The following is a 170835-nucleotide window of genomic DNA, read 5'->3' as shown; positions in this document are numbered from 1 at the left end:
AAAACGCTCGGCTGGAAAACCCCAGCCGAGCGTCTGCGTGATCTACTGACGACCACGTAAGCCATCAGGTGTTGCGAGGACCCCGAGAATCCGCCAGACGCCGGGGCCCTTCCCGCGTGTCCGGTCAGTGCCGGCCGGAGATCCTGTCGGCGAGGGAAGCGAGGCGGTCGGTGGCGGGGGCGTGGGTGGTGGCCTCGCGGTGGTCGGCCTTGCGGTAGGCCGCGTACAGGGTGTGGACGCCGAGCCAGCGGAAGGGTTCGGGCTCCCATTTGCGGACCTTGTGGTTGACCCATGGCAGGGCGGTGAGGTCGGTCGGGCCCGCCTGGCCGGAGTCCTGCCGGATCAGATCGCGCAGAGTGCGGGCGGCCAGGTTGGCGGTGGCGACGCCGGAGCCGACGTAGCCGCCGGCCCATCCGAGGCCGGTGGAGCGGTCGAGGGTGGCGGTGGCGCACCAGTCGCGGGGGACGCCGAGGACGCCGGACCAGGCGTGGGCGACGCGGGCCCCGGCGAGCCGGGGGAAGAACCGGACCAGGACGTCGCGCAGGGCCTCGACCGTGGCGGGCCGGGTGCGCCCGTCGTTGTCGGTCTTCGAGCCGTAGCGGTACGGGACGCCGCGGCCGCCGATGGCGATCCGGTCGTCGGCGGTGCGCTGGGCGTACACGTAGGCGTGAGCCATGTCGCCGAGGGTCTCGCGGCCGGACCAGCCGATCTCCGCCCAGATGTCCTCGGGGAGCGGCTCCGTGGCGATCATGGAGGAGTTCATCGGGAGCCAGGTGCGGTGCTGGCCCTTGAGTGACGCGGTGAAGCCCTCGGTGCAGCGCAGGACGTACGGGGCGCGGACGGTGCCGTACGGGGTGACGGCGTGCTTCGGCCTGATCTCGGTGACGGGCGTCGATTCGTGGACGGTGACGCCGAGGGCCTCGACGGCGGCGGCGAGGCCCTTGACCAGCTTCACCGGGTGCAGCCGGGCGCCGTGCGGGGTCCAACTGGAGGCGACGGCGCCGCTGACACGGATGCGTTCGGCGGTTTCACGGGCGCCGAGCAGGACGCGGTCCTTCTCGCCGAAGGCTGCCTCGACGGAGTGGAAGTCCTTCAGGCGCCGGAGCTGGGCCGGGGTCTGCGCGATCTCCAGGACGCCGCCCTTGTGGATGTCGGCGTCGATGTTCTCGTCGGCGGCGACGCGGATGACCTCGTCGACGGTGTCGTTCATGGCCTGCTGGAGGCGTACGGCGACGTCGTGGCCGTGGAGCCGCGCGTAGCGGTCGCGTCCGGCGATCCCGTTGTAGAGCCAGCCGCCGTTGCGTCCCGAGGCGCCGTAGCCGCAGAACTTGGCTTCCAGGACGGTGATGTCGAGGAAGGGGACGGCCTTCTTGAGGTAGTACGCGGTCCACAGGCCCGTGTATCCGCCACCGACGATGCAGACGTCGGCGGTGCTGTCACCGGGGAGGGGCTCGCGGGGCGCGGGGGCGCCGTCCTGTGCGTACCAGAACGATATGCCGCCGTTGACGGTGCTCATGTCGTGTGCCGTTTCCCTGCCGGTGGTCGCCTGCGTCTGGCGGGAATCTACTGCTCCGCACGTGGTTTGGCGACATGCGGTCAGCGGCGTGATCGAGATTCCGTGGGAGTGGGTCGCGTCTCTGCGCTCGTACGGCGAGGAGTCCGGGCGGGCCGTCGTGGAGGCGCCGCCGGGACGGGCGGCGCAGTTCCAGGACGCCGGGCAGAGTGCCGCAGAGCGGCCTCCGGGAGGCGGAGGGCGGGGAGGAGCCGGACGGGGGCTGGAGACGGGGAACTGGACGGGGGGCTGGTGATCGTCGCTCGGACGCCGCTGGCGCGACGAGCGGGCGACCGTGCAGGCTGGGGCCATGATTCGTACCGCAACACCCGCCGATGTGCCCGTGATCCACGAGATGGTCCGGGAGCTCGCCGACTACGAGAAGGCTCTGCACGAGGCGAACGCCACCGAGGAGCAGCTGCGGGAGGCGCTGTTCGGCGAGCGGCCCGCCGCTTTCGCGCACATCGCGGAGACGGAGGACGGAGAGGTCGCCGGTTTCGCGCTGTGGTTCCTGAACTTCTCGACCTGGCGGGGTGTGCACGGGATCTACCTGGAGGACCTGTACGTGCGTCCGCGGCTGCGGGGCGGCGGGCACGGCAAGGCGCTGCTGACGGAGCTGGCGCGGATCTGCGTGGAGCGGGGCTACGAGCGGCTGGAGTGGTCCGTGCTGAACTGGAACACCCCGTCGATCGACTTCTACCGGTCGCTGGGCGCGCGGCCGCAGGACGAGTGGACGGTGTACCGGCTGACCGACGGGGCGCTCAAGAGCCTGGGGTCGTAGGGCGGGGTCTCCCACCGGCTCCGGGGCTCTACGGGCTTTCCAGGGGCACGCGCCGGCGGCCGGGGCAGCCGGGCATCGGCCTCGGGGTCGTGCTTTACGGATCAGCCTCAGGGATCGTCCTTGGCGGACCGGCCTCAGGGGTCGGCCATGTGGACCGGCCTCGGAGCATCAGCCTCAGGGGATCAGGACGACCTTGCCCATGGTGCCGCGTGTCTCCAGGGCGCGGTGCGCGCCGGCGGCGTCGGCGAGGGGGTGGGGCTGGACTGCGGGGCGCAGCCGGCCGGCCGCGGCTTCGGCCAGGGCGCGGGTCTCCAGGGCGCGCAGGCCGCCTGCCTTCTCGAGCATGGCCGGGCCGAGGACGCTCTGCGAGGTGATGCCCCGTTCGGCAAGCTCCTCCTCGGTGAGGATGAGGGGGTTGTCGGACAGGATGCCCTGGCTGGACCAGCCGAAGACGATGTGCCGGCCGCCTTCGCCGAGGAGGCCGACGGCGGCGCGGCCGGCGTCGCCGCCGACGGAGTCGTAGACGACGGTGGCTCGCCGGTCGCCGAGGTGGGCGCGTACGGTGTCCGGCCAGTCGGGGAGCGTGTAGTCGACGGCGAGGTCGGCGCCGTTGCCGCGGACGCGGGCGGTCTTGGCGGGGCCGCCCGCGAGGCCGACGACGGTGGCGCCGGCGTTCTTGGCGTACTGCACGATCAGGGTGCCGATGCCGCCCGCGGCGGCGGGGACAACCACGGTGTCGTCCGGGCCGAGTTCGGTGTACTGGAGGATGCCGAGAGCGGTGCGGCCGGTGCCGATCATGGCGACGGCCTCGCTCGCGCCGAGGTGGCCGGGGATCTCGTGGAGTCTTCCCGCGTCCGTGACGGCCAGCTCCGCGTAGCCGCCGGGCGCCATGCCGAGGTGGGCGACGACGCGCTTGCCGAGCCAGGCCGGGTCCGTGCCCTCGCCGAGGGCGTCGACGGTGCCGGCGACCTCGCGGCCGGGGACGGTGGGCAGCTCGGCGGGGGCGCCGAAGGGGCCCGCAGCGCCTTCGCGCAGTGCGGTGTCCAGGAGGTGGACGCCGGCGGCCGCGACGGCGATCCGTACCTGGCCGGGGCCGGGGCCGGGTACGGGGTCGTCGGTGGTCTCGTAGGTGAGGTTCCCGGCGGGTCCGAAGGCGTGCAGGCGGACGGCGTGCATGGGGGGACTCCCTTGTGCTGCGATGGGTGTCGCGGATCCGGGCGAGCGGATCCTGGTGGGCCCACTCTTCAACCTCGAGCTCGCTTGAGGTCAAGGCGGTTGCGGGAGGCGCGACGCCGACTGCCGCGCAGCGCCTGGTCGATCAGGTGGTGCGGCCGCTGGCCCGGCGCAGGGTGTCGTCGCCGAGGAGACGCCGGGTGCGTCGAGGTGGTGGCGACGACCAGGGTGTCTCGCTCCTGGAGTCTCTCTCCCGGTTGGCTCGACGCTCTCGCACGACTGGGACGGACCGGCGAGTGCGGGGCGTGACATCGGATGGCCGGAGGGGCGTTGTCAGTGGCGCATGTCACTGTGGGGTCATGGCGAAGGCGCGCAGGCCGGCATGGGTGGCGGCGAGGGTGGCGCAGGTGCGGTTGCCGCGGCTCGAGGCGTTCGGGGGTGGTGCGCTGGAGCCGGACGGGGACTACGACGGGGTGGAGTTCACAGGCGGGTTGTGAACCGCCCGTCGGGCAGTTCCGCAGCCAGCCGCGATCGACCAGTCTGACCAGCCTGCCGCGCAGCGGTTCCAGTTTGGACCGCACGCTGACGTCCACTCCCAGCATGTCGCCGACCTGCCGGGCCATGACCGGCCCGGCCGCCTGCCGCACGGTCGGCGAGGATGCGCTGGTAATCCGGCGGGAGCATGGTCTCCTCCACGTCCGGCGCGCGGTGCGGGATGAGCATCACCGCTCGTCCGCCCACCTGCCCGGGCATCGGCGTCGCCGCAGCGCGTTCGTCGGCGAGTTGCTCGCTCACGCGTTCAAGGGCACGCTCGGCGACGGCAAGTTCACCGCGCTCGGCCCGCACCTCCGCCAGACGCTTGGCCAGCTGTTCTTCGAGTTCGTCCAGTTCTGCGCGCCGCGCGGTGATCCGTTCCAGCAGCTCGGGATCCATGCACAGGATCGTAGAAGGCCACCCGACCGCACGGGGCAGGAACAGGTGAGCCGACCAGGCCCTTCTACCTCCTCCGGCATGTCGAACACCTCGGGCCGGCCTCCCCGCGCTCTCGCTCACTCATCGGCGTCAACGTGGTAATCGCGCTTAACCCGCAGGTGGGACCTCTGTTCAGGTCGCGCTCTGATGGACCGCCGACCGCACAAGTCCAGCTTGAAGCACGCAACCCATCTGATAAACACGACTTTACGGACAAGAGAAAGATCATGCCGCGAGCGCGCTTGAATGCTGAATCGTTCCGTCGCGGGAGCATCTGCATGCGACATTGCAGACGACAAGGAGCCCGTGGAATGGCCAACTGGAAGCAGATCAGCGGTGCGCTCGTTCGGATCTCGGCCGGGTCGAGGACCAGCGTGTGGGGCGTCAACGCGGCTGGGAACATCTACCGCTACACCAACGACGACGCCAGCCCCTGGGTGCAGATCCCCGGCGCGCTCACCGACATCGGAGCAGCCGCGGACGGCACCGTCTGGGGCGTCAACTCCGCCGGCAACATCTACCGCTACACCGGCGACCAGGAAAGCGGCCACTGGAAGCAGATCAGCGGTGCGCTCGTTCGGATCTCGGCCGGGTCGAGGACCAGCGTGTGGGGCGTCAACGCGGCTGGGAACATCTACCGCTACACCAACGACGACGCCAGCCCCTGGGTGCAGATCCCCGGCGCGCTCACCGACATCGGAGCAGCCGCGGACGGCACCGTCTGGGGCGTCAACTCCGCCGGCAACATCTACCGCTACACCGGCGACCAGGAAAGCGGCCACTGGAAGCAGATCAGCGGTGCGCTCAAGGCGATTTCAGCAGGCTCCCGCACCTCGGTCTGGGGTGCGAACGCCGACGGGAACATCTACCGCTACACCAACGACGACGCCAGCCCCTGGGTGCAGATCCCCGGCGCGCTCACCGACATCGGAGCAGCCGCGGACGGCACCGTCTGGGGCGTGAACTCGGCTGGCAACATCTACCGCTACACCGGTGATCTGCCGGGCTGACACCCAACCACTCGGCATCCCGCCGGAAGTCAGGCCGGTCACGTCCCCCAGGGCGCGACCGGCCTCGGCACAAACAGAAACCGGTGAGCCAACCTCCCGGTCAGACGATCTACGTCGGAGACTGCCGCCCACAGCCAGCCTGAGTGCTACGGAGGGCGGTCACACCAGCCCCCTGACCAGCGTGTTTAAGTTGACGGAGGCTCACTGGTCGTGCACTGGTCGTGCACTGGTCGTGCGGCGCTCGGGCCGGAGGGTGTTCTCGTCGTGCGGTGCTCGGGTCGGGCGGTGCTCGGGTCGGGCGGTGCTCGGGCCGTGCACTTGCCGTGCTGTGGGCAGGCGGTGACCTTGCCGGCCGTGCTCCGGCCGTGTTCCGGCCGTGCTCCGGCCCTGCTCCGGCCCTGCTCCGGCCGTGCTCGCGCTGGGCGGGGCTCTGCTCAGGACGTGCGGGGAAAGCGTGCCTGGAGGTCCCAGATCACCGGATTGTCGCCGAGGCCCTCGTGCATGTCGGTGAGGTCGGCGATCAGGTCGTGCAAGAAGTCGCGTGCCTCGCGACGGAGTTCGGTGTGGTTGAAGGTGAGGGGCGGCTCGTCGCCGGGCATCCAGTCAGCCTCGACGTCGACCCAGCCGAAGCGGCGCTCGAAGAGCATCCGGTCGCTGGATTCGGTGAAGTCGAGCTCGGCGTGCCGGGGTTTGGCCTGTCGGCTGCCGAGGGGGTCCCGGTCGAGCTGCTCGACGATGTCGCACAGCGCCCAGGCGAAGTCGAGCACCGGCACCCATCCCCAGGCTGTGGAGACCTCCCGGTCCTCCTTGGTGTCGGCGAGGTAGACGTCTCCGCAGAAGAGGTCGTGGCGCAGCGCCTGCACGTCCGCCCGCCGGTAGTCGGTCTGCGGCGGGTCCGGGAAGCGGCGGGAGAGGGAGTAGCCGATGTCGAGCACGTGGTCGATGGTGTCATGCCCGGCGGCGCTTGCTGTACGACCAGGTGACGGCGGTCAGGAGGAAGGGGACGGCGGCGAGTGGTCCGAAGAAGAGGGCCCAGACGGTCTCGGCGGTGTCCGACAAGCAGGTCCGGCTGTCCACGGTGAACAGGACCACCAGCTGCGACAGTGCGAAGACGATCGTCAGCGCGGACGCGGCCCGGGCGAGGGCGGCGAGTGTACGCGGGCGCAGCGGCTGCCACCGGTCGCTGACGAGGAGCAGGGGGAACAGGGCGGCGAGCTCGGAGACGACGGCGAGGCCCACGACGTAGGCGATGCCCCAGCCGGGGATGCCGAAGGCGTCGCGCAGGACCTGGTCGCTGTAGCCGACGTCGATGCCGCTCGCCATGGCGATGCGCCAGAGGCCCGAGGGGAGTGCGCACAGTGCGATCGCGTGGGCGGAGCGGCGGGCCCAGCGGGGGGCGGGGGAGACGACCGGGGCGGCGACAGCGGCGGAGCCTGTTGGGGTCATGGCATACAGCCTGGGGGCGGTGGGTGCCTCGCCGCCTCGCCCCGTGTGGTGGTCCTGCTCCGCCGCCCGGCGGAGAACGGCCGGCCCGGGGCGTATGTCAGGGCAGCAGTCTCTGCTCCTTGGCGACGGCGACCGCGCCGGCGCGGGTGTCGACGCCGAGTTTGGCGTAGATACGGCCGAGGTGCGTCTTCACGGTCGCCTCGCTGATGAACAGGGCTCGGGCGATCTCGCGGTTGCCGAGGCCGTGGGCGAGCTGGCCGAGGATGTCGCGTTCCCGGTCGGTCAGCGACGGCCCGGCGGCCCCGCGCATACGGTCCATGACGCGGCTCGCGACGGGCGCGGAGAGCGCGGTACGGCCCTGCGAGGCCGCGCGGATCGCGGCGAACAGCTCCTCAGGCCGCTCGGCCTTGAGGAGGTAGCCCGTCGCGCCCGCCTCGATGGCGCGGGTGATGTCGGCGTCCGTGTCGTACGTGGTCAGGACCAGCACATGGACGTCGGGCGAGGCGATGCGGCGGGTCGCCTCGACGCCGTCGATGCCCGCGCCCAGCTGAAGGTCCACCAGGACGACGTCCGGCTGCAACTTGGCGGCCATGGCGACGGCCTCCTCGCCGCTGCCGGCCTCACCGACGACTTCGATGTCGGCCTCGCTGCCGATCAGGGCGAGCAGCCCGGCGCGTACGACGGCGTGGTCGTCGCAGAGCAGGATGCGTACGGCGGTCATGAGCCGGCCTCCAACGGGATCGCGGCGGACAGCACGGTGCCTTCGCCGGGTGCGGACTCGATGGTGAGGGTGCCGCCGAGCTGGTCCGTACGGGCCCGGATCGCGGGCAGGCCGTGCCCGCGCGGGCCCTCGGCCCGCGCCGCGCCGGGCCGGGCGGCACCGGGGTCGAAACCGCGGCCGTCGTCCGCGACGTCCAGGACGACCTGGTCGTCGAGGACGGTGAGCGTGAGCGTCGCGGTGCTCGCGTCCGCGTGCTCCCGTACGTTCGCCAGCGCGCCCTGCGCGATCCGCAGCAGCGCCGACTGGGCCGGCTGCGGCAGCGGCACGTCGGGCCCGTCGAGGTGGAAACGCACCGTGAGCGTGGCGGTCGTCTCCCGTGCCGCAAGGGTGCGCAGCGCCTGCGGAAGACTCCCGCCCTCCGCGAGGTCCGCCGGGGCGAGGTCGTGGACGAACCGGCGGGCCTCGGCGAGACTGCGCTCGGCGATCGATTCGGCGGTGCGGACGTGGCCGCGTGCCGTCGAGGGATCGGTGTCCCAGGTGCGGTCGGCGGCCTGGAGCAGCATCTGCTGACTGGACAGACTCTGGGCCAGGGTGTCGTGGATCTCCATGGACAGCCGCTGCCGTTCGGCGAGGGTTCCCTCCCGCCGTTCGGTGGCGGCGAGTTCGCGGCGGGTCCGTACGAGGTCGTCGATGAGCGCCCGTCGGCGTTCCGCGAGCCGCTCGGCGTGGACGAAGACGGCGGTCGCCACCGCGGCGACGGAGGGCGGGGCGAGGACCAGGTTCGGGTCGAAGCCGCCGTCCGCGAGCTGCAACTGGGCGGCGACGACGAACAGCGTGAGCAGAGTGACGAGAGCGATCGCCGCGCGGGTCGGCAGGGCGCGCAGCCCGGTGTAGAGGAGGGGGACGGCGCACCAGGCGAAGCTCGGTGCGAGAACCACGAGGACGACCCAGACGGCCACGACGGTGAACAGCCACAGCAGCCGGCGGGGTGTGGCACGAGGTCCGAACACCGGGCCGACCGTGTAGAGGACGGCGAGCGCCGCGGAGAGGCCGATGATCCACGGGGAGCGGAACTCCCAGGGGTGGCGCAGCAGATAGCGGGCGAGGGAGGCACCGAGCAGCAGGAAGAACGCCGTGTGCATCACCCGGGCCAGCCAGCGGGCGTCGGGGTCCCGCTCGTCGGTGACCCGCTCGTCGGCGTCCTGATTCTCCGGGACGTGCTCCCGCTGCACCACCGCCTCCTTGCTCGTCAGCCCGGGCGGGGCCCGTGTCCGCCAGGGCCCGGCCTGCGTCTGCAGGGGGCCCGTCCACCCGGGCCTGCCTCTCTGTACGGGCCGGTCCGCCCGGGCTGCCTGGCCGGCGGGCCCGGGCCTGCCTGTTCATGGTGGCCCGCCGGGACCACGCGGGCATCAACCGATCGGCCGACCCCTTTGTCGTCCATCATGCGCGGCAGCGGCAGCCGGAACGTGGACCGAGCGGGGCGCCGCGCGGCCGGAGGATCGATGGCGGAACGACAACCGCGGCGGATCAGCCGCCCTCTCGAGGAGCCACCCCAGATGAAGAAGATCATGATCGGTGCCGTCACCGCCGCCGTCGTCGCCGCCGGTGCGTTCGGCGCGGTTTCGGCGAATGCCTCCGCCCCGGCCGCGGAGACCAGGGCCGCCGTCACCGCCGATGTCTCGAACCGCAGCCTCCAGCAGACCACGCATCTGACGATCGGCGCCGCCACCAAGGCCGCGAAGGCCGCCCTCGACGCTGCCGAGAAGGAGAACCAGCGCGTCACCGTCGCCGTCGTCGACCGCAACGGCAACACGATCGTCACCCTGCGGGGCGACGGAGCGGGCCCGCAGTCCTACGAGTCGGCGGAGAAGAAGGCGTACACGGCCGTGTCGTGGAACGCGCCCACTTCCGAGTTGACGAAGCGCCTGGAGCAGGCTCCGAACCTGAAGGACATTCCGGGCACGCTGTTCCTCGGCGGCGGTGTGCCGGTGCAGGTCAAGGGTGCGCCGGTCGCGGGTATCGGGGTGGCGGGGGCGCCGAGCGGCGACCTGGACGAGAAGTTCGCCCTCGCGGGCGTCGCCGCGCTCGGCCGCTGAGCCGGCGCGGCGCCTTGAGGGCCTCGCCCGGCACGGTCCTGGCTCCGGCCGTGGTTCGGGCGTCGCCCACGGTCGTGGCTGTGCCCACGGTTTGGGTTCCTACCCACCGGCGAGGTCGCTCACGGTGCTGGCCCTGCCCACGGCCGTGGCTGCGCCCACGGATTGGGGCCCTACCCACGGGCGTGGCAGGGCCCACGGGCGGAGCCACGCCCGTGCGAGGCAGGGCCCCGGCCGGAGCCGGGGCCCTGCTCGGTGAGGCTGCGTCAGAGGTTGACGCCGAAGTCGCGGGCGATGCCCTCGAGTCCGGAGGCGTAACCCTGGCCCACGGCGCGGAACTTCCACTCCGCGCCGTTGCGGTAGAGCTCGCCGAAGACCATCGCGGTCTCGGTGGCGGCGTCCTCGCTCAGGTCGTAGCGGGCGATCTCGGCGCCGCCGGCCTGGTTGACGATGCGGATGTAGGCGTTCCGCACCTGGCCGAAGTTCTGGCTGCGGCTGACGGCGTCGTAGATCGAGACCGGGAAGACGATCTTGTCGACGTCGGCCGGCAGACCGGCCAGGTTGACGTTGATCTGCTCGTCGTCGCCGCCGCCCTCGCCGGTGCGGTTGTCGCCGGTGTGGACGATGGTCTGGTCCGGCGTCGCCTTGTTGTTGAAGAAGACGAAGTGGGCGTCGGAGGCGACCTTGCCCGCGGGGTTCACACCGATCGCGGAGGCGTCGAGGTCGAAGTCCGTGCCGGTGGTGGTGCGGACGTCCCAGCCGAGGCCGACGGTGACGGCGGTCAGGCCCGGAGCCTCCTTGGTGAGCGAGACGTTGCCGCCCTTGGACAGGCTTACTGCCATTGGGAAGTCCCCTTCGTTTCGTTACTGCGGGCTTGCGGGTCCTCCCGAAGCTACCGTCACAGGCCATAACGCGGGGAGGGGACCTCCAGGTTCCATCCCGCCGAAAAGAGGGTGACGGACACTGACGTACACGGGACCATGGGTGTCATGTCCGGGCCCTACATCATCCGCGGTTCCGTCTCCCTGCCGGAGGCGGAGCTCATGTGGCGTTTCTCCCGGTCCTCGGGGCCCGGCGGGCAGCATGTCAACACCAGCGACTCGCAGGTGGAACTCCGCTTCGACCTGGCGAGGTCGGAGGCGCTGCCGCCGGTCTGGAAGGAACGCGCGCTGGAGCGGCTCGCGGCCCGGCTCGTGGGCGGTGTGATCGCCGTACGCGCCTCGGAGCACCGCTCTCAGTGGCGCAACCGTGAGACCGCGGCGGTGCGGCTGGCCTCGCTGCTGGCCGAGGCGACCGCCCCGCCGCCGCGTCCGCGCCGGCCGACGAAGATCCCGCGGGGCATCAACGAGCGCCGGCTGCGGGAGAAGAAGCACCGAGCGGAGCGGAAGCGCGGTCGCTCGGGCCGCGACTGGTAGCGAGCCCCGCGACCGCGCTCGTCGTGCGACGCGTCACGAGCCGTGCCGCCCCGGAGCGCCCGGGAGCCCGGCCCCCAGATGCCGGGAGCCCGGCCCCAGATGCCGGCAGCCTCACCCTCAGACGTCGTGCGCCCGGCCCCAGATGCCGGGAGCCTCACCCCAGGTGCCGGTACCGGCCCCGGAAGTAGGTGAGCGGTCCCGCCACCTGGTCGGTGAGGCCCGCCTTCAGCACGCGGCCGATCACCAGCGTGTGGTCGCCCGCCTCCACCCGTTGCTCCGTGCGGCACTCCAGCGTCGCGAGCGCACCCGTGACCAGCGGCGCCCCGCACACCTCGCCCCGCTCGTGGGGCAGGTCGTCGAAGAGCAGGCGGTCGCTGAGTCGCCCCTTCATCGCGAAGCGCCCGGCGACCTGCCGCTGGCTCTCCGCGAGCACGGACACACCCCACATCGGCTGTTCGGCGAGCAGGTCGTCCATGCGGGAGCCGTTGCGCAGACTGATGAGGACCAGCGGGGGATCGAGCGAGACGGACATGAAGGCCGTGGCCGTCATCCCGGCGTCCTCGCCGCGCGGCCCGTGGTCGGCGTCGTGTGCGGTCACCAGCACCACGCCGGCGGCCAGCCGGGACATGGCGGCACGGAATTCCTCGTTGCTCACCCCCTCAGGATGGGGGATGGCGGACGCGGTCGGTGCGAGGGTCGTCTGCAACATACAACGAACGCTAAGGTCGGCCGTTCCGTCCCCGCATCGGCCGCTGGGACCAGCCTGGTCCTAGGACCACGGCCCCACGAGCATGCGTAACCATCGGTACGACTCGACGGTTCCGTGTTCAATAATTGACGTTCAATAATTGACGCCTGGGGCCGGGGTTCAGACACCCGCCCTGTCTGACCCTTCATCATCCCATGTGACTTGAGTCACAGAGGGCGGTAATTGTTGACCCTGTGTACCGAGCGGGCTGCTCGCTGTGATTCAGTGGCCGGGATACCGCTACAAGTACGCCAATCAGACGCCCTGGAGTTTGCTGTCGAGGTCTCGGGGAGAGCGAGCAATGGAGACCGAGTCGGAGCCCTATGTCCGTCTTGCGACCCTGCGGCAGCTGCACCGGGTCGTCGCGGAGCTCAACACGGCCCGTAGCCTGGCCGACACCCTGCAGACCGTCGCCGACGGAATCGTCGTCGGGCTGGGTTACGAACTGGCCTGCGTCAACCTCGTCCGCCCCGACGGCGACCTCGTCGTGGCCGCGTTCGCCGGGAGTGCCGCCGCTGAGGCGCTGATCACCGGCCGGGTCGGCTCCCGGGCGTCCTGGGACCGCCGCCTGTCGATGGGCGAGGCGTGGGGCGACCTGCGCTTCATCCCGCACACCGAGGGCTGGGTGCTCATCGAGGACGACGTGCCCCAGTGGCACACCGACGGTCCCGAGCCCCGCTTCGAGGACGAGTGGCACCCGCAGGACCGTCTCTACGCCCCCATGTACGCCTCCGGCGGCGGGCGCGAACTGCTCGGCGTGATATCCGTCGACCGTCCGCGCAACGGCCGCCACCCCGGCCCCTGGGGTCAGGAGGCGCTGCAGATGTACGCGTCGCAGGCCGCGATCGCCATCAGCAACGCGCGACTTCGCGCCAACATGCAGCGCGCCCTGGTCCGCCTCGAACGCGAGCAGCAGGCGCTGCGCGCCAGCGAGGAGTCCTTCCGCCAGGCGTTCGAGTACGCGCCCAGCGGCATGGCCATCGCCGAGATGGGCGGCGACCAGCACGGCCGGCTGCTGCGCACCAATGACGCCCTCTGCCGGCTGCTGGGCCGTCCCGCGTCCGCGATGCGCCGCTACTCCTTCGCCGACCTCGTCCACCCCGAGGACGTGGGCACCCTGCTGCGCACCTCCGCCGAGGGCGGGCGCGCCGAGATCAGACTGGGGCGCAGGGACGGGTCCTACGTATGGGTGTCCCTGCGGAACTCGGTCGTCGCCGACACGGCGGACGGGCCCCGCTTCCTGCTCACCCACGTCGAGGACATCGAGGACCGCAAGCGCCACGAGCTCCAGCTCGCGCACCGCGCCTCGCACGACGCGCTCACCGGCCTGCCCAACAGCGCCGAGCTGCGGGCCCGGCTCAGCTCCCGGTTGTGCGAGCGTCCGCACGCGGCGTACGCGACCGACATCGAGGCGCTCGACGCCGCGTACGACAACTACCAGGTGTTCCGTGGCGACGGCTTCGACTTCGACGCGGTGGGCGCCCGGCCGTACGACCACCATGTGCACATCGTGGCGCCGGACGACGAGGTCGACGACGGCACCAAGGGGCTCGCGGTCCTCTTCTGCGACCTGGACGGCTTCAAGTCGATCAACGACCGGTTCGGGCACCAGACCGGGGACGCCGTCCTCGTCGAGGTCGCGCGCCGGCTCACCACCGGTGTGCGGGACGGCGACACGGTCGCGAGGCTCGGCGGCGACGAGTTCGTGGTCCTGGCGGACGGCCTCGGCGCGGCGGACGCCGCCGACCTGGCCGTACGTCTGCGGAACGCGATCATCCTGCCGATCAGGGTCGGCGGTCGCGGGGTCCGGGTGGGTGCCAGCTTCGGCATCGGCTGGGCGAGCTGCGGGATGTCCGTCGAGGAGGTCCTGCAGTCGGCGGACCAGAGGATGTACATCGAGAAGCGGTCCCGCTCGAAGATGCACCGCCGGGCCGGATGACGGCCGCACCCTGCGGTGACCCATCACACCCGGGCGGCAGTCGGCCTGGTGGCCGGGCGGTCGCGGAACGCGATGAGGTGCATGCCACCCGATGGGGTGCAGGGAACCGGGTAGGCTCGCCACGCGTCAGCGTTGTGCTGGCGAGATGGTGAGGAGTGACTGGGATGACGGCCGCGAACAACGGCGCGAGCACGCCCGAGGACGAAGACCCGTTCGGTTACCTGTATGCCGACGGGCAGCAGGCGGGCGCCACGCCGCCCCGCCAGGGCGGCTACGGCTACCCGGGTCCGGCCGCGCAGCCCGGGGTTCCCCGCACCTCGTACAACCAGGTCCGGACGGTCGGCGAGCGCCAGTACGGTCAGGTCCCGCAGCAGCAGGCGTACGGCCAGCAGGCCGGTTACAGCCCGCAGACGACGGCCGCGTACGCCGCGCCCGAGACCTACTCGGGCGCCGCCGCCCAGACGCGTCAGGTGCCGGTACCGCCCCAGGGCGGCCACGGGCACGGCGGTCACGGCGGCGGCCGCGGCGGCGGCCCCAACACCAAGGGCCTGCTGATCGGTGCGATAGCGGTGGTCGCGGTCGTCGTGATCGGCATCGCCGCGGCGCTGATGTCCGGCGGCGATGAGAAGGACAAGGCGGGAGACGACAACGCGGGCGGCGGCAACCCGCCCGCGGCGGAGTCGGTCGAGCCCAGCGAGGATTCCTCGGACAAGCCGGAGGCGCCCGCCGAACTCCCGAAGCAGGACGCGGCGACGCTGAGGCTGGACGGGGCGGCGGCCGCGGACGACATCGTGCCGGGCGCCAAGGGCACCGGCGGCGCGTATGTGATGTTCCAGGGCGTCGGCGGCTCGGCCTCCTGGTCGGTGGACGTGCCGGAGGCCGGTGCGTACACGATGTACCTCACGTACAGCGTGCCCGGCAAGGACGCCAAGACCAGCCTGACGATCAACGGCGGAGAGCCCCGCGAGATCAACATGGCGAACTTCGCGAAGGCGGAGGAAGGCGACTGGGAGAAGGGCTGGACCAACACCTACGCCTTCGTGAACCTGGAGAAGGGCAAGAACGACCTCAAGATCTCCTGCGAGCAGGGGAACCAGTGCGAGGCGTACCTCGACCAGGTCTGGCTCGAGGCCGGCCAGAAGAAGAAAGGCTGAGGCGCGCCAGGCGCCCCTGAGCCGCCCCTCACCTGAACCCGTCACCGTCCCGGCCGCGCCCCGCGCGAGCCGGGACGAGGCGTCTCACCGGGTCTTCGGGTGTCACTTCCCCGGCGCCGGCACCGTGTGCTCGACCACCGTGACGTGCTCCCGCAGCTCCTCGTAGGCCGCTGCGTCGAACTCGCCCGCCGCCGGGGCCAGGACCGTCGCCGCGGAGAGGGCCACCGCCCGGGACAGCCGCTCGGGCCAGGGGAGCCCCGCGACGAGACCGGACAGCAGGCCGGCGACCGCCGAGTCGCCCGCGCCAGTCGGGTTGCCCTTCATCTGCCCGGGTGGGGTGGCCTGCCAGGTGCCGTCCGGGGTGGCGGCGAGCAGCCCGTCGGGGCCGAGGGAGGCGACGACCGCGTGGGCGCCGCGGCGGCGGGCGTCGCGGGTGGCGCGCAGCGGCTCGCGGGAGCCGGTGAGCCGGGCGAGTTCGTCGGCGTTCGGTTTGACGAGGTCGGGGCGGGCGGCGATGCCGCGGCGCAGCGGCTCGCCGCTCGTGTCGAGGAGCACCGGCACGTCGGCGGCGCGCGCCCGGCGCACCAGCTCGGCGTACGCGCCGACGTGGATGCCGGGCGGCAGGCTGCCGCACAGCGCGACGGCCTCCGCGTCCCGCAGGAGCGTGTCGTACGAGGAGAGGAACGCGGTCCACTCGGCGGGGGTGATCGTCGGGCCCGGTTCGTTCAGCTGGGTGGTGTCGCCGGTCGCGTCGTCCGCGACGGCGAGGGTGCGGCGGGTGGTGCCGGCGACCTCGACGAGCGCGTCGTGCGGTGCCAGGGGAGCCAGCATCTCGCGCAGTACGGCCCCGGTGCGCCCGCCCGCGAAGCCGGTGACGACGCTCTCGTGGCCGAGCGCGGCGAGCACGCGGGCGACGTTGACGCCTTTGCCGCCGGGGCGTTCGGTGACCTCGGTGACGCGGTGGACGGCGTGCGGGGTGAGGGCGGCGACCTTGTACGTGATGTCGAGGGCGGCGTTGAGCGTGACCGTGAGGATCACCTGTGCACACTCCCGAGGAACGCCTTGCCGTGCTCGTACGGGTCCTGATCATGCCAAACGGAAGGCGGTCGGCCCAAGACCCGGTGACCGACCGCCTGCCGCGGGGTGTCGCGTGATCAGCCCATTTGGGGCTCGACGAGCCATTCGCCGCGTCGCATGACGCCCTTGAGGGCGAAGCCGGCGTCGAGGACGACGAGGTCCGCGTCCTTGCCGGACTCCAGCGAGCCGACCTTGTCGTAGACGCCGAGGAGCTTGGCCGGGTTGGCCGAAATGGCCGCGACGACGTCCTCGACCGGGATGCGGTCGACGGTGACGGCGCGTCTGAAGGCGGTGTCCAGGGTGAGCGTGGAGCCCGCGATCGAGTCGCCCTCGACCAGCCGGGCGACGCCGTCCCTGACTTCTACCTCCAGGGGGCCGAGCTGGTAGCGGCCGTCGCCGAAACCGGCCGCGTCCATGGCGTCCGTGATGAACGCGACCCGGCCGGCGCCCGCGCTGCGGAAGGCCAGCTCCAGGGCGGCGGGGTGCAGATGTGTGCCGTCGTTGATCAGCTCGACCGTGACCCGGTCGTCCTCGAGCAGGGCGGCGATCGGCCCGGGGGCCCGGTGGCCGAGCGCCGGCATCGCGTTGAACAGGTGCGTGGCGACCGTGGCGCCCGCCTCGATGGCCTCACGGGTCTGCTCGTACGTGGCGTCCGTGTGGCCGATCGCGGCGATCACACCGTGTTCGGCCAGCAGCCGCACGGAGTCGATACCGCCGGGCAGTTCGGTGGCGAGCGTGACCATCCTGGCGGTGCCGCGGGCGGCGTCGATCAGCTTGCGGACCTCGGCCGGGTCGGGGTCGCGCAGCAGGTCCTCGCTGTGGGCGCCCTTGCGGCACGGGGAGATGAACGGGCCCTCGAAGTGGATGCCCGCGAGGTCGCCCTGCTCGACCAGCTCGGACAGGAAACCGGCCCGGTGGGCGAGGAAGTCCATGTCGCCGGTGACGGTGGAGGCGACGAGAGTGGTCGTGCCGTGCCGCCGGTGCGTCAGCACGCCCCGCAGGACGTCCTCCGCGGTGCCCGAGGTGAACGACGCCCCGCCGCCGCCGTGGTTGTGGATGTCGACGAAGCCGGGCACGACCCAGTGGCCCGACAGGTCGTGCACGGGCGCGTCGGCGGGGGCCTCTGTGACGATCTTCGTGCCCTCGACGACGACACGTCCGCCTTCGACGGTCCCCGTCGGCAGCACCACGCGGGCACCGGCCAGGACGGTGCTCTTCGGGTGGTGCGGGCGTCCGGCGTGAACCGTGCTCGTGGCGCGAGCGGCGCTGGCGGCCATCAGGCGGTTACCTCCGTGGCGAGTAGATCCCAGGCGAGCAGCCCTGCGCCCAGGCATCCGGCGGTGTCTCCGAGGGCCGCCGGGACGATCGTGGGCGGCTTCTGGAACGTGATGCGTTCCGCCACGGCCGCCCGAAGGGGTGTGAACAAGGTTTCCCCGGCCTCGGCGAGGCCGCCACCGATGATCAGCGTGCGGGGGTCCAGGAGGGTGAGCGCCATGACGAGGCCGTCGGCGAGCGCGTCGACGGCCACCTGCCACACCTCGGCCGCCTCCTTGTCGCCGGCCTCGACGGCCTTGGCGCAGTCTGCGGCGTCGGCGTCCGGGTCGCCGCTCGCGGCGGCCCAGGCGCGGGTGACCGCGGCGGCGGAGGCGAGCGTTTCGAGGCAGCCGCGCTGCCCGCAGCCGCAGGCGGGGCCGCCGGGGCGGACGACGACGTGGCCGATCTCGCCGGCGCAGCCGTGGGCGCCGGCCTCGATGGTGCCGTCGATGCCGATCGCGCCGGCGATGCCGGTGCCGAGCGGTACGAACAGGAAACGGTCGGCCCCGCGGCCGGCCCCGATGCGGCCCTCCGCGAGGCCGCCGGCGCGGACGTCGTGCCCGAGGGCCACGGGGACCGAGCCGAGCCTGCGGCTCAGCAGCTCGCGCATCGGGACGTCGCGCCAGCCGAGGTTGGCGGCGTAGACGGCGATGCCCTGCTCGGCGTCGACGATGCCGGGCACGGCGACGCCGGCGGCCTCGGCGGACGTGCCGAAGTGCTGCTGCCCATGGGCGCGCAGATCCTCCGCGAAGCGGAGGACGGACTCGACGACGGCGTCCGCCCCGCGCTCCCGGCCGGTCGGGCGCCGCGCCTCGTACAACAGCGTGCCGTCCGCCCCGACCAGGGCGGCTTTCATACCGGTGCCGCCCACATCGAGGGCGATGACGTGTCTCACGGGAACAGTCTGGCGGGTGAACCCAGAATAGGTCTAGTCCACTGCGTGAAATTGTTGCCATGCCATACAAACCGGTGGTGTCCCTCGAACCGGCGCACGAAGTCCGGACGGGCGGCCGGTCGCGGCGGTCCGCGCCCCGGCGGAGGGTCCGCGCACCCGCCCGCGCGGGCCGAGGGCCCGGCTCGGGGGCGGGCCGTGCTGCGCGTGAGGTGGGCCGGGGCCGACGGTCGCGGCGGCTCGTGACCGGTGAGCGGGCGGGCGTTGTGAAAGTGAGACCGCAGTGGTGTAGACCTTGTAGGTCGGGGTGGGGAAGGATCGCTCCTCCTCTCGCAGGACGTCGCGGGGGACCGACCGGGAACAAACGGACAAACAAGTGGCAGAGGGTGGGGAAGAGCTGTGCAGCGGCGTTTCTTGGGTGTGACCGCGGCAGTCGCCGCACTCGGAATGACGGTGGCGCTGGCGGGCTGCGGCACCTCCGGCGGTGCGGGTGACGGCGTCACCCTCAAGCTGGTGGCCGCCGACTACGACGTCGCCGGTGGCGAGAGCAGCAAGAAGTACTGGGCGGATCTGACGGCCGCCTTCGAGGCCGACAACCCCGGCATCGACGTCGAGGTCCAGATCGAGTCGTGGAACGACGTGGACCGCAAGGTCGCCGAGATGGTCGAGGCCGGCAAGGCCCCCGACATCGCCCAGATCGGCGCGTACGCCGACTACGCGGCGGCGGGCAAGCTGTACTCGGCCGACCAGATGCTCTCCATACCCGTCCAGTCCAACTTCCTTCCCCCGCTCACCGACGCGGGCGAGATGAAGCGCACCCTGTACGGTCTGCCGTTCGTCGCCTCCACCCGGCTGCTCTTCTACAACAAGGACCTCTTCGAGGACGCCGGGATCACCGGCGTCCCCAAGACGTGGGACGAGCTGAAGGACGACGCCGAGCTGATCAAGCTGAACACCGGCGCCGACTACCCCTTCGCCCTGCCGCTCGGCCCCGAGGAGGCCCAGGCGGAGACGATGATGTGGCTGCTCAGCGGCGGTGGCGGTTACACCGACGAGCTGGGCAGATACGCGATCGACTCCCCGCAGAACGTCAAGACCCTCGAGTGGCTGAAGGCGAACCTGGTCGACGAGGGGCTCACCGGCCCGGTCGCTCCCGCGAAGCTCAACCGCAAGGACGCCTTCGCCGCCTTCACCCGCGGCGAGGTCGGCATGCTCAACGGCCACCCGTCGCTGCTGCAGGCCGCCAAGAAGGCCGGCGTCGACGTCGGCACGGTGGCGCTGCCCGGCAGGGACGGCCCGGCGGAGACGGCGATGGGTGTCGCCGACTGGATCATGGGCTTCAAGCAGAACGGCCACCGCAAGGAGATCGGCGCGTTCCTGGACTACCTCTTCAGCGACCGGAACGTCCTGGAGTTCGCGGGCCAGAACAACCTGCTGCCGGTGACGGTCTCCGCCCAGGAGACGATGAGGGACGACGCGGAGCACGCGGACCTCAAGGAGTTCCTGGAGGTGCTGCCCGGCTCCGTGCTGCCGCCGGTGGGCAAGACGTCGTGGGCCGCGGCCAGCGAGGACATCAAGAAGAACATCGGCGAGGTCGTGGGACCCGGCGGCAGCCCCGCCCGCACACTGAGCCGGATCTCCCAGGACGCCAGGGCGGCCGAAGCCGCGGAGTAGGCGGGGTGGGGGCGTTGTCCACAGGGGCCGTCCGAACGTCAGAAGGCGCCGATATGTTGGACCGTATGACCGACGACCGGGGACCGGACGACCAGGAGCCCGACGACCCGGGGCCGGGCGGCGAGCGGCGGCCGGGCGACGGGAGTCCCGACGGCCGGGAGCTGTCCGGGCGCGACCGGGCCGTTCTGGCCATGGAACGGCGTTCCTGGCGCGGACCCGGTGCCAAGGAGCGGGCCGTCAGGGAGCAGCTCGACATCTCCCCGGTCCGCTACTACCAGCTGCTCAACGCACTCCTCGACGATCCGCGCGCCCTCGCCCACGACCCGGTCACCGTCAACCGGCTTCGCCGTGTGAGGGACGCGAGGAGAAGTCGCCGCTAGGGTCGGGGGCATGGGCAGCTCCCCGTACGCAGACGCAAGCGACTCCCTGCCGACGCCGTCCACCCCTGCCGGCCGGGACGGCCTCGCGGCACTCCTCGAACGGCCCGGCAGAGCCGTGATCGCCCTCGACTTCGACGGCACGCTCGCCGAGATCGTGCCCGACCCCGAGCAGGCGCGCGCCCATGAGCGCGCCGTCCCCGCGCTCGCCGCGCTCGCGCCGAAGGTCGCCTCCGTGGCGGTGATCACGGGCCGCCCGGCCGGCGTCGCGGTCCGCTACGGCGGCTTCGCCGGGGTGCCGGGTCTGGAACACCTCGTCGTCCTCGGCCACTACGGCGCGGAGCGCTGGGACGCCGCCACCGGCTCCGTACGCGCACCGGCCCCCCATCCGGGGGTCGCGGCCGCGCGCGCCGAACTCCCCGGCTTCCTCGACGGCATCGGCGCCTGGCACGGCACCTGGATCGAGGAGAAGGGCCGTGCCGTCGCGGTGCACACCCGCCGCGCCACGGACCCCCAGGCCGCCTTCGACGCCCTCCGCGAGCCCCTGGCCGCGCTCGCGGCCCGGCACGGCCTGGTCCTGGAACCGGGCCGGATGGTCCTGGAGCTGCGCCCGCCGGGCGTCGACAAGGGCGTCGCGCTGTCCGAGTACGTGCGGGAGTGCGGTGCGCAGACCGTGCTGTACGCGGGGGACGACCTGGGCGACCTCGCCGCGTACACGGCCGTCGACAAGCTCCGCTCCGACGGGATGGCGGGCCTGCTGGTGTGCAGCGGCAACGAGGTCACCGAACTCGCGGAACGCGCCGACCTGCTGCTGCCGGGCCCCGCCCAGCTGGCGGACTTCCTGTCGGCCCTGGCGCGGCGCCTCAGCCGCCCTTAGTGCCCTTCCCGGCTCGCGTCGTCCGGCACGCGCGCTCGCGCCGGCCGAGAGCCCTGGCAGCTCCGCCACGGGGGCTCCGGCCGTCTTGCGATCGCAGGCACTGGACAACGCTCCTCGACGGGCGCACTTGCCGGTCGCGCCTCTAGCCGGCCTCGCGCAGCGCGTTCAGCTGGTCGAGGAACCACTGCCGCGGCGGCAGCGCGGTCGCTGCCGCCGCCAGTCGCTTGGACCGTTCGGCCCGCTCGTCCGGTGCCATCGTCAGCGCCTCGTGCAGCGCGGCCGCGGTGCCGCTCACGTCGTACGGGTTGACGGTGACGGCGTCGTCGCCGAGTTCCTCGTGGGCGCCGGCCTCCCGTGACAGCACCAGGGCGCAGCCGAGGTCGGTGACGACGGGAACCTCCTTGGCGACCAGGTTCATCCCGTCCCTGATCGGGTTGACCAGCGCGACGTCTGCCATCCGGTAGGCGGCCAGTGAGCGGGCGAAGTCGTCCTTCACATGCACGACGACGGGAGTCCAGCCGTCCGTGCCGTACTGCGCGTTGATCTCCTCGGCGACGCGGGAGACCTCGGCCGTGTAGTCGCGGTAGACCGCGAGATCCTGGCGGGAGGGGTAGGCGAGTGCGATGTGCACGACGCGTTCACGCCACTCGGGCCGCTCCTCCAGCAGCTCCCGGAAGGACAGCAGACCGCGCACGATGTTCTTGGACAGTTCCGTGCGGTCGACGCGGACGATCGTCCGCCGGCCCTCGCCGGTCTGCGCCCGCAGGGCGGCCATGCGCTCCTCGACGTCGGGCCGCGCGGCACGCTCCCGCAGGAAGTCGGCGTCGGCCCCGAGCGCGTGCACTCCGAGCCGGGTCCGGTGGCGGCCGCGGCCCTCCATCCGGAACTCGAAGGCCGGCTCGTTGTCCTTCGGCCACACCGACGTCCCGTCGTACGGGGCCAGCACGGCCGTGGCGCAGCTCTGGAAGGCCCGCAGCCAGCGCTTGGTCAGAAAACCGAGGCGGTCCGCGCCGAGCATCCCGAGCAGCAGTTCCTCCGCGACATCGCCCGGGAGCATCGCGAAGTACTCGGGGGGTGCCCACGGGGTGTGCGAGAAGTGCCCGATCCGCAGGTCCGGGCGGAGCTCGCGGAGCATCCCGGGCACCAGCGCCAGGTGGTAGTCCTGCACCAGCACCACCGCGTCGTCGGCCGCCTCCGCGGCGAGCGCCTCCGCGAACGCCCGGTTGTAGAGCCGGTACGCGCCCCACTGCCGCCGGAACTCCTGGCCGAAAACGGGCTCCAGGGGCGTCTGGTACAGCATGTGATGCACGAACCACAGCACCGAGTTGGCGATGCCGTTGTACGCGTCGTGGTGGACGGCCGCGGGGATGTCCAGCATCCGCACGCCGGGCTCGCCGAGCCCTCGCCGCACGGCCTCGCGGTCACCGTCGCCGAGGGCCGCGCACACCCACAGCGAGCGGGCGTTCGAGCCGATGGCCGACAGGCCGGAGACGAGTCCCCCACCGCCGCGGCGGGCGTCGAGTTCTCCGTCCTCGTTCAGCGCGTACGAAACTGGGCCGCGGTTGGACGCGACGAGGATCTGGGCTGCGTCGGAGACCATGTGCCGAAACCTAGCCCGTACCGCTGCCCCTCAAACGTGCGTACGTCCGGTTCCGGGCAAGGGGCACGGCGGTCCTCCGCTGAGCCGCCGCACTCCGTACCGGTGCGTCCCTAGAGCTTGCTGTCCCAGTGCCTCACCGGGGCGGCGAAGTCAGGGCCGTTACTGGCGAAGGTCCATACGCCGGTCCGGTTCCTGCCGTCCGCGGTCGGGGAGTACCGGTAGAGCACACCGAGGTCGGCCTTGCCGTCGCCGGTGAAGTCTTCTGCGACTGCCGGTGGGAAGAGCCCGGCTGTTGGGGGCGTGCCGGCGGGAAGAGCCCGGGTGTCGGGGGCGTGGCGGTGGGGCGGGTGGGGTGGCAGAGGTTTAGGGGGCGGTCCCGCCCGGGTGCCGAGGGGCCCGGCGGTCGGTCCGGGCCGGTGTCAGGGGTCCCGGCGGTCGCGGGTGGCCGCGAGGGCGACGAGGCCCGCCGCCGTGAGGCTCAGGGCGATGCCGCCCAGCAGCCACAGTTGTTCCGTCGCGGCGCCGGTGCGCGCCATCCCCACGTGCTGCGACGCCGCCGCGGGGCCCGCCGGTCCGAGGGTCGCGGCGGTCGTGACGGTCGTGACGGCGAGCACGCCGAGCAGACGGGTCAGCCGGTCGTGCGCGGCAAAGGGCGTGGGCCTGCGGTGTCTGCCGCGCGCCGGAGCAAGAAATCCGATAAGTCCCATACGTCAGGAATCTAGGCAAAATGACTGGAATGCTCCGCTTATGCCGCGCGACGCGCCGCGTACTCACCGATCTCGAGCATCGGCGGACGCTCCTCCGTGTCCACCGGGTAGGTCCGGGGGGCGAAGCCGTTCCCGACCCGGTCGAACTGGGTGATCGACGGCCGTACCAAGTGCGGCCGGGACAGCCGCAGTTGCGCGGTGCGGTAGATCGTCGCGGCCATTCTCCCGAGCGCCTGTCCGTCCTGGTGGCGGTGTTTGCGGGTGCCGACGTCGACCTGGGCCAGGGCGTCGAGGCCGACCAGGTTCAGCGAGTCGACCAGCAGGCCCAGCTCCACCCCGTACCCGACCGGGAACGGGAGGCGTTCCAGCAGCGAGCGCCGCGCCGCGTACTCGCCGCCGAGCGGCTGGACGAAGCCGGCCAGCTGCGGCCAGTGCAGATTGAGCAGCGGCCGGGCCACCAGCTCGGTCACCCGTCCGCCCTGGGCGGGCGCCCCGTCGGGGCCGGGGGCGGCGCCACCGCCGAGAGGGCGGTCGTACATGGCCTTGACGAACTGGACCTCCGGCTCGGTCAGCAGCGGTCCGACGATGCCGGAGACGAAGTCGGGCGAGAAGTCGCGCAGGTCCGAGTCGCAGAAGCAGACGATGTCACCGCCGGTCACCAGCAGCGACCGCCACAGCACCTCGCCCTTGCCGGCCACGGCGGGCAGGCCGGGCAGGATCGCGTCGCGGTGCACCACGCGGGCGCCCGCGGCCGCGGCGACCTCGGACGTGCGGTCGCTGGAGGCGGAGTCGACGACGACCAGCTCGTCGACGAGCGGGACGTTCTCCATGAGTTCGCGGCGGATGATCGTGACGATGTCGCCGACCGTCGCTTCCTCGTTCAGCGCGGGAAGCACGACACTGACCGTCGTACCCTGCCTGACCTTGGCGGATATCAGCCGGTCGAGGGAGCGGTCGGACGCGGACCAGGAGCGCCGGCTCAGCCAGCGGGCCACCTCATCGAGCACTTCGCGTCTCCCTCGGCAGTCGACAAACAGGCGGTGAACAGTGGTCGTGTGATCCATCTCGCCGTTCGGACGACTGTCTCAACCGTCCGGGGCTTCGGTTACAGTCTTGAACAACGCGAACGACCCTCGCATCTCGGGGGTCCACGCACACAAACGCCCGGACCGCACGTCCGGAGCCATACCGCTCATCCAGAGGGGCAGAGGGAACGGCCCGTTGAAGCCCCGGCAACCCTCCCGCCGACCGCGAGGTCACGGTGGGGAAGGTGCCAATTCCGTCTTGTGGCGAAATGCGTCACAAGGAAGATGAGGAGAAAGGGCCTCGCCATCATGGCTGCGCAGACCGTCGCAAGCACCTCCGCCACCGCGTCCACCTCAGTGGACCTCGGCCCCGCCACCGCCCTCGCCTGCCGGGAATGCGGACAGCGTTTCGAACTCGGCCCCATCTTCGCGTGTGCGGAGTGTTTCGGGCCGCTCGAAGTCGCATACGACCTCCCGAGCGGCAGCCCCGAAGAGCTGCGGAAGCAGATCGAGGCCGGCCCGGCCAACATCTGGCGCTACGCCCCGCTGCTGCCCGTCCCCGCCGACGTGGCCGACAAGCCGAATCTGAACCCGGGCTGGACCCAGCTCGTCAAGGCCGACAACCTCGCCCGTGAACTGGGTGTCACCGGCGGTCTCTTCATCAAGGACGACTCCGGCAACCCGACGCACTCCTTCAAGGACCGCGTCGTCGCCCAGGCCCTCGAGGCCGCCCGTGCCTTCGGCTTCACCACCCTGTCCTGCTCCTCCACCGGCAACCTCGCGGGCGCGGTCGGCGCCGCCGCCGCGCGGGCCGGGTTCCGTTCCTGCGTGTTCATCCCGCACGACCTGGAGCAGGGCAAGGTCGTCATGGCCGCGGTGTACGGCGGGGAGCTCGTCGGCATCGAGGGCAACTACGACGACGTGAACCGCTTCTGCTCCGAGCTCATCGGCGACCCGCTGGGCGACGGCTGGGGCTTCGTCAACGTCAACCTCCGCCCGTACTACGCCGAGGGCTCCAAGACCCTGGCGTACGAGATCTGCGAGCAGCTCGGCTGGCGGCTGCCGGACCAGCTCGTCGTGCCGATCGCGTCGGGCTCGCAGCTCACGAAGATCGACAAGGGGCTGCAGGAGCTGATCAGGCTCGGACTCGTCGAGGACAGGCCGTACAAGATCTTCGGTGCCCAGGCGGAGGGCTGCTCGCCGGTCTCTGCCGCTTTCAAGGCCGGGCACGACGTGGTGCGCCCCCAGAAGCCGAACACCATCGCCAAGTCGCTGGCCATCGGCAACCCGGCCGACGGACCGTACGTCCTGGACATCGCCCGCCGTACCGGCGGCGCGGTGGAGGACGTGAACGACGAGCAGGTCGTCGACGCGATCAAGCTGCTGGCCCGGACCGAGGGCATCTTCGCCGAGACGGCGGGTGGCGTGACGGTGGGTGTGGCGAAGAAGCTGATCGAGGCGGGCGTCCTCGACCCGACGCTCACCACCGTCGTGCTCAACACCGGCGACGGCCTCAAGACCCTCGACGCGGTCGCGGAGACCTCGCAGGCGACCGCCGTCATCCGCCCGAGCCTGGACGCGTTCCGCGACGCCGGCCTGGCCCGCCACGATCGCTGAGATCCGAGACCCAAGGAAGGCTGCACACATGAGCGTCAACGTCCGCATCCCCACCATCCTCCGTACGTACACGGGCGGGCAGGCCGAGGTCCCGGCGGAGGGCGCGACCCTCGCCGAGGTCATCGCGGACCTCGAGAAGAACCACACCGGTATCGCGGCCCGCGTCCTGGACGACCAGGGCAAGCTGCGCCGGTTCGTCAACGTGTACGTGAACGACGACGACGTCCGGTTCGAGCAGGGTCTGGAGACGGCCACGCCGGAGGGTGCGGGCGTGTCGATCATCCCCGCGGTCGCCGGCGGCTGATCTCTCCCCGGGGATCTCTTGCCAAGGATCTTTCCCCAAGGATTTACCCGCAGTTACCTGATTGCCCCCTCCGCCCGAGAAGCGGAGGGGGCAATTCTGCATGGTTGAGCGCGATAGAGTCTGGGAAGCCCCCTCCGCCGGCCGCGCGTGAATGCCTTCGAGTTCCGTAAGAATGCGGCCAACCTGCGTGATCGAATTGCCACTTAGGTGTCATTTGCCGGGCCCGACTTGCCCCGGAATTCCATGGAATCAGCTGGATCGGTCGTTCGGTCCTGCCCAGATTTCTCGTCCGACTGACCTGTTGCAGAGGGCAGTTGGGCAGATACATTCAGCCGCGGTCGACGCGTTCCGGCGCACACCCCTCCTGCTGGGGTGGAGGTCTGACCCGGGTCCGCGAAGTGCGGATCTGCGCAAGGGCCAGTAATAGGGGAGTTAGGCATGGCTCAGGGCACCGTCAAGTGGTTCAACGCGGAGAAGGGGTACGGCTTCATCGCGGTCGACGGTGGTGCGGATGTTTTCGTCCACTACAGCGCGATCCAGATGGACGGATACCGCACCCTTGAAGAAGGTCAGCGAGTCGAATTCGAGATCTCGCAGGGGCAGAAGGGTCCGCAGGCGGACATGGTCAAGCTCGCCGTCTGATCCGTCTGATCCGACTGATCCAGGCGCGTTCGGCCACCGACGCACTCACGCATGAGGGGCTCGGCTCCCGGTCACCGGGAGCCGAGCCCCTCACGCGTGCCCTGACACGCCCGCGCCGACCTGTCCGCAGGCGCACGTGCCCGCCTCCGCGGACGCGCGCACGCCCCCTCGCGATCCACGAAGGCGCTTGCACTCTCGGGGGTCGAGTGCTAATCATTGGCGTTAGCACTCTCCTAGTGAGAGTGACAGAACTTGGATCGGGTCGGTGAGGTCCGCGAGCCGGGTGGGGCAAGGAACCACAAGGCGAGCAGGCCGTCCGTCGCGGGCACCGGATGCGATCCGAAGCAATCCACCCCAGTCCGGGAGGACCACTTCACATGGCCAAGATCATCGCGTTCGACGAGGAGGCACGGCGCGGTCTCGAGCGCGGGATGAACCAGCTCGCCGACGCCGTCAAGGTCACCCTTGGCCCCAAGGGTCGCAACGTCGTCCTCGAGAAGAAGTGGGGCGCCCCCACGATCACCAACGATGGTGTTTCCATCGCCAAGGAGATCGAGCTCGAGGACCCTTTCGAGAAGATCGGCGCCGAGCTGGTCAAGGAAGTCGCCAAGAAGACGGACGACGTCGCCGGTGACGGTACGACCACCGCGACCGTCCTCGCCCAGGCGCTCGTCCGTGAGGGCCTGCGCAACGTGGCCGCCGGCGCCAACCCGATGGCCCTGAAGCGCGGCATCGAGCGTGCCGTCGAGGCCGTCTCGGGCGCCCTGCTCGAGCAGGCCAAGGACGTGGAGACCAAGGAGCAGATCGCCTCCACCGCCTCCATCTCCGCCGCCGACGTCCAGATCGGCGAGCTCATCGCCGAGGCCATGGACAAGGTCGGCAAGGAAGGCGTCATCACCGTCGAGGAGTCCCAGACCTTCGGTCTGGAGCTCGAGCTCACCGAGGGTATGCGCTTCGACAAGGGCTACATCTCGGCGTACTTCGCCACCGACATGGAGCGTATGGAGGCGTCCCTGGACGACCCGTACATCCTGATCGTCAACTCCAAGGTCGGCAACGTGAAGGACCTCCTTCCGCTGCTGGAGAAGGTCATGCAGTCGGGCAAGCCGCTGCTGATCATCGCCGAGGACGTCGAGGGCGAGGCCCTGTCGACCCTGGTCGTCAACAAGATCCGCGGCACCTTCAAGTCCGTCGCGGTCAAGGCCCCGGGCTTCGGCGACCGCCGCAAGGCCATGCTGAACGACATCGCCATCCTCACGGGCGGCACGGTCATCTCCGAGGAGGTCGGCCTCAAGCTCGAGAACGCCGGCCTGGACCTGCTGGGCCGCGCCCGCAAGGTCGTCATCACCAAGGACGAGACCACGATCGTCGACGGTGCCGGTGACAGCGACCAGGTCCAGGGCCGCGTCAACCAGATCCGTACCGAGATCGAGAACAGCGACTCGGACTACGACCGCGAGAAGCTCCAGGAGCGCCTGGCGAAGCTGGCCGGCGGCGTGGCCGTCATCAAGGCCGGTGCCGCGACCGAGGTCGAGCTCAAGGAGCGCAAGCACCGCATCGAGGACGCCGTCCGCAACGCCAAGGCGGCCGTCGAGGAGGGCATCGTCGCCGGTGGTGGCGTGGCGCTGCTCCAGGCTTCCTCGGTCTTCGAGAAGCTCGAGCTCCAGGGTGACGAGGCGACCGGCGCCAACGCCGTGAAGCTCGCGCTGGAGGCCCCGCTCAAGCAGATCGCCGTCAACGGTGGTCTCGAGGGTGGCGTCATCGTCGAGAAGGTGCGCAACCTGCCCGTCGGCCACGGCCTGAACGCCGCGACCGGTGAGTACGTCGACATGATCGCCGAGGGCATCATCGACCCCGCGAAGGTCACCCGTTCCGCTCTGCAGAACGCGGCCTCCATCGCGGCGCTGTTCCTCACCACCGAGGCCGTCATCGCCGACAAGCCCGAGAAGGCCGGCGCGGCCGCTCCGGGCGGCATGCCGGGCGGTGACATGGACTTCTGATCGGCCACCGGTCGATCAACCGTCCTTGACCGAGGGCGGCACCCCACAAAGGGGTGCCGCCCTCGGGCGTTGCCGCTCAGCGTGCATGTCGCGGGAGAAACCGGTACAGAGTGTGAGATGCGGCACGACCGGAATGTCTTTTCAGCGGGGCGAGGCCCTGGTTAGCTCTCCAGAGCTTTGAACGGGAGAACTCCTTCCGCGGCCGCGGGCATTCAGCCGTACGTGATCCGTACGCATCGCCGCCCGAGCCGAGCCCCGACTCACAAAGACCCGGGACGCACCACATCATGAGCACGCTCAATACCTGGATCGTCGACATCAACGATGTCTTCTGGACCTACCTGCTGATCCCGCTGGTGGCCGTGGCCGGCCTCTGGTTCACCTTCCGCTCCAGGGCGGTCCAGCTCCGGATGGTCCCGGACATGTTCCGGGTCTTCAAGGACAAGCCGGCGGACGGCGTCTCCCCCTTCGGGGCGTTCACCATCTCCGCCGCCGCCCGCATCGGCACCGGCAACATCGCCGGTGTGGCCACCGCGATCACCATGGGCGGGCCCGGCGCGGTCTTCTGGATGTGGATGATGGCCCTCGTCGGCGGCGCCTCCGCGTTCGTCGAGTCCACCCTCGCCCAGCTGTACAAGTCACGCGGCAAGGAGCCCGGCACCTACCGCGGCGGACCGGCGTACTACATGGAGCGCGCGCTCGGCAAGCGCTGGCTCGGTGTGCTGTTCGCCGTGCTCATCACCCTGACCTTCGGGTTCGTCCTCACCGCCGTGCAGTCCAACACCATCACCGTGGCCGTCGAGGGCTCCATGGGCGGCACGGACTCCGGCTGGTTCGCCCCGGTGCTCGGCATCGTGCTGGCCGTGCTGCTCGCGCTCGCCGTGTTCTTCGGCGTGAAGCGCCTCACCGCCGTCACCAAGGTGCTGATCCCGGTGATGGCGGGCGTCTACCTGCTGCTCGGCCTCGTGGTCGTCCTCTTCAACATCACCGCCATCCCCGGCATGATCGCCGACATCGTCGGCGGCGCGTTCGGCTTCCGCGAGGTCGCGGGCGGCGCGGTCGGCACGGCGATCCTCCAGGGCGTGCGGCGCGGCATGTTCTCCAACGAGGCCGGCATGGGCTCCGCCCCCAACGCCGCCGCTTCCGCGGAGACCACGCACCCGGTCAAGCAGGGCCTGGTGCAGACCCTCGGCGTCTACTTCGACACCCTGGTCGTCTGCAGCATGACCGCGTTCATCATCCTCAGCGCCAACCCGACCCTGGGCGAGCGCGGCGGCGCGGACGTCACGCAGTCCGCGCTCAGCGTGGCCCTCGGCGACTGGGCCGGGCACATCCTGACGCTGGTCGTCTTCATGGTCGCCTTCAGTTCCATGATCGGTAACTACTACTACGGCGAGTCCAACATCCGCTTCATCACCGGCAGCGCGTCCGCGATGACCGGCTACCGGGCCGTCGTCCTCGCCTGCGCCGTGCTCGGCGCGATGGGCTCTGTCAGCGTCGTGTGGAGCCTCGCCGACATCACGATGGGCGCGATGGTCCTGGTCAACCTGATCGCGATCCTGCCGCTGTCGGTGATCGCCTTCCGGCTGATGGACGACTACACGGCCCAGCGCCGCGCCGGACTGGACCCCGTCTTCACCCGGGACCGCATCCCCGGCCTGAAGGGCGTGGAGTGCTGGGAGCCGGCCGGTGCGGACGCCGACAGGGCACAGCAGCCCACCACGGCGCACGGCGGGCGCGCTGACACGGACCTCTGATCCCTCCCGGATCGGACCTGTCCGCAGGACCGAGGGCGGCACCCCATCCCCGGGGTGCCGCCCTCGGTCGGCGCCGCGCTTCGCCGCGCATTCATGGATCGAGGGGCGGCGTCCTCGGCGGGCCGCTCACCCGGCCTCCTGCCTCGCGGGCGCCGAGGCCGTCGCTGCCCTCGACCGGCCGAGCGCGGCGGCCACCAGCAGGTAGGGGAGGGCCAGCAGGGCGAACACCGCGCCGTGCGACGCGTGCGGGGACAGTGCCGCGTAGGCGCCGTACGCCAGCAGGGAGGCGATGTTGGTGCCCTGGCCGGCGAGGGAGGTGACGGTGGCCCGGCTGCGGCCGGTGATCGCCGACTGGAGACGTACGTCGGCCAGTACGTCCGCGAGCTGGAAGACGCCGAACGCGAGGCCGAGCAGCACGAAACCGGCCGGAGAGCCCGAGAGGGCGCCCGCCGCGAGCGCGGCGGCGGCCACCGCGACCAGTGCGCCCACCGTCCGGTCCGTGAGCCGTTCGCCCGGCCCCACCAGCAGCGAGCCGAGCGTCACGCCCACCCACACCACCAGCACCAGCAGCGGTACGGTCTCGGTCGCGACGCCCGTCGACGCGGCCAGCAGCGGCACGTACTCGTCCAGTACGCCCCAGATCGACGTGATCACGACGGCGAGGACCATGGCCCGGCGGACGGGCCGGCTGCCGCGTACCTCGGCGAGGCCGTCCCGCAAGGTCGCGGCGTAGCCCGGTCGTTCGGCCTTCGCCCGGTGGTGGACGGCGGCGCGGTGCTCGGGGAGCGTCGCGCCGACCGCCGCGCACAGCAGGCACGCGGCGATGCTGCCGCCCCAGATCAGTGTGTCGCCGCCGAAGGCGAGCGCGGGCGCGGCGGCGGCGGTCGCCGTGGCGGTCGCGGCCATGCTGACGGCCGCCGCCCGGCCCATGACCCGCCCGTACCGCTCGGCCGCGCCGAGGCGGTCCAACTCGTCGTGGACGAGGGCCTCCATGGAGCCGGAGCGCAGCGAGCCGCCGATCGCCCAGAGCGTGAACCCGGCGGCGTAGGCGGCGTAGGAAGGGGTCAGGGCCCAGAGCGCGAAGCCGCAGGCGGTCAGCACCGGGCCGATCGCCATCAGGGCCTTGCGCGAGACGGTGTCCGCCCATACGCCGGACGGCACCTCGACCAGCAGGCCGACGACGCACCAGATGGCGAACAGGGAGGAGATCTCGGCGGTGGTCAGACCGTGCTCGGCGAAGAGCAGGGCGTAGAGGGGGTAGAGGAGGACGAAGTCCTCAAGTCCCGCGTAGGCGTAGAGCTTTCGCTCCAGGCTGCGGACGCGGGGGTCGAGCGGGGAGGCGTGCGGGCGCGACAAAGACGTGAGCATGCGTGTGGTCCTCGGGTGGAACGGACGGGGGACGCCGGGTGCTCACCCGCGCGGCGGCCCGCGACAGCCCGTTCCTGGACCGGATGCGGTGGATCAATGTCGTCGTCGGCTCATGCGGCCGAGTCTACGCCTGGGAGTAGTCCTTGAGCTTCTCCGTTTCGAGGGTGATGTGGACGGGGGAGGGGAGGTCGACGGTGTCGCCGTAGAAGTAGGTCCTCACCAGCCGGTAGATGCCCTCCTCCGGCTCGCTGTGGACGACGAGGGTGTCGGAGTCGCGGTCGATGAGAAGGTAGACGGGGATACCGGCCGCTGCGTAGCCGTCGCGCTTGTCGACGCGGTCGCGGCGGCCGGTGTCGCAGTCGTACGAGGTGACCTCGACGGTCATGAGGACGCCGTCCGGATCTGCCCACTCGCCCGGCTGAGTGATGAAATGGTCGATCGGAGCGAGCGCACCGTCCGCCCTGGCACGGCCCGCCCGGTACGTCTTCACCGTCAGGCCCTGTTCCGGATAGAGCGCCAGTTCAGGGCGCTGCTGCATGCACTGCCGCAGCAACCACATGACGATGGCTCCGTGAGGCATGTCCGGCACGGGCTTGACCTCTAGCTTTCCGTTGATGAGTTCGAGCCGCACCGTCTCCGGGGCCTTCCTCGCCAGTTCCTCGAAGTCCTCGACGGAGATCGGGCCGGGCTTGACCACCAGCCGTCCGTCGACGATCCCGAGCTTGACGCCCTCAGGGGCGTTGTCTGCCAACTCCTCGAAGTCCTCGACGGAGATCTCGGGGTTGTCGGCGCTGATGCGGGTCATGGCGTCGCCTCCTCCCCTCCATCGTGCCCCGTGGCGGGGCCGGGTGAGCGGCACGGTCATGTCTGTGTCCTTGTCGTTTCGAGCGCGCGGGAGGCCGCCGCGCGGGCCTCGGCGGCGTGGGCGTGGACGCGGGCGGCGGGGAGAGCCGGTGGCGCGGGCGGGGCAGCGCCTCGGCAGCGGGCGCAGGCGCCGTCCACCAGGGCGTCGGACCGCCCCGGCACCCCGCACGTGCCGCATTCGAGGACACGGATCGGCGGCGGCACGCGGACCGGCTCCGGCGGGAGCTTGTCGACCAGGCGGCGGCGGGCGAGCGCGGCGGGGGCGTGCACGGGGGACGGCAGGCCGGCCGTCAGCGCCTGCGTGATCCGGCGGGCGTCGGAGCCCCGCGCGAACCACTCCTCCACCAGCGGCGCCAGCGCCTCGCACTCGGCGTGGGACAGGGACATCACCGGCTGCTCCCGGCCCAGGGCCGCCAGCAGGATGTACGCCCGCGAGCGGGTCGGCCGGCGCTTCTCGACCGGCACGTCACCACGCTGGAACGCCGCCCACCACGCGTCGTCGCGCGCCGTGCGGGACCACCAGGTGCGGGTCACCCACAGGAGCGATCCCGACTCGCTCTCCACCAGTTCGAGACCGCGCCGCAGATGCCCGGCCTCGATGAGGCGGCCCAGCACGCGGGCGGTGGCGTACTGGCCGTAGGTGGTGTGCTTGGCCAGCGTCTTCACCGAGATGTCGCTGTTCTCGGCGAGCCTGTCGATGTACGCCGCGAGGGGCCGGTCCCGCTTCGGGAGGTGGTCGAAGTCGTGGTCCGTGCGGGGGCGTTGGTCGGGCGCGGGGCGCTTGCCGTAGCCGGGGTTGGCGAGGGGGTGCGGGGCAGCACTAAGCTGGCAGTCAGCCATGGGATCGCCTTCTTCGATCTTGATGGTCAGACCCCCGCAGGTGTTGGTAGCACCTGGCGGGGGTTGTTCGTTTATCGGAACGCTAGAGCGTGATGACGCTGCGTGGCAAGTCGGTCGCGTGATGTCAACTCGACAGGGCGGGTGGGTGGGTTCACAGAGGACCCACCTCCCACATCACTGTGAAGAGCGCTCGAATCTCGGGACTTGAGCTCCGGGACCGCCGCCTCGGCCCTGCCTCGGCCCTGCCTCAGCCCTGCTTGAGGTCCGCGACAAAGGCGGACCAGGCGGCGGCGGGGAACGCGAGGTGCGGGCCGTCGGGGTCCTTGGAGTCGCGGACGGGGACGACGCCGGGGTGGCCGTCCGCGACTTCGAGGCAGTTGCCGCCGCTGCCGTCGCTGTAGGTGGACTTGCGCCAGGTGGCGACCTCCAGGCAGTTGCCGCCGTCGCCGCCGCTGTAGCTGGACTTGTGCCAGAGGGCCGTCGTCAGGTCGTACTCATGGCTGCTCGTCTTCATGCGCGTAATCCTCCGCCACTGACTCGATCAGGGCCAAGGACGATTCCGGCGACAGTGCGCTGGCCCTGACCAGATCGTAGGTCAGCTGGTGGCGGGCGACCGTGGCCGGATCGTCCTCCAACTGGCCTGCGCCGGGGCTTTCGAGGTAGGCGAGCGGTGGCGCGTCCGGGAAGGACATCAGCTTGAGAGCGCCGATCATCGACGCGTGCGCGCCCGCCGCGAACGGCAGCACCTGCACGATGATCCGGTGTCGGCGTGCCAGGTCCGCCACATGGCGCAGCGCCTCGGCCATCACCGCCGGGCCGCCCGTCTCGCGCCGCAGCACCGCCTCGTCGAGGACCGCCCACAACAACGGCGTTGTTGGATCGGTCAGCAGGTGCGCGCGGTCGAGCCTCGCCTCCACCAGCTCGTCGATCACCTCCCCCGGAGCCGTCGGGTGGTACGCGCGGAACACGGCACGCGCGTACGCCTCCGTCTGGAGCAGGCCGGGGACCAGGAGCGGCGCGTACTCCTTGATGGTCTCCGCCGCCGCTTCCGCCTCCGCCGCCTCGGCGAAGTGGTCCGGGTAGCGGGACTTGTTGGACACCTCGCAGTTGCGGGTGAAGAAGTCGTCCGTGCCCAGGACCTCGTCCAGGCGGGCCGCGTGCTCGGGGAGGATGCGGCGCGTGCCGGCCTCCATCTGGCCGATGTACGAGCCGCTGACGAACAGCGGCTCGCCCAGCTCGTCCTGTGTGAGACCGGCCTTTATGCGGGCGTGGCGCAGCTCCGCGCCGAGCAGGGCGCGTGGTGAAGTCGACGGGTCGAGGTCCTTGGGTCCGGGCATGGTGCAACTCCCTGATCGACAGGTCGCGTTGTTGTGCTGCCGTCCCTTCCCAGGCTAGTCAGCATCCGTACACGCTGGGTGATGAATCGGAACACTGCGTACTGGAGGTGTGGAAACATGACGGTGGTGCGATCGGCCGAGCGGCTGCGGGCGGCCGAGGAGGTGGTGGCACAGCTCAGATCGGGGCTGGACACGGTGTCGGTGACGTTGCCCTCGCTGCGGGTGGACGTGGTGTCGCTGGCGAGCGAGGCGCCGTATCCGCTGGTCGACCTGGGGCGCTGCAACCTGGACACGGCGCTTCGGCTGGCGGCCGTGCTGCAAGGGCTGGAGAAGTGAGCACGCCGTGCGACGGCGGGTACGCCGTAGACGTCCGGGACGGGCGGGTGGGGATCGTCATGGGACGGGTCGGTACCTGCGTACAACTGCGGCCGCCGGGCGGAGGCAGGGAGTGGGACTGCCCGTCCGGGGATCTGCGGCCCGCGACGCCGGGCGAGGTGCTGCGGGCGCGGGTGCGGGAGGTGAACGCGGCGGGGCGGCTGCCCTGACATCATGTGGGCGTCGCTGCACGGGAGTTCGGGTTCCTGGAATGATCGTCCGACCACTCCAGGAGGGACGCGGGCGTGACATTCGGGGGACAGAATCCGTACCGGCGGGACGGGCGGCCGCAGCCGCCGGGGCCGCCGCCTCGGCCGGGCGTACCGCCGCAGCCGGGGCCGTATCCGGGGCCGGGGCCGTATCCCGGCCCGTACCCGGGGCCGCCGCCGTATCCCCCGTACGGCCCGCCGCCCACGCTGTGGCAGCGGTTCCGGGAGGACGAGTGGCCCCCGCTGCGGGATCTGCTGGGCGAACTGCGGCGGGTGCCGGGCTGTCTGCTGGCGCTCGGCATGTGCTGCGTGTGGCCCGCGCTGGCGGTGCTGATCGGCTATCCGCTGGCCAGGTCCGCACGGCGGCAGGCGCGGCGGAGGTTCCCCGCGCACAGCATCCGCCGCTACCACGACCCCGACGTGTGGCGCGTGCAGAAGACCCGGGCGTGGGCCGCGCTGGGCGCGTCGTTCCTGATCCTGGTCGCCTACGGCACGGAGGCGGACTGGGACGAGGTGCAGGAGCAGTACTTCTTCCGGCTGGCCATCACCCCGTGGCTGCTGCTGCTCACCACCCCGCTCGTGCTGCTCGTCCTGTTCCGGCTCGCGCCGCCCGCCGCACGGCCGGGGATGCGGGCGCGCCTGCGGCCCGCCGTCCGCTCGGTGCTCTGGTACTTCGGCGCCTTCACCACTGTGCCGCTGCTCTTCGCGGGCGTGATGCTGCTCAGCCAGGAATACCAGTACAGCCCGCTCAGTCCGCTGATCACACTGGCGCTGCTGCTGCCGGTGCTGTGGGTGCTGTTCTTCGTCGTCTTCGCGTCGACGACGGTCGTCCGTACCGCGTTCAGTACGGCCGACGTGCACGCGGGGCTCCCGGCGCTGCTCACCGGCGTCCTGGTGTGGGAGCTGGCGGTCATCAACCTGTCCACGGCGGGGATGCCGCCGGGCCCGCCGTTCGTCCAGATCTGCGCGGTCGTCGGCGGCCCGGCGTCGGTGACGGCCATCGCCTGGTGGGAGCTCAGCCGCCTGCGGACGCGGTACGGGGTGACGCTGCGGGGCTGAGGCGGCCTGCGCGGCCGAACGCTGCAGCCGCTCACGCAAGACGCCCGGCTGGGATACCCAGCCGGGCGCCTGCGTGAACAGTTGACGTCACAGCAACCGACCGCCCTGTGCGACCGGTCGGAAAGCACACTCCTACGGCCTCGGCAGCCGACGAACTGGATGCCACGGCCCGCAGGGCGCGGGCTTACAGCAGTTGTTCCCGCTGCTGCCCGAGTCGGCCGAGCTCGACGGGTACGCCCGTTGGTCGCTTGCCGGTGCGCGCTGGTACGCGTCCCGCGTCGTCAGATGAGATCGAGGACGAGGTCGAGCGCCGATGACGTCTCGGCGGTGGAGCTGTTGCCGGCCACCGTGTCCTCGCCGCTGCAGATCTGCTGAACCGAGGTCGCGGTCGCCGGGCCGCTGCCCAGGAGGGTGATGGGCCCGGTCGCGATGTTGACGAGGCCGAGCTGGAACGTGTCGTCGCCGACCCGAGAGTGCTGCTCGCAGATGACCACGTTGGTCTTGTCGCCGCCCGTGTTGTCCTTGTCGCTGGTGGTGTCGGAGGCCGCGGCGACACCGGCCCCGAACATACTGAAACTTCCGAGCATTGCAGCTACCAGGGCAGCATTGCGAAGCTTGCGCACAACATCTCCACTTCCGTCAGAGTCGACGTGATGAGTGATGGGTGGAATCTTACAAATATGTAAGCTAAGCCATGTTTACGTCATTTCGGGCGCGACATGCCGATGACTGACCTTGTGTCGGAGGCGATGGCGGTCGCGACCGAGCACTCCGAGTGCCCGAGGTCAGACGCGTTCGGGCAAGCCCGTGGCGGCGGGGCGCGATTCGGGCGCGGTCTTCATCCGGCGCGTCCACAGCAGGGCGCCCAGCAGCAGCGTGGTGGCGCCCATCAGCCACGGCAGCGGGCCGATCGGCAGCGAGCCGGCGACCAGGCCGGCCAGCGCACCGGACAGTTGGAGCGCCAGGGACTTCACCGACAGGGCGGTCGCGCGGAGTGTGCTGTCGACGCGGTGGTGCAGCAGGTCGTTCTCGTTCGGGCCGGCGGCGCCGAAGCCGAGATACGCCAGGCCGTAGCCGACGGCGGCCAGGACGGGAGCGGCCGTGCCGCCGTCCCAGGCGGCCGTCACACCGAGCAGCACCATCCCGGACGTGCTCACTCCGAGAGCGGCCAGCACCGCGCGTTCGCCGCTGCCCGTCAGCCGGGCGACCAAGGGCGCCGAGTGGCTGCCGAGCGCCGTGCACAGGAAACCGGCGCAGGCGAGCGAGGCGTAGAGCACGGCACCGGACTCCGGTGCGCCGGTGAGCCGGGCGGCCCGTCCGGGGGTGAGGAGCTCGATGGAGGCGAGCGCCGCGCCGACGGCCACGGACGTCAGCAGCACCCGGCGTACCAGCGGCTCTGTGACGCCGAGCCGCAGCCCGCCGAGCATCGTCGCCGGGACGCCCCGGAGCACGCCGCGCAGCGTGGCGGGCGGCCGGGGCGGCTCCGGCAGGGCCGTCAGCACGTATGCCACGTATCCGATGCCCACGGTCGCGCCGAGCAGGCCCGGGACCGACAGCGGCAGTACGAGCCCCCCGGTGGCGCCGGTCAGCCGGGCACCGGGGTCCGCGCCGAGGCTCAGCAGGAGCGGCAGGGCGCCGCCGACGAGGGTGCCGACGGCCAGCGCCGCGGCGCCCGCGGTGCTGCCGCGGGCGAGACCGGTGCGCAGTTCGGCGGTGGGTCCCAAGTGCGCGTGGACCGTGTCGACGTACCACGCCTCCGCCGGGCCGCTGGAGAGCGCGCGGCCCGTGCCCATCAGGAACATGGCGACGGCCAGGGCCCAGACGGTGGTGCCGAGCGCCATCACGGTCAGCGCGGAGAGGTTGAGCAGGCCCGCGCCGGCGAGGACGGCGCGGCGGCCGATGACATCGGACAGGCCGCCGGTCGGCAGCTCCATGACGGACACGGTGATCGAGTGGACGGCGAACAGCCCCGCGACGACGGCCAGGCTCATGCCGCGCTCGGTCAGCAGCAGCACTTGGGACGGTATGTAGAGGCCGACCGGCAGCCAGAAGAGGAACATGACGGCGACGAAGCGGCGCCGCGCGGTACGCGGGTCCAGTGTCTGGTTCACGAGCGGTTCTCCGCGCGGACGGCGAGGCCGGCGGCGAAGAGTACGACCTGCTCGGCGCGCGGATCGCCCTCGTCGCGGGCGGCCAGCTCGGTCACGGTGCGGGAGAAGGTGTCGAACAGCTCCGTGAGCGCCTCGGGCGTCAGCCGCGCCACCAGGTCGGTGATGCCGGACGGCTCGCGCCAGTCGTCGCCGAGGCGGCCGGCCGCGAGGTCCTCCTGGTGCCGGGCCAGGGAGCGCTCCAGATGGTCGAGCTGGGCGCGGCGGGCCACGTCGACGAACGCCTGCGCCGCGTCGGAGCCGGCCATCGCGGCGTTGTTCCAGCTGGTGACCTCGTGCACCGCCCTCCAGCGCCGCTCCCGACCGTCGCGGTGCTCGGCCTCCGCGATGAAGTCGTACTTCGCCAGCACGCGCAGGTGGTAGCTGGTCGACGCGGACGACTCGCCCGTCCTGACCGCCAGTTCGCTCGCGGTCGCCGGGCCGTCCATGCGGAGCATGCCCAGCATGCGGATGCGCAGGGGATGCGTCAGCGCCTTGAGGGCGGCGGCGTCCCGGCCGGGGTCGAGGTCGCGGCGGCTGTATCCGCGGGGTCGGTCGGGTCCGTCGGGGAGCTTCTGGTCGGCCATGAGGGGAGCGTAGAAGGAGCGGGGTGGTTTGCCAAAGGATTTTTGCAAAAAGAGTTTGGTGATCCTGGAGGAGCCGGCACCTGCGAACTCATGCGGCTCTCATCGTGGGCTCAACTCCTCATCACACCGCGTCCATACGTTTCGCGCCATGTTCTTCACCTACCTCCGGCGCGAGCTGCGCCGCCGCAGGAAAGCGGCGCTCGTCGTCGCCTCGGGGCTCGCCCTCGGAATCGCCCTGGTCATCGTCGTCACCTCCGTGTCGTCCGGGATGAACCGCGCCCAGGACAAGGTCCTCCAGTCGCTGTACGGGCTCGGCACCGACATGACCGTCACCAAGGCCGCCGAACCACCCGGCGAGGGCGAGACCGTGCGGCGGCCCCGCTTCCGGTTCGACGCCCAGGACGAGGGCGACGACGCCGCCCAGAGCAACGACATCGTCATGGTCCAGGGCTTCCAGACCCTCGACGCCGAGACCGTCGACCAGGTCGGCGAACAGGACGGCGTCGCCGACGCGGTCGGCGGACTGAGCGTCAACGTCGTCAAGGTCGACGGGGAGTTCAAGCGCGGCGCGGTCCAGGCGCAGCCCGTACAACCCGCTGATCCGGGGCAGGGCGGGACCGGCGGGGGCACCGGGGGCGGTGGCGGTGGCGCCGTACGGGGCGGTGGGGCCGACTTCGACGTCGACTCGTACACCGCGTACGGAACGGACGTCGCCCACCAGGAACTCGGCCCCCTGACCTCCTCGGAGATCACCTCCGGGCGGACCTTCGAAGCGAACGAGACCGATGCCGAGGTCGCCGTCGTCGACAGCGCGTACGCCAAGGAGAAGGGCCTCGCCGTCGGCGACAGGCTGACCATCTCGGGGACCGACTACGCGATCATCGGCATCGCGACCGCCGACAGCGGCGACGCCGCGGCCAACGTGTATCTCCCGCTCGCCCAGGCGCAGCGCCTCGCCGACGCCAAGGACAAGGTGACCACCGTCCATGTCCGGGCGACCGACTCGCAGAAGATCGACAGCGTCAAGGACACCATCCAGCAGAACATCTCCGGTACGACGGTGACCACCTCCGCCGACCTCGCGGAGACCGTCTCCGGCTCGCTGTCCACCGCGTCCGACCTGGCGTCCGGCGTCGGCACGTGGCTGTCCGTCCTCGTCCTCGCCGCGGCCTTCCTCGTCGCCGGGCTGCTGACGTCGTCGGCGGTGAGCCGGCGGGTACGCGAATTCGGCACGCTCAAGGCGCTGGGCTGGCGCAGCGGCCGGGTGACCCGGCAGGTCGCCGGAGAGGCGCTCGTCAACGGCCTGGTCGGCGGCGCGCTCGGCATCGCCCTCGGCGTCGCGGGAGCGTGGCTGATCACCACGTTCAGTCCCACGCTCACGGCACAGCTCGGCGCGGCCGGTGGCGGGCCGGGCGGGGGCGGCCTCCGGGTGGCCGGACCCGGCGGCGGTGGCGGGTCCGCAGGGGAGTCGTCCTCCCGCGCCCTCGACATCGCGCTCACCGCGCCCGTCTCGCTCGCCACGATCGGCCTCGCCGTCGCGCTCGCCGTCGCGGGTGGTCTGGTCGCGGGCGCCTTCGGCGGCTGGCGTGCGGCCCGGCTGCGGCCTGCGGACGCGCTGCGGCGCGTCGAGTGACCTTCGTTTCCCTTATGTGCAAGAGGAGTTGCTGATGTATCAGCTCAATGGTGTCACCAAGCGCTACCGGCGGGGCAAGGACAGCGTGAACGCCCTCGACGGCGTCGACCTGACGATCGAGGACGGCGGCCGGCTCGTCATCCAGGGCCCGACGGGCGGCGGCAAGTCCACGCTGCTCCAGATGCTCGGCGGCCTCGACCGGCCGAGCGAGGGCAGCGTGATCCTGGACGGGACGGACCTCGCGACCCTGCCCGAGGCGAGGCTGACACGGGTGCGGGCCGAGAAGATCGGCTTCGTCTTCCAGAGCTTCAATCTGATCCCCACGCTCACGGCCCAGGAGAACGTCGAGACCGCGCTCGTACCGCTCGGCCTCAAGACGGCAGAGCGGAGGGAACGGGCGGGGGAGGCGCTGACCTCCGTGGGCCTCGGGGAACGACTGCGGCACCTGCCCGGCGAGCTGTCCGGCGGACAGCAGCAACGGGTGGCGATCGCGCGCGCACTGGTGAAACGACCGGCGGTGCTGTTGGCGGACGAACCCACGGGCAATCTCGACGAGTCGATGCGCGACGAGATCATGGAGGTGCTGGAAGGGCTGTGGGACGAGCACGCCTTCACGTTCGTGATGGTGACGCACGATTCGGCGCTGGCGGGGCGGGCGCGGAGGGTGGCGACGATTCGCAAGGGGCGGGTGACGGTGAGGGAGCGGGTGGGGTGAGGGCGTAGGGGTGGGCGGGGCGTTGCGCGCGGCGCGGGGGTCGTGCGGGTGCGGGCGGGTGGCGCCTGCGGGGCCCGTGTGGGGTGCGGGCGGGGTGAGGCGTTGTGCGGGCGGGGGCGCCTGCGGCGGGCTGTTCCCCTACCCGCCCCTTCCCGAAACCGGGGCTGCGCCCCCGGACCCCGTTTCGGGGGCTGCGCCCCCGGACCTCCGCGCCTCGAACGTCGGTGGGGCTGGAAGTGTCCCGGCTTGCCGCGCCTCACGCGTCGGTGGGGCCGGTTCGATCCCCGGGGGCGGAGTCGGTGGGGCCGGGGGTGTCCTCCGCGTCCTGGAGCGCTGCGCGGAGGTTGCCCTTGGCTCGGGACAGGAGGGTGGACGCCGTCGGGGCGTCCACCGCGCCGAGGATCACCAGGATCGCGTTCTTCACCTCGCCGTCCGTCGCCTCCAGGGCCGACTCGATCTCCTTGTCCGACGCGCCCGTCGCCAGTGCCACGATCCGCCGGGAGCGCGCGTGGAGCTTGTCGTTCGAGGCGCGGACGTCGACCATCAGGTTTCCGTAGGTCTTGCCGAGCCGGATCATCGTGATCGTCGAAATCATGTTGAGCACCAGCTTCTGCGCCGTGCCCGCCTTCAGCCTGGTCGAACCGGTGAGGAATTCGGGCCCGGTGACGACCTCGATCCCGTGGTCCGCGGCGGCGGCGAGCGCGCTGTCCGCGTTGCAGGACAGACCGATGGTGAGCGCGCCCAGGCCACGGGCGTGTTCCACCGCGCCGACCGCGTACGGCGTGCGGCCGGACGCCGAGATCCCGACCACCGTGTCGTCCGCGGTGAGCTTCAGGCCGTCCAGGTCCGCGGCGGCCAGTTCCTTGCTGTCCTCCGCGCCCTCCACGGCCGTGACCATCGCGGTCGGGCCGCCCGCGATGAGGCCCAGGACCTCCGACGGGTCGGTGTTGAAGGTGGGCGGGCACTCGCTGGCGTCCAGCACGCCGAGCCGGCCCGCCGTGCCGGCCCCCGCGTAGATCAGCCGGCCGCCGCGGGCCATGCGTTCGGCCGTGGCGTCGATCGCGTCGGCGATGACGGGCAGTCGCGCGGCGATGGCCGCCGGGACGGACGCGTCCTCGCCGTTCATGGTGCGCGCGATCTCGAGCGTCGGCAGCCGGTCGATGTCGGCGAGCTCGGGCCGGAACGCCTCGGTGGTCAAAGTGGCCAGCTGGGCGCGGAGTTCACCGTACGGGGAGGTCATGAGGAGCGGCTCGGCTTTCTCGGTCGGCGTCGGCGTCGGCGTGAGCGTCAACGGGTGCGCGGGCTGTGGCGGTGGGCGAGGGCCTCGTAGGAGGCGGCGAGGGCAGGGGCCGCCGACTCGTACGTACGCTGGGCCACGCCTATGAACAGGCAGTCGACGACGAGGAGTTGGCTCGTCCGCGAGGACATCGCGGCCGGTCGCAGCTCGCTTTCGCGGGCGGTCGAGGTGGTCAGGACGTGGTCGGCGTACTGCGAGACCGGCCCGTCCGGGCGGCCGGTGATCGCGATCGTCGTCGCGCCGCGGTCGAAGGCGGCCCGCAGCGGCTCGATCACGTCCCCGGTGGAGCCGGAGTGCGTGATCGCGATGGCCACGTCGCCCGAGCGCAGCTGCACCGCGTTGGTGACCGCGAGGTGCGGGTCCGCGTGCGCGTGGGCGATCAGGCCGATGCGGAGCAGCTTCTGCGCGAGGTCCATGCCGACGAGGGACGACGCGCCGACGCCGTAGATGTCGATGCGGCGGGCCGTCGACGCGGCGGTCACGGCCGCCGCGAGCTGGACGGTGTCCAGACCGGCGGCGGTGTCGGCGAGGGTCTGCTGCTCGTCGTAGGCGAGCTTGGCGACGACGTCCGCGATGGGGTCGTCGACGGCGATGTCGGTGGTGATGGCGGGGGCCCGCCCGGACTCCTGGTGCGCGGCGAGCCCCGCGAGCGCCAGGCGCAGGTCGCGGTAGCCGGGGTAACCGAGCAGACGGGCCGTACGGACCACGGTGGCCTCGCTGGTGCCGGTGAGCTCCGCGAGGCCGGTGACCGTGAGGGCCGCGCAGCCGGCCGGGTCGTCGGCGACGGCTTCGGCGACCCGCTGCATGGAGCGGGTCATGGACGGCGCGAGTGTGCGCACCTTGGCCGCGAGGGCGGCAGGAGCGGGAGCGTCGCCCGTGAAAGTTTCCTTCACTGGATTGGTCACCCTTGAAAGGTATTTTCGCGTTTCGGCTGCCGTCAAGACCCGGAGACAATGGGCTCATGGACGACTCGAACCCACTGGAGCAGGCGCTGCACACGGCCCGCGCCCTGGTCCTCGCCGACCTGGCCGCCCGCGACGTCGCGGAGGCGACGGTCGTCTCCATGGTCGAGGACGCGGTCACGCACCGCCGCTGGTGGGTCGAGCAGTGGCCGGAGGGCGCGCCGTACGTCGCCGGTCTCGTCGCCCAGGACGTTCAGGACGCCCTGCTGGAGCGGCACGGCCGCTGGCCGCTCTGCCCGGTCTGCGACGCGGGCGACCCGCACGCCCTCGAGGTCGAACCGGAGCTCGGTCCCGACCCGCACTGGGTGTGCGCCAAGGCAGGCGTGGTGGTGGCCCCCATAGGCGGGCTGCGGTGACGGTCTACATCGATCCGCCGACCTGGCCGGGCCATGGGCGGATATGGTCGCACCTGGTCAGTGACGTGTCGTTCGAGGAGCTCCACCGTTTCGCCGCGCGGATCGGGTGTCCGCCGCGCGCCTTCGAGCGGGACCACTACGACGTCCCCTCCCACCGGTACGCGGACGCGGTCGCGGCGGGCGCGGTGGAGATCGGCTCCAAGGAACTGGTGCGCCGGCTGACGGCCGCGGGGCTGCGCAGGCCGAAGGGCCGGCCCGCTTAGATCCGTGTCGCGGCTCCGGACCGCGGCTCCGCGTCAGGGTTCCGGACCGCGGCTTCGCGTCGGGGCTTCGCGTCAGGGTTCCGGACCGCGGCTTCGCGTCGGGGTTCTCCGCCGCGGTTTCCCCTCGCGGCCCGGGTGCACCGCCGCCGGGCACGCGGTCTGCCGCCGGAGCGCGCGGTCGATGTGGGCTGGATCTCCGGTATGCGGTGATGTGACGGTCGGGATCATGGCTGAAAAGTTCGGCCTACCGGTCGTTTCGTGTAGGTAAAAGATGCGTACTTGACAACTCTTGCTCAAGTGAAATCGCGTGATGGTAGCGGTGTGCTTACGGATTTCATGCTTCCGGTTCCAGCTTGTCGAAGCTTAAACCTCACTCCAATTTCAGCCGTACTTCCAGGCCGCGTTGCGCGCCTCAAGTCGGTTGATGTTGGCTATGGCCTGGGTCGAGCGGATAATGACCGATGAGAGGACAAGCTGGTTATGGCGGCGATCAAGATTAATCCGGCTCGGTACAGTCAGTTCGGGCCGGCGGAAGGCAGTGTCTTCTGTCTGATCACGAACCGCGAGCTCGAGAGCGAGCTCGAGATCGTCAAGGAAGCTCCGTACGCGGAATACCGGACGATCTTCATCGGTAAGGGTGACGACTTCGAGGCAATGCTCGCTGAAGGAACGATTCCTCAGCGGTCGCACTCCTTGGTCATCTCGCCGTACCGGTTCTTTGAGTCACCCTCGGAAGAGGCTCTCGGTCAGAATCGCAAGCTGATGGGGATGGCCTGCAACTCGACGCCCGCCGATCTCGAAATCATCCGGCATTTCATCGGCGTCATCGAAAATACTTCCGCGAAGGAGCAGGGAGAGTTCAGCGACCGCTTCTTCGAGCTCGCCGAGTCCACCGACCGCCTGATCTACGTCGACGAGCGTCACGGCACGCGCGCCGAACTCGACCACCTCGCGGACGGTCTGATCTGGAACCAGCAGGCCGGACCGCTCGAGTGGGGGGAGCAGCAGATCGTCCCCTCCGGCGAGATCAGCGTGCTGCCGATGCAGATCGTCGAATTCGACGAGAAGCTGCACCTTCCGCTCGAGGGAAGCATCGCGTTCCGCGGGTTCCCCATCCTGCACAGCGGCACGCCGTCGTTCATCCGCAAGGACCAGGCCCGCCTCGCCGGCAAGCTCGCCGGCCTGGAACACGAAGCGGTGGTCTGCGACGTCACCAAGGGGACGATCACCTCGCTGCGCCCCTTCCGAAAGGAAGGCGCCGAGGTCGCCAAGGTCTTCGAGGCAATGTTCGAAATCGACTCGCGCTACACGCTGGTCTGGGAGATCGGACATGCACTCAACACCAGCCTGGACATCCTGCCGGGCAACCATGCCATGAACGAGGTGTACGGCGGCGAACGCGGCTGCCTCCACTGGGGACTGGGCCTGACTCCCTTCACCCAGTACCACCTCGACATCATCTCGCCCGACACCACCGTGTACACCGAAAGCGGTGACGTGGTCCTGGGCGACAAAGGCGGCGCTCCCAGCGTTCGCATGGCCGCTGTTGCCTGACCGGCCATGAACGAATCGCGCGAGCGCGAAATCCATCACGGAAAGGAGGTGGCAGCCATGAAGAAGACCATCAAGGTTCGCAAGAACAGCAACTACCTCGGCACCCTGCTGGGCTGAGGCCGGCCGGGCCGTTTGTGAAGGCCCGCCCGCCTGTCGGATCGAGCAACAGTTGGGGGGTGTTCGCCGTGAAGAAGACCATCAAGGTTCGCAAGAACAGCAACTACCTGGGCACGCTGCTGGGCTGAGCCGGGCCTCGGGCCGCATCTGCGGGCCCGCCCGCCCGCCTGTCGGATCGAGCAACAGTTGGGGGGTGTTCGCCATGAAGAAGACCATCAAGGTTCGCAAGAACAGCAACTACCTGGGCACGCTGCTGGGCTGAGCCGGGTAGCAGGCAGCCACGCGCGAAAGGCTCGAGAAGCATCGCGCCGGGTGTGCCGTAAGCGAGGCGGGCCGAGGTGATAGCTCGGCCCGCCTCGCTGACACACCGGCACAAACGATCTGGGAGTGTCACAGTGATTATCGTCCGTCCTGATGCCTGTCGCCAGTACCCGGTGGGCCGGAACCGATTCATACTCGTCCTGGAACAGCGCTTCTCGGACTCCTTCCGGATCGAGCCACCGAGCCGCTACGAAGCATGGGACACGGTCACGGCCGGAGCGGACCAGTCCCTGACCGACGTACTGCGCTCCGGCATCCCCGAGGACAGCGACGTCCTGGTCGTGGCCCAGGACGACCGACTGCTGACCGCCCCCGGCCTTGAGGTGGGCCCGCGCCGTACCGTCGCCGTTCTCCGCGCGGGTACCGGCCCCCTCGCCCTCGATCAACTGGGCAGCCTTCTGGCATCACTTGAGAAGACCGACCCCGACGCCCTCGGCCGGACCGGCGCCGCGCTCGCCGCCGCCGTGGGTGCGGCCGGCGGCCTGGTCCTCGAAGAGGCGCTGACCGAGTCCGTGGCCAAGATGACCTTCGCCGCCCCGGAGTGGTCCCGGACCGACACCGGTACCTTCCGGCCGGGCGCCGTGCAGAGCGCGCCCACCGGCCTGCTGAGGCTGGACCTCACGAACCCCGGCACCACCGTCACCGGGCAGATCGCCGTCAAGGGCTGGTCCGTCGTACGCACGCGCACGCCCGGCACGGCCTCCTCCCGGGAGCTGTTCGAGAAGCTCTCCGGGCTCTCGCACTACCCGCTCGTGCTCACCGTCGAGGACGGTGCGGTGACCGACATGAAGGCGACGGAGACAGGGTCCGCGACCGCGGCGGCCGCCCTGACGCAGCTCTTCACCACGGACCCGGGCCACCGCGCGGTCACCGGGGTCGAGTTCGGCATCAACCCGGCCGCACCGCAGCTGCCCTTCAACTCCGAGTCCAACGCCGTCGGTACGGGCAGGGCCGCGGCCTCCGTTCACCTGGTGTTCGGCTCGCTGCCGCTCAACGAGTTCCAGATCGTCCTCGACTGCGCGACCAGCTCCCTCACCGCCCTCGACGGCACCGCCCCCCTGGCGGGAGCGGGTACCACCGCCGCCGGTTCTGCCCCGCGACGCCGGATGAACCGTGTCACCGCGGCCGGTTGCGGTTGCCACTGACATGAGCGCCCTGGACACACCGCTGTGGGAACAGCGTTTCCGAGCCCCGCGCCACACGCTCCCCGCCTGGGCCAAAAGCTCCCCGGAGCGCTGCGTGTTCGTCAGCGACCGCTCCGGCAATGCCCAGGTCTACTGCTGGGACCGCACGGCCGGCACGCTGCGGCAGGCCACCGATCGGCCCTCCGGCGTCCAGCACTGCGCCATCGAGGCGTCCGGTGAGGCCGTGTGGTGGTTCGCCGACACCGACGGCGACGAACGCGGCCGGTGGATGCGGCAGCCGTTCGGCGGGGGGCCCGACGAGCCCGCCGTACCCGGTCTGGACCCGTACTGGCCCGCGGGGCTCGCCCTTGGCCTGCGCGGACACAACCTGCTCGGCCACAGCACCGAGCACGGTACCGATGTCTCCCTCGTGCTGCCCGGCGGCGGTTCCCGCCGCCTCTACCGGCACGAGGAGCCCGCGTACGCCGTCGACCTGTCACGCGACCTCACTCTCGCCGTCATCGCGCACAGCGAGCGCGGCGACCTGTGGGATCCGGGCGTGCGCGTCCTGACCACGGACGGCCGTGCCGTCGCCGACATCGAGGGCGAGGCCGTCGGCTTCTCCCCGGTGCCCGGGGACAACCGGCTGCTGGTCCTTCAGCCGCGCGAGGACCGCTGGGAGCCCGCCCTCTACGAGCCACGCACCGGTGAGCGCGTCGGCCTGGACCTCGGGCTGCCCGGCGAGACCTCCGTCGAATGGTCGCAGGACGCCTCCTCTCTGCTGGTCGTCCACGATTACCAGGCACGCTCGGAGGCGTTCGGCTACGACCTGGCCGCCCGCGAGCTGACCCGGTTGAAGATCCCCGACGGCACGATCGAGCACGCCCGCACCCGGCCCGGCGGCGATGTGTGGTTCCAGTGGTCGAACTCCGCGCAGCCGCCCGTCTTCCTGGCCCTCGACGACGACCCGCGGTTCCCCGCCACCGATCGTCCGCCGCAGACCGCGCTCGTCCGCGACATCTGGGTCGACGGCCCCGGCGGACGCGTCCACGCCCTGGTGAGCCTGCCCCGGACCGGTGCCGGACCGCACCCCGCGGTGTTCCTGCTCCACGGCGGGCCCGACGAACACGACCGGGACTCCTTCGACCCCGAGACCGCGGCCTGGACGGACGAGGGGTTCGCCGTCGTACGCGTCAACTACCGCGGCTCCACCGGCTACGGGCGGGCCTGGACAGAAGCTCTGCGGCGCCGTGTCGGCCACACCGAACTCGAGGATGTCACCGCCGTACGGCAGTGGGCCGTCGACCACCGGATCGTCGACCCGGACCGTCTCGTACTGGCCGGCTGGTCCTGGGGCGGCTATCTGACCCTGCTCGGGCTCGGCACCCGGCCGGACGACTGGACCGTCGGCCTGGCCGGTGCTCCGGTCGCCGACTGCGCCGCCGCCCATCGCCAGGCCATGGACGACATCAAGGCGCTCGACCGCAGTCTCTTCGGCGGCACACCGGAGGAAGTCCCCGAGGCTTACCGCGTCGCCTCGCCCGCCACCTACGCGGATGCCGTCCGGGCGCCGGTCTTCATCTGCGCCGGCGTCAACGACGCGCGCTGCCCCATCGACCAGGCCCGCGCCTACGCCCGGCGTCTCGAGGCCCGCGGCCTGCCGGTCGAATTCCACGCCGTGGACGCGGGCCACAGCCTGACGGCCGTGGAGGAACGCGTCACCGTCTTCCGCCGCCAGATGGAGTTCGCCCGTACGCACACCGGCGCCGCAAGGAGGCTCCCATGACCTGCCGCTGCACCCCCGGGGACACCACCCGCCGGGAGGACATCGTCGTCCACCGTCCGCGGGGGCGTCGCGGACTGCTGCTGCGTTGGCGTACTCCCGCCTGAGTCGTTTCCGGCTCGTACCGCGAGGGCATCGCCGTCCGCCGTCCGCCGTCCGCCGTTCGCGGGGGCGTCGGGGCCTGTTGCTGCGTTGGCGTACTCCTGCCTGAACCGCTTCCGGCTCCTACTCCAGGGCCCCGCCCACCCGGGCCATGTGCATGCGGAAGGTGTACGACGGGTCCTCCCGCCGATGGTCCTGGAACTCCGCCCAGGCCAGCTGCTCGCGCAGACTCACTCCGCGCAGCGCCTTCTCGGCCTGGCGCTGCTCGGCCACCACAATGGCCCGGGCGACATCCACGACCTCCGAGTGGATCCCGGCGGGGACGATGACCAGGCCGTCCGAGTCGCCCACCGCGACGTCACCCGTCTCGACCGGGAAAGCCTGCTCCGCGGCGCCGTCGCCGTCCGGACGCAGGGTGGGCGACGACGGGCACGGCCCCAGGCTGAACACCGGCAGCCTGATGACGGCCAGCTCGTCGGTGTCCCGGTGGCACCCCCACACCACCAGGCCCGCCATGCCGGCCAGCCGCGCTTCGATCGCGACGAGATCGCCCACGCACGCCTCGTCCGTGCGCCCCTCGTTGTCGATGAACAGCACGTCCCCCTTGCGCGCCCCGTCCAGGCCCTCGAGGACCGAGGCGACACCCTCGGTGTGGCGGATCCGGCGCAGCGGACCGGCCAGCCTCATCCCCGGCGCCGCCGGTCGCAGGGGCAGCGGTGGCACCGTGAGCCGGTGCCCCAGCCGGATGCCCGCGTCCCACAGCGCCGCCGTCGGCCACATCTGCCCGTCCGCCGGATCTACGCCCATGACTGCGATTCCTCTCATCCTGCGATCAGCCGGGTTACCGCCGCGGCTGCCGCGCCCAGGAACACCACGAGCAAGGTGGGCCAGTTCCGCCAGACGCCGAACGCGCCCACGAGCAGACCCACCACGCGGGCATCGACCGTCAAAGCGCGGCCGCTGCCGAAGATCTGAGTGGCGATCAGTGCCGCCAGCAGCGTCGGCGCCATCAGAGCCACCACGCGCTGCATGCTGTCCGGCAGTTCCTGCCCGCCCAGCAGCACCGGCCCGGTGGCCTTCAGCGCCATCGACACGGCACCCACGAGGAGCACCGCCAGCCATACTCCGCTCATCACTTCTTCCTCAATCCCAGCAGACAGGCGACGGTGGAGGCGATCAACGGCACGCCGGGTGAGGCGACCGGCGTCAGCGACAGCGCGATCGCGACCCCGAGGATCGCGCACACGAGCGCACGCCGATCGGCGATCTGCCCCTTGAGCAGGGCCAGGAAGAGGACGGGCGACACCACGTCCAGTCCGAAGCGCAGCGGGTCCCCGACGTACTGCGCGCCCAGCACGCCGACGGCCGTGCCGCCCACCCAGGCGCAGTAGACGACCACGCCCGCGCCCAGCAGCCGGCCGCGCGAGTAGCGGCCCTCGCCCAGATGCCCCACGGCCCAGGACTCGTCCACCACGAGCTGCGCGGAGAAGAAGCGCTTGACGGCGTTGCCCGTCATCGCCGGGGCGACGCTGATCCCGATCGGGAGATAGCGGGAGTTGAGCAGAACGGCGGCCACGATGGCCGCGGCGATGCCCCCGCCCGTGCCCACCACGGACGCGGCCGCGAACTGGGCCGATCCGGCGAAGGTGGTCAAGGACATGGCGATGGGCGCCATGATCCCCATGTCGGCGGCCCGGGCCACGACGCCGAAGGAGACGGCGAAGCCGAAGACGGCGATCGCCAGCGGGATCGCCATCCGCGCTCCGCGCAGCCATTCTTCCCTGAAGCCGGCCGGAGGATAATGCCCTTCAGGTGCGTCGGCGGGAGCAGATAATGCCTCTTGGGAGTCCATCGACCCTCCATGTCGAGACGATCCATTGCGACAGATAATACGGAGCCATGATGAGATTTACTAGTTACTCCGAGGATCCGGCGACATGGGCCGAGGACCTGGTCAACACCTACAACGTGGTCCGTGAAAGAGAAAAGATGCCGGATCCGGCCGCGCTGGCGGAACTTCTCCTCGCCCACGGAATCCGTATCAAAGGCGTGCCCACGCGTAAGGACCTCGAGAGGGCCCGCGCCCTGCGGACGGCCCTGCGGGAAGTCTTCGGGGCCTCCGACGAGGCGACCGCGGTCGCCCTGCTCAACGGCATCCTCGCCGAGCACCAGGCGGTCCCGCACTACACCGATCACGACGGCGAGTGGCACCTGCACGTCACCGACCCGCAGGCCCCGCCCGTCGACCAGTACGCGGTGAACGCCGCCATGGGCCTCCTCGGCGTCATCACCACCACGGGGATGAGCCGCCTGCACATCTGCGACGGCAACCGCTGCGAAGAGGTGTTCGTGGACGTCTCCCGCAATCAGTCGCGCCGCTACTGCAGTCCGCAGATCTGCGGAAACCGCGCGAGCGCGGCGGCCCACCGAGCCCGCCGACGTGGTGCCACCCGCTGATCGGCGGGCGGAGGGTGCGTGAGTGGAGGACGAGCGGGGTCAGACCCGCTCGGTGCGCGGCCCGCTGATCGGTGAGTGGAGGGCGCCTGACTAAAGGACGAGCGGGGTCAGACCCGCTCGGTGCGCAGGGCACCCGCCCCGGCGCCGGCCGTCGCCCCCGCCACCACCCGTGACCTGCCGTGCAGCCGCATCGCGACCGTGACGAGGCCGATCGCGACGAGCATCATCGCCGCGCCCGCCCAGGCCGTCGACGCGAAGCCGAAGTCCGCGTCGATGACCACGCCGCCGAGCCAGGGGCCGCCGGTGTTGCCCAGGTTGAAGGCGGCGGTGGTCGTCGCGCCGGCGAGGGTCGGAGCCGCGCCCGCGACGTTGAACATCCGGGCGTTGAGCGCGGGGGCCGTGAAGAACGACGAGAAACCCAGCAGGAACGACAGCGCCACCGCGACGGCGGCGTACGAGGAGAACAGCGCGAGCGACGTCAGCAGGACGGTCGACGCGGTGATGCCGCTGAGCATCACGCCGAACAGGTGCGCGTCCGCGATCCGGCCGCCGAGCGTCGAACCGGTCAGCGCGCCGATCCCGAACAGCGCCAGCACCGTCGGCACCCAGCCGGCGTCCAGCCCGGCCACGTCCGTGAGCAGCGGGCTGAGATACGTGAAGAGGCAGAACACGCCGCCCGCCGCGAGCGCGGTGATCGCGACCGCCAGCCACACCTGGCCGTCGCGGTAGATCGTCAGCTCCTCCTTGAGCCGCGGCCTCCGCTCCGGGAGCGGGATGCGCGGGATACGGGCCACCACGCCGATCAGCGCGACACCGGACGCGGCGCCGACCGCCCAGAACGCGGAGCGCCACCCCAGGTGCTCCCCGAGGAACGCGCCCGCCGGTACGCCGAGGACGTTCGCGATCGACAGGCCGCCGATCATCACCGCCATGGCCCGGGCCCGCTGGTTCACCGGCACCATGGCGATCGCGACGGCGGCGCCGACGGCCCAGAAGCCCGCGCACGCGAGCGCGCTGATCACGCGCGACGCGAAGAGCACCTCGTACGTCGGGGCCAGGGCGCCCGCGACCTGCCCGAGGCCGAATACGGAGATCAGGGTGACGAGAGTGGTCCGGCGCGGCAGCCGCAGCGTCGCCACGGCGAGCAGCGGTGCGCCGACCACCATGCCGACCGCGAAGGCCGACGTCAGCAGCCCCGCCTGTGGAATCGAGACGTCCATGTCGCGTGCGATCGGCGGCAGCAGCCCGGAGAGCATGAACTCGCTGGTTCCGAGGGCGAACACGGACAGGCCGAGTATGTAGACGGCGAGTGGCATACGGGTGCGGGCTGAGGCTGCGGGCATGACAGGTGCCAACACATGGTTGAAGCCCGGAATTCCCCCGCCGGGTTCCGGGGCGTGCTGCCTGCCTCCGCTCAGGATGCGGTGGGTAGCTGCGGCTTGGTGGTGAGGTTGCGAGTTCCCCGTTGGGTCCCGGGGCGTGCCGCCTGCCTCCGCTCAGGATGCGGCGAGCAGCTCCAGCTCGACGGTGAGGTTGTGGCGTGCCCGCTGCTCCCACTCGCGCTGCCCGTGCGGCGTACGGAACAGCCGCGGCAGGCCGAGGAGCTGCCGGAGCACCGCCGCGCGGCCGTCGCGGAACGCCTCGTCCGGGACGAAGGCGTACTCGTCGCGGACGGCCGCCGCGTAGGCGGCGTACGTCTCCGGGGCGGCGGCCAGCACCGCCAGGTCGGCGTCGCACAGCACCTGGCCGTTGCGGTCCGCCGTGTCGGGGTCGTGGGTGACGGTGAGGCGGACCAGGCGGGCGACCTCGGCGGTGGCCCGGTCGCCCACCCCGGCCTCCGGAAGCGCGCGCTCGGCGAGACGCGCGGAGCGCTCCTCGTTCTCCGACCGGTCGGGCAGACAGACCGCGTCGTGGAACCAGGCGGCGAGACGTACGAGCGCCGGGTCGTCCGCGTACTGCTCCAACTCGTCGATGCGGTCCAGGACGGCGACGAGGTGATCGGTGGTGTGGTACCTGCGCTGCGGCTCCGCCCAGCGGGCGAGCAGATTCTCCGCGTACGCGGCGGGGTCGGCCGCGGCCGCCGTGCCGGCTTCACCGGTCTCTGCGGCCTCTGTGATCTCTGTGGTCTCTGTGGCCTCTGTGACCTTTATGGCCTCTGTGGCCTCGCTGCCGCGGGCGGCGAGCAGCGTCCGGAGCCAGCGGCTGCGGAGGTCCTCATGGGCGGGGTGCTGCGGAACGGCGGCCATGCCCCTCATTCTGCCCGCCGCCGTATGGCCTGTTCCGACGGGTCAGGTGGCTGTCGCGCGGCTGTGCGGGCATTAGGCTGGACATTGGACTAGACCTGTCGGAAGCCTGGAGGAATGGGTCCCATGAGCAGCAACCGCGCACTCCTGGAGGTGATCGCCCTCGACGCCGAGGACGCGGTCGCCGCCCAGTCCGGAGGGGCCGACCGGCTGGAGCTGGTCACCGACATGGCGGCGGACGGGCTGACACCGCCTGTCGCCACGTTCACAGCGATCCGGGCGGCCGTCGACATCCCGCTGCGGGTGATGCTCCGCCTCACCGACGGCTTCTCGGCCGGCGGCCCGACGGAGGCGGAGGCGCTCGTGCGCGCGGCGGAAGGGCTGCGGGAGGCGGGTGCGGACGAGTTCGTCCTCGGCTTCCTCGACGACCACGGGCAGCCGGACCTCGTCACGGTGGAGCGGCTGCTGGCGGTACTGGACGGCTGCCGGTGGACGTTCCACCGCGCGATCGACCGGGCGGCGGACCGGGACGCCCTGCGCAAGCAGCTCGCGGACCTGCCCGGGCTCGACACGTATCTGACGGCGGGGTCCGCGGCAGGCGTGGACGACGGCCTGGCGACGCTCCTCGCGGAGGCGGCGCGGGCCGGCGAACCGGGCTACGAGCCCCGGCTCCTGGTCGGCGGCGGGCTCTGCCTGGACCATGTGCCGCGGCTGCTGGCCGGCGGCGTGACGGGCTTCCACATCGGGGGCGCGGTGCGCCCGGAAGGCTGGTCGGGGCCGGTGGCGGCGTCGGCGGTCCGGGGGTGGCGGCGGGTGCTGGACGCGTAGCGGGCGGTGGTGTCGCCGCCGGTAGCTGCGGCCGGGACCGGTGGGGGTGCCCGGCCGCAGCGCCCCGCTCGACTGCGGCCGACTGCCCCGGCCGAGCGGTGGAGCTACCAGGCGCGGAAACCTCCGGAGACCAGCCGCATCGCCGCGTAGAGCCACCGCCGGAGAAGGCGCCGTGAGGAGGCGCCGGCATCGCCCCTTCGAGGGAGCGGCGACCTCCTCGTGCGCGTTCCCCGTCCGGCGGGGGCACCTCTTGGTGGAACGAGAGGAGACGCGATGCCGCTCTATCTGTCGAGGTTCAGCTACACGCCCGAGACGTGGGCAAGGCTGACCGGCCACCCCGAGGACCGCGCGAAGGCCGCTCGGTCCTACATCGAGTCCGTCGGCGGGAAGCTCCACGGCTTCTGGTACGCCTTCGGCGCGTACGACGGCTACAGCCTGTGGGAGGCCCCCGACAACGTGTCCATGTCGGCGGTCGCGCTGGCGATCAGCGGGGGCGGCGCGCTCAGCTCGTTCGAGACGACCGTTCTCCTGACCGTCGACGAAACACTGGAAGCCCTGCGCAAGGCCGAGCGAATCCAGTACCGGGCTCCCGGCTCGTAGCGGCAGGCGTCCCCCGGGAAGACGCCGGGGACGGCGGGGAGGCCGGGGCCGCCGGGGACGGTGGGAGGATGCCGGGGCCGCCGGGGAGGCCGGGGGCGCCGGGGAGGCCGGGGGCGCCGGGGTGGCCGGGAGCGCCGGGTCCTCATCGCTCGGTGAGCGCCCCCTGGGACAGTTCCGGCGGGAGTGCGGTCGCGTGGAGCACCGTCAAGCCGGAGACCGCTCGCGTCAGCGCGACGTACAGGCGGCGCAGGCCCGTCCGGCGGTCCGGTTCGGCCGTGACGATCGGCGACGGTTCGTCGAGGACCACGTAGTCGTACTCGAGACCCTTCGCCAGCGACGCCGGAACCAGCGTGAGGCGCGCCTCGGCGGTGGTCTCCTCGCCGGGGGAGAGATACGGCAGGCCCGCCGACGTGAGGGCCGCCGCGAGCGCCGGGACGCGGGCGTCCGCCGCGATCAGCCCGATCGAGCCCTCGTGCCGCAGGGACTCGGCGCAGGCGGCGACCACGGCGCCGTCGAGCCCGTCCCCCGGTACGGAGCGCACCGCGAGCGAGCCCGGCGCCTCGCGGACGGACGAGACCGGCGCCAGCCCCGGCGACATGTGCGGCAGCAGCCGCGACGCGTATGCGATCACCTCACGCGGCACGCGGAAACCCGCCGTCAGTTCCTCGACGGCGGCCTCGGGCTTGCCGAGATGCGCCAGGGCCTCCGCCCAGGACGCCGTCGCCCACGGCGTCGTGCCCTGCGCCAGGTCGCCGAGGACCGTCGCCGAGCCCGTCGAGCAGCGGCGGCCCACTGCCCGGTACTGCATCGGGGACAGGTCCTGCGCCTCGTCGACGACGACATGGCCCAGCGACTGCGTGCGCTGGACCAGGTCCGTCACCTCGTCGATCAGCACCGTGTCCGCCGCCGTCCACTTCGCCGACCGCACGCTGCGCGGCGGCTTCGCCAGGAGGACCGTGACCTGCTCCTCGGCGGAGAGCAGACCCTCCGCATGCTCCGCGAGAAACCGTGCGTCGGACAACAGACGCAGCACCAGCTTCGCCGGGTCGACCGGCGGCCAGATCGCCTTGACCGCTGCCTTGACGGCGGCGTTCCGTGCGACGGAGTCCTGGACGCGGTCGTCGGGCGCCTCCCCGGACTGCTCCATGCGCACCAGCACGCTGTGCGCGATCCGTTGCGGAAGGGCGTCGCGGGCGGCCCCGTAACGGATGTCGCGGTCGAGCAACTCGCGGACGATCTCCTCCAGTTCGTACGCCGGGACCCGCCAGCGGCGGGAGCCGCGCACGACGACCACCGGCTCGGTCGGGATCGTGACGTGGGAGCGGACGGCCCGCCGCAGGACCCGCGCCATCCTCGCGTCGCCCTTGACGACGGCCGCCGCGGCGGTGTCCTCGCCGCGTACCTCGACATGGGCGACCAGCTCGTCGACCGTGGACTGCCTGACCTCCAGCTCACCCAGGGCGGGCAGGACCTGCTCGATGTAGTGGAGGAAGGAACGGTTCGGCCCGATGACGAGCGTGCCGGTGCGGGCCAGGCGTTCCCGGTGCGCGTACAGCAGGTACGCGACACGGTGCAGGCCGACCGCGGTCTTTCCGGTGCCGGGGCCGCCCTGCACGCAGACCGTGCCGGACAGGCCGCTGCGGACGATCTCGTCCTGTTCTGGCTGGATCGTGGCGACGATGTCCCGCATGGGGCCGACGCGCGGCCGTTCGATCTCCGCCCGGAGGAGCCTGGACGTCTGCTCGGCCTCTGACGGGTCGGTGAGGTGCTCGTCCTCGTACGCCGTGAGATCACCGGCCGTGTACCCGAAGCGGCGGCGCAGGCCGACGTTCTGCGGGTCCTTGCGGGAGGCGCGGTAGAAGGGCTGGGAGACCGGGGCGCGCCAGTCGATCACCATCGGGTCGCCCTCGGCGTCGTGGACGTGGCGGCGGCCGATGTACAGCGTCGTCTCATGCGCCTCCGGCGCGAGGCGGCGGCCCTCCTGCGTGGTGGGCAGGTAGTCGAGGCGGCCGAAGAAGAGCGGCGTGTGGGAGAGGTCGGCGAGCGCCTTGATGCGGTCCTCGATCTGCGACTGGAGGACGGCGGCGTTGACCCAGTTCGCGGTGACGTCCCTGATGTCCAGGGACTGGACGTCCTCGCGCATCGCGCGCAGGGCGGACCGGGACGCGGCGAGGTGGGCGCGTTCGCGGGCGAGCGGGTCGTCCCCGTCCGCGGCGGTGGCGGCGGACACGTCGGGTACAGGGGCGTGCGCGGGCACGGGTTGCCTCCGGCTGAGCTGCGTGATCACGACATGGCGGACCGGCCGGTTTCCGTCCGGACGGCGGCGCTCCTCGAAGGCGTTCGAAGGAGGCGGGAGGAACCCGGGCCGCGCCCGGGGCAAGCCCGCGAGTCTAGTGGGGGCCGTGCCGGGGCGCGAACGGTTTTCAAGAGGGTGCTGTGGGAAGTCTCTTCCACGTGGCTGACCTGCTCGTTCCCCGCCGTCCGGGCCTCTCCCCGCCTCCTGCGGTCCAACCTGGTCCACTGGAGGCGTTCTGAAGGGGGTCAGCGCAGCTCGCGTGTCATGCAGGCGAAGACGGGGGAGTCGGGGAACGGCTGCTGCTTGCCGATCGTTCGGTAGCCCCACACGGCCGTCCTCCCCGTAGGGGACGGGCTATGCCTGGGGTAGTACGCGGGGCACATTGCGGTTCACCCCGCAGCCCGATGCTCCGACGGGTGAGGCGCAGCACCATGGACCCATGACCACAGCGACCCTCACCTCTGCCCCAGGAACCCACTCCCGTCACGGCGCCACGGCCAGCGGCGCCGTAGCCCGCCTGCGGCACCGTGGCGGCAACACCCTGCGCGCGGTCAAGGTCTTCGCGGGCGCGGTCTTCAGCGTCGCGGTGCTCGGCGAGTACGCGGAAGAGGCCGGCATCCACCGCCGCTGAGCGCGGCTGCGCCGCGCGGCATCGGTGAGCGGCGGCCCCGGCTCTGCCCCCGGACCCCCGCGCCTCGATCTCCCCTCTGCGCCCGGCGGTGTGGGAGGTGCCCCCAGGGCCGGGCCGAGGTCGCCGGGCGCATTCAGCCCGGCCGGCGGTTGAGGCCACCGCGCGGAGCGCGGTACCGGGGGCCGGGGCTTGCCTCACCACGCGGTGGAGCCGCACACCCGGTGGGGCGGGGAAAGCCCGTCACAGGCGCGCCGCACGGCCCCTCGGGGGCGCCCGCGCGCCCGTCAGCGGACTGGGGCTTCGCCCGCGTCGGCGGACCGGGTCCTCAGCAGCGTCAGTGGACCGGGTCCTCGCCCGCCAGGAGGTCGTCCGAGTCGACGATGCGGTACGCGTAGCCCTGCTCGGCCAGGAACCGCTGGCGGTGCGCGGCGAAGTCCTGGTCGATCGTGTCCCTGGCCACCACCGAGTAGAAGTGCGCCTTGTGCCCGTCCGCCTTGGGACGCAGTACGCGGCCGAGCCGCTGCGCCTCCTCCTGCCGTGAGCCGAACGTGCCGGACACCTGGATCGCGATCGTCGCCTCCGGCAGATCGATCGAGAAGTTCGCGACCTTGGACACCACGAGCACGCTGATCTCGCCGTTGCGGAACGCGTCGAAGAGCTTCTCGCGCTGCGAGTTCGGCGTCTCGCCCTTGATCACCGGCGCGTCCAGGTGCTCGCCGAGTTCGTCGAGCTGGTCGATGTACTGGCCGATGACGAGGATCTGCTGGCCCGCGTGCTTGTGCACCAGCTGCTCGGTCACCCGGCGCTTGGTCGCCGTCGTCGCGCAGTAGCGGTACTTCTCCTCCTGCTCCGCCGTCGCGTACGCCAGCCGCTCGGCGTCGGTCAGGTTGACCCGTACCTCCACGCAGTCCGCGGGGGCGATGTACCCCTGCGCCTCGATCTCCTTCCACGGGGCGTCGAAACGCTTGGGCCCGATGAGGGAGAACACGTCCGACTCGCGGCCGTCCTCGCGCACCAGCGTGGCCGTGAGACCGAGCCGGCGGCGGGCCTGGAGGTCGGCGGTGAACTTGAAGACCGGCGCGGGCAGCAGATGGACCTCGTCGTAGACGACCAGGCCCCAGTCGCGGGAGTCGAAGAGCTCCAGGTGCGGGTAGATGCCCTTCCGCCTGGTCGTCAGCACCTGGTAGGTGGCGATGGTGACCGGGCGGATCTCCTTCTTCGTACCGCTGTACTCGCCGATCTCGTCCTCGGTCAGCGAGGTGCGCTTCACCAGCTCGTGCTTCCACTGGCGGGCCGAGACGGTGTTGGTGACGAGGATCAGGGTGGTGGCCTTCGCCTGCGCCATCGCGCCCGCACCGACCAGCGTCTTGCCCGCGCCGCAGGGCAGGACGACGACACCGGAGCCGCCGTGCCAGAAGCCCTCGACGGCCTGCTTCTGGTACGGGCGCAGGGCCCAGCCGTCCTCGGCCAGCTCGATGGGGTGCGCCTCGCCGTCCACGTAACCGGCCAGGTCCTCGGCAGGCCAGCCCAGCTTCAGCAGCGTCTGCTTGATCTGGCCGCGCTCGGAGGGGTGCACGGCGACCGTGTCCGGGTCGAGCCGGGTGCCGACCAGCGGCTGGATCTTCTTGGAGCGCAGGATCTCCTCGAGCACCGGCCGGTCGGTGGTGGTGAGGACGAGCCCGTGGGTGGGGTGCTTGGACAGGGTGAGCCGGCCGTAGCGGGCCATGGTCTCCGCGACGTCGACGAGCAGCGCGTGCGGCACCGGGTAGCGGGAGTACTCGACCAGCGCGTCGACGACCTGCTCGGCGTCGTGCCCGGCGGCACGCGCGTTCCACAGGCCGAGCGGGGTCACCCGGTAGGTGTGGATGTGCTCCGGCGCGCGCTCCAGCTCGGCGAACGGCGCGATGGCGCGCCGACAGGCGTCGGCCTGCTCGTGGTCCACCTCGAGCAGGAGTGTCTTGTCGCTCTGGACGATGAGCGGTCCGTTCACGCCACACCCTTTCCCCGGGGTTCCCCTCGGGCTTTGCGTCGGGCCGGTCCGTCCGTCCGGGACACGGCCAAACGACCAGTGTCCCGCATCGCGCGCCGATCCGGGGAGTACGAGGGCGTGCCGATCACCGGCGGGCCCGGCCGGAGCGGTTCAGCCGGCGTCGTCGGCCAGTTCCGCCACGCCCGTGACGCGGTGCAGCGGATACGTCCGGACCTCGTCGGCGGTGTGGTCGTACGCCGTCACGAAGCCGCCCTCGACGCGGACCGGTGCGATGACGCGCTGGCTGGCGGCGCCCTCCGCGTTGACGTAGCCGATCCAGATCGCGGAGCCGGTGAGCGCCGCGGCCTGGACGGTGGCCAGGGTCTCCGCCGGGGTCGTGCGCGGCAGTTCGCCGGGCTCCGGCCGGGCGTGCTCGGTGCCGCCCGGCTTGCGTACGACGGTGGCCGCCATGTCACCCGCTCTGATCGCCTTCACGGCCGCGCCGAGCAGCGTCCCGTCGGGCACGGGCGGCCCCTCCGGTACGGGAGCGGGCGCGGCGCGCGGGGGAGTGCGGCGGGCGTGGGCGCGGGTGATCAGCACATCGCCCTCCGCGGACTCCGCGGCCGGTGCGTACCCCATGGCGCGCAGCCCTGCCAGCAGGGTCCCCGGGTCGGCCTGGGCGGCGAGGACGGTGGGCGCGAGGCGGCGCAGGCCGAGGTCGTGGGAGCGCTTGTCGGCGAGGATCTCGCCGAGCATCGCGTCGTCGTCGCAGCGCACATAGGCCGACGCCGCGCCGATCCGCAGATGGCCGTGGCGGCGGGCGACATCGTCGACGAGGTAGCTCAGCGGCTGCGGCACGGGCGTACGCGAGTGCGTGCTCAGGAAGGTGTGCAGGTCGGACGCGGACCGGCCGGCGTCGAGCGCGCGTCGCACGGAGCCGGGGGTGAAGCGGTACACGGTCGCGCCGCCCTTGGACTCGACATCGGCGAGGACGGCGAGCGTCTCCGCGAGCGGGCGCTCCAGCGGGCCGGGAGCGACGGCGGTGAGGTCCGCCTGGAGGAGGACGTGGTCGAGCGGTTCCGGCAGCAGCGGCGCGAGTGCCTTGACCGCGCGGGCGCGGCGGTCGGCGAGTGGCTCGTCGTCCGTGGCCGCCGTGTCGTACGGGTGGGGGTGCGGTCCGTCGTCCGTGGTCGTCCTGGTGTCCGGGTGCGGTCCGTCGTCCGTGGCCGTTCTGGTGTCCGGGTGCGGTCCGTTGTCCACGGGGGCGGGCCCGCTCCCGAGCAGCGCGCGACCGTGTGCGGACAGCGCGCCCCGGCCGGTCACACCGAGCAGCTCCGCCTCCGAGAGGGTCCACGCCGCGACCATGGCCCGCAGGTCCTTGCCCGCGCCGCCCGCTGTGCCGCCCGCCGCGCCGCCGCGTAGCGGCCGTTCCCAGCGCAGGCGGGCGAGCAGCGTCTCCGGGTCCGGGGCCGTGCCCGGGGGCAGCCCCGCCGCCAGTACGAGAACGCGGTGGCGCACCTCCACGGCGGCCGAGCGGTCCAGTTCCGGCCCGAGGGCGGCGAGCGTACGGCCCTTGGCGTCCTGACTGCCGACGAGACCGGGTGTTCGGGTCGCCGTCAACCAGGCGGTGGCCAGTTCACCCCACCGCTCCGCCGTCGGGAGCTCCAGCCACGCGTCGTACGCCGGAGTCGGCGCGTACCGCTCTTCCGCCTCGCCGTCGGCGGCCAGCAGACCGGCCGCGTAGGCGAGTTCCAGCCAGAACGCGGCGAGCGTTTCGCTCGTGTCGAGCGCCGCGGCCGTCCGCTTGAGGTCCCGTACGGCCAGACCGCCGGCGCGCAGCACCGGGGGGCCGCCCTCGTGCCAGTCCTTCAGCAGGTCCTCGACGGTGGTCAGCGCCGTGTACGCCTGGCCCGCCGCCGCGCTGTCCACATCCTGTGGGCGGTGTTCGCGGGCCGCCGCGACGGCCGGCGGCACCGGCTCCGCCACCCGGTGGGCCCGGCCCGCCCGCAGATGCAGCGCCGCCTCCCGCGGCAGCACGACCGTGCGCGCCGACGCTGGCAGCAGCAGACCGCGGTCCCGCAGCCAGCGGACCGGCGGCGCCGGATCGGCCGTCACCTCCCCGTACGGAGGCCCCCACACCAGCCGGTCGAGGACCGCCAGCGCATCCATCGGGGCCGTGTCCAGCAGCGCCGCCATCCGCGTACGGTCCGTGAACAGCGCGGTCAGCTCCGCGACCGCGGACACCGCGTCGTGCGTCGTCGGCAGCCCCGCCGCCGCCAGGATCTCCTGGACCCGGCCGGGCGACATGCCGCTGGTCGCCTCCGTGACGGTCGGCCCCAGGCCCGTCGGCGAGGGGCGTGTCGGGGACGGCGCGAGCAGCTCGCGCGCCGTGCGGACCAGCCGCAGCCGATCGTCCCCGCCCCACACCAGGGCCTGCCTGCGCAGCGTCTCGAGGGCCGCCGGGAGCGCCCTCTCGACGGCCGAGTCGCCGTCGTCGCCCGTCATCAGCGCCTGCAGCGTGCCGTACGGGGCCGGGTCGGGCGCCACCGCCAGCGCCTCTGCGGTCTGCAGGGCGAACCGGTCCAGCCGCTCCAGGGCCCGTACGACGGAGGCACGGGTGCCGGCCCGGGTGGCGAGCTGGGTGACGTCGTTCGGTACCGGACTCAGCAGATCGGGGCGGGCGCGCAGCAGCGCGGCCAGCTCCTCGTCGTCGCGGGCGCGCAGCGCTTCCGCGAGGGTGCGCGGGCTGCCGCCGCTTCCTTCGGGCATGGTCCCCATCCGCCCCACGTTAGCCCCTGGAGCGCTACCGTCGGGGACGAGGCGGTCCGGGAAGGCGGGCGGCCCGTGGTCATGCAGGGGAACCGCCGGTGGGGATCGAGAGCGATCAGCTCGTCTACGACTATCTGAGCCGTGTCGGCGATCTGGCCCAGCAGGCCCAGCTCCCGTCCGGCGCGCGGATGCGGCTCGTGGCGACGCTGCGCACGGAGATCGAGAAGCAGCGGACGAAGTTCGGCGGTGACAGCCCCGCGGGCGTGCGCCGCATCCTGGGGCGGCTCGGAACGCCGGACGAGGTGGTGGCCTCTGCGGCGGGCCGGGACGACGCGGAGGACGACGCGCGGGCGGAAGGGCCGCCGCCGCCTATGTCACCGGCCGCGACCGCCCTGGCCCCGGAGCCCGGACCGTCCTCGACCGCCGTGCCGCGCCAGCGGGGGTGGCGCCGGGTGCCCCGGCCCCGTAGGGCCGAGGCGCCCAGGCCGGGTGAGGCGGCGTCGCCGCCGCACCTGGCCGGTACGGACGAGCTGGGCCCCGCCGGGTCGGAGCCCGACTGGTGGCGCATCGACCCGGGGGCGATGGGTGCGAGCGACGGCGTGGCCGGGTTCGTCGGCGGTGTCGAGATCCCCGAGATACTGAAGCCCCCGCCGTCGCCGGCCACGGAGGAGGAGAAGCCGGAGCCCGATGGCGAGGCGGAAGCGGAGGCCGCAGGGAGGCGCCGGTGGTGGGTGTCGCGCCGCGGCGCGACACCGCGGGCCGGCCTCGGCAGCCCCTTGCCGCTGCTCGCCGCCGTCCTGCTCGTCGTGGGCGCGGCCCTCGGTTCGCTGGTCCCGCTCGGCCTCGGCTGGCTCCTCGCGTACGCGTCCCGCCGGCTCTCCCGCACCGAGGCCAAACTGGCCGTGTTCGGCATCCCCGGAACGGCCTTGGCCGCCGGGGCGCTGTGGCTGTGGGGCCGCGTCAACGACCACTGGGGCGAGGCGATTCCCGAGGACGGGATCCGGGACGCGCTGGCGGGGACGTGGCCGTGGGTGCTGAAGGGGGCGGCGCTGGGGTCGGCGGTCTTCTTGGTGTGGCGGGCGAGGCGGGTGGCGGGGTAGCCCCTGCGTCTCCCCCTCCCCGCCCCTTCCCGAACCAGGGGTGCCGCCTCCGGGCCCCGGGCCGGGAACTCCCGGGCTCTGCCTCCGGGCCCTCGGCGTACGAACCCGGGGCTTCGCCCTCCCGGGTTCTCGCTCCTCAGCCGTCGGCGGGGCGGGGCCTGGCCCCGGCCGGGGCTCTGCTCCGAACTCCGCGCCTCAGCTGCCGGCGGCTGGAGCTTGCCGCTTGTCGGGGGTACGCCCCCGGGCTCCCCGGGTCTTTGTCACTGGTGGGGCTGACGAGTCAGCCCGGTCGGCGATGGAGGCCACCGCGCGAAGCGCGGTAGCGCCGGACGGGCGGAGCCCTGCCCGCTGCGGAGCGGACACGGGTCCGCCGCGCCAGGCGAAGACGTACACCAGCGCGGCGGCGAGGATGCCGCCGGCGACGGACAGGTAGGGCAGGACGGCGTAGGACGTGACGCCGAAGGTCAGCGCGCCGACGGTCACGGCGCTCGCGCCCTGGCTGATGCCGATGATGTCGGGACTGGCGAGCGGGTTGCGCGCGACGGTCTGGATCAGCGCGCCCGCGACGCCGAAGGCGGCGCCGACGAGCAGCCCGAGGACCATCCGCGGCAGGCCCGCGACGGCCGCGGCCGTCCACCCGATGCGGGGGCCGCGAGCGCGCGTCTGGCTGACATGGGCACCAATCGGGGAGGGAGGGGAGGGAGGGGAGGGAGGGGACCGGCAAAGGCTGGTTTGGATTGGTAAGGCTTGGCTAAGTCTAGGCGTCCGAAAATGCGTACCCACGGCTGGGCAGAATGAGGCCCATGGCTCCTCACTCCGCTCCGGGCCCGACGCCCGCTCCGGGCCCGACGCCCGCTCCGGGCCCGACGCCCGCTCCGGGCCCGACGCCCGCCCCGGGCCCGGGGCTCACCGTCGGGTTCGACCTCGACATGACGCTCATCGACTCACGGCCGGGCATCCACGCCGCCTACCGCGCGCTGTCCGCGGAGACCGGCGTCCGGATCGACGCGGACCTGGCCGTCACGCGCCTCGGGCCGCCGCTGGAGCAGGAGTTGGCGCACTGGTTCCCCGACGAGCGGATTCAGGAGATGGCCGACCGGTACCGCGAGATGTACCCGGTCCACGCGATCGGGCCGACGCCCGCGATGCCCGGCGCGCACGAGGCGGTGGCGGCCGTACAGCGGCTCGGCGGGCGCGCGATCGTCGTCACGGCCAAGCACGGACCGAACGCCCAGCTCCACCTGGCGCACCTCGGCATCGCGCCCGACGCGACGATCGGCCGGCTGTGGGCGGAGGCCAAGGCGGAGGCGCTGAGAGAGCACGGGGCGAGCGTGTACGTCGGCGACCACATCGGCGACGTACGGGGCGCACGCGTCGCCGGCGCGCTCTCGGTGGCGGTGCCGACGGGGCCCTGCGACGCGGACGAACTGCGTGCGGCGGGCGCGGACGTGGTCCTGAGGGACCTGACCGCGTTTCCGGCGTGGCTGCGTTCCTACAACGCCGACGGGCTGGATCCGGCCTGACGCCGCTGCGCGGCGATCGACCGCATGACTCCCGCCGCGGCGACGAGGAACCCGACGCCCATGAGCATGCTCACCAGGTACGCGACGGTCGGGAAGGGCTCGGTGCCCAGGAAGAGAGGTGCAACCGTCACCAGCGTGGCCACCGCACCGACGATGAAGACGATCGCACCGGCGCGTACCAGCCCGTCACCCGGGGCGGCAGCGGCGGCAGGAGGAGTAGCAGTCATTCGGCCAGGGTAGTTCCTTGCACGTAGGAACCGATCGGGGACGTCTTGTCACCGGCGTCTGGACCATTAGCCTTGGGGGTGGCGGGTCCGGCGACCCGCTGTAGTGCTATCCAGAGCCGCTTTTCGGCGGACCGACGCGCGGTGCCCCAGCGCCCGACGAGTACGAGGACGAGGACAGACGTGCCTACCGGCAAGGTCAAGTGGTTCAACAGTGAGAAGGGCTTCGGCTTTCTCTCCCGCGACGACGGCGGCGACGTCTTCGTGCACTCCTCCGTGCTCCCGTCCGGAGTCGAGGCCCTGAAGCCGGGCCAGCGCGTCGAGTTCGGCGTGGTGGCCGGCCAGCGCGGCGACCAGGCGCTGTCCGTGACGCTGCTCGACCCGGCCCCGTCCGTGGCGGCCGCCCAGCGGCGCAAGCCGGACGAGTTGGCGTCCATCGTGCAGGACCTCACGACCCTGCTGGAGAACATCACGCCGATGCTGGAGCGCGGCCGTTACCCCGACAAGGTGCACGGCGCGAAGATCGCCGGCCTGCTGCGCGCGGTGGCGGACCAGCTGGACGTCTAGGGCCACTGGCGGCTCGTGATCTGGTTCGAAGACGCGTCTTCCGATGGGGATTCGCCATCGGCGCCGTGCTCGGCGCCCTGGCAGTGCTGGTCGCGCGACTGGTCCGCACCTCGCCCGCTCCGCAACAGCCTGCTGCGTCGGAGGCCCGGTACGAAGACGGCACCGCGACGAACAGGACCGCCCCCACATTCACCTGACACCTGGACGAGCGGCCCGGTGCTCGACGCGGCGAAGGCGGGCAGGGTGGGCACCGGCCCGGGAGTGCTTCACCGGTCGCAGGCGCGCCCGCGCCCGCGACCGGAGAGGCGGGACCAGGCCCCACGAGGGCCTGCTCTTCCACGCCGCGACCGGCGCCGCCTCCGCGAAGGCCGGCGCATCTCTGACTCAGGTCACTGGGGAGCCTCACCGGCGTCCGTCGTCCCGAGGTGCGCGGGGTCAGGTGCGCACAGCCAGCCGTTGACCGCGAAACGGCTGTCCGCGTGCTGCCTGCCGGGGCACACGACCGTCGTACGTCGTGCCAGGCGGTCGGCAGGAAGAACACGACGCTGTCGTACTCGGGCTCAGCGGCTCACACGAACGAGAGAGCACCCGGGCCGAGGGGCGGTACGAGCCCCTCGGCCGCTGCGCGTGTCAGCAGCCCGCGCACGGCCGCGTAGCCGTCGGCGCCGAGGTCGGCGGTGAACTCGTTGACGTACAGCCCGATGTGCCGGTCGGCGACCGCCGGGTCCATCTCCTGCGCGTGTTCGAGCACATACGGGCGGGAGACCTCCGGGTCGTCCCACGCCATCCGGACCGACGTACGCGCGGACTCGGCGAGCAGCCGCAGCGTCTCCGCGCCCAGCGACCGCTTGGCGATGATCGCGCCGAGCGGGATCGGCAGGCCGGTCACCGACTCCCAGTGCTCGCCCATGTCGGCGAGGCAGTGCAACCCGTAGTCCTGGTAGGTGAAACGGGCCTCGTGGATGACGAGCCCGGCGTCGGCCTTGCCGTCGCGTACGGCCGGCATGATCTCGTGGAACGGCATCACGACGACCTTGCCGACGCCGTCGGGGACGACGTCCGCCGCCCACAGCCGGAACAGCAGGTAGGCGGTAGACCGCTCGCTCGGCACCGCGACCGTCTTCCCCGCCAGGTCCGCGCCCGTCCTTCTCGCCGCGCCCGCCGGGTCCGTGCCTGTCGGATTCGCGCCCGCCGGGTCCGCGCCGTCCGCGCCCGCCGGGTCCCGAATGAGCACGAGGGGGCCGCAGCCGCGGCCCAGCGCGCCGCCGCACGGCAGCAGCGCGTACTCGTCCAGCACCCAAGGGAGCACCGCGTACGACACTTTCAGTACGTCGTACTCTCCGCGCTCCGCCATCCCGTTCGTGATGTCGATGTCCGCGAACGTCACGTCCAGCGCGGGCGCGCCGGGGATCCGGCCGTGGGCCCAGGCGTCGAAGACGAAGGTGTCGTTCGGGCAGGGCGAGTACGCGATCCGCAGCGTCACGGTTGCTCCTGGAGTACGGGGACGAGCCGGCGGAAAGCCCGGCGCAGCGCGTCCAGCGCGTCACCGATGCGCCAGGCGGCACGGTCCCGGGGACCGACGGCGTTGGAGACCGCGCGTATCTCGACGACGGGCACCCCGTGCGCGGCGGCGGCCTCCGCGACCCCGAAGCCCTCCATGGCCTCCGCGGCGGCGCGTGGATGACGGGCAGCGAGCTCGGCGGCGCGGGCGGTGGAGCCGGTGACCGTCGACACGGTCAGCACCGGCGCGTGCACGGCGCCCACGGCCTCGGCGATGAGCGCCGACAACCCGGCCGGTGAAGGGTGCACCGTACGGCCGAAGCCGAGTGCGTCGACCGGCAGATAGCCGTCGGGGGTCTCGGCGCCGAGGTCGGCGGCGACGACGGAGTCGGAGACGACGAGGGAGCCGACGGGCGCATGCGGGGGGAAACCGCCGCCGATGCCGGCGGAGACGACCAGGCCGTACGGCGTGTCCGCCACGGCGAGCGCGGTCGCCGTGGCCGCGGCGGCGGCCGCGGGGCCGACGCCGCCGACGAGCACGTCGTAGGCGGGGGTGCGGGTCAGTACGTACCCGCCGGGGAGGGGCACCTCCCGGGCGGTCACGTCCGTGACGGCTGCGGCGGCCTCGGCCGCCACCGCGGTCACGACAAGCACGCGCACGGAGTCGCCCCCTACTCCTTCACGAACTCGAAGTTCCAGATGCCGACGACCTTCTTGCCCTTGGTCTCCATGACACTGACCGCGGTCTTGGTCGTCGGCTCACCGGTCATCGAGGAGAAGAAGGCGTTGCCCGGGATCGTCCGGTACGTCTTCTTGAACGGCTCCTGCTCGACCGGCTGCGCGCCGAACAGCAGGGTCCAGCCGTTGTCCGCGATCTCCGGGTCGACGCCCATGCGGACCTTGTCGTCCATGGCGACCTCGACGGTCTTCGCCGGTTCCTTGGTCAGGCAGTCCTGGATCTCGGACTCCTTGATCGGCTCACCGTCGTTGTAGCAGGCGGCTTCCGCGTGGACGGAGTCCGAACCGATGGTCACCGTGACGAGTGGCGTCGGCTTGTCGCAGGCGGAAAGGACGAGGAGCCCGGCGGACACGGCACCGAGAGCGGCAGCGGCCCGGCGGCGCTTGCCCGAGAAGAACGCAACGGTCATGAGCCGAAGGCTATCGGGCGCGCTTCGCCCAGCCGCGCGGGGGTGCACGGCGCGGCGGCGCGGGGTTGCGCCGGGCGGGTGTGTGCCCGGTGGGCGCCGGCCCGCGCCGCCGCGCCGGGCCGTTCCCCCGCCCGCCCCTTCCCGGTGGGACGTGCGGCTCCGCCGCACGGCGGGCTCCGCGGACCGGAACCGCGCTCCGCGGACCGGAACCGCGCTCCGCGGTGGCCTCGATCTCCACCTACGTCCCGGCGTCCGTGGGCGGGGCCCGTAAGCCGGGTTGACCATGCCGCCGCGCGGCAGAGCAGCCCGCCGGACGGAGGCAGAACCAGCCCCACCGCCGATTGAGGCGCAGGTGCCCGGGGCGGAGCCCCCGAAACACCGCGCGGTACGGGGCCCGGGGCCCGCCCCGGTTAGGGAAGGGGCGGGGTGGGGGCAGGCCCGCCGCAGGCGCAACCGCAACCGCCACGGACGCCCCGGCTGCCACGGACGCCCCGGCTACGCCACCCGCGCTCTCGGCGTACCCGGCCGGTGGCGTGCCGCGGTCAGGAGGCCGTGGAAGGACGCCACCGCGCCCGTCGCGACGACGCACGCCGCCACGGACATGCCCAGCGTGCCGTTCAGCGGCAGCACGATGCCGATCGCGCCCCCCACCACCCACGCCATCTGCAGCAGCGTCTCCGACCGTGCGAACGTCGACGTCCGGACCTGTTCCGGGACGTCGCGCTGGATCATCGCGTCCAGGGAGAGCTTCGACAGCGCCTGCGACAGACCCGCCATCGCACCGAGCACCGCGATCATGCCCGTGCCGAAGAAGACCGCCGCCATGACGGCCGCCGCCAGGACCAGCGTCACCATCGTGACGATGATCGCCTCGGGGGCGCGGGCCTTCAGCCACGCGCCGATCGCCGTGCCCAGCGCGTTGCCCGTGCCGGCCGCGACGCCGACCATCGCGAGGGAGACCGCGGCGGACTGACCGGAGAGCGGTTCCTCACGCAGCAGGAACGCGAGGAAGAAGATCAGGAATCCGGACAGCGCGCGGTGCGCCGCGTTCGCCTGCAGGCCGTACAGCACCGAGGGGCCGACCGTACGCAGGGTCGGCTTCTTCTCGCCGTGCGCGATCACCTGCACCGCTGTCTCGCCCTTCGCCGAGTCGACCTTGTGCGGCATCGTGAAGGCCCAGTACGCACCGAGAGCGAACAGCACGCACGCTCCGTACAGCGGCCACTGCGGCCCCACCTGTTGCAGGGCGATCCCGATCGGCGCCGCGATGCCGGTGGCCAGCAGACCCGCCAGCGTCACCCGGGAGTTCGCCTTCACCAGGGAGAATTTCGGTGGCAGCAGCCGTGGCACGACGGCGCTGCGCACCACCCCGTACGCCTTGGAGGACACCAGCACGGCCAGTGCCTCCGGGTAGAGCTCCAGGCTCCCCGACACGACGGCGCGCGACAGCAGGATCGCCAGCAGCACGCGGGCCAGCATCGCGCCCGCCATGGCCGCTCGACGGCCGTGCGGGAGGCGGTCGAGGAGAGGGCCGATCACCGGGGCGAGCAGGGTGAAGGGCGCCATGGTGATGGCCAGGTAGAGCGCGACCCGGCCGCGTGCCTCGTCGGTCGGTACGGAGAAGAACACCGTGGACGCCAGCGCCACGGTGATCATGACGTCGCCCGCGCCGTTCACCGCGTGCAGCTCGATGAGTTTTCCGAGTCCGGACTCGCCCGCGCCGTGTGCGTGGGTCGCCCTGCGGATGCCGCGGGCGGTGCCGGTGAACGGCAGGTGCAGCGCGCGGCCGACCGCCCGCCCCGCCGTGCGGACCGGGCCGTCTGCGTCGGACGACCTTGCGGCTGCCACCCCGTCATAGTGCCCCACGCCCTGCCGTCCCGAACCGTGATCCAGGCACCGGCGTGCGGCGTGTTTCCTTCTTGCCGTGTGCGTGCGGGCCCGTGCGGAGCGGTCGTGCCGCCGCTCCGTCGCTGTCGGTTCGTCCCGTGTTGCGACGGGCAGGTGGGCGGCAGGCGTAGGAAGGGGTAGCGTGCGTAGCGCGCCACCGGCGGTTGTTCTCGGCCGCGCGCCTCTTCGGCATCCCGCAGAATGGATGACGTTAGGTGTGCCCGGGATCTGGACGGTCCGGGCGTGCGGACGTCGATGCGGCCCCCTGGTCCGCTCCGTGCGCCGCCCTCCCCCGTACCTCTTCATCGGCCGAGCGCATCCGTGAGACGGCGTAGGAGAGAAGCGAGACTAGTGAGTGCTGCGACGACGCGAAGCCGTACCCCCGACCGCCTGTGCGCCGAGGCGGTAGACCTCGCCCGGGATGCCGCGGAGGAGGCCGCCGCGCCGGGGGTGATCGGAGAGCATGTGTCGCTCGTCTCCGAAGGGGACCGGGTCGTCACGCACTTCTTCGAGTGCCGGGAGCCGGGCTATCGGGGCTGGCGCTGGGCGGTGACCGTCACCCGAGCCTCCCGCGCGAAGGTCGTCACCCTCGACGAAACCGTCCTGCTGCCAGGCCCGGACGCGCTGCTGGCCCCCGAGTGGGTGCCGTGGAGCGAGCGGCTGCGGCCCGGTGACATGGGGCCCGGCGACCTGCTGCCGACCGAGGCGGACGACCTGCGGCTGGAGCCCGGCTACACCGGCGAGGACGAGCCGCCGCCGAACTCCCTCCTCGCCGAGCACCCGCCGTCGCACGACCTGGTCGAGCGGGTCGAGGCGGAGGACGCGGAGCTCACGGACCGCAGGCCGGCGATCGATGCCACGACGAACAGCAACCGCGGCCAGGTCGCGGCCCTCGCAGAGGAACTGGGCATGCGCCGGGCGCGCGTGCTGTCCCGGTACGGGCTGCACACGGCGGCCGACCGCTGGGACGAGGCATATGGCGCGAAGACGCCGATGGCGCAGGCGGCCCCGGCGTCCTGTGAGTCCTGCGGCTTCCTGGTCCCCGTCGGTGGCTCCCTGCGGCAGGCTTTCGGCGTGTGCGCGAACGAGTTCTCGCCGGCGGACGGGCGGGTGGTGTCCCTGGCGTACGGCTGCGGCGGGCACTCGGAGGCGGCCGTCATGCCGAAGCCGCCGACGCCGCCGCCGCCGGTTCTGGACTCGGTGGCGGCGGACGAGCTCGTCCTGCACCCGGTGCGGGACGGGGGGTCCGTCCCGACGGAGCCCGACGGGTCGGAGGACCTGGGCCACTCGTAAGGGGCCGGGCGGGGCGCCGCCTGCGGCGGGCCCGTTCCCCCACCCCGCCCCTTCCCGAAACCGGGGCAAGCCCCGGCCCCCGGGCCCGTTGGGCGGACGCACCCGGTTTTCGCCGGGGTCCGTCCCTGTTGGGCGGAGGCGTCGGGTTTACGCGCCCGGGTCCGTGCCGGTTGGGGCGGAGGCGTCGGGTTTTGCCGGGGTCCGTGCCTGTTGGGGCGGGCGGGGCTGTGTCCTGTGATCGTTGATCACGCTCCGCGCGGTGTCTTGGGGGCACGCCCCGGCCCCTGTGCCCGTGGGGCGGAGGCGCCAGGCTTCGCCGGGGTCCGTTCAGCGCGTGGGGGTCCGGGGCTCCGCCCGGACCCCCTGCCTGCTGCCCGGGGGTGCCGGGCCCCGGTCTCTCCTGTGTTTCCCACGGCCTGGCGGCCGTGGGCGGACATGCTCCTGAGCCGGGACCGCATGGCCGCTGCGCGGCAACCGAGGCTGCGGGGAAGTCCGATGCGGGGTGCGGGGGCGGAGCCCCGCAGTGCCGCGTGGAGCGCGGTGCACGGGTTCAGGACGGGCGACTTGAGCCTCTCCGGCGTTCGAGGGCGCGGGGTTCGGGGCGGGGCCGCGCGAGGAGGGCGTGTTCCAGGTCCGCAGGCGTTCGATGCGCGGGGTTCGGGGCCCGGTGCGGAGCCCCCGGTTCCGGGGAGGGGCGGGGTCAGGAAACGGGCTCGGGCAGTGGACACCGGCTCGGCAGCCGTCTCACCCCGGCCCCGCACGCGGTACCTTCGGGCGCATCAGCACTCGGCAGGTCGCCGGTCGGCGAGCAGCCGCCCGGGGGCCGTAGCCGTGAGCGACAAGCGACAGTCGTAAGAGAGCGGAGCACAGCGTGAGCGTCAGGACGACCGAGTGGGCCGACCCGTTCGGGACGGCGCGGCTGCGGCGCGGTGTGCTCGACGCGTGGGGGGCCAGCCCAGCCCGGTTCCGGGAGGACGCGAACGCCGAGGAGGATCTCGCCCTCGGCGGCTACCGCGACCGCCTCGTCGTCGAGCTCGCCCAGAACGCGGCGGACGCCGCCGCCCGCGCCGGTGCTCCCGGCCGGCTGCGGCTGACGCTCAGCGGGACCACGCTCGCCGCGGCGAACACCGGCGCTCCGCTGGACGCCACCGGTGTCGAGTCGCTGAGCACCCTGCGCGCGTCCGCGAAACGGGAGGGCCACGAGGCGGCCGTCGGCCGGTTCGGTGTCGGGTTCGCCGCGGTGCTCGCCGTCAGTGACGAGCCCGCCGTGCTCGGCCGCCACGGCGGTGTGCGCTGGTCGCTGGCGGAGGCCAGGGAGCTGACCGCGCACGTGGCGAAGGTCAGCCCCGGCCTGGGCGACGAGTTGCGCCGGCGCGACGACCACGTACCGCTGCTGCGGCTCCCGCTGCCCGCGGAGGGCACCGCGCCGGAGGGCTACGACACGGTCGTGGTGCTGCCGCTGCGTGACGGCGCCGCCGTCGACCTCGTCGAGCGGCTGCTCGCCGCGATCGACGACGCGCTGCTCCTGACCCTCCCCGGCCTCGCCGAGATCGTCGTCGAGACCCCCGGCGCCACAAGAGTCCTGAAGCGTCACGAGCAGGCCCCGTACGTCCGCGTCGAGGACAGCGTGCACGGCGAGCGCCGCTGGCGGGTCGTCAGCCACGGTGGCGCGATCGAGCCGGCGCTGCTCGCGGACCGGCCCGTGGAGGAGCGTCTGCGGCCGCACTGGGCGGTCACCTGGGCGGTGCCCGTCGACGACGAGGGCGCGCCCGTCCGCCCGCGCACGCAGCCCGTGGTGCACGCGCCGACCCCGACCGACGAGCCCCTCGGCGTACCGGCACTGCTCATCGCATCGCTGCCGCTGGACACGACCCGCCGCCACCCGGCCCGCGGGCCGCTCACCGACTTCCTGGTGGAGCGGGCGGCCGACGCGTACGCCGAACTGCTCGGCTCCTGGCAGCCGGTGACCACCGGGGTGATCGACCTGGTGCCCGGCCCGCTGGGCAAGGGCGAGTTGGACGGGATGCTCCGGGCGGCCGTCCTGGAGCGGTTGCCGCGTACGGCGTTCCTGGAGGCGGCCGTCCCGCGGGACATGTCGGACGAGGACACCGGGCTGCCGGACCGGGTCACGACCGGCGGTCTGCGGCCCGTCGAGGCGGAGGTGCTGGAGGGCGCGGGCACGGACACGGTGCGCGTCCTGGCCGAGGTGATGCCGACGCTGCTGCCCGCCGGTCTCGAGCGCCGCGTGGAGCTGCGCACCCTGGGTGTGGCGCGGGTACCGCTGACCGAGGCGATCGACCGCCTGGCCGGCCTGGACCGCGAACCGGCCTGGTGGCGGCGGCTCTACGACAGCCTCGCCGGCGTCGACCCGGACCGCCTGTCCGGTCTGCCGGTGCCCCTCGCCGACTCCCGTACGACCATCGGCCCCCGCCAGACCCTGCTGCCGCTGGCCGACACCCCGGCGGACCTGGCCCGGCTCGGGCTGAAGGTGGTTCATCCGGACGCGGCCCATCCGCTGCTGGAGAAGCTGGGCGCGCTGCCCGCCACCCCGCGTGCCGTTCTCACGACACCCCAGGTGCGGGCGGCGGTCGCCGCGTCACTCGACGAGGGTGAGGTCTGGTACGACGGCGTCGGGGCGGAAGCCGCGGACTCGCTCGACGCGGAGGAGTTGGCGGAGACGGTTCTCGCCCTGGTCGGGGAGGCCGAGCTGGAGCCGGGGGACGAGCCGTGGCTCGCCGCGCTGGCGCTGCCCGACGAGGACGGCGAACTCGCCCCGGCCGGTGAACTGGTCCTGCCGGGAAGCCCGTTCGCCTCGGTGATGCGCGAGGGCGAACTGGCCCTGTGCGACGCCGAACTGGCCGAGAGGTGGGGCGAGCAGCCTCTCGCCGCCTGCGGCGTCCTCGCCAACTTCACCCTGATCCGCGCCACCGATGTCGTCCTCGACCCGGACGAACTCGAGCCGCGTGAGGGCGACTTCGCGGAGCCCGACGACGCGGGTCTGCTGGACGCGGTCGACGTGTGGTGCGAGGACGTCCTCGACCGACTGCCGGACACCCCGTTGCCGCCGGTCGCCACGGAGATCGTCGCCGTGCGCGATCTGGACCTGGTGGACGACGACCGCTGGCCGCAGGCGCTCGCCCTGCTGGCCCAGCCGCCGCTGCGGGACGCGCTCACCCAGCATGTGCGCGTACTGCTGCCGGACGGCACGACGGAGACGGTCCGCCCCTACACGGCGTGGTGGCTGCGCGACCACCCGGTGCTCGACGGCCGCCGCCCGGCCGGTCTGCGCGCCTCGGGAGCGGACCCGCTGCTGGAGGGCCTGTACGAGCCGGCCGACACGACCGGCTTCGGGGACGCGCAGGTGCTGCACGCGCTCGGCGTCCGCACGTCCGTGGCCGCGCTGCTCGACGAGCCGGGCGGCGCGGCGGAGCTGCTGTCCCGCCTGGCCGACCCCGAGCGCCGTGTGACGGGCCGCCAGCTCCACGCCCTCTACACGGCTCTCGCCGAGATGGACCCGGACCAGGTCACGCTCCCCGACGAGCTGCGCGCGGTCGTGGACGGCGGGATGCGGGTCGTCGACGCAGGCGACGCGGTCGTCGCCGACACTCCCGACCTGCTGCCCCTGACCGCCGGACTTCCGCTGCTCCCCGTGGCCCCGACCCGGGCCGCCGACCTGGCGGAGCTGCTCCAGGTCCGCCGGCTGAGCGAGACCGTCGAGGCGGACGTCACGACGGAGGGCGAGGAGCACGACGTCCCGGAGTCCGTCCGGGTCCTGCTGGGGCCGGCGACTCCGGCCTCGTACGTCGAGCACGAGGAACTCGTCGCGGGCGGTACCGAGCTGGACTGGCGCCGCACCCCCGACGGCGTGCTGCACGCCGCGACCCTGGAGGGCGTGGCGGCGGGTCTCGCCTGGGCGGCGGGCCAGTGGCCCCGCCGCTTCGAGGTGGCGGCCCTGCTGGAGGACCCGTCCCGTACGGAGGAGCTGGCAAGGGACCGCTGGTTCGACGCGTAGCCCCCCGTAAGCGCCCCGGGGCACCCCGTACGGTGCGTGCGGTGGCTCGGGCTCCCCGTGCCCGTACGGTGATCCGGGCGCCCCGTGTCCTCGCGGTTCCGGGTGTCCCGTGTCCTTGCGGTTCCGGGTGGCAGTACGGCGGCCCCGCACTGTGCGGCAGTACGGCGGCCCCGCACCTTCGGGTCTTCGACCCTTCGGGTGCGGGGCCGAGCGGTTCAACGGGCCGGAGCGGTTCGGCGGGGTCAGTCCTGCGCGGTCGTCCGGCGGCGCTTCCACCCGGACCAGTCCGCCGCCCGGGGCCGTAGCGGCGGGGCCCGAGATCAGGCCGACGGGCGTGTCGGGGCCGGTGCCGGCGACCCGCCGTCCGGGTCCGGGTCGTTCGGGCCGCCGGTGCTGCCGCCCGTGGCGGGCGGTCCGGGGGTCGGGGGCGTCAGGGCGGTCCGTGCCGGGCCGCCGAGCCGACTCCGCGTGCCGGGCCGAAGCCCCGTGGAGTGATCCGCGTCATGCGGTGTCACAAGAATCGGTCGGGCGGTGTCTTGAGGGCGAACAGCCGAGAAGCAGAGGAGACACCATGACCGAGAACACCGACGTCGTCGTGATCGGCGGCGGATACTCCGGCGTCATGGCCGCCAACCGCCTGACGCAGCGCGACGACGTGACCGTGACGCTGATCAACCCGCGCCCCACCTTCGTCCACCGGATCCGCCTGCACCAACTGGTGGGCGGGTCCGACGGCGCGGTCGTCGACTACCGGGAGGTCCTGGCCGAGGGCGTCCGGCTGGTGGTCGACACCGTGACGCGGATCGACGCGGCCGGACGCCGTGTGACGCTGGCGAGCGGCGACACGGTCGGCTACGACTACCTGGTCTACGCGGTGGGCAGCGGCAGCGCCGACCCTCGCGTGCCCGGAGCGGCGGAGTTCGCCCACCCGATCGCCACCCTCGAGGACGCGCAGCGGCTGCGGGCGGCCCTCGATGCCGCACCCGCGTCGGCCGCCGTGACGGTGGTCGGAGCCGGTCCGACCGGTATCGAGACCGCCGCCGAGCTGGCGGAGGCGGGCCGTGCCGTGAACCTGGTCTGCGGAGGGGTGCTCGGCCCGTATCTGCACCCCCGGGGCCGGCGCTCGGTGGCCGGGCGGCTGGCCGAGCTCGGAGTGACGGTGGTCGACGGGCCCGGCACGTCGGTGACGGCGGTGACCCGCGATGCCGTGCGACTCGACGGCGGCCGCGAACTGCCGAGCCCGGTGACCGTCTGGACCGCCGGATTCGGCGTGCCCGACCTGGCCGTGCGCAGCGGGCTCAGCACCGACGCCCTGGGCCGCCTGCTCACGGACGAGACGCTGACGAGCGTGGACGACGAGCGCATCATCGCGGCCGGGGACTCGGCGGCACCGTCAGACCTGCCGCCGCGAATGAGCTGCCAGGCCGCGATGCCTCTGGGCGCGCGGGCCGCCGACACGGTGATCAGCCGTATCACGGGTGGGCGACCCGCGACCCTCAACCAGTTGTTCGCGGGCCAGTGCATCAGCCTGGGACGAGAGGCCGGCATCTTCCAGTTCGCCAAGCGGTCGGACGTCGCGGTGGGGTTCAAGGTCGACGGCCGCCTGGGCGCCAAACTCAAGGAGCTGGTGTGCAGGAGCGTCCTCAAGCACCTGGCGGACGAGGCACACAAGCCCGGTGGGTACCGCTTGCACCGCGTTTCGGGGGGTGCCAGTCGCCGGCAGCTGCTGCGGGCGCACCGCGGCGGGGCGCCGGTCGCCGCGAGCGAGCGGACGGCGTGACCGGGCAGTGGTGAGCAAGCGACCGAACCGTTTCCCGGAGGTACCGGCCATGAACGAAGGCAGCCCTGTCGGCGGCCACGCCACCGACCCGGCGACCGAGGCTTTCGTCGACCACCGCAATCTGCTCTTCACCGTCGCCTACGAGATGCTCGGGTCGGCCGCCGACGCGGAGGACGTCCTCCAGGAGACCTGGCTGCGGTGGGTCGAGGTCGATCTGGAGCAGGTGGCCGACCGGCGCGCCTACCTGGTGCGGATCACGACCCGGCAGTCCCTCAACCGGCTGCGCACGATGCAGCGCCGCAAGGAGGCGTACGTGGGGAACTGGCTGCCCGAGCCGCTGCTCACCGCGCCGGACGTGGCCGAGGACGTAGAGCTGGCCGAGAGCGTGTCGATGGCGATGATGCTCGTCCTGGAAACGCTGTCACCGACCGAGCGCGCCGTCTTCGTGCTGCGCGAGGTCTTCGACGTCGGCTACGACGAGATCGCCGCCGCCGTCGACAAGAGCCCCGCGGCGGTCCGCCAGATCGCGCATCGCGCCCGTCGGCACGTCGATGCCCGCCGCCCTCGCGCGGCGGTGTCGGCGAGCGAGACCCGGGCCGTCATGGACTCGTTCCGGCGCGCGGTCGAAACCAGGGACCTGCAGGGTCTCCTCGATGTGCTCGCGCCGGGGGTCGTCCTGGTGGGCGACGGCGGCGGCGTCAAGCAGTCCGCGCCGCGGCCGGTCATCGGTGCCGACAAGGTGGCCCGCTTCGGCATCGGCGGCCTGGCCAAGACCGACGGCGTGGTCACCTGCGAGCCCACCGTGGTCAACGGCGGCCCGGCACTCGTCGTGCGCCTGAACGGCGAGCTCGACGGCGTCATGGCGATCCGCGTCGAGGACACCCGGATCACGGGCCTCTACTACGTCCGCAACCCGGAGAAGCTGACCCGCGTCGAATCCGAGACGCCGCTCACCCTGCGATGAACACGCGGGGAGGGAGGGCCGGGGGCGCACCCGCGTGGACTGCCCGCAACTGCAAGGGAGTCGCACCTGGTGACAGGGCGTATGACGGCTGTGGCCGCAAGGTGATTCCTGTGCCACGGTGGGCCAATGGCGGGAAACCGGCACACTCATCGGCACAGCCCTCGACACGGTCATCCGGACGGCCGTCAGCACCCTCATCCGGACGGCCGTCAACACGCTCATCAACACGATCCTCACGATCCTCACGATCACCGAGGTCACCACCACGGCCGCGGCCGGCTGTTCCGGCCGCACAGCCACGATGCAGGTGACAAGGTCGACGCGGCGATGGAAACGTCCCGCGAGGGGATCCGCACGCTGTGGATCTCCCTCGTGGTCCTGGGGGCGACGACCGCCGTCCAGGCCGTGATCGTCGCCCTGTCGGGGTCGGTGGCGCTGCTCGGCGACACGGTCCACAACGCGGCCGACGCCCTGACCGCCGTCCCGCTCGGCATCGCCTTCCTGCTCGGCCGGCGCGCCGCCAACCGCCGCTACACGTACGGCTACGGCCGGGCGGAGGACCTGGCCGGTGTCGTCATCGTCGCCGCCATCGCGGCATCCGCGGGCCTCGCCGCCTTCATGGCCGTCGACCGGCTGCTGCACCCCCGCGACATCACGCACCTGTGGGCGGTGTCAGGGGCCGCGCTGGTCGGTTTCATCGGCAACGAGTGGGTCGCCCGCTACCGCATCCGCACCGGCCGGCGGATCGGCTCCGCCGCGCTCGTCGCGGACGGTCTGCACGCCCGCACGGACGGGTTCACCTCGCTGGCCGTCCTGTTGGGCGCGGGCGGCGCCGCGCTCGGCCTCCGATGGGCCGACCCGGTGGTCGGTCTGCTGATCACCGCCGCCATCCTGCTGGTCCTGAAGGACGCCGCCCGCGAGGTCTGCCGGCGCCTGATGGACTCGGTCGACCCGGCCCTCGTCGAGACCGCGGAGCGCGCGCTGCGCGGCGTGGACGGCGTGCTGGACACCGGGCAGGTGCGGATGCGGTGGATCGGACACACCATGCGCGCGGAGGCCGACATCGTGGTCGGCCCCGAACTGAGCGTCGTCCAGGCGCATTCGCTCGCCGTCGCGGCCGAACACGCCCTGATCCACGCCGTTCCGCGGCTGACGGCTGCCACCGTCCACATCGACCACCGCCCGGTGGACGAAGACCCGCACGCGGTACTCGCCCACCACGGCGCATCCAGCCCCTGACCGGTGAGCCCGCCCTGTGGGGCGGCCTGTGAGGGACGAGCGCCACGCCCTGATCGCGCGCGTCCGACGGCAACGGCCCGGTCCGCCTGCGCGGTCCGGGGCGTCGCCTTGCTCAGTCGCGTGAGTCAGACCGCGAGCCCCACGGACACCGCGCCGCCAACGACGGCGACCGCGAAGGCGGCCCACCGGTGCACACGGGTCACCGCCTCGGGCCGGCCGTTCGTGGCCAGCACCATCACCGCGTTCGCCGCGAAGACGGGGAGCAGGACGCCGAACATCGCTGCCGTACCGACGGTGGACAGGTTCATCTCCAACGGTGCGGCCAGCGCCGCGACGGCGACGGCAACCGCTGCCGCCGCATAGAGGATTGCCGGTGCATGCGTGACGTCGTCACCGGTGCGGGGAGCCGGGCCCCGGTTCCTGTAGTGCCGCCAGTGGCGGCGCTCGGTGCCGAAGCGGGCCGACACCATGAGGCCGGCCTCGACGACCAGTGCGATCACGGCCATGATCTCCACGGTCTTCATGTCGACCGCACGGTGCTACGAGCCGCAGCGGGGGACGTCACGGTACGGAGGCCCTCCTCGGCTGTGGTCACGGCCTGAAGAGTCCCCCCGGAGGCGGACGGGCTCGGCACGACGTCCGCCGTGCCGGTGCACTCCTCGACCAGCGCGGACGCCTTGGCGGCTGAGCCGGCAGGTCCGGCACCGGCGGCAGGCGCGAGTGCCGCGTGTGCCGAGGTGGTGGTGAAGACGGCCGCGGCGGCGATGCCCGCCACCGTGACGGTCGCGCGGCGGGCGGTGGCGCGTCGTGGGTTTCGTATGCGCATGTGGTCCCCCTGGGACTTTGCTCTCTTCGCGCGGGCAGGCGGGCCCGCCCCCTGGTCGGGAGGACGGCGTGCGAGCCCGGTCGGTCCTGATCAACTTCACCATCGGCGAGTGCTGTCTGCTGTGGCGGAAGCCATGATTCCGGCTCAGGAACCGCTCAGACTTCGCGATCGGTGAGGTCGAGGCATCGGTCGGTCCCGGCCTGCGCGTCGGCCTGCGCGCGGAGGCCGACATCGTGGTCGGCCCCGAACTGACCGTCGTCCAGGCGCATTCGCTCGCCGTCGCGGCCGAACACGCCCTGATCCACGCCGTTCCGCGGCCGGCGGCTGCCACCGTCCACGTCGACCACCGCCCGGTGGGCGAAGCCCCGCACGCGGCGCTCGCCCACCACGGCGCTGTCAGGTCCGGCTGACGACGGCGTATTCCGGTCCATCCGTCCCGATGCTCAAGGAAAGAGACATCTGCCGATATCTCGCACCGGAAACTCCGCGGTGTGATCTGTCTGTCGACCACCACGGCAGAAGTGCGCGCGAGTTGACGTTGTCGTGAAGAAGGATTCACAGTCAAAACCGGAACGTACATTGCCGGTTGGCCCATTGGCGTGATCTCATCCTGTGGTGCGGGGTCGCGTCTGCGACACCGCTTCGGGCGCCAGGCGACCGTTTGCGCCGGCCTGTTTTCTTTTTGACGTGCGCTCGGGTCGCCAGTCCCGGCATTTTCCGATTATGGAATGGGAGAGAAAGTGCGTAACGACTTCACCTCTGTTGAGACCGCCGAGATTTCCGACAGCGAGCTGGACGGCATTTCCGGCGGTGTCGCGAGCGCCCACGCCGGTGCCAACGGCTACGGTGCTGCCGTCAACGTCGGCGACGTCGTCGGTGCCGCCCAGTCCGTCGCCTCCGTCGTGCCGGTCGGCGCGGTCACCGGTGCGGTCAACGGCCTCGTCTCGGTGCAGACCACCGGCATCTGAGAGAGCGCTGCCTCAAAGCCTTGTCGGTCACGAGCATTTCTTGCCCGGTCCGCGTATGCGTGGGCGGTGACGGCGAGACCGGCCTCGGGACGTCCAGTCCCGGGAGGCGTACGGTAGAGGCAGGACCGCGATCGCTGGTTCCGGAGTCCAAAGAGGTCCCCGTGAAGACGCTCATCCTTCAGCTTGCCTTGATTGTTGTCGCCTTCCTCGCCCTTCTCGTTGTCTTGGGGGCGCAGATCGGCGCAATGGAACTCGGGATCATGATGCTTGCCGTGGTTGCCGCAGTCACGTTCACAGTGCTGAACCATCGAAAGAGGAACAGCACTGACGTGTGGTGAGCGGCCTCAGTGAAACGCTGATGCCGGATGGCGCCTCGGCCTCGAACGCTCATGCCGGCCCGCCGGTTGTTCCGGCGGGCCGGTTCCGTGCGTGGCTCGCCCGTGCGCATCAGCGGGAACGCGGGAACTCCATGTGTTGTCGGCCCCCGGCGGTCCGGGACCAGCGGTCCGGGGCCAGCAGATCCGGGACCAGCGGTCATGGACCGGGTCCCGATCGGTGCGGACCCGGCCGGCTCAGGCCCGGTCGGTGGCCTTCAACTCGCCTATGAACGCTGCCCAGGACGCGGCGGCGAAGGCGAGTGCCGGGCCGTGCGGGGCCTTGCTGTCACGTACCGGAACCACGCCGGGGAGCCCGTCGGCCACCTCGACGCAGTCGCCGCCCTCCTGATTGCTGTAGCTGCTCTTTCGCCAGGCGGCGTCGTGCGGACCGGGAAGGGAGATTCGCGCCACGGTAGTCGTCCTCCATCGCGGATCGGATCATGTCGAGCGACATGAACGGGGGCAGGGCAGCGGCCCCCAGCCGATCGTAAGTCACCGCGAGACGCTCGACCTCTGCCGGATCCTCGAAGAGCTGTCCGTGATGCGCGCCTTCCGTGTAAGCCACTTCGGAGCCGTCCGGCAGGGTCAGTACGGTCAGGGAGCCGCCCAGCATGTCGTGCGCGCCTGCGGCGAACGGCAGTACCTGCACGGTGACGTGCGGCTCGGCCGCCGCCTTCAGCAGGTGGGCGAGCTGGCGTCGCATCACGTCGTCCCCGCCGACCGGCCGCCGCAGCACCGACTCGTCGAGAATCACCAGCAGTTCGGGGCGCTCCGGCGAGGTGAGCCGCTTCTGCCGCTCGAGGCGCGCGGACAGCCGCTCCTCCAACTGCTCCTCGCTCTCGAGAGACAGGCCGACACTCAGCACGGCCCGTGCGTACTCCTCCGTCTGCAGCAGGCCGGGGACGACATGCGCGGTGTACTGGCGGATCGCGGTGGCCTGGGCCGAATACGCCATGAACGTGCGCGACCAGTCCGGGAAGGACTCCCGGTAGACGTGCGGCCACAGCTGCACCAGCAGGCCGTCCGCGCTGAGCGCGGTGTCGAGCGCCTGCGCCAGCTCCCGCGTCGGTTTGGCGCCGGACGAGCGCTCGACCTGGGTGATGCGGGTGCTGACGACGTGCGTCTTGGCTCCCAGCTGCGCCTGCGTCAGGCCGGCTGTCAGGCGCAGTCTGCGGACCTGCGAGCCGAAGAGGGCCGCCATCGACGTCTCGGGCTCAATTTCCTTGGCCATGGGCTCACTTCCGTTCCTTACGGCTTGTGGTGTAAGGCTGCTTGCCCTTCCGAGCGTAGGGGCGACGGACGACTCTTGAACACGGAACGTCACCATCCGTACACCCATGGATGGTGCCGCGGGCGAGAGGGCCGAACGGAATGGACGACGCGGTGCTGAAGACAACGACCCCATCGGGGACCACCACCCCATCGGAGGCCACGACCCTGTCGGAGGCCACGACCTCATCGGGGCCCACCACCCCGTCGGAGGCCACGACCCTGTCGGGGACCACGACCCCATCGGGCGAGGGCCCGGAGCAGGGGATCTCCCAAGAGGAAGGGGCGGCCCGGGGCGCGGAGTTCGCGGCGCTGTTCGGCTCGACACCCCGGGGTGCCCGGCTCGCCCGGCGGGTCGCCGTGCGGCACCTGGCGGAGTGGGGCCACCCCGCCGACTCGGACCTGTCCCGCACCGTCGCGCTCCTGGTGGCGGAGCTGGCCGCCAACGCCGTACGGCACGGGCGGGTGCCGGGCCGGGACTTCCGGCTGCGGCTGGTTCTGGACGCGCGGCGGGTGCGGGTCGAGGTCGCGGACGCGTCCTCGGTGCGGCCCCCGACCACCGTGCACGCCCCCGCCGCCGACGAGGTGTCGGGGCGAGGGCTGGTCCTCGTGGACGTTCTGGCGGGCCGCTGGGGGGTGGAGCCGCGCCGTGGTGCCGGGAAGACAGTCTGGGCGGAAGTGCTGGTGGAGCCCCCGTCGTCCTGATCGCCGACTATCATTCCGGTAACGGAAGGCGCCGGCGCCCCAGGGGCGGGCGGGCTCTTGTGGGAATCTACGAAGGGCCGACGGGCGCCTTCAGGTCTTCCACTCCTAGCTGGCTCTGCTCGACCGGCTGTGTACTCCTCACACGTTGCGACGAAACAAGCCACGCTGCGAGGAGTGACCGTGACCCTGTACACCCGAGAAGTCGGCACCCACGAGTTCGAGAGTGCCTGGATGGATCAGGCGATCAAACTGGCCACCGACAGCGTGACGAACGGCGGCGGTCCGTTCGGTGCCCTGGTCACCAAGGACGGCGAGATCGTCGCGAGCGGGAACAACCAGGTCACCGCGACCCTGGACCCGACCGCGCACGCCGAGGTGAGCGTGATGCGTGCCGCATGCAAGAAGCTGGACACCTTCACGCTCGACGGGTGCGTACTGGTCACCTCGTGCGAGCCGTGTCCGATGTGCCTCTCCTCCGCGCTGTGGGCACGAGTCGACCGGATCGTCTACGCCGCCGACCGGCACGATGCCGCGGTGGCCGGTTTCGACGACCGCAAGTTCTACGACCTGTTCGAGAAGAGGCCCGCGTCGGTGTGGCCGATGCCGGTCGAGCGGCTGGACCTGCCGAACCGTACGGCGCCGTTCGACGCGTGGCTGGCCAAGTCCGACCGCATCGACTACTGAGCGGGGGTCCTCGGGGCGCCTCGTGGCGCCTCGTGACCGCTCGTCCCGCGTGCCCGGTGGGCCCGCGAGGCACGAGCCGGTCGGGCACGAGTCGGTCGGGCACGAGTCGGTCGGCCGGGGCCAGGCTCTGGGCCGGGCCGCGGAGCGCGCGGACGCGCGCCGCGGCCCGAGGACGCCCGTGGAGATCAGCGGCCTCTCCTGTCGCATGGAGCGTCGTATGAAGCGTCGCGTGAAGCACTTCCGCCGATCATCTGCCGGGCTCAGCGCGACGGCGTGCCGTGCAGGGTGATGAACCGGGCGCGGTGCTCCGTGCCGTCCGGAAGGTGCCAGGCGGCGGTCACGTGACCCCGCGCGCCGGTGTCGGACGGGTTCCCGTCCGCAGGGCGCAGGACGCGCGTCACCCGGAGGGTCAGGGGCTCGGAGACCAGTGGGACCGTCGTGCCGTCAGGTCCGTCGGCCACGGGTCCGGGCGCGATGTCCGCCGGGAGCCCGGGTCCGGCGAAGTGGCCGGTGACGGACGGGTCCGGGGTGTTCGACACGCTCTGGGCCTGTGCCTCGGCCCGGCCCTGCGCGAAGGCCAGCAACCGGGCGACGACCACCGGGTCGTGGGCGCCGTCGTACACCCAGCGCTTGCCGAGTACGCCGTGCTCGCTCGTCCCGACGAGTGCGGTCTCTTCCGCTCCGTCGAGCGGCGCCCCGCGGTAGGAGAGCGGTACGTGGTACGCGACGGGCTCGTCGCCGGACGTGTCCGTGACCACCATGAACTCGATGCCCACCTCGCCCTGCGGGTCGTCGAGCCGGAAGCCGCCGGCCTTCGCCAGTTCGGGCTCGCGCCCCGCGCCGAGGTACCAGGGCCGCGCGGGAAGCCAGGCCGCGAGCAGCTCCAGCTTGCCGGGCTCCATTGTCGTCTTGTGAATGACAGCCATACTCGCTGAACTCCCCCTGCCCGCGATCGATTCCCGTGATCGATTCCCGTGTCCACGCACGGTGGCCGTTCTCCCGCCGACGGCCGGAAGTCGATTGCCGTCTTCTCCCGGAGGCGGCTAGGGTCGGCCGGGTGACTGCCGGGTCGGCCATGGGCCACGCACGAGTGAGGCGCCCGGCCTCGGTGTGAGCGCGAGGCGGGCCAGGGCCCCGCCGTTCCCTCTTCAGCAACCAGCTCCGACCTGTCCCGCGAGGGACCCCGAGGAACCGTCACGACCACCTGGAGAGTCAGCTCACCATGCCGCACGAGCAGTCCGTCACCACCGTCCAGCTCAACCACACCGTCGTGTACGCCGAAGACCGGCAACTGTCGGCCGAGTTCATCGCCACGATCCTCGGTCTCGACGTCGGAGCGCCGTTCGGGCCGTTCCTGCCCGTCGATCTCGGCAACGGCGTGACGCTCGACTACTACGAGAAGACCGACGAGCCGATCCAGTCGCAGCACTACGCGTTCCAGGTGCCCGACGACCGGTTCGATGCCATGATCGCCCGGCTGGAGGCGGTGGGTGTCACGTACTTCGCCGATCCGGGCCACATCGAACCGGGGGCGGTCAACCACCTCTTCGGCGGCCGGGGCGCGTATTTCGAGGACCCGTCGGGCCACAACATGGAGATCATGACCCGGCCCTACGCCCGGCCGTAGGGCGTGCCGCGCAGGGGGGCGCCGCCCCCCTGCGCGGCCCCTGCGTCAGGTGTCGGTGGCCCCGGCCTGAGCCGATGGCGTCCGGTGCCGACGGCGTCCGGTGCTGATGCCGATGGTCCGGTGCCGTTGGCCCGGTGCCCGTTGGCCGGCCTCAGTCGACGGCGTCCAACACGTCGTCCAGGTCGACGAACTTGAAGCCCGTGGCGTCGCGTTCGCCGTCCTCGGGTGTGTCGTGGCCGTCCTGGACGACGAGCAGCCCGTTCGGGTACCTGCTGCCGAGCGGGGCGTTCAGCACGGCCGCGCCGTCGCACTCCTCGGAGCCGTCCAGCGTCGCCGAGGCGGCGGTGACGCGGAAGCCGCCCTCGTACTCGTTGTCGTCGTCCAGCTCACGGTCGTAGAGGGCGAAGGAGTCGTCGCCCTGGCCGGAGGCCAGCACATAGCCGTCGCCGTCGTCCTCGGTGAGGAGCGTGAGGCCCTCGACGTCTGCGGACAGGTGCCTGCCGCCGTAGCCGGGGTCGGCGCCCGGCGCGCACTCCTCGGTCTCCTCGTCGTACGTGCCGGGGACCCCGTACTCGCGGACCTTGTCGATGAGGACGGGCCTGCCCCGCAGGTCGGCGCGGAGGCGCCAGATGCCGACGTCCTCCTGGCCCGCGTAGAGCACGCCGTTCGCCGGGTCGACGACCATGCCCTCCACCTGGGGGAGTTCGCCCGGTTCGCCGCAGGGCGTCCAGGAAGTGCCGTCCGGGAGGCCGAAGGCCGACGGCAGGTCGATGGTGCGGACCTTGCGGTAGCCGACCGTGCCGCCCGGTCCGGGCGTGATCTCCAGCAGGGCGACGGTCGTCCGGTTGCGCCGGCTGGCGAGCGCGTAGGAGCGGCCCGTCCGACGGTCGGTCCAGGTCGCGAGGCCGTAGGCGGTGTTCTGGTCGTTGATCTCGTCCTGGCCCGAGGAGAAGACGGGTACGGCCCCCGGGTCGGTGACGTCGGCGAGCGGGCCGCCGGGCCGGTCGCGGTCGATACGGTAGAAACGGAGCCGGTCGTTGCCTCGGTCGCTGACCACGGCGAGGTCGGCCCGCCCGGTGGACAGCCGTACATCGCGGAGCAGATCGACGTTGTTGAAACGGCCGGGGGCGTCGTCCTGTGCGGCGGGAGCCGGGGCGGGGATCGACTGGACCTGGCGGGCGTCGAGGTCGTAGACGCGCAGGCCGCCTTCCTTGGCCGTCGCGACGACCAGACTGCGCCCGGGGTCGGCGGCGTTGCGCCAGATCGCGGGGTCGTCGGCATCGGCGTTGCCGCCCGCCTCGTCGTCGTACAGCGTGGCCGTCTCGGCCCGCGGCTGGACGCCGGGAAGGCCGGCCCGTTCCTTCGTGTCCGCCTGGGCGGGCACGGCCGCGACGATCGCGGCGAGGGCGGTGCCCATGACGAGGGCGGTGGGACGCAGGGGACGGCGCGTGGTCACATGTGCTCCTCGATGTCGCGTGCATGACGCTTCGCTCACCGGAACACTCGCCACCCATGGTGGGCAACGGATGATGACGGCATGTTGACACGGTGAATTCGGCGGAGCGGTACCGGGACATCCGCATAACCGGCGGCCCCCGAGAACCCTCTTTGAGCTGTCGGTCTCCCGTGCGAAGATCTCCTGCACTCGACACAGCCCTGGGGGGACCGCCATGTCCGGACCTGCACGAACTCCGCGTATTCCACGTACGCATCGAAGACCCGCACCGACGGCGCTCGTGACGCTGGTGCTCGCGACGCTCGTGTCGCTGCTGCTGCCCGTCACCTCGGCTCAGGCCGCCCCGGCCGCGGAACCGGAGCCGGCGGCCTGTGCGGCCCTTGCCCTCGCGCCGTTCGGCGACCCGGGCGACGCCGTGGCGAGCGGGACGCTCGCCGCCGGCACCCAACAGTGCTTCACGGTGCGGGCCGAGGCCGGCGAGCACCTGTTCATGCTCCGCGACACCAGAAACCTGATCACCGGCAAGATCGAAGGCCCGGACGGCCCGCTCGACTGCTTCGCGAGCGTCTCCGACGTCGGCTTCTGCGACGTCCCCGCCGCGGGCACCTACACCGTCCGCGTCCGCAACGACCAGGTGGACACCAGCGACTTCCGCCTGTTCGTCGTGCCGCTCGCCGAGGCGGAGCCCTGCGAACCGGCCATGGGCACCGCCTGGGACCAGCCGGTGCCGGTCCGCACCACCGCCAACCACTTCCAGGTCAACTGCCAGCGGATCGCAGCCCAGCCCGGAGAGCGGCTCGTCACTTACGCCGACTCGGTCGCCTATGGCGACGCGACCGCGTGGATCACCGACGAGACGGGCAGGAACGCCTGCGAGAGGGAGCTGGGCAAGCCGGGGTGTGTGCTGACCGGTGACGGCCCCTACCGTGTGCTGTCGTACGCCTCGTCAGGCGAAGAGAATCCGGTCACCTACCAGCTCCAGGTCGCCCGCCTGAGCGATCCTCAGGGCTGCCCGGCCGTCGAGGTCGGACGCTACGGCGCCGAGCCCGCTCTTCCGTCCGCCACGGTCCGCTGCCGCATCCTGAAGGTGCCGGCCGCCGGGCGTTACCTTGTGACGCCGGTCGACGAACGGAACAGCATCTGGTGGACGTTCGTCTACGACGGCGAGTCCACCGAGGTCTGCCGTGGCGGCTGGTGCACGTTCCCCGCAGCTGGTTCCTACACCCTGGTGGTGGGCGACCCGCATCGGGCGTTCGACGGGAGCTACGCGACCGCGTTCCTCGACCGGACCGGTACGCAGGGTTGCGTACCGGTCGAGGAAGGGCTGCACGAGGGCCTGCTCGGCGCCGCCGGCCAGTACGACTGCCTCGAACTGCCCATGCCCCAGGGTGCCCGGATCTCCGGACAGGCCCGCATCGGCACCGGACCGGCCATCGACACCGAGGTGCTCGACGCCGCCGGAGCGCTGCAGTGCGACGAGACCGCGCTCCGCGAAAGCAACTGTCAGCTGTCCGGCGTCGCGCCGTACCGGGCGATCGTCCACGCCGACGCGGGCGAGGAGCCGGGGCCGTACGCGATCAACTTCCTGCGCACCGACACCCCGCTGCCGCCCGGCACCTGCGCCAGGATGCCGCGCAGCACCTTCAGCGACCTGAGCAACGCGACCAAGCTCACCACCGGCGACGGGGTCTTCACCCACTGCCTGGAGATCCCGGCCACCGACCATTCGGCCTCGGAGCTGTTCGAGCTGCGGACCGTGTCGGGGACCGCGTCCGCCGACTTCGCCGTCACCGACGAGTCCGGAGAGCTGAAGTGCGAGCGCACCGCGGTGAAGAACGGGTGGTCGGTCTGCCCGCTCACGCCGGGTAAGGCCCACAGGGTCGTCTTCACCGGCCAGGACACCGCCGCCTCGTACACCCTGAGCCGCCGCGACGTCACCTCGACGGCCTGGGGATGCACGGGGAGCGCGGCGACCGCGGTCGGCGGACCGTCGCAGCCGGGCTCCTACGGTAGGTTCGCCGGGCAGCTGCGCTGCCACAAGGTCACCACCACGGCGGCCACGGACCGCGTCCGCATCGATGTCCGCGACTCGCGGGGCACGCTCAACATCATGGTCCTGGGCGCCGACGGGAAGGTCGCGGACTGCTCCTTCCGCAACCGGTCCTGTGTGGTCACCGGGTCCACCACCTACCAGGTGGTGATGCAGGTGCCGCTCGGTCTCGAGGTGCCCGACACCTACCACCGCCTGGACATCTGGCGGATCGCCACCGCCGACGGCCCGGCCGCCGAATGCCCGCGTGCCACCTCCGCCGCCTACGGTCACGCTCCGCTGACCGGGACGCTCACCGAGGAGCGCACGGCGGTCTGCGCCGTCCTGCCCACCGTCGGCAACGACATGCTGAAGGTGACGGTCTCGAACCCCTCCGGGGGGACGGACCGGGCCGCCGTCTCGGTGTACGACGGCAGCTGGACCAGCGGTTGCACGCAGTCCGGTGACGAGTACACGTGCAGTGTGCGGTCCACCGGGACGGGCGAGGCGGCCCCGGCCGTCCTGCTCGTGTCGCTGCCGGAGAAGGCGTCGCAGGTGTCGTACCGGGTGGAGACCGCGTGCTACTCGGGCGTGTGCGGCGGTGAGCGGTTCGACGTCGACGAGGTGACTCCGGGCTCCGCGCCCGCCGGGACCACGGCAGAGCTCACGGTCAAGGGCGAGGCCCTGCACCAGAGCGACCGGGTCGACCTCCTCGTCAACGGCACCCGCCGCGCGGCACGGGTCACCGGCGTCTCCGCGGACTGGCGGACGCTGAAGGCGTCACTCGACCTGACGGGTGTCCCCGCGGGCACCTGGACGGTGAGCGTCATCTCGCATCGCGGGTACGAACAGCACCCGGCGAGCCTGACGGTGACACCGCCGCCGCCGAAGCTCACCGGTACGTTCCAGCCGGTGCAGCCGACGCGGTTGATGGACACGCGTACCGGTCTGGGTGTGCCGAAGGCGAAGGTGGGTGCAGGGAAGACGGTGGCGCTCCAGGTGGCGGGCAAGGGCGGTGTCCCGGCGACGGGTGTCACGGCGGTCGTGATGAACGTGACCGCCACGAGCCCGACGGCCCGGACGTACATCGCCGTGTACCCGAACGGGACGAAGCGCACCAGCGCGTCGAACCTGAACGTGGTCGCCGGGCAGACCAGGCCCAACCTGGTCGTGGTGCCGGTGGTCAACGGGAAGGTCGACTTCTACAACTACGCCGGGTCGGTGGACCTGGTCGCCGACGTGTCGGGCTACTTCACGGACGGGGACAGCGGGTCCGCCTACCAGCCGGTGCAGCCGACGCGGTTGATGGACACGCGTATCGGTCTGGGTGTGCCGAAGGCGAAGGTGGGTGCAGGGAAGACGGTGGCGCTCCAGGTGGCGGGCAAGGGCGGTGTCCCGGCGACGGGTGTCACGGCGGTCGTGATGAACGTGACCGCGACCAACCCGACGGCCCGGACGTACATCGCCGTGTACCCGAACGGGACGAAGCGCACCAGCGCTTCCAACGTGAACGTGGTCGCCAAGGAGACCGCACCCAACCTGGTCGTGGTGCCGGTGGTCAACGGGAAGGTCGACTTCTACAACTACGCCGGGTCGGTGGACCTGGTCGCCGACGTGTCGGGCTACTTCACGGACGCGGATACCGGCTCGACGTACCGGCCCCTCACCCCGACCCGCTTCATGGACACGCGTACCGGTCTGGGCGCGGCGAAGGCGAAGGTCGGTGCCGGAAAGACGGTGACACTCCAGGTGACGGGCAGGAACGGTGTCCCGGCGACCGGGGTCACGGCCGTCGTCATGAACGTCACGGGGACCAGCCCGACGGCCCGGACGTACATCGCCGTCTACCCGAACGGGACGAAGCGCAGCAGCGCGTCGAACCTGAACCTGGTGGCCGGCCAGACGGCGCCGAACCTGGTGATCGTGCCCGTCGTCAACGGCAAGGTGAGCTTCTACAACCACGCCGGGTCGGTGAACCTGATCGCCGACGTCGCCGGCTACTTCACGAAGTAGCGGCCACCCCGTGAGGCCCCGCCGCCCGTCGATCACTGGAACTCGAAGGTGATCCCGACGTGCGGCGGGGCCTTCGCATGTGCTTCGTCGGGCGGGGACGGCTACGCCGGGAAGCGCCGCCCCACCACCCGCCACGACAGCTCCAGCAGAACCGCGCCCGTCGCCGCGATGGCGACGGCGGTCCACGGCATCGTCGTGCCCACCAGCTTCAGCGCGAAGAAGTCCTGGAGCCACGGCACCGTCAGCACCACCAGGAAGCCCAGGCCCATCGCCGCCACGAGCCCGATCCGCCACCACGTGTACGGGCGGGCGATGATCGCGAGGACCCAGATCGCGACCAGGAAGAGAGTCAGCGTCGCCACGCTCGTCTCCGCGGCCAGCGAGCCGGGGCCGCTGTAGTACGAGCGGGCCAGCAGATACGCGCAGAACGTCGCCGTCGCCGCGATCGCGCCCGCGGGGATCGCGTACCGCATCACCCGCCGCACGAAGTGGGGCTTGGCGCGCTCCTTGTTCGGGGCGAGCGCCAGGAAGAAGGCCGGGACGCCGATGGTGAGGGTGGACAGCAGGGTCAGATGGCGGGGGAGGAAGGGGTACTCGATCTGGCTGCAGACCACCAGGATCGCCAGCAGCACCGAGTAGACCGTCTTCGTCAGGAACAGGGTCGCGACGCGGGTGATGTTGCCGATGACCCGGCGGCCCTCCGCGACCACCGACGGCAGCGTCGCGAAGCTGTTGTTGAGCAGGACGATCTGCGCCACGGCCTTGGTCGCCTCGGAGCCCGACCCCATGGCCACCCCGATGTCCGCGTCCTTGAGCGCCAGGACGTCGTTGACGCCGTCGCCGGTCATCGCCACCGTGTGGCCGCGGGACTGGAGCGCGCCGACCATGTCCCGCTTCTGCTGCGGACTGACGCGGCCGAAGACCGCGGCGCCGTCCAGCTCCGCGCCCATCGCCTCGCGCTCGGCCGGCAGCTTGCGCGCGTCGAGCGTCGAATCGGCGCCCGGCAGGCCGAGCTTGGCCGCGACCGCGCCGACGGCGACCGCGTTGTCGCCCGAGATGACCTTCGCCGCTACGTCCTGGTCGGCGAAGTAGCGCAAGGTGTCGGCGGCGTCGGGGCGCAGCCGCTGTTCCAGGACGACGAGGGCGGCCGCCGTCTTCTCGGCGGGCGCGTCCAGGGAGCCCTCCGCTCGTGCGAGCAGCAGCACCCGCAACCCCTGCCGGTTGAGGTCGTCGACCTCCGCCAGGGAGGGGTGCCTCGCGGACAGCAGCACATCGGGTGCGCCGAGCAGCCACGTCGAAACGGCCCCGTCACCGCCGGCGTCGCCTTCCGAGAGAGTCGCGCCGCTGTACTTGCGGGCGGAGGAGAAGGGCAGGGCGGCGGTGCAGCGGTGACCCCCGCCGTCCGGGTAGGCCGTGATGACGGCCTGGAGCGAGGCGTTCGGTCGCGGGTCGGACGCGCCGAGCGCGCCCAGGACCGTGCGTACGTGCTGCTCGTCCGCCCCGTTCAGCAGACGCAGCTCGGTGACGTCCATGCCGCCCTCGGTGAGGGTGCCGGTCTTGTCGAGGCAGACGACGTCCACCCGGGCGAGCCCCTCGATGGCGGGCAGCTCCTGCACCAGGCACTGTTTGCGGCCGAGGCGGATCACACCGATCGCGAAGGCGACCGAGGTGAGCAGGACCAGCCCCTCGGGGATCATCGGCACGATCCCGCCGACGGTCCGCGCGACCGAGTCCTTGAAGTTGTTGTCCTTGGCGACCAGCTGGCTGATGATCAGGCCGATGGCGGTCGGGACCATCATCCATGTCACGTACTTGAGGATCGTGGAGATCCCGGAGCGCAGCTCGGAGTGGACGAGCGTGAAACGGGACGCCTCCTCCGCGAGCTGCGCCGCGTACGCCTCGCGTCCGACCTTCGTGGCGGTGAAGGCGCCGCCGCCCGCGACCACGAAGCTGCCGGACATCACCGGGTCGCCCGGCCGCTTGAGGACGGGGTCGGCCTCGCCGGTCAGCAGTGACTCGTCGACCTCGAGGCTGTCGGCCTCCACGGTCTCGCCGTCGACGGCGACCTTGTCGCCGGGGCCGAGTTCGACGAGGTCGCCGAGGACGATCTCGGAGGTGCCGACCGAGGTGGTGACGCCGTCCCGTCGCACTCTCGGCTTCGCCTCGCCGATGACCGCGAGGGAGTCGAGCGTCTTCTTGGCGCGCAGCTCCTGGATGATCCCGATGCCGGTGTTGGCGACGATCACGAAGCCGAACAGGCTGTCCTGGATCGGTGCGACGAAGAACATGATCACCCACAGCACGCCGATGATGGCGTTGAAGCGGGTGAGGACGTTGGCGCGGACGATGTCGACGGCGGAGCGGGAGCTGCGTACGGGTACGTCGTTGACCTCACCGCGCGCCACCCGTTCCGCGACCTCGCCGGACGTCAGGCCCGGAGACCGCCGGTCGGCGCCGTTGCCCACGAGGGGGCCCCGCTCCGGCCCGTCGGCTGCTATGTCCGCCCGCTGAGTCATGGTTCGACGTTACGGCGGCGCATGCCGGACCACCGCCCGAAGCGGCGGAAGATCAGACCGGGGGAGGACGCGAATGGTCCCTGGGCACTACGGCGGCGGGAGCGGACGGCGGGGAGAGGAAGGGGACGAGGCGCGGGCGGCAGGGCCCCGAGGCGCGGGCGGCAGGGCCCCGAGGCGCGGGCGGCAGGGATTTGACGCGTGTGTGGCGGCTCAGGCGGCGTGCGCCCGGCTGCGGCTCAGGCGGGTGCGCCCGGCTCCTGGGCCTCGGCGCCGCCGGACGCTTCCGTGCTCCGGGCGCGCTTGATCGCCGCGTCGCGGCCGCGTACGTACCAGATGCCGATGAGCCCGAGACCCGCGCCGGCCAGGCAGGTCCACACCCACCACGTCAGGTCGCGGTCGGCGAACCAGCCGTAGAAGGGGACCTGGACGAGGAACAGTACGAACCAGAGGATCGTGCCGCCGATGACGGTGCCGACGATCGGCCCCTCAAGGGGTTCGGGTGCCTCGTGCCGGGGGGTCCACTTCGCCATGCGCACAGTGTAGGTCCAGGTTTGGGCGGGGTTTCAGGACCGGCGTGGACGGGCCGCCCCTTGAGTCTACGCGCGGAGATACCGATCTTCCATTTATATGTTCATACTGAACGAGTTTGCGTCCGACCGGTTTCGCTCGTACGAACCTCCAGGGAACCGGCCAATCCACACCCCCTCACGAGGTCAACCGCATGTCCCCCACGGCCACCGCCAAGGTCGACGCCCCCGGCCTGCCGCCCACGCCCCCGCAGGCCACCGGCGGCCTTGACCGCTTCTTCAAGATCTCGGAGCGCGGCTCCACGGCCGCCCGCGAGGTCAGGGGCGGATTCGCCACCTTCTTCGCGATGGCGTACATCCTCGTGCTGAACCCGATCATCCTCGGTAGCGCCAAGGACATGTACGGACACCAGCTCGACGGGGGCCAGCTGGTCACCGCCACCGTGGTGACGGCCGCGTTCTCGACGCTGCTGATGGGTGTCATCGGCAACGTCCCCATCGCGCTCGCGGCCGGCCTCGGCGTGAACACGGTCGTCGCGCTCCAGCTCGCGCCCCAGATGGCCTGGGCGGACGCCATGGGCATGGTGGTCCTCGCCGGCTTCGTGGTGGTGCTGCTGGTGGCCACCGGACTGCGCGAGCGTGTGATGAACGCCGTGCCGCTCGGCCTGCGCAAGGCCATCGCGATCGGTATCGGCCTGTTCATCATGCTCATCGGCCTGGTGGACTCCGGCTTCGTCACCCGTATCCCCGACGCAGCCCACACCACCGTCCCGCTCCAGCTGGGCACCGGCGGCCATCTGCTCGGCTGGCCGGTCCTGGTCTTCGCCCTCGGGACGCTGCTCACCCTCGCGCTGATCATCCGCAAGGTGCCGGGCGCGATCCTCATCTCGATCGTCGTGATGACGGTCGGCGCGATGGTCGTCCACGCCGTCGCCGACGTCGAGTCCTGGGGCCTGACCACGCCCGAGTGGCCCGGCAACCCGGTCTCCTCGCCCGACTTCGGGCTGCTCTTCGAGGTCAGCCTCTTCGGCGGCTTCGAGAAGGTCGGCCTGCTGACCGGTGTGCTGTTCGTCTTCACCGTGCTGCTGTCCTGCTTCTTCGACGCGATGGGAACGATCCTCGCCGTCGGTGACGAGGCGAAGCTCATGGACAAGGAAGGCAACTACCCGGGCATCAACAAGGTGCTCGTCGTGGACGGCATCGCCGTCGCCGCGGGCGGCGCCGCCTCGTGCTCCGCCAACACCTGCTTCGTGGAGTCCACTGCCGGTGTCGGCGAGGGCGCCCGTACGGGTCTGTCGTCGGTGGTCACGGGTGTGCTGTTCTCGCTGGCGCTGTTCCTCACACCGCTCGCCACGATGGTCCCCTCGCAGGCGGCGACTCCCGCCCTGGTGGCGGTCGGGTTCCTGATCCTGGCCGGTTCGATCAAGGACATCGACTGGAGCGACTACACGATCGCCGCGCCCGCGTTCCTGGCGCTGGTGATGATGCCGTTCACCTACTCGATCACGCACGGCATCGGCATCGGCTTCATCACCTTCAGCGTGCTGCGGCTCGCGGCGGGGCGCGGACGCGAGGTGCCCGCCGCCATGTACGCCGTCTCGGCGGTGTTCGTCTTCTCCTACGCGATGCCGGCGCTGGGGCTCACGTAGGCCCGTAGGCCCCGTAGGCGGCGGTGTCGGTCTCGGGCGCTCCCGCGGTCCGGTGCGCGACGCCGGTGCTCGGGCGCTCCCGCGGTCCGGTGCGCGACGCCGACAGGGGCTCGCCCGGTCCCGCGTCTTGCACGTCCCCGGCGTCGTCAGGGGACGCCGTAGAACTTCTCCGTCTCGTCGACGGCCGCCTTGAAGCGCTCGTCGAAGTCGTCGCGAATGAGCGTCCGGACCACATAGTCCTGGACGCTCATCTGCCGTTTCGCCGCGTGCTGCCGGATGCGGTCGAGCAACTCACCGTCCATCCGCAGGCTGAGCACTGTCGATCCCATGCGCCTCAGGGTCGTCGTACGACGGCCGCCCCGGCGTCACTTTCGGGATGCGTCTCACCCATATGGATGACGTGTGCGGCGTCCCCGTAACCCGCTTTCTTTAGGCTGGGTAATGAGTTACGCTAATAAACATGCCTGACCTGTCCCACGGTCCTGACGCCGCAGATGTCGCCGCCGTGAACTCCCTGCGCTCGGCCGTCATGCGGCTGGGCCGCCGTCTGAAGCACCAGCGCGTCGACGAGACGCTGAGCCCCACCGAGATGTCGGTGCTCGGCACCCTCGCCCGCTGCGGCTCCGCCACCCCCGGCGAGCTGGCCCGCAAGGAGCATGTGCAGCCGCCGTCGATGACCCGGATCGTCGCGTTGCTCGAGGCCAAGGGACTGGTCCGGCTCGAGCCGCACCCGGACGACCGCCGGCAGAAGGTGGTCACCCAGACCGAACGGGCCGAGGCCATGCTCGAGGACTCCCGCCGCAAGCGGAACGCCTGGCTGGCCACGCTCGCCGAGGGTCTGGACGATGAGGAGTGGGCGAAGCTGCGCGCGGCCGCCCCCGTCCTGGAGAAGCTCGCACATCTGCAATGACCGCCGACGCCGAGGAGGCGAACTCTTTTGAGTACGGGATCCGGAGCAGACTCCGCCCCCGCACCGACCGACCCCGACACCCTGTCCGCCCGACCTGCCCGTAAGCAGAGCATGTTCAGCTCGCTGAGGATCCGGAACTACCGGCTCTTCGCAACAGGACAGGTCGTCTCCAACACCGGCACCTGGATGCAGCGCATCGCCCAGGACTGGCTGGTGCTCAGCCTGACCGGATCAGCGTCCGCCGTCGGCATCACCATCGCGCTGCAGTTCCTCCCCATGCTCTTCTTCGGCCTGTACGGCGGGGTGCTCGCGGACCGGCTGCCCAAGCGGCAGCTGCTGCTCGCCACCCAGTCCGCGATGGGCCTCACCGGCCTGGCGCTCGCCGTGCTCACGCTCAGCGGACACGTCCAGGTCTGGCACGTCTACCTGACGGCCTTCCTGCTCGGGCTCGTCACCGTCGTCGACAACCCGGCGCGGCAGTCGTTCGTCGCCGAGATGGTCGGCCCCGAGCAGCTGCGCAACGCCGTCTCGCTGAACTCCGCGAACTTCCAGTCCGCGCGGCTCGTCGGACCGGCGGTCGCCGGTGTCCTGATCACCGCGGTCGGCAGCGGATACGCGTTCCTGCTCAACGGACTGTCGTTCCTCGCGCCCATCGCGGGGCTGCTGATGATGCGCGCCGGTGAACTGCACAAGGTCGAGCGCGCCCCGCGGGGCAAGGGCCAGCTGCGGGAGGGCCTGAAGTACGTCGCGGGCCGGCCAGAACTGATCTGGCCGATCGTCCTCGTCGGCTTCATCGGCACCTTCGGCTTCAACTTCCCGATCTGGCTCTCCGCGTTCGTCGACGACGTCTTCCACGGCGACGCGGGCACGTACGGCCTGCTCAATACGCTGATGGCCGCCGGATCCCTGGCCGGTGCCCTGCTCGCCGCCCGGCGCGGCACGTCGCGGCTGCGACTGCTCGTCGGCGCGGCGGTGCTCTTCGGAGTGCTGGAGATCGTGACGGCCTTCGCGCCCACCTTCTGGATCTTCGCGGTGATGATGGTCCCGATCGGCATGTTCGGCCTGACGGTCAACGTCACGGCCAACTCCAGCATCCAGATGGCGACGGACCCGCTGATGCGGGGCCGGGTCATGAGCCTGTTCATGATGGTCTTCACCGGTGGCACGCCGGTGGGCGCCCCGCTCGTCGGCTGGGTCACGGACACCTATGGCGCACGCATCGGCTTCGCGGCGGGCGGCGCGGTGGCCGCGGTCGCGGCGACCGGCGTCGGCCTGATGCTGGCGCGCGTCGGCGGCCTGCGGTTGTCGGTGGGCTGGAACGGGGGGCACCCGCGGGTGCGGTTCGTGGAACGCGAGCGGTTGGTGACTGCGGCGTAGCAGCGCGGCTCGGGCGGGTGGGGGGCTCCGGGCGGCGCGGGTGGTGCCCGCGGCGGGCTGTTCTCCTGCCCTCCCCCTGCGGCCCGGCGGCCCGGCGGCCACCGGGGGAACCTCCACCTTCCCGAACCGGGCTCCGCCCGGACCCGGACCCTTGCCGCGCTAGGTAGGGCGGCTCGGCCGTGGTGGCGAAGCTGACGCCCGGCCGCTGGAACGGCGTCAGCCTTGCTCGCCGGCCTCGACGCGGTCGAACACGCCCGCGCGCAGGTCGGCGCCAGGGATGGTGAAGTGCAACTCACCCATGTCGCCCCACTGCCAGCCTGCGAAGCCCGCGTCCGTGCGAATGCCGTCCGAGTCGAGTTGCAGCAGCAGCCGCCAGTCCTCGGGCACCACGATGTCCGGAGTCCGCCTGGCGAACTGCTTGCGGGCGTCTGCGGTCGGGGACGAGTGCAACACCCACGGCCAGCCGAACGCCTGGTGTTTCCCGCCCCTGACGGGCCAGCGCAGCCGGTGGTCCTCTTCGGTCAAATCCCTCGTCTCGGTGGAGTACCGGACCCACACGTCGTAGTCGAAGCGGTCCGAGCCGGGCCCTTGAATGAGATCCTGCATCTCCACTTCCTCGCAGTCCGGCAGCGTCACAACGGGGACCGGCCGCACCGGGGTAGGAAGAAAGCGCACAGCCGGCTTCGGGGCGCTGACTTCGACGGCTTCGGTCACGGCAGCCGGGACGACGCGCCACAGCGCGGGATCATCCCAGGAACCACGCCAGTCCGCGGCGTTCAGGGTGCCGTGGAAGAAGTTCAGCAACAAGCCGTCCGCGTCCGGCGGCAGTTCGTCGGTTAGCAGCGGCGTGAACTCGGCGAGGTCGAGCACCGCCAGCAGACTCAGTGGCATCCCGTCGGCCCCGGGCCATGGCGTGCCCGGTTCCAGCAGCGCGCCTCCGCCGAAGCGGGTATGGCCCCGGGTCGGCTCACCCTCGGCGATGAGGTCGAGGCGGTATCCGGGACGGGCCAGATCGGCGACCCGGTTCCCCAGTCCCTCGCCGAGGTGGCGGACGGCCAGTGTGCGGGATGCGACGGTGTCGAGAAGCATACGACCACACGCTACTCTCCCCGACCGGGGCACCGGCGGCCACGGGAACCATCCGGAACGATCATGTGAAGCCGCGTCCGGCTGGCACCCCAGATGCGGTTGCAGTACTAGGCGCGGGGGCCCGGGGGCGGAGCCGGTTCGGCAACGGGCGGGTAGAGGAAACGGCCCCGCGCAGCGGGCGGGCACGCGGCACACTGGGGGCCATGAGACTCTTCGCCGCCGTACTTCCCCCACCCGCGGCCGTCGGCGAACTCGCCACCGAAGTCGCGGCCCTGAAGCGGCTCCCCGACGCCGACAGCCTGCGGTGGACCGGTCACGACGGGTGGCACTTCACACTCGCGTTCATGGGGGAGGTCGGCGACGAGGTCGTTCCCGATCTCGTCGCGCGGCTGGCGCGGGCCGCGCACCGGACGGCGCCGTTTCCGCTGCGGCTGCACCGGGGCGGGCGGTTCGGGCACCGCGCGCTGTGGGTCGGGGCTGCGGGCGGGATCGAGCAGATGCGGCTGCTGGCCGAGCGCGCGGACGCCGCCGCCCGCCGCGCCGGCGTCGGTATGGAGGAGCACCGTCGCTACCAGGCGCACCTCACCGTCGCCCGCACCCGCGATCCCGCCACCGACCTCCGCCCGTACGTCCACGCGCTGGACGCGTTCGAGGGCGCGCCCTGGGAGGTGGGGGAGCTGGCTCTGGTCCGCAGCAACCTGCCCGTCAGCGGGGTCCCGGGCGAGCGGCCGCGGTACGAAGTGGCCGGTTCCTGGCCGCTCGGGGACGCGGGTTAATCTCGTCGGGTGAAAACCAAGACCAGAAATCAGATCATGGCCGGTGCGCTGGTGCTCATGTTCGTGATCGTCGCGGTGGCGGCCGCGCTGGGCCGGTAGGACCCGCGGCGGCCACCGCCACCGCCACCGCGGCCGCCATCGCCTACGTCACCAGGCGAACGCCTCCGGCGAGGGGCCCGGCCCCGGGAAGATCTCGTCCAGGCCCGTGAGCACCTCTTCGGACAGCTCCAGCTCGACCGCCCGCAGTGCGGACGCGAGCTGGTCCGCCGTACGCGGGCCGACGATCGGGCCGGTGACGCCCGGCCGTGTCAGCAGCCACGCCAGCGCCGCTTCGCCCGGCTCGAGACCGTGCTTGTCGAGCAAGTCCTCGTACGCCTGCACCTGCTCGCGGACGGAGCTGTTGGCGAGCGCGTCCGCGGAGCGGCCGGACGCCCGGCGCCTGCCCTCGTTCTCCTTCCGGATCACGCCGCCGAGCAGGCCGCCGTGCAGCGGCGACCACGGGATGACCCCGAGGCCGTAGTCCTGCGCGGCGGGGATGACCTCCATCTCCGCGCGGCGCTCGGCCAGGTTGTAGAGGCACTGCTCGCTGACCAGTCCGTACGAGCCGAGGCGGCGCGCCGTCTCGTTGGCCTTGGCGATGCCCCAGCCGGGGAAGTTGGAGGAACCCGCGTAGAGGATCTTGCCCTGCTGGACGAGGACGTCCATCGCCTGCCAGATCTCCTCGAAGGGAGTGCGGCGGTCGATGTGGTGGAACTGGTACAGATCGATGTAGTCCGTCTGCAGCCGCTTCAGCGAAGCGTCCACCGCACGGCGGATGTTGAGGGCGGAGAGCCGGTCGTGGTTGGGCCAGGGGTCCCCGTCGCCGGCCATGTTGCCGTAGACCTTGGTCGCGAGGACGACCTTGTCCCGGCGGGTCGGGTCACCGGCGAACCAGGAGCCGATGATCTCCTCCGTGCGGCCCTTGTTCTCGCCCCAGCCGTAGACGTTGGCGGTGTCTACGAAGTTCAGACCTGCGTCGAGCGCGGCATCCAGGATGCCGTGACTTGTCGGTTCGTCTGTCTGCGGGCCGAAGTTCATCGTGCCGAGTACGAGTCGGCTGACCTTGAGTCCCGTGCGTCCGAGCTGCGTGTACTTCATGAGGCACAAGCCAACTGCTTCGAGCCCACTCCAAGCAAGAGCCGACCACTCAGCCCCCCATTTAGCCGACCACTCAGCCCCCCATTTATGCGACAACGCGCATGAGTCACGTCCGTGCATGGATGGCCGCGAGCGGCCCCCGTACGGTCGTCCCAGGCGGCCCGACCGGGCCGACAAGTCAAGGGGGTTCTGCTCGACGGCCCCGAGCCGACGGGTGCCGTGGCCGGGCTGCTGACCGGCGAGAACTGGCGGCTGGTCGAGATGGACACCGGCCACTGGCCGATGTTCTCCCGGCCCGGTGACCTCGCGGAAACCCTCCTCGACACAGCCCGGAGCCAGCGGCGCGCAGCCGGGAGGCCGCGCCACCGCGCCGTCGCACAAGGGGGCGGTGGCGCGGTGGCGCGTCGGAAGCCGCTCGGCGCCGACCCGCCTGCCGTGACCGTGACGGAAGGGGCGGGCGCTATGCCTCCGCGTACACGCGGGTCGCGAACTCGGCGATCTGCCGGTCGCTCAGGTTCTTGGCGATGTTCGCCTCCGTGATGATGCCCACCAGGCGGTGGCCACCGGCCACGTCGATCACCGGCAGGCGCTTGATGTGGTTGTTCTCCATGGCTTGCAGGACCTCGGAGGCGTCCGCCTCCGCGTCGATCCAGTGCAGCTCACCGCCCAGGGAACCCGCCTGCACGTCCGCCGGGTTGATGCCCTCGGCACAGCAGGTGATGACGATGTCCCGGTCGGTGACCAGGCCCGTGAGCCTGTTGTTGTCGCCGCAGATGGGCAGGGCACCCACCTCCAGGTCCCGCATCATGACGGCCGCCTCGTGGAGCGACTGATGCGCGCCCACGCACTTGGCACCGCTGGTCATGATGTCCTTGGCTCGCAGCTCTCCGGCCATGAGTCCTCCCCTCGGGGGAATGTGCATGTTTCCGACGCCCCCACGAGTGCCCCGCCGGCGCCGTCCGAAAAGCCGGATCCGGGACTGCATCCGATGACTGCATCCGGTGACTGGTCCCGGCAGCCGCGTCCGGCGGCCATTCCCGGCAGCCGCATCCGGCGGCCGGTCCCCGGGCGGGCGGGAATAGCCTGACGGCACCGTGAGGTTGCCGCGGGCATGACCTTCTTCTCCGATGTGACCGTGCGCGGCTACGAACTCGACACTCAGGGCCACCTGAACCAGGCCGTTTATCTCCAGTACGCCGAGCACGCGCGCTGGGAACTGCTGCGGGCCGCCGGTCTGCCGCAGGAGAAGCTGCTGGCCAGTGGTGTCGGCCCGGTCGCACTCGAGGTGACGGTCAGGTTCCTGCGCGAGCTTCGTGGCGGCGACGAGGTGCGGGTGACCTGCCGGTTCGTCTATGGGGAGGGCAAGACCTTCAAGGTCGAGCAGCAGATCGTCAAGGACGACGGCACGGTCGCCGCGGAGGTCTCCGGCGTGGCGGGGATGCTCGACCTGTCGACCCGCAGACTGATCGCCGACCCGCGTGCGCATCTTGCCGCCCTGGCCGACAACCCGGACCTGCTCACCGGCTGACACCGGGCCGCGAGAACGTCGGCGCCGATCCGGAACCGTTCACCCCGCAGATTCGTTGGCGCAAGCGCCGGGCGTTGGATCTGGAGGGGAATTCGTGGACGACGCGGTTGCGGAGGCCGTCGGGGCATTGGCCCCCGGCGGAGCGTTACGCGGTGAGCTGGACCGCTACGGGCGGACGTTGCGCTGGGTCGAAGCGGGCAAGGGCGGGCCGACCGTCGTGTTGGACGCGGCGAGCGGTACGCCGTGCCTCACGTGGGCCCCGGTGCTGTCACCGATCGCCCGCTGCACCAGGGTGATCGCGTACGACCGGGCGGGGCTCGGCGGGAGCGACCCGGTTCACCGACTCACACTCGACGCGGCCGTCGAGGACCTGACCGCGCTGCTGGCCCGGGTCGGCGACGGGCCGTGCGTGCTCGTGGGCAACGGCTGGGGCGGCCTGCTGGCCCAGCTGGTGGCGTGGGCCGAACCGGACCTGGTGGCGGGCATGGTGCTGCTCGACCCCGCGCACGAGGACTTCCAGCCGTGGCTCGGCCGGGTCACCGAGGGGATGCAGGCCCGTCAGCTCGCGGCCCGCACGGCTCTTCGCCTCACCGGCCGGTCCAGGCACCGGCATGCGGCGCGCGAGGCAGCCCGCACGACCGACGACCCGAGTGTCCGGGAGCTGGTGGCCGAGGCGTGGCTCGCCTCCTCGGGTGCCCGGCAGCAGGTGCGTGCCGCCGCCGCGGAGGCCCGCATGTTCACCGAGGCGGCCCCCGAGATCCGTCGCCGCCGCGCCGCGTCGAGTCTGCCGGACGTCCCCGTGACGGTCCTGAGCGCGAGCCGGGGCATGCCGGAGGGGAAGCGGCGCCGGTGGACGGACCTCCAGAAGTCCGTCGCCGCCTCGGTGCCCGGCGGCGACCACACCGTGGTCCCGGCCGCGGGCCACCACATCCACAGCAGCAGACCGGACGCGGTCACCCAGGCCGTGCTCGGGGTTTTGGGGCGGGCCGGGTAGCCCTGGACTTCCGAGCCGGGAGTCGTCTTCACGCGCAGGGTTTCGTCTCGTGGCACGGAGGGGATCGCATGGGCTGTTCGAAGGGCGCCGCGCGAAGGGCGATGAACACGGCGATCTGCGACGGCATCCACGGCCGGATGAGCCCGGTGGAGCGGGCCGGCCTGCTGCGGCTGCTGGAGGAACGGGACGCGGACGGCGCGACGCACACGAACGGCATCATCCCGCACCCGGCGAGCCGAGCCGGGCAGTGAGCGGGCCCCGGGTGCCGGGCATGGATCCGGGGCCCGCCCGCATGGGTGCCGCGGGGACGCGCACGTGTCGTCCAGCTCAACGCGCCCGCTCCCGCGAGGTCACGCACGCACCCGCCGGCGACCGCAGGCGGCTACCGGCCTGCGTTATCGGATGGGGCGGCGGCCGGAGCGCCGGGACCAGCGCACCGCGATGAAGGCCACAGCGGCCACGAGGACCACGATGCCGATGATCAGCAGGTAGCCCAGCCCCTTTACCACCACGCCGACGATTCCCAGCACGACGGCGACCAGAACAAGAAACAGGAACAGAGCCATGACACGAACACCTCCTTCGGGGTGAGCGCGGGCGGTCAGCGGCGCGCGAGTTGCCTCTCGCCGCCAGCGCCCGGCTGGTAGGTCAGGTCGTAGTGATGGAAGATCGCTTCCTCTGCCTCGGCGGGCAGGATATCGTCCATGCCGACCGCGGGCGCCTTCTTCACCAGCGCCTTGTCGTAGGAGACCCTGACGTAGTCCGGTCCCAGGATCGCCTCGGCGAGGGGCACGAAAGCCAGCCGGTGACGGGTGGGAAGTCCGATACGGACCGTGGCCATGGCAGGTTCGTCGGTGGTGGTGTCCACGTAGACGGCTTCGAGCACGCCGATCTTGCGACCCTTGGGGTCGACGACGTTGTGGTTGCGCCACTCACGGATATCGGCTGCATGGATCATGGTCTGTCCGTCTCACTCTCTTCTGTGGTCTGGTTCGGTCAGGGACCAGCACTGGCGTAGCCGCCCTGCTTGGTGACCCCGTCAACACCGCGCGATACCTCACCCGCCAAAGGGGCGGCGGAAAAGGCTCAGTTATGTCGGATCCGTAGCAGCCACCGGGTGTTTGGTGAATCGGCGCCACCAGCGGCGGCGCCGGGGATGCACTGCACGGCCCAACCGGAGGCCGATCAGCAGGTAACCCAGAAGAGCACCTGTGGTGTTGAGCAGGACGTCATCGATGTCGAAGGTACGCCCGATGATCAGGGCGCCTTGGACGAGTTCCACGAGGAGCATCACGAGAGCGGTGACCACCGCCACCCGGACCAGCCCTCGCGTTCGGGGCACGAGCACCGGCAGCAGCACACCGAACGGCACACCCATCACGATATTGCCGCCGAGCTGCTTGACCGTGTCAAGGGACGCGGGCTGGGCGAGATAGGCACGGATGGAGTCACCAGGGCGCAGATTACTGTGCGTCAACGGCACGGAGGCCGCCGACGGTTCCAGCGTCAGCCGGGCCAGCACCACCGCGAATCCCACCATCGCCGCGAAGGCCAGCAGCATGGCCAGTACCCGGCCGAGCACAGACATGGGAGGTTTTCCGGAGACCCGGTCCCCGGGTTCCGTCACGGTCTTGTCACGCAGGATCATCCGCGCCATCAAAGCTCCTAGCCACATTGGTTTGCTTGGACGTTCCGATAGCCGCGACGTGAAGCGGCAGACGCTACGCGGGGGTCCGTCCCGGTGTCCGAAAATGTCGGCGTGCACGCAGGCAGAGCGGCGTAGCAGCGCGTCGTCAGTCTCCTCAATGACCAGGGCGGGCACCGTCACCGACGGACCAGCTGAGTGTGTCACGCTCTCGGCCTTTCCAACCTCACAAGTGCCGGCGCGGGTCTTCTGTGGCACGCGGCGTGCCGCGACGGCAGCGGTTGTCCGCGGCACTGGCTACGGCTCCTGGCGTACGGGTCGCCGCTCTGCCTGTAGGGGTGCATGGGTGCGGGGGAATGGAGTGGCTGGCCGACCGGGACGAGGGCTGGGTGGCTTATGCCCTGTTGGTCACCGACGGCGGAGTTTGGCCAGTTCGGCGTTGAACTGGGCGCCGGTGAGGAGGGCCAGGTTGGACAGCCACAGCCACACCAGGAAGACGATGATCCCGGCGAGCGATCCGTACAGCCGGTTGTACGTGCCGACGTGCGAGACGTAGAGGGCGAAGCTGGCGGAGGCGACGAGCCACAGGGCCACGGCCAGAGCGTCTCCCACAAGCCCCTGCCGCACCCCACGTGTCCCGGCCGGGCCCGAGCGGAACAGCACCAGCACCAAGATGGCGACCAGGCACAGCAGGAACGGCCATTTCAGCGCGTTCCAGGCGGTGCCGGCCATGCTGCCCATGCCCACGAGCCGGCCGACGGTGTGGGCCGCTTCGCCGGTCAGGATGAGTACCAGGGCACTGGAAACCAGAAGCATCAGCAGTACCAGGGCGGTTATCACCAGCCGTGGTGCCGTCCTCCACGCCGGGCGCAGGTCCTCGATGCCGTACATGACGTGCAGGGCTCGGCGGAATACCCCCAGATAGCTGGAGGCGGACCACAGGGCGCCGATCGTGCCGAAGACGGCCAGCGTCCAGGCAGCTGCGTGCTGCTCCGCCATGCCCTGCAACGTGCTCTGCATGACGGGGCGGGACTCGGTCGGCACGACAGCGATCACGTTACTGATCAGGTTGTCGGTGGTCGAGGCGCCGACGATTCCCAGCAGTGAGACCGTGACAAGAAGCGTCGGGAAGAGCGCGAGCACCGCGTAATAGGTGAGGGCAGCAGCGAAGTCGGTCACGTTGTCGTTCCACACCGAGGCGGGGGTCCGGCGCAGCGCGGTACCGATGTGCTGCCAGCCCGGCAGGTCGCGCGCGTACGTCGGGGGCGGCAAGGGCGGTGTGGTTGCCTGGCGTGTCTGCAAGTGGTGTTCAGGGGGCTCTGTTGTGGAGCGGGGCAGCGGCGCGCGGTCGGCACCGCCCGGCTCGAGCGCAGGCGTTGGCGAACTGCTCATCAGGCGAGCGCCTCCCCATCGTGCCATGTGCCGTCGTCCGGCTCCTGTTGGCAAGGTTCCCCGACGAACCGTTCGTACGTCGCCCGGGCCTGCACGCCCCTCTCACCGACGCGCGATCTGCCGGAGATACCGGCGTACCCGCATCTGTTCGTGCCGCAGAACTTATCCGCTACTCCGCCGGCCGGCCAACTCCCCCACCTTTCAGGGCTTCAAGATCAACAACTGGCGGCTTTGGCGCTCATCTCGATTCCCTGGTACGGACGCCCCACGTCGGGCCGGTGCAGTCCGCGGCCCTCGACTCCGCGCTCTGGCGGCGGGGCCGCGTCACGTGACCGACAGCCCTGCTCCTCCTCGGGGCCAGGGCCTCGTGCTGCCCGTGCGCGATGATCAGCCGCTTGAACCGCGGATACGCGGTCCGTTCGGAAGCAACAGCCCGCAATGGACGAGAGAAGGGGGAGGGCGGTACAGGGCGGGCACGGCGGAACGGCGCGCGGGAGGGCGGCACGGCGGAACGGCGCGCGGGAGGGCGGCACGGCGGAACGGCGTGCGGGAGGGCGGCGCAGGGCGGCCCGGCCCGTCAGACGGCGGCGTACGCCCCGCCCAGCCCCCACGCCTGGTGCATCGCCGTCGCGAACGCCCCGGCCAGCTTGGTCTCGCCCGTCGGTCCCGGGTGGGTGCCGTCGTAGGTGTCGGTGTGGATGTCGTACGGCGCCGGGTGCGAGGCGAGCAGGATCGGGGACGCCGGTGTGTCCAGGTCGGCGGCCGCCTTGGCGAGGAGCACGTTGAAGCGGGCGCACTCGGCGGCGAAGGGGGCGTCGGACTCGGCGCGGATGTTCGGGATGACCGGAAGCAGGACCATCCGCACGTACGGGTTGGCGAGGCGGGCCTCTGTGATGAAGGCGCGGGCGTTCGCCGCGGTCTGGTCGCTGTTCGTGTAGAAGCCGAGGTCTATCAGTCCGAGCGAGACCAGGAGGACGTCGGCCCGCTCCGCGGCGACCGTCTCGCGGATCACGGGTGCCATGTGCAGCCAGCCCTCGCCCCACCCGGCCAGGTGCCGGCGGGCGTCCGCCGGGAAGTCCGGGTCGGCGTAGGCGTGGGACACGGGGGCGTTCGCGGCGATGTCGTACAGCTCGCGGCGCGGGCCCACGATCTCGAAGGGCACGCCGGTGGAGACCAGGTGCTGCCACATGCGGTAGCGCCAGCTGTGTTCGCCGGCGCTCCCGATGGTCATGGAATCGCCGACGAACAGAAAGCGCATGGGCGCAATCATGGCCGAACCCGCCAGTAACCCGTCAGCTGTCGGCGGTGTGAGGCTGGACACTGCTCCGAGGCCGGTCAGGTGCTTCGGTCGCTGCCCTCCGATGCCCGTCAGCGCCGGGGCCAGCCGCCCGGTTCACCCGCGCGGATCCGGGTCGGCTCACCGCCGAGCGCCCGTAGGGGCGGGCCGCCCGGGCGAGCGCCCGTGGGGGCCGGCCGCCGAGCGAGAGTCCGTAGGGGCCGGCTGCCGGAGGTGGCAGGCTTGGGGCATGCGTTCGCTTCCGTACGTCACCGGCCTCGCGGCCGTCCTCGTGCTGGCCGCCGCCGTGCCCGCGGCCGCCGACGAGCACTCCGGGTTCACGATCAAGGACCCGCGGATCACCGAGTCCAGCGGGCTCGCCGCGAGCCGGGCGCACCCGGGGATCTACTGGACGCACAACGACCAGGACCAGCCACGGGTCTTCGCCGTCGACTCGAAGACCGGCGAGACGGTGGCGACGATCACCTTGCGGGGCGTCGGCCGGCCCAGGGACATGGAGGCGATCTCCGTGGGGCCCGACGGCAACGTCTACGTCGGCGACATCGGCGACAACCTCGACGGCAGCTGGGACCACGTCTGGATCTACCGCTTCCCGGAGCCGGAGCGACTGCGCGACCAGACCGTGGACGCCACGCAGTTCGACGTGAAGTACGCCGACGGGGCGCGCAACGCCGAGGCGCTGATGGTGCATCCGAAGACCGGCCGCGTCTACATCGCCTCGAAGAACGAGGACGGCGGCGGCCTCTACGAAGGTCCGGCCACGCTGAGGACGGGGCAGACCAACGTGTTCCGGCGGATCGGTGAGGTGCCGTGGGTGACCGACGGCGCCTTCTCACCGGACGGGAAGGAGCTGGTGCTCCGCTCGTACTTCAGCGCCCGCGGGTACGCGTGGAAGGACGGCCGCCTCGGCGCCGACCACCGGGTGCGCGGGCCGATCCAGGGGCAGTCGGAGTCGGTGACGTACACGCCGGACGGCACGACGCTGCTGTTCGGCACGGAGGGCGAGCGCAGCCCCGTCGAGGCGGTGGCGGTCGAGAGCGGCGGCGGCGACGGCGGCGGTTCCGGCGGGGCCGAGGACGGGGCGAAGCCCGGCGGTCCCGGTGGCGGCACGGCCGCCGGGGACGACCCGAAGGGCGGCGCCGCCACGTGGGGGCTGCTCGTCCTCGGCGGCGCGGGGCTGCTGGTGCTGGCGCTGAGGCGGCGTCGCGCATAGGCCCGGCCGTCCCCGGGCGGGCGTGCCACCGGGTGGTGGGGTGTCGTCACCCGGCCACCCGGTGGCACGAGTCGCGGCGGGGCCTCAGGACGCCGGGCCGCTCGGTCGGGTCAGGTGGCGCAGGTGCGGTAGTTGTATCCCGCCTGGCGCCAGTCGCCTGCCTTGTCCTTGAAGACGTACTTGCCCTGCGTGTTGCGCACGATCGAGAAGTTGTGTGCGGCCCCCAGGTAGGTGAGGTACAACTTCTTGCCCTTGGCGGTGCTGCCGCTCGAAATGGAGAGCTTCACATCCGCCCGCCCGAAGGTGGCGGGCCCCACTACGCCGTCCGCGCCGAGGTTGAACCGGTACTGCAGGTTCTTCGTGGCGACCTTGGTGTCATACGTGAACTTGCCGTTCACGTCCGAGAGGGCGAACCTCTTCCCGCCGCTCTTGTGCACACCTTCCGCCCACAGGATTTTCTGCCAGAGACAGACGGCATTGGACACGCGGGAGCGGTCGTGGAGCACGCCTTCGTCGGACCAGTCGTCGGTGACGGCGCCGTACCCCCGTACCCAGCCGTCGGACGCCTTCGCGGAGGCCGGTGAGGTGCCCAGCGCGACCGTGCCCGCCAGCGCGACGCCGAAGGCCACCGCGGCCCGTACGCGCTTCCCGTGGATGTTCATCCGTTCCCTTCCTGTTTCCCTCTGCTGTCGGTGCCAATGTCAGCCGTACATCGTTCGCTGCCAGTTGGCGGCCCGCGCGTCCGCCAGGTCGAAGCCTTCACGTTCCGTTCCGGATGAGTGCGGGGGCTTGGTCAGGACCGTACGGCCCAGTCGCCGTCCCACGGCCGTGCAGGGGATTTCCCGGGATGCCCAGCGCCTTTGAGCTGCGCAACCGCAATCGGTATGGGGGTCGGCGGGGGACGTGGGATGCAACGGGACGAGCCCACAGGGGGGCGAACGCCGACCGCCTCGGTATCCCCGCGGGGACACGCCTCGGCCGACCCTGGAACGCCGTCCGCTCCGACTAAGGGGCTTTCGCGGCCCGTTCGCGTACCAGCTTCTCGAAGCCGTCGATCAGACGGTCGAGACCGAAGGCGAAGTGGTCGAAGTCCGGGCCGAACGCGTCCTCGGAGAGGTTCGCGAGCCGCGGGTAGTCGCCGGTCGCCATCGCCCGTTCCAGGAAGGGCTCCTGACTCCGCCAGAACTCAGCGTCGCTCTGCCCGGTCTGCTTCGCGGCCTCCGCGGCCTCCATCTCCATCCGGGCGATTCCAGAGACGAAGCTCTGCACGGCGATGATCACCGAGATCAGTTCGGGGTCACGCAGGCCCATGCCGTGCAGGGCGGTCAGGGACAGCTCCAGGCCGCGTACGGCGCCGGGGCCGAGGACGGTGCGGGACTGGTTGACCTTCAGCAGCCACGGGTGCGCGCGGTGCAGTGCGAGGTGCGCACCGGCCATCTCCCGGACCGCGTCGCGCCAGTCGGCGTCCTCGGGCGCGGGCCGGCGACTGCCGAGCAGTTCGCCGGTGATGCGGTCGAGCATCAGGTCGAGCAGTTCGCCCTTGCCGGGGACGTAGCGGTAGAGGGACATGGTGCCGGTGCCGAGCTCGGTCGAGAGCCGGCGCATCGAGACCGCCGCCAGGCCCTCCGCGTCGGCGATCTCCACGGCGGTGGTGACGATCCGGTCGAGGGTCAGTCCCGGCCGGGGGCCGCGTGAGGGCCGCTCGCCGGTGCCCCAGAGCAGCTCGAGGCTGCGCCGGATGTCGCCGCTGCCACTCGTCTCCGTCGTCGTCATGGCCTCACCTTAATCCCGCGCAGGGAAACTGAGTACGGTGTACTCTCATTTGGGTACGCTGTACTCGGTTAGTCGTGCGGTCTGTTCGGTCGGCTCGGCCTGTGCGGCCTGTGCGGCCTGTGCGGCCTGTGCGGCCTGTGCGGCCTGTTCGGTTGGTTCGGTTGGTTCGGTTGGTTCGGTGTGGAGGGGTGGACGTGGACGAATACGCAGTGATGGCCGAAGGAGTCGAGAAGCGGTACGGGGACAAGTTGGCCCTCGACGGCTTCGACCTCGCCGTGCAGAGAGGCACCGTGCACGGCCTGCTCGGGCCGAACGGCGCAGGGAAGACCACCGCCGTACGGGTCCTCGCGACCCTGCTGCGGTTCGACGGCGGCCGGGCGCGGGTGGCCGGGACCGACGTCCGGCGCGCCCCGCAGCAGGTGCGCCGCCGGATCGGACTCACCGGCCAGTACGCCGCGGTCGACGAGGTGCTCACCGGCCGGCAGAACCTGGAGATGTTCGGCCGCCTCTTCCACCTCGGCGGCAGGCGCGCGGCACAGCGGGCCACCGAACTGCTGGAACAGTTCGACCTGGTGGAGGCGGGCGACAAGGGTGCCGGCAAGTACAGCGGCGGCATGCGCCGCCGGCTCGACCTCGCCGCGTCGATGATTCTCGCGCCCGAGGTGCTGTTCCTGGACGAGCCGACGACCGGCCTCGACCCGCGCTCGCGCGGCGAGGTGTGGGAGGCGGTGCGCCGGCTCGTCGCGGGCGGCACGACCGTGCTGCTCACCACCCAGTACCTGGAGGAAGCCGACCGGCTCGCCTCCCGCATCACCGTCATCGACCAGGGCCGCGCCATCGCCGACGACACCCCCGACGGGCTGAAGAACCGGGTCGGCGGCGACCGTATCGAGGTCGTCGCCCGCGAGACGGCCGACCTGCCGGCCATCGCCAAGACCGTGGCCCGGGTCGCCGACACCGACCCGACGACCGACGCCGTCGAACGCCGGGTCCACGCGCCGGTGACCGACCGGGTGGCGGCGCTCACCGAAGTGGCGCGCAATCTCCAGGACGAACGGATCCCGGTGGAGGACATCGGACTGCGCAGGCCGAGTCTGGACGACGTGTTCCTGCACCTGACCGGACACGGCACACAGACGACGGAGGAAGCGGCATGAGCACGACCGACACGGCGGACGTGAAGGGCGCGTCGGTGGAGACGACAGCGACGACGACGCCCAGCGCGACGACGACCGCCTCGACCGCGACGGACCTGAGCGTGGAAGACCGGCACGGCCGCGTCTACTGGGCGGTGGCCGACTGCTGGAACGTGGTCCGGCGCGGCCTGACCCACTACCAGCGCCAGCCGGTCCTGATCGCCTGGCAGCTCGGCTTCCCCATCCTCTCCGTGCTGCTCTACGGATACGTCTTCGGCGGCGCGATGAAGTCACCCGACGGGGGGAGCGTCCGCGACTTCCTGATGCCGGGCATGTTCGCGATGACGATGGCCTTCGGCTTCATGAACACGGCGATCGCCGTGGTCACCGACGCCTCCAAGGGCGTCATCGACCGCTTCCGCTCGATGCCGATGGCACCGTCGGCCGTCGTCACCGGCCGCGGGGTCAACGACCTGGTCGTCGCCTGCGCAGAGCTGACGATCCTGGCGGCGACCGCCGTCGCGATGGGCTGGCGCACGGACACCGGCGTCGTCGCGTCGGTGGCCGCGTTCGGGCTGCTGCTGCTTCTGCGGTTCTGCCTGATCTGGGTCGGCATCCTGCTCGGGCTGTTCGTCCCGAACACGGAGGCGGCCGGCAGCCTCTACGCGGTGGCCTTCCCGCTCACCATGATCTCCAGCGTGTTCGTGCCCCCGTCGACGATGCCGGACTGGCTCGGCACGATCGCCGCATGGAACCCGATCTCGTCGACGGCCGCGGCGGCCCGTGAGCTCTTCGGCAACCCGGTGGCGAGCGACGGCAGCTGGATCCAGGAGCACTCGCTGCTGATGGCGGTCGTGTGGCCGGTCGTCATCACAGCGGTCTTCGCACCGCTGGCGGTCCGGCGCTTCCAGCGGCTCAGCCGCTGACGGTCTCCGTGCGGCAGCCCCCGGCCTCGAGCAGCCGGGCCGCGTCACACCATCGAGCGATCACACGCGTGGGGGCGCTGACCGGCCGGTCAGCGCCCCCACGTCCGCGTACGAGCCCGCGGTTACAGCTTCTCGATCACGTAGTCGACGCACGTCGTCAGCGCCTCGACGTCTGCCGGGTCGATCGCCGGGAACATCGCCACGCGGAGCTGGTTGCGGCCCAGCTTGCGGTACGGCTCGGTGTCGACGATGCCGTTGGCGCGCAGCGCCTTGGCGACCGCCGCGGCGTCGATCTCGTCGGCGAAGTCGATCGTGCCGATGACCTGCGAGCGCTTCGCCGGGTCGACGACGAACGGGGTGGCGTACTTGGACGCCTCCGCCCAGCCGTAGAGGGCGCGCGAGGAGGCGGCGGTGCGGCCCGTGGACCAGTCGAGGCCGCCCTGGCCGTTGATCCACTTCAGCTGTTCGTTCAGCAGGAAGAGGGTCGCGAGCGCCGGGGTGTTGTACGTCTGGTTCTTCAGCGAGTTGTCGATCGCCGTCGGGAGCGAGAAGAACTCCGGGACGTGGCGGCCCGAGCCGTGGACGCGCGCGGCGCGCTCCAGGGCGGCGGGGGAGAAGACGCCGATCCACAGGCCGCCGTCGGAGGCGAAGGACTTCTGCGGGGCGAAGTAGTAGACGTCCGTCTGCGCGATGTCGACCGGCAGGCCGCCCGCACCGGAGGTGGCGTCCACCAGGACCAGCGCGCCGTCGTCCGCGCCGTCGACCCGCCGGATCGGGGCGGCGACACCGGTGGAGGTCTCGTTGTGGGTGAAGGCGTAGACGTCGACGCCCGCCTCCGCCCGCGGGTCAGGGTGGGTGCCCGGGTCCGAGGAGATGACCGTCGGCTCGGCCAGCCACGGCGCCAGCTTGGCGGCCTTGGCGAACTTGGAGGAGAACTCGCCGAACGACAGGTGCTGGGACTTGTTCTCGATCAGGCCGTGCGTCGCCACGTCCCAGAAGGCGGTGGAGCCGCCGTTGCCCAGGATCACCTCGTAGCCCTCGGGGAGGGAGAACAGCTCACGCACGCCGTCGCGGACCTCGCCGACCAGGTTCTTGACCGGGGCCTGGCGGTGGGACGTGCCGAGGAGAGAGGTGCCGGTGGCGGCCAGGGCGTCCAGCGCCTCCGTACGCACCTTGGAGGGGCCCGCGCCGAAACGGCCGTCGGCGGGCTTGATGTCAGCGGGAATCTGGATATCAGCCACGTTCCGGAGCGTATACCGCCCCGGCCGCCGGACGGGGGCTCGGTCCGGCGGATGAGACGGTGCCGCGGTCCGGTCGGTGGGACGGCCACGGCGCCCGGAGGTACGACGCACCGCGCCCTGCGGTGGGACGCGGGATGCCTGCCTGTGCCTCGCGCGGCGCCCGGCCCGGCGGTACGACGCACCGCACCCTGCGGTGGGACGCGGGATGCCTCGCGCGACGCCCGGCCGGGACGGTGGGCGGTCGGCCCACCGGTACGACGCACCGCGCCCACCGGTACGACGCGCCGCGCCCACCGGTACGACGCACCGCGCCCGGCGGCGTCTCGCGCGCCGCGCACCGGCGCGCCGACACCCTGAACGGCCACCGGCCGCCGGCCGGGACCGTGCCCGGCTGCCCGCCCGCCGGTCAGGGGCCGTCACCGAGGCCGAGCGCGCGCAGATGGTCCATCAGGGCGATCAGGACGAACTTGCTGGACGAGTGGTCCCTGGCGTCGAACTCGACCAGCGGTACTCCCGGTGCCAGGGCGAGCGTGTCGCGTAGCTCGTCCGCGGAGCGGAACGGGCCGCCGAAGTCGTTGACGGCGACGATGAACGGCGTGCCGCACCGGTGGAGCCGGTCGGTCGCGTACCAGGCGTCGGCGACGGCGCGGGTGTCGACGAGGACGACCGCGCCGGTGGTGCCGGCGAGGAGGCGGTCCCAGAGGAAGCGGAAACGTTCCTGTCCCGGTGTCCCGAAGAGATACAGCACCCGGTGCTCGTCGATCGTGATGCGGCCGAAGTCGAGGGCGACCGTGGTCGCCGTCTTGGCGGGGACCCGCGCACGGGCGTCGTCCACCAGGGTGTGCGTGCTCATGACCTCCTCCGTGTGCAGCGGACGGATCTCGCTGACGGAGCGAACCATCGTGGACCGGCCGGCGCCGAAACCGCCGACGACGGCGATCTTCAGTGCGCCGGCAACGGCCGCGGGGGAGCGGGTCGCGCCGTTTCCGGGGGTCGCCCGGGGGGTGGCGCGAGTCATCGTTTCTTGGCGGTGCCGGTCATCGAGTGGTGCCTTCCGGGGTGACGGGGGGCGCAACTGGAGCCGCCGTTCTTCGGCGAAGTCGTCGACACTATAGGAGGGCTGACGATCAGTTGGGGATGGTCGTGGCGCTTCTCTCGCGACATCGGGGGCGCGGCCCGGCACACAACGAGTGCAAGTGGCACGTTTCCTGCCGGTGCGGTGACCCGTGCAGCCGTCATCCTGGAACGCATGGTTGAACACACCAGGGATACGAGCGAACTGGCCCACGCGCTCAAGGCCGCAGTCGGCGGTGACGTCGACTTCTCGGCCGCCGCCCGGGCCCTGACGACCATGGACGCCTCCAACTACCGGCGCGTCCCGGTCGGCGTCGTCGCTCCCCGCGACGCCGACGACGTCGCCGCGGCCCTCGCGGTGTGCCGGCGGCACGGCGTCCCGGTCGTGCCGCGCGGCGGCGGCACCTCCATCGCCGGGCAGGCCACCGGCACCGGTGTCGTCCTGGACTTCACCCGCCACATGAACCGGGTCCTCCGCGTCGACCCGGACGCCCGCACCGCACACGTGCAGCCGGGTGTCGTACTGGACCGGCTCCAGCGGGCCGTACGGGCGCACGGCCTGGTCTTCGGGCCCGACCCCTCGACGCACAGCCGCTGCACGCTCGGCGGAATGATCGGGAACAACGCGTGCGGCTCCCACTCGGTCGCCTGGGGGACGACGGCCGACAACGTCCACGACGTGTCGGTCGTCACCTACGCCGGCGCCCGTCACCGGCTCGCCCGGGGCCTGGAGCCCGGCGGCGCCCCGCCCGGCCTGGGCGACCTCGTCGAACGCCACCTCGCCCTGCTGCGCACCGGCTACCCCGACGGCCTGCCGCGCCGCATCTCGGGATACGCGCTCGACGCCCTGCTGCCGGAGAAGGGCACCGACCTCGCCCGCGCGTTCTGCGGCAGCGAAGGCACCCTCGCCGTGCTGACGGAGGCGACCGTACGGCTCGTGGACGCGCCCGGCGCCCGTGCGCTCGCCGTCCTCGGATACGCCGACGAGAGCGCCGCCGCCGAAGCCGCCGCCGGACTTCTGCCCCTCGGCCCGCTGACCGTCGAGGGCATGGCGGAGGACCTGGTGCCCGCAGGACAGGGGCTGCCGCGCGGCGGGGCGTGGCTGTTCGTCGAGACCGGCGGCGCCACCGCCGCGGAGGCCGCGGACCGGGCGCAGCGGATCGTACGGGCGGCCGACGCCCTGGACGGCACGGTCGTCGGCGACCCGGCCGCCGTGCGGGCCCTGTGGCGGCTGCGGGAGGACGCCTCCGGCACCGCGACCCGCACGCCCGACGGCGGCGAGGCGTGGCCCGGCTGGGAGGACTGCGCCGTGCCGCCCGCCCGCCTCGGTGCCTATCTGCGCGACTTCCGTGCCCTGCTCGCCGAGCACGGGCTGCGGGGCACCCCGTACGGGCACTTCGGGGACGGGTGCATCCATGTCCGGATCGACTTCGACCTGCTGACTCCGGGCGGCGTCCGCCGTTTCCGTGCGTTCTCCGAGGAGGTCGCCTCGCTCGTCGTCGCGCACGGCGGCTCGCTGTCCGGTGAGCACGGTGACGGGAAGGCCCGCGCCGAACTGCTGCCGAGAATGTACGGGGACGAACTGGTGACCCTCTTCGGCCGCTTCAAGGACCTGTGGGACCCGGCGGGCGGCATGAACCCGGGCATGCTGGTGCGCCCGGAACCGCTCGACGTCGGCCTCCGTTTCTCCGTACTGCCCGCCGAACCCGTCGACGTCGCCTTCGGCTATCCGCAGGACGGCGGCGACTTCGCCGGTGCCGTGCGCCGCTGCGTGGGCGTCGCCAAGTGCCGTACGGACAGCGCGGCGGCGGGCGGCGGCGTGATGTGCCCCTCGTACCGGGCGACCGGCGAGGAACGGCACTCCACCCGCGGCCGGGCGCGGCTGCTGCACGAGATGCTCGCCGGTGAGGTCCTCACCGACGGCTGGCGCTCGACCGAGGTACGCGACGCGCTCGACCTGTGCCTGGCCTGCAAGGGGTGCCGCAGCGACTGCCCCGTCGGCGTCGACATGGCCACGTACAAGGCCGAGTTCCTGCACCACCACTACGCAGGCCGGCGCCGCCCGGCCGCCCACTACGCCATGGGGCGCCTCCCGCAGTGGCTGCGCGCCGCGGCGCCGTGGGCGCCCGCCGTCAACGCGCTCACCCGGGTGCGGCCGCTGGCCGCGCTCGCCAAGCGGCTCGGCGGCATCGCGCCGCAGCGGGACCTGCCACGCCTCGCCCCCGAGACGTTCCGCCGCTGGCTGCGCGGGCACCTGGGCGCGCGGGCGCGGGTGCTGGAGACGGGCCGCAGCGCCGTGCTGTGGCCCGACACGTTCACCGACCACCTCACGCCGTCCGTCGGCCGGGCGGCCGTACGGGTCATGGAGGCGGCGGGCATCGGGATCGCGGTGCCGCCGGGGCGGGTGTGCTGCGGGCTCACGTACGTCTCGACGGGCCAGCTCGACCGGGCGCGCCGGGTCATGCTGCGCACACTGGACGTCGTCGAGCCGCTGCTCGAACTCGGCGTGCCTGTCACCGTCCTGGAACCCGGCTGCGCCGCCACCCTCAAGACCGACCTGCCCGAGTTGCTGGGCGACGACCCGAGAGCGCACCGGCTCGCGGCGTCCGTGCGGACCTTCGCGCAGACTCTGGAGGAGTGCGCGCCCGACTGGCGGCCGCCGCGGATCGGCCGCCCGGTGGCCGGCCAGACCCACTGCCATCAGCACGCCGTGCTCGGCGACGTGGCCGAACGCCGGCTGCGGGAGCGGGCCGGTCTGACGGGCGGACTGAGCGGCGGCTGCTGTGGTCTCGCGGGTAACTTCGGCTTCGAACGCGGCCACTACGAGGTGTCGGTGGCCTGCGCGGAGGACGAACTGCTGCCCGCCGTACGCGCGGCCGCCGCGGGCACCGAGATCCTGGCGGACGGCTTCTCCTGCCGCACCCAGCTCGACCAGCTCGCCGGCCGCCGCGCCCGGCACCTGGCCGAGGTGCTGGCGGACGGCCTCGGGGACGGCCTCGGGGACGGCCCCCCGGACGCCCTCGCAGGCGGCCCCGGTACGAGCCTCGGAGAGGCCCCCGGGGGCGTCCTCGGGGACGGTGGAGCGGAGCGCCCGGGGGGCCTGCACGCCGAGTGAGACAAGGCGTCCGGCAGGATGGGCGGCCGACCACGAGGGAAGGGGCGGATGCCATGCGGGGGATCGTCGGGCGGGCCGACATCGTCAGTCTGCTGGCGCGGGCATGCATGGTGCTGCTCATCACCGCCCTCGTGGGGCAGTTGCTGGTGACCGCGATCGCGGTGGACCCGGTGGACCCGGTGGACGGAGTGACGGCCAGGGGCCTGGGCTCGTTCGCCGTCTCACTGCTGCGGGGCGGCTCCGCCGGTGCGTTCGGCGCGTCGTTGTGCGTCGCCGCCGTGCTGGTCCTGATCGTGGCGGTACGGGGTCTCCGCCTCGCCTGGCGGCGCCTGGTGTCACGCCGCCGGCGGACGCTCTGAGGCGCGGGGGGCGCATCCCACCCGGCGGCCCGCCGGCGCCAGTGGCTCGGCTGACGCAGTCACGTCTTCCAGGCCGGGTGGCTTGCCGGCCATGGGTAGCCGACCTCGAGCTCTGACCTGGCTCCTCGGGAGGTGCGACAACGCGCTCCTCTGTACGTGTGGCTGCGGCCCGAGGTCGATCAGGAAGGCAGGGCCGCGTCGAGGTAGTCCTGCACCGGCTCGAACAGCCCGTACGGCACATACTCCGGGATCTCGCCATGGGCGACCCAGGCGAGTTCGGCCAGCTCCTCGGTGTCCGCGACGTGGGCCGTACCACCCAGCACCTCGCAGGCCGTGTACGACATCAGACGGCCTGTCTTCGGGTGGACCCGCTCGCCGAGCAGCTTCACAGCCCCCACGGTCAGCCCGGTCTCCTCCTGGGCCTCCCGCACGGCGGCGTTTTCGCGGGCCTCGCCAGGCTCGATTTCTCCGGCCGGGAGCTCCCAGGAGAGCTGTCCCTCGTTGACCCGGCGGCGCACCATGAGCACACGCCCCTCGTGCACGACGATGGCGGCGGCGATGCCCGGGCGCTCGTCTGTGTTCCGGTTCGTCACGCCTGCTCCTCCAGGACGGCCTGGATGGGTGGGAAGATCGTATCGACGGGGATGAAGCGGGGCACCGCGTTTCTGGGGACCTACATGACGGCGATGTTCTCGGCCGCGTCGTGGAGCCGGTTCCCCGGGTTCTGCCGGACCGCGCAGTGGACACCCGTCTCGTCCGAGGTCTCCCACACGGTGGTGGTCTCCGCCTTGCCTCCCGGCTTGATGACCCCGGCTGGGAACTGCCACGTGATTCCAGCAGCGTCGTCGTCCCGCCGACACACCAGTAGGACGTCGCTGTCGCGGACGACCACCGCGACGGCCACCCGCAGCGCCTGCGCGCCTGGCCGCGTCGAGTCTGCTGGGGCCCGTTCCTTCGCTGCCCAATGCCCTACTCCTGCGTTGGCCCTCCCACCCGGGCATGCCCTTCCCGAACTGCGTAAGAACGCGCGGCAGCTGGGCCTACTACCAGAAGCCGTCAGCCAGTTGGAGCCCGTCGCACCTGTGCGATCACGTGCTGAGCCTCTGCCCCGAACACAGCCGACTCCTTCAGTGACCTCCACACCCGCTGATACGTCGCGATGGTGTCGGCATCGTCGAGCCACAGTTCCGCGTGCCAGTCCTCGGTGATGGCGAGGCGGCCGTCGAAGACCCAGAAACCATCGGCGGCAGGGACCCTGAGCGATGCGTCGAGGGGCACGATGCCGAGCTGGACGGTGTCCATGCCGATGACCCCGGAGAGACGGTCGAGCTGTGCGGCCAGAACCGAGGGTGGACAGATCAGGCTGCGCAGGGCCGCCTCCCACAGCAGGACGTGAAGCTTCTTACCTGGCCGGTACAGCCACTCCTGTCGCTTCATGCGGGAGCGCACGGCCTCCTCGGTGTCGCGCGGGGAGTTCTGAAGCTCGGCGTACCGGGTGAAGACATGGCGGGCGTAGTCGGCGGTCTGAAGCATGCCGGACACCATTGCAGGCTCCCACTCATGGATCACCGAGGCGTCGGAGACCAGTTCGTTCCAGGTGTCCTGCACGGGGCGGTGGCCGGACGCGAGCTGCCGCCGCCATGAGCGGATGTGGGACTCGAAGCCCCTGAGCCGGGCGTGCAGCTCCTCGAAGGTCTGGGGCTGGCCCGTCGCAGCCGCCCAGGCTCGGAGGTCGTCGGCGGTGGCGGTCTGGCGGCCATTCTCCAGCTTGCTGACCTTGGACTGCGTCCAGCCGAGGCGTTCAGCGAGCTGGGTGCCGGTGAGCCGGCCCTCCGGGCAGGCAGCGCGCAGTTCCCTGAGGCGTACGCCCAGGGCAGTGCGTGCCTGCTGGTAGTCCGTGCTCACCGGTCCGACGGAGGTCCCTCAGACGATTCCGGCGGCGAACGTCTCGTGTGGCACAGCGTGATGCCATGCCGCGTCGCGGATCAGGGAGCGCGCGACGACCTCGGCGGGCTCGGTGATGAGTTCCACGTCCACGAGCTGGTCGTCGTTTGTGAAGTTCAGCCTGGCGACCATCCGGGAGTCGAAGATCCAGAAGTCCTCGGCAGGGAGTCGCAACCTCTCGGCGTCGGCCCTCGACAGGTTCCTGATGTCCTCGCCGAGGGCGCTGTTGCGCTTGGCGTTGTCCAGAAGGTAGAGCTGCCCGGTCGTCGGCGGCGCGTCGACGATGCGGACCCGCTCCACTCGCTTCCCCTGGCCAGTCTGCGAGCGGATCATCGTGCAATACGCGTCATCGAGGTCCCACTGTGCCGCGCCGGTCTCGACGAACTGGCGGTAGGTCGCGGTGGCCTCGTCGTTGGCGTACCCGCGTCGGGTCTCCAGCCGCCAGGCCGTGTGCTGGAAGGTCCGGAACAGGTTCTCGAACTCGCCCAGGTCGATGATCCTCGCCGCGCGAGTCGCGTCCTTCGGCGCGTAGTCGACCAGCAGCTCACGCGGCACCACGACGGCCACCTCGCCTTCGGAGAGATGCTGGAGCTGCGCCACGTCCTCCGGGTCCTTCAGCGGCGGCCCGTGGACGATGACCTCCCGGCTGTCGATGTCCTCGTGGATGGACGGACATCCGGTGCCCCCGCTGCCCGTGCCGTTGAAGTGCAACCTGCGTGCCATCTGGCCATGCCCCTCACTCGTCGAAGCCCGTCGTCTCACAGGGTCTCGGCCGCCGCGAGGGAATGTCGAGGCATAGCGAACCGGACCGTGAGAATAATCGAGAATATCGCCCGTCCTGACCAACTAGGGCTCCGTAGCGTCCCGTTCATGACCGATCCCACGCGGTATCAGACCGCCCCCGTCGAGTTGCCCATCGACGACTGGCTCTTCGAGGCTCACCCGGCGAACGGCTGCGGTGTGTGCTCCGCACTGGACGGAGAGCTGAGCCAGGCCCGTAAGCGAGGCGACGACAGGAAGGCGTTCCTGGTCGCGGCCGAGATCCGAAACCACCCCCGGGACCACCGATGACGGCCCTGCGTGCGGCGTACCGCTACGTGCTGCACCGCATCACCGAGCACCCGGACACCGACGTCACCTACGAGGCCGAGTGCCTGTGGTGCGAGTGGAAGGCCGCGCCCTCAGAGGATTCGGCCGCCGTCGATGTCGAGTGCATGAGCCACACAGGGCGCAGCGGGCACAGGTCGTTCCGGCGACTCCGTACGTCGTTCGCTCTGGTCGTACGGGCGGAGTAGGAGAGGTCGCTCGCCAACTGCGCGCGATGTGAGGGCGGTTGTCAGTGGCGGGCGCGACAATCCCATCCATGAGTGATGAGGAGCCGCTCTCGCCCGAGCCGGCCGACGTGTTCGATAAGCCGAACCCATCTCTGCGGTTGACGAGTGGCTTCTCGGCACCTCTGCGGTCCTCTTGCGTCAGCAGGGGGATACCGCTGTCGCGGAGATGGTCGCAGACGTCAGCGCGATGAAAACGATCGTCTGGGATGAGGAGTACGGCTACGGTTCGCGGAAAGTGTGCACAGGGCCTGTGACGCGCCCCGTGCCTCACCGCTGCGCAGCGGCCACCGACCGTGCCAGCGCCACCAGGTGACGGACCGCCGGGTGCGGGGACGAGCTGCGCCAGGCGAGGTGGACGGGGGCGCGCGGGGCGTCGGACAGCGGCCGGTAGGTGACACCGCGGTGCGCGTACATCTGGGTGGTCGAGGCGACCGACGCGCCCACGCCGCGGCCGGCGGCGATCGCCGTGAGCCAGTCGTCCGTGTTGGCCACCGTGACCGTGGCCGTGGGCCGGATCTCCGGAGGCCACAGGTCAAGCGTGGTCAGGCCGGAGACCGTGTTCAGGATGAGCGGGCCTGCCGCGAGGTCCGCCAGTGTCAGTGAGGCGCGGGTCGCCCGCGGGTCGTCCGACGGCACGGCCGCGACCCGGGGCTCGGTGAACAGCAGCGCGGTGGTCACACCGGGCGTGTCCACCGGGCCGCGCAACACGGCGGCGTCGACCTCGCCGCGGGCGAGCCCCGCCGTACGGTCGTCGATCCTCAGCAGCTCGAGCGCCGTGTCCGGGTGCTCGGTACGCCAGCGGCGCAGCAGCGGAATCGTGTACGGGCCGAGGGCCGACCAGGCGTGACCGAGCCGCAGCGGCCGGTGCGGCAGCCGTCCCGCGTCGAGTGCCTCGTCGAAGGCGGCGACTGCGACGGCTGCCCTGTCGCGGAAGACCCGGCCCTCCGCGGTGAGTTCGAGATGGTGCGTCGAGCGGTCGACCAGCCGGACGGCGAGGTGCTTTTCGAGGGCGGCGAGCGCGCGGGAGACGCTGGGCTGGGTGAGGTTCAGCCGGGCCGCGGCCCTGGTCACGTTCGACTCCTCCGCGACGGCCAGGAAACAGCGGAGATGGCGCAGCTCGATGCTCATACGTCTGGAGCATAACCGCAGCGAGATTCGCATTTCACACGCCTCGTCCCGGTCCGTAGCGTGGGGAGGACCGGGCCGCGGTCGGGGCGCGTGCGGGTGGCGGTCGTGGCGACGTGCCGGTGGCCTGCGGGAAGACGTACCGGTGGCGGTCGTGGCGACGTGCCGGTGGCCTGCGGGAAGACGTACCGGTGGCTGACCGGTGAGGCCGGGACGGCCGGCCGGGTGGTGGTCGGGATGAAGATCGATTCAGGAGGCTGTGGTGAAGGAGGCGCTGTCCGTGGGTGCCAGCATCGGCGGGGGCGGCGGCGAATCGGCCGGCGCCGCGGCGGTCGTGCTGCCGGAGGCCGCGGGCGCGGCGACCCGCGCGCCCGGGGACGGGGCCGGACCGCCCTCCGCTGGCCGGCGCTCGCTCGGGCCTGTCGCCCTCGTCGTCGCGGGCGGACTGTCCGTGCAGTTCGGGGCGGCCGTCGCCGTGCTGCTGATGCCGCGTGCCGGAGCGCTCGGTGTCGTCACTCTGCGGCTGGTTCTGGCGGCTCTCGTGCTGTTCGTGATCTGCCGTCCGCGACTGCGTGGCCACTCCCGTGCCGACTGGGCCACCGTGATCACGTTCGGTGCCGTGCTGAGCGGCATGAACATGCTCTTCTACCAGGCGGTGGACCGCATCCCGCTCGGTGCGGCCGTCACCCTGGAAGTGCTCGGCCCCCTCGCCCTCTCGGTGATCGTCTCCCGGCGGCTGGTGAACCTGCTGTGGGCGGGGCTCGCGCTCGGCGGGGTCGTCCTGCTCAGCGGCGGCGGCTTCGACCGGCTCGACCCGGTCGGCGCCGGGTACGCCCTGGCCGCGGGCGGTATGTGGGCGGCGTACATCATCTTCAGCGCCCGGACCGGGCGGCGGTTTCCGCAGGCGGACGGGCTGGCGCTGGCGATGGGCTTCGGCGCGCTGCTGAGTCTGCCCTTCGGGCTGGTGGAGGCCGGGTCGCGGCTGTTCGTGCCGTCGACGCTCGGGCTCGGGCTCGCGGTGGCGCTGATGTCGTCGGTGCTGCCGTACACGCTGGAGCTGCTGGCGCTGCGCAGGCTGCCCGCCGCGACGTTCGCGGTGCTGATGAGCCTGGAGCCGGCGATCGCCGCGACCGCCGGGTTCCTCGTGCTCCATCAGGCGCTCTCGCCGTCCGAGGGGCTGGCCATCGTGCTGGTCGTCGTGGCGAGCATGGGGGCGGTGCGGACACAGGCGGCGGCCAAGCGGCCGGCGCTGCCCGGGTGACGGGCGGACAGGGGCGGCCGGTGCGACCCGGCCGGGCGGGTGCACCGGCGCCCATCCGGTCCGACGCGCGGCCGCCTGCGGCGTGACGGGTGGGCAGCGGGCGGAGGAGGGCCGCCGCGCCCGCCCTGTGCGGGGGCGAGCAGCCCGCCGTTTCCGCGGCGGCCTGCTCCCCTGCGGACGTCGGCCGTTTCAGTGCTGGGTCTTCGTGTGCCAGACGGGTGTGCCGCTCTTGTCGTAGATCACCACGTTGCCGTCGGACTGGACCGAGAGTGTGGAGCCCGGGTTGTTGTGGGTCCCCGAGGCCCACACCGCCTGGTTGTCCGGCGTGTAGACGACGAGGTTGCCGTCCTCCTGGAAGACGGCGCGGGCACCGGGCGTGGGCGGGTTGTTCGAGGCCCAGCGCGGGTCCTCGTCCTCGTCGAAGACCGCCAGCCTGCCGTCGTCCTGGAGGACGAGCTTCGCCTTGCCCGCGTCGACCTCGTCACCGAGGTCGAAGGTGGAGACGGCGGAGATGTCGTGGTTGCCGGTCTCCGTGACCCGGACCTTGATCTTCTGGGTGTCGTCCGCGAGTTTGCCGTCGGCCAGCCGGTCCAGCGTCGACATCGACGGCGTGAACGCGTACACCGCGCCCTCGGTCCGTACGAACTGCTCGAACCGGACCTGCTGGTTTCTGAAAGAGACGTCGGTCGTCACACCGATCATCGGGTCCGCGCCGACCGACGGCTTGCGCAACGGGAAGTCGACGGTGTTGACCCAGTCCTTCTGGATGAACTCGAACTGCCTGACCAGGTCGGCCTGGTAACTGACGAAGACCAGGCCGCGGGCGGCGTCCGGGCCGTGGCCGCCCGACCCGGCCGGGTCGAAGGGAAGCCCGTACGGGATGCCCCGGCGCATGATGCGCCGGCCGTCCAGCTCGCCCTTCTCCGGGACGGGCTGCTGACCCTCCTTGAAGACCAGGCCGTCCCGGGGGTTGGTCTTGCGGAGATGGGAGAACAGCGGAGTGATCTCACCCTGCGGATCGTCCGCGAAGCTGATCTCGTTGTCGTTCGCGGCCGCCGGGTCGGAGGGCATGTCGGCGTACGGGCACTTGGCCACGGGCGTGCCCGATCGCCAGCGGCCGACCATCCGGGCGGCCAGCCACTCGGTGGTGGCCTCCGGCGGTACCGCCTTCTTGGCCTTCAGTTCCTTCAGGCGGGCGCCGATCTGGGCCCACCAGCCGGGGACGTCCTGGCCGAGTCGCCGCACCACGTGGAAGGAGCCGTTCTTCGCCCACTGCGGCAGATCGGACGGCGTGCCGCCGGCGGTCCGCTCACCGACGACGAACTCACCGGCAGGGATGATCCGGGTGCCCGGACTGCCCTTCTTCCACTCGGGCCGTTTCGGGTCGGGCTCGTCGAAACCCTCCACGGCCGGTTCGCTGACGCCGTCCTTGAAGCCGAAGTGCTCCTTGCCGGCCCGGTCTCCGGGCAGGGTTCCGCCGGCCTGCTCAAAGATGATCACCACCTTGTGGGTGGCGGCTTCCTGCCGCTCCTCGGCGAGGGCCGTCCGCAGATCCTCCACCTTGTCGGCGGCGATGGTCAGCACCGCGTGGACGGGCTGCGCCAGGCTGTCGCCGAAAAGCCAGTTCTCCGGGGAGTTGTCCCCCGTGTCACCGAGCTTTCCCGCCCGCTGGGCCGACCCTTCCTTGAACGCGTGCTGCGTGGTGCCCTCCTTGGTGTCGGGGAACGGGTCCTTGCCCGTCAGCGTCCGCAGCCCGCCGTGGGTGAAACTGACGGTGCGCCACAGTGCGTTGAGAGCACGGGGGTCGTCGCCGCCCGAGTTGCGGCGTGCCGCGCTGAAGGCGGCGTTGAACGCCGCGACCTGCTTGGTCGTGGCGATGCGCGGCTTCAACCGCCGCAGCCAGGTCCGGGCACGCGTCGCGTCGTCGAACTTGAGGAACAGCAGCTGTACATGGTCCTTCTTGAAACCGGCGAGCACATCGCCCTGGATCTCGGTGCTCTGCCTCAGTGCCAGGTCCGTCATCCGGTCCTCGGCCTCCGTTCTTGTCAATCGGGTTCGTCGGCCTGTCGGTTCGTCGGCCCGGCGGTCCGGCGGCCTGTCGGTTCGTCGGCCTGTGGGTTCGTCGGCCCCGGCGGCCCGGCGATCCGGCGGCCTGTCGGCCTGTCGGACCGCCGGTCTCTCAATCCGCCGGTCTCCCGGTCCGTCGGTCTCCCGGTTTCTCGTGCCGGGTGGGTCTCAGCGGCCGTTCGGCGGGCCGAAGGACACGAACTTGGCGATGCTGGGCACGCCCTCCTCGTTGAGGAGGAAGAGCATGTAGTAGCCGGGGGGCGCGGCCTCCGCCGACGGCGGCGCCTGAAGCTCGAGGGAGCCTTCTCCGCGGCTCTTGATCCGCACCTCGAGATGCCGCTGGCTGAAGTTCACCGCGTGGGTGGCCGTGGTGGGCGCGAGCAGGACGGCCCGCTCGACGTCCTCCGGGGTGGAGGTGAGGACCCTGAACCGGCTGTCGTAGTCGACGGTGCGGCGGGGTGTGGAGGTGAGGTCGGGCCGCTCGCCGTTGTGCAGGTAGGACGGCTCGTAGATCTCGATCGAGCCGTCCATGTCGTCGCTGATGTCGGGGTCGTTGGCGATCTGCTGCGCCTCGTCGCCGGTGACCATGATCCGGCCGTCGGGCAGTACGACGGCGTTGGAGTGGTAGCCGCGCGGCAGCCGCTGGGCCGGGCCCAGCTTCCAGTTGCCGTCGGTGTCGCGCATCTCGGTCTGCCGGTACTTCAGATCGGCGTTCGGGTTGTACAGCCCGTTGCCGTAGTCGCGGATGTCGAAGGAGCCGTTGACGGTGAACAGGGTGCCGTCCGGCAGGATCAGCGTGTCGTCCTGCGTCCGCCCGAAGGCCCGGGGCTCCTTCGTCTTCCACTGGCCGCCGACGAGCTGGTAGGTGTTCGGGTCGTCGCGGTTGCCGCCGAGGACCAGGACCGAGTCGGGACCGCGGAAACCGGCGGGCAGCGGCACCGCGGAGCCGTAGTTCCGCATGAAGGCGTCCGGCCTGTTGGGCAGGCTGGTGCGGGTCTCGGTCTCGGGGTCGAAGAGCCACTGCTGGTCGTGGTCGCGGCCGAGCCCGTAGATCTTGCCGTCGCGCAGCGAGAACAGGTGGGGGTAGTCGTGCCGGTACGGGGCCTCTGCGCCGAAGGTGTCCACCGGGACGTTCTTCGGGACGTCGTCCTTGCGGGTCGGGACGGCGTGGCTCAGTGCGGGGAAGCGCTCCACGACCGGTGTGGGCGTGCCCCAGCCGAGCTCGGACTGGCCGGACATGATGAGGATCCGCCCGTCGGCGCCGGTGACGGCGCTCGGGTACCAGCGCCCGACCGACATCTCCTCGTTGAGCGACCAGCTCTCCGTCCAGGGGTCGAAGACGAGGGAGAGCTTGGCGCCCGCGCCGTGGTTGCCGCCGAGGTTGCCGCCGAAGACTCCGAGCATGCCGTTCGGCAGGAAGGCGTGGCCGGCGCAGAAGAACGGTGCGGGACGGGGCTCGTTCCTGCCGTCCGGCATGTTCACGGTGGGCGGGGTGACCTTCGTGAACGCGCCTGGACCGGAGCCCTCGGACGGGTCCCAGAGGTAGGCGCGGCCCGCGTTCTCCTCGCCGATGATCTGGGTGGGCGCGGTCTCCTTCGTCGGATTGGTCTCGACCCGCTCGAAGGAGAACATCAGGACCTTGCCGGTGGGCAACTGGGCCACGTGCACGGCGAAGTCGGGAGAGGGAAAGTACTCCTTGAAGGCGCCGAACTCCCGCGCCTTGAACTTCGCGTTCTGCTTCGCCTGTGACCGCGTGAGCGACTCCAGGCGGGCGGTGCGCATCTCCTGCGAGTACTCCCCGAGGTCCTCGGCCCGCATGCGGGCCCTGGCGTGTTCCTCCGCGTGCTCCTGGCCGAGCACGGCGGCCTCGGCCTCGTCGACCTCGACCTTGTCGGAGGCGTCGGGCTCCGCGCCCCGGTCGACGGAGTGCGGCCCCGGCCCGGTGTCGTGGGCGGCGGCGGGGACGGTGGCGGCCAGGGGGGCGGTCAGCGCGGAGATGACGGCGCAGGCGGAGACCAGGGTGGACAGGCGGGGCCGGGACGGTCGGGACGGTCGGGACATGGGGCTCCTCGTGGCCGTACGGCCTTTCGCGCACAGCGCGGCCCGTCCGCACCAGTGGTGCATATGCGGACGGAATAGGCCATTGATAGCTGACGGCGGCATACGATCACAGTGGGTAACCGCATCGCAACGCGGTCGTTCAGCGTGTTGACCGGGCGGACGTGAGCCGTCCGCCCAGGGGGAGGGGTGGGGTGCCGTTCAACGGTGCGGCGTGGGTCCGGGGCGCCGCAATGGTCTTGCTGGGGAACCACCCTTGCGGTTCAAAGAGAATCAATTCTGCGGCGGGATGTGGTTTGACCTGCGGCGAAGCGTGATCGGCGCGACCGGTGCCGCGGTGAATCAAAGCAAGCATGCTTGCTTGTTTTGGTCGCGGCTGCCATGCTCCGGACACACACCGCCGTGCCCACAGGGGAGCGTCCCGTGTCCGACCCGGCCGTCGTACTCGACGACTTGCGCAGTGAAAGCCACGACCTCGACCGGCTGGTCGATGGGCTGAGCCCCGGGCGATGGGCGGCCGCGACACCCGCCGAGGGGTGGACCGTCGCCCACCAGATCGCCCACCTGGCCTGGACCGACTCCGTCGCGCTCGCGGCGGTCACGGACCCCGCGGCCTTCACCGCGGAGGCGGAGAAGGCGCTCGCCGCTCCGTACTCCTTCGTCGACGACGGCGCGGCCGAGGGCGCCGCGCTGCCGCCCGCCGACCTGCTGGCCCGCTGGCGCGAGGGCCGCGAACGGCTCCTGCGAGCGCTGCGCGAGGCCCCGCCCGGCAGTCGCCACCCCTGGTTCGGGCCGCCGATGAGCACCGCGTCGATGGCGACCGCCCGGCTCATGGAGACCTGGGCGCACGGCCAGGACGTCGCCGACGCGCTCGGCGCCGTCCGCACGCCCACGGCCCGACTCGCCCAGATCGCCCGTATCGGCTTCCGCACCAGGGACTTCTCGTACGGCGTGAACGGCCTGACTCCGCCCGCCGAGCCGTTCCGCGTCGAACTCACCGCGCCGGACGGCGAAGTGTGGACCTACGGACCCGAGGACGCCGCCCAGCGCGTCACCGGGCCCGCGCTGCACTTCGCCCTGCTCGTCACCCAGCGAGCCCACCGCGCCGACCTGGCCCTGCGGGCCGAAGGCGCGGACGCCGACCGCTGGCTGGACCTCGCCCAGGCGTTCGCCGGCCCGCCCGGCAAGGGGCGTGAGCCCAAGGGGGCGGCGTAGATGCTGCGCATCGGGAACGTGTCCGGGTTCTACGGCGACCGGTTCCGCGCGATGCGCGAGATGCTGACCGGAGGGCCGGTGGACGTGGTCACCGGCGACTATCTCGCCGAACTCACCATGCTCGTCCTCGGCCGCGACCGGCTGAAGAACCCCGGCCTCGGCTACGCCAGGACGTTCCTGCGCCAACTCGAGGACACCCTCGGGCTCGCCCGCGAACGCGGCGTCCGCATCGTCGCCAACGCCGGCGGCCTCAACCCCGCCGGACTCGCCGACGCCGTACGGGAGCTGGCCGACCGCGTCGGTGTCCCCGTCCGGGTCGGGCACGTCGAGGGCGACGACCTCACCGCCCGCTACCCCGGCGCGCTGACGGCCAACGCCTACCTCGGGGGCGCCGGGATCACCGCATGCCTGGGCGCGGGCGCGGACATCGTCGTCACCGGACGCGTCACCGACGCGGCACTCGTCACCGGCGCGGCGGCCTGGCGGTTCGGCTGGGGACCCGAGGCGTACGACGAGCTCGCGGGCGCCGTCGTCGCCGGGCACGTCCTCGAATGCGGCACGCAGGCCACCGGCGGGAACTACGCGTTCTTCACCGAAGCGGGCCGGGACGTGCGCCGGCCCGGTTTCCCGCTCGCGGAGATCCACTCCGACGGCACCTCGGTCGTCACCAAGCACGACGGCACCGGCGGCTTCGTCGACATCGGCACCGTCACCGCCCAGTTGCTGTACGAGACGGGCGGCGCCCGGTACGCCGGACCCGACGTGACCGCCCGGCTCGACACCGTACGCCTCGACCCGGACGGCCCGGACCGCGTCAGGATCTCCGGGGTGCGCGGCGAGGCGCCGCCGCCCACGCTCAAGGTCGGCGTGTGCCGGCTCGGCGGCTGGCGCAACGAGGTGGTGTTCGTGCTGACCGGGCTCGACATCGAGGCCAAGGCCCGGCTCGTGCGCGACCAGCTCGAGGACGCGCTCGCCGAGCAGCCGCCCGCCGAGGTGCGCTGGGAACTCGCCCGCACGGAACACGAGGACGCCGACACCGAGGAACGGGCCTCCGCCCTGCTGCGGCTCGTCGTGCGCGACCCGGACGCCGACAAGGCCGGCAGGGCCGTCAGCGGCGCCGCGATCGAGTCGGCGCTCGGCAGTTACCCCGGCTTCCATGTCACCGCCCCGCCCGGCAAGGGCGCGCCGTACGGGGTGTTCGAGGCCGCGTACGTCGACGCCGGCGACGTCCCGCACACGGCCGTCCTGCCCGGCGGCGGGCGCGTCGCCGTCCCGCACCCCCGGCGTACCCGGGTCCTTCAGGACGCCGGGCCGGGCGCGCTGCCCGAGCCGCCGGCCCCCGGCCCGACCCGGCGCGCACCGCTCGGCCTCGTCGCGGGCGCCCGCAGCGGCGACAAGGGCGGCGACGCGAACATCGGCGTCTGGGTCCGCACCGACGCGGCCTGGCGCTGGCTCGCCCACGAACTGACCGTCGAGCGGCTGCGCGCACTGCTGCCGGAGACCGCGGAACTGACGGTCGTACGGCACGTCCTGCCGAATCTGCGCGCCCTGAACTTCACGGTCGCCAAAGTCCTCGGCGAAGGAGTCGCCGCGCAGGCCCGTTTCGACCCGCAGGGCAAGGCGCTGGGCGAGTGGCTGCGCGCCCGGCACGTCGACATTCCGGAGCGACTGCTGTGACGGGGGACTGTCGTGACGGGGGGACTGCTGTGACGGGGGACTGTCGTGACGGAGCGACTGCTGTGACGGAGGGATCGCTGTGACCGTTCTCGGCTCGGCCGTCGATGTGACGAGCCCCGAATACGCCGCCCACCGGGCCGCCATGCAGGACAAGCTGGCCGAGCTGGACGGCGAGCACGCCAAGGCGCTCGCGGGTGGCGGCGAGAAGTACGTCGCCCGGCACCGGAAGCGCGGCAAACTGCTCGCCCGGGAGCGTGTCGAGTTGCTGCTCGACCCGGACACGCCGTTCCTGGAGCTCTCTCCGCTCGCCGCCTGGGGCAGTGACTACCCCGTCGGCGCGTCCCTCGTGACCGGCATCGGCGTCGTGGAGGGTGTCGAGTGCCTGATCACCGCCAACGACCCGACCGTGCGCGGCGGCGCCTCCAACCCGTGGACCCTGAAGAAGGCGCTGCGGGCCAACGAGATCGCGTACGCCAACCGGCTGCCGGTGATCTCCCTCGTCGAGTCCGGCGGCGCGGACCTGCCCTCCCAGAAGGAGATCTTCATCCCGGGCGGGGCGCTCTTCCGCGACCTGACCCGGCTCTCCGCGGCGGGCATCCCCACGATCGCGGTCGTCTTCGGCAACTCGACGGCGGGCGGCGCGTATGTGCCCGGTATGTCCGACCACGCCATCATGATCAAGGACAGGTCGAAGGTCTTCCTCGGCGGCCCGCCGCTGGTGAAGATGGCGACCGGTGAGGAGAGCGACGACGAGTCGCTCGGCGGTGCGGAGATGCACGCCCGCACCTCCGGGCTCGCCGACCACTTCGCGCTCGACGAGCCCGACGCGCTGCGCCAGGCACGGCGGATCGTCGCCCGCCTGGGCCGGCGCAAGGCGCACCCCGATCCGATGCCGGCAGAGCCTCCGAAGTACGCGGCCGAGGAACTGCTCGGGATCGTGCCCGAGGACCTGAAGACGCCGTTCGACCCGCGCGAGGTGATCGCCCGGATCGTGGACGGTTCGGACTTCGACGAGTTCAAGCCGCTCTACGGTGCCAGCCTGACGACCGGCTGGGCGTCCCTGCACGGCTATCCGGTCGGCATCCTCGCCAACGCCCAGGGCGTGCTGTTCTCCGCCGAGTCGCAGAAGGCAGCCCAGTTCATCCAGCTGGCCAACCAGCGTGACGTACCGCTGCTGTTCCTGCACAACACCACCGGCTACATGGTCGGCAAGGAGTACGAGCAGGGCGGCATCATCAAGCACGGCGCGATGATGATCAACGCGGTGTCGAACAGCCGGGTGCCGCACCTGTCGGTGCTGATGGGCGCGTCCTACGGCGCCGGGCACTACGGCATGTGCGGCCGCGCCTACGACCCCCGCTTCCTGTTCGCCTGGCCCGGCGCCAAGTCGGCCGTCATGGGCCCGCAGCAGCTCGCGGGCGTCCTGTCGATCGTCGCGCGGGCGTCCGCCGCCGCCAAGGGGCAGCCGTACGACGATGAGGCCGACGCCGGTCTGCGCGCGATGGTCGAGGCGCAGATCGAGTCCGAGTCCCTGCCGATGTTCCTGTCCGGCCGGCTGTACGACGACGGGATCATCGACCCCCGCGACACCCGGACCGTCCTCGGTCTGTGTCTGTCCGCGATCCACACGGCACCGGTCGAGGGCGCGCGCGGCGGCTTCGGCGTCTTCCGAATGTGAGGGGCCCCGCTGTGATTTCCACCGTCCTTGTCGCGAACCGCGGCGAGATCGCGTGCCGTGTCTTCCGCACGTGCCGTGACCTGGGCATCGCCACGGTCGCCGTGCACTCCGACGCGGATGCCGACGCGCTGCACGTACGGGAGGCGGACGCGGCCGTACGGCTGCCGGGAGCGGCGCCCGCCGAGACGTACCTGCGGGGCGGACTGATCGTGCAGGCCGCCCTCGCGGCCGGCGCGGACGCCGTGCACCCCGGGTACGGGTTCCTCTCCGAGAACGCGGACTTCGCACGGGCGGTCACCGACGCGGGGCTCCGGTGGATCGGGCCGCCGCCCGAGGCCATCGAGGCCATGGCGTCCAAGACCCGCGCCAAGAAGCTCATGGGCCTGGCACCTCTGGACCCCGCGTCGGTCACGGAGGCGGACCTGCCCGTCCTGGTGAAGGCGGCGGCGGGCGGCGGCGGGCGCGGGATGCGCGTCGTCCGGTCCCTGGCGGACCTTGCCGTGGAGCTGGAGGCCGCTCGGTCGGAAGCCGCGTCGGCCTTCGGGGACGGGGAGGTCTTCGTCGAGCCGTACGTGGAGAACGGCCGCCACGTCGAGGTCCAGATCATGGCCGACGCGCACGGCACGGTGTGGGCGCTCGGCACCCGCGACTGCTCGCTGCAGCGCCGCCACCAGAAGGTGATCGAGGAGTCGCCCGCGCCGGGTCTCGCGCCGGAACTCGCAGAGACGCTGAACACGTTGGCGGTCGGCGCCGCGCGGGCCGTCGACTACCGGGGCGCCGGCACGGTCGAGTTCCTCGTCGACACCGAAGGCCGGGCCCACTTCCTGGAGATGAACACCCGCCTCCAGGTCGAACACCCCGTGACGGAAGCGGTGTTCGGGGTGGACCTGGTGGCCCTCCAACTGGCCGTCGCCGAGGGCGAGCCGCTGCCTCCAAAGCCGCCGCGGGCGGCGGGCCACGCGATCGAGGCCCGCCTGTACGCGGAGGACCCGGCGTCCGGCTGGGCCCCGCAGACGGGACGGCTGCACACGCTGAGGTTCCCCGACGCGACGGACGGAACCTCCGGTGGCCGGGCGCACGCACCGTCGGCGCGGGCCCTTGGCGGCCGGGCGCACGCTCCGTCGGTGCGGGTCGACGCCGGGTACGGGGACGGTGACGTCATCGGGGTGCACTACGACGCCATGGTCGCCAAGGTCGTCGTCTGGGCGCCGACCCGGGCACAGGCCGTGCGGAGGCTGGCGTCCACGCTGCGCGGCGCGCGCATCCACGGGCCCCGTACCAACCGGGACCTGCTCGTGGCGTCCCTGGAGCACCCCGACTTCACCGGCGGGCGGCTCGACACCGGCTTCTACGGACGCCACCTCGACGAGCTGACGCGTCCCGTCCCCGGCGAGGCGAACGCCGCCGTCGCCGCGGCCATCGCGGACGCCGTGGCGCGCCAGGGCGCAGCACGTTCCGCCGCCGGTCCCGCGTCCGGCGTCCCGCAACGGCTCGGCGCCTGGCGCAACCTCGCCTCGCAGGCGCAGCTCAAGACCTACGGCGACCACGAGATCGGCTACCGGCCCACCCGCGACGGCGGGTTCGAGCTCGTCGACCGGCCCGGTGTACGGGTGGTGTCGGCGCGGCCGGACCGGGTCGCGCTCGAGACCGACGGCGTCGTGCGGAACCACGACGTCGCCTTCCACGGCGGTACGGCCTACGTCGACTCGCCCGCCGGGGCCCACGCCCTCACCGCCCGGCCCCGCTTCACCGACCCGCGGGACCGGGCCGTCCCCGGGTCGCTGCTCGCGCCCATGCCCGGAACCGTCGTCCGCGTCGGCGAGGGAGTCGTCGAGGGTGCCCGGGTCGCACAAGGACAGCCACTCGTCTGGCTGGAGGCCATGAAGATGGAGCACCGCATCCTCTCGCCCGCCTCCGGCACGCTCACCGCGCTCCACGCCGTCCTGGGCCGCCAGGTCGAGGTCGGTGCCCTGCTCGCCGTCGTCACCGAGGAAGCACAGGAGGACACCGCGTCATGAACGCCATCGAGAGCCAGGATCACACGGACCTGCGGCAGGCCGTCGCCGCGCTGGGCCGCAGGCACGGCAAGGACTTCGACCGGGCGACCCTGTGGGCCGAGGCGGGCAAGCTGGGCTACCTCGGCGTGAACCTTCCCGTGGAGTACGGCGGCGGAGGCGGCGGCATCAGCGAACTGTCCATCGTCCTCGAGGAGTCCGGTGCCGCCGGCTGCCCGCTCCTCATGATGATCGTCTCGCCCGCCATCTGCGCCACCGTCATCGCCCGCTTCGGCACCGGTGAGCAGAAGCGGCGGTGGCTGCCGGGGCTCGCCGACGGCAGCCTCACCATGGCCTTCGGTATCACCGAGCCCGACGCCGGCTCGAACTCGCACCGGATCACCACCACCGCCCGCCGGGACGGCGAGGGCTGGGTCCTCACCGGCCGCAAGGTCTTCGTCTCCGGTGTCGACATCGCCGACGCCACCCTGATCGTCGGCCGCACCGAGGACGACCGCACCGGCAGGCTGAAGCCGTGCCTGTTCATCGTCCCCCGCGACGCGGAGGGCTTCGGGAGGTCCGCGATCGACATGGAACTCCAGGCGCAGGAGAAGCAGTTCGAGCTCTTCCTCGACGACGTACGGCTCCCCGCCGACGCGCTCGTCGGCGACGGGGACGCGGGCCTGCTCCAGCTGTTCGCCGGGCTCAACCCCGAGCGCATCATGACCGCCGCGTTCGCCATCGGTATGGGGCGCTACGCGCTCGCGCAGGCCGTCGAGTACGCGAAGACCCGCCAGGTCTGGAAGACACCGATCGGCGCCCACCAGGCCATAGCCCACCCGCTCGCCCAGGCCCACATCGAACTCGAACTCGCGAAACTGATGATGCAGAAGGCCGCCGCCCTGTACGACGCGGGCGACGACGTCGGGGCGGGTGAGGCCGCGAACATGGCCAAGTACGCGGCGGGTGAGGCGTGCGTCAAGGCCGTCGACCAGGCCGTGCACACCCTCGGTGGCAACGGGCTCACCCGCGAGTACGGACTCGCCAGGCTCATCGCGGCCGCCCGCGTCGCGCGGATCGCCCCGGTGAGCAGGGAGATGATCCTGAACTACGTGTCCCACCAGTCCCTGGGTCTCCCCAAGTCGTACTGACAGACGACATTCTGGCCGTCCAGGACTCCGGCCGTTCAGCACTCCGGCCGTTCGACCCGACGCCGAGGGAGCCACCATGGTGTTCCGCAGCAGATACGCAGATGTCCCGGCCGTCGTAGCACCCATCCACGAGACCGTGCTCGCCCGCGCCGCCGAGTACGGCGACACCGTCGCCCTCATCGACGGCGTGAACGGCACCACCGTCACGTACCACCAGCTGGACCACTTCCACCGGCGGATCGCCGCCGCGCTCGCCGCCGCCGGTGTGCGCAAGGGCGACGTGCTGGCCCTGCACAGCCCCAACACGGTCGTCTACCCGGCGGTCTTCTACGGGGCCACCCGGGCCGGCGCGACGGTCACCACCGTCCACCCGCTGGCCACGGCGGAGGAGTTCGCCAAGCAGCTGCGGGACTCCTCCGCCCGCTGGATCGTCACCGTGTCCCCGCTGCTGGAGGTGGCCCGCCGGGCGGCGGAACTCGCCGCCGGGATCGAGGAGATATTCGTCTGCGACCGGGCGGAGGGCCACATCAGTGTGCTCGACATGCTCGGCTCCACCGCGCCGGAACCGGCCGTCGGCATCGACCCCTCCGAGGACGTCGCGGCGCTGCCGTACTCGTCGGGCACCACCGGCGTCCCCAAGGGCGTGATGCTGACCCACCGCTCCATCGCCACCAACCTGGAGCAGCTCGCCCCCCTCGCCCCGGCAGGCGTCGGGCACCGCATCCTGGCCGTGCTGCCGTTTTTTCACATCTACGGACTCACGGCTCTGATGAACGCTCCGCTGCGGCAGGGCGCGACGGTCGTCGTGCTGCCGCGTTTCGAGCTGGACACCTTTCTCGGCGCGATCCAGGAGCACCGCATCAACGGGCTGTACGTCGCCCCGCCCATCGTCCTCGCCCTGGCCAAGCACCCGGCCGTCGCCGGCTACGACCTCTCCTCGCTGGAATACGTCCTCAGCGCCGCCGCCCCGCTCGACGCGAACCTCGCCGAGGCGTGCTCCCAGCGGCTCGGGCTGCCGCCGGTGCGGCAGGCGTACGGGATGACGGAGCTCTCGCCCGGCACCCATGTCGTACCGCTCGACGTCGAGAAGCCCCCACCCGGCGCGGTGGGGCTGCTGCTGCCCGGCACCGAGATGCGCATCCTCGACCTCGACGGCTCCGGCCGGGAACTCGGCACCGGCGAGGACGGCGAGATCGCCATCCGCGGCCCGCAGGTGATGAAGGGCTACCTGGGCAGGCCCGACGCCACCGCCGCGATGATCGACGCGGACGGCTGGGTCCACACCGGTGACGTGGGACGCGTGGACGACGACGGCTGGCTCTACGTCGTCGACCGGGTCAAGGAGCTCATCAAGTACAAGGGCTACCAGGTCGCCCCCGCCGAACTGGAGGCACTGCTGCTCACCCACGAGTCGATCGCGGACGCGGCCGTGATCGGCGTGCGGGACGACGACGGGAACGAGATACCGAAGGCGTTCGTCGTGCGCCGGCCGGGCACCGACCCCCTCATGGAGGACGACGTGCTCGCCTTCGTCGCCGAGCGGGTCGCCCCGTACAAGAAGGTCCGCCGGGTCGAGTTCGTCGACGGTGTGCCGCGCGCCGCCTCTGGGAAGATCCTCCGGCGTGAGCTGCGGGACCGCGAGACCGGTGTGCGGGAGTAGCCCGTGACCGGTCCGGAGGAACAACGCACGCCCGGGACGAGGGAGTAGCGCATGACCGTCGCCACCGCCCACGAGCAGGGCGTCACCACCCTCACCCTCGACGCACCGGCGAACCGCAACGCCCTCTCCTCGACGCTCGTCGGGGATCTCGCGGACGCTCTCACCAAGTGCGCCGACGACCCGTCCGTACGGGCGGTGGTGCTCACCCACACCGGTTCGACGTTCAGCGCCGGCGCGGACCTGAAGGCACCGCCCAGCCCGTACGCGTTCGTCGCGCTGCTGCGGCAGATCGTGACGCTGCCCAAACCGGTGGTGGCGAGGGTCGCCGGGCATGTGCGGGCCGGCGGGCTCGGCCTGGTCGGAGCGTGCGACATCGCGGTGGCGACGACCGGCTCCGACTTCGCGTTCACCGAGGTCCGTCTCGGGGTCGCGCCCGCCGTCATCTCCCTGCCGCTGCTGCCCCGCATGGAGCCGCGGGCGGCCGAGCGCTACTACCTCACGGGGGAGTGCTTCGGCGCCGCGGAGGCGGCGCGCAGCGGCCTGCTCACCCTCGCCGCCGACGACGTCGACGACGCCCTCACCCCTGTCCTCGACGGGCTGCGCAGAGCCTCGCCGCAAGGGCTGGCGGCATCGAAGCGACTGGTCACCGCTAGGGTGCTGGAGACCTTCGACCGGGACGCGGAAGACCTGGTCCAGCGCTCGGCATCGCTGTTCGCATCGCCCGAGGCGCGTGAAGGGATGACGGCCTTCCTCGAACGACGGGACCCCGCATGGGTGTTGTGACGCCACCGACCGCCAAGGCCCCCAAGCAGGACCGCAGCCGGGCGACCCGGCAGCGGCTGCTGGAGGCGGCGGTGGCGTGCCTGGCCGAGGTCGGCTGGGCCGGCTCCACGGTCTCGGTGGTCGCCGAACGCGCCGGCGTCTCCCGCGGGGCGGCCCAGCACCACTTCCCGACGCGGGAGGACCTGTTCACGGCCGCGGTCGAGTACGTCGCGGAGGAGCGCTCCCAGGCGCTGCGCGAGCTCCCCTCACAGGACCGCACGGCCGTTGTCGCCGCGCTCGTCGACCTCTACACCGGGCCGCTCTTCCGTGCCGCGCTGCATCTGTGGGTGGCCGCGTCCAACGAGGACCAGCTGCGCCCCCGGGTGACCGAGCTGGAGGCGAAGGTCGGCCGCGAGACCCACCGCATCGCCGTCCGCCTGCTGCACGCGGACGAGTCCCGCCCCGGCGTCCGCGAGACCGTCCAGGGCCTCCTGGACATGGCACGCGGCCTCGGCCTCGCGAACCTCCTCACGGACGACGCGGCCCGCCGCGAGCGGGTGGTGGCGCAGTGGGCGGCGCTGGTGGAGGAGGGGCTGGCGTGACGCTTCCGCGTACTGCGAGCATGCGGATTGGTTGTTCGCCGGCCGTATGGCCGAGACGACCCGCATCACGGTGACCTGCCAGCCGAACACGGCCCTGCACGGCCTGCCCACCGAACAGGTCCTGCCCACCGAACAGGTCCTGCCCACCGAACAGGTCCTGCCCACCGAACAGGGCCTACGCGGCCTGCGAGGCCACGAGTACGCCGTCGACGCCACCGTCGCCGAGATGGCGCTGCGCCGCCCGGGCCGGTCGTGATGCTCACCTCGGACATCGACGACATGGCTCGCCTCTGCGGCGAACGGGTCCGTCTCATCGGCCTGTGAGCGGGGCGGGGGCGTGCACCACGCCCCCGCCCGCCTCGGCTCCCAGTCGCTCAGCCGACGATGTTCTCGTAGCCCGAGATCTCGCGCGGGCTGCGCGAACCCGGCCCGACGTAACGCGCCGACGGGCGCACCAGGCGGCCGGTGCGCTTCTGCTCCAGGATGTGGGCCGACCAGCCGGCCGTACGGGCACAGGTGAACATCGACGTGAACATGTGCGCCGGGACCTCCGCGAAGTCCAGCATGATCGCGGCCCAGAACTCGACGTTCGTCGCCAGCACCCGGTCCGGGCGGCGGTTGTGCAGTTCCTCCAGCGCGGCCTTCTCCAGCGCCTCCGCCACCTCGAAGCGCGGCGCCGCCAGTTCCTTCGCGGTGCGGCGCAGCACGCGGGCCCGCGGGTCCTCGGCGCGGTAGACGCGGTGGCCGAAGCCCATCAGACGCTCGCCCTTGTCCAGGGCGCGCTTCACGTACGCTGTCGCGTCGCCGGTGCGCTCGATCTCCTCGATCATGCCGAGGACCCGGGACGGCGCACCGCCGTGCAGCGGGCCGGACATCGCGCCCACCGCGCCCGACAGGGCGGCGGCCACGTCGGCGCCCGTGGAGGCGATGACGCGGGCCGTGAACGTGGACGCGTTCATGCCGTGCTCGGCGGCCGAGGTCCAGTACGCGTCGACGGCCTTCACATGGCGCGGGTCGGGCTCGCCGCGCCAGCGGACCATGAAGCGCTCGACGATGGACTCCGCCTTGTCGATCTCGCTCTGCGGCACCATCGGCAGACCCTGGCCGCGGGCACTCTGTGCCACGTACGACAGAGCCATCACGGCCGCCCGCGCAAGGTCGTCCCTGGCCTGCGCGGCGTCGATGTCGAGGAGCGGTTTGAGGCCCCAGACGGGGGCGAGCATCGCCAGCGCCGACTGCACGTCGACCCGGATGTCACCGGAGTGCACCGGGATCGGGAACGGCTCGGCGGGCGGCAGACCGGGGTCGAACGCACCGTCGACGAGCAGGCCCCACACGTTCCCGAACGAGACCTGTCCGACCAGGTCCTCGATATCGACGCCCCGGTAGCGGAGCGAGCCGCCCTCCTTGTCCGGTTCGGCGATCTCCGTCTCGAACGCGACGACTCCCTCGAGTCCAGGTACGAAGTCGGACATCAGGCGGCTCCTCAAGACGTGTGCGACCAGACGTGTGCGGCATGCGGCGGCCGACGGTCGTGGGTCGGTCACCCCGGTGGTGATGCCCCGTCCGGCTCCGGATGTCACCGGGCCGCCGGGAGGCAGGCACGATCTCCCTGCTGGAGGGAGGCCACAGTGGCCCCACCCTGGATTTTGGCCGGTCCCACCGGTGCGGGGAAGCGTGACAACCGGCACAGTGCCCCATTTCACTACATGAGGATTGGCGGCACTCCGTGCCGGGCAGACTGGGCCCCTGCGGCAGGATGTGCTGCGTGACCGACTATGCCGCCGCTCCCGAACCCGGCCCTTCGGACGTGACCGTCGCGGGCCTGCCCGCACCCGACCCGGCAGAGACGGAACTCGTCGTCCCCGACCCCGCCGTCATGCGCGAGCAGTACCGCTCCACCCCGCTCGACGAGAGCGCCCTCGCCGCGGGCCCCATGGAACAGTTCGCCCGGTGGTTCGCCGAGGCCGCGGCGGCGGCCCTGCTGGAACCCAACGCGATGATCGTCTCGACGGCCACGCCCGACGGCCGGCCCTCCTCGCGCACCGTGCTGCTGAAACACTACGACGAGCGCGGCTTCGTCTTCTTCACCAACTACGAGTCCCGCAAGGGCCGCGAGATCGACGCAAACCCCTACGTCTCGCTGCTCTTCCCGTGGCATCCGCTGGAGCGGCAGATCATCGTGGACGGCACGGCGTCCCGTATCGGCCGCGACGAGACCGCCGCGTACTTCCGCACCCGCCCGTACGGCTCCCGGCTCGGCGCGTGGGCCAGCGACCAGTCCACGGTGATCGCCTCACGCGAGCAGCTGCTGCGGCGCTACGAGGAGCTGAACGCCCGGTATCCGGAGAGCGGACAGGTCCCCGCCCCCGCGCACTGGGGCGGCATCCGCGTCGTCCCCGACACCGTCGAGTTCTGGCAGGGCCACGAGAACCGCCTCCACGACCGCCTGCGCTACGTCCGCACGGACACCGGCTGGCGCGTCGAGCGCCTCGCGCCGTAGCGCCCGGCGCCCGGACCGCCGGTGCCCCCGCGGTCCCCGGGCGACGCCGGGGCCCTCCGGACGGCCCCCGGATGTCGCCGGGACCGCGCATGCCGCACCGTGCGCTCCCGGTCGAGGGCCAGGGCGGCGCGCTCGGGACGCGGCGCCCGCCCCGGAAGGCCGGCGGCCGCGGTGCCGCGGAATGCCACGCGTCCGTCTCCGGCGGCAGCGGGAACGGGATGCCCTCCCCCGGCCCTCGCCGCCCCGGACGCGCCGAGCGCCCTGCCCGCGGCCCCGGCGGCGGTCGTCCCGCGAGCGGGCGAGGCCCGGTCGCAACGCAGGGCGAGCGGGGTCCGGCCTGACGCCGGGTGGTCACGGTGACGCGGAAGTCCTGTACGTGACGTGCGGAAAACGCAGACGACCCGTGGGCCTTGGTCCCTCCGTCCGGACGGAGGGAGCCGGCCGGACTTACCGGCGGCCCACGGGTCGGGTGACTGCTTGGGTTTCGGCAGACGGCCTGCCGAGGTGCACAGAGTGCGACGGCAGGCGTCAGCCCGCAGTCACCTCACGAGTCCGAAAAGAAACCATGTTTTCGGATCACCTCCTTTCGCGTGTGCCCACACCCTAAGAAGCGGCGCGGCACGGTTTCAAGCGATTTGGAGCACCTCCTTCTCAGGAGCATCGGGGCCGGTTCTCGGGAACGTCAGGCCGGCGGATTTCGGTCACGGGGGACTTTTCGGGAACCGAGTGTGCCGTGGGTCACGTTGAAGTTGAATGAGGCCAGGCATCGGCGGACGCGGACAGTGCTGCAGGGGGTCCCGGGATGAGTGCTTCCAGGAGTGAGACGACCGACGCACCGGGCGCCGGCGGGCCCGAGCCGGAGCCCGGCGGCGCGGAACTGCTCGCGGCGCTTCTCGACGGGATGGACGCGGCGCTGTGTGCCTTCGACGCCGGCGGGACCGTGACGCACTGGAACCGGGAGGCGGAGCGGATCCTCGGCTGGTCGGCGGCGGAGGCCGTCGGGCGGCGGGGCTTCGCCGGGTGGGCCGTGCGCAGCGCCGACGCCGGTGAGGTGCAGAGGCGGCTGATGGCCGCGATGGACGCGTCGGGGCGGCAGGTGCACGAGTTCGCGCTGCTGCGGAAGGACGGCGGGCGGGTGCTCGTCCGGACCCAGTCGGCGCGGGTGCTCGGTGCGGACGGCAGACCCGCCGGGGTCTACTGCGCGTTCAGCGAGGTGCACGCCCAGATCGACCTGGAGAGGTCCATCGCGCTGAGCGAGGCGCTGTTCGACGAGGCGTCGTGGGGAGTCGTGATCGTCGACGTGGACCTGCGCCCCGCCGTCGTCAACGGCGAGGCAGCCCGTGCGCTGGGGGCGGCCGGTTCCTCCGTGCTGGGGCGTCCGCTGGGCGAGCTGCTGGCGCAGGGGGTCGAGGAGTTGCAGGGCGCGCTGCACCATGTGCTGGCGGAAGGCGCGCCGCGCGGGCCGGTGGACCTGTGGGTGGTCGTCGCCGGGGCGGGCGGGCGGGAGCAGCGGCGCTGCTGGCGCAGCGGGTTCCTGCGGCTGGCCTCCCCGCTCGCGGAGGAGCCGGTTCCGCTGGGTGTCGGGTGGCTGTTCCACGACGTGACGGACGCCAAGCTGGCGGAGCAGGAGGCGAACCGGCTGCGGTTCCGGGCCGGACAGCTGCACCGGGCGGGGCGGGCGGCCGCCGAGTGCGAGGACCCGCTGGAGGCGGCGACCGCATACCTCGACTTCGCGCTGGCCGGCTTCGCCGACCATGTACTGCTCGACGTGGCGGAAGACGACGGCGAGCGCCTGTTGCGGGCCGCGGCGTCACCGGTCGGCGCGCCGGGCCCCTGCGCCGGTGCGGCGGGCGGCGGGCTGCCGGTGCGGTACGCGCCCGGGCATCCGGCGTTCCAGGCGGTGGAGCGGGTCGGCTCCGTGCGGACGAGCGGCACGCCCGGGGAGTGGGCGGAGCGCAGTCAGTGGCCCCGGGACGCGGCGCACGCGCTGTGCACGGTGCTGCGCAGCCGCGGCCGTACCGTGGGCGTCCTCACCTTCCTCCGGGGTGCGGCCCGCCCCGCGTTCGAGCGGCCGGACGCGGTGTACGCGGAGAGCGTGGCGGCGCTGGTGGGGGCGGCGCTGGATCTGGGGCAGGTGGTGGGGGAGGGTTGACGGCGGCTCCGCCGACGGTGTGCGGGCGCGGGTACGGGTGCGCCTGCGGCGGGCCCTTCCCCTACCGCCCCTTCCGGACCACTCAGTGGCGGAAGAAGATCCGGTCGCCGTACTCGTCCATCACATGGCCGTTCCATTCGTGGCCGCCGTCCACGTTCCCCGAGCGCAGCAGCGGCGGCTCGATGCCGCGCTCGGCGAGCTGTTCGGCCGCGGCCGCCATCGTCGCCTGCATCAGCGCGCTGGTCACGACCGTCGAGGCCGGGGCGAACGGTGCCTCGACGGCCGGGTGGGTCAGTTCGGCGTCGCCGACCGCGATGTGGGAGTCGAGGACGATGTCGCAGTGGTCCTTGAGGAAGGTGCCCGAGACATGCCGGGACCTGGTCTCCTGCGCGTACGCGACCGACGTCACGCCGATCACCGTGAGGCCGAGGGCGCGGGCGTTCATCGCCATCTCGACGGGCAGTGCGTTGCGGCCGGAGAGGGAGATGATCACGAGCAGGTCGCCGGCTCGTGCCGGGCTCGCGTCCAGCACCGCGCTCGCGAGACCGTCGACGCGTTCCAGCGCGGATCCGAGCGTGGCCGGCATGACGTCGACACCCACGGCGCCCGGGACGGCGAGCAGGTTCATCAGGGCGAGGCCGCCGGCCCGGTAGACGACGTCCTGAGCGGGGAGCGAGGAGTGCCCGGCACCGAAGGCGAAGAGCCGTCCACCCGCGGCCACGGTGTCGGCGACGGCGGTCCCGGCGGCCGCGACGTTCGCGGACTCCTCGTCCCGTACGCGCTGCAGCAGACCGATCGCGGCGTCGAAGAACCGACCGGCCAGCTTGCTCTCGCTCATCGCCGAGCCCTTTCCGCAGGGGTGAGTCGGTACCGGGTGGCACCCGTGTCGCGGATCACGTTGCGGTCTGGACCATTGAGCTGTCAATACGGTCCGGACCGTGCGCGCACGGTTGTCGGCGGGATGCGCAAGAATTGGGGACGGGGCCAGCGGACGACTGATTTCAAGTCACAGCATCGAGGGGCACGTATGTCCGGACTGATCGACACGACGGAGATGTATCTCCGCACCATCCTCGAGCTCGAGGAGGAGGGTGTGGTTCCCATGCGGGCCCGAATCGCGGAGCGGCTCGACCAGAGCGGCCCGACGGTCAGCCAGACCGTGGCGCGGATGGAGCGCGACGGCCTGGTGACGGTGGCGGGTGACCGGCACCTGGAGCTGACCGGCGAAGGACGCCAGCTGGCCACACGCGTGATGCGCAAGCACCGGCTCGCCGAGTGTCTGCTCGTCGACGTCATCGGGCTGGAGTGGGAGCAGGTCCACGCAGAGGCGTGCCGCTGGGAGCACGTGATGAGCGAGGCGGTGGAGCGCCGGGTGCTGGAGCTGTTGCGCCATCCGACGGAGTCGCCGTACGGGAACCCGATCCCCGGTCTCGAAGAGCTGGGCGAGAAGGCCGAGGCCGACCCGTTCCTGGACGACAGCATGGTCTCCCTGGCCGAGCTGGACCCGGGCGCGGACGGCAAGACGGTGGTCGTGCGGCGGATCGGTGAGCCGATCCAGACCGACGCGCAGCTGATGTACACGCTGCGGCGGGCGGGCGTGCAGCCCGGTTCCGTGGTGAGCGTGACGGAGTCCGCGGGCGGAGTGCTCGTGGGCAGCAGCGGCGAGGCGGCGGAGCTGGGGACCGAGGTGGCGTCGCACGTCTTCGTGGCGAAGCGCTGACGCCGGCGCCGGCTCAAGGGCCGCGTCTTCCGGCCGCACCGGCCCCGCCCCTCCCCGAGGGTGCGGGGCCGGTGCCGTTCCCGCTCCCCGTCCCGGTTCCGTGCCCGTTCCTGTTGACGGTCCTTGTGCCGAGTCCGTTCCGGCTGCCGTTGCGGTCCCTTTCGGGTCGGTGCCGACCTGTTCCGTCGCCGTTCCGGTCCTGTTCGGCGCGCGTTCCCGGTGCGGCGCGTTCCGGACCGTGTTCGGTGCCGCGTTACGGGCATGCGGAACCGCTTTCCGTCCGGAATGGCAGCGGCCGGGCGAATCGCGTGCCACTCTGTGGCTGAGGCATATGGCCACGGCCCGGGGGTGGGGACCCCACCGAGGGCAGGGGAGGGAATCACGGTGATGCGCCCGTCGTACGCCCCGCGTGTGAACCGGCGCCCGGGCCGGTCCGGCAGCTCCTGCGAGAGCGCGTGGGAACGCCGGTACGGAAGCGGACACGGGCGCCGACACGGTCCTCTCTGTCCCGCGTCCTGTCCCGCGTCGCTCCGGTTGGTAGGTATGGCCCCCCGGACGCGAAGGAGTCCCGGCGCCCGAAGGCGCCGGGACCTGTCCTCCCCTGTGCTGACCCGGAGCCCCGAGCTCCCAGGGTCGATCCCCACGGGCCTGTTTCCCCGAGCGGCCCGCCTCCCGCAGAAGATCTCCCCTCGGTGGCGCCGGTCAACCCCTGTCAGGGGTCACTCGAACGAGGGGTGTTGCGTGGCAGAACCGCGTTCTCGAATACAAGTTCGATAGTCTGGCAGGGTTCGACACGGGGCTCGCGACGAGCCAGTCCGACTCGGGGGAGAAGTGGGGGTGCCAGGACCGATGGTGCGACGCATCGACGTGACCGGAACAGGTGGCGTACGCCTGGCTGCCTGGGAGTTCGCGGACCCGCCCAAGGGCCGCGGCGAGGGCGAGCACGCCCCGGGGGTCTTATTGCTCCACGGCCTGATGGGCCGTGCCTCCCACTGGGCGTCCACCGCCCGGTGGCTCAGTGAGCGCCATCGCGCGGTGGCGCTCGACCAGCGGGGCCACGGCCGGAGCGACAAGCCGGCGGACGGGCCGTACACCCGCGAGGCGTACGTGGCGGACGCCGAGGCGGCGGTCGAGCAACTCGGCCTCGCGCCGGTGACGCTGATCGGCCACGCGATGGGCGCCCTCACCGCGTGGCAACTGGCCGCGAAGCGACCCGACCTGGTCCAGGCGCTGATCATCTGCGACATGCGGGCCTCGGCGCTCGGTGCCGCGACGCAGCGGGAGTGGGAGGCATGGTTCCGCTCCTGGCCCGTACCCTTCGCCACCCTGGCGGACGTCCGCAAGTGGTTCGGCGAGGACGACCCCCGGGTCGAGCGGCCGAACCCGGCCCGCGGCGAGTTCTTCGCCGAGATCATGGCGGAGCGGGCGGACGGCTGGCGCCCGGTGTTCTCCCGCCGCCAGATGCTCGTGTCGCGTGAGACCTGGGTCCACGACGCCCACTGGGAGGAGCTCGCCCAGGTCCGCTGCCCCACCCTGGTCGTCCGCGGCCTCGACGGCGAACTGGGCCGGGCCGAGGCCCAGGAGATGGTCCGTGTGCTGCCCCGCGGCCAGTACGGCGAGGTGTCCGACGCCGGCCACCTGGTTCACTACGACTGCCCGTCCGGCTGGCGCACGGCGATCGAGCCTTTCCTGGAGGGGGTGTTGACACCATGACGTCGCCCGCCCGCCGGCGTCTGCGAGCGTATTCCGCGGGCAGGGCCTCCCGGCAGCGGGCCCGCGGGGGCCTCAGCCGAGCGGCTCGCGGGTCTCCTCGCGCACCTTCGCCGTGGTCTCCGCCGCGGCCGCCAGGTCGATCTTCTCCGGGGACTGCGTCGCGCCGGCGGCCGTGATCACGCTCACCGACGCGTTCGTGTTGTCGTCGGCCCAGGCGCAGATGGGGAGCGGGGTGGTGCCGCCGCCGTCCTGGGCCATGGTCACGACCTGACAGGTGATCGTGACCTCGGAGCCTGCCGGGGTGAAGTCCTTCGCCGGTACGGAGAGCGTGGCGCCCTCGGCCGTGGCGGCGCCGTCGAGGATCTTCTCGCGGGCCGTGGCAGGGTCCTTGATCCGCCCGTGCATACCGGAGATGACGAGGACGCCGCCCTCTGACACGGACGTGTACTGGGCCACCGTGGCCTGCGGGTCCCGGATGGTGGACTCGTCGACGGGGGAGGACTCGAGTTGCTCCTGCCGCCGGGCGGACTGGTCGTCGGCGAGCTCGTACGTACCGTCGAGCAGCGTCTTCGGCGCCGTCAGTCCGTACTCGGCCGCCGGGAAGCCGCTGCCGCCGCCCGCCCGGTCCGAGCGCAGATCGACGTTGTTGCCGAACCAGGCGAAGAGCAGGATCAACGGCACCGCCCCGAGCGACAGGCCGATGATCAGCCCCGTGCGGCTCTTCTTCGGCGGCACGGGAGGCGGACCGTACGGCGACGGCCCGCCCCATCCGTTTGCCGCCGGGTGCGGTTGCTGCCCGTAAGCGGGCTGCGGATGACCGGCCTGCGGGTGACCGGCCTGCTGCGGATACTGCGCGTACCCCGGTTGCTGCGGGTACTGCGCGTACCCAGGTTGCTGCGGATACGGCTGCTGCTGCGGGTACTGCGTCCGGCCGTAGGGATTCGGCTGCTGCCCGTACGGATTCTGCGGTGTCGACATGGGCATGACGCTACTTCAGCGCCGGTGCACCTCCCCGCCTGCCCCGTCACCCCTTGCTGACCGCCGTCAGGATCTCCGGCAGGCGCCTCGCCGTCTGCGGTGCCGCGAACCGGACGCCCGCCCATGCGAGCAGCGCGCCGTAGGCCGTGCCTACGGGGAGCAGCAGCCACCGGGTTCCGGTGTCCGGCCCGGCGGAGGCGCTCAGCAGGATCGTGAGGATGATCACCGGGGCGCACAGCAGAGCCGCCGCGACCATGCCGCCGAGGATCGACAGCCATGCGAGACCGGCCTGCCCCGGTGCCACGTTCTTGTACGCGCTGTCCTGCGGGATCGAGTAGGGGAAGCGGGCCGACGACAGCGCGCCCGTCGCCAGCATCGCGCCGAGCAGGGCGAACGACAGGCCCAGCACCTCCGGAAGATCGTGCCACCGGCCGAGCGTCGCGGCGGTGAGCACCGACACCAGCGCCATGTACGGGACGGTGATGACGAGCATGGCCATGGCGCGCGCCCGTAGTTCCTCGTACGCGTCGCGCGTGGAGGAGATCGTCAGGGACACCATCCAGAAGGCCGAGGTGTCCTGGCCGAACTGGTTGTACATCAGGAAGCCGAGCATTCCGGCGGCGAAGCACGCGAAATAGATCGAGCCGGTGCCCTGCAGCGCGTTGAAGATCGGCACGATCAGGCCGATCGCCAGGGACGACACCCAGGCGCCCTTCGTCTTGGGGTCGCGCCAGATGTAGAGGAAGTAGCGCTGCATCACCGTCCCCGTGCGGCCCGCAGGCAGCATCCCGTGCAGCCGGCCCGAGGCCGAGGGCTTGCGGGTCGGCTCCGACGCCGCGGCGAGCGTCGAACCGTCCGGGGCCGTCATCAGCTTCGTCAGGCTCTGCCGCCACCACCGCAGCAGCAGTGCCAGCGCCAGGCCCGACAGGGCGAGTTGGGCCAGTGCCGTGCCGTACGCGCCGTCGCTCGCGGAGTCCACGGCGCCGATCGCGGACGCCGGCGGGATCCACCGTACGACCGCCGCCGCCGGGTCCAGCGCGGCGAGGCCGCCCGCGTCACCGAGGCGCTGCACGCCGAAGTTCACGAACTGGATGCCCACCGCGATCAGCAGGCCGCTGAGCACCGCCAGGTCGCGGCCCCTGCGGGAGGTGAGCAGCCTGATGTTGGCGGCCGCGACGGTGCGGGCCAGCGCCAGGCAGACCAGCAGCGTGAGCGGCACGGCGGCGACGGACACGAGCAGGGCGGCGACGCCGTGCGAGAGCGCGACGGCGGAACCCACGACCACGCAGAGGGTGAACAGCGGGCCGATGCCGACCAGCGACGCGACGAGCAGCGCGGTCACCAGCGGCGCCGGGCGCAGCGGCAGCATGACCAGGCGCGTCGGGTCCAGTGTCTCGTCGCCGCTCGGGAAGAACAGGGGCAGCACCGCCCAGCCGAGCGCCAGCAGGCCCGTGAGAAGCACGACGAGCGACATCGCGTGCTCGTTGCCGCGCAGCACCACCAGACCCAGCAGCAGGAACGCGGAGACCAGCAGCACCAGCACCAAGGAGGTCACGAACACGGCGGTACGGGTCGACGACTGCCGCAGCCCGTTGCGCAGCATCGACAGCTTCAGCCGTACGAAGACGGAGGTCAGGGACGCCGTGTTCACCGGGCACCGCCACCGAGCCAGTCCAGCGACTCCCCGGTGTCCCGGCCCTGCGCGCCGACCAGTTCCAGGAACGCGGCCTGGAGCGACGGCGCGTCGCCGCGGACCTCGGCCAGCGGGCCCTGCGCGCGGATCGTGCCCGCGGCCATCACCGCGACCCAGTCGCACAGCGACTCCACCAGCTCCATCACATGGCTGGAGAAGACGACGGTCGCCCCGGAGGAGGTGTACCGCTCGAGCACCCCGCGAATCGTCTGCGCGGACACCGGGTCCACGCCCTCGAACGGCTCGTCCAGGAAGAGCACTTCCGGGTTGTGCAGCAGCGCGGCGGCCAGACCGATCTTCTTGCGCATACCGGTCGAGTAGTCGACGACCAGTTTGTGCTGCGCCCCCGCGAGGTCCAGTACGTCCAGCAGCTGTCCGGCCCGCTTGTCGACCTCGTCGCCCGGCAGGCCGCGCAACCGGCCGTTGTAGGAGAGCAGTTCACGCCCCGACAGCCGTTCGAAGAGCCGCAGCCCCTCCGGCAGCACACCGATCCGCGACTTGACCTCCACGGGGTCGCGCCATACGTCGTGCCCGGCGACCAGCACCCGGCCCTGGTCGGGTCGGAGCAGGCCGGTCACCATCGACAGGGTGGTCGTCTTGCCCGCGCCGTTCGGCCCGACGAGGCCGATGAAGCTGCCCGCGGGCAGTGCCAGATCGATCCCGGCGACGGCGATCTGCTCGCCGAACCGCTTCCACAGCCCCTCGACGTGTACGGCGGGCGGCGCCGTACGCGCTCCGCCCGCCTGGTCGACCGTCCCGTTCGGCATGTGTCCTCGCGCCTTTCGAAGTCCCCGTGGGTGCCGTGCGGCACCGATGTCCGGGTCCACCCTACGGACGCGTTCGAATTGTGGCGCCGGCGAATACGGCACCGCCCCCAGGCGTGGGCCTGCCCGCCGGTGATCACGCGGCTCCTGCCCGCCGGTGCTTGGGCTCCGGTGCCTGCTCGCCGGGGCTCCGTGCTAACCCTCGCGCACCCGCGCAGCAGCCGCTTCCCTGGCACACGCGTACGCGAGCGGGCTGATCAACTCGTCGGCGTCCGGGAGCCAGCGGTTGGCGGGGGTGGGGCGGCGGGCCCATTGCACGGCGCCGTGGCCGCCGATCCTCGTCGGCGGGGCGGCGACGTAGTGGCCCTCGCCGCGTGCGATCAGATCGAGGGAACTCGGGGCCCAGCCCAGCTTCCTGATCAGGTCGGGGGCCTTGAGGGCGGCGCCCGGCAGCACGAAGAAGAGCATCCGGCGGTCCGGGGTGCAGGTCACCGGACCGAGCGGGAGGTCCATCCGTTCCATACGGGCCAGGGCCAGGAAACCGGCCGACTCCGAGACCTCGATGGCGTCGAAGGTGCGGCCGGTCGGCAACAGGATCGAGGCCGTCGGCTGCTTCGACCACAGCCGCCGTGCGGCATTCGCGCTGCCGGTCGCCTGGTTCGCCCAGTCCGGCCGGGACGCGTGGGCGCCCGGCAGGGGGCAGCCGAGGTCGCCGCACGAGCAGCGCTGCTTCCCCTCGACCGCCTCCAGCCAGGTGCCGGGGAACACGTCCCAGTGCCGCTCTTCCGCGTACCGCACGGCGTTGTCCAGTAGCTGCTCGCCTCGCTGCTGGGGGATCTGTGCGGCTTCGGTGACTCCCATGGTCTCTTCCACGACACACTCAACTACCGCCGCAACCTCGGGTTACGGGGCGTGATGCGGTGGGGGGTGGAGCATCGATCCCGCACGTGGGGCGCACGGGTGCATGCCCGGGGGCGCGCACGGGCCGCGGGCCGCGGGGGCGGGTAGGCAGTGCGGGACGCCCGCGGACGGGGAAGCGACGGGGGCACGCGGCGGCAAAAGGAATCAACCCGACCAATTCTGCATTCTCCGAATACCAGCCGGGCATTGATCAACGCATTGATCAACGCGGCACCAGGGGGTAGTTCATGGCAGCCAGGCCGCTCGCCGTCCGCCAGCCGAACGAACGACTGCAGGCACTCATCCAGGAAGCCGGATGCTCGAACGCCGGGCTGGCCCGGCGGGTCAACGTGGTCGGCACGGAGCGCGGCCTCGACCTGCGCTACGACAAGACCTCCGTGGCCCGCTGGCTGCGCGGCCAGCAGCCGCGCGGCCGGGCGCCGGGCATCATCGCGGAGGCGCTGGGCCGCAAACTCGGCCGCACCGTCACGATCGACGAGATCGGCATGGCCAACGGGAAGAACCTCGCCACCGGCGTCGGCCTGCAGTTCTCACAGACGGTCCCCGGCGCGATCGAGCAGGTCTGCGAACTGTGGCGCAGCGACGTCGGCCGCCGCGACTTCCTGTCCGGCTCCGCGGTAGCCGCCTCCGCCCTCGTCGAACCGAGCCGCGACTGGCTGATCACCGGCGCGGACGCGCAGGTGGCGCGGCACGCCGGGGCGCGGGTCGGGCCCCCGGACGTCGCGGCGGTCCGCTCGATGACCGCGGCGCTGACCGATATGGACCACCGCTTCGGGAGCGGCCATGTGCGGCCCGTCGTCGTCCACTATCTGAACAGCGTGGTCTCCGGGCTGCTGTCCGGCTCGTACCGGGAGGCCGTGGGCCGGGACCTGTTCGCCGCCGTGGCGCGGCTGACCGAGCTCGCCGGCTACATGGCGGTGGACACCGGCCAGCCGGGGCTCGCCCAGCGCTACTACATCCAGGCGCTGCGCCTCGCCCAGGCCGCAGGAGACCGGGCGTACGGCGGCTACGTGCTGGCCGCCTCCATGAGCCACCTGGCCGCCGAGTTGGGCAACCCGCGGGAGATCGCCCAACTCGCCAGGGCCGCCCAGGAAGGCGCCCGGGGGCGGGTCACCCCCCGGGCGCAGGCCATGTTCCTCGCGGCGGAGGCACGCGGCCACGCCCTGCTGGGGGACGGCCGCACCTGCGACGAGGTGGCGGCCAGGGCGCTCGCCGCACTGGAGCGGGCCGAGCCGGACACGGGGGACGACCCGGACTGGATCGCCCACTTCGACGGGGCCTACCTCGCCGACGAACTGGCCCACTGCTACCGAGACCTCGGCCGCGCGGAGACCGCTGCGCGGTACGCGGTGGACGCGCTGGAGGCCCTGCCCGAGTCCCGGGTCCGCCGCCGGGCGATCGGCCTGGTCCTGCTGGCGTCGGCGCAGGTGCAGCAGCGCGAGGTGGAGCAGGCGTGCCACACCGGCACGCGGGCGGTGGAACTGCTGGACACACTGCGCTCCAGCAGGGGCGCGGAGTACCTCGACGGCCTTCAACTGCGGCTGGAGCCGCACGCGCAGGAGCCCTCCGTCCGGGAGTTCGCGGCGCGGCTCGAACTGCGTGCGGCGGCCTGACCGCCGGCCGCGTACGCGGCCGGAGCCGTCGGGGGAGGCAGTGGCACAAGGGCTTTCCACCGGACGGCTGCGGCGAGTTGTGTCCCCGTCGTGTCACCGCTCCGGCACGTGTGTGCGGACCGCTGTGGGCACCCGGTAGCGTGAGCCGACGATCGAAGCAGGTCCACACGTAGGAGTCCCGGTGACGCACAGCGGACAGGGTGACGAGCAGCGGCCGCCGGCCGCGCGGCCCGCGCACGAAGGCGTCGTGCTGCCCGCCGACGGAAGCGACCCCCTCATACCGGGCACCCCGGGCGTGCAGCCCGCTCCTGCGGGTGGACAGCCGTGGGGCGCGCCGTGGGGTCCTCAGCCGCCGCCGCAGCCGCCGCAGCCGCCGCAGGCGGCACCCGGGTACGGCTACCCCGGCCCGCCGCCCGCGCAGGGCGGCGCCGAGGCACCACAGGGCCACGGCCACCCCGGCGCTCCGGCGCAGGCCGCCGGCTACGGATACCCGGGCGGCCCGGCGCAGGCCGGTGGCTACGGTTACCCGGGCGGCCCGGCGCAGGCCGCCGGCTACGGTTACCCGGGCGGCCCGGCGCAGGCCGGTGGCTACGGCTACCCCGCACAGCCGGACCCCTATGCCGCGCAGCAGCAGCCCGCGCCCGCCGGGTACGCCCCGCACGGCGGCCACGCCGCCCCGCAGCCCGGCGCCCAGTCGCCGCACGCGTCCCAGGACCTTGCCACGCAGGGCGGATACGGGCCGGGAGCGCCGCACGGTGCGGTCGCCCAGGGTCAGTTCGCGTCCCCCGCCCCGCCGCCGCAGGAGGGGTACCCGCAGGCCGCGCAGTACGGCGCCGCTCCGCACGGGCAGTACCCGGCGACGGGTGCGCCCACCGGCGGGCTTCCGCCCCAGGCGGTTCCCCAGGCGGTTCCCCAGGCGGCGCCACAGGCGGCGAACGCCCCGGCCGGCGCCGCGCCCATGGCCGACGCCGACGCCACGCAGTACATCGCGCCCGTCGGGCCCGGTGCGCTGCCGCCCGAGATGCCCGCGGAGTCGACGACCTTCCTCGGTACGGGGCGACTCGACGCCCGCGGGCCGCAGAGCCCGCAGAGCCCGCAGAGCGCCCCCCAGGGCACCGAAGCGGACGCCACGCAGTACATCGCGCCCGTGCCGTCCGCCCCCGCCGGGGTGCCGTTCGGTGTGCGGCCCGGGGCTCCCGGGGACCGCCGGCCGCCCGCCGAGTTCGACAGCCTCTTCCGCTCGGAGGGCCCCGGCGCCGCCGAACCGGCCGACGCCACCCAGCAGATGCCCCGCTTCGAGGAGCCGCCGCCCGCCCACCGGCAGGCGGCCCGGCCGCCGCACCAGCCGCCGGGCCGGTACGAGCCGCAGTACGACCCCGAGCCGCGCCGCCGGTCCGCCGCGCCGGTGGTCGCCGCGCTCGTCATCGGGTGTGCCGTGCTCGGACTCGGCGTCGGCGCCGTGATGTTCGGCGGCGAGGGCGACAAGGAGCCCACCCCCGACAAGATTGTCGCGGCCGAGTCCCCGACGCCCGGCGAGGCGAGCCCCTCTCCTTCGGCCGCCGATCCGGCCGAGCCGCAGGCCAAGGAGCTCGACAAGCTCCTCGCGGACAGCAACAACAGCCGCGACGCGGTCGTGCGCTCGGTGCAGAACATCAAGGTGTGCAAGAACCTGGACCAGGCCGCCGCGGATCTGAAGGGCGCCGCGCAGCAACGGCGCGAGCTGGTGACCCGGCTGAGCGGCCTGTCGGTGGACAAGCTGCCTGACAACGCCGCGCTGACCGCGTCGCTGACCAAGGCGTGGCAGGCGTCGGCGGCGGCCGACGACCACTACGCGGCGTGGGCGGGGCAGGTCAAGGGCAAGAAGGGCTGCAAGGGCGGCAAGGCGCGCGTCACCAGGCAGACGGCCATGGGCAACACGGCGAGCGGTGAGGCGACGACGGCCAAGACCGAGGCGTCGAAGCTGTGGAACTCGATCGCCCGCACGTACGGCCTCACCGAGCGCAGCAGCCGTCAGCTCTGAGACGAACGGAGCGCCCCCGGCCGGAGACTTCCGGACCGGGGGCGGCGGCAGGCCGGGGCCGTCGGGCCTCGCCGGGCTACGACGCCTCCAGCAGCGTCGGACCGACGTCCACGAACTCCTGGCGCTGCGTCACCAGGCGCCCGTCACGCACCACTTGGAACGTCACGCTGCTGTTGACCATCCGGGGGTAGCGGGCGGCGCCGAGCATGTCCTCGTAACCCCATCGCAGGTCCGGTGTCAGACCGTCGGTCGACACCTTCAGCCCCTGGTCCAGGGCGTGCGAGATCTTGCCGGGGGTGATGCTGCCGCTGTCGATCGCCCGGACGACCCGGTCCAGGACGGTGTACGCGATCCATGTCGTCTGCACGCCGGCGTCCGACGGGTCCAGATCGTTGTCGCCGAAGGCGTGGGTGCGGATGACGTCGCGCATCCGGTCCCAGCGGGCGTCGGCCGCGTCCGGGTACCAGCCCGTGACGTAGGCGCCCTCGTAGAGGCCGTTGCGGCCGCCGGTGCTGTCGATGAGGGGCTGGCCGACGCTGCCCATGACCGACGAGATCCGGATGTCCCGGCCGTCGTCCGGCAGCCGCCGGTACGAGTCGAAGAAGGTCTCCGTACGGTCGCCGAGCGCGGCCGTGACGCAGCCCGGCCGGCCGCCGTCGGTTCCGTCCTCGGTCCGGGCCGCGTCCGCCGCCCGCTCGCGTGCCCGCCGTGCCTCGTCGGAGTAGCCGGTGGCGTTGTCGGCGGCGAGGATGTCCGCAGAACCGCGTGCCTTGCTGCGGGCCAGGCCGGCGTTGAGGAGGTCGGGCAGGTCGTCGCCGGCGAGGCTGTCCGGCCGTACCAGCGCGACCTTGTCGCAGACGTCCGCCAGCTGCTCGCCGTTCCCGGCGAGCAGGGCGGCCTGGCCGCCGTTGACCGGGTAGGACAGGTAGCTGGTGAACTCCTCGTCGGAGATGCCGAATCCGCCGATGAAGGGGATGCCCGCCGCCTCCAGCGGCGCCATGAAGGCGTCGCCGTACTGGCTGTAGGAGCCGACCACCGCGACGGCGCCCTTGTCGACGGCCTGGCGGGCGCATGTCGCCGCACCCTTGGGGGTGTTCTGCTCGTTGCAGGTGATGACGCGCAGCTCGTGGCCGTCGATGCCGCCTCGGGCCGCTGCCCAGCGGGCGTATGCCTCGGCCATCGCCGGCATGCCGGGCATGTTGGTCGCTGCGGTGTTCTGCGGGGCGAAGGTCATGACGGTGACGGGTTCCCTGGAGCCCCCCGGGCCTCCAGGGAGTACGCCACATCCGGCGATGAGCGACGCCCCGGCCGCCACCGCCGCCGTACACGCCGTACGGACTGAGAAGGTCTTGAAGGGGCGAGGGGAGGAGGAGCGTCGCCTACCGGTCATGACTGTGCACGCTTCCGCCCCCAGGTAACGGCACAGTGAGCATGGTGCAACGCTGGGTGACGGCGAGATGAATTACCGGGGTGGGTCCGGTTGATCGAAAGGGGAACGTACGATCGAAGGCGTGCAGCAAGGTTCGGACAACCCTTCCCGTCGCGGCCGTCGCTCGTCCACCATGGGCGGCATGCCGCTCAACGACATGCCCTGGTGGCGCTGGCGCAGCAACGTGCGTTCGGCGCTGCACATGCTTTCCGACCCCGTGTTCCACCAGGAGTGCTGGCTGGCCGGGCGCGAGGGATACGGTGACGTCACGGATGCCGTGTACCGCCTGGTCGAGGACACCTGGCTGGACAACTGGTCCGCCGAGAAATACGTCGGGACGATCTTCCGGGACGCCGACGAGGCCGCCCTCGTGGACGTCGCCGTGCTCCGTGTGCTGCGGATCATGCACCAGATAGGCGCGGACGCCCCGGTCTCCGCGTATCTGGAGCACCCCGGCTGGCCGGAGGCCGTACGGGCGGCGCGCGACGCCCACGTCCGGATGGCCACGAGCGACGGGGAGGACCCCGACACCCCGCCGCGCTCCATCGACGTGCTGCGGACCATGACGCGGTCCGCCTGACGGACGTGTGCCGGGCCCGCCCGCGGGATGTGGCAGGCTACGAGGATGACCGACCAGTACGTCCTGACGCTCTCCTGCCCGGACAAACAGGGCATCGTGCACGCCGTGTCGAGCTACCTGTTCATCACCGGCTGCAACATCGAGGACAGCCGCCAGTTCGGTGACAGGGACACCGGTCTGTTCTTCATGCGGGTCCACTTCTCCGCGGAGGCCCCCGTCACGGTGGACAAGCTGCGGGCCAGCTTCGCCGCCGTCGGCGACTCCTTCCAGATGGACTGGCAGATCCATCACGCCGAGGAGCGGATGCGGATCATCCTGATGGTCAGCAAGTTCGGGCACTGCCTGAACGACCTGCTCTTCCGGTCACGCACCGGCGCCCTGCCCGTCGAGATCGCGGCCGTCGTGTCCAACCACACGGACTTCGCGGAACTCGTCTCCTCGTACGACATTCCGTTCCACCACATTCCGGTCACCAAGGACACCAAGGCGGCGGCCGAGGCCCGGCTGCTGGAGCTGGTGCACGACGAGAACGCGGAGCTGGTCGTCCTCGCCCGCTACATGCAGGTGCTCTCCGACGACCTCTGCAAGCAGCTCAGCGGCCGGATCATCAACATCCACCACTCCTTCCTGCCGAGCTTCAAGGGCGCCAAGCCGTACCACCAGGCGCACGCCCGCGGCGTGAAGCTGATCGGCGCGACCGCGCACTACGTGACGGCCGACCTCGACGAGGGCCCGATCATCGAGCAGGAGGTCGAGCGGGTCGGCCACGAGGTCACGCCCGAGCAACTGGTGGCGGTCGGCCGCGACGTGGAGTGCCAGGCGCTGGCGCGCGCGGTGAAGTGGCACGCGGAGCACCGCATCCTGCTCAACGGCCGCCGTACGGTCGTCTTCGCCTGACGCGCCGCCGTTCCCGGCAGGCAGGCGCCTCTACTCGGCGACCGGGTTGTCGCACAGGTCGTCCAGCACGAACGTCCTCTCCTGGATCTGCAGCAGCCGCTCCGCCTCCAGCTGCCCGAGCAGACGGTCCAGCAGCGCCTCGTCACGCGGGTCGCCCACGAACTCCAGCACCGCCCGGTGGAACGCGTCGCGCAGCGTCGGCGGCATCGCGTCCGAGGCGTCGAAGCAGATCCGGCCGGCCGTGTCGAACAGCCGCTGCACCGCCGCGGTGGCCCCCGACGCCGGTACGGCGGACACCGCGTGGCCGGGGAAGAACGGCCGCTCACCGGGGAGCGCCGCGTCCGCCCAGTTCCTGCGGGCCTCCTGGGAGGTGAGCCGGTCGAGCAGGTCCCACGCCGCGGCGCTCTCCCGGAACACCGCGGCCATGTCGCCGGACACCTCGAAGGCGTTCTCGCCGCCCTCCGCCGGCGTCCGCACCCCGTCCAGATAGCGGGCCGTCGGCGTCGGCCGCACGTCGTCGCCGTAGTGCCTGCGGATGAACGAGCCCTGGTGCTCGTGGGTGCAGTCGCCGCGGTTCAGCAGCCCGAGACGGCCGTCGTCGAGCAGCTGGAAGTCCGCCAGCTCCTGCGCGCCCGGCGTGCGGCCGCCCGCGGTGAGCATCCGCCCCCACTCCTCCCACAGCGTGCGCGTCTCCTCCCACGGCATACGCCCCGTCGCCCAGTCCTCGTACGCGGCCGCGCTCTTTCGCTGCAGGATCAGGTCCTCCAGCCAGTCGGTGCCCGGCCACCCGGAGGTCGCGCCGGATCCGAGGCCCACGCACCACACGGGCTCGGTGTCCGCCACGTCCGCCCGGCTCCACACCAGCGACTTGAGATCCACCCGGATCGGCGCCCAGTAGGCGCGGGCCCGAGCCTCGCCGTCCGCCCCCTGGACCGTGACCGTCGGCGCCCACGGCGGAACGGCCGCGCCCACCACCCGTTCCGGCAGCGGACGCAGGTCACCGGCCCGCGCGTACTCCGCGAGTTCACCGGGGCTGTTGAGGATCGCCACGTCCGGCGGCGCACCCGCCTGGAGCTGGGCGACGAGAGTCTCACGCAGCGAACGGGTGCCCCTGTAGACGTAACGGTGACCGGTCTGCCGCCCGATGGCGTCCAGCGCGTCGACGAACGCCGCCTCCTCCCCGTCCGTCCACGGACCGAGCACGACCAGCGTGCGCTCCCCGGGCCGACCGCCGCAGCCGGCCGCCGCCGACGCCACGGCGATCAGGCACCCCGCCAGCAGCACCCGCAGACCTCTGCGTCTGCCGCGTCCCCTGCGTCTCGTCACGAGTCCCTCACGCCTCCGTGTACTTCCGTCTCCGTGCGGTGCGCGCGGCCGGATACGGCCTGCCGTAGAGGTAGAGCGTCACCCCGCAGGCCAGCGCGCCGACCCCGGCGGCCGGTACGACGATCCCCGCCGTGAGCGCCCATCCGTCCGGGTCCGCCTCGCTGATCCGGTCGTACGCCGTGTCCGTCGCCTTCTCGATCGCCCGCGGCGCGGCCCGGACCGCGCCGACGTCCGCCAGGCCGGCCACAGCCGTACGCGCGCCCCGCTGCCCGCCCTGCTCCTGCGCCCCGCCGACGGCCAGCAGCACCGGCGTGAGCAGCACCGGCAGCGCGCCGACCGCCAACTGCACACTCACCAGCCGCAGCCGGTCCCGCAGGAACACCGCCGTGCCGACGGTCAGGAAACCGAACAGCGCGGTCGTCAGAGCGGCGGCCGCGGCGGCGGTGAGCGTCAACGGGCTCCAGGCCGCCAGGTCGGCCGTCTCCTGCCGCAACTGGCTCTCCAGCCCCTCGATCCGGTCCAGCACGGCGGTCGGCTCCTGCTCCCGTCCGCTCGTGCCCGTGTCCGTGTCCGAGGGGCCGTCGAGCAGGTCGGCCGCGTACGCGACACCGGCCTCGCGCAGCACGTCGCTGGCCCGGTTGCGGTCCGCCCAGGCGATCTTGTCCCCGTACGCGACGACCAGCCCGGACACCACCCGCAGCTCCTGTTCCTGCCCCCGGCTCAGGGCGCCCGTCAGGGCGACCCGGTTGAGGCTCTGCGACGCCTCCGTCAACCGGGAGCGGTACGTCTCACCCAACTCGACCTGTCCCGCCTGCGCGGCCGTCAGCAGCCGCAACTCGGCCTGCGCCTGCGCCAGTCCCAACGCCGTCCGCGCGTGCGCCAGCCCCTCGAGGGCCGGAACGCAGCGGTGGCGCAGCCGCTCGGAGCGGTCGTGCACGTCGGCGTACGCGGTGGCGCACAGGGAGAGCGCGACGAACGCGAGAGCGGGCAGCACGAGCATGCGGCGCCGCAGGAACGCGGCCGTCGGCCGCCGGCCTCGCGGGCCGCGGCCGACGGCTCGCGCCCACAGCTCGGGGCCCGCCGCGGCCACCCGCCGCCCCAGCGCCATGACCCACTCCTCGCCTCTCATCCGACCCCCTCCCCGCCGCAGGCGGTCATCGGCGGGAGGCGGGCCGCAACCGCCACGGCCACGCCGCGCCACCCGTCCGCGGCCTGGCGTGCCGCAGGCCCAACGGCCGCGTGCTGTACGCCTTGTCCAGCAGCGCCTCCGCCAGCGCCGCGCCCTCCGCGCGGTCCGTGCGCGGCACCTGCTTCGCCAGTTGACGACAACTCGTCGACAACTGCTCGCGCAGTTCCCGTTCGGACGACGGCACCGGCACCGCCGCCGGCAGCGCGGCGCGCAGCCGCCCGAGCACGTCGGGGCCCTGCGCCCGTACCAGCTCCAGCAGTTGCTCCTGCAGCTCCGCGGTGAGCCGTTCCTGTGCCTGCCGGTCCGTCAGCCCCTCGTGGCCGGCCAGCCGGTGCAGCGCCGCGTGGGCGCGGATCGCGGAGGCCACCGTGGGCGTGCCGGCGTGGATGCGGACCATCGCCGTACGCGCGGCCGTGCGGTGCCGGGAGTCCGGCGGGACGCCGTCGAGGGAGGCCAGAGCCCGGTCCGGGCTGTGCCGGGCGAGATGGATACGGGCCAGTCCGAAGGCGGCCGCACCCAGGGCATGGTTGCGCCGCCACACCGCGTCGTAGAAGAGCATGGCCTGCTCCTCGTGCGCCTCTCTCGCCGCCGGAGCCCCGGGCTCGCCGGCCCGTTCGCCGGTCCGCCACTCGTCGGCGAGCTTCTCGTGGCAGTAGCCGAGCGCCAGCTTGGGCGCGTACTCGCCGGGTATCGCCGAGTACACCGCGTCGAAGCGGTGCAGGGCCGGGTGCAGCCGGCCGTGCGCCAGCCGGGTCAGGCCCTGGTGCCAGTCGAGACGCCAGTCGTAGCCGGACCGGTCGCCGAGCAGCCGCCCGGCCCGCTCCAGTTCCACCGCGGCGGTCACCAGTTCCTTGTCGCGGCCGTGGCGGCGGGTGCCGGCGAGCTCCAGGTGGAGCCGGCAGCGCAGCAGATGCAGCTCGGGCGACGGCAGCCACTCGTCGCTGAGCTGCAGCAGACCGGCCGGGTCGTCGTGCGAGGTGCGCTGCAGCTCCTTCCAGTTGGGGTCCTGCACGTCGGCCTTGGGCACGGGCAGGGCCACGGCCGCCTCCGCCGGTTCCGGGACATGCGCGCCGAGCCGGTCGGCCGGGCCGTCCGCCCGCCAGCGCTCGAGCGGCGGGGGTCTGCCCAGCCGGCCGTCGAGCGCGATCGCGGCGGAGTCGAAGAGCGGGGACGGCGCGAACGTCTCCTCGTCCAGTCGCAGCGACCGCAGTTCGCGCAGCACACCGCGGAGCTGGACGGCCATCTCCCGCGCGGAGGCGTAGCGCTGCCGCGGGTCGGTGGCCGTGGCGCGGGCCAGTGCCCGGCGCAGCGATTCGGTACCGAGGTCGGACGGCGGCGACGGGTCCTTGGCGAGCAGCTCCCCGAGGACCGCGCCCACCGTGTACAGGTCGCCCGCGGTGGTCATGCCGCCGGTGGGCCCGCTCTCGGGCGGCCGGTGGCTGACCGGTCCCGGCGCGCCGGGCTCGCGGACGCCCGCGACGTCGATGAGCTTGATGCCGGTGCCGCAGTGGAGCACGTTGGTCAGCGACAGGTCGCCGTAGACGAGTTTCTCCTCCCGGTGCAGATGGTCGAACGCCTCGAGGACCAGCAGACCGTACGCGACGATGAACTCCCGTACCCGCGGCCCCGCGAACGGCTCGACCCCTCGCGCGATCCTGGACGCCACCCACGACAGAGGCGCCCCGTCGGCGAACTCCATCACGATGAACTCGGCCGCCGTCGGCTCGTGGCGCGCGTAGTTCACCACCCGGATGACCGAGGGGTGGTTGAGGCTGACGAGCCGCAGCCGTTCCTGGTGGGCCTGGAGGACGGCGGCCGGATCGCCCGGGTCGAGGATGCCCTTGAGGGCGACGGGCCGGTTCTCCAGGAGCAGGTCGCGGGCGAGATACACCTTGCCGTGGCCGCCCTGGCCGATGGGCCCCACCACCTCGTACTGCTGGTGCAGCCGCTCGCCGCCCGCCAGCCGGTCCCCGGCCTGCTCGGTGACCAGGGCCTCCGGGTCGCGCACGGCGACGGAGGGCAGGTCGGTCAGCCCGTCGCCCGGCGGCCCGACGACGAACTCACGGGGTCCGGAGGGACCGTGCAGCTCCTGCTCCGCGGTCTCCGCCTCCAGCAGCGCGGCCTCGATGGCGACGGCGCAGCGGAACAGGGCGTGCGGCTGGTCCTGGGAGCTGTTCAAGGGGCCGTCGGGGCCGAGCTGTTCGAGGGTTCGTCGAAGCCGTGGCGCGAGAGCGGCGGGCCGCCGGCCGGAAAGCCCGTGCAGCCGCTGCTCGGTCTCGGCGAGCCGGCTCACCCGGATGCCCAGTCGCTCGATGCGGCGGGCGGCCCAGTCGGCGCCGAGGAGCTCGGCGCGCACCCGGGCGAGGAGCGGCGAGCGCGGGTCGCTGAAGACGAGCAGCAGCCGGCTCTGGCCGCGGGCGAGGAGCGCGGCGAGGAGCCGCAGCATCTCGTCGTCGGTGGAGGCCGACCGGTCGACGGACAGGAAGGCCGCGCTCAGCGGCGGGCTCTGCGCCGCGATCCGGGCGAGCAGGTCGCGGTCGGGCCGGGCGCCGTCGTCGGGCACGCCCGTACGGGCGCCGGGCGCATGCGCAGTGCCGTCGGTGTCGTCCGAGTCGTCGGGCAGTGGGTCCAGGCCGATCCGGTCCGCCGTGTCCCCGGCCAGCTCCGCCACGGTCCGATTCGTCACGTCGACCGCGATGTCGATGGTGCCCGCCCGCGGTTCGCCCGCCCCGTCCGCCCCGTCCGCCGCGCTCGTCCCGCTCGTCCGGGACCGAGGCTCCCCGGGCGGGCTCTGCTCGCGGTCGGCGAGGGTGAGCACCGACCTGACCGTGTGCAGCAGGTCGTGCTCGCCCTCCCCGGCGAACACGGGCTCCACCGGATCGGTGTCCGGCGCGCCGTCGAGCCACCGGGTCAGCCGCCGGTGCAGTCCGGGTACGCGCCCGGAGGCGGTCCTGTCGTGGGCGACCGCGACATCGTGCGAGACGGCCGGCTTGCCCGTGACCGTCAGCCCCAGCCGCTCCAGCGGCAGATGCTTCAGCACCGTCTCGGTCGGGATCATGTACGCGTGGTCCCGCCGCACCCGCGCCTGCGGGGTGCCGAACTGGTGCGCCACGATGCCGATGACGCGCCGCGTGCGGCTGTGCACCACCGCGCATCCGCTGTACCCGCGGCGCACCACGTAGGGCGCGTTCAGCGCGTCGAGCTGCACCCACTCCGGCGTCGGGGCCGGACCGCCGCGGCCCATCAGCCGGGCGTCCAGATGCTCGCCGCCGGGCAGGTCCTCCGGATAACCGGTGAAGTGGACCATGTCGCCGCGTGCCGGGATCTGCCGGTGCAGGACGGCATGAGGGACCGCCGGTTCGTGGTCCAGTTTGAGCAGCGCCAGATCGCCGCCGTACTGGCCCGTCGGCATGACGAGGTACTCCCTCAGCAGCCGGGCGCGCAGCGGCTGCGCCGCGTCGACCGCGGGCATGCGCGGCACGTCGGCGTACACCTCCTCCAGCGGGGAGCGCACACCGGCGGAGTCGGGGCGGAGAAGGACCACATGCGCGCAGGTGAGCACCAGTCCGCCGGGGAGCAGCACACCGGCACCGAGCGGCCTGCCCGTCCGGTCCGGGCCCCGCAGCAGACGTACCCGCCAACCTTCCTCCTGGGCAGAGTAGTTGGATGCGCGAAGCGGCTCCCTCATACTGCTCACGATAACTACGCGAGACGGGGTGCGCGATGGCTGAGCGTGACGAAACCGCGGTCGTGGGACTGGCCGAGGTGATCGGGCAGGTGCGGGACGAGCTGGAGCGCGCCCAACAGGCCGGTGAGGACAGGGATCTGCGGTTCCGCGTGGAGAGCGTGCACCTCGAGTTCGCGGTGCAGGTGCGGCGGGAGGGCAGCGGACGGGCCGAGTTGCGGATCGGCGTGCTGACGGCCGGCGGCGGCGCCACCGCTGCGCGCGACACCACGCACACCATCCAGATCGAGCTGAAGCCGCACGGCCCGGACGGCAACCCGAACCTCAGCGTCGGCGGCGAGTGACGCCCGTGCCGCGCCGGCGGGCGCGGGTCAGCCGCCGACCGGCGACTCGCCCACGTGCGTACGGGCGTGGAGGACCACGCGCCCCGTACGGTGCGCGCCGACCAGGACCGGCCGCGGCACCGTCCCGTGCTGATCGCGGCCGTGCCGCGGGTGCCCGCCGGATGCCTGGGAGCGCAGATCGCGGAGGGCGCGCGGCACGTCCTGCGCAACCCCGAGCCGAGTGCCCCCGCCTTCCTGCCGGTCTTCCTCTCACCGGTCCGCCGACGCCGGGAACCGCCCTCGCAGCGCATGCCCGGGGCCGGCACCGCCTGAGCCCCTTCCCTCCGGCGACGGCCGTTACAGGCGGCTCAGGGCGGCGACCGCGAACAGCACGTCGCGGATCGCCTCCCGGTCGCCGTCCTGACCCGCGGCGGCGTCCTCCGGGGAGACGTGCCCGGCCACCAGCTTGCAGAACTCGACCCCGTCCAACGCCACTTGGGCGACCGACTTGTCCGGGCAGCCGACGGCGGCCGGCGAGTCCAGGGCGATGTACCAGCTGCCGCCGCCGGAGCCCTCGACCTCAAGATGGAGCGAGCGTCCGGGCGAGCCCGCCGCGACCAGATGGCGCGGCGGCCCCGCGAGCCCCGCGCGCCTGCGCTCCGCGAGAGCCGCCGGCAGCAGTCGGGCCGCCAGGTCGATCATGCGGTTGAGGTGGGCGCCGCTCGGCGGCGCGTACGGATAGTCCACGGCCTCGGCGATGTCGTCCGCGTGGATCCAGCACTCGAAAGCCCGGTCGAGCAGCGCGTCACGCAGCGGCATCGCGAACGCCCCGTAGGACACGGACGTGTCGGCGAGACCCCCGCCCGCGAAGGACACCGTGCGGATGAGCGTGTGGCTCTGGTCGCGCCACGGCTCACGGATCGCGCCGGTGGGAGGGAGCTCCGCGGTGTCCCAGAACAACTCGGTACGCGCCGTCGGCGGCAGCGGCGCGTGCGGGCCCAGCGGGTCGTCGAGCCCGAGCGCACCGGCGACCAGGCCGTCGACGGTCAGCAGATGCGCGATGACACCGGCCACGGTCGTACGGCGGCTCACCTGCCCTTTGCCGTCGAACCACTTGAGCCGCACCGGCGCGTGCCACTCCGCCTCGCCGATGTCCTGAAGCAGCGCGTCGAGCCTGGCGGTCTCCGCATCGTACGGATCGGCCCACGCGGGCACCGGGATACGGGCAGGCCGCCGGCCCAGGCAGTTCTCCAGCACCCGGAACCGCAGCATCGGGTCGAGGTCCAGATCGCGATCCGTGTGCAGCAGCCCGACGGCGTCCCGCAGCCGCAGGGCCTCGTCGGCGCAGGGGGCGCAGTCGCCGAGATGCTCCTCGACGGCCGCGGTCTCCTCGGCGGAGCACGCGGCAAGCGCCCAGGCGCCGAGAAGCGACTTCAGCACCTTGTGGGACGGGACGGCGGCCGCGCCGCCCGCCCCCGGCCGGGGTGTCTCGGCGTGGTGTGTCGCGGGCCGGTGTGTGCCGGCGTCGTCCGCCTCTGCCGGGCACGGTCCGTGCGGTGCCGTGCCCTCGGTGCCCTCGGTGCCCTCGGTGCCCTCGGTGCCCTCGGTGCCCTGGGTGCAGTCGTCCGGTGCGGCCTCGGGCACGGACGTCGTTCCGTTCGTCGTCTCGGGCGGCCCCGCCGTCTTCGGCGGGGCCGGCTCCTTCGGGCGGTACGCGTCCGGATGGAGGTCGTCCGCGGCCGCGCGCGGGGACGGTATGCGCGGCACACCGCGTAGCTCCTCCCCGTCGTGCTCGCGGCCGTCGTCACCGCCGCTGTCCAGGGGCCCGTTCACAGGGCGCGCCCGTAGCCGGGTGGGGACGAGCCCTCGAGGGCGCGGGTGTTCGCCGTCGACAGCAGTTGCAGCCCCAGGCGCAGCCGCCGCCTCGCCTCGTCCTCCGTGACGCCGAGGTCGGCCGCGGTCTGGCGGTAGTCCCTGCGTTGGAAGTACGCCAGCTCCAGCGCGGCCCGCAGCGGCGCCGGCATGGACGTCACGATGTAGTCGGCGCGGGCCGCGACGGCCGCCCTGCGTACCTTCTGCTCCAACTCCTCCGTCGTGCCCGCGCCGCCCTCCGCGAGTGCCGCGGACTCGCTCTGGCGCAGCCGGTGCACGGCCTGTTTGTTGGTGAGCCTCGCCACCCAGGACCGCATGGAACCCTGCTTGGGGTCGTACGCGTCCGGGTTTTCCCACAGGTACCCGAACACCTCGCGGGTGACCTGGTCGGCGGCCTCCTCGTCCTCGAGCACGCGGTGGGCCTGGCTGTGAACGAGTGCGGCGAACCTGTCGTACAGCTCACCGAGCGCCGCGGCCTCGCCACGCGCCAGCCGCTGCTGCATCCTGCGGTCCCAACGCTGTGGTGCGTCCTTAGCCATGCGGCCCCCAAGCTGCTGCTCTGCCCCTGCTGCCTCTGCCCCTGCCCTCGTCCGTGTCGCTCATTCGAATGTAGTGCGCCGGGCGGACAATGCGCGTCCCTTTGTGGCAAACCGTGCTCCCCCGGAGCTCCGGGATGATAAGGGCCAGGACGGGTGGGAACCTCCCGCGGGAGTCGCTGCAACACTCCGTGACGAATGTCGCGTTTCAGTGAAGGCCGGTCGGGAAGCGGCAGTGGAAGGGCAGCTTCCGGCCTTCTGCGGCCGGCATGAGGAGGGGTCCAGACGTGATGCTCGATGTGGCCGAGACCCGGCAGGGCTCGTGGACCGTGCTGCATGTGCGCGGAGAGCTCGACCTCGTGTCGTCGCCGGTGGTGCGCCAGCGGGTGCACGACGCGGTCGCGGCGGGTCACCACGATGTCGTGCTCGACCTCTCCGAGGTGTTCTTCTGCGACTCCAGCGGTGTCGGCGTGCTGATCGCCGCACGGCGTCTGATGCGCTCGTGCCGGGGCAGGCTGCGGCTGATCCTGCCGGCCCGCGGCGCGGAGGACGGCTCGCACGTCAACCGGGTCCTGGCCGCTCTCGGTGTGCGCCGGCTCTTCGAGGTCTACGCGGACACGGATTCGGCCACCGACGACGGAGCGCAGCCACTCACGGCGTGACGCCCCGATGCCCCGGCCACCGACCCGGACACCCGTCAACTCCACGCGCCCTCACGCCCCGTGTGCGCGCCCCCGTACGCCCCGCTGCACACCCGTCATCTGCCCTTCGCCCCGATGTCGCCACCGTGCAATCGCCCGGCCGCGTATCCACCCCGGCTCCCGGGGCCTTACGCTCCCCGCATGGACAGCGCAGAGTACGAGCGGAAGATCGCGTCCCGCTTCGCCGCTTTCGATCAGGACGGCAATGGCTACATCGACCGTGAGGACTTCAGCTCGGCCGCGGCCAGGCTGCTCGCCGAGTTCTCCGTGACCGCACGCTCCGACAAGGGGCAGGATCTGTACAGCGGTGCGGAGGCGTTCTGGCAGGGTATGGCCGGCATCGCCGACGTGGACGGCGACCAGCGGGTGAGCCGTGGGGAGTTCGTGACGAGCGCGGTCAAGAGACTGCGCGACAACCCGAAGCGGTTCGGTGAGATCGCCCGCCCCTTCGTGCACGCCGTGATGAGGCTCGCCGACGTGGACGACCAGGGCGTGACCCCGGCGGCCGTGGAGCGTGTGCTGCGCGCGCTGGGCGTCGACGAGAGTGTCGCGGTGGCGGCCGGGGCGGCGCTGGACACGGACGGCGACGGCCGGATCGGCGAGGAGGACGTCCTGGCCGCGTTCGCGTCGTATTACGTCACCCCCGAGCCGGCGTAACCGCTCCCTCCGGGCCGGCCCGGCAGGCGGGTCCGTCGTCCCCGGGGCGGGTCCGGTGGGCGGGTGCGCCGCGCCCGTGCGGGGCGTGGTCTTGTGGGGCGGGTCCGTCGTCCCGGGGGCGTGGCTGCGGTCGGGTTGGTGCGGTCGGTGGGTGCGTGGCGCCCCTGTGGGGCGTGGCTGCGGTCGGGCTGTGCCGGTGGGCGGGTGCGTGGGGCCCCTGGTGGGCGTGACCGCGGGGCTGGTCCGGTGGGCGGGTGCGTGGCGCCCCTGTGGGCGTGACCGCGGGGCTGTGCCGGTGGGTGGGTGTGCTGCGCCCGGGCCGGGGCTGTGGTGGCTGTGTTGGTGGTGGGTGGCGGGGGGCGGGGTCTCCGGAGGGGGGTGTCCGGAATGGCTTTCCTCACCGCGCTGCGCGCGAGTTGCGACGCTTTACTTCCGGACACCCCCCACCCCAAAAACCCGGCCCCCCCCCCACACCGGGGGGCCCGCCCCCGGCGGGG

The 170835-nt window shown here is 72.1% G+C and carries 156 protein-coding genes, 5 pseudogenes and 1 riboswitch; of the genes and pseudogenes, 82 read left to right on the top strand and 79 right to left on the bottom strand.

The features are described 5' to 3' along the window. Window positions 1–124 precede the first annotated feature (124 nt). The gene (locus AB0903_RS10040; RefSeq protein ID WP_366700883.1) at window positions 125–1516 is read right to left on the bottom strand and encodes an FAD-dependent oxidoreductase; all 1392 of its coding nucleotides are present in this window, start codon (window positions 1514–1516) and stop codon (window positions 125–127) included. A gap of 88 nt (window positions 1517–1604) precedes the next feature. Here AB0903_RS10040 and AB0903_RS10035 point away from each other — a divergent pair, with 88 nt between their 5' ends. Together AB0903_RS10035 and AB0903_RS10030 are read left to right on the top strand one after the other, a co-directional pair. Beyond that, window positions 1605–1808 (top strand): hypothetical protein, encoded by a 204-nt coding sequence (locus AB0903_RS10035; RefSeq protein ID WP_366700881.1) that lies wholly within the window; start codon window positions 1605–1607, stop codon window positions 1806–1808. A 54-nt stretch (window positions 1809–1862) separates the two neighbouring features. After that, a complete protein-coding gene (locus AB0903_RS10030) occupies window positions 1863–2333 on the top strand; it encodes a GNAT family N-acetyltransferase (protein WP_366700879.1) in 471 nt (156 codons plus the stop codon). Window positions 2334–2507: 174 nt separating this feature from the next. Here the strand turns inward: AB0903_RS10030 and AB0903_RS10025 are convergent, their stop codons facing one another. Next, complete coding sequence (locus AB0903_RS10025) at window positions 2508–3509, bottom strand: zinc-binding dehydrogenase (RefSeq protein WP_366700877.1); 1002 nt, start codon at window positions 3507–3509, stop codon at window positions 2508–2510. Between the two features lie 356 nt (window positions 3510–3865). Here AB0903_RS10025 and AB0903_RS10020 point away from each other — a divergent pair, with 356 nt between their 5' ends. Next, entirely contained in the window at window positions 3866–4003 is a 138-nt protein-coding gene (locus tag AB0903_RS10020; RefSeq protein ID WP_366700875.1) for a hypothetical protein, read from the top strand. Here AB0903_RS10020 and AB0903_RS10015 read toward each other — a convergent pair. Continuing rightward, window positions 3987–4439 (bottom strand): hypothetical protein, encoded by a 453-nt coding sequence (locus AB0903_RS10015; RefSeq protein WP_366700873.1) that lies wholly within the window; start codon window positions 4437–4439, stop codon window positions 3987–3989. The two genes, AB0903_RS10020 and AB0903_RS10015, sit on opposite strands and share 17 nt — an antisense overlap. A 350-nt stretch (window positions 4440–4789) precedes the next feature. On the opposite strand from AB0903_RS10015, the gene AB0903_RS10010 reads away from it, so the two are divergent. Then, window positions 4790–5488, top strand: coding sequence for a tectonin domain-containing protein (locus AB0903_RS10010; RefSeq protein ID WP_366700871.1), 699 nt, complete (start codon window positions 4790–4792; stop codon window positions 5486–5488). Window positions 5489–5922: 434 nt separating this feature from the next. Here AB0903_RS10010 and AB0903_RS10005 read toward each other — a convergent pair whose 3' ends face one another. From AB0903_RS10005 to AB0903_RS09990, 4 genes are all read right to left on the bottom strand, one after another. After that, window positions 5923–6423 carry a hypothetical protein gene (locus tag AB0903_RS10005; protein ID WP_366700869.1) on the bottom strand — a complete coding sequence of 167 codons (501 nt, stop codon included), beginning with the start codon at window positions 6421–6423 and terminating at the stop codon, window positions 5923–5925. Between the two features lie 13 nt (window positions 6424–6436). Further along, a complete protein-coding gene (locus AB0903_RS10000; protein WP_366700867.1) occupies window positions 6437–6934 on the bottom strand; it encodes a hypothetical protein in 498 nt (165 codons plus the stop codon). A 97-nt stretch (window positions 6935–7031) separates the two neighbouring features. Beyond that, window positions 7032–7655 (bottom strand): response regulator transcription factor, encoded by a 624-nt coding sequence (locus tag AB0903_RS09995; protein WP_366700865.1) that lies wholly within the window; start codon window positions 7653–7655, stop codon window positions 7032–7034. Beyond that, window positions 7652–8797, bottom strand: coding sequence for a sensor histidine kinase (locus AB0903_RS09990; RefSeq protein WP_366700909.1), 1146 nt, complete (start codon window positions 8795–8797; stop codon window positions 7652–7654). Before AB0903_RS09990 ends, AB0903_RS09995 begins: the two co-directional genes overlap by 4 nt. A gap of 414 nt (window positions 8798–9211) precedes the next feature. Between AB0903_RS09990 and AB0903_RS09985 the strand changes: the two genes are divergently transcribed. After that, a complete protein-coding gene (locus AB0903_RS09985; protein ID WP_366700863.1) occupies window positions 9212–9751 on the top strand; it encodes a heme-binding protein in 540 nt (179 codons plus the stop codon). A gap of 263 nt (window positions 9752–10014) precedes the next feature. Here AB0903_RS09985 and AB0903_RS09980 read toward each other — a convergent pair whose 3' ends face one another. After that, on the bottom strand, window positions 10015–10590 hold the full coding sequence (locus tag AB0903_RS09980) for a TerD family protein (protein WP_366700861.1): 576 nt from the start codon (window positions 10588–10590) through the stop codon (window positions 10015–10017). Window positions 10591–10728: 138 nt separating this feature from the next. On the opposite strand from AB0903_RS09980, the gene arfB reads away from it, so the two are divergent. Next, window positions 10729–11163, top strand: a complete 435-nt coding sequence (arfB, locus tag AB0903_RS09975) for an alternative ribosome rescue aminoacyl-tRNA hydrolase ArfB (RefSeq protein ID WP_366700907.1) — start codon at window positions 10729–10731, stop codon at window positions 11161–11163. 154 nt (window positions 11164–11317) lie between these two features. Here arfB and AB0903_RS09970 read toward each other — a convergent pair whose 3' ends face one another. Continuing rightward, entirely contained in the window at window positions 11318–11872 is a 555-nt protein-coding gene (locus AB0903_RS09970) for a flavin reductase family protein (RefSeq protein ID WP_366700859.1), read from the bottom strand. Window positions 11873–12212: 340 nt separating this feature from the next. Between AB0903_RS09970 and cdgB the strand changes: the two genes are divergently transcribed. Next, window positions 12213–13850 carry a diguanylate cyclase CdgB gene (gene cdgB / locus AB0903_RS09965; RefSeq protein WP_366700857.1) on the top strand — a complete coding sequence of 546 codons (1638 nt, stop codon included), beginning with the start codon at window positions 12213–12215 and terminating at the stop codon, window positions 13848–13850. A gap of 164 nt (window positions 13851–14014) precedes the next feature. Further along, entirely contained in the window at window positions 14015–15004 is a 990-nt protein-coding gene (locus AB0903_RS09960; protein WP_366700855.1) for a carbohydrate-binding protein, read from the top strand. Between the two features lie 102 nt (window positions 15005–15106). On the opposite strand, the gene AB0903_RS09955 is transcribed toward AB0903_RS09960, so the two are convergent. From AB0903_RS09955 to AB0903_RS09945, 3 genes are all read right to left on the bottom strand, one after another. Continuing rightward, a complete protein-coding gene (locus AB0903_RS09955; protein ID WP_366700853.1) occupies window positions 15107–16042 on the bottom strand; it encodes a 1-phosphofructokinase family hexose kinase in 936 nt (311 codons plus the stop codon). Window positions 16043–16158: 116 nt separating this feature from the next. Then, entirely contained in the window at window positions 16159–17358 is a 1200-nt protein-coding gene (gene nagA / locus AB0903_RS09950) for an N-acetylglucosamine-6-phosphate deacetylase (protein ID WP_366700851.1), read from the bottom strand. Beyond that, window positions 17358–18290, bottom strand: coding sequence for an ROK family protein (locus tag AB0903_RS09945; protein ID WP_366700849.1), 933 nt, complete (start codon window positions 18288–18290; stop codon window positions 17358–17360). The genes nagA and AB0903_RS09945 overlap by 1 nt, the downstream gene beginning before the upstream one ends. Window positions 18291–18734: 444 nt before the next feature. Here AB0903_RS09945 and AB0903_RS09940 point away from each other — a divergent pair, with 444 nt between their 5' ends. The 3 genes from AB0903_RS09940 (at window position 18735) to otsB (ending at window position 21215) form a co-directional block, all read left to right on the top strand. After that, window positions 18735–19961: an extracellular solute-binding protein gene (locus AB0903_RS09940; protein WP_366700905.1), complete on the top strand. Its 1227-nt coding sequence runs from the start codon at window positions 18735–18737 to the stop codon at window positions 19959–19961. Window positions 19962–20026: 65 nt separating this feature from the next. After that, window positions 20027–20341, top strand: a complete 315-nt coding sequence (locus AB0903_RS09935) for a DUF3263 domain-containing protein (protein WP_366700847.1) — start codon at window positions 20027–20029, stop codon at window positions 20339–20341. Window positions 20342–20351: 10 nt separating this feature from the next. Further along, on the top strand, window positions 20352–21215 hold the full coding sequence (gene otsB / locus AB0903_RS09930; protein WP_366700845.1) for a trehalose-phosphatase: 864 nt from the start codon (window positions 20352–20354) through the stop codon (window positions 21213–21215). Window positions 21216–21357: 142 nt separating this feature from the next. On the opposite strand, the gene AB0903_RS09925 is transcribed toward otsB, so the two are convergent. The 3 genes from AB0903_RS09925 to AB0903_RS09915 form a co-directional block, all read right to left on the bottom strand. After that, a complete protein-coding gene (locus AB0903_RS09925; RefSeq protein ID WP_366700843.1) occupies window positions 21358–22815 on the bottom strand; it encodes a trehalose-6-phosphate synthase in 1458 nt (485 codons plus the stop codon). Between the two features lie 419 nt (window positions 22816–23234). Then, window positions 23235–23522: a hypothetical protein gene (locus tag AB0903_RS09920; RefSeq protein ID WP_366700841.1), complete on the bottom strand. Its 288-nt coding sequence runs from the start codon at window positions 23520–23522 to the stop codon at window positions 23235–23237. 38 nt (window positions 23523–23560) lie between these two features. Beyond that, on the bottom strand, window positions 23561–24529 hold the full coding sequence (locus AB0903_RS09915) for a glucosyl-3-phosphoglycerate synthase (protein ID WP_366700839.1): 969 nt from the start codon (window positions 24527–24529) through the stop codon (window positions 23561–23563). A gap of 182 nt (window positions 24530–24711) precedes the next feature. Further along, a riboswitch (SAM riboswitch) is annotated at window positions 24712–24839 on the top strand. A gap of 17 nt (window positions 24840–24856) precedes the next feature. Between AB0903_RS09915 and thrC the strand changes: the two genes are divergently transcribed. The 5 genes from thrC (at window position 24857) to AB0903_RS09890 (ending at window position 30867) form a co-directional block, all read left to right on the top strand. Then, complete coding sequence (gene thrC / locus AB0903_RS09910; RefSeq protein ID WP_366700837.1) at window positions 24857–26164, top strand: threonine synthase; 1308 nt, start codon at window positions 24857–24859, stop codon at window positions 26162–26164. A 28-nt stretch (window positions 26165–26192) separates the two neighbouring features. Continuing rightward, window positions 26193–26468, top strand: coding sequence for a MoaD/ThiS family protein (locus AB0903_RS09905; protein WP_264244768.1), 276 nt, complete (start codon window positions 26193–26195; stop codon window positions 26466–26468). A 438-nt stretch (window positions 26469–26906) separates the two neighbouring features. Next, window positions 26907–27110 (top strand): cold-shock protein, encoded by a 204-nt coding sequence (locus AB0903_RS09900; RefSeq protein ID WP_005315736.1) that lies wholly within the window; start codon window positions 26907–26909, stop codon window positions 27108–27110. 377 nt (window positions 27111–27487) lie between these two features. Continuing rightward, window positions 27488–29110 carry a chaperonin GroEL gene (gene groL / locus AB0903_RS09895; protein WP_366700835.1) on the top strand — a complete coding sequence of 541 codons (1623 nt, stop codon included), beginning with the start codon at window positions 27488–27490 and terminating at the stop codon, window positions 29108–29110. A 287-nt stretch (window positions 29111–29397) separates the two neighbouring features. Next, entirely contained in the window at window positions 29398–30867 is a 1470-nt protein-coding gene (locus AB0903_RS09890) for an alanine/glycine:cation symporter family protein (RefSeq protein WP_366700833.1), read from the top strand. A gap of 126 nt (window positions 30868–30993) precedes the next feature. Here AB0903_RS09890 and AB0903_RS09885 read toward each other — a convergent pair whose 3' ends face one another. The 5 genes from AB0903_RS09885 to AB0903_RS09865 form a co-directional block, all read right to left on the bottom strand. Then, complete coding sequence (locus AB0903_RS09885) at window positions 30994–32235, bottom strand: MFS transporter (RefSeq protein ID WP_366700831.1); 1242 nt, start codon at window positions 32233–32235, stop codon at window positions 30994–30996. A gap of 124 nt (window positions 32236–32359) precedes the next feature. Next, the gene (locus AB0903_RS09880; protein ID WP_366700829.1) at window positions 32360–33040 is read right to left on the bottom strand and encodes a Uma2 family endonuclease; all 681 of its coding nucleotides are present in this window, start codon (window positions 33038–33040) and stop codon (window positions 32360–32362) included. A 56-nt stretch (window positions 33041–33096) separates the two neighbouring features. Next, the gene (locus AB0903_RS09875; RefSeq protein ID WP_366700828.1) at window positions 33097–33939 is read right to left on the bottom strand and encodes a hypothetical protein; all 843 of its coding nucleotides are present in this window, start codon (window positions 33937–33939) and stop codon (window positions 33097–33099) included. A gap of 247 nt (window positions 33940–34186) precedes the next feature. Beyond that, a complete protein-coding gene (locus AB0903_RS09870) occupies window positions 34187–34453 on the bottom strand; it encodes a DUF397 domain-containing protein (protein WP_366700827.1) in 267 nt (88 codons plus the stop codon). Continuing rightward, on the bottom strand, window positions 34434–35276 hold the full coding sequence (locus AB0903_RS09865) for a helix-turn-helix transcriptional regulator (RefSeq protein WP_366700825.1): 843 nt from the start codon (window positions 35274–35276) through the stop codon (window positions 34434–34436). The genes AB0903_RS09870 and AB0903_RS09865 overlap by 20 nt, the downstream gene beginning before the upstream one ends. Window positions 35277–35393: 117 nt before the next feature. Between AB0903_RS09865 and AB0903_RS09860 the strand changes: the two genes are divergently transcribed. From AB0903_RS09860 to AB0903_RS09850, 3 genes are all read left to right on the top strand, one after another. Beyond that, entirely contained in the window at window positions 35394–35612 is a 219-nt protein-coding gene (locus AB0903_RS09860) for a hypothetical protein (RefSeq protein ID WP_366700823.1), read from the top strand. After that, window positions 35609–35821: a hypothetical protein gene (locus tag AB0903_RS09855; RefSeq protein WP_366700911.1), complete on the top strand. Its 213-nt coding sequence runs from the start codon at window positions 35609–35611 to the stop codon at window positions 35819–35821. Before AB0903_RS09860 ends, AB0903_RS09855 begins: the two co-directional genes overlap by 4 nt. Before the next feature lie 75 nt (window positions 35822–35896). Then, window positions 35897–36919, top strand: coding sequence for a hypothetical protein (locus AB0903_RS09850; RefSeq protein WP_366700821.1), 1023 nt, complete (start codon window positions 35897–35899; stop codon window positions 36917–36919). Between the two features lie 281 nt (window positions 36920–37200). On the opposite strand, the gene AB0903_RS09845 is transcribed toward AB0903_RS09850, so the two are convergent. The 3 genes from AB0903_RS09845 to AB0903_RS09835 form a co-directional block, all read right to left on the bottom strand. Further along, window positions 37201–37488, bottom strand: a complete 288-nt coding sequence (locus tag AB0903_RS09845) for a hypothetical protein (RefSeq protein WP_366700819.1) — start codon at window positions 37486–37488, stop codon at window positions 37201–37203. 216 nt (window positions 37489–37704) lie between these two features. Then, entirely contained in the window at window positions 37705–38979 is a 1275-nt protein-coding gene (locus AB0903_RS09840) for an MFS transporter (protein WP_366700903.1), read from the bottom strand. Window positions 38980–39026: 47 nt separating this feature from the next. Further along, window positions 39027–39653: a helix-turn-helix domain-containing protein gene (locus AB0903_RS09835; protein WP_366700817.1), complete on the bottom strand. Its 627-nt coding sequence runs from the start codon at window positions 39651–39653 to the stop codon at window positions 39027–39029. Window positions 39654–39801: 148 nt separating this feature from the next. Between AB0903_RS09835 and AB0903_RS09830 the strand changes: the two genes are divergently transcribed. Together AB0903_RS09830 and AB0903_RS09825 are read left to right on the top strand one after the other, a co-directional pair. After that, the gene (locus AB0903_RS09830) at window positions 39802–41286 is read left to right on the top strand and encodes an ABC transporter permease (protein ID WP_366700815.1); all 1485 of its coding nucleotides are present in this window, start codon (window positions 39802–39804) and stop codon (window positions 41284–41286) included. A gap of 34 nt (window positions 41287–41320) precedes the next feature. Then, entirely contained in the window at window positions 41321–42001 is a 681-nt protein-coding gene (locus tag AB0903_RS09825; RefSeq protein WP_366700813.1) for an ABC transporter ATP-binding protein, read from the top strand. Window positions 42002–42257: 256 nt separating this feature from the next. Here the strand turns inward: AB0903_RS09825 and murQ are convergent, their stop codons facing one another. Both murQ and AB0903_RS09815 read right to left on the bottom strand, forming a co-directional pair. Continuing rightward, window positions 42258–43241, bottom strand: a complete 984-nt coding sequence (murQ, locus tag AB0903_RS09820; protein WP_366700811.1) for an N-acetylmuramic acid 6-phosphate etherase — start codon at window positions 43239–43241, stop codon at window positions 42258–42260. Window positions 43242–43288: 47 nt separating this feature from the next. Next, window positions 43289–44203 carry a MurR/RpiR family transcriptional regulator gene (locus AB0903_RS09815; protein WP_366700809.1) on the bottom strand — a complete coding sequence of 305 codons (915 nt, stop codon included), beginning with the start codon at window positions 44201–44203 and terminating at the stop codon, window positions 43289–43291. 56 nt (window positions 44204–44259) lie between these two features. On the opposite strand from AB0903_RS09815, the gene AB0903_RS09810 reads away from it, so the two are divergent. The 5 genes from AB0903_RS09810 (at window position 44260) to AB0903_RS09790 (ending at window position 49781) form a co-directional block, all read left to right on the top strand. Then, window positions 44260–44616 (top strand): hypothetical protein, encoded by a 357-nt coding sequence (locus AB0903_RS09810; RefSeq protein WP_366700807.1) that lies wholly within the window; start codon window positions 44260–44262, stop codon window positions 44614–44616. After that, entirely contained in the window at window positions 44613–44879 is a 267-nt protein-coding gene (locus tag AB0903_RS09805; protein ID WP_366700805.1) for a DUF4031 domain-containing protein, read from the top strand. Before AB0903_RS09810 ends, AB0903_RS09805 begins: the two co-directional genes overlap by 4 nt. A gap of 480 nt (window positions 44880–45359) precedes the next feature. Further along, window positions 45360–46433: a hypothetical protein gene (locus tag AB0903_RS09800; protein ID WP_366700803.1), complete on the top strand. Its 1074-nt coding sequence runs from the start codon at window positions 45360–45362 to the stop codon at window positions 46431–46433. A gap of 551 nt (window positions 46434–46984) precedes the next feature. Continuing rightward, window positions 46985–48016 (top strand): hypothetical protein, encoded by a 1032-nt coding sequence (locus AB0903_RS09795; RefSeq protein ID WP_366700801.1) that lies wholly within the window; start codon window positions 46985–46987, stop codon window positions 48014–48016. 1 nt (window position 48017) lies between these two features. Then, window positions 48018–49781: a prolyl oligopeptidase family serine peptidase gene (locus tag AB0903_RS09790; protein ID WP_366700799.1), complete on the top strand. Its 1764-nt coding sequence runs from the start codon at window positions 48018–48020 to the stop codon at window positions 49779–49781. A gap of 222 nt (window positions 49782–50003) precedes the next feature. Here AB0903_RS09790 and AB0903_RS09785 read toward each other — a convergent pair whose 3' ends face one another. The 3 genes from AB0903_RS09785 to AB0903_RS09775 are packed head-to-tail and all read right to left on the bottom strand — an operon-like array spanning window position 50004 to window position 51636. Beyond that, window positions 50004–50687: an RraA family protein gene (locus AB0903_RS09785; protein WP_366700797.1), complete on the bottom strand. Its 684-nt coding sequence runs from the start codon at window positions 50685–50687 to the stop codon at window positions 50004–50006. Between the two features lie 14 nt (window positions 50688–50701). After that, window positions 50702–51013 (bottom strand): AzlD domain-containing protein, encoded by a 312-nt coding sequence (locus AB0903_RS09780; RefSeq protein ID WP_366700795.1) that lies wholly within the window; start codon window positions 51011–51013, stop codon window positions 50702–50704. Next, the gene (locus AB0903_RS09775; RefSeq protein WP_366700793.1) at window positions 51013–51636 is read right to left on the bottom strand and encodes an AzlC family ABC transporter permease; all 624 of its coding nucleotides are present in this window, start codon (window positions 51634–51636) and stop codon (window positions 51013–51015) included. The genes AB0903_RS09780 and AB0903_RS09775 overlap by 1 nt, the downstream gene beginning before the upstream one ends. Window positions 51637–51782: 146 nt before the next feature. Between AB0903_RS09775 and AB0903_RS09770 the strand changes: the two genes are divergently transcribed. Continuing rightward, a complete protein-coding gene (locus AB0903_RS09770; protein WP_366700791.1) occupies window positions 51783–52337 on the top strand; it encodes a CGNR zinc finger domain-containing protein in 555 nt (184 codons plus the stop codon). Between the two features lie 107 nt (window positions 52338–52444). Here the strand turns inward: AB0903_RS09770 and AB0903_RS09765 are convergent, their stop codons facing one another. Together AB0903_RS09765 and AB0903_RS09760 are read right to left on the bottom strand one after the other, a co-directional pair. Further along, window positions 52445–53653, bottom strand: a complete 1209-nt coding sequence (locus AB0903_RS09765; protein WP_366700901.1) for a Cmx/CmrA family chloramphenicol efflux MFS transporter — start codon at window positions 53651–53653, stop codon at window positions 52445–52447. Window positions 53654–53833: 180 nt separating this feature from the next. Further along, window positions 53834–54583, bottom strand: a complete 750-nt coding sequence (locus AB0903_RS09760) for a hypothetical protein (RefSeq protein WP_366700789.1) — start codon at window positions 54581–54583, stop codon at window positions 53834–53836. 123 nt (window positions 54584–54706) lie between these two features. Between AB0903_RS09760 and AB0903_RS09755 the strand changes: the two genes are divergently transcribed. Together AB0903_RS09755 and AB0903_RS09750 are read left to right on the top strand one after the other, a co-directional pair. Continuing rightward, on the top strand, window positions 54707–55408 hold the full coding sequence (locus AB0903_RS09755; RefSeq protein ID WP_366700787.1) for a copper homeostasis protein CutC: 702 nt from the start codon (window positions 54707–54709) through the stop codon (window positions 55406–55408). A gap of 273 nt (window positions 55409–55681) precedes the next feature. After that, complete coding sequence (locus AB0903_RS09750) at window positions 55682–56008, top strand: GYD domain-containing protein (RefSeq protein ID WP_366700785.1); 327 nt, start codon at window positions 55682–55684, stop codon at window positions 56006–56008. 142 nt (window positions 56009–56150) lie between these two features. Here the strand turns inward: AB0903_RS09750 and AB0903_RS09745 are convergent, their stop codons facing one another. Beyond that, the gene (locus AB0903_RS09745) at window positions 56151–58238 is read right to left on the bottom strand and encodes a UvrD-helicase domain-containing protein (protein ID WP_366700783.1); all 2088 of its coding nucleotides are present in this window, start codon (window positions 58236–58238) and stop codon (window positions 56151–56153) included. Window positions 58239–58743: 505 nt separating this feature from the next. Between AB0903_RS09745 and AB0903_RS09740 the strand changes: the two genes are divergently transcribed. Then, a complete protein-coding gene (locus AB0903_RS09740) occupies window positions 58744–58935 on the top strand; it encodes a hypothetical protein (protein WP_366700781.1) in 192 nt (63 codons plus the stop codon). A gap of 334 nt (window positions 58936–59269) precedes the next feature. On the opposite strand, the gene AB0903_RS09735 is transcribed toward AB0903_RS09740, so the two are convergent. Together AB0903_RS09735 and AB0903_RS09730 are read right to left on the bottom strand one after the other, a co-directional pair. Beyond that, window positions 59270–60925 carry a DNA repair helicase XPB gene (locus AB0903_RS09735; RefSeq protein WP_366700779.1) on the bottom strand — a complete coding sequence of 552 codons (1656 nt, stop codon included), beginning with the start codon at window positions 60923–60925 and terminating at the stop codon, window positions 59270–59272. 150 nt (window positions 60926–61075) lie between these two features. Beyond that, window positions 61076–63673, bottom strand: coding sequence for a helicase-associated domain-containing protein (locus AB0903_RS09730; RefSeq protein ID WP_366700899.1), 2598 nt, complete (start codon window positions 63671–63673; stop codon window positions 61076–61078). Between the two features lie 98 nt (window positions 63674–63771). On the opposite strand from AB0903_RS09730, the gene AB0903_RS09725 reads away from it, so the two are divergent. Further along, on the top strand, window positions 63772–64773 hold the full coding sequence (locus tag AB0903_RS09725) for a hypothetical protein (protein ID WP_366700777.1): 1002 nt from the start codon (window positions 63772–63774) through the stop codon (window positions 64771–64773). 294 nt (window positions 64774–65067) lie between these two features. Here the strand turns inward: AB0903_RS09725 and AB0903_RS09720 are convergent. After that, window positions 65068–65385: pseudogene (locus tag AB0903_RS09720) on the bottom strand (iron chelate uptake ABC transporter family permease subunit); the annotation flags it as partial. A 182-nt stretch (window positions 65386–65567) separates the two neighbouring features. On the opposite strand from AB0903_RS09720, the gene AB0903_RS09715 reads away from it, so the two are divergent. Then, on the top strand, window positions 65568–66296 hold the full coding sequence (locus AB0903_RS09715; RefSeq protein WP_366700775.1) for an HAD family hydrolase: 729 nt from the start codon (window positions 65568–65570) through the stop codon (window positions 66294–66296). Here the strand turns inward: AB0903_RS09715 and AB0903_RS09710 are convergent. Further along, a complete protein-coding gene (locus AB0903_RS09710) occupies window positions 66266–66523 on the bottom strand; it encodes a hypothetical protein (RefSeq protein WP_366700773.1) in 258 nt (85 codons plus the stop codon). The two genes, AB0903_RS09715 and AB0903_RS09710, sit on opposite strands and share 31 nt — an antisense overlap. 180 nt (window positions 66524–66703) lie before the next feature. Here AB0903_RS09710 and AB0903_RS09705 point away from each other — a divergent pair, with 180 nt between their 5' ends. Then, on the top strand, window positions 66704–67087 hold the full coding sequence (locus AB0903_RS09705) for a cold-shock protein (RefSeq protein ID WP_356898416.1): 384 nt from the start codon (window positions 66704–66706) through the stop codon (window positions 67085–67087). Between the two features lie 568 nt (window positions 67088–67655). On the opposite strand, the gene AB0903_RS09700 is transcribed toward AB0903_RS09705, so the two are convergent. The 4 genes from AB0903_RS09700 to AB0903_RS09685 form a co-directional block, all read right to left on the bottom strand. Then, window positions 67656–68570, bottom strand: a complete 915-nt coding sequence (locus AB0903_RS09700) for a 1,4-dihydroxy-6-naphthoate synthase (RefSeq protein WP_366700771.1) — start codon at window positions 68568–68570, stop codon at window positions 67656–67658. After that, window positions 68567–69247 carry a futalosine hydrolase gene (locus AB0903_RS09695; RefSeq protein WP_366700769.1) on the bottom strand — a complete coding sequence of 227 codons (681 nt, stop codon included), beginning with the start codon at window positions 69245–69247 and terminating at the stop codon, window positions 68567–68569. The genes AB0903_RS09700 and AB0903_RS09695 overlap by 4 nt, the downstream gene beginning before the upstream one ends. Window positions 69248–69258: 11 nt before the next feature. Next, on the bottom strand, window positions 69259–69735 hold the full coding sequence (locus tag AB0903_RS09690) for a DUF2771 domain-containing protein (RefSeq protein WP_366700767.1): 477 nt from the start codon (window positions 69733–69735) through the stop codon (window positions 69259–69261). A gap of 495 nt (window positions 69736–70230) precedes the next feature. Continuing rightward, window positions 70231–71583, bottom strand: a complete 1353-nt coding sequence (locus AB0903_RS09685; protein WP_366700765.1) for an MFS transporter — start codon at window positions 71581–71583, stop codon at window positions 70231–70233. A gap of 390 nt (window positions 71584–71973) precedes the next feature. On the opposite strand from AB0903_RS09685, the gene AB0903_RS09680 reads away from it, so the two are divergent. From AB0903_RS09680 to AB0903_RS09660, 5 genes are all read left to right on the top strand, one after another. Then, window positions 71974–72915, top strand: a complete 942-nt coding sequence (locus AB0903_RS09680; RefSeq protein WP_366700763.1) for a DUF3027 domain-containing protein — start codon at window positions 71974–71976, stop codon at window positions 72913–72915. An 871-nt stretch (window positions 72916–73786) separates the two neighbouring features. After that, window positions 73787–76927, top strand: a complete 3141-nt coding sequence (locus AB0903_RS09675; protein ID WP_366700761.1) for a molecular chaperone Hsp90 — start codon at window positions 73787–73789, stop codon at window positions 76925–76927. A 571-nt stretch (window positions 76928–77498) separates the two neighbouring features. Next, window positions 77499–78707, top strand: coding sequence for an FAD-dependent oxidoreductase (locus AB0903_RS09670; protein WP_366700759.1), 1209 nt, complete (start codon window positions 77499–77501; stop codon window positions 78705–78707). A gap of 49 nt (window positions 78708–78756) precedes the next feature. After that, a complete protein-coding gene (locus AB0903_RS09665) occupies window positions 78757–79671 on the top strand; it encodes an RNA polymerase sigma-70 factor (RefSeq protein ID WP_366700757.1) in 915 nt (304 codons plus the stop codon). Between the two features lie 126 nt (window positions 79672–79797). Continuing rightward, window positions 79798–80910, top strand: a complete 1113-nt coding sequence (locus AB0903_RS09660) for a cation diffusion facilitator family transporter (protein WP_366700755.1) — start codon at window positions 79798–79800, stop codon at window positions 80908–80910. Window positions 80911–81035: 125 nt separating this feature from the next. Here the strand turns inward: AB0903_RS09660 and AB0903_RS09655 are convergent, their stop codons facing one another. After that, window positions 81036–81434, bottom strand: a complete 399-nt coding sequence (locus tag AB0903_RS09655; RefSeq protein ID WP_366700753.1) for a hypothetical protein — start codon at window positions 81432–81434, stop codon at window positions 81036–81038. Further along, window positions 81431–81736, bottom strand: a complete 306-nt coding sequence (locus AB0903_RS09650) for a hypothetical protein (RefSeq protein ID WP_366700751.1) — start codon at window positions 81734–81736, stop codon at window positions 81431–81433. Before AB0903_RS09650 ends, AB0903_RS09655 begins: the two co-directional genes overlap by 4 nt. Before the next feature lie 212 nt (window positions 81737–81948). On the opposite strand from AB0903_RS09650, the pseudogene AB0903_RS09645 reads away from it, so the two are divergent. The 3 genes and pseudogenes from AB0903_RS09645 to AB0903_RS09635 all read left to right on the top strand — a co-directional run. Next, window positions 81949–82146: pseudogene (locus AB0903_RS09645) on the top strand (cation transporter dimerization domain-containing protein); the annotation flags it as partial. A 330-nt stretch (window positions 82147–82476) separates the two neighbouring features. Continuing rightward, window positions 82477–82704 (top strand): hypothetical protein, encoded by a 228-nt coding sequence (locus AB0903_RS09640; protein ID WP_366700749.1) that lies wholly within the window; start codon window positions 82477–82479, stop codon window positions 82702–82704. Between the two features lie 161 nt (window positions 82705–82865). Next, window positions 82866–83042: a hypothetical protein gene (locus tag AB0903_RS09635; RefSeq protein WP_366700747.1), complete on the top strand. Its 177-nt coding sequence runs from the start codon at window positions 82866–82868 to the stop codon at window positions 83040–83042. 234 nt (window positions 83043–83276) lie between these two features. On the opposite strand, the gene AB0903_RS09630 is transcribed toward AB0903_RS09635, so the two are convergent. Continuing rightward, complete coding sequence (locus AB0903_RS09630; RefSeq protein WP_366700745.1) at window positions 83277–83405, bottom strand: DUF397 domain-containing protein; 129 nt, start codon at window positions 83403–83405, stop codon at window positions 83277–83279. Then, the gene (locus AB0903_RS09625; protein WP_366700897.1) at window positions 83368–84282 is read right to left on the bottom strand and encodes a helix-turn-helix transcriptional regulator; all 915 of its coding nucleotides are present in this window, start codon (window positions 84280–84282) and stop codon (window positions 83368–83370) included. The genes AB0903_RS09630 and AB0903_RS09625 overlap by 38 nt, the downstream gene beginning before the upstream one ends. Window positions 84283–84617: 335 nt before the next feature. On the opposite strand from AB0903_RS09625, the gene AB0903_RS09620 reads away from it, so the two are divergent. Next, entirely contained in the window at window positions 84618–85055 is a 438-nt protein-coding gene (locus AB0903_RS09620; RefSeq protein ID WP_366700895.1) for an ATP-binding protein, read from the top strand. Window positions 85056–85229: 174 nt separating this feature from the next. Continuing rightward, window positions 85230–85739, top strand: a complete 510-nt coding sequence (locus AB0903_RS09615; protein WP_366700743.1) for a nucleoside deaminase — start codon at window positions 85230–85232, stop codon at window positions 85737–85739. 260 nt (window positions 85740–85999) lie between these two features. Here the strand turns inward: AB0903_RS09615 and AB0903_RS09610 are convergent, their stop codons facing one another. Continuing rightward, complete coding sequence (locus AB0903_RS09610; protein ID WP_366700741.1) at window positions 86000–86665, bottom strand: 1,4-alpha-glucan branching protein; 666 nt, start codon at window positions 86663–86665, stop codon at window positions 86000–86002. A gap of 296 nt (window positions 86666–86961) precedes the next feature. On the opposite strand from AB0903_RS09610, the gene AB0903_RS09605 reads away from it, so the two are divergent. After that, on the top strand, window positions 86962–87366 hold the full coding sequence (locus AB0903_RS09605; protein ID WP_366700739.1) for a VOC family protein: 405 nt from the start codon (window positions 86962–86964) through the stop codon (window positions 87364–87366). A gap of 151 nt (window positions 87367–87517) precedes the next feature. Here AB0903_RS09605 and AB0903_RS09600 read toward each other — a convergent pair whose 3' ends face one another. Next, window positions 87518–88822 carry a phytase gene (locus AB0903_RS09600; protein ID WP_366700737.1) on the bottom strand — a complete coding sequence of 435 codons (1305 nt, stop codon included), beginning with the start codon at window positions 88820–88822 and terminating at the stop codon, window positions 87518–87520. A 280-nt stretch (window positions 88823–89102) separates the two neighbouring features. Here AB0903_RS09600 and AB0903_RS09595 point away from each other — a divergent pair, with 280 nt between their 5' ends. Continuing rightward, entirely contained in the window at window positions 89103–92864 is a 3762-nt protein-coding gene (locus AB0903_RS09595) for a Tat pathway signal protein (RefSeq protein WP_366700735.1), read from the top strand. Between the two features lie 101 nt (window positions 92865–92965). On the opposite strand, the gene AB0903_RS09590 is transcribed toward AB0903_RS09595, so the two are convergent. Continuing rightward, a complete protein-coding gene (locus tag AB0903_RS09590) occupies window positions 92966–95380 on the bottom strand; it encodes an HAD-IC family P-type ATPase (RefSeq protein ID WP_366700733.1) in 2415 nt (804 codons plus the stop codon). A 236-nt stretch (window positions 95381–95616) separates the two neighbouring features. Beyond that, window positions 95617–95910, bottom strand: coding sequence for a DUF2530 domain-containing protein (locus AB0903_RS09585; protein WP_366700731.1), 294 nt, complete (start codon window positions 95908–95910; stop codon window positions 95617–95619). Between the two features lie 191 nt (window positions 95911–96101). On the opposite strand from AB0903_RS09585, the gene AB0903_RS09580 reads away from it, so the two are divergent. Next, window positions 96102–97556 (top strand): NCS2 family permease, encoded by a 1455-nt coding sequence (locus AB0903_RS09580; protein WP_366700729.1) that lies wholly within the window; start codon window positions 96102–96104, stop codon window positions 97554–97556. A gap of 146 nt (window positions 97557–97702) precedes the next feature. On the opposite strand, the gene AB0903_RS09575 is transcribed toward AB0903_RS09580, so the two are convergent. Further along, window positions 97703–97885 carry a ribbon-helix-helix protein, CopG family gene (locus tag AB0903_RS09575; protein ID WP_366700727.1) on the bottom strand — a complete coding sequence of 61 codons (183 nt, stop codon included), beginning with the start codon at window positions 97883–97885 and terminating at the stop codon, window positions 97703–97705. Between the two features lie 131 nt (window positions 97886–98016). Between AB0903_RS09575 and AB0903_RS09570 the strand changes: the two genes are divergently transcribed. Beyond that, window positions 98017–98466 (top strand): MarR family transcriptional regulator, encoded by a 450-nt coding sequence (locus AB0903_RS09570; RefSeq protein ID WP_366700725.1) that lies wholly within the window; start codon window positions 98017–98019, stop codon window positions 98464–98466. Window positions 98467–98493: 27 nt separating this feature from the next. After that, window positions 98494–99843, top strand: a complete 1350-nt coding sequence (locus tag AB0903_RS09565) for an MFS transporter (RefSeq protein ID WP_366700723.1) — start codon at window positions 98494–98496, stop codon at window positions 99841–99843. A 216-nt stretch (window positions 99844–100059) separates the two neighbouring features. Here AB0903_RS09565 and AB0903_RS09560 read toward each other — a convergent pair whose 3' ends face one another. Further along, window positions 100060–100932 (bottom strand): DUF1963 domain-containing protein, encoded by an 873-nt coding sequence (locus tag AB0903_RS09560; protein WP_366700721.1) that lies wholly within the window; start codon window positions 100930–100932, stop codon window positions 100060–100062. Between the two features lie 203 nt (window positions 100933–101135). Here AB0903_RS09560 and thpR point away from each other — a divergent pair, with 203 nt between their 5' ends. Further along, window positions 101136–101708 carry an RNA 2',3'-cyclic phosphodiesterase gene (thpR, locus tag AB0903_RS09555; RefSeq protein ID WP_366700719.1) on the top strand — a complete coding sequence of 191 codons (573 nt, stop codon included), beginning with the start codon at window positions 101136–101138 and terminating at the stop codon, window positions 101706–101708. A gap of 147 nt (window positions 101709–101855) precedes the next feature. On the opposite strand, the gene AB0903_RS09550 is transcribed toward thpR, so the two are convergent. Continuing rightward, complete coding sequence (locus tag AB0903_RS09550; protein WP_366700717.1) at window positions 101856–102845, bottom strand: aldo/keto reductase; 990 nt, start codon at window positions 102843–102845, stop codon at window positions 101856–101858. Window positions 102846–103022: 177 nt separating this feature from the next. Between AB0903_RS09550 and AB0903_RS09545 the strand changes: the two are divergent. Next, window positions 103023–103175 (top strand): annotated as a pseudogene (locus tag AB0903_RS09545) (alpha/beta hydrolase); the annotation flags it as partial. 130 nt (window positions 103176–103305) lie between these two features. On the opposite strand, the gene AB0903_RS09540 reads toward AB0903_RS09545, so the two are convergent. Continuing rightward, complete coding sequence (locus tag AB0903_RS09540) at window positions 103306–103740, bottom strand: CBS domain-containing protein (RefSeq protein ID WP_366700715.1); 435 nt, start codon at window positions 103738–103740, stop codon at window positions 103306–103308. A gap of 216 nt (window positions 103741–103956) precedes the next feature. Here AB0903_RS09540 and AB0903_RS09535 point away from each other — a divergent pair, with 216 nt between their 5' ends. The 3 genes from AB0903_RS09535 (at window position 103957) to AB0903_RS09525 (ending at window position 105618) form a co-directional block, all read left to right on the top strand. After that, window positions 103957–104373 (top strand): thioesterase family protein, encoded by a 417-nt coding sequence (locus AB0903_RS09535; RefSeq protein WP_366700713.1) that lies wholly within the window; start codon window positions 103957–103959, stop codon window positions 104371–104373. Window positions 104374–104467: 94 nt separating this feature from the next. Beyond that, complete coding sequence (locus AB0903_RS09530) at window positions 104468–105367, top strand: alpha/beta hydrolase (protein WP_366700711.1); 900 nt, start codon at window positions 104468–104470, stop codon at window positions 105365–105367. A gap of 68 nt (window positions 105368–105435) precedes the next feature. Continuing rightward, complete coding sequence (locus AB0903_RS09525) at window positions 105436–105618, top strand: hypothetical protein (RefSeq protein WP_366700709.1); 183 nt, start codon at window positions 105436–105438, stop codon at window positions 105616–105618. 144 nt (window positions 105619–105762) lie between these two features. On the opposite strand, the gene AB0903_RS09520 is transcribed toward AB0903_RS09525, so the two are convergent. The 5 genes from AB0903_RS09520 to AB0903_RS09500 form a co-directional block, all read right to left on the bottom strand. Continuing rightward, window positions 105763–105933 carry a hypothetical protein gene (locus AB0903_RS09520; protein WP_366700707.1) on the bottom strand — a complete coding sequence of 57 codons (171 nt, stop codon included), beginning with the start codon at window positions 105931–105933 and terminating at the stop codon, window positions 105763–105765. A gap of 35 nt (window positions 105934–105968) precedes the next feature. Beyond that, window positions 105969–106325 carry a PRC-barrel domain-containing protein gene (locus tag AB0903_RS09515; RefSeq protein ID WP_366700705.1) on the bottom strand — a complete coding sequence of 119 codons (357 nt, stop codon included), beginning with the start codon at window positions 106323–106325 and terminating at the stop codon, window positions 105969–105971. A 132-nt stretch (window positions 106326–106457) separates the two neighbouring features. Beyond that, complete coding sequence (locus tag AB0903_RS09510) at window positions 106458–107015, bottom strand: VanZ family protein (protein ID WP_366700893.1); 558 nt, start codon at window positions 107013–107015, stop codon at window positions 106458–106460. Between the two features lie 405 nt (window positions 107016–107420). Then, window positions 107421–108404 carry a YihY/virulence factor BrkB family protein gene (locus AB0903_RS09505; RefSeq protein WP_366700703.1) on the bottom strand — a complete coding sequence of 328 codons (984 nt, stop codon included), beginning with the start codon at window positions 108402–108404 and terminating at the stop codon, window positions 107421–107423. A 577-nt stretch (window positions 108405–108981) separates the two neighbouring features. Next, the gene (locus AB0903_RS09500; protein ID WP_366700701.1) at window positions 108982–109662 is read right to left on the bottom strand and encodes a GDSL-type esterase/lipase family protein; all 681 of its coding nucleotides are present in this window, start codon (window positions 109660–109662) and stop codon (window positions 108982–108984) included. 268 nt (window positions 109663–109930) lie between these two features. Between AB0903_RS09500 and AB0903_RS09495 the strand changes: the two genes are divergently transcribed. Continuing rightward, the gene (locus AB0903_RS09495) at window positions 109931–110914 is read left to right on the top strand and encodes a WD40 repeat domain-containing protein (RefSeq protein ID WP_366700699.1); all 984 of its coding nucleotides are present in this window, start codon (window positions 109931–109933) and stop codon (window positions 110912–110914) included. A 110-nt stretch (window positions 110915–111024) separates the two neighbouring features. On the opposite strand, the gene AB0903_RS09490 is transcribed toward AB0903_RS09495, so the two are convergent. Beyond that, window positions 111025–111576 (bottom strand): peptidoglycan-binding protein, encoded by a 552-nt coding sequence (locus tag AB0903_RS09490; protein WP_366700697.1) that lies wholly within the window; start codon window positions 111574–111576, stop codon window positions 111025–111027. Window positions 111577–111919: 343 nt separating this feature from the next. After that, entirely contained in the window at window positions 111920–112687 is a 768-nt protein-coding gene (locus AB0903_RS09485) for a TetR/AcrR family transcriptional regulator (protein WP_366700695.1), read from the bottom strand. A gap of 212 nt (window positions 112688–112899) precedes the next feature. Here AB0903_RS09485 and AB0903_RS09480 point away from each other — a divergent pair, with 212 nt between their 5' ends. Beyond that, window positions 112900–113844, top strand: a complete 945-nt coding sequence (locus AB0903_RS09480) for an ATP-binding cassette domain-containing protein (RefSeq protein ID WP_366700891.1) — start codon at window positions 112900–112902, stop codon at window positions 113842–113844. Then, window positions 113841–114749 (top strand): ABC transporter permease, encoded by a 909-nt coding sequence (locus AB0903_RS09475; protein WP_366700693.1) that lies wholly within the window; start codon window positions 113841–113843, stop codon window positions 114747–114749. Before AB0903_RS09480 ends, AB0903_RS09475 begins: the two co-directional genes overlap by 4 nt. Before the next feature lie 122 nt (window positions 114750–114871). Here the strand turns inward: AB0903_RS09475 and serC are convergent, their stop codons facing one another. Together serC and AB0903_RS09465 are read right to left on the bottom strand one after the other, a co-directional pair. After that, window positions 114872–115990: a phosphoserine transaminase gene (gene serC / locus AB0903_RS09470; protein WP_366700691.1), complete on the bottom strand. Its 1119-nt coding sequence runs from the start codon at window positions 115988–115990 to the stop codon at window positions 114872–114874. Between the two features lie 406 nt (window positions 115991–116396). Continuing rightward, window positions 116397–117008, bottom strand: coding sequence for an ATP/GTP-binding protein (locus AB0903_RS09465; protein ID WP_366700689.1), 612 nt, complete (start codon window positions 117006–117008; stop codon window positions 116397–116399). Between the two features lie 231 nt (window positions 117009–117239). Between AB0903_RS09465 and AB0903_RS09460 the strand changes: the two genes are divergently transcribed. Beyond that, on the top strand, window positions 117240–120179 hold the full coding sequence (locus AB0903_RS09460) for an FAD-binding and (Fe-S)-binding domain-containing protein (RefSeq protein ID WP_366700687.1): 2940 nt from the start codon (window positions 117240–117242) through the stop codon (window positions 120177–120179). A gap of 53 nt (window positions 120180–120232) precedes the next feature. After that, entirely contained in the window at window positions 120233–120538 is a 306-nt protein-coding gene (locus AB0903_RS09455) for a hypothetical protein (protein ID WP_366700685.1), read from the top strand. A 179-nt stretch (window positions 120539–120717) separates the two neighbouring features. Here the strand turns inward: AB0903_RS09455 and AB0903_RS09450 are convergent, their stop codons facing one another. The 4 genes and pseudogenes from AB0903_RS09450 to AB0903_RS09435 all read right to left on the bottom strand — a co-directional run bounded on the left by AB0903_RS09450 (window position 120718) and on the right by AB0903_RS09435 (window position 123205). Next, entirely contained in the window at window positions 120718–121131 is a 414-nt protein-coding gene (locus AB0903_RS09450) for an NUDIX hydrolase (RefSeq protein ID WP_366700683.1), read from the bottom strand. After that, window positions 121128–121463, bottom strand: a pseudogene (locus tag AB0903_RS09445) (NUDIX domain-containing protein); the annotation flags it as partial. The pseudogene AB0903_RS09445 and the gene AB0903_RS09450, both read right to left, overlap by 4 nt. A gap of 131 nt (window positions 121464–121594) precedes the next feature. Next, window positions 121595–122443, bottom strand: coding sequence for a helix-turn-helix transcriptional regulator (locus AB0903_RS09440; RefSeq protein ID WP_366700681.1), 849 nt, complete (start codon window positions 122441–122443; stop codon window positions 121595–121597). 18 nt (window positions 122444–122461) lie between these two features. Continuing rightward, a complete protein-coding gene (locus AB0903_RS09435) occupies window positions 122462–123205 on the bottom strand; it encodes a DUF6879 family protein (RefSeq protein WP_366700679.1) in 744 nt (247 codons plus the stop codon). A gap of 147 nt (window positions 123206–123352) precedes the next feature. On the opposite strand from AB0903_RS09435, the gene AB0903_RS09430 reads away from it, so the two are divergent. Both AB0903_RS09430 and AB0903_RS09425 read left to right on the top strand, forming a co-directional pair. Continuing rightward, window positions 123353–123553 carry a hypothetical protein gene (locus AB0903_RS09430; RefSeq protein WP_366700677.1) on the top strand — a complete coding sequence of 67 codons (201 nt, stop codon included), beginning with the start codon at window positions 123353–123355 and terminating at the stop codon, window positions 123551–123553. Beyond that, the gene (locus AB0903_RS09425; RefSeq protein WP_366700675.1) at window positions 123550–123777 is read left to right on the top strand and encodes a hypothetical protein; all 228 of its coding nucleotides are present in this window, start codon (window positions 123550–123552) and stop codon (window positions 123775–123777) included. Before AB0903_RS09430 ends, AB0903_RS09425 begins: the two co-directional genes overlap by 4 nt. A gap of 306 nt (window positions 123778–124083) precedes the next feature. Here AB0903_RS09425 and AB0903_RS09420 read toward each other — a convergent pair whose 3' ends face one another. Continuing rightward, window positions 124084–124944 (bottom strand): LysR substrate-binding domain-containing protein, encoded by an 861-nt coding sequence (locus AB0903_RS09420; RefSeq protein WP_366700673.1) that lies wholly within the window; start codon window positions 124942–124944, stop codon window positions 124084–124086. Window positions 124945–125221: 277 nt separating this feature from the next. On the opposite strand from AB0903_RS09420, the gene AB0903_RS09415 reads away from it, so the two are divergent. Then, the gene (locus tag AB0903_RS09415; RefSeq protein WP_366700671.1) at window positions 125222–126202 is read left to right on the top strand and encodes an EamA family transporter; all 981 of its coding nucleotides are present in this window, start codon (window positions 125222–125224) and stop codon (window positions 126200–126202) included. 189 nt (window positions 126203–126391) lie between these two features. On the opposite strand, the gene AB0903_RS09410 is transcribed toward AB0903_RS09415, so the two are convergent. Further along, entirely contained in the window at window positions 126392–128224 is a 1833-nt protein-coding gene (locus tag AB0903_RS09410) for a Dyp-type peroxidase (protein WP_366700669.1), read from the bottom strand. Window positions 128225–128437: 213 nt separating this feature from the next. Further along, complete coding sequence (locus tag AB0903_RS09405; protein WP_366700667.1) at window positions 128438–130330, bottom strand: galactose oxidase-like domain-containing protein; 1893 nt, start codon at window positions 130328–130330, stop codon at window positions 128438–128440. A gap of 420 nt (window positions 130331–130750) precedes the next feature. Here AB0903_RS09405 and AB0903_RS09400 point away from each other — a divergent pair, with 420 nt between their 5' ends. The 9 genes and pseudogenes from AB0903_RS09400 to AB0903_RS09360 form a co-directional block, all read left to right on the top strand. Continuing rightward, complete coding sequence (locus AB0903_RS09400) at window positions 130751–131542, top strand: TIGR03084 family metal-binding protein (RefSeq protein WP_366700665.1); 792 nt, start codon at window positions 130751–130753, stop codon at window positions 131540–131542. Then, entirely contained in the window at window positions 131543–133219 is a 1677-nt protein-coding gene (locus AB0903_RS09395) for an acyclic terpene utilization AtuA family protein (protein WP_366700663.1), read from the top strand. A gap of 79 nt (window positions 133220–133298) precedes the next feature. After that, window positions 133299–134897: a carboxyl transferase domain-containing protein gene (locus AB0903_RS09390; protein ID WP_366700661.1), complete on the top strand. Its 1599-nt coding sequence runs from the start codon at window positions 133299–133301 to the stop codon at window positions 134895–134897. Between the two features lie 11 nt (window positions 134898–134908). Next, entirely contained in the window at window positions 134909–136915 is a 2007-nt protein-coding gene (locus AB0903_RS09385; protein WP_366700659.1) for a biotin carboxylase N-terminal domain-containing protein, read from the top strand. Continuing rightward, complete coding sequence (locus AB0903_RS09380; protein ID WP_366700657.1) at window positions 136912–138042, top strand: acyl-CoA dehydrogenase family protein; 1131 nt, start codon at window positions 136912–136914, stop codon at window positions 138040–138042. The genes AB0903_RS09385 and AB0903_RS09380 overlap by 4 nt, the downstream gene beginning before the upstream one ends. A 76-nt stretch (window positions 138043–138118) precedes the next feature. Beyond that, entirely contained in the window at window positions 138119–139702 is a 1584-nt protein-coding gene (locus AB0903_RS09375; protein WP_366700655.1) for a 4-coumarate--CoA ligase family protein, read from the top strand. Between the two features lie 51 nt (window positions 139703–139753). Continuing rightward, entirely contained in the window at window positions 139754–140485 is a 732-nt protein-coding gene (locus AB0903_RS09370) for an enoyl-CoA hydratase family protein (RefSeq protein WP_366700653.1), read from the top strand. Continuing rightward, on the top strand, window positions 140473–141066 hold the full coding sequence (locus tag AB0903_RS09365; RefSeq protein WP_366700651.1) for a TetR/AcrR family transcriptional regulator: 594 nt from the start codon (window positions 140473–140475) through the stop codon (window positions 141064–141066). The genes AB0903_RS09370 and AB0903_RS09365 overlap by 13 nt, the downstream gene beginning before the upstream one ends. A 181-nt stretch (window positions 141067–141247) precedes the next feature. Next, window positions 141248–141390 (top strand): annotated as a pseudogene (locus AB0903_RS09360) (DNA-binding protein); the annotation flags it as partial. A gap of 50 nt (window positions 141391–141440) precedes the next feature. Here the strand turns inward: AB0903_RS09360 and AB0903_RS09355 are convergent. After that, window positions 141441–142541 carry a citrate synthase 2 gene (locus AB0903_RS09355; RefSeq protein WP_366700649.1) on the bottom strand — a complete coding sequence of 367 codons (1101 nt, stop codon included), beginning with the start codon at window positions 142539–142541 and terminating at the stop codon, window positions 141441–141443. 404 nt (window positions 142542–142945) lie between these two features. Between AB0903_RS09355 and pdxH the strand changes: the two genes are divergently transcribed. Beyond that, window positions 142946–143569, top strand: coding sequence for a pyridoxamine 5'-phosphate oxidase (pdxH, locus tag AB0903_RS09350; protein WP_366700889.1), 624 nt, complete (start codon window positions 142946–142948; stop codon window positions 143567–143569). 802 nt (window positions 143570–144371) lie between these two features. Beyond that, window positions 144372–145721, top strand: coding sequence for a PAS domain-containing protein (locus AB0903_RS09345; RefSeq protein WP_366700647.1), 1350 nt, complete (start codon window positions 144372–144374; stop codon window positions 145719–145721). A gap of 82 nt (window positions 145722–145803) precedes the next feature. Here the strand turns inward: AB0903_RS09345 and AB0903_RS09340 are convergent, their stop codons facing one another. Next, entirely contained in the window at window positions 145804–146559 is a 756-nt protein-coding gene (locus AB0903_RS09340; protein WP_366700645.1) for an SIS domain-containing protein, read from the bottom strand. A gap of 189 nt (window positions 146560–146748) precedes the next feature. On the opposite strand from AB0903_RS09340, the gene AB0903_RS09335 reads away from it, so the two are divergent. After that, window positions 146749–147441, top strand: a complete 693-nt coding sequence (locus AB0903_RS09335; RefSeq protein ID WP_366700643.1) for a metal-dependent transcriptional regulator — start codon at window positions 146749–146751, stop codon at window positions 147439–147441. An 849-nt stretch (window positions 147442–148290) separates the two neighbouring features. Beyond that, entirely contained in the window at window positions 148291–149154 is an 864-nt protein-coding gene (locus AB0903_RS09330; RefSeq protein ID WP_366700641.1) for an alpha/beta hydrolase, read from the top strand. 72 nt (window positions 149155–149226) lie between these two features. Here the strand turns inward: AB0903_RS09330 and AB0903_RS09325 are convergent, their stop codons facing one another. The 4 genes from AB0903_RS09325 to AB0903_RS09310 form a co-directional block, all read right to left on the bottom strand. Then, window positions 149227–150132 carry a hypothetical protein gene (locus AB0903_RS09325; RefSeq protein WP_366700639.1) on the bottom strand — a complete coding sequence of 302 codons (906 nt, stop codon included), beginning with the start codon at window positions 150130–150132 and terminating at the stop codon, window positions 149227–149229. A gap of 46 nt (window positions 150133–150178) precedes the next feature. After that, entirely contained in the window at window positions 150179–151735 is a 1557-nt protein-coding gene (locus AB0903_RS09320; protein ID WP_366700887.1) for a transporter, read from the bottom strand. 44 nt (window positions 151736–151779) lie between these two features. Continuing rightward, window positions 151780–152592 carry an ABC transporter ATP-binding protein gene (locus AB0903_RS09315; RefSeq protein WP_366700637.1) on the bottom strand — a complete coding sequence of 271 codons (813 nt, stop codon included), beginning with the start codon at window positions 152590–152592 and terminating at the stop codon, window positions 151780–151782. A 192-nt stretch (window positions 152593–152784) separates the two neighbouring features. Continuing rightward, window positions 152785–153450 carry a bifunctional DNA primase/polymerase gene (locus tag AB0903_RS09310; protein WP_366700635.1) on the bottom strand — a complete coding sequence of 222 codons (666 nt, stop codon included), beginning with the start codon at window positions 153448–153450 and terminating at the stop codon, window positions 152785–152787. A gap of 287 nt (window positions 153451–153737) precedes the next feature. Between AB0903_RS09310 and AB0903_RS09305 the strand changes: the two genes are divergently transcribed. Together AB0903_RS09305 and AB0903_RS09300 are read left to right on the top strand one after the other, a co-directional pair. Beyond that, window positions 153738–155123 (top strand): transcriptional regulator, encoded by a 1386-nt coding sequence (locus AB0903_RS09305; protein WP_366700633.1) that lies wholly within the window; start codon window positions 153738–153740, stop codon window positions 155121–155123. 181 nt (window positions 155124–155304) lie between these two features. Then, a complete protein-coding gene (locus AB0903_RS09300; protein ID WP_366700631.1) occupies window positions 155305–157143 on the top strand; it encodes a hypothetical protein in 1839 nt (612 codons plus the stop codon). Window positions 157144–157219: 76 nt separating this feature from the next. Here AB0903_RS09300 and AB0903_RS09295 read toward each other — a convergent pair whose 3' ends face one another. Beyond that, a complete protein-coding gene (locus AB0903_RS09295; protein WP_366700629.1) occupies window positions 157220–158533 on the bottom strand; it encodes an ABC transporter substrate-binding protein in 1314 nt (437 codons plus the stop codon). Window positions 158534–158705: 172 nt separating this feature from the next. On the opposite strand from AB0903_RS09295, the gene AB0903_RS09290 reads away from it, so the two are divergent. Together AB0903_RS09290 and purU are read left to right on the top strand one after the other, a co-directional pair. Beyond that, complete coding sequence (locus AB0903_RS09290) at window positions 158706–159152, top strand: hypothetical protein (protein ID WP_366700885.1); 447 nt, start codon at window positions 158706–158708, stop codon at window positions 159150–159152. A 45-nt stretch (window positions 159153–159197) separates the two neighbouring features. Further along, window positions 159198–160049: a formyltetrahydrofolate deformylase gene (purU, locus tag AB0903_RS09285; protein WP_366700627.1), complete on the top strand. Its 852-nt coding sequence runs from the start codon at window positions 159198–159200 to the stop codon at window positions 160047–160049. 30 nt (window positions 160050–160079) lie between these two features. Here the strand turns inward: purU and AB0903_RS09280 are convergent, their stop codons facing one another. The 3 genes from AB0903_RS09280 to AB0903_RS09270 are packed head-to-tail and all read right to left on the bottom strand — an operon-like array spanning window position 160080 to window position 166252. Beyond that, window positions 160080–161375, bottom strand: coding sequence for an extracellular solute-binding protein (locus tag AB0903_RS09280; protein ID WP_366700625.1), 1296 nt, complete (start codon window positions 161373–161375; stop codon window positions 160080–160082). A 7-nt stretch (window positions 161376–161382) separates the two neighbouring features. Next, on the bottom strand, window positions 161383–162504 hold the full coding sequence (locus AB0903_RS09275) for a hypothetical protein (RefSeq protein WP_366700623.1): 1122 nt from the start codon (window positions 162502–162504) through the stop codon (window positions 161383–161385). A 25-nt stretch (window positions 162505–162529) separates the two neighbouring features. Next, the gene (locus tag AB0903_RS09270; RefSeq protein ID WP_366700621.1) at window positions 162530–166252 is read right to left on the bottom strand and encodes a tetratricopeptide repeat protein; all 3723 of its coding nucleotides are present in this window, start codon (window positions 166250–166252) and stop codon (window positions 162530–162532) included. 35 nt (window positions 166253–166287) lie between these two features. Between AB0903_RS09270 and AB0903_RS09265 the strand changes: the two genes are divergently transcribed. Both AB0903_RS09265 and AB0903_RS09260 read left to right on the top strand, forming a co-directional pair. Next, window positions 166288–166593, top strand: coding sequence for a trypco2 family protein (locus AB0903_RS09265; RefSeq protein ID WP_366700619.1), 306 nt, complete (start codon window positions 166288–166290; stop codon window positions 166591–166593). Window positions 166594–166647: 54 nt separating this feature from the next. Continuing rightward, window positions 166648–166905: a hypothetical protein gene (locus AB0903_RS09260; RefSeq protein ID WP_366700617.1), complete on the top strand. Its 258-nt coding sequence runs from the start codon at window positions 166648–166650 to the stop codon at window positions 166903–166905. 24 nt (window positions 166906–166929) lie between these two features. Here the strand turns inward: AB0903_RS09260 and AB0903_RS09255 are convergent, their stop codons facing one another. Together AB0903_RS09255 and AB0903_RS09250 are read right to left on the bottom strand one after the other, a co-directional pair. Beyond that, the gene (locus tag AB0903_RS09255) at window positions 166930–168405 is read right to left on the bottom strand and encodes a zf-HC2 domain-containing protein (protein WP_366700615.1); all 1476 of its coding nucleotides are present in this window, start codon (window positions 168403–168405) and stop codon (window positions 166930–166932) included. Further along, window positions 168402–168983, bottom strand: coding sequence for a sigma-70 family RNA polymerase sigma factor (locus AB0903_RS09250; protein ID WP_366700613.1), 582 nt, complete (start codon window positions 168981–168983; stop codon window positions 168402–168404). The genes AB0903_RS09255 and AB0903_RS09250 overlap by 4 nt, the downstream gene beginning before the upstream one ends. Window positions 168984–169267: 284 nt before the next feature. Between AB0903_RS09250 and AB0903_RS09245 the strand changes: the two genes are divergently transcribed. Together AB0903_RS09245 and AB0903_RS09240 are read left to right on the top strand one after the other, a co-directional pair. Then, window positions 169268–169642 carry an STAS domain-containing protein gene (locus tag AB0903_RS09245; RefSeq protein ID WP_366700611.1) on the top strand — a complete coding sequence of 125 codons (375 nt, stop codon included), beginning with the start codon at window positions 169268–169270 and terminating at the stop codon, window positions 169640–169642. Window positions 169643–169822: 180 nt separating this feature from the next. After that, window positions 169823–170338 carry an EF-hand domain-containing protein gene (locus tag AB0903_RS09240; RefSeq protein ID WP_366700609.1) on the top strand — a complete coding sequence of 172 codons (516 nt, stop codon included), beginning with the start codon at window positions 169823–169825 and terminating at the stop codon, window positions 170336–170338. Window positions 170339–170835: the final 497 nt, after the last annotated feature.

This window comes from Streptomyces sp. NPDC048389 (genome assembly GCF_040706335.1).
Taxonomy (GTDB): Bacteria; Actinomycetota; Actinomycetes; order Streptomycetales; family Streptomycetaceae; genus Streptomyces.
The sequence above is the reverse complement of the archived record's forward strand: the minus strand, read 5'-3'. Positions and strand labels throughout refer to the sequence as shown.

Coding starts and splice junctions, on each gene's coding strand:
- AB0903_RS09320 (WP_366700887.1), bottom strand. CDS start 151,735: ATGCTGCGCAACGGGCTGCGGCAGTCGTCGACCCGTACCGCCGTGTTC.
- AB0903_RS09940 (WP_366700905.1), top strand. CDS start 18,735: ATGACGGTGGCGCTGGCGGGCTGCGGCACCTCCGGCGGTGCGGGTGAC.
- AB0903_RS09890 (WP_366700833.1), top strand. CDS start 29,398: ATGAGCACGCTCAATACCTGGATCGTCGACATCAACGATGTCTTCTGG.
- AB0903_RS09885 (WP_366700831.1), bottom strand. CDS start 32,235: ATGCTCACGTCTTTGTCGCGCCCGCACGCCTCCCCGCTCGACCCCCGC.
- AB0903_RS09490 (WP_366700697.1), bottom strand. CDS start 111,576: ATGAACATCCACGGGAAGCGCGTACGGGCCGCGGTGGCCTTCGGCGTC.
- AB0903_RS09605 (WP_366700739.1), top strand. CDS start 86,962: ATGCCGCACGAGCAGTCCGTCACCACCGTCCAGCTCAACCACACCGTC.
- AB0903_RS09810 (WP_366700807.1), top strand. CDS start 44,260: ATGGACGACTCGAACCCACTGGAGCAGGCGCTGCACACGGCCCGCGCC.
- AB0903_RS09335 (WP_366700643.1), top strand. CDS start 146,749: ATGTCCGGACTGATCGACACGACGGAGATGTATCTCCGCACCATCCTC.
- AB0903_RS09840 (WP_366700903.1), bottom strand. CDS start 38,979: ATGTTCCTCTTCTGGCTGCCGGTCGGCCTCTACATACCGTCCCAAGTG.
- AB0903_RS09340 (WP_366700645.1), bottom strand. CDS start 146,559: ATGAGCGAGAGCAAGCTGGCCGGTCGGTTCTTCGACGCCGCGATCGGT.
- AB0903_RS09730 (WP_366700899.1), bottom strand. CDS start 63,673: ATGCCCGAAGGAAGCGGCGGCAGCCCGCGCACCCTCGCGGAAGCGCTG.
- AB0903_RS09880 (WP_366700829.1), bottom strand. CDS start 33,040: ATGACCCGCATCAGCGCCGACAACCCCGAGATCTCCGTCGAGGACTTC.
- AB0903_RS09455 (WP_366700685.1), top strand. CDS start 120,233: ATGCGGGGGATCGTCGGGCGGGCCGACATCGTCAGTCTGCTGGCGCGG.
- murQ (WP_366700811.1), bottom strand. CDS start 43,241: ATGACCTCCCCGTACGGTGAACTCCGCGCCCAGCTGGCCACTTTGACC.
- AB0903_RS09625 (WP_366700897.1), bottom strand. CDS start 84,282: ATGGCGGCCCTCTTCGGCTCGCAGGTCCGCAGACTGCGCCTGACAGCC.
- AB0903_RS09575 (WP_366700727.1), bottom strand. CDS start 97,885: ATGGGATCGACAGTGCTCAGCCTGCGGATGGACGGTGAGTTGCTCGAC.
- AB0903_RS09925 (WP_366700843.1), bottom strand. CDS start 22,815: ATGGTCTCCGACGCAGCCCAGATCCTCGTCGCGTCCAACCGCGGCCCA.
- AB0903_RS09775 (WP_366700793.1), bottom strand. CDS start 51,636: ATGGCGATCCCGCTGGCGATCGCCGTCTTCGGCTTCGCCGTCTCCTTC.
- AB0903_RS09520 (WP_366700707.1), bottom strand. CDS start 105,933: ATGGCTCTGTTCCTGTTTCTTGTTCTGGTCGCCGTCGTGCTGGGAATC.
- AB0903_RS09750 (WP_366700785.1), top strand. CDS start 55,682: ATGCCGCTCTATCTGTCGAGGTTCAGCTACACGCCCGAGACGTGGGCA.
- AB0903_RS09995 (WP_366700865.1), bottom strand. CDS start 7,655: ATGACCGCCGTACGCATCCTGCTCTGCGACGACCACGCCGTCGTACGC.
- AB0903_RS10025 (WP_366700877.1), bottom strand. CDS start 3,509: ATGCACGCCGTCCGCCTGCACGCCTTCGGACCCGCCGGGAACCTCACC.
- AB0903_RS10030 (WP_366700879.1), top strand. CDS start 1,863: ATGATTCGTACCGCAACACCCGCCGATGTGCCCGTGATCCACGAGATG.
- AB0903_RS09425 (WP_366700675.1), top strand. CDS start 123,550: ATGACGGCCCTGCGTGCGGCGTACCGCTACGTGCTGCACCGCATCACC.
- pdxH (WP_366700889.1), top strand. CDS start 142,946: ATGCGCGAGCAGTACCGCTCCACCCCGCTCGACGAGAGCGCCCTCGCC.
- AB0903_RS09875 (WP_366700828.1), bottom strand. CDS start 33,939: ATGGCTGACTGCCAGCTTAGTGCTGCCCCGCACCCCCTCGCCAACCCC.
- AB0903_RS09585 (WP_366700731.1), bottom strand. CDS start 95,910: ATGGCGAAGTGGACCCCCCGGCACGAGGCACCCGAACCCCTTGAGGGG.
- AB0903_RS09835 (WP_366700817.1), bottom strand. CDS start 39,653: ATGGCCGACCAGAAGCTCCCCGACGGACCCGACCGACCCCGCGGATAC.
- AB0903_RS09250 (WP_366700613.1), bottom strand. CDS start 168,983: ATGGCTAAGGACGCACCACAGCGTTGGGACCGCAGGATGCAGCAGCGG.
- AB0903_RS09860 (WP_366700823.1), top strand. CDS start 35,394: ATGACGGTGGTGCGATCGGCCGAGCGGCTGCGGGCGGCCGAGGAGGTG.
- AB0903_RS09305 (WP_366700633.1), top strand. CDS start 153,738: ATGGCAGCCAGGCCGCTCGCCGTCCGCCAGCCGAACGAACGACTGCAG.
- AB0903_RS09960 (WP_366700855.1), top strand. CDS start 14,015: ATGACGGCCGCGAACAACGGCGCGAGCACGCCCGAGGACGAAGACCCG.
- AB0903_RS10040 (WP_366700883.1), bottom strand. CDS start 1,516: ATGAGCACCGTCAACGGCGGCATATCGTTCTGGTACGCACAGGACGGC.
- AB0903_RS09550 (WP_366700717.1), bottom strand. CDS start 102,845: ATGAAGTACACGCAGCTCGGACGCACGGGACTCAAGGTCAGCCGACTC.
- AB0903_RS09345 (WP_366700647.1), top strand. CDS start 144,372: ATGAGTGCTTCCAGGAGTGAGACGACCGACGCACCGGGCGCCGGCGGG.
- AB0903_RS09985 (WP_366700863.1), top strand. CDS start 9,212: ATGAAGAAGATCATGATCGGTGCCGTCACCGCCGCCGTCGTCGCCGCC.
- AB0903_RS09510 (WP_366700893.1), bottom strand. CDS start 107,015: ATGATCCTGCGTGACAAGACCGTGACGGAACCCGGGGACCGGGTCTCC.
- AB0903_RS09370 (WP_366700653.1), top strand. CDS start 139,754: ATGACCGTCGCCACCGCCCACGAGCAGGGCGTCACCACCCTCACCCTC.
- AB0903_RS09780 (WP_366700795.1), bottom strand. CDS start 51,013: ATGAGCGGAGTATGGCTGGCGGTGCTCCTCGTGGGTGCCGTGTCGATG.
- AB0903_RS09395 (WP_366700663.1), top strand. CDS start 131,543: ATGCTGCGCATCGGGAACGTGTCCGGGTTCTACGGCGACCGGTTCCGC.
- AB0903_RS09420 (WP_366700673.1), bottom strand. CDS start 124,944: ATGAGCATCGAGCTGCGCCATCTCCGCTGTTTCCTGGCCGTCGCGGAG.
- AB0903_RS09515 (WP_366700705.1), bottom strand. CDS start 106,325: ATGATCCATGCAGCCGATATCCGTGAGTGGCGCAACCACAACGTCGTC.
- AB0903_RS09865 (WP_366700825.1), bottom strand. CDS start 35,276: ATGCCCGGACCCAAGGACCTCGACCCGTCGACTTCACCACGCGCCCTG.
- nagA (WP_366700851.1), bottom strand. CDS start 17,358: ATGGCCGCCAGCGCCGCTCGCGCCACGAGCACGGTTCACGCCGGACGC.
- AB0903_RS09715 (WP_366700775.1), top strand. CDS start 65,568: ATGAGGCCCATGGCTCCTCACTCCGCTCCGGGCCCGACGCCCGCTCCG.
- AB0903_RS09525 (WP_366700709.1), top strand. CDS start 105,436: ATGGGCTGTTCGAAGGGCGCCGCGCGAAGGGCGATGAACACGGCGATC.
- AB0903_RS09560 (WP_366700721.1), bottom strand. CDS start 100,932: ATGCTTCTCGACACCGTCGCATCCCGCACACTGGCCGTCCGCCACCTC.
- AB0903_RS09670 (WP_366700759.1), top strand. CDS start 77,499: ATGACCGAGAACACCGACGTCGTCGTGATCGGCGGCGGATACTCCGGC.
- AB0903_RS09405 (WP_366700667.1), bottom strand. CDS start 130,330: ATGTCCCGACCGTCCCGACCGTCCCGGCCCCGCCTGTCCACCCTGGTC.
- AB0903_RS09495 (WP_366700699.1), top strand. CDS start 109,931: ATGCGTTCGCTTCCGTACGTCACCGGCCTCGCGGCCGTCCTCGTGCTG.
- AB0903_RS09660 (WP_366700755.1), top strand. CDS start 79,798: ATGGCGGGAAACCGGCACACTCATCGGCACAGCCCTCGACACGGTCAT.
- AB0903_RS09590 (WP_366700733.1), bottom strand. CDS start 95,380: ATGACTCAGCGGGCGGACATAGCAGCCGACGGGCCGGAGCGGGGCCCC.
- AB0903_RS09325 (WP_366700639.1), bottom strand. CDS start 150,132: ATGTCGACACCGCAGAATCCGTACGGGCAGCAGCCGAATCCCTACGGC.
- AB0903_RS09580 (WP_366700729.1), top strand. CDS start 96,102: ATGTCCCCCACGGCCACCGCCAAGGTCGACGCCCCCGGCCTGCCGCCC.
- AB0903_RS09825 (WP_366700813.1), top strand. CDS start 41,321: ATGTATCAGCTCAATGGTGTCACCAAGCGCTACCGGCGGGGCAAGGAC.
- AB0903_RS09870 (WP_366700827.1), bottom strand. CDS start 34,453: ATGAAGACGAGCAGCCATGAGTACGACCTGACGACGGCCCTCTGGCAC.
- AB0903_RS09540 (WP_366700715.1), bottom strand. CDS start 103,740: ATGGCCGGAGAGCTGCGAGCCAAGGACATCATGACCAGCGGTGCCAAG.
- purU (WP_366700627.1), top strand. CDS start 159,198: ATGACCGACCAGTACGTCCTGACGCTCTCCTGCCCGGACAAACAGGGC.
- AB0903_RS09655 (WP_366700753.1), bottom strand. CDS start 81,434: ATGAAGACCGTGGAGATCATGGCCGTGATCGCACTGGTCGTCGAGGCC.
- AB0903_RS09310 (WP_366700635.1), bottom strand. CDS start 153,450: ATGGGAGTCACCGAAGCCGCACAGATCCCCCAGCAGCGAGGCGAGCAG.
- AB0903_RS09665 (WP_366700757.1), top strand. CDS start 78,757: ATGAACGAAGGCAGCCCTGTCGGCGGCCACGCCACCGACCCGGCGACC.
- AB0903_RS09905 (WP_264244768.1), top strand. CDS start 26,193: ATGAGCGTCAACGTCCGCATCCCCACCATCCTCCGTACGTACACGGGC.
- otsB (WP_366700845.1), top strand. CDS start 20,352: ATGGGCAGCTCCCCGTACGCAGACGCAAGCGACTCCCTGCCGACGCCG.
- AB0903_RS09765 (WP_366700901.1), bottom strand. CDS start 53,653: ATGCCACTCGCCGTCTACATACTCGGCCTGTCCGTGTTCGCCCTCGGA.
- AB0903_RS09785 (WP_366700797.1), bottom strand. CDS start 50,687: ATGGGCGTAGATCCGGCGGACGGGCAGATGTGGCCGACGGCGGCGCTG.
- thpR (WP_366700719.1), top strand. CDS start 101,136: ATGAGACTCTTCGCCGCCGTACTTCCCCCACCCGCGGCCGTCGGCGAA.
- AB0903_RS09770 (WP_366700791.1), top strand. CDS start 51,783: ATGAGATTTACTAGTTACTCCGAGGATCCGGCGACATGGGCCGAGGAC.
- AB0903_RS09790 (WP_366700799.1), top strand. CDS start 48,018: ATGAGCGCCCTGGACACACCGCTGTGGGAACAGCGTTTCCGAGCCCCG.
- AB0903_RS09430 (WP_366700677.1), top strand. CDS start 123,353: ATGACCGATCCCACGCGGTATCAGACCGCCCCCGTCGAGTTGCCCATC.
- AB0903_RS09365 (WP_366700651.1), top strand. CDS start 140,473: ATGGGTGTTGTGACGCCACCGACCGCCAAGGCCCCCAAGCAGGACCGC.
- AB0903_RS09920 (WP_366700841.1), bottom strand. CDS start 23,522: ATGGGACTTATCGGATTTCTTGCTCCGGCGCGCGGCAGACACCGCAGG.
- AB0903_RS09935 (WP_366700847.1), top strand. CDS start 20,027: ATGACCGACGACCGGGGACCGGACGACCAGGAGCCCGACGACCCGGGG.
- AB0903_RS09295 (WP_366700629.1), bottom strand. CDS start 158,533: ATGACCGGTAGGCGACGCTCCTCCTCCCCTCGCCCCTTCAAGACCTTC.
- AB0903_RS09830 (WP_366700815.1), top strand. CDS start 39,802: ATGTTCTTCACCTACCTCCGGCGCGAGCTGCGCCGCCGCAGGAAAGCG.
- AB0903_RS09265 (WP_366700619.1), top strand. CDS start 166,288: ATGGCTGAGCGTGACGAAACCGCGGTCGTGGGACTGGCCGAGGTGATC.
- AB0903_RS09535 (WP_366700713.1), top strand. CDS start 103,957: ATGACCTTCTTCTCCGATGTGACCGTGCGCGGCTACGAACTCGACACT.
- AB0903_RS09990 (WP_366700909.1), bottom strand. CDS start 8,797: ATGCACACGGCGTTCTTCCTGCTGCTCGGTGCCTCCCTCGCCCGCTAT.
- AB0903_RS10010 (WP_366700871.1), top strand. CDS start 4,790: ATGGCCAACTGGAAGCAGATCAGCGGTGCGCTCGTTCGGATCTCGGCC.
- AB0903_RS09315 (WP_366700637.1), bottom strand. CDS start 152,592: ATGCCGAACGGGACGGTCGACCAGGCGGGCGGAGCGCGTACGGCGCCG.
- AB0903_RS09800 (WP_366700803.1), top strand. CDS start 45,360: ATGGCGGCGATCAAGATTAATCCGGCTCGGTACAGTCAGTTCGGGCCG.
- AB0903_RS09760 (WP_366700789.1), bottom strand. CDS start 54,583: ATGGCCGCCGTTCCGCAGCACCCCGCCCATGAGGACCTCCGCAGCCGC.
- AB0903_RS09610 (WP_366700741.1), bottom strand. CDS start 86,665: ATGGCTGTCATTCACAAGACGACAATGGAGCCCGGCAAGCTGGAGCTG.
- AB0903_RS09740 (WP_366700781.1), top strand. CDS start 58,744: ATGACCACAGCGACCCTCACCTCTGCCCCAGGAACCCACTCCCGTCAC.
- AB0903_RS10020 (WP_366700875.1), top strand. CDS start 3,866: ATGGCGAAGGCGCGCAGGCCGGCATGGGTGGCGGCGAGGGTGGCGCAG.
- AB0903_RS09380 (WP_366700657.1), top strand. CDS start 136,912: ATGAACGCCATCGAGAGCCAGGATCACACGGACCTGCGGCAGGCCGTC.
- AB0903_RS09275 (WP_366700623.1), bottom strand. CDS start 162,504: ATGAGAGGCGAGGAGTGGGTCATGGCGCTGGGGCGGCGGGTGGCCGCG.
- AB0903_RS09505 (WP_366700703.1), bottom strand. CDS start 108,404: ATGAGCAGTTCGCCAACGCCTGCGCTCGAGCCGGGCGGTGCCGACCGC.
- thrC (WP_366700837.1), top strand. CDS start 24,857: ATGGCTGCGCAGACCGTCGCAAGCACCTCCGCCACCGCGTCCACCTCA.
- cdgB (WP_366700857.1), top strand. CDS start 12,213: ATGGAGACCGAGTCGGAGCCCTATGTCCGTCTTGCGACCCTGCGGCAG.
- AB0903_RS09475 (WP_366700693.1), top strand. CDS start 113,841: ATGAGCACGACCGACACGGCGGACGTGAAGGGCGCGTCGGTGGAGACG.
- AB0903_RS09690 (WP_366700767.1), bottom strand. CDS start 69,735: ATGACCGTTGCGTTCTTCTCGGGCAAGCGCCGCCGGGCCGCTGCCGCT.
- AB0903_RS09650 (WP_366700751.1), bottom strand. CDS start 81,736: ATGCGCATACGAAACCCACGACGCGCCACCGCCCGCCGCGCGACCGTC.
- AB0903_RS09980 (WP_366700861.1), bottom strand. CDS start 10,590: ATGGCAGTAAGCCTGTCCAAGGGCGGCAACGTCTCGCTCACCAAGGAG.
- groL (WP_366700835.1), top strand. CDS start 27,488: ATGGCCAAGATCATCGCGTTCGACGAGGAGGCACGGCGCGGTCTCGAG.
- AB0903_RS09845 (WP_366700819.1), bottom strand. CDS start 37,488: ATGTTCGGGGCCGGTGTCGCCGCGGCCTCCGACACCACCAGCGACAAG.
- AB0903_RS09900 (WP_005315736.1), top strand. CDS start 26,907: ATGGCTCAGGGCACCGTCAAGTGGTTCAACGCGGAGAAGGGGTACGGC.
- AB0903_RS09480 (WP_366700891.1), top strand. CDS start 112,900: ATGGCCGAAGGAGTCGAGAAGCGGTACGGGGACAAGTTGGCCCTCGAC.
- AB0903_RS09755 (WP_366700787.1), top strand. CDS start 54,707: ATGAGCAGCAACCGCGCACTCCTGGAGGTGATCGCCCTCGACGCCGAG.
- AB0903_RS09410 (WP_366700669.1), bottom strand. CDS start 128,224: ATGACGGACCTGGCACTGAGGCAGAGCACCGAGATCCAGGGCGATGTG.
- AB0903_RS09570 (WP_366700725.1), top strand. CDS start 98,017: ATGCCTGACCTGTCCCACGGTCCTGACGCCGCAGATGTCGCCGCCGTG.
- AB0903_RS10015 (WP_366700873.1), bottom strand. CDS start 4,439: ATGGATCCCGAGCTGCTGGAACGGATCACCGCGCGGCGCGCAGAACTG.
- AB0903_RS09435 (WP_366700679.1), bottom strand. CDS start 123,205: ATGGCACGCAGGTTGCACTTCAACGGCACGGGCAGCGGGGGCACCGGA.
- AB0903_RS09240 (WP_366700609.1), top strand. CDS start 169,823: ATGGACAGCGCAGAGTACGAGCGGAAGATCGCGTCCCGCTTCGCCGCT.
- AB0903_RS10000 (WP_366700867.1), bottom strand. CDS start 6,934: ATGACCCCAACAGGCTCCGCCGCTGTCGCCGCCCCGGTCGTCTCCCCC.
- AB0903_RS09970 (WP_366700859.1), bottom strand. CDS start 11,872: ATGTTGCAGACGACCCTCGCACCGACCGCGTCCGCCATCCCCCATCCT.
- AB0903_RS09290 (WP_366700885.1), top strand. CDS start 158,706: ATGGGCGGCATGCCGCTCAACGACATGCCCTGGTGGCGCTGGCGCAGC.
- AB0903_RS09500 (WP_366700701.1), bottom strand. CDS start 109,662: ATGCGCTTTCTGTTCGTCGGCGATTCCATGACCATCGGGAGCGCCGGC.
- AB0903_RS09710 (WP_366700773.1), bottom strand. CDS start 66,523: ATGACTGCTACTCCTCCTGCCGCCGCTGCCGCCCCGGGTGACGGGCTG.
- AB0903_RS09270 (WP_366700621.1), bottom strand. CDS start 166,252: ATGAGGGAGCCGCTTCGCGCATCCAACTACTCTGCCCAGGAGGAAGGT.
- arfB (WP_366700907.1), top strand. CDS start 10,729: ATGGGTGTCATGTCCGGGCCCTACATCATCCGCGGTTCCGTCTCCCTG.
- AB0903_RS09465 (WP_366700689.1), bottom strand. CDS start 117,008: ATGACTCGCGCCACCCCCCGGGCGACCCCCGGAAACGGCGCGACCCGC.
- AB0903_RS09485 (WP_366700695.1), bottom strand. CDS start 112,687: ATGACGACGACGGAGACGAGTGGCAGCGGCGACATCCGGCGCAGCCTC.
- AB0903_RS09330 (WP_366700641.1), top strand. CDS start 148,291: ATGGTGCGACGCATCGACGTGACCGGAACAGGTGGCGTACGCCTGGCT.
- AB0903_RS09460 (WP_366700687.1), top strand. CDS start 117,240: ATGGTTGAACACACCAGGGATACGAGCGAACTGGCCCACGCGCTCAAG.
- AB0903_RS09375 (WP_366700655.1), top strand. CDS start 138,119: ATGGTGTTCCGCAGCAGATACGCAGATGTCCCGGCCGTCGTAGCACCC.
- AB0903_RS09355 (WP_366700649.1), bottom strand. CDS start 142,541: ATGTCCGACTTCGTACCTGGACTCGAGGGAGTCGTCGCGTTCGAGACG.